The organism is Clostridium sp. LIBA-8841, assembly GCF_034439435.1.
Lineage (GTDB): Bacteria > Bacillota > Clostridia > Clostridiales > Clostridiaceae > Sarcina.
Map to the genome: position 1 here is coordinate 807401 of NZ_JAPCKJ010000001.1, position 230686 is coordinate 1038086.

The 230686-nt window shown below is 29.3% G+C and carries 215 protein-coding genes, 6 tRNA genes, 1 other RNA gene, 1 pseudogene, 1 riboswitch and 4 other annotated features (2 of these 228 cut by a window edge); of the genes and pseudogenes, 40 read left to right on the top strand and 183 right to left on the bottom strand.

What is annotated here, in order from left to right; translation table 11 throughout:
• The 33 genes from spoIVB to dapF form a co-directional block, all read right to left on the bottom strand.
• Window positions 1-968, bottom strand: partial view of a SpoIVB peptidase gene (gene spoIVB / locus OIF33_RS03445; RefSeq protein WP_322502827.1) — the 5' portion only. Its footprint begins 199 nt before the window's first position; 968 of the gene's 1167 nt are visible here — the first part of the coding sequence; its start codon is at window positions 966-968; its stop codon lies beyond the left edge, outside the window.
• A gap of 197 nt (window positions 969-1165) precedes the next feature.
• Entirely contained in the window at window positions 1166-2863 is a 1698-nt protein-coding gene (recN, locus tag OIF33_RS03450; protein WP_322502828.1) for a DNA repair protein RecN, read from the bottom strand.
• Window positions 2864-2878: 15 nt separating this feature from the next.
• Window positions 2879-3331 carry an arginine repressor gene (locus OIF33_RS03455; RefSeq protein ID WP_322502829.1) on the bottom strand — a complete coding sequence of 151 codons (453 nt, stop codon included), beginning with the start codon at window positions 3329-3331 and terminating at the stop codon, window positions 2879-2881.
• Window positions 3332-3352: 21 nt separating this feature from the next.
• Window positions 3353-4183, bottom strand: a complete 831-nt coding sequence (locus OIF33_RS03460; protein ID WP_322502830.1) for an NAD(+)/NADH kinase — start codon at window positions 4181-4183, stop codon at window positions 3353-3355.
• Between the two features lie 84 nt (window positions 4184-4267).
• On the bottom strand, window positions 4268-5083 hold the full coding sequence (locus OIF33_RS03465; protein WP_322502831.1) for a TlyA family RNA methyltransferase: 816 nt from the start codon (window positions 5081-5083) through the stop codon (window positions 4268-4270).
• An 11-nt stretch (window positions 5084-5094) separates the two neighbouring features.
• Window positions 5095-6954, bottom strand: coding sequence for a 1-deoxy-D-xylulose-5-phosphate synthase (dxs, locus tag OIF33_RS03470; protein ID WP_322502832.1), 1860 nt, complete (start codon window positions 6952-6954; stop codon window positions 5095-5097).
• Window positions 6955-6974: 20 nt separating this feature from the next.
• Window positions 6975-7847 (bottom strand): farnesyl diphosphate synthase, encoded by an 873-nt coding sequence (locus OIF33_RS03475; RefSeq protein ID WP_322502833.1) that lies wholly within the window; start codon window positions 7845-7847, stop codon window positions 6975-6977.
• Entirely contained in the window at window positions 7837-8064 is a 228-nt protein-coding gene (locus OIF33_RS03480) for an exodeoxyribonuclease VII small subunit (RefSeq protein WP_322502834.1), read from the bottom strand. The genes OIF33_RS03475 and OIF33_RS03480 overlap by 11 nt, the downstream gene beginning before the upstream one ends.
• Before the next feature lie 11 nt (window positions 8065-8075).
• The gene (gene xseA / locus OIF33_RS03485; protein WP_322502835.1) at window positions 8076-9278 is read right to left on the bottom strand and encodes an exodeoxyribonuclease VII large subunit; all 1203 of its coding nucleotides are present in this window, start codon (window positions 9276-9278) and stop codon (window positions 8076-8078) included.
• 1 nt (window position 9279) lies between these two features.
• Window positions 9280-10113, bottom strand: a complete 834-nt coding sequence (locus OIF33_RS03490) for a bifunctional methylenetetrahydrofolate dehydrogenase/methenyltetrahydrofolate cyclohydrolase (protein ID WP_322502836.1) — start codon at window positions 10111-10113, stop codon at window positions 9280-9282.
• A gap of 49 nt (window positions 10114-10162) precedes the next feature.
• Window positions 10163-10570, bottom strand: coding sequence for a transcription antitermination factor NusB (gene nusB / locus OIF33_RS03495; protein WP_322502837.1), 408 nt, complete (start codon window positions 10568-10570; stop codon window positions 10163-10165).
• Window positions 10571-10688: 118 nt separating this feature from the next.
• The gene (locus tag OIF33_RS03500; RefSeq protein WP_322502838.1) at window positions 10689-11078 is read right to left on the bottom strand and encodes an Asp23/Gls24 family envelope stress response protein; all 390 of its coding nucleotides are present in this window, start codon (window positions 11076-11078) and stop codon (window positions 10689-10691) included.
• An 84-nt stretch (window positions 11079-11162) separates the two neighbouring features.
• On the bottom strand, window positions 11163-11660 hold the full coding sequence (locus OIF33_RS03505) for a SpoIIIAH-like family protein (protein WP_322502839.1): 498 nt from the start codon (window positions 11658-11660) through the stop codon (window positions 11163-11165).
• Window positions 11661-11686: 26 nt separating this feature from the next.
• Window positions 11687-12298 carry a stage III sporulation protein AG gene (gene spoIIIAG, locus OIF33_RS03510; protein ID WP_322502840.1) on the bottom strand — a complete coding sequence of 204 codons (612 nt, stop codon included), beginning with the start codon at window positions 12296-12298 and terminating at the stop codon, window positions 11687-11689.
• 8 nt (window positions 12299-12306) lie between these two features.
• Window positions 12307-12867, bottom strand: coding sequence for a stage III sporulation protein AF (gene spoIIIAF, locus OIF33_RS03515; protein WP_322502841.1), 561 nt, complete (start codon window positions 12865-12867; stop codon window positions 12307-12309).
• 4 nt (window positions 12868-12871) lie between these two features.
• Window positions 12872-14044, bottom strand: coding sequence for a stage III sporulation protein AE (gene spoIIIAE / locus OIF33_RS03520; protein WP_322502842.1), 1173 nt, complete (start codon window positions 14042-14044; stop codon window positions 12872-12874).
• Window positions 14045-14054: 10 nt separating this feature from the next.
• Window positions 14055-14429, bottom strand: a complete 375-nt coding sequence (spoIIIAD, locus tag OIF33_RS03525) for a stage III sporulation protein AD (RefSeq protein ID WP_322502843.1) — start codon at window positions 14427-14429, stop codon at window positions 14055-14057.
• A 168-nt stretch (window positions 14430-14597) separates the two neighbouring features.
• Entirely contained in the window at window positions 14598-14795 is a 198-nt protein-coding gene (gene spoIIIAC / locus OIF33_RS03530) for a stage III sporulation protein AC (RefSeq protein WP_322502844.1), read from the bottom strand.
• Window positions 14796-14887: 92 nt separating this feature from the next.
• Window positions 14888-15403 carry a stage III sporulation protein SpoIIIAB gene (spoIIIAB, locus tag OIF33_RS03535; RefSeq protein WP_322502845.1) on the bottom strand — a complete coding sequence of 172 codons (516 nt, stop codon included), beginning with the start codon at window positions 15401-15403 and terminating at the stop codon, window positions 14888-14890.
• Between the two features lie 58 nt (window positions 15404-15461).
• Window positions 15462-16346 carry a stage III sporulation protein AA gene (gene spoIIIAA, locus OIF33_RS03540; protein ID WP_322502846.1) on the bottom strand — a complete coding sequence of 295 codons (885 nt, stop codon included), beginning with the start codon at window positions 16344-16346 and terminating at the stop codon, window positions 15462-15464.
• Window positions 16347-16471: 125 nt separating this feature from the next.
• A complete protein-coding gene (locus OIF33_RS03545) occupies window positions 16472-16834 on the bottom strand; it encodes a CD1247 N-terminal domain-containing protein (RefSeq protein ID WP_322502847.1) in 363 nt (120 codons plus the stop codon).
• 137 nt (window positions 16835-16971) lie between these two features.
• Window positions 16972-17529 carry an elongation factor P gene (efp, locus tag OIF33_RS03550; RefSeq protein WP_322502848.1) on the bottom strand — a complete coding sequence of 186 codons (558 nt, stop codon included), beginning with the start codon at window positions 17527-17529 and terminating at the stop codon, window positions 16972-16974.
• A 169-nt stretch (window positions 17530-17698) separates the two neighbouring features.
• The gene (locus OIF33_RS03555; RefSeq protein WP_322502849.1) at window positions 17699-18049 is read right to left on the bottom strand and encodes a hypothetical protein; all 351 of its coding nucleotides are present in this window, start codon (window positions 18047-18049) and stop codon (window positions 17699-17701) included.
• Complete coding sequence (locus OIF33_RS03560) at window positions 18046-18474, bottom strand: hypothetical protein (protein ID WP_322502850.1); 429 nt, start codon at window positions 18472-18474, stop codon at window positions 18046-18048. The genes OIF33_RS03555 and OIF33_RS03560 overlap by 4 nt, the downstream gene beginning before the upstream one ends.
• A complete protein-coding gene (locus OIF33_RS03565; RefSeq protein ID WP_322502851.1) occupies window positions 18446-19063 on the bottom strand; it encodes a hypothetical protein in 618 nt (205 codons plus the stop codon). Before OIF33_RS03565 ends, OIF33_RS03560 begins: the two co-directional genes overlap by 29 nt.
• A complete protein-coding gene (locus OIF33_RS03570; protein WP_322502852.1) occupies window positions 19047-19445 on the bottom strand; it encodes a type IV pilin in 399 nt (132 codons plus the stop codon). Before OIF33_RS03570 ends, OIF33_RS03565 begins: the two co-directional genes overlap by 17 nt.
• Window positions 19432-19896: a hypothetical protein gene (locus tag OIF33_RS03575; RefSeq protein WP_322502853.1), complete on the bottom strand. Its 465-nt coding sequence runs from the start codon at window positions 19894-19896 to the stop codon at window positions 19432-19434. The genes OIF33_RS03570 and OIF33_RS03575 overlap by 14 nt, the downstream gene beginning before the upstream one ends.
• On the bottom strand, window positions 19893-20348 hold the full coding sequence (locus tag OIF33_RS03580) for a type II secretion system protein (protein ID WP_322502854.1): 456 nt from the start codon (window positions 20346-20348) through the stop codon (window positions 19893-19895). Before OIF33_RS03580 ends, OIF33_RS03575 begins: the two co-directional genes overlap by 4 nt.
• A 486-nt stretch (window positions 20349-20834) precedes the next feature.
• Window positions 20835-21263 carry a type IV pilin gene (locus OIF33_RS03585; protein WP_322502855.1) on the bottom strand — a complete coding sequence of 143 codons (429 nt, stop codon included), beginning with the start codon at window positions 21261-21263 and terminating at the stop codon, window positions 20835-20837.
• Entirely contained in the window at window positions 21256-22275 is a 1020-nt protein-coding gene (locus OIF33_RS03590) for a type II secretion system F family protein (RefSeq protein ID WP_322502856.1), read from the bottom strand. The genes OIF33_RS03585 and OIF33_RS03590 overlap by 8 nt, the downstream gene beginning before the upstream one ends.
• Window positions 22262-23650 (bottom strand): GspE/PulE family protein, encoded by a 1389-nt coding sequence (locus OIF33_RS03595; RefSeq protein ID WP_322502857.1) that lies wholly within the window; start codon window positions 23648-23650, stop codon window positions 22262-22264. Before OIF33_RS03595 ends, OIF33_RS03590 begins: the two co-directional genes overlap by 14 nt.
• Before the next feature lie 99 nt (window positions 23651-23749).
• The gene (locus OIF33_RS03600; protein WP_322502858.1) at window positions 23750-24778 is read right to left on the bottom strand and encodes a hypothetical protein; all 1029 of its coding nucleotides are present in this window, start codon (window positions 24776-24778) and stop codon (window positions 23750-23752) included.
• Window positions 24779-24794: 16 nt separating this feature from the next.
• Window positions 24795-25613 carry a diaminopimelate epimerase gene (dapF, locus tag OIF33_RS03605; RefSeq protein ID WP_322502859.1) on the bottom strand — a complete coding sequence of 273 codons (819 nt, stop codon included), beginning with the start codon at window positions 25611-25613 and terminating at the stop codon, window positions 24795-24797.
• Between the two features lie 91 nt (window positions 25614-25704).
• Between dapF and OIF33_RS03610 the strand changes: the two genes are divergently transcribed.
• Entirely contained in the window at window positions 25705-27432 is a 1728-nt protein-coding gene (locus OIF33_RS03610; RefSeq protein WP_322502860.1) for an Rqc2 family fibronectin-binding protein, read from the top strand.
• Between the two features lie 461 nt (window positions 27433-27893).
• Here OIF33_RS03610 and OIF33_RS03615 read toward each other — a convergent pair whose 3' ends face one another.
• The 18 genes from OIF33_RS03615 to rsmH all read right to left on the bottom strand — a co-directional run bounded on the left by OIF33_RS03615 (window position 27894) and on the right by rsmH (window position 44921).
• Window positions 27894-29021 (bottom strand): class I SAM-dependent RNA methyltransferase, encoded by a 1128-nt coding sequence (locus tag OIF33_RS03615; RefSeq protein ID WP_322502861.1) that lies wholly within the window; start codon window positions 29019-29021, stop codon window positions 27894-27896.
• Window positions 29022-29032: 11 nt separating this feature from the next.
• Entirely contained in the window at window positions 29033-29575 is a 543-nt protein-coding gene (gene pyrR / locus OIF33_RS03620) for a bifunctional pyr operon transcriptional regulator/uracil phosphoribosyltransferase PyrR (RefSeq protein ID WP_322502862.1), read from the bottom strand.
• Between the two features lies 1 nt (window position 29576).
• Complete coding sequence (locus tag OIF33_RS03625; protein WP_322502863.1) at window positions 29577-30497, bottom strand: RluA family pseudouridine synthase; 921 nt, start codon at window positions 30495-30497, stop codon at window positions 29577-29579.
• Between the two features lie 135 nt (window positions 30498-30632).
• Window positions 30633-31241 carry a DivIVA domain-containing protein gene (locus OIF33_RS03630; RefSeq protein WP_322502864.1) on the bottom strand — a complete coding sequence of 203 codons (609 nt, stop codon included), beginning with the start codon at window positions 31239-31241 and terminating at the stop codon, window positions 30633-30635.
• A gap of 12 nt (window positions 31242-31253) precedes the next feature.
• Window positions 31254-32015, bottom strand: coding sequence for an RNA-binding protein (locus OIF33_RS03635; RefSeq protein ID WP_322502865.1), 762 nt, complete (start codon window positions 32013-32015; stop codon window positions 31254-31256).
• Window position 32016: 1 nt separating this feature from the next.
• On the bottom strand, window positions 32017-32466 hold the full coding sequence (locus OIF33_RS03640; protein ID WP_322502866.1) for a cell division protein SepF: 450 nt from the start codon (window positions 32464-32466) through the stop codon (window positions 32017-32019).
• An 18-nt stretch (window positions 32467-32484) separates the two neighbouring features.
• On the bottom strand, window positions 32485-33144 hold the full coding sequence (locus OIF33_RS03645; RefSeq protein WP_322502867.1) for a YggS family pyridoxal phosphate-dependent enzyme: 660 nt from the start codon (window positions 33142-33144) through the stop codon (window positions 32485-32487).
• 97 nt (window positions 33145-33241) lie between these two features.
• Window positions 33242-33973, bottom strand: a complete 732-nt coding sequence (locus OIF33_RS03650; protein ID WP_322502868.1) for a DUF881 domain-containing protein — start codon at window positions 33971-33973, stop codon at window positions 33242-33244.
• Between the two features lie 12 nt (window positions 33974-33985).
• Window positions 33986-34324, bottom strand: coding sequence for a small basic family protein (locus tag OIF33_RS03655; protein ID WP_322502869.1), 339 nt, complete (start codon window positions 34322-34324; stop codon window positions 33986-33988).
• Window positions 34325-34336: 12 nt separating this feature from the next.
• On the bottom strand, window positions 34337-35053 hold the full coding sequence (locus tag OIF33_RS03660; RefSeq protein ID WP_322502870.1) for a DUF881 domain-containing protein: 717 nt from the start codon (window positions 35051-35053) through the stop codon (window positions 34337-34339).
• 13 nt (window positions 35054-35066) lie between these two features.
• Window positions 35067-35813, bottom strand: a complete 747-nt coding sequence (locus OIF33_RS03665; protein ID WP_322502871.1) for a cell division protein FtsQ/DivIB — start codon at window positions 35811-35813, stop codon at window positions 35067-35069.
• A 170-nt stretch (window positions 35814-35983) separates the two neighbouring features.
• Complete coding sequence (spoVE, locus tag OIF33_RS03670) at window positions 35984-37105, bottom strand: stage V sporulation protein E (protein WP_322502872.1); 1122 nt, start codon at window positions 37103-37105, stop codon at window positions 35984-35986.
• A gap of 26 nt (window positions 37106-37131) precedes the next feature.
• Complete coding sequence (gene mraY, locus OIF33_RS03675; protein ID WP_322502873.1) at window positions 37132-38103, bottom strand: phospho-N-acetylmuramoyl-pentapeptide-transferase; 972 nt, start codon at window positions 38101-38103, stop codon at window positions 37132-37134.
• A 49-nt stretch (window positions 38104-38152) separates the two neighbouring features.
• Window positions 38153-39514 (bottom strand): UDP-N-acetylmuramoyl-tripeptide--D-alanyl-D-alanine ligase, encoded by a 1362-nt coding sequence (locus OIF33_RS03680; RefSeq protein ID WP_322502874.1) that lies wholly within the window; start codon window positions 39512-39514, stop codon window positions 38153-38155.
• Between the two features lie 12 nt (window positions 39515-39526).
• A complete protein-coding gene (locus OIF33_RS03685; protein ID WP_322502875.1) occupies window positions 39527-40981 on the bottom strand; it encodes a UDP-N-acetylmuramoyl-L-alanyl-D-glutamate--2,6-diaminopimelate ligase in 1455 nt (484 codons plus the stop codon).
• 95 nt (window positions 40982-41076) lie between these two features.
• On the bottom strand, window positions 41077-43299 hold the full coding sequence (locus OIF33_RS03690; protein ID WP_322502876.1) for a stage V sporulation protein D: 2223 nt from the start codon (window positions 43297-43299) through the stop codon (window positions 41077-41079).
• 182 nt (window positions 43300-43481) lie between these two features.
• Window positions 43482-43910: a cell division protein FtsL gene (locus tag OIF33_RS03695; RefSeq protein ID WP_322502877.1), complete on the bottom strand. Its 429-nt coding sequence runs from the start codon at window positions 43908-43910 to the stop codon at window positions 43482-43484.
• Window positions 43911-43988: 78 nt separating this feature from the next.
• Complete coding sequence (gene rsmH / locus OIF33_RS03700; protein ID WP_322502878.1) at window positions 43989-44921, bottom strand: 16S rRNA (cytosine(1402)-N(4))-methyltransferase RsmH; 933 nt, start codon at window positions 44919-44921, stop codon at window positions 43989-43991.
• Between the two features lie 351 nt (window positions 44922-45272).
• Between rsmH and OIF33_RS03705 the strand changes: the two genes are divergently transcribed.
• Window positions 45273-45369, top strand: a tRNA-Sec gene (locus OIF33_RS03705).
• A 102-nt stretch (window positions 45370-45471) separates the two neighbouring features.
• Here OIF33_RS03705 and ychF read toward each other — a convergent pair.
• Entirely contained in the window at window positions 45472-46569 is a 1098-nt protein-coding gene (ychF, locus tag OIF33_RS03710; protein WP_322502879.1) for a redox-regulated ATPase YchF, read from the bottom strand.
• Between the two features lie 158 nt (window positions 46570-46727).
• Between ychF and pdaA the strand changes: the two genes are divergently transcribed.
• On the top strand, window positions 46728-47525 hold the full coding sequence (gene pdaA / locus OIF33_RS03715) for a delta-lactam-biosynthetic de-N-acetylase (RefSeq protein ID WP_322502880.1): 798 nt from the start codon (window positions 46728-46730) through the stop codon (window positions 47523-47525).
• A gap of 141 nt (window positions 47526-47666) precedes the next feature.
• On the opposite strand, the gene OIF33_RS03720 is transcribed toward pdaA, so the two are convergent.
• The 9 genes from OIF33_RS03720 to OIF33_RS03760 form a co-directional block, all read right to left on the bottom strand.
• The gene (locus OIF33_RS03720) at window positions 47667-48302 is read right to left on the bottom strand and encodes a cyclodeaminase/cyclohydrolase family protein (protein ID WP_322502881.1); all 636 of its coding nucleotides are present in this window, start codon (window positions 48300-48302) and stop codon (window positions 47667-47669) included.
• A 28-nt stretch (window positions 48303-48330) separates the two neighbouring features.
• Window positions 48331-49617: a glycosyltransferase gene (locus OIF33_RS03725; RefSeq protein ID WP_322502882.1), complete on the bottom strand. Its 1287-nt coding sequence runs from the start codon at window positions 49615-49617 to the stop codon at window positions 48331-48333.
• Window positions 49617-50333 carry a WecB/TagA/CpsF family glycosyltransferase gene (locus OIF33_RS03730; protein ID WP_322502883.1) on the bottom strand — a complete coding sequence of 239 codons (717 nt, stop codon included), beginning with the start codon at window positions 50331-50333 and terminating at the stop codon, window positions 49617-49619. Before OIF33_RS03730 ends, OIF33_RS03725 begins: the two co-directional genes overlap by 1 nt.
• Window positions 50334-50349: 16 nt before the next feature.
• The gene (locus tag OIF33_RS03735; RefSeq protein WP_322502884.1) at window positions 50350-51447 is read right to left on the bottom strand and encodes a tetratricopeptide repeat protein; all 1098 of its coding nucleotides are present in this window, start codon (window positions 51445-51447) and stop codon (window positions 50350-50352) included.
• 241 nt (window positions 51448-51688) lie between these two features.
• Window positions 51689-53416, bottom strand: coding sequence for a phospho-sugar mutase (locus OIF33_RS03740; protein WP_322502885.1), 1728 nt, complete (start codon window positions 53414-53416; stop codon window positions 51689-51691).
• A gap of 124 nt (window positions 53417-53540) precedes the next feature.
• Complete coding sequence (locus OIF33_RS03745) at window positions 53541-54149, bottom strand: 50S ribosomal protein L25 (protein ID WP_322502886.1); 609 nt, start codon at window positions 54147-54149, stop codon at window positions 53541-53543.
• 198 nt (window positions 54150-54347) lie between these two features.
• Window positions 54348-59603 (bottom strand): glycoside hydrolase family 2 TIM barrel-domain containing protein, encoded by a 5256-nt coding sequence (locus OIF33_RS03750; protein WP_322502887.1) that lies wholly within the window; start codon window positions 59601-59603, stop codon window positions 54348-54350.
• Window positions 59604-59796: 193 nt separating this feature from the next.
• Entirely contained in the window at window positions 59797-64236 is a 4440-nt protein-coding gene (locus OIF33_RS03755; RefSeq protein WP_322502888.1) for a glycosyl hydrolase family 95 catalytic domain-containing protein, read from the bottom strand.
• A 174-nt stretch (window positions 64237-64410) separates the two neighbouring features.
• Window positions 64411-67209 carry an alpha-L-fucosidase gene (locus OIF33_RS03760; RefSeq protein WP_322502889.1) on the bottom strand — a complete coding sequence of 933 codons (2799 nt, stop codon included), beginning with the start codon at window positions 67207-67209 and terminating at the stop codon, window positions 64411-64413.
• Window positions 67210-67384: 175 nt separating this feature from the next.
• On the opposite strand from OIF33_RS03760, the gene OIF33_RS03765 reads away from it, so the two are divergent.
• Complete coding sequence (locus OIF33_RS03765) at window positions 67385-67762, top strand: hypothetical protein (protein WP_322502890.1); 378 nt, start codon at window positions 67385-67387, stop codon at window positions 67760-67762.
• Window positions 67763-67799: 37 nt separating this feature from the next.
• Here the strand turns inward: OIF33_RS03765 and OIF33_RS03770 are convergent, their stop codons facing one another.
• The 6 genes from OIF33_RS03770 to OIF33_RS03795 form a co-directional block, all read right to left on the bottom strand.
• Entirely contained in the window at window positions 67800-68516 is a 717-nt protein-coding gene (locus OIF33_RS03770; protein WP_322502891.1) for a glycerophosphodiester phosphodiesterase, read from the bottom strand.
• A 126-nt stretch (window positions 68517-68642) separates the two neighbouring features.
• Window positions 68643-69659 carry an alpha-hydroxy-acid oxidizing protein gene (locus tag OIF33_RS03775; protein WP_322502892.1) on the bottom strand — a complete coding sequence of 339 codons (1017 nt, stop codon included), beginning with the start codon at window positions 69657-69659 and terminating at the stop codon, window positions 68643-68645.
• A 13-nt stretch (window positions 69660-69672) separates the two neighbouring features.
• Window positions 69673-70116: a DUF523 domain-containing protein gene (locus tag OIF33_RS03780; protein ID WP_322502893.1), complete on the bottom strand. Its 444-nt coding sequence runs from the start codon at window positions 70114-70116 to the stop codon at window positions 69673-69675.
• Window positions 70117-70414: 298 nt separating this feature from the next.
• The gene (locus OIF33_RS03785) at window positions 70415-72598 is read right to left on the bottom strand and encodes a stage V sporulation protein D (RefSeq protein ID WP_322502894.1); all 2184 of its coding nucleotides are present in this window, start codon (window positions 72596-72598) and stop codon (window positions 70415-70417) included.
• A gap of 186 nt (window positions 72599-72784) precedes the next feature.
• Window positions 72785-75145 carry an endonuclease MutS2 gene (locus tag OIF33_RS03790; RefSeq protein ID WP_322502895.1) on the bottom strand — a complete coding sequence of 787 codons (2361 nt, stop codon included), beginning with the start codon at window positions 75143-75145 and terminating at the stop codon, window positions 72785-72787.
• 13 nt (window positions 75146-75158) lie between these two features.
• Window positions 75159-77510: a U32 family peptidase gene (locus OIF33_RS03795; RefSeq protein WP_322502896.1), complete on the bottom strand. Its 2352-nt coding sequence runs from the start codon at window positions 77508-77510 to the stop codon at window positions 75159-75161.
• Between the two features lie 501 nt (window positions 77511-78011).
• Between OIF33_RS03795 and OIF33_RS03800 the strand changes: the two genes are divergently transcribed.
• The gene (locus OIF33_RS03800) at window positions 78012-78800 is read left to right on the top strand and encodes a histidinol phosphate phosphatase (RefSeq protein WP_322502897.1); all 789 of its coding nucleotides are present in this window, start codon (window positions 78012-78014) and stop codon (window positions 78798-78800) included.
• Window positions 78801-78935: 135 nt separating this feature from the next.
• On the opposite strand, the gene OIF33_RS03805 is transcribed toward OIF33_RS03800, so the two are convergent.
• From OIF33_RS03805 to ytxC, 10 genes are all read right to left on the bottom strand, one after another.
• Complete coding sequence (locus tag OIF33_RS03805; protein WP_322502898.1) at window positions 78936-80291, bottom strand: cell division protein ZapA; 1356 nt, start codon at window positions 80289-80291, stop codon at window positions 78936-78938.
• 80 nt (window positions 80292-80371) lie between these two features.
• Window positions 80372-82753 carry a phenylalanine--tRNA ligase subunit beta gene (gene pheT / locus OIF33_RS03810; RefSeq protein WP_322502899.1) on the bottom strand — a complete coding sequence of 794 codons (2382 nt, stop codon included), beginning with the start codon at window positions 82751-82753 and terminating at the stop codon, window positions 80372-80374.
• A 23-nt stretch (window positions 82754-82776) separates the two neighbouring features.
• Complete coding sequence (gene pheS / locus OIF33_RS03815; protein WP_322502900.1) at window positions 82777-83796, bottom strand: phenylalanine--tRNA ligase subunit alpha; 1020 nt, start codon at window positions 83794-83796, stop codon at window positions 82777-82779.
• Window positions 83797-84086: 290 nt separating this feature from the next.
• Window positions 84087-84313, bottom strand: a binding site (T-box leader).
• 240 nt (window positions 84314-84553) lie between these two features.
• Window positions 84554-85327 carry an RNA methyltransferase gene (locus OIF33_RS03820; RefSeq protein ID WP_322502901.1) on the bottom strand — a complete coding sequence of 258 codons (774 nt, stop codon included), beginning with the start codon at window positions 85325-85327 and terminating at the stop codon, window positions 84554-84556.
• A gap of 26 nt (window positions 85328-85353) precedes the next feature.
• Window positions 85354-86019 carry a TrkA family potassium uptake protein gene (locus OIF33_RS03825; RefSeq protein WP_322502902.1) on the bottom strand — a complete coding sequence of 222 codons (666 nt, stop codon included), beginning with the start codon at window positions 86017-86019 and terminating at the stop codon, window positions 85354-85356.
• 18 nt (window positions 86020-86037) lie between these two features.
• On the bottom strand, window positions 86038-87378 hold the full coding sequence (locus OIF33_RS03830; RefSeq protein ID WP_322502903.1) for a TrkH family potassium uptake protein: 1341 nt from the start codon (window positions 87376-87378) through the stop codon (window positions 86038-86040).
• A gap of 227 nt (window positions 87379-87605) precedes the next feature.
• Window positions 87606-87965, bottom strand: a complete 360-nt coding sequence (rplT, locus tag OIF33_RS03835) for a 50S ribosomal protein L20 (protein ID WP_300348683.1) — start codon at window positions 87963-87965, stop codon at window positions 87606-87608.
• A gap of 29 nt (window positions 87966-87994) precedes the next feature.
• A complete protein-coding gene (gene rpmI / locus OIF33_RS03840; protein WP_322502904.1) occupies window positions 87995-88192 on the bottom strand; it encodes a 50S ribosomal protein L35 in 198 nt (65 codons plus the stop codon).
• 21 nt (window positions 88193-88213) lie between these two features.
• Entirely contained in the window at window positions 88214-88738 is a 525-nt protein-coding gene (infC, locus tag OIF33_RS03845) for a translation initiation factor IF-3 (protein ID WP_322502905.1), read from the bottom strand.
• A gap of 29 nt (window positions 88739-88767) precedes the next feature.
• Window positions 88768-88887 (bottom strand) — a sequence feature (ribosomal protein L20 leader region).
• A 137-nt stretch (window positions 88888-89024) separates the two neighbouring features.
• Window positions 89025-89909: a putative sporulation protein YtxC gene (gene ytxC, locus OIF33_RS03850; RefSeq protein WP_322502906.1), complete on the bottom strand. Its 885-nt coding sequence runs from the start codon at window positions 89907-89909 to the stop codon at window positions 89025-89027.
• A gap of 134 nt (window positions 89910-90043) precedes the next feature.
• Between ytxC and OIF33_RS03855 the strand changes: the two genes are divergently transcribed.
• Together OIF33_RS03855 and OIF33_RS03860 are read left to right on the top strand one after the other, a co-directional pair.
• Window positions 90044-90739 carry a DUF6873 family GME fold protein gene (locus OIF33_RS03855; protein ID WP_322502907.1) on the top strand — a complete coding sequence of 232 codons (696 nt, stop codon included), beginning with the start codon at window positions 90044-90046 and terminating at the stop codon, window positions 90737-90739.
• A 348-nt stretch (window positions 90740-91087) separates the two neighbouring features.
• Window positions 91088-92068, top strand: coding sequence for a BadF/BadG/BcrA/BcrD ATPase family protein (locus OIF33_RS03860; RefSeq protein WP_322502908.1), 981 nt, complete (start codon window positions 91088-91090; stop codon window positions 92066-92068).
• Between the two features lie 51 nt (window positions 92069-92119).
• On the opposite strand, the gene OIF33_RS03865 is transcribed toward OIF33_RS03860, so the two are convergent.
• Window positions 92120-92674: an NUDIX hydrolase gene (locus OIF33_RS03865; RefSeq protein ID WP_322502909.1), complete on the bottom strand. Its 555-nt coding sequence runs from the start codon at window positions 92672-92674 to the stop codon at window positions 92120-92122.
• A gap of 123 nt (window positions 92675-92797) precedes the next feature.
• Window positions 92798-93361 (bottom strand): hypothetical protein, encoded by a 564-nt coding sequence (locus OIF33_RS03870; RefSeq protein WP_322502910.1) that lies wholly within the window; start codon window positions 93359-93361, stop codon window positions 92798-92800.
• A 310-nt stretch (window positions 93362-93671) separates the two neighbouring features.
• On the opposite strand from OIF33_RS03870, the gene OIF33_RS03875 reads away from it, so the two are divergent.
• Entirely contained in the window at window positions 93672-94058 is a 387-nt protein-coding gene (locus OIF33_RS03875; protein ID WP_322502911.1) for a hypothetical protein, read from the top strand.
• A 40-nt stretch (window positions 94059-94098) separates the two neighbouring features.
• Here the strand turns inward: OIF33_RS03875 and OIF33_RS03880 are convergent.
• From OIF33_RS03880 to OIF33_RS03910, 7 genes are all read right to left on the bottom strand, one after another.
• A tRNA-Cys gene (locus tag OIF33_RS03880) sits at window positions 94099-94173 on the bottom strand.
• A 3-nt stretch (window positions 94174-94176) separates the two neighbouring features.
• A tRNA-Gly gene (locus OIF33_RS03885) sits at window positions 94177-94250 on the bottom strand.
• Window positions 94251-94252: 2 nt separating this feature from the next.
• Window positions 94253-94327: transfer RNA gene (locus OIF33_RS03890), tRNA-Gly, on the bottom strand.
• Between the two features lie 5 nt (window positions 94328-94332).
• A tRNA-Phe gene (locus OIF33_RS03895) sits at window positions 94333-94408 on the bottom strand.
• A gap of 74 nt (window positions 94409-94482) precedes the next feature.
• Window positions 94483-95436 (bottom strand): Hsp33 family molecular chaperone HslO, encoded by a 954-nt coding sequence (gene hslO, locus OIF33_RS03900; RefSeq protein WP_322502912.1) that lies wholly within the window; start codon window positions 95434-95436, stop codon window positions 94483-94485.
• Between the two features lie 14 nt (window positions 95437-95450).
• Window positions 95451-96188: a class I SAM-dependent methyltransferase gene (locus tag OIF33_RS03905; RefSeq protein ID WP_322502913.1), complete on the bottom strand. Its 738-nt coding sequence runs from the start codon at window positions 96186-96188 to the stop codon at window positions 95451-95453.
• A 51-nt stretch (window positions 96189-96239) separates the two neighbouring features.
• A complete protein-coding gene (locus OIF33_RS03910; protein ID WP_322502914.1) occupies window positions 96240-96512 on the bottom strand; it encodes an alpha/beta-type small acid-soluble spore protein in 273 nt (90 codons plus the stop codon).
• Between the two features lie 202 nt (window positions 96513-96714).
• Here OIF33_RS03910 and OIF33_RS03915 point away from each other — a divergent pair, with 202 nt between their 5' ends.
• From OIF33_RS03915 to dapB, 3 genes are all read left to right on the top strand, one after another.
• Window positions 96715-97689, top strand: a complete 975-nt coding sequence (locus tag OIF33_RS03915) for an aspartate-semialdehyde dehydrogenase (RefSeq protein ID WP_322502915.1) — start codon at window positions 96715-96717, stop codon at window positions 97687-97689.
• Window positions 97690-97710: 21 nt separating this feature from the next.
• Window positions 97711-98586: a 4-hydroxy-tetrahydrodipicolinate synthase gene (gene dapA, locus OIF33_RS03920; RefSeq protein WP_322502916.1), complete on the top strand. Its 876-nt coding sequence runs from the start codon at window positions 97711-97713 to the stop codon at window positions 98584-98586.
• Window positions 98587-98667: 81 nt separating this feature from the next.
• Window positions 98668-99432 (top strand): 4-hydroxy-tetrahydrodipicolinate reductase, encoded by a 765-nt coding sequence (gene dapB, locus OIF33_RS03925; protein WP_322502917.1) that lies wholly within the window; start codon window positions 98668-98670, stop codon window positions 99430-99432.
• A 129-nt stretch (window positions 99433-99561) separates the two neighbouring features.
• Here dapB and OIF33_RS03930 read toward each other — a convergent pair whose 3' ends face one another.
• Together OIF33_RS03930 and OIF33_RS03935 are read right to left on the bottom strand one after the other, a co-directional pair.
• A complete protein-coding gene (locus OIF33_RS03930) occupies window positions 99562-100704 on the bottom strand; it encodes a pyridoxal phosphate-dependent aminotransferase (protein WP_322502918.1) in 1143 nt (380 codons plus the stop codon).
• Window positions 100704-101240 (bottom strand): cob(I)yrinic acid a,c-diamide adenosyltransferase, encoded by a 537-nt coding sequence (locus OIF33_RS03935; RefSeq protein ID WP_322502919.1) that lies wholly within the window; start codon window positions 101238-101240, stop codon window positions 100704-100706. The genes OIF33_RS03930 and OIF33_RS03935 overlap by 1 nt, the downstream gene beginning before the upstream one ends.
• 195 nt (window positions 101241-101435) lie before the next feature.
• Here OIF33_RS03935 and dapD point away from each other — a divergent pair, with 195 nt between their 5' ends.
• Window positions 101436-102146 (top strand): 2,3,4,5-tetrahydropyridine-2,6-dicarboxylate N-acetyltransferase, encoded by a 711-nt coding sequence (gene dapD / locus OIF33_RS03940; protein ID WP_322502920.1) that lies wholly within the window; start codon window positions 101436-101438, stop codon window positions 102144-102146.
• A gap of 41 nt (window positions 102147-102187) precedes the next feature.
• Here dapD and OIF33_RS03945 read toward each other — a convergent pair whose 3' ends face one another.
• Together OIF33_RS03945 and pdaB are read right to left on the bottom strand one after the other, a co-directional pair.
• Window positions 102188-102844: a single-stranded DNA-binding protein gene (locus tag OIF33_RS03945; RefSeq protein WP_322502921.1), complete on the bottom strand. Its 657-nt coding sequence runs from the start codon at window positions 102842-102844 to the stop codon at window positions 102188-102190.
• Window positions 102845-102960: 116 nt separating this feature from the next.
• Window positions 102961-103737: a polysaccharide deacetylase family sporulation protein PdaB gene (gene pdaB / locus OIF33_RS03950; RefSeq protein ID WP_322502922.1), complete on the bottom strand. Its 777-nt coding sequence runs from the start codon at window positions 103735-103737 to the stop codon at window positions 102961-102963.
• Between the two features lie 107 nt (window positions 103738-103844).
• On the opposite strand from pdaB, the gene OIF33_RS03955 reads away from it, so the two are divergent.
• From OIF33_RS03955 to OIF33_RS03965, 3 genes are all read left to right on the top strand, one after another.
• The gene (locus OIF33_RS03955) at window positions 103845-104375 is read left to right on the top strand and encodes a DUF4364 family protein (protein ID WP_322502923.1); all 531 of its coding nucleotides are present in this window, start codon (window positions 103845-103847) and stop codon (window positions 104373-104375) included.
• A gap of 65 nt (window positions 104376-104440) precedes the next feature.
• Entirely contained in the window at window positions 104441-105547 is a 1107-nt protein-coding gene (locus tag OIF33_RS03960; RefSeq protein WP_322502924.1) for an AI-2E family transporter, read from the top strand.
• A 170-nt stretch (window positions 105548-105717) separates the two neighbouring features.
• The gene (locus tag OIF33_RS03965; RefSeq protein ID WP_322502925.1) at window positions 105718-107118 is read left to right on the top strand and encodes an LCP family protein; all 1401 of its coding nucleotides are present in this window, start codon (window positions 105718-105720) and stop codon (window positions 107116-107118) included.
• Between the two features lie 72 nt (window positions 107119-107190).
• Here the strand turns inward: OIF33_RS03965 and trhA are convergent, their stop codons facing one another.
• Window positions 107191-107832: a PAQR family membrane homeostasis protein TrhA gene (trhA, locus tag OIF33_RS03970; RefSeq protein WP_322502926.1), complete on the bottom strand. Its 642-nt coding sequence runs from the start codon at window positions 107830-107832 to the stop codon at window positions 107191-107193.
• A gap of 125 nt (window positions 107833-107957) precedes the next feature.
• Between trhA and OIF33_RS03975 the strand changes: the two genes are divergently transcribed.
• Window positions 107958-108452: a cupin domain-containing protein gene (locus tag OIF33_RS03975; RefSeq protein ID WP_322502927.1), complete on the top strand. Its 495-nt coding sequence runs from the start codon at window positions 107958-107960 to the stop codon at window positions 108450-108452.
• Window positions 108453-108589: 137 nt separating this feature from the next.
• On the opposite strand, the gene OIF33_RS03980 is transcribed toward OIF33_RS03975, so the two are convergent.
• The 3 genes from OIF33_RS03980 to OIF33_RS03990 all read right to left on the bottom strand — a co-directional run bounded on the left by OIF33_RS03980 (window position 108590) and on the right by OIF33_RS03990 (window position 114730).
• Window positions 108590-110164 carry a ClC family H(+)/Cl(-) exchange transporter gene (locus OIF33_RS03980; RefSeq protein WP_322502928.1) on the bottom strand — a complete coding sequence of 525 codons (1575 nt, stop codon included), beginning with the start codon at window positions 110162-110164 and terminating at the stop codon, window positions 108590-108592.
• A 112-nt stretch (window positions 110165-110276) separates the two neighbouring features.
• On the bottom strand, window positions 110277-111599 hold the full coding sequence (locus OIF33_RS03985) for a folylpolyglutamate synthase/dihydrofolate synthase family protein (RefSeq protein WP_322503253.1): 1323 nt from the start codon (window positions 111597-111599) through the stop codon (window positions 110277-110279).
• A gap of 488 nt (window positions 111600-112087) precedes the next feature.
• Complete coding sequence (locus OIF33_RS03990; RefSeq protein WP_322502929.1) at window positions 112088-114730, bottom strand: valine--tRNA ligase; 2643 nt, start codon at window positions 114728-114730, stop codon at window positions 112088-112090.
• Between the two features lie 133 nt (window positions 114731-114863).
• Window positions 114864-115078, bottom strand: a binding site (T-box leader).
• 157 nt (window positions 115079-115235) lie between these two features.
• On the opposite strand from OIF33_RS03990, the gene OIF33_RS03995 reads away from it, so the two are divergent.
• Window positions 115236-115586: a tetratricopeptide repeat protein gene (locus OIF33_RS03995; RefSeq protein ID WP_322502930.1), complete on the top strand. Its 351-nt coding sequence runs from the start codon at window positions 115236-115238 to the stop codon at window positions 115584-115586.
• An 81-nt stretch (window positions 115587-115667) separates the two neighbouring features.
• On the opposite strand, the gene OIF33_RS04000 is transcribed toward OIF33_RS03995, so the two are convergent.
• The 3 genes from OIF33_RS04000 to OIF33_RS04010 are packed head-to-tail and all read right to left on the bottom strand — an operon-like array spanning window position 115668 to window position 118734.
• The gene (locus tag OIF33_RS04000; protein ID WP_322502931.1) at window positions 115668-116840 is read right to left on the bottom strand and encodes a transglutaminase-like domain-containing protein; all 1173 of its coding nucleotides are present in this window, start codon (window positions 116838-116840) and stop codon (window positions 115668-115670) included.
• 5 nt (window positions 116841-116845) lie between these two features.
• Window positions 116846-117484, bottom strand: a complete 639-nt coding sequence (gene recX / locus OIF33_RS04005) for a recombination regulator RecX (RefSeq protein WP_322502932.1) — start codon at window positions 117482-117484, stop codon at window positions 116846-116848.
• A 5-nt stretch (window positions 117485-117489) separates the two neighbouring features.
• Window positions 117490-118734, bottom strand: a complete 1245-nt coding sequence (locus OIF33_RS04010; protein ID WP_322502933.1) for a pitrilysin family protein — start codon at window positions 118732-118734, stop codon at window positions 117490-117492.
• Window positions 118735-118887: 153 nt separating this feature from the next.
• On the opposite strand from OIF33_RS04010, the gene OIF33_RS04015 reads away from it, so the two are divergent.
• Window positions 118888-119559, top strand: a complete 672-nt coding sequence (locus OIF33_RS04015) for a response regulator transcription factor (protein WP_322502934.1) — start codon at window positions 118888-118890, stop codon at window positions 119557-119559.
• Window positions 119559-121082 (top strand): HAMP domain-containing sensor histidine kinase, encoded by a 1524-nt coding sequence (locus tag OIF33_RS04020; protein WP_322502935.1) that lies wholly within the window; start codon window positions 119559-119561, stop codon window positions 121080-121082. The genes OIF33_RS04015 and OIF33_RS04020 overlap by 1 nt, the downstream gene beginning before the upstream one ends.
• A 49-nt stretch (window positions 121083-121131) precedes the next feature.
• Here OIF33_RS04020 and ymfI read toward each other — a convergent pair whose 3' ends face one another.
• The 3 genes from ymfI to glyA form a co-directional block, all read right to left on the bottom strand.
• Window positions 121132-121878: an elongation factor P 5-aminopentanone reductase gene (gene ymfI, locus OIF33_RS04025; protein WP_322502936.1), complete on the bottom strand. Its 747-nt coding sequence runs from the start codon at window positions 121876-121878 to the stop codon at window positions 121132-121134.
• A 106-nt stretch (window positions 121879-121984) separates the two neighbouring features.
• On the bottom strand, window positions 121985-122947 hold the full coding sequence (locus OIF33_RS04030) for a dipeptidase (RefSeq protein ID WP_322502937.1): 963 nt from the start codon (window positions 122945-122947) through the stop codon (window positions 121985-121987).
• 187 nt (window positions 122948-123134) lie between these two features.
• Entirely contained in the window at window positions 123135-124367 is a 1233-nt protein-coding gene (glyA, locus tag OIF33_RS04035) for a serine hydroxymethyltransferase (RefSeq protein ID WP_322502938.1), read from the bottom strand.
• Between the two features lie 179 nt (window positions 124368-124546).
• Between glyA and OIF33_RS04040 the strand changes: the two genes are divergently transcribed.
• Together OIF33_RS04040 and OIF33_RS04045 are read left to right on the top strand one after the other, a co-directional pair.
• Complete coding sequence (locus OIF33_RS04040) at window positions 124547-125317, top strand: threonine/serine exporter family protein (RefSeq protein WP_322502939.1); 771 nt, start codon at window positions 124547-124549, stop codon at window positions 125315-125317.
• Complete coding sequence (locus OIF33_RS04045; protein ID WP_322502940.1) at window positions 125318-125836, top strand: threonine/serine exporter family protein; 519 nt, start codon at window positions 125318-125320, stop codon at window positions 125834-125836. It abuts the gene before it with no gap.
• Window positions 125837-125853: 17 nt separating this feature from the next.
• On the opposite strand, the gene OIF33_RS04050 is transcribed toward OIF33_RS04045, so the two are convergent.
• From OIF33_RS04050 to OIF33_RS04150, 21 genes are all read right to left on the bottom strand, one after another.
• A complete protein-coding gene (locus OIF33_RS04050; protein ID WP_322502941.1) occupies window positions 125854-126126 on the bottom strand; it encodes a metal-sensitive transcriptional regulator in 273 nt (90 codons plus the stop codon).
• A gap of 288 nt (window positions 126127-126414) precedes the next feature.
• Window positions 126415-128208: an aspartate--tRNA ligase gene (gene aspS / locus OIF33_RS04055; RefSeq protein ID WP_322502942.1), complete on the bottom strand. Its 1794-nt coding sequence runs from the start codon at window positions 128206-128208 to the stop codon at window positions 126415-126417.
• Between the two features lie 20 nt (window positions 128209-128228).
• The gene (hisS, locus tag OIF33_RS04060; RefSeq protein WP_322502943.1) at window positions 128229-129476 is read right to left on the bottom strand and encodes a histidine--tRNA ligase; all 1248 of its coding nucleotides are present in this window, start codon (window positions 129474-129476) and stop codon (window positions 128229-128231) included.
• Window positions 129477-129506: 30 nt separating this feature from the next.
• Window positions 129507-130949, bottom strand: coding sequence for a coproporphyrinogen III oxidase (locus tag OIF33_RS04065; protein WP_322502944.1), 1443 nt, complete (start codon window positions 130947-130949; stop codon window positions 129507-129509).
• Complete coding sequence (locus OIF33_RS04070; protein ID WP_322502945.1) at window positions 130939-131559, bottom strand: MBL fold metallo-hydrolase; 621 nt, start codon at window positions 131557-131559, stop codon at window positions 130939-130941. The genes OIF33_RS04065 and OIF33_RS04070 overlap by 11 nt, the downstream gene beginning before the upstream one ends.
• A gap of 173 nt (window positions 131560-131732) precedes the next feature.
• On the bottom strand, window positions 131733-132182 hold the full coding sequence (dtd, locus tag OIF33_RS04075) for a D-aminoacyl-tRNA deacylase (protein ID WP_322502946.1): 450 nt from the start codon (window positions 132180-132182) through the stop codon (window positions 131733-131735).
• Window positions 132183-132199: 17 nt separating this feature from the next.
• Window positions 132200-134380, bottom strand: a complete 2181-nt coding sequence (locus OIF33_RS04080) for a bifunctional (p)ppGpp synthetase/guanosine-3',5'-bis(diphosphate) 3'-pyrophosphohydrolase (RefSeq protein ID WP_322502947.1) — start codon at window positions 134378-134380, stop codon at window positions 132200-132202.
• A 151-nt stretch (window positions 134381-134531) separates the two neighbouring features.
• Window positions 134532-135050 carry an adenine phosphoribosyltransferase gene (locus OIF33_RS04085; protein WP_322502948.1) on the bottom strand — a complete coding sequence of 173 codons (519 nt, stop codon included), beginning with the start codon at window positions 135048-135050 and terminating at the stop codon, window positions 134532-134534.
• Between the two features lie 41 nt (window positions 135051-135091).
• On the bottom strand, window positions 135092-135946 hold the full coding sequence (locus OIF33_RS04090) for a DHH family phosphoesterase (RefSeq protein WP_322502949.1): 855 nt from the start codon (window positions 135944-135946) through the stop codon (window positions 135092-135094).
• Window positions 135947-136145: 199 nt separating this feature from the next.
• Window positions 136146-137015, bottom strand: coding sequence for a protein translocase subunit SecF (gene secF / locus OIF33_RS04095; RefSeq protein WP_322502950.1), 870 nt, complete (start codon window positions 137013-137015; stop codon window positions 136146-136148).
• On the bottom strand, window positions 137008-138267 hold the full coding sequence (gene secD / locus OIF33_RS04100; RefSeq protein WP_322502951.1) for a protein translocase subunit SecD: 1260 nt from the start codon (window positions 138265-138267) through the stop codon (window positions 137008-137010). Before secD ends, secF begins: the two co-directional genes overlap by 8 nt.
• Before the next feature lie 97 nt (window positions 138268-138364).
• Entirely contained in the window at window positions 138365-139738 is a 1374-nt protein-coding gene (scfB, locus tag OIF33_RS04105; RefSeq protein WP_322502952.1) for a thioether cross-link-forming SCIFF peptide maturase, read from the bottom strand.
• A gap of 69 nt (window positions 139739-139807) precedes the next feature.
• Window positions 139808-139948, bottom strand: coding sequence for a six-cysteine ranthipeptide SCIFF (gene scfA / locus OIF33_RS04110; protein WP_003451489.1), 141 nt, complete (start codon window positions 139946-139948; stop codon window positions 139808-139810).
• Window positions 139949-140144: 196 nt separating this feature from the next.
• Window positions 140145-140414 (bottom strand): preprotein translocase subunit YajC, encoded by a 270-nt coding sequence (gene yajC, locus OIF33_RS04115; protein ID WP_322502953.1) that lies wholly within the window; start codon window positions 140412-140414, stop codon window positions 140145-140147.
• Window positions 140415-140451: 37 nt separating this feature from the next.
• Complete coding sequence (gene tgt, locus OIF33_RS04120; RefSeq protein WP_322502954.1) at window positions 140452-141594, bottom strand: tRNA guanosine(34) transglycosylase Tgt; 1143 nt, start codon at window positions 141592-141594, stop codon at window positions 140452-140454.
• Window positions 141595-141617: 23 nt separating this feature from the next.
• Window positions 141618-142643: a tRNA preQ1(34) S-adenosylmethionine ribosyltransferase-isomerase QueA gene (queA, locus tag OIF33_RS04125; protein WP_322502955.1), complete on the bottom strand. Its 1026-nt coding sequence runs from the start codon at window positions 142641-142643 to the stop codon at window positions 141618-141620.
• A 19-nt stretch (window positions 142644-142662) separates the two neighbouring features.
• Window positions 142663-143703 (bottom strand): Holliday junction branch migration DNA helicase RuvB, encoded by a 1041-nt coding sequence (gene ruvB / locus OIF33_RS04130; protein WP_322502956.1) that lies wholly within the window; start codon window positions 143701-143703, stop codon window positions 142663-142665.
• Between the two features lie 13 nt (window positions 143704-143716).
• Complete coding sequence (gene ruvA, locus OIF33_RS04135; protein ID WP_322502957.1) at window positions 143717-144322, bottom strand: Holliday junction branch migration protein RuvA; 606 nt, start codon at window positions 144320-144322, stop codon at window positions 143717-143719.
• Between the two features lie 313 nt (window positions 144323-144635).
• The gene (locus OIF33_RS04140; RefSeq protein WP_322502958.1) at window positions 144636-145229 is read right to left on the bottom strand and encodes a hypothetical protein; all 594 of its coding nucleotides are present in this window, start codon (window positions 145227-145229) and stop codon (window positions 144636-144638) included.
• Between the two features lie 145 nt (window positions 145230-145374).
• Window positions 145375-148893 (bottom strand): multifunctional 2',3'-cyclic-nucleotide 2'-phosphodiesterase/3'-nucleotidase/5'-nucleotidase, encoded by a 3519-nt coding sequence (locus tag OIF33_RS04145; protein ID WP_322502959.1) that lies wholly within the window; start codon window positions 148891-148893, stop codon window positions 145375-145377.
• 298 nt (window positions 148894-149191) lie between these two features.
• The gene (locus tag OIF33_RS04150) at window positions 149192-150190 is read right to left on the bottom strand and encodes a tyrosine-protein phosphatase (RefSeq protein WP_322502960.1); all 999 of its coding nucleotides are present in this window, start codon (window positions 150188-150190) and stop codon (window positions 149192-149194) included.
• 969 nt (window positions 150191-151159) lie between these two features.
• Between OIF33_RS04150 and OIF33_RS04155 the strand changes: the two genes are divergently transcribed.
• Window positions 151160-151372: a hypothetical protein gene (locus tag OIF33_RS04155; protein WP_322502961.1), complete on the top strand. Its 213-nt coding sequence runs from the start codon at window positions 151160-151162 to the stop codon at window positions 151370-151372.
• A 53-nt stretch (window positions 151373-151425) separates the two neighbouring features.
• Here the strand turns inward: OIF33_RS04155 and OIF33_RS04160 are convergent, their stop codons facing one another.
• From OIF33_RS04160 to hflX, 10 genes are all read right to left on the bottom strand, one after another.
• Complete coding sequence (locus tag OIF33_RS04160) at window positions 151426-151917, bottom strand: hypothetical protein (RefSeq protein ID WP_322502962.1); 492 nt, start codon at window positions 151915-151917, stop codon at window positions 151426-151428.
• Window positions 151917-152363: a hypothetical protein gene (locus tag OIF33_RS04165; protein ID WP_322502963.1), complete on the bottom strand. Its 447-nt coding sequence runs from the start codon at window positions 152361-152363 to the stop codon at window positions 151917-151919. Before OIF33_RS04165 ends, OIF33_RS04160 begins: the two co-directional genes overlap by 1 nt.
• Before the next feature lie 71 nt (window positions 152364-152434).
• A complete protein-coding gene (locus OIF33_RS04170) occupies window positions 152435-152938 on the bottom strand; it encodes an ATP:cob(I)alamin adenosyltransferase (RefSeq protein WP_322502964.1) in 504 nt (167 codons plus the stop codon).
• Between the two features lie 58 nt (window positions 152939-152996).
• A complete protein-coding gene (locus tag OIF33_RS04175) occupies window positions 152997-153305 on the bottom strand; it encodes a hypothetical protein (RefSeq protein WP_322502965.1) in 309 nt (102 codons plus the stop codon).
• A gap of 123 nt (window positions 153306-153428) precedes the next feature.
• Window positions 153429-154166, bottom strand: a complete 738-nt coding sequence (locus tag OIF33_RS04180) for a YebC/PmpR family DNA-binding transcriptional regulator (protein WP_322502966.1) — start codon at window positions 154164-154166, stop codon at window positions 153429-153431.
• A gap of 125 nt (window positions 154167-154291) precedes the next feature.
• Complete coding sequence (locus OIF33_RS04185) at window positions 154292-154945, bottom strand: YigZ family protein (RefSeq protein ID WP_322502967.1); 654 nt, start codon at window positions 154943-154945, stop codon at window positions 154292-154294.
• 5 nt (window positions 154946-154950) lie between these two features.
• Window positions 154951-156357 (bottom strand): PLP-dependent aminotransferase family protein, encoded by a 1407-nt coding sequence (locus OIF33_RS04190; RefSeq protein ID WP_322502968.1) that lies wholly within the window; start codon window positions 156355-156357, stop codon window positions 154951-154953.
• Window positions 156358-156380: 23 nt separating this feature from the next.
• On the bottom strand, window positions 156381-157283 hold the full coding sequence (locus OIF33_RS04195; RefSeq protein ID WP_322502969.1) for a nucleotidyltransferase domain-containing protein: 903 nt from the start codon (window positions 157281-157283) through the stop codon (window positions 156381-156383).
• 54 nt (window positions 157284-157337) lie between these two features.
• Window positions 157338-157820 carry a hypothetical protein gene (locus OIF33_RS04200; protein ID WP_322502970.1) on the bottom strand — a complete coding sequence of 161 codons (483 nt, stop codon included), beginning with the start codon at window positions 157818-157820 and terminating at the stop codon, window positions 157338-157340.
• Between the two features lie 134 nt (window positions 157821-157954).
• Window positions 157955-159748: a GTPase HflX gene (gene hflX / locus OIF33_RS04205; protein WP_322502971.1), complete on the bottom strand. Its 1794-nt coding sequence runs from the start codon at window positions 159746-159748 to the stop codon at window positions 157955-157957.
• A gap of 106 nt (window positions 159749-159854) precedes the next feature.
• Between hflX and hpt the strand changes: the two genes are divergently transcribed.
• Window positions 159855-160379 carry a hypoxanthine phosphoribosyltransferase gene (gene hpt / locus OIF33_RS04210; RefSeq protein WP_322502972.1) on the top strand — a complete coding sequence of 175 codons (525 nt, stop codon included), beginning with the start codon at window positions 159855-159857 and terminating at the stop codon, window positions 160377-160379.
• 32 nt (window positions 160380-160411) lie between these two features.
• Here the strand turns inward: hpt and yunB are convergent, their stop codons facing one another.
• Window positions 160412-161098, bottom strand: a complete 687-nt coding sequence (yunB, locus tag OIF33_RS04215; protein WP_322502973.1) for a sporulation protein YunB — start codon at window positions 161096-161098, stop codon at window positions 160412-160414.
• A gap of 136 nt (window positions 161099-161234) precedes the next feature.
• Here yunB and OIF33_RS04220 point away from each other — a divergent pair.
• Together OIF33_RS04220 and OIF33_RS04225 are read left to right on the top strand one after the other, a co-directional pair.
• Window positions 161235-163829 (top strand): annotated as a pseudogene (locus OIF33_RS04220) (transglycosylase domain-containing protein).
• Window positions 163830-164120: 291 nt separating this feature from the next.
• Window positions 164121-165521: an alanine/glycine:cation symporter family protein gene (locus OIF33_RS04225; protein ID WP_322502974.1), complete on the top strand. Its 1401-nt coding sequence runs from the start codon at window positions 164121-164123 to the stop codon at window positions 165519-165521.
• A 34-nt stretch (window positions 165522-165555) separates the two neighbouring features.
• Here OIF33_RS04225 and OIF33_RS04230 read toward each other — a convergent pair whose 3' ends face one another.
• Entirely contained in the window at window positions 165556-165948 is a 393-nt protein-coding gene (locus tag OIF33_RS04230; RefSeq protein ID WP_322502975.1) for a hypothetical protein, read from the bottom strand.
• Between the two features lie 53 nt (window positions 165949-166001).
• On the bottom strand, window positions 166002-167078 hold the full coding sequence (locus tag OIF33_RS04235; protein ID WP_322502976.1) for a GNAT family N-acetyltransferase: 1077 nt from the start codon (window positions 167076-167078) through the stop codon (window positions 166002-166004).
• 326 nt (window positions 167079-167404) lie between these two features.
• Here OIF33_RS04235 and OIF33_RS04240 point away from each other — a divergent pair, with 326 nt between their 5' ends.
• Genes OIF33_RS04240 through OIF33_RS04260 form a run of 5 tightly spaced genes read left to right on the top strand, consistent with a single transcriptional unit; the run spans window position 167405 to window position 171751 of the window.
• The gene (locus tag OIF33_RS04240) at window positions 167405-167944 is read left to right on the top strand and encodes an XRE family transcriptional regulator (protein WP_322502977.1); all 540 of its coding nucleotides are present in this window, start codon (window positions 167405-167407) and stop codon (window positions 167942-167944) included.
• Window positions 167945-167975: 31 nt separating this feature from the next.
• Window positions 167976-169025 (top strand): spermidine/putrescine ABC transporter ATP-binding protein, encoded by a 1050-nt coding sequence (gene potA / locus OIF33_RS04245; RefSeq protein WP_322502978.1) that lies wholly within the window; start codon window positions 167976-167978, stop codon window positions 169023-169025.
• A gap of 2 nt (window positions 169026-169027) precedes the next feature.
• Window positions 169028-169873, top strand: a complete 846-nt coding sequence (locus OIF33_RS04250) for an ABC transporter permease (RefSeq protein ID WP_322502979.1) — start codon at window positions 169028-169030, stop codon at window positions 169871-169873.
• On the top strand, window positions 169867-170667 hold the full coding sequence (locus OIF33_RS04255; RefSeq protein ID WP_322502980.1) for an ABC transporter permease: 801 nt from the start codon (window positions 169867-169869) through the stop codon (window positions 170665-170667). The genes OIF33_RS04250 and OIF33_RS04255 overlap by 7 nt, the downstream gene beginning before the upstream one ends.
• Window position 170668: 1 nt before the next feature.
• A complete protein-coding gene (locus tag OIF33_RS04260; RefSeq protein ID WP_322502981.1) occupies window positions 170669-171751 on the top strand; it encodes an ABC transporter substrate-binding protein in 1083 nt (360 codons plus the stop codon).
• 33 nt (window positions 171752-171784) lie between these two features.
• Here the strand turns inward: OIF33_RS04260 and ndk are convergent, their stop codons facing one another.
• On the bottom strand, window positions 171785-172216 hold the full coding sequence (gene ndk, locus OIF33_RS04265; protein WP_322502982.1) for a nucleoside-diphosphate kinase: 432 nt from the start codon (window positions 172214-172216) through the stop codon (window positions 171785-171787).
• 186 nt (window positions 172217-172402) lie between these two features.
• Here ndk and OIF33_RS04270 point away from each other — a divergent pair, with 186 nt between their 5' ends.
• On the top strand, window positions 172403-172672 hold the full coding sequence (locus OIF33_RS04270; protein WP_322502983.1) for an acylphosphatase: 270 nt from the start codon (window positions 172403-172405) through the stop codon (window positions 172670-172672).
• 140 nt (window positions 172673-172812) lie between these two features.
• On the opposite strand, the gene OIF33_RS04275 is transcribed toward OIF33_RS04270, so the two are convergent.
• Complete coding sequence (locus tag OIF33_RS04275) at window positions 172813-173379, bottom strand: hypothetical protein (protein ID WP_322502984.1); 567 nt, start codon at window positions 173377-173379, stop codon at window positions 172813-172815.
• A gap of 175 nt (window positions 173380-173554) precedes the next feature.
• Here OIF33_RS04275 and OIF33_RS04280 point away from each other — a divergent pair, with 175 nt between their 5' ends.
• Entirely contained in the window at window positions 173555-174826 is a 1272-nt protein-coding gene (locus OIF33_RS04280; protein ID WP_322502985.1) for a D-alanyl-D-alanine carboxypeptidase family protein, read from the top strand.
• Between the two features lie 43 nt (window positions 174827-174869).
• Here the strand turns inward: OIF33_RS04280 and ppaX are convergent, their stop codons facing one another.
• Window positions 174870-175514 (bottom strand): pyrophosphatase PpaX, encoded by a 645-nt coding sequence (gene ppaX, locus OIF33_RS04285; RefSeq protein ID WP_322502986.1) that lies wholly within the window; start codon window positions 175512-175514, stop codon window positions 174870-174872.
• A gap of 131 nt (window positions 175515-175645) precedes the next feature.
• Window positions 175646-175905: a binding site (T-box leader), on the top strand.
• Window positions 175906-176108: 203 nt separating this feature from the next.
• Here ppaX and asnA point away from each other — a divergent pair.
• From asnA to OIF33_RS04310, 5 genes are all read left to right on the top strand, one after another.
• Window positions 176109-177119 carry an aspartate--ammonia ligase gene (gene asnA, locus OIF33_RS04290; RefSeq protein ID WP_322502987.1) on the top strand — a complete coding sequence of 337 codons (1011 nt, stop codon included), beginning with the start codon at window positions 176109-176111 and terminating at the stop codon, window positions 177117-177119.
• Window positions 177120-177360: 241 nt separating this feature from the next.
• Complete coding sequence (locus OIF33_RS04295) at window positions 177361-178179, top strand: tetratricopeptide repeat protein (protein WP_322502988.1); 819 nt, start codon at window positions 177361-177363, stop codon at window positions 178177-178179.
• Window positions 178180-178288: 109 nt separating this feature from the next.
• Complete coding sequence (locus tag OIF33_RS04300; protein ID WP_322502989.1) at window positions 178289-178675, top strand: CidA/LrgA family protein; 387 nt, start codon at window positions 178289-178291, stop codon at window positions 178673-178675.
• Complete coding sequence (locus OIF33_RS04305; RefSeq protein WP_322502990.1) at window positions 178659-179369, top strand: LrgB family protein; 711 nt, start codon at window positions 178659-178661, stop codon at window positions 179367-179369. The genes OIF33_RS04300 and OIF33_RS04305 overlap by 17 nt, the downstream gene beginning before the upstream one ends.
• A gap of 107 nt (window positions 179370-179476) precedes the next feature.
• Entirely contained in the window at window positions 179477-179932 is a 456-nt protein-coding gene (locus tag OIF33_RS04310) for a hypothetical protein (RefSeq protein WP_322502991.1), read from the top strand.
• A 334-nt stretch (window positions 179933-180266) separates the two neighbouring features.
• On the opposite strand, the gene OIF33_RS04315 is transcribed toward OIF33_RS04310, so the two are convergent.
• From OIF33_RS04315 to glsA, 14 genes are all read right to left on the bottom strand, one after another.
• On the bottom strand, window positions 180267-182429 hold the full coding sequence (locus OIF33_RS04315; RefSeq protein WP_322502992.1) for a type IA DNA topoisomerase: 2163 nt from the start codon (window positions 182427-182429) through the stop codon (window positions 180267-180269).
• Window positions 182430-182643: 214 nt separating this feature from the next.
• Complete coding sequence (locus tag OIF33_RS04320) at window positions 182644-183807, bottom strand: amidohydrolase (protein ID WP_322502993.1); 1164 nt, start codon at window positions 183805-183807, stop codon at window positions 182644-182646.
• A gap of 81 nt (window positions 183808-183888) precedes the next feature.
• Entirely contained in the window at window positions 183889-184386 is a 498-nt protein-coding gene (locus OIF33_RS04325; protein ID WP_322502994.1) for a TspO/MBR family protein, read from the bottom strand.
• A 45-nt stretch (window positions 184387-184431) separates the two neighbouring features.
• Window positions 184432-186468: a HAMP domain-containing sensor histidine kinase gene (locus OIF33_RS04330; RefSeq protein WP_322502995.1), complete on the bottom strand. Its 2037-nt coding sequence runs from the start codon at window positions 186466-186468 to the stop codon at window positions 184432-184434.
• Window positions 186458-188353, bottom strand: a complete 1896-nt coding sequence (locus OIF33_RS04335; RefSeq protein ID WP_322502996.1) for a HAMP domain-containing sensor histidine kinase — start codon at window positions 188351-188353, stop codon at window positions 186458-186460. Before OIF33_RS04335 ends, OIF33_RS04330 begins: the two co-directional genes overlap by 11 nt.
• 123 nt (window positions 188354-188476) lie before the next feature.
• Entirely contained in the window at window positions 188477-189412 is a 936-nt protein-coding gene (locus OIF33_RS04340; protein ID WP_322502997.1) for a tetratricopeptide repeat protein, read from the bottom strand.
• 133 nt (window positions 189413-189545) lie between these two features.
• Window positions 189546-190466: an alpha/beta fold hydrolase gene (locus tag OIF33_RS04345; RefSeq protein WP_322503254.1), complete on the bottom strand. Its 921-nt coding sequence runs from the start codon at window positions 190464-190466 to the stop codon at window positions 189546-189548.
• Between the two features lie 117 nt (window positions 190467-190583).
• Window positions 190584-191186, bottom strand: a complete 603-nt coding sequence (locus OIF33_RS04350; protein ID WP_322502998.1) for a hypothetical protein — start codon at window positions 191184-191186, stop codon at window positions 190584-190586.
• A gap of 91 nt (window positions 191187-191277) precedes the next feature.
• Window positions 191278-191362: transfer RNA gene (locus tag OIF33_RS04355), tRNA-Leu, on the bottom strand.
• A 44-nt stretch (window positions 191363-191406) separates the two neighbouring features.
• Window positions 191407-192522 carry a glycosyl hydrolase family 8 gene (locus OIF33_RS04360; RefSeq protein ID WP_322502999.1) on the bottom strand — a complete coding sequence of 372 codons (1116 nt, stop codon included), beginning with the start codon at window positions 192520-192522 and terminating at the stop codon, window positions 191407-191409.
• A gap of 107 nt (window positions 192523-192629) precedes the next feature.
• Entirely contained in the window at window positions 192630-193175 is a 546-nt protein-coding gene (locus tag OIF33_RS04365; protein ID WP_322503000.1) for a lytic transglycosylase domain-containing protein, read from the bottom strand.
• Window positions 193176-193184: 9 nt separating this feature from the next.
• Window positions 193185-193784, bottom strand: coding sequence for a dephospho-CoA kinase (gene coaE / locus OIF33_RS04370; RefSeq protein WP_322503001.1), 600 nt, complete (start codon window positions 193782-193784; stop codon window positions 193185-193187).
• Between the two features lie 15 nt (window positions 193785-193799).
• Entirely contained in the window at window positions 193800-196400 is a 2601-nt protein-coding gene (polA, locus tag OIF33_RS04375) for a DNA polymerase I (RefSeq protein WP_322503002.1), read from the bottom strand.
• A 244-nt stretch (window positions 196401-196644) separates the two neighbouring features.
• A complete protein-coding gene (gene glsA, locus OIF33_RS04380; RefSeq protein ID WP_322503003.1) occupies window positions 196645-197562 on the bottom strand; it encodes a glutaminase A in 918 nt (305 codons plus the stop codon).
• Window positions 197563-197799: 237 nt separating this feature from the next.
• Here glsA and OIF33_RS04385 point away from each other — a divergent pair, with 237 nt between their 5' ends.
• Window positions 197800-198315, top strand: a complete 516-nt coding sequence (locus OIF33_RS04385) for a hypothetical protein (RefSeq protein WP_322503004.1) — start codon at window positions 197800-197802, stop codon at window positions 198313-198315.
• An 82-nt stretch (window positions 198316-198397) separates the two neighbouring features.
• Window positions 198398-199633: an aminopeptidase gene (locus OIF33_RS04390; RefSeq protein WP_322503005.1), complete on the top strand. Its 1236-nt coding sequence runs from the start codon at window positions 198398-198400 to the stop codon at window positions 199631-199633.
• A 147-nt stretch (window positions 199634-199780) separates the two neighbouring features.
• Here OIF33_RS04390 and OIF33_RS04395 read toward each other — a convergent pair whose 3' ends face one another.
• The 13 genes from OIF33_RS04395 to OIF33_RS04455 all read right to left on the bottom strand — a co-directional run bounded on the left by OIF33_RS04395 (window position 199781) and on the right by OIF33_RS04455 (window position 212544).
• Window positions 199781-200830: a hypothetical protein gene (locus tag OIF33_RS04395; RefSeq protein WP_322503006.1), complete on the bottom strand. Its 1050-nt coding sequence runs from the start codon at window positions 200828-200830 to the stop codon at window positions 199781-199783.
• 14 nt (window positions 200831-200844) lie between these two features.
• Window positions 200845-201849: a phosphodiester glycosidase family protein gene (locus OIF33_RS04400; protein ID WP_322503007.1), complete on the bottom strand. Its 1005-nt coding sequence runs from the start codon at window positions 201847-201849 to the stop codon at window positions 200845-200847.
• A 545-nt stretch (window positions 201850-202394) separates the two neighbouring features.
• Window positions 202395-202741, bottom strand: an RNA gene (rnpB, locus tag OIF33_RS04405) — RNase P RNA component class A.
• 47 nt (window positions 202742-202788) lie between these two features.
• Window positions 202789-203049 carry a hypothetical protein gene (locus OIF33_RS04410; RefSeq protein WP_322503008.1) on the bottom strand — a complete coding sequence of 87 codons (261 nt, stop codon included), beginning with the start codon at window positions 203047-203049 and terminating at the stop codon, window positions 202789-202791.
• Between the two features lie 104 nt (window positions 203050-203153).
• Window positions 203154-203846, bottom strand: coding sequence for a radical SAM protein (locus tag OIF33_RS04415; RefSeq protein ID WP_322503009.1), 693 nt, complete (start codon window positions 203844-203846; stop codon window positions 203154-203156).
• Window positions 203847-203861: 15 nt separating this feature from the next.
• A complete protein-coding gene (locus OIF33_RS04420) occupies window positions 203862-204419 on the bottom strand; it encodes an ECF transporter S component (RefSeq protein WP_322503010.1) in 558 nt (185 codons plus the stop codon).
• Window positions 204420-204434: 15 nt separating this feature from the next.
• Window positions 204435-205415, bottom strand: coding sequence for a nucleoside hydrolase (locus tag OIF33_RS04425; protein ID WP_322503011.1), 981 nt, complete (start codon window positions 205413-205415; stop codon window positions 204435-204437).
• A gap of 148 nt (window positions 205416-205563) precedes the next feature.
• Window positions 205564-205608, bottom strand: a riboswitch (PreQ1 riboswitch).
• Between the two features lie 157 nt (window positions 205609-205765).
• Window positions 205766-206554, bottom strand: a complete 789-nt coding sequence (locus tag OIF33_RS04430; protein WP_322503012.1) for a Nif3-like dinuclear metal center hexameric protein — start codon at window positions 206552-206554, stop codon at window positions 205766-205768.
• Entirely contained in the window at window positions 206554-207243 is a 690-nt protein-coding gene (locus OIF33_RS04435) for a class I SAM-dependent methyltransferase (RefSeq protein WP_322503013.1), read from the bottom strand. The genes OIF33_RS04430 and OIF33_RS04435 overlap by 1 nt, the downstream gene beginning before the upstream one ends.
• A gap of 13 nt (window positions 207244-207256) precedes the next feature.
• Window positions 207257-208144, bottom strand: a complete 888-nt coding sequence (locus OIF33_RS04440; protein ID WP_322503014.1) for a PH domain-containing protein — start codon at window positions 208142-208144, stop codon at window positions 207257-207259.
• 279 nt (window positions 208145-208423) lie between these two features.
• Window positions 208424-209533 (bottom strand): RNA polymerase sigma factor RpoD, encoded by a 1110-nt coding sequence (gene rpoD, locus OIF33_RS04445; RefSeq protein WP_322503015.1) that lies wholly within the window; start codon window positions 209531-209533, stop codon window positions 208424-208426.
• A gap of 26 nt (window positions 209534-209559) precedes the next feature.
• The gene (gene dnaG, locus OIF33_RS04450) at window positions 209560-211347 is read right to left on the bottom strand and encodes a DNA primase (protein WP_322503016.1); all 1788 of its coding nucleotides are present in this window, start codon (window positions 211345-211347) and stop codon (window positions 209560-209562) included.
• 168 nt (window positions 211348-211515) lie between these two features.
• A complete protein-coding gene (locus tag OIF33_RS04455) occupies window positions 211516-212544 on the bottom strand; it encodes a deoxyguanosinetriphosphate triphosphohydrolase (protein WP_322503017.1) in 1029 nt (342 codons plus the stop codon).
• Window positions 212545-212792: 248 nt separating this feature from the next.
• Here OIF33_RS04455 and OIF33_RS04460 point away from each other — a divergent pair, with 248 nt between their 5' ends.
• A complete protein-coding gene (locus OIF33_RS04460) occupies window positions 212793-213872 on the top strand; it encodes a CotS family spore coat protein (protein WP_322503018.1) in 1080 nt (359 codons plus the stop codon).
• 47 nt (window positions 213873-213919) lie between these two features.
• Here the strand turns inward: OIF33_RS04460 and ppdK are convergent, their stop codons facing one another.
• The 19 genes from ppdK to OIF33_RS04555 form a co-directional block, all read right to left on the bottom strand.
• A complete protein-coding gene (gene ppdK, locus OIF33_RS04465) occupies window positions 213920-216550 on the bottom strand; it encodes a pyruvate, phosphate dikinase (RefSeq protein WP_322503019.1) in 2631 nt (876 codons plus the stop codon).
• A 101-nt stretch (window positions 216551-216651) separates the two neighbouring features.
• Window positions 216652-217284: a helix-turn-helix transcriptional regulator gene (locus tag OIF33_RS04470; RefSeq protein WP_322503020.1), complete on the bottom strand. Its 633-nt coding sequence runs from the start codon at window positions 217282-217284 to the stop codon at window positions 216652-216654.
• Between the two features lie 200 nt (window positions 217285-217484).
• The gene (locus tag OIF33_RS04475) at window positions 217485-218114 is read right to left on the bottom strand and encodes a DUF4342 domain-containing protein (protein ID WP_322503021.1); all 630 of its coding nucleotides are present in this window, start codon (window positions 218112-218114) and stop codon (window positions 217485-217487) included.
• Between the two features lie 5 nt (window positions 218115-218119).
• The gene (recO, locus tag OIF33_RS04480) at window positions 218120-218851 is read right to left on the bottom strand and encodes a DNA repair protein RecO (protein WP_322503255.1); all 732 of its coding nucleotides are present in this window, start codon (window positions 218849-218851) and stop codon (window positions 218120-218122) included.
• 21 nt (window positions 218852-218872) lie between these two features.
• On the bottom strand, window positions 218873-219763 hold the full coding sequence (gene era / locus OIF33_RS04485; RefSeq protein WP_322503022.1) for a GTPase Era: 891 nt from the start codon (window positions 219761-219763) through the stop codon (window positions 218873-218875).
• A gap of 8 nt (window positions 219764-219771) precedes the next feature.
• Window positions 219772-220170, bottom strand: coding sequence for a cytidine deaminase (locus OIF33_RS04490; RefSeq protein WP_322503023.1), 399 nt, complete (start codon window positions 220168-220170; stop codon window positions 219772-219774).
• A gap of 39 nt (window positions 220171-220209) precedes the next feature.
• Window positions 220210-220908, bottom strand: coding sequence for a diacylglycerol kinase (locus tag OIF33_RS04495; RefSeq protein WP_322503024.1), 699 nt, complete (start codon window positions 220906-220908; stop codon window positions 220210-220212).
• A 26-nt stretch (window positions 220909-220934) separates the two neighbouring features.
• The gene (gene ybeY, locus OIF33_RS04500) at window positions 220935-221441 is read right to left on the bottom strand and encodes an rRNA maturation RNase YbeY (RefSeq protein WP_322503025.1); all 507 of its coding nucleotides are present in this window, start codon (window positions 221439-221441) and stop codon (window positions 220935-220937) included.
• A 2-nt stretch (window positions 221442-221443) separates the two neighbouring features.
• Window positions 221444-223501, bottom strand: coding sequence for an HDIG domain-containing metalloprotein (locus OIF33_RS04505; protein ID WP_322503026.1), 2058 nt, complete (start codon window positions 223499-223501; stop codon window positions 221444-221446).
• Between the two features lie 37 nt (window positions 223502-223538).
• Window positions 223539-224675 (bottom strand): sporulation protein YqfD, encoded by a 1137-nt coding sequence (gene yqfD, locus OIF33_RS04510; RefSeq protein WP_322503027.1) that lies wholly within the window; start codon window positions 224673-224675, stop codon window positions 223539-223541.
• 1 nt (window position 224676) lies between these two features.
• Window positions 224677-224958, bottom strand: coding sequence for a sporulation protein YqfC (gene yqfC / locus OIF33_RS04515; protein WP_322503028.1), 282 nt, complete (start codon window positions 224956-224958; stop codon window positions 224677-224679).
• Window positions 224959-225157: 199 nt separating this feature from the next.
• Window positions 225158-225607 carry a GatB/YqeY domain-containing protein gene (locus OIF33_RS04520; protein WP_322503029.1) on the bottom strand — a complete coding sequence of 150 codons (450 nt, stop codon included), beginning with the start codon at window positions 225605-225607 and terminating at the stop codon, window positions 225158-225160.
• Window positions 225608-225656: 49 nt separating this feature from the next.
• Window positions 225657-225833 carry a 30S ribosomal protein S21 gene (rpsU, locus tag OIF33_RS04525; RefSeq protein WP_003451446.1) on the bottom strand — a complete coding sequence of 59 codons (177 nt, stop codon included), beginning with the start codon at window positions 225831-225833 and terminating at the stop codon, window positions 225657-225659.
• Between the two features lie 119 nt (window positions 225834-225952).
• On the bottom strand, window positions 225953-226297 hold the full coding sequence (locus OIF33_RS04530) for a histidine triad nucleotide-binding protein (RefSeq protein WP_322503030.1): 345 nt from the start codon (window positions 226295-226297) through the stop codon (window positions 225953-225955).
• Window positions 226298-226368: 71 nt separating this feature from the next.
• Window positions 226369-227673 carry a tRNA (N(6)-L-threonylcarbamoyladenosine(37)-C(2))-methylthiotransferase MtaB gene (gene mtaB / locus OIF33_RS04535; protein ID WP_322503031.1) on the bottom strand — a complete coding sequence of 435 codons (1305 nt, stop codon included), beginning with the start codon at window positions 227671-227673 and terminating at the stop codon, window positions 226369-226371.
• Window positions 227673-228425: a 16S rRNA (uracil(1498)-N(3))-methyltransferase gene (locus OIF33_RS04540; protein WP_322503032.1), complete on the bottom strand. Its 753-nt coding sequence runs from the start codon at window positions 228423-228425 to the stop codon at window positions 227673-227675. Before OIF33_RS04540 ends, mtaB begins: the two co-directional genes overlap by 1 nt.
• Window positions 228426-228447: 22 nt before the next feature.
• A complete protein-coding gene (gene prmA, locus OIF33_RS04545) occupies window positions 228448-229389 on the bottom strand; it encodes a 50S ribosomal protein L11 methyltransferase (protein ID WP_322503033.1) in 942 nt (313 codons plus the stop codon).
• A gap of 282 nt (window positions 229390-229671) precedes the next feature.
• Complete coding sequence (locus tag OIF33_RS04550; RefSeq protein ID WP_322503034.1) at window positions 229672-230289, bottom strand: VanZ family protein; 618 nt, start codon at window positions 230287-230289, stop codon at window positions 229672-229674.
• A gap of 37 nt (window positions 230290-230326) precedes the next feature.
• Window positions 230327-230686 carry the 3' portion of a VanZ family protein gene (locus OIF33_RS04555; protein ID WP_322503035.1) on the bottom strand. Its footprint extends 156 nt past the window's final position, so the window shows 360 of its 516 coding nt (coding positions 157-516); its start codon lies beyond the right edge, outside the window; it ends in the stop codon at window positions 230327-230329.

Genomic DNA, 230686 nt, shown 5'->3' on the forward strand with positions numbered 1-230686 from the left:
GTACTAATAGTATCTTGTTTATTAAGTTTAACTATTTCAATGTCATATAATTTAGGTCCCTCTTCATCTATAGTTGTAATTATTTGAGCTGCTCCTGGTTGAATTTCATCTCTCCATCCAACCTTATAAGTCTTATTGTTAATATTTTTAGAACTTTCTTTATTCATACTACCAAATATTCCACACTGAGTATTTCCTGTAACATCTCCTATAGGTGTTTTTTCATTAGAAAAAATTCCTCTTAATTCGCCTGGATTACCTTTTACTCCTTTTTTTATGCTTATTATTGATGAATTTAAAAGATCTCCATTTTTAATTGATAGAATTTTATCTGTTTCACTATCTGTTATTGGATGACCTATTGCACCATATTTCCCACTTTCCTTGTCATAAAAAGTAAGTGTACCTACACCGGCAGTAGAATCTCTAACCCAAAGACCTATTTTATAATCTCCATCTTGATTTTTTGCTAAACTTATATTTTTGGTTATTTCTTCACCATTTCTCTCTAACAATATTTCAACATTTTCAGATTTATTTTCATTAATTTTTTTTGATAGATCTTTTGAACTCTTTATTTTCTTTCCATTTACAGATAAAAGTCTATCACCAATTTGTATGCCACCATTTTGAGCTGGACTTGATACTTCTCCATTAGCTGTTGTTAAATCTGAATACCCTACTGCTAATACACCATCTGTAGACACCCTTACACCAACTGAGTTCCCTCCAGCGCATAACTCTATATCTTTTTTTTCTTGTTCCTTATTTACTAGAGCTACGCCATATCTGTTCTTAAACTTTTCATCCTTATTATTTGTTCTAGAACTTAAAGAATAGAAATTAGTACTTGCAAAAACATTATTACTTCCAGAATAATCCCTTGCAAATAATACAGAGGATAAAAGTAATATTAAAGAAATCATTATTATTGATATACTTTTTATTCTTTTATTAATATTTTTCATTAACTATCTCCTCCTTTTCTATTCTTAATTTGCCCCTTTCAAAATCATAATATCCTGTATTAACTTTGTTATTGTAGCCAAATCAAATTAAAATATACTAAAATTCTCATATTATATACTAAAATTCTCATAATAGTTTTAAAATAAAAAAAAATAGAACTGTTTAACAGTTCTATTTTGTATTAAAAACCACATTATTATGTATGAAAAGTCTTAATTGTTTCTTTTTTTGTATTTGCTAACTCTATCATTTCTTTAGCACTCAGTAATGTATTACTTGTCATCTCAACGCCGCCTAGCATTTTACCAACTTCTTCTATTTTTTGCTCGTAACTTATAGGTTCAACCTTTGAAAAAGTTTTATTATCTATAACATTCTTTCTAACCATGTAATGATTATCAGACATACTTGCTATTTGAGGAAGATGTGTTATGCAAAAAACCTGATGCTTTGTAGATATTTCATACATCTTTTCTCCAACAGATTGCGCTATTCTTCCACTTATACCTGTATCAATTTCATCGAAGATAACAGTAGGAATCTTATCTTTATCAATAAATACAGCCTTTAAAGCTAACATTATTCTTGAAAGCTCACCACCAGAAACTATTCTTTCCATAGGCTTTAAAGGTTCACCTGGGTTTGTTGATATAAGAAACTGAACCTTGTCCTTTCCTTTGGAATTAAAAGTTTCATCCTCTTCAATAAGAACTTCAAACCTACATTTTCCTAATCCAACATAAGCTAATTCCTTGTGAATATTCTCTTCTAATACTTTAGCAAGTTCTTCTCTTTTTACATGAATTCTACTTGCTATTTCACCTAAGACAATTTCAACTTTGCTTTTATTATGTAAAAGCTCTTCAATTATTTTTTCTGAATTTTTAATATTATTTATTTGAGATGAAATATTCTTTTTATACTCTAAGATTTCATCTATGCTATTTCCATATTTCTTCTTTAAAGTAGCTATTTTAAACATACGGCTATTTATATCTTCTAACTCATTACCATCATAAACACTTTCATCACATATATCTCTAAGTTCTCTTGCCATCTCTTGTATTTCATAATACATTTCCATCATCTTAGAATTTATGTTTTTTATTTTTTCTAAATGTTCTTCAACATTTGAAAGTTCTCTATTTACTACTGATAAGGAATCTAAGACACTATTTTCAACTCCATTTAAAAGGTTATAGGAGATCCCTAATGAATTTTTTATTTTTTCTGCATTAGATAAAACATTAAATCTTTCAGTTAATTCTTCCTCTTCTCCTTTTTTAAGTTTAGCCTCTTCAATTTCATTTAACTGATATTCTAAATAATTTAAAAGTTTTTCATCCTTACCTTCATTACTTAACTCACTGATTTGTCTCTCAATTTCTTTAAGCTCTGAAAATTTTCCGCTATATTCCTTTAAATCTCCACTTAGTTTATCATCTCCAAAATCATCTAAATATATTATATGATTTTCTTTATTTAATAAATTTTGATTATTATGTTGACCATGAATATCTAGGAGTGTACTACTAATTTTTTTTAATGTAGTTACTATTATACTCCTACCATTTACTTTTATATTGCCTCTACCATTAGTAAAGGTTTCTCTAGAAATTATTAAAGTATCATCATATTCTATTTCTAGTTCATCTAAAGTCTCTTTTAATCTCTCATTGTCATCTATAGAAAATACAGCCTCTACAAAAGTCTTTTCTTCTCCAGTTCTAATTAAGTCCTTGTTAAACTTACTTCCTTGAACATAATTTATAGCATCTATAAGTATAGACTTACCTGCTCCAGTTTCTCCTGATAAAATAGTAAATCCTTCTTTAAAGTCTAAAGATGCTTTTTCTATTAAAGCAAAGTTATTTATAGTTAATTGTAAAAGCACACTTCTCCTCCTTATTTACCCTTCTATCATTTCTAGTATTCTAGAAACTAGATTTTCTGCTTTCTCTAAGCTTCTAGCTAATATAAATATTGTATTGTCACCAGCTATAGTTCCTGCAATCTCTCCTAAATGAAGCGTATCTATAGCCTCTGCAGCAGCTGGCGCTGATCCTGAAAGTGTTTTAACAATAACCATCTTATCAACATTTTCTGCTGAAGTTACAGTGTTAGCTAATATATTGCTTAATCTATCGCCCATTTCATTTTTTTCTTCTTCTATTATAGTGTATCTATAACGTCCTTTATTATCTTGTTTTTTAACAAGCTTTAAGTTTTTTATATCTCTAGATACTGTAGCTTGAGTAACATCAAAACCAGCTTTTTTTAATTCTTCTGCTAATTCTTCTTGAGTTTCTATAACTGTTGACTTTATAATCTCAATTATCTTAGAATGTCTCTTAGATTTCATTTCAACTCACCTTCATCTTATTTATTCTATCTTAAACAATTTTTTTCTTAGAACCTTAAAATAGCTCTTGTTATCAAAAGAAATTATTCTAAAAAATTCTTTTGCTTTTTTTATTAAAACTTCATTATGTTTTTCTAACTTTAAAGCTTTTTGTCCATCTATTGTAACAAAGACATCTGATTCATTAATGAGAGGTTTAACTCTTATTGTATTGTTTCCGTCTATTATCATAGGTCTTGAATTTGGTGTATGTGCACATATAGGAACTATTGATATTATTTGCAAATCTGGCATTATAAGAGGTCCTCCAGCTGAAAAAGAATATGCTGTTGATCCTACAGGTGTAGAAATTATGACCCCATCTCCTTTAAAGGTAGCATAAAGTTCATCATTTATAAAGACCTCATATTGTGCCATTCTAGATAAAGTACCTCTAGCAACAACAATATCATTTAAAGCTCTCTCTTCTGAACAGGTTGCACCTTCTATTGTACAAGAAAGTAACATTCTCTCTTCCACCTTATAATCTCCGATTCTTATTCTATATAAAGCTTCTTCTAACTCACTGATTTCAGCTGTCACTAAAAATCCTAAATTTCCAATATTAATACCTAAAATTGGAGTATCTATAACTGTGGAAAATTTTCTAGCAACTCCTAAAAGTGTTCCATCTCCGCCAAGAACTATTAAAAGATCTAAAATTCTTAACTTTTCATAGTCACCCTTATAAAACTGATCTATGACCCAAACCTTATCTGGTTTTAAATACTCTTCAACCTTAAACATGACTAAGTCTAAAATTCTATTTTCTTTATCTTTTTTCTTATTAATTATAATTCCTATATTTTTCATGCCCCAAAACCACACCTTTACATTCACTATGTAATTTATTTAAAGAAATTATAAAACTAAAATTTAATGTATAATAACTTATTTCTATAAATCACTGTGAGACTTATCAACTACTTCATCTATAATACTATTGTCAAATTCTTCTACATTATTAGTTTTCTTTAAGTATATTAAATACTCTATGTTTCCCTCTGGTCCTTTTATAGGAGAGAAATCAAGGCCTAATATGTTCATCTTATGAGATAAGGCAAAATCAACAATTTTCTTGATTACTTCCTTATGTGTAGAAGCTTCTCTTACAACACCTTTTTTACCTACTTTTTCTCTTCCTGCTTCAAACTGAGGTTTAATAAGTGCCATAACTTCTCCATCTTCTTTTAAAAGATTAATTACAGCCGGTAAAACAGTTGTTAAGGATATGAATGATACATCTATTGATGCAAAATCACATGGTTCTCCTATTTGCTCTGGAGTTACATATCTTACATTAGTTCTTTCCATACACACAACTCTTGGATCTACTCTAAGTTTCCAAGCAAACTGTCCATATCCAACATCAATTGAAAATACTTTAACAGCATCATTTTGAAGCATACAGTCAGTAAATCCGCCAGTTGATGCTCCAATATCTAAGCATCTTTTTCCTTTAAGATCTATTCCAAAGGATTTAACTGCCTTATCAAGCTTAAATCCCCCTCTACTAACGAAAGGTAACTTTTCTCCTCTAAATATGATATTTGAGCTTACAGGAACTTTTTCTCCTGCTTTATCAACTCTCTGTTCACCTATAAATACCATTCCTGCCATTATATATCTTTTAGCTTTTTCTCTTGACTCTGCAATACCTTGTTCAACAAGAAGTACGTCAAGTCTTTCTTTTTTCTCTTTTTTATCCGCCATAATGTTCTCCTTTAAAGTAATTCAATCAACGTGTTTTTTATTCCTTCTGCATCTAATCCATTGATCTTATATAAAATATCAGGCTTACCATGTTCTATAAATTTATCATTAAAAGCTAAAGTTATAACTTTTTCTTCATGTCCAATTTCATTTAAATATTCTAGAACACCTTCTCCGAAACCGCCTTTTTTAATATTATCTTCAATGGTTACAATCCTAAATCCATTCTCTGATAAAGATTTTAAAAGCTCTTTATCCATAGGTTTTATAAATGTTGCATTTATTATTAAAATATCTACGTTCTTTTCTTCTTTTAGTTTTTGTGCAGCTAACATAGCGTGTTGAACCATTTTCCCTGTGGCTACCACAGCTATTTTTTCTCCATCTTGTATCTTCTCCCATTTACCATACTCTATTTTGCTTAAAGGTGTTAAAGGAACATCCATATCTCCACCTCTAGGATAGCGTATAGCTAGAGGTGCATTAAATTCACTTGCCCATTTTAATATAACTTCCATCTCATCTATGCACTTAGGTGCCACAATAGTCATATTAGGTATTGGAGATAAGTATGAAATATCAAAGACACCTTGATGTGTTTCTCCATCTTCTCCAACAATTCCAGCTCTATCTAAACAAAGAGTAACAGGTAACTTTTGTATGCATACATCATGTAAAACTTGGTCATAAGCTCTTTGTAAAAATGTTGAATAAACTGCAAAGAAAGGTTTTAATCCCTCTGCTGCCATTCCTGCTGCTAAAGTAACAGCATGTTGCTCTGCTATTCCAACATCAAAGAATCTTTCAGGAAATTCTTCTCTAAATTTCTTAAGCCCTGTTCCATCTGGCATCGCTGCAGTAATTGCTACAACTTTTTCATCATTTTTAGCTAGCTTAATCATTTCCTCTCCAAAAGTAGATGAATAATTTCTACTTGCAAATTTAGAAATCACACCTTCTTCTAAATTAAAAGGTGATACTCCATGATACTTATTTGGATTTTTTTCTGCTAACTCATAGCCTTTTCCTTTTTTAGTTACAGTATGTATTATAACTGGTCCCTTTCTCTTCTTAGCTATCCTTAAAACTTCGTTTAGTTCCTTAATATTATGTCCATCTATAGGGCCAAAATATTTTAAGCCAATATCCTCAAAATACATACTTGGTACAACAAACTTTTTAACTCCATCCTTTAATCTAGAAAGAGATTGTTTTACACGCTTTCCAAAGGAAGTAGTCTCTAAAGTAGAACCTATATCTGACTTTAATTTGTTATAACTATCGCCCATTCTAAGCTTATTTAAGTATGTGGCAAGACCACCAACATTTTTACATATTGACATTTGATTATCATTTAATATGATTATAAGATTATCTTTTCTATATCCAATATCATTTAATGCTTCTAAGGCTATTCCTCCAGTTAATGCACCATCACCGATTACAGCAATAACTTGATTATCTTTCCCAAGTAGCCTCTGCGCTCTGGCCATACCTGCTGCTGAAGATAATGATGTACTACTATGTCCTGTAGCAAAGAAATCATATGAGCTTTCCACTCTTTTTGGAAAACCACATAATCCCCCATATTGTCTTAAAGTATCAAATTTATCTTTTCTTCCAGTTAAAATCTTATATGCATAAGATTGATGACCTACGTCCCATATTATTCTATCTTCACTAAAATCAAAATTTTTAAAAAGTGCTACTGTTAAATCAACAACTCCTAAATTTGAAGCTAAATGCCCTCCAGTATTCGAAACACTTTCTATTAAAAACTCTCTTAAATCCTCAGATAATGCCTTTAATTCATTTTCATTTAAATCCTTTATTTCCTTAGGATCAGTTATTTTCTGTAGAATTTCACTCATTTAAACCAAATCCTTCATTATTAAAATTTTCTCTCTAAAAGCCCCATAGTTAATTCCTTTAAAGGCTCTGTATTTCCTTCTATTGAACTTAATATCTCTATACATTCCTCTGTTAAGTTCACACATTTATCTTTGCACTCTTCTAATCCAAAAATGGTTATATAGTTGTTTTTATTACACTCTTGGTCTTTGTGAACATTCTTCCCTAAATCTTCTGCATTCCCTACTACATCTAATATATCATCTTTTATCTGAAATGCTAACCCTAATTTATATCCAAATTCCTCTAATTTTTTAATATCCTTATCTGAAGCTCCTGCTAAAACTCCTCCAGCCAGTATTGAAGCCTTTATAAGCTCCCCTGTTTTCTTTAAGTGCATGTAATTTAATTCATCTAAAGAAATTTCTTCCTTTTCTTCATTTATTATATCAACAATTTGGCCACCAATCATCCCGTCTGATCCAGCAGCATCAGCAATTATCTTAGTTGCTCTTAAAGCATCTCTTCCTTCCTCTAAGGAATAATCCACTAAAACTTTCATAGCTTCATTTAAAAGAGCATCTCCTGCTAAAACAGCAATTGCTTCTCCAAATACTTTATGATTTGTTGGCTTTCCTCTTCTTAAATCATCATTATCCATACATGGTAGATCATCATGTATTAAAGAATAAGTATGTATCATCTCAATTGCCATCGCTGGTGATAATACCTTCTTATAATCACTCTTATATATATAATAAGACAAAAGCATTAATATAGGTCTAACTCTTTTTCCACCTACATTTATGCTATATGCCATTGAATCATATAAAACCTTATTGTATTCTCTTTCTCTGTCAAAATAAGCTTTTAAAGACTGGTCAACTTCCTCTTTTAAGCTCTTAATATTCATTGCTGTATCCTCCAAAGTCTTCCTCTTTTTCATCCTCAACAACCTTTATTTTTCCTTCTAAAGTGTTAAGTTTTTTATATAATTTATTTATTATTTTAACACCATTTTCATAATTCTTTATAGACTCTTCTAAAGTCAACTCTCCATTTTCAAGCTGCTTCACGATTTCATTCAATTCACTAACCATACTCTCATAATTAGTTTCTTTTCTAGCCATCTCTCTGCTCCTTACTCATTAATAATTTTTATATCTATATTAACGGAACCATCCTTCATTATCACTTTTACCATATTATTCTTTTTTAATTCACTTACTTCATTGATTACCTTACTGTTTTTATCCATTATAACTGAATATCCTCTTCCTAAGGTATTTAAAGGATTTAAGGTCTGTAATATGCTATTTAAAGCAACAAGCTCATCTTTAGCTTTATCAATTTTTCTTTTACCTAAAAAATTAAGTTTTTCTTCTAATCTATTGACTTCCTTAATTCTCTTTTCAATTATGCTTTTAGGATTATTACTTTTAAGTCCTTTATAAAGTAAATCCACATTATTTTTTGCATTTAAAAATTTTCTATCTACGGCTCTTTGTAAAAACTCTTTTTTATTTAATAAATCATTTATCATTTCCTGTAATGATGGAGAAACTAATTCTCCTGCCGCTGATGGTGTAGGTGCTCTCATGTCACTTACAAAATCACTAATAGTAAAATCTACTTCATGACCAACAGCTGATACAGTAGGTATTCTACTATTAAAGATTTCATATGCTAACTCTTTATTATTAAAAGCCCAAAGCTCTTCAATAGATCCTCCACCTCTACCTAATATTATAACGTCAACTGATTTTTCATTATTAAAATATCTAATACCCTCAATTATTGACTCAGCTGCATTTAATCCTTGAACCTTAGCTGGATATAATACAATATCTAAGGCCTTATTTCTTCTTTGTATAACATTTATTATGTCTCTTACTGCAGCTCCAGTCCTTGCTGTGATTATTCCAATTCTTTTAGGATACTTAGGCAAGGCTCTTTTATATTTTTCATCAAAAATTCCCTCTTCACTAAGCTCTTTTTTTAATTTATGAAACTCTTCAAAAAGCTCTCCAATTCCTGCTTTTTTTATATTTTCACAATAAAGCTGATAAGTTCCTTCTTTATGATAAACACCTAATCTAGCCTTTATTTCAACCTTCATTCCCTCTTCTAGTCTAAAATCTAAATTAACTGCATTATTTTTAAACATAATGCAGTTAATCTTGCTATTTTCATCTTTCAATGAAAAATAAATATGACCACTTGAATGGAATTTTAAATTAGATATTTCACCTTTGACATTAAGATTCTTTAATATAAAGTCATTTTCAACTAATTTTTTAACATAGTTATTAACTTCACCAACAGATAATGTCTTTAGTTTCATTCTAATCTAACTCCTTACAAACATTTTTCAAAAGAAGAGTTGTAGTTAAAGAACCTACCCCTCCTGGAACTGGTGTAATAAATGATGCCTTCTCATAAACATCATCAAAGTTAACGTCGCCTGTTATCTTGCCGTCAACTTCACTAGTTCCTACATCAATAACAACCGCTCCTTCTCCAACATAAGAAGAATCTATAAAGTTAGCTTTTCCAATAGCTACCACCAATATATCAGCTCTTCTGCAAACTTCTTTTAAGTTCTTAGTTCTTGAATGACATACAGTAACTGTGGCATTTTCATTTAAGAACATTTGAAAAAGAGGTTTTCCAACGATGTTGCTTCTTCCAACAATAACAACTTCTTTTCCCTCAATCTCAATATTATAAGCCTTTAAAAGGGTTATTACACTGTTTGGTGTACATGGCAAGAAACATTTTTCACCTTTATAGAATCTACCAACACTAATTTCTGAAAGACAATCTAGATCCTTATTTGCATCTATTAAATTCGTAACAGTTCTTTCATCAATATGTTTTGGCAAAGGTAATAAAAGCATTATCCCATTTACACTTTCATCCCTATTTAGCTCTTCTATTTTCAGTTTAAGTTCATCCTGTGAAACATCTTCTCTTAACTTTATTTTATCAAATTCTATGCCTAAATTATTAGCTAATTTTTCTTGGAAGTTTTGGTAATATACTGAGCCTCCATCATCCCCAACTAGTATAGACGATATTTTTAAAGTCTTTCCAGAAGCCTTTAATTCCTCTGTATAATTCTTTATTTGCCCCTTTATGTCTATAGCTACTGTTTTTCCGCTTAAAATTTTATCCATTACCTGCCCCTCCAAATCTTCTTACTCTAGTAAATATAAACTTTAACTACTAGTTCATGCTCTTATATATTTTATCTAAAACACCATTTATAAATGAAACTGATTTGTTATCAGAATATTTTTTACATAATTCAATAGCTTCGTTTATTGATACTTTTCCCGGAACATCTTCTGCAAATAACATTTCATAAACAGAAATTCTTAATATTGATAAATTAACCTTTGATATTCTGTTTAATTTCCACTTTACAAGTTGAGCTTCTATTAAAGAATTTAACTTTTCTTTATTTTTTTCTATTCCTAATAATCCTGCTTTTATGTATGCTAAATCTAAATCGCTTTTAAGAATCTCTTCATTCTCCACAAAATCATTAAATGTCTGTAATGCAGATTCTGAAGTTATTTCCATTTGATAAGCTAATTGTAATAAATGTTCTCTTGATTTTACTCTATTCATTATATCCTCCTATGTTTTGAAAATACTCTATTTAGTATTATTGTCTTAATTTATATTATTAATCATATAATTAATGATTTAACACAATGAAACACCCTCTGAAATCAGAGGGTGACTACTATTTTTTTCCTATTTCATTTTTATCTTCTTCTTTTAAGATAACTATGTTTTGCACATATATGTTCACTAGTGCCACCTTAAGTCCAGTTATAGCTTCAACAGTCCTTCTTACGTTTTCCTGCACTTGAGAAACTACATCAGGAATTTTAATTCCATATTGAACTGTAACGCCTATTTCAATGATAGCTTCACCGTTCTCTACATTTACTTTAATTCCCTTGCCTAAACTTTTCTTTGAAAATTTATGTCCTATTCCAGTGCTATTATTATGATTTATCTCAAGTATTCCATCTATCTCAGATGCAGCTATACCAGCTACGACACCGATAACTTCATCAGATATATTAACTATACCTAAGTTAGCTTCATCTCTATTCAATTCATTCATAAAGCTGAACCCTCCTACTAATTTTCACGAAACTTAATTAGTTATAGGTTCATTATAGCAAATAACTAATTACAATACAATTAATTATTTTTTTTCTATATCAACGTCATAAACTTTTGATACATTCATAACTATATCTTGAATTTCAACCATTTTCTCTTGAGTTAAATCTTCGTCAGTTTTAACTACAACCTTAGCGTTATCACCATCTATAAAACATATTACATCTTCATAACCTTTACTCTTTATGCTAAGTTCTATTCTTGTTTCATAATCTCTTGCCATAGTCTTTTCAGTTAATTCTTTCTCAGCTTCTTCTTTTTGCTCTGCTGATGTGTTCTTATCTTCTACTATAGCTTTTAAGTTATCGATAGTCTTAGAGTCTTTTTGTTCTCTTAAGTTTCTTGACTCATAGAAGTAATCTGAAGATGTTTCTGTAGCTTTTTCATCATTTTCTCCAAAAGCAGTTGGAACTTCTCCCATGCTCTCTTTTATTTGGTTGTTAACTCTAGTTGCCAAGACGCCAGTACAAACTATTAATGCTAAAAGTGTTAAAATTATCCCTGCTTGCTTTTTGTTCATAATGAACCCCCCATAAATTTAATTATTTATTTTTCCATAGCCAATACATTTACCTTATCTACACTTATGTTATATAAGCTTGATACTGCTTTTGTTATTTCATATTTTATTTTGCTATCTTCTGCACCTTCAGCCACAACCATGACTCCTATAACATTTGGTTTTTCTGTCTTTAATATAACTGGTTCACTTCCATCAGAACTGTTTGACATAACAATCTTATCTCCATCAGTTTCTTGTGAATTAACCCTTGTTCCTCCTTCACTATCAGTCTCTTCTGTAGTACTTTTTTGAGAAGAATTATCTACTGCTGGTACCTTGACCTCACTACTTTCAAAATTTATTACTACATCTACTGCTCCCACTCCACTGATCTTTCCTAATATCCTCTCTAAATTTCCCTCTTGTTTTTCTTGATAACTTAAAACTTCTGAGTCCTTTGGACTCTTATTATTCATATCTTCTTCAGATATTTTCTCTGAATTAGTCTTCTCACTTTTAGATATATTGTTTACTCCTGTAAAATATGACACAACTAAATAAAACATTATGACTAGCAAAAGTATTATTATTAAGTTGGCAATATTCTTTTGTTTTAGAACTTTAGACATCTTGTCCTTTAAATCCTGTGACCCCATACTACCTCCTAAGCATATGAAACAATTATATTTTCATGAGAAATTTCAAGTTCTTTTTCAACAAACTTTTCAACCTTTTCTAAAAAAGAATCTTTTTTTTCCTCTTTATTAAGCTTTTCTTCTCCAACAACAACCTTCTCTACCTTTTTTACCTTTTTTTTATCTAAAACCTTAATTTCTGCCTCTTCAATATCTACCATAACATCATCAAAGTCCACTTTTCCTATTAAATTAACCTCAAATTCATTTTCATAAAATTCGTCCTTTAAAGCCTTTTCTAAATTTCTCTCTACATTTTCTAAAATGGCTTTTTCCTCATATAGTGATACCTTTTCCTCTTGATTTTCCACAGCTCCATCTATTTTGTTTTCAAAAGCATTTTCATCTATTTCCTTATTAAAATTTAGTAATCCTATTATTGGAGATAACATTACCGAAAGTATTATTAATGAAAATACAAACTTAACATGCTTTTTCACCGATGAATTAGGTAAAATTATGTTAGCAATAGATATGATGACTATTACAACACAAAGAGTTGAAATCCAATTTTTTAAAAGATCCATCATATTTCTATCCTCCTACAATAAAATTACCTGCCGTGGCCATCATAGCAGCCATAATAAAGAACATAATGCTTACACTTATTATGCATGATAAAATCATGAACAATGCTTCTCCCACAGTTTCAACACTACTTGATATTTTAGAATCAACAACAGGTTCAATAACCGCTGCTGTAAGTTTAAAACAAATAGCCATAAGTCCTATTTTTATTATTGGATAAATAACAATCATCACAAGAACTATTACCCCTAAGGAAGTTATTACACTTTTCATAGCTAAGGAATATCCAGCCACAGTAGTTATTGCATCTGAAAATGCTTTACCTACAATAGGTACAAAGTTATCAACTGCGAACTTAACAGTCTTAACTGTCACTGCATCTAAGGTATCTGCCGTCATTCCTCTTAAAGTCAATATTCCAACAAATACAGTTAATATAAACCCTTGAGATATAATAACTATCTGTTTTATGAACTTACACATCCTATCTATTTTAAATTCATTAGAAAGATTATTAACAAACTGTAAAGTAAAATAAGCTAATATTAAAGGAAATAAAAAATATGTGTAAATTCTAGGTGTTAATGAAACAGCTCCTAAGACAATAGGATCTATGGTTACAGCTGAGGTCACTCCCCCTGAAGTTGCTATAAGCATTATAATTACTGGTACAATAACATTCATAAAATCTATAATTGAAGCTAAGACTTCTTTTCCTAAATCAAGTGATATAAAGAAACTCTTAGTCAAAAGCATTATTAAAAGAGCATAACAAGCAAAAAAGGCTACTTGAGTCACTCCCTCTTCTATGTTAAAAGCATCTTGCAAATTCTTAAGCAAAGCACTTAAAAGAGCAATTACTAATATTGAGGCAATAAACTTTAAAACTATGTTAAGTTCTCTAAACATATAGCTAAGTATTGAAGCCCCTATTTTCTTTAAGGTTATTGGATCTTCTCCACTTTCTAAATAATTCTTTATATATTCCTTAGCTGACATATTGCCTAGTATGTCCTCTTCTGTTTCTAAATTATTTATATAATCATAAAATCTTTCTACTCTTGAGTCATTTTCTATTTTTTCCTTTGAACTCTCTAAATTCTCATTTGCCAAAACATTTAAGTTAAAGCAAAATACAAAAGTAACTGATAATAATATTATGTTTATTAACTTTTTCATATTTTAGCCCCTACATTATACTTAAAATGGAATTCAAAATATTAACCATTATTGGTATAGCTAATAAAAGTATCATAATCTTCCCTGTAAACTCTACTTTTTTACCCAATACGGTAACCCCAGCATCATTACATATATAACTACAGAAAGTTGAAAGGTATGCTATGGCAATAATTTTCATAACTATGGCAATATAGGATGAATCCATTCCTGATTCTCTCGCTATATTCTGCATGAAAGTTATTATTTCATTGACATAAGGCATTACAAAAAGAAAAATTATAATCCCAGCTACTAAAAGAAGCATAACTGCGAAAGTACCTTTTGTTTCCTTTAAAAATAAATATAAAAATAATGTTATTAAAGAAAAACTTATTACTTGCATCAATACATCCATTCTTGCTTTTGTCAGAAATCTTCAAAAATCAATAATTTATTTCTTATTGATTTCTATAGATTACTGCCCTAGTTCACCTCCTCCTGTTCTAATTCATTTTTACTATCTTAAAATAATCTTTTTAAATTAATATGTTACCCTAGATATGAAATCCATCTAAAATAAAAACATTGATCTAACAGAAGAAAATAATCTACTTATAAGCTGAATCATCATAGTAAGTATTATTACTATACCAACGATATTGGCTAAGGCTGCATACTCTTTCTTGCCACTTTGGTCAAGAACTTTATCAAGTATAACCAGCACTATTCCTACTCCTGCAATTTGAAAGATTAAAGATAAATCCGACATATATGGCCTCCCCCTAAAATTCTAATCTTATTAAATCCCCTTTTTATAACCTAAAATCCTTTTTATGATTAACTATTATGAAAGTCTATAAATTAAACAAGAAAAATGGCTATCATTGCTCCTACTGAAACACCTAAGTATCTATAAACCTTAGTATTTTTATTACATTCATCTTCTGCTATTAATAACTCAGAATCTAATTTTTCTTTAGCTAAATTAAAAATTTTGATTTGTCCTTCTACGTTTGTCTCTCCTAAAGATTTTGAAAGATCTAATAAAATTTCAAAGTCTTTATCTTTTAAATTCATTTCTTTCTTATGTTCATTTATACTTTCACTAAAAGCCATATATACATTTTTAACCTCATTATTTTTCAGTTTTAAAGAAATTGCATTTAAAAACTCACTAATTGGACTTTTAGCTTTCAATGCTATACTCTCTATACTCTCTGGCAAAGGAGTATAGGTATAAACAATATCATTTTCAAAATCTATTAAAGCTCTTTTAAGTTCTCTAAGCTGATTAAGTCTATTTCTAAAGCCTTCTCCATATAAATATCCAATTAAAGAACTAAGTAGAACTATAATAACCAGAAAAAAAAACCTCATTTTCCTCCTCCTTTTTACACATTATTCTTTTCTTAACTCTTTATATTTAGGCCCTGTTTTAAACATCATAAATTCCTTCTATTGTTCCAACTCCTTTTTTAGCACTAAGAATTACAACTTTATCTATGACATTATTCTCTACTATGTCTCTAAAAACTGGTCTTCTATATAATTCTTCTATATTTCTTCCATGTAATGTAGCTATAATGCTTACTCCAGAGTTATATGCCATAATAAGACCTTCCATGTCTTTATATGTTCCAATTTCATCACATATAATAACCTCAGGAGAAAGTCCCCTAACTGCCATCATCATTCCATCACTTTTAATACAGTTATCATATACATCTGTTCTTATTCCTACATTCATTTGGGGAATTCCATTATAACAAGCTGCAATTTCACTTCTTTCATCAATTACAACGGTCCTTTTTCCTTTTAACCCAATTTGAGATACTCCATTGGATATATTTCTTGTTATATCTCTTAAAAGTGTTGTCTTTCCACATTTAGGAGGAGATATTATTAAAGTATTATTTACTCTATTATTTTCAGCCAAATGATTCATAAGACTATTAGAACAGCCTATAACTTCTCTACATACCCTTATATTTAAAGAAGTTATATTCCTAATAGTTTTAATTGAATTATCTTCTATAACGCATTGACCAGCTAATCCAACTCTATGTCCTCCTTGAATAGTTATATACCCTTGCCTTATATCTTCCTCGAAGGCATACAAGGAGTAGTTACTTATCTTTTGAATTATTGCTTTAACATCATCTCTTGTTATTACATAATTAAAAATTGTTTCATTGTTATCCATAACAATACTAAGAGGTTTTCCAACCTTAACTCTTACTTCTTGGAGTTTATTTAAATTACTTCTATCCTTTAAATAAGAATTTATCTTTTCTGGTAATACAGCAAATATTTCTTTCAAAGTACCTCCTCTCCTTTCTATTTAAATCTATTAGTTTACATAAGAAATTATTCTAATTATTTTTAAATTTATTAATTTTAATTTTGGGCAAAAAAAATAAACCGTACCCTTATAGGCACAGTTTATTAAACTTCAAATTCATTTCCACAATAAGGACAAGGTATATTTTCAGATCTGTCTAATATATCTTTTTCTATGTATATAGGTTTATGACACTTATCACAAACTACCTCACAGTATTCATCATCGTATTCTTCAAGCTCTTCTAAAGTTAGCTCTTCAAAAAGTTCATCCTGTACTCCACTTAAATCATCATTTAGTAAAGTAACATTTTCATCTAAAGTTTCAATATTCACTTGTAATTCTTCAACCTTCTCAACTAAAGATGAAATTACATTAAGTAAGGAATCCTTAAATTCTTTATCTAACTCAGTGTTTTTATCCATAGCCTTAAGTAAGGTACTAATGTTGTTTTTAATATCCTTCACTGAAATCACTTCCTTATATTAAATATGCTAAGCTTTAAAAGCTTAGCATAAATTTATTTTATCTAATATTTAATAGATAAATTTAGCTTAAATCCAAGTAAGAATAAAATTCTTTTTGAATTAAGTCTAAGTTTTTATTAAACTCTTTCCATGTACTCGCCAGTTCTAGTATCTATTCTTATAGTATTTCCTTCTTCAACGAACATAGGAACCATAACTGTTGCACCAGTTTCAACAACAGCTGTTTTCATAGCTGTAGTAGCAGTATTTCCTTTAACACTTGGCTCACACTCAGTGATTAATAACTCAACAAAGTTTGGAGCTTCAACTGAGAAAGCTTCTCCTTTGTAGAATTTGATTACAGCGTTCATGTTCTCTTTTAAGAATCTTATAGCATCTTCAACTTTTTCATGGTTTAAAGGAATTTGCTCGAAAGTTTCTTGATCCATGAAGTAGTATAATTCTCCATCTGAGTAAAGGTATTGCATTTCTTTTCTTTCGATTATTGCTTCTTGTAATTTATCAGTTGGGTTGAAAGTTCTGTCTGTAACTCCACCCATTATAACGTTTCTTAATTTAGTTCTAACGAAAGCAGCACCTTTTCCTGGTTTAACGTGTAAGAAGTCTATAACTGTATATACTTGTCCATCCAGTTCAAAAGTAGTTCCTTTTCTTAAATCACTTCCTGATATCATTAAGTATCCCTCCAAAATCTATTAATTCATTTTATATTATAACCCTTTAAGATAAATTAATACCCTCTAGAGCTACCTTGTTACTTATTTACTATTAAAGCTTAAAACAACAATCATATTTTATCAAATGCTAATAATAAATGCAATTATTTTCATTAAATTTACAAGACTATACAGCCTTAATCTCCAAAAAGCACTTTAATTCTCCTGCTTTTTCAATTTTATAATTTTTTACATAAATATTATTCTTTTTTAATAAATCAACATAATTAACTAAACTTTCTAAATTCCCTGTAAATAAAAGATTTCCTTTCCATACATCCTCATATTTCATCTGAAGAATAGTGCAGTTTTCCTTTTCCACAATTTTAAGAATCTCATCTAAATCCTTACTATAATTTTCTATAGAAGTTACAACAGGGATCTCATAATTTTTTAAATAAATAAGCCCTGACCCTTGGAATATCAATAAAAATAAAGAAACACTAATTAAAACCATGTCTATCCTAATCTTTTTCATTTAAGTACTCCCTTTATGGTATTAATATTATCAACCTCATTTAAATTTATTTCTTCTACAATTCCATTTATCTCTTTAATTTCTCTAAGTACAATTTCCTTATAATCATTATGAATTTCTATTGTAAATTCATTTCTTTCAAGATTAAACTTTAAAACTTCTTCATTCTCCAATAATTTTTTCAAACTATTTATTCTATTTATAAATTCTTCTCCTAAGGATTTCTCAACCTTAATCGATTTATTTTCATTTAAATATTTTTCAATTCTATTATTCTCTTTTATGATTTCTGCATAAAACACTAAATTAAATAACAGTAAAAATAATATGTAGATATTAATTCTTTTTTTAACACTTTTATTGTATGGTTCAACATACTCTACTGGTAAAAACCTTTTATATTTTTTGATATAAATTATCCTCACCTCTAATCTCACTTAATTTAGCATCTTTGAAACTTTCTTTTAATTCATCAGTTATATATTCTTTGGAAATAATGAGATTAAAACTTTTTATTGATATATTAAAAGTTTCTTCTAAATTTTTAATTTCATCCTTTATATCTTCTATAACACTCTGCTCTTCAATATTTCTTAATAAAATCAACCTTTTTTTAAAATAAACCTTTATCCTAGAATTTCTAAGAACAATTTCTACTTTGTTAAAAATATAAAAATTCTTCTTTTGAAGATCATAAGGTATTAAAGAAAATTTTTTTCTTTCACATAGTAATTTTTTAAACCTTTCATCGCACCCAATAAAATATATTATTAAAAAAAGTTTTCTTCTGACTCTTAATTTCTCATAGTGTACTAAAGGAATATAATCAGAAAACATATCTTTTATAAGCTCTTCTATTTTTTCTTCAATATTATAATAATTATTAACCTTAAGTACTTTTATTAATATACTTTCATTTAGAAGAATTATTTTTATTCTTTGATCCTTTGATTCTTTCAATTTTAAAATATCATTTGTATTATTAAGTACTAAATTTTTAGTTAGTAAACTCATAACATCTCCTTTTTGATAAAGTAATACTTTCATCCTCACTGAAAGCTATATCATAATAGGTATTTTTTAAAACTCCAGTCCTATTATTCTTATTTTTAATATGTAAAACATCTTTAGTAGAATCATAAGTTACACTCATATTATCTAAGTTAAAATTCAACTCTTCTATTTTCTCCTTATTTAAAATATTTTCTTTTATAATATATTTTAAAAATTCCTCTTCATCTTTAAACATCTCTATATTATCTTTTATAAGACCATAACTTCTGTTAACTTCTTTCCTTCTTTGAAATGAACTATCCATAAGAATTGTAACAATAATGCTACATGCTAAAGAAATCAGCATAACTTCTATTGAGGCAAAACCTTTACCCTTTCTCATAACAATAAACCCTTTCATCTTGATTCTTAACTTTTAATCTTATATAAAACAAATCTCCTTTTTCAATAACATCAAATTTTTCAATATTATCTAACAAAGCATGCGAATAGTATTCACCATACCTTATAAAACTAAGACTTAATGTATTTTTTCTTTTTTCTATTTTATCCTCTAAAAGTTTTTCTTCTTCCCAAAACTTTATACTTATGTAGTCCTTATGAGGATTTACAGTTACTTCCTCAACTCTTCTATTTAAAAATCTATAATCTAAATACATCTCTGCATTTAACAAATAATTAAATTCTTTTTCATTATCCAAAAAACTCTTATACTCTTTAACATAAAAAATTAAATTCTTTGTTAGACTAAGAGTTATAATGCCTAAAGCGCCTAAATAAATACATAATTCAATTAATAAATATCCTTTTTTCTCTATTTTTGCATTATTCATTCTAAAAATTCGTATATTTTAATCTCCTCACTTTCACTTATAAAAGGAAAATCATTTTTATAAAAAATATTAACTTCACTTTCATAATCATCAATGTGGTTTATGGTTATACTCCATCCCAATTCATTTAAACCTGGATTATTTAATTTAAGCTCTTCTCTTAAAAAATTATTAATTTCCATACCTATTAATTTATTTATGTCTAAATCACCTAATCCATATTCTCCACTTGGAAATGACCTTATATCACCAAAAGCTATATTATGCTTTATTTCCATTACTAAGCTATTCATACTTTCTCTTACTTCTACTTTTTCCCTTGTATAATGTTTATTCTTAAGATAAATGCTATAACTCTTTCCAATACCCAGAAAAAGAATAGATATTAAAGCCAAAGCTAAAACCATATCAACTAATAAATATCCCTTCTTAGCCGAGCCTTTATTTCTCATTTTTTCTCCTTTTCCCTTAATATTTATTTAATATAAATTTCCTTAGCTTTTTAATTAAGCTCTGTTTTAAACTAGTTTTAATTTTTAGATAGAACTGTAAGACCATCTTAATGAGCAACTAGTATTGCATTTCCTATAGCTAGTAACTCTAAGATTCCAGCTTATCCAAGCTGTCATCAAGAGTTTCTATGCTTTAGATAAATTCGGCTAAAATTCAGAGTCCGTATTAAGCTCTCTCTGAATTAAGTCTCATTTTATCTACGTAAGAATAATAGCGGTAAGAAGCTTTTTCTTATTTTTATAAGGAATACAATCTCACCATGTTCAATTGTATAAGTTCAAGATACCAAATTAAAATTTGGACTTTCACTTAACCTTTAGCTATTATTCTGAAGTAGATGATAGCAATACTTTGTGAAATTAAGTTAGGTCTGAAGGGCTAGCTAAAAATCAACACTCACCTAAAACAGAGTCTTATTTAAAATGTCACTTAACATTGATTTTTCCTAAACCAACAGTTATTGTTATTTTTCTCTGATTATTATTTTTATCAGTTATTAATATGGTTCCTGCATTATTTATCATTCCCATATTACTTATGGCAATAACATTATTCATATTGTTACTTACCTTCACAGCTTCAAGCTTTAAAAATGAATTGCTAATTTTATTTCTATATATTAATGTATTTTCTAAATTATCAAAGGTTATTTCTCCATAAGAATTATCCTTTCTAGATAATTGTTTTGCTTCCATAAGAAAATCATGAATTGCATTTATTTCACGTTCAACTTTTAACTCATAAGTTCTTTCTTTTATCAACATAAAGGAGGTTGGTAAAGCTAAAATTAAAGTTGTTATACCTAAATATATTATTATTTCACCAAGAGTAAATCCTTTTTTCTTTTTATACATACTTCATTCCCTCAAAAGTAGGTATTAATACTAAAAGCATCATAGCTGAAATTACAAACCCTAAGACTATAAACATTGCAGGCTCTATTTTCCCAACTGTTTTGTTTAGAGTTCTATCAAAATCTTTTTCCCTTATTTTTAATAGTTCCTCTATATTTTTATTAAATAAGCCACTTTCTTCTCCTGTAATTAAAAAACCTTTTGATATATGAGAAATTACATTTATACTTCCAATGCTATTACTTAAAGTTTCTCCTTTAAGAAGCTCTTCATTTATCTTTCTAACATATTCTCTCAGCTTTTTATTACTTAAATTTTCTCCAAATATGCTTAAAGCATTTGTAAGGGATATACCACTTGTTATTATCATGTTTATTAAAAATAATATTCTAATTTCATAATACATCCTATAAATTTCTACCTTCTCTAGCATTTTCTCAAAATTTATTATTTTAAAGATTAAATAACCTGCTATTAAAATACAAAGAAAGTAACAAAAAGCTATTACCTCCACATTATGATTATCTTCAATAAACCTAATATAAGAGTTTAAAACAGAAATTAATTTAGATGTTTCCTTATCCCCTAAATCATACATATCAACAAATTGTGGAAGTATGTAGGTTGCATAGCAAAATATCATTAATAATAGCCCTATAAGAAGAGAAACTGGATATCTTAAAGATTTAATAACCTTATTTTCAACTTCTTTTTCGGCTAATATATTTTTTGCACATTTTTCTAAAACTTCTTCTAAATTCCCACTTTCTTCCCCGATCTTAATCATATCCACCATAATATCTGGATATAAATTTCTTTCTTCTTTGAAAGCCTTAGACAAACTTTCTCCCTTAAGAACTTTTTTCTCAACTCTTTCTATTGATTCCTTATATTTTTTATCTCTTACAGTGCCTTTTATTAATTCTAATGAACGTCCTATGGGCATTCCCGACTTTACATAAGTACTTAAATTTAAACATATATAGGAAGCATCATCCTTAAAACCAAACATCTAATCCCTCACATTCCTTTAAAAGATAGTATTCTTCTAAAGCAACTTCTCCATTTGATACTAAGGTAAAACAAGATTTTAAAAGTTCTTCACCCCAAGAAATCTCCTCTAAATTTTTATATTCCTTGGGAAATATTATTTCACAAATTGCTTTCCTTCCTTTTGTGCCTGTCCAATTACACATATGGCATCCATTTCCCTTATAATAAGTGTTTAATTTGAATTCTTCTTTCTTTACCTTTTCAACTAATTCATCTTCTAAATATATTTTTTCTCTACAGGCTTCACAATTTTTTCTTACTAATCTTTGAGTTATTATTACACTAACTCCCTCTTTTACTAAATAGCCTTCTGCTCCCATATCCAAGAGCCTATCATATATTTCCTTTCCACTATTAGCATGGATTGTTGAATAGACTTTATGACCTGTTATAGATGCTCTTATAGCTATTTTAGCCGTCTCTTCATCTCTTATTTCTCCAATCAATATTACATCAGGGTCTTGTCTTAAAATATGCTTTAATCCATTAGCAAAAGTTAACCCAACCTTCTCATTAACATTTGTTTGAGTTATACCTTTGATTGTAAATTCAATAGGATCTTCTATGGTGCTTATGTTTACTCCATCTTTATCTATAGAATTTAAAAGTGCATAAAGAGTTGTTGATTTTCCACTGCCTGTAGGTCCATTTACAACAACCATACCATGCTTCTTCTTAAGAATCTTATTAACCTTTTTCTTTTGAAATTCCATTAAGCTTAAACTATTAATATTTATAAGTTCATTCTTTTTGTATAATATTCTAATTACTAACTTTTCTCCAAAAACAGTAGGAATGCTAGAAACTCTTAAATCAAAATCATTTTCTTCATCTTTAAATGACAACTTTCCATCTTGTGCTCTTAATTTATCACTTATATTCATATCAGCCTTTAATTTAACCTTATTAACTAAGTTTTCATAAAGATTCCTTTTAATCTTCTTCATAAGTATTAGTGTTCCATCTATTCTAAATCGAATATTAGCCCAATCTCCTAAGGGTTCAATATGCATATCACTAGCATTCTTCTCTATTCCTAATGCTATTAAACTTTTCAACTCTTCTTCTGTGAATTCATCCTTAGAAAAATTTTTACCACCATAACAGTCTTCTATTAATTTTTTTATTTCATCCTTATTTCCTAAGATGAAACTTATTTCTTTATCTCTAAATAATAAAGATAAATAGTCTTTTTTATCTTTATCTTCACTACTCGTATGAAACAATATCTTTCCTTCATTATCTTTTAAAGCAATTAAGTTCATTTCTAATGCAATTTTCTTAGGTATCTTTTTCATAAGTCTCATATCAATATCTTTAATACTGTATTTCACACTTTCACCTCCTTATAAATAATAATTGACAAGCCACTTATTTTTTAAACAAAAAAAGTTCTAGATTATTAAAAAATTTTAACAATCTAGAACTTTTAACTATTCTATAATAATATACTGCCCTTTGTTACTATCTATAAGTTTAATGCTTCTATCATTTGGATCATACATATATAATGCATTTTTTTCTTTATTGTCATTAAATCCAGTAAAATATATCTTACCATCAATCACTATTAAACTTGATTTTTCAGATATATTTTTAGGAAAATCAAATACTAATCTATGAAGCTCATTATTAGTAGTGTTTATTGAATATAAGCTTCTTGTTTCATTACCTTTTGTACCAATAAAATACACCATATCACCTATTTTATGCGATGATTCTATCTCTCCTACTTCATTAGATATAAGAGACTCTTTTTTACTATCCAAATTATATATATAGCATTCTTTCTTTCCGTCAATACTGCTTTGAGTGTATAAAACAACTTGATTTTCTATTAAATCAATATAGTCTATAAAAGCTTTGACAATTTGCTTCTCTAAAGTGTAACTTCCATCCTTTATATTGTATAAGAATATTCCACTTTTTTTCTCATTTAAGTCTACTCCATATAGAACTAATTGGTCTTCATTTGCGAATTTAACATTCTCCCCAGAAATAGCTAAATTCTCGTTAAAATCAAATTCCTTAAAATTTTGTAAGTCTAAAACCTTGTATCCTATTTTATCACCAGAACTATATTTATATAAAAGCTTAGTCCCACCAGGACTCATAATCAAGTCTTCTATATTTCCATCTACTGATATTTTATGTTCTTTAACCCCATTTGTAATTATTAAGTCAGTTCCCTTACTAGTAAATTCCCTATAAATAACTAAACCTAACTCCTTGCTATAAATTTCCATATGACCTTTTATATCTAAGTCAAGTTTCTTTAGCGATTCCCCTTCTATTTTGTAATATTCAACATTATCCTCTGAAATTGTAGACACAATATTCTCAGAAAGTTCTAACTTTTTTCCCTTATGATCTTCTCCATCAGTTCCTTTATTGAAATTACATCCTACAAGGGCTATTGATAAAATAACTAATACTAAACTTAAAGCAGCAGCTTTCCTCATTTACTTACTTCCCTCTCTAAAATAAATATGTGCCATCACAAATAAATGATGCATCTCCTATCATTTTTACTCCATCATCTTCAATATTAACTTTTAATTCTCCACCTGGAACTATTACCTTTACTTCATTATCTACTAATCCTAACTTATTAGCAGCTATAACTGAAGCACAGTTTCCTGTTCCACATGCTAATGTTGGACCAGCTCCTCTTTCCCAAGTTCTAACTTCCATAGTGTTTCTATCAATCACCTTGCAGAAGTTAACATTTGTTCCTTGAGGAAATAGTTCATACTTTTCTATACCTTTACCACATTCTATAGGATATTTTTCCTCTTCAAAGATAATAGTATGCGGAACACCCATAAGTAAAGATGTTATTTCATACTTTTCATTTCCTACACTTATTTCTTTTTCTATTATTTCCTCATTACATAATGAAGGTATGCTTTTAGGATTAAAATCTCCAAATCCCATATTTACATTAATGGTCTTTACCTTATCATTCTCAATCTCTAAGAAAATTCTTTTAACTCCATCACCAGTTAAAACATCTAAAACATCCTTCTTAACTATGCCTTTTTCATAAACATACTTAGCAAAACATCTTATTCCATTTCCGCACATAGCAGCATAAGAGCCATCTGAATTTATTATTACCATCTCTATATCACAATTTTCGTTCTTCCTAACTATTAAGATTCCATCTGCACCAATTCCAAATCTTCTATGGCACATTTTTTGAGCAATTTCTCCCTCTTTACCTAAATACTCATTGTTTAAATCTTCTATAACTATAAAATCATTTCCATTCCCATGCATTTTTGAAAACTTCATATTATCACCTCAAATTACCTATTATTGATACTTTTTATTATAAGATGTATACTAACTGTAAGTTCAATCAATTTAGAAAGGAAAGAAAATCATGGCTTTAGACGGTATTTATTTATATAACTTAATAAATGAACTAAAAGGTTCATTAATAAATTCTAGAATCGACAAAATAAATCAACCTGAAAAGGATGAAATAATAATAAATGTACGTGGAAAGGAAAATAAAAAACTTTTAATTTCCTCTAGTTCCAAATACCCTAGATTACATTTTACTACAATAAATAAGAATAATCCATTACAACCGCCTGTTTTTTGCATGGTATTAAGAAAATATTTAACTGGTGGAAGAATAATAGATATACATCAACAATCTACTGATAGAATTGTTTCAATAGACATAGCAAATAAAGATGAACTGGGCTTTGATAGTGTATACACTTTAGTCATCGAAATAATGGCTAGACATAGTAATATATCTCTTGTAAGAAAAAGAGATAATAAGATTATGGAATCAATAAAGCATATAACAGCAAATAAAAACAGCTTTAGAGTTCTTTATCCTGGTGTAAGCTATGTGTTTCCTCCTGCTTCTGAAAAATTAAATCCTTTTGACTTTTCTAAAGAGGATTTAAAAAATGCATTAAGCAAAAATAACAATGAACTAGATGAGAAGATTTTTTCCAAACTATTAACTGGTGTGGGCAAAAGTTTATCTCTTGAAATGTATTCATTATTTACAAAGCACTTTGGTGATTCTTATGTTTTTGATGATATATTTAACTTTATCTCTGAATATTTCAAAAATATATTTAATGACATACAAAATATTATATTCTATAAAAACGAAAAAATTATAGATTTCTATTTTAAAGATTTATCTACTTTAGATAACTGTACTAAAGAACTTTATGAAAATAGTAGTGAGCTTTTGGATGCTTTCTTTGCTAACAAAGATAAACAAGACAGACTTCATGCTAAAAGTGCAGATATACAAAGATTAGTAAACACAAACATAGATAGATGCTTAAAAAAGATTAAAGTTCTTGAAAAGACTTTAGAAGAATGTGATAAAAAAGATGATCTTAAAATTAAAGGAGAACTTCTAACATCTTATATTTATAGTGTAAAAAAAGGTGATAAATCCGTTGATGTTTTAAATTATTATATTGACAATGAAGAATATCTAACTATTCCTCTTGATGAAAATAAAACACCATCTGAAAATATCCAATTTTACTTCAAAAAATATAATAAGCTAAAAAAAGCTGAAGAATCTGCTTTAGAGCAACTAGCTATAAATGAGGATGAACTTAAATACTTAAACTCAGTATCCTCAAGCATACAAGTTGCAGATAACTATGAAGATATAGATGCAGTAAAAAATGAGCTTATAGAAACTGGATATGTAAGATTCAGAAGAAATAACAATGGTAAAAAGAAAGAAAAACAATCTAAGCCTTATCACTATGTTTCTTCCGATGGAATAGATATTTATGTAGGTAAAAACAATATTCAAAATGACTATTTAACTTTAAAGTTTGCTGATAAAAACGATACTTGGCTTCACACTAAAGATATACCTGGTTCTCACGTAATTGTTAAAAGCTCAGATGTTCCAGATAAAACTTTAGAAGAAGCTGCCAACTTAGCTGTTTTCTATAGTAAAGGAAAAGGTGGAACTAAGATTCCTGTAGACTATACATTAGTTAAAAATGTAAAGAAACCTTCTGGTTCAAAACCTGGAATGGTAATCTATTCAACTAACAAAACAGTCTATATGGATTCACCAAGAGAAATAACTCTAGAAAAACTAAAGTAATAACTTATTAAGGCCTATAGCAGAATTTAATAAAAAACTTATAAATATATTCCGAGAATTACTGGATTTCACTAAGAATTTATAGCTATTATTCCGAATATTTTACTAAAGCTCAGAACTCCCGTTGGTCAAACAACTTCGCTTCTTAACGTAAAATCTTCTCCATAATAGCTTAAATTCTAAAGTTCATCCATATATTCTCTTCATACTATTTATAAGTTTTTTTAAACTATTTTGCTTATAGACCTTTTTTGCTGTTAAGCTATAATTAGATTATTATCTCTTACTAAAGATAAATTCAACTTTTATCTAGTATAAAAATCCTACAAATAAAAGCTTATTGACTTCTTCTATTTATAGGATGTTATTTAAATTAGACTATGTTTTCAACTAATGTTGATTCTTAGATAGAACTGTAAGACCATCTTAAAATCAATATTCACCTAAGCCAGAGCCTTATATTATTTTTTTAAGTTATTATCTAAGTATTGGTAGTAGTAACATAGAATTCTACCATTATAAAGTTTTCTGTTCTTAGTAGCTTTTCTACTAAATTCTTTTTGGAAGTCTGGAGAAGCTGTTAGGATATTAAAATCCCAAGTATCTAACTTTTCTTTAATTTCTCCGAAATGCTTATTAAGTTTTGAAACAACTTCTTTTTCACCTATTCTCTCACCATATGGTGGATTTGTAATCATATATCCATACTTTTTCTTAGTTGAAAAATCAAAGAAGTTTCTTTTTTCTAATGTTATGCAGTCAGTTAATCCTGCTTTTCTTACATTATTTTTAGCTGTACTTAATACCCAACTATCTATATCATAACCAGTTATATCTAAAGGAATTTTCTTAATAGATCTTTCTGCTCCCTCTCTAACTTGATCCCATATTTCTTTATCCATTGAAGGCCAAGTTTCAGAAACAAATTTTCTATGTAAACCTGGTGCTATATTTCTAGCTATCATAGCAGCCTCTATTAATATTGTTCCTGAACCGCAACATGGATCTATAAGAGTTTGCTCACCTCTCCATTTTGATAATAAAACCATAGCAGCTGCTAGTGTTTCTTTAAGTGGAGCTTGCCCTGAGTGCTCTCTATATCCTCTTTTATGTAATCCCTCTCCAGATGTATCTATTGTTAAAGTTACTACATCCTTTAAAAGACCAACTTCTATCTTATAAACTGGACCATCTTCTGTGAACCAATCTTGACCATAGCTTCTACTCATACTCTTAACTACAGCCTTTTTAACTATTGATTGACAGTCTGGAACACTGAAAAGTTTTGACTTAACAGATTTACCAATAACATGCATCTTACCATCTACAGGTATATATTGGCTCCAATCAATTTCTACAGTTTTATTAAATAACTCTTCAAAGCTTTCAGCCTTAAATTCAGCCACTTTTATTAAAACTCTATCGGCAGTTCTAAGCCAAAGGTTTGAAATTGCAATATCCATTTCATCCCCTTCAAAGTGAACTCTTCCGTTTTCTGTTTTTAGGTCTTCATAACCTAATTCTTTTAATTCTTTTGCAACTACAGCTTCTAATCCAAAAGTCGCAGTAGCTATTAAATTATAATCCATAGCTTTACTCCTTAGTTTTCATTTTCATATATTTCAACTGAATCAACACCATCAATTTCATTTATTTGAACTCTTATTATTTCATCCTTTGATGTAGGTATATTTTTACCAACATAATCTGCTCTTATTGGTAATTCTTTATGCCCTCTATCTACTAAAACAGCTAATTGAATGAATTCTGGTCTCCCTTGATCCATTATAGCATCAATAGCAGCTCTAACTGTTCTACAAGTATATAAAACGTCATCAACTATAATAACTTTTTTTCCTCTTATGTCAACATCTATTTTAGGATCATTTAAGCTTGGTTTATCACTAATATTAGTTAAATCATCTCTATATAATGTTATGTCAACACTTGCAACTGGAACTTTTACCCCTTCAAATTTTTCTACAAGTTTTGCTATTCTTTCAGCTAACGGGTATCCTCTTCTTTTAATTCCAACAAGAACAATATTATCTACGCCCTTATTTTTTTCTATTATTTCATGTGAAACTCTTGTAAGTGCTCTTCTTATAGCATTTTCATCTAATAAACTTGCCTTAAGATGCATTTTAGCAACCCCCTAATTTTTCTATAATTTTTTCAAAGTACTCTGGTAATTCAGAATTAAATTCAACATATTCTCCAGTAGTAGGATGAATAAATCCTAATGTTTTAGCATGAAGAACTTGCCCTTCTTGACTTAACTTCTTTTGCTTTTTTAAACCATAAACAGTATCTCCAAGTAATGGATGACCTATAAATGCCATGTGAACTCTTATTTGATGAGTTCTTCCTGTTTCTAAGTTACATTTAACAAGTGAACATGAATTAAAAACTTCAAGAACCTCATAATGAGTTACTGCTCTTTTTCCTTCTTTAACCACAGCATACTTTAATCTATCTCTATGATGTCTTCCTAAAGGCGCATCTATTGTGCCACCTTCTTTTTTAAATCTTCCCTCAACAATAGCATAATATTCCCTTTTTATACTGTGATCTTTAAACTGCTCAGCTAACTTTTGGTGAGCATTATCATTTTTAGCAACAACTAATATTCCAGAAGTGTCTTTATCTATTCTGTGCACTATTCCTGGTCTTATAACTCCATTTATACCAGATAAATCATCACAATGATGTAATAATGCATTAACTAAAGTACCTGTATAATTACCTGGCGCTGGATGAACAACCATTCCCTTTGGTTTATTTACTACTATTATATCTTTATCCTCATAAACTATATTTAAAGGTATATCCTCTGCTTCAACTTTTAATTCCTCTGGTTCTGGTATTTCTACCTCAACTTCATCTCCAACTGAAAGTTTATATTTTCCTTTTTCAGCTTTTCCATTAATTAAAATTTTTCCATCATCAAAAAGGCCTTGTATAAAGTTTCTTGAAACTCCATCTATCTTTGAAGCTAAAAACTTATCTGCTCTTATGCCTTTTTCTTCCTCTGTTATTTTTATCACTTCTTTATTTAAACTCATAGTTTTATTTGCTCCATTCTAAAGTAAATATTTAAAGCTATACCTTAAATATTATATAATAACATATTAAATTTCAACAATTAATTAAACAAAAAGAAAAATCTCACCTTAAATTAAAGTGAGATTTTCTAATAACTAATCTTCAGCAAAGAAACTCTTAATTTCATTTACATCATCAAAATGTGTTTCTTCTTCATAGATGTCCTTAAGCTCAGTTTGTTCTTCTTCATTAGAATCAACTTTTATTCCTTGCTCTTCTTCATCTTCTGGTTTAGTTATATTAAAATTCTTTACGAAATCTTTCTCTAAATCATCAAAAGTATCTATTTGGAAGTTCATAAAACTTCTAAACTTAGCTCTGAATTTTGTAAACTCTTGCTTAACTCTATCATACTCATCATTGATTTGTATAACATCGTTATGAGCTTTATCTAGTATTCTTTGAGCTGTATCATTAGCACTCTTGATTATTACATCAGCTTCTTTTTGAGCATTAGCTTTTGCTTGCTCCGCTGTGTTTTGAGCTAATAATAAAGTATTTTGAATTGTATTCTCAATTTTACTATAATGCTCTATTTTATCATTAGAATTTTCAAGCTTCTCTTTTAATGAAGTGTTTTCTTTAAAAAGAGTCTCGTATTCTTCGACTATTTCGTCTAAGAATTCATCTACTTCCTCTGGACAATAACCTCTTAAAACCCTTTTGAACTCCTTGTTGTTAATATCCATTGGGGTCAATTTCATATAATCACACTCCTATGTATACTTAAATACTGTCAATTTTAATCTACCACTCTTCGTTGTCCCAAAAATATTACTTATCTTAAATTTTCCAAGGCCTCTTATTGTAAGCCTAGAATTTTCGGAAACTTCTTTGCTCTTATCTTTTGTTACTCTATAGTCTAGAAGAACACTTCCTGAACTTATTGCATCTAAAGCCTTACTTCTTGATATGTTCCCCAAGGCTGCAACTATACAATCTAACCTTTTAGAGGTTACTATTACACTTTTTTCTTCATAGCTAGGTTTAGGTATCTCTTCTAAATCATAAATGATTTCACATTTACAACTTAGATTTCTTATTTTGTTTAAATTATTAACTAAAAAATCAATTATACTGTGATGAACAGCAACATAGCAGCCATCTTCTTTTAGAATTAAGTCACCTATTTTGTTTCTATTTATACCTAAAGCCATAATAGATCCTAAATAGTCCTTGTGCTCTAATTTTGAAAACTTAGTATTGCATTGAATCTTTAAAAGACTTATTGGAAACTGGTCATACTCCTCTTTATTGAAGGCGATAACCCGTCTTTCTCCATCCTCAAAAAATCCAAAACTCTCAATATTTACATCAAAGAAATTAATTTCTTGAAGAGTGCTCCATACATCTGGAGTATAAAACTCATCAGTAAACACTGAAATATTTTTTGTCCTAGCTAAATTAAATCTTTCGAAAAGTTTTAATGCTTCAAACTCTTCTAAATTTAATAAATTTATAAATTCTTTTTTATTCATATTACTTTGAAGCCCAGTTGAACATTCCTTTGTTGCTTAACTCGCTCTTTAATTCATTGCTTACTTCAACGTTTGAAGGTGATACTATAAATACTCCCTTTTCAACTTCTTGAAGTTCTCCACATAATGCATAGCAAGCTCCACCAACGAAGTCTATTAATCTTTGAGCTGTTCTAAGTTCTAATGAAGTTGTGTTTATAACAACTATTTTTCTATTTTTTAATGCAGTACATATTTCAGTTGCATCATCATAAACTAATGGTTTAGTTATCATTAATTTAGCTGTATTAGCTGTATGAATATTTACAACTTTACCATTTTTCTTAGAAGATAATACTGGAGCAAAAGCTTCTTCCTCTTCCATTATCTCTTCTTCTTCCATTACTTCATCTTCATCTTCAAATTCATCAAACCCTAAAAAACTCTTCATTTTACTAACTACTTTAGACATAATCATATCCTCCCAATCTTATTTATATATTCTTTCGCCAAAAATTCCTTGGCCAACTCTAACCATATTGCTTCCTTCTTCAATAGCAATCTCAAAGTCACCTGACATTCCCATTGAAAGTATATCCATTTTTATGTTTTTAAAATTTCTTTCTTTTAAGCTACAAAAAATCTTATGTGTCTTATGGAAATAATTTCTACATTTTTCTTTTGTTCCCTTTGGAATTATAGTCATAATACCTAAAACATTAACATTGTTACAAGCTTCAATAGCTTCTATAAGTTCATCTAACTCTTCTTCCAAGATACCATATTTTTGTTCTTCTCTTCCTATGTTAACTTGAATTAAAGTATTGGCAATTTTATTATGTTTACCATATACTTTTTCTATTTCTTTTAATAATTTGACACTATCTAATGATTGTATAAGATGTACTTTATCAACTATGTATTTCACCTTATTAGTCTGAAGATGTCCTATTAAATGCCATTCTACATCTTGATGAAACTCGTCAAATTTTCTTAATATCTCTTGAACTTTATTTTCACCAAATTTTCGAATACCAAACTCATAGGCTTCTTCCATCTCTTCAATAGTTCTTGTTTTAGATACAGCAATAAGTTGAACGTTAGCTGGAATTTTTTCTGTAATTTTTGTTAAATTTTCTTTAATATCCACTTTTACTGTCTCCTTTAATTATATATTACATTATATTCTTCTCTATAGGAATAGAAAATCCTTCTTTTTTGTACAATTTTTTCACAAAATTTGTTTATTATTTCCCACTAGATTTCATATATTTAGGATTCATATCACTTATATATGCCGGCATGGTAATATCGTCACTTTTTGTTATTTGAACCTTTATTCCTCTATTCATAAGAGTCTTAATATAACTTCCATCTCTCATAATTTGATTTTCTATTTTTTCTGGATCACCTATAACATTAACATAAAATGGAGCTGGTATTTTAACACCATTCATTCTTAAAAATTGTCCTCCACAATATATTTCAGTGTTATATATGATTCTTTGGTTATTTATAGATATGGCTTCAGCCCCTGCAGCTTTTAGTTCATTTATGACCTTAATCATATCATCATCATGAATAGTTCTTAAAAGTCTCATAAAGTCATCAACTACTTCTCCATTAAAAGCTTCTCCACCATCCTCTAAGACGATTTTCAAACCTGATCCTTTAACATCTGACAAACCCGCAATCATTAAGTTATTGTTTAATTCTTCTACCATATCATTAGAAACCTTAATACTAGACTCATCACTTTTAGAATAATTATTTATTTTCTTTTGTAATTCTCTATTATTCTCTTTTAACTTTGATATTTCATTATAAAGACTGTTCCGTTTATTATAAGCATCCTGATATTCTTTAGCATTTAATACCTTAGTGGTTTCTGTACCATCAAAATTTATATTCATAGATATTAAAAGTCCTACTATAACAGAAGCTATAAATATAAAAATAGTAAATTCTCTATTTTTCAAAGCCCCACCTCTTTATCGCTCTTTGCTCTTCTCTAATAATATCCTTCTTATAGCTGCAAAGTTATTAAATATTCTACTACCAAAAACAATAACAGCTGCAAAATATAGTGGTATTCCTAATTTATCTCCTAGGTATGCTAATAGAGCCGCTAAAGCTGCATTTCCAAAAAAACCTGATATAAAAACATCTGCTTGAAACTCTTTTTTCAAACTAGCTTTTATAGCCCCAAACACAGAATCTAAACAAGCAACTATTGCTATAGATAGATATGGTGAAAATTTATCAGGTATGCTTCCTGGAAATATAACGCCTATTATTATACCTGCTAAAAGCCCAATAAATACTATCATTCAATTGCCCTCCTAATCAACCTTTTTTAAATACTCAGAAGATAGGTTTTGAGTGGTTTTAGGTATTGTAATTGAATCCTTCTTCTCATATTTATAATCATAATTACCGCCTAATACTCCATAGTCCATTTCTCCTGGAAAATCTATTCCCTTTATTATGTTATCTTGGTTTCCTATAACCTTTATTGTTAAACTCTCCTTTGGAGAAATTCTTTCATTATTTCCTATCCATATAAAGTTACTTGCATTTTTTATTCCTGTCTGAGGAGTTATTCTAATATCATTAACTGCAATAGCTTCTGCTCCTGAGAAAGCTAATAAATTTAATATATGAATTATCTCCTTTTCACTTATATATTCAGGATTCTTTGAAGTAAGTAATGGTGACTTTGGTGTTATTGATAAAATTATTCCCGGTCCATTAACCTCTTCAGTTCCTAGTATCATTCTAGTTTCATCTAACTGTTCTTTTATTTTATTATTTACATCACCTTTAGATGTAGCTGCATCCTCTATCTCTTTTAATCTTTTATTTAAAGAGTCATTATTTTTTTGAAGCTCTTCTTTTTCTTTTTTAAGTCCATCTATTTCAGCCATTATGTCATTTTGATTATAATTTTCTATTATATTTTTTTCTTTATTATTTATCATTTTAAATTGATAAGTTAATAAAAAACCTAACAAGGCACAAACTATTCCAATGATAATTTGTGAAGACAATTTTTTCAAAAAACATTCCTCCTTACTTTTCTTTGTATATTACAGGGTTCCCATTAAAGCTTATGTTTATATATCCTTTTTCAAAATTTCCTGCTGGGTCATTTAATATATTAACCATCTTATTTAATTTTTCTCCTAATTCATCTGTTCCCCCTAGAAGTATTTGAACCTCACCTTTATTCATAACAATATTGTTAAGGTTAGATACATCTATAGAGTTAACTTTTACTTTGCTTTTATTTAAAACTTCTCCTATTTGTTTCAAGACTTCAACTTTTTCTTTGTCAGTACTCATAGGTTCTCCTAAGAATCTATTTTCAACATTTAATCCAGTTACTACTGGTAGTTGTAACCCCTCTGCAGAATTTTTCTTTTCCATTATAACCAGATTTTCATTTAACACATAGAAATCTGCACCATCATTTACGATGAAAGTTGCATTTCTTTCTTCCACCTTTATTGTCAATTCGTCTGGAAGTTTTCTTGATATCTTAACATCTTTTATATATGGATTACTTAATATTTTCTTTTTTAAAGCTGATGTGTTAAGTAAAAATATATTTTGATTTAAAACATCATTTTCTTGTATTACCTTTTCTTTAGTTATAATATTATTGTTGTTTATATTAACCTTTTTTATATTGAAATAAGGTGTTTTTAGTAGAATTAAACCTAATACAACAATAAGTATTATACTAATCAATATGACCTTTTTTCTAATCTTTTTTCTTTTCTTTTTTAATATATAATCATTTATATTTGTATTCATAATTCTCCTTAATACTTTATTTTGCATTTCAATATCAATAATATCATTTTACTGGATTTTTTTCATTAATTTTTTAAGAAAATATTAATAATAATAAAAACATTACTGTAAGAAATTCCACATATTTTCCCCCTATTTTTCTAAAAAAAATAAAGGCGTATAAAACGCCTTTAATCAATCTTTTTATTTCCCTGTCTTGATATATTAAGTAGAATTCCCATAGCCATAAGGTTAAATACTAAAGCAGTTCCTCCATAACTTATAAATGGAAGCGGAACTCCTGTAACTGGCATTGAACCTGTTACAACGGCTATATTAATTATAGCCTGTACTCCTATGATTGAAGTGATTCCTACCGCTAATAAAGTACCATATTCATCTTCAGCACTCATAGCTATTTTTATTCCTCTGTAAACGAATATAACAAATAATAAGATTACTACTGTACACCCTATTAATCCTAATTCTTCTCCTATTATTGAGAATATAAAGTCATTGTGTGGCTCTGGCATGTATAAAGTCTTCTGTCTAGATTGACCTATTCCAAGCCCAGTAACTCCACCTGCTCCTAAAGCATAGAAAGATTGAATAAGCTGATATCCATCACCAGCAGGATCTTTCCAAGGATTTATAAAGTTCATCATTCTAGCTACTCTATAAGGCTCTATTAAAGCAAAGAATAATCCTGCTACAATCATTCCTGGTGCTATTACACCAAACATAAATCTTTTTCTTGCTCCAGCCACAAAAACCATTATGAAAGTAACAAAACCTGTTACAGCTGCTATACTAAGGTTCTTTTGTGCAAGTATAAGAACTGCAAAGAATCCTCCAACTAAGAAGCATGGAACTATTCCCTTCCAAAACTCCTTAATCTGCTCCCCCTTATTGGTAATCATATAAGCAAGTATTATAACTACTGCATACTTAGCAAGCTCAGATGGTTGGAAAGATAGTGGTCCTAATCTTATCCATCTTTGAGCTCCCTTTACTGCTGGGAAAGCATAAACGGCCACTAATAATACAGGTGTTACTATGATTAATGGTACTGTAAGTTTTTTAAGCTTATGGTAATCAAAGTTTGCTATTACAAACATAGCTATTAATCCAATAATAGCGAAAAGCCCTTGTTTCTTTAAGTAAGCCATACTATCGCCTTCATTTACCATAGCGAAATATGAACTTGCACTATAAACCATAATTACACCAATAGCAAGTAATATAACTATTGTGTATAAAAGACCTAGGTCCATTTGACCATATCTAGATTTAGTAGTCTTTTTTTTCTTCATTTAAAAACCTCCTATTTAGGGATTTTCTAAAGTGAAGCAAAAGCAATGAAGCAAAATACCACTGTTATTATAGAGAATACAGAAACTATCTTTGTTTCACTCCAACCTAATTGTTCAAAATGGTGATGTATTGGAGCCATTTTGAATATTCTTTTACCTGTAAGTTTGAATGAAGCAACTTGTAATATAACAGAAAGTGTTTCTATTACATATATAATTCCTATGAACACTAATATTAAAGGCATTTTTAATATTAAAGCTATCATTGCTACAGCTCCTCCTAAAGCAAGAGAACCTGTATCTCCCATAAATACTCTCGCTGGAAACGCATTAAATCTTAAGAATGCAAGTAATGAACCAGCTAAAGCAACACAGAATATTGCTAAACTTATGTGTCCTAAATTATAACTAACTATTCCTAAAAATGTTGTTACTAAAACAGTAACTGATGTAGCTAACCCATCTAATCCATCTGTTAAGTTTACTGCATTTGTTACCCCAGCAAAATAGAATACTACAAATGGTATATAGAATAATCCTAAGTTAAGTTGACCATCTAAGAATGGTATGTTAATGCTAGTTCCTATATATTTATAAGCATACCAAGTTAAAAAGCCTGATACGATTAATAGTAAAATCATTTTTTGTCCTGATGTTAATCCTTCATTTTTCTTCTTAATTATCTTTAATAAGTCATCTAAGAATCCTACAAAACCAAATCCTATAAATGCATATAAAGCTACCATCGCTTCATCTGTTGGATTACCAACCATAATAAACATTGTTATAATAGTTGCAAATATAAATATTAGTCCACCTATAGTTGGTGTTCCAGCTTTTTTAAAATGACTCTTTGGTCCCTCTGTTCTAATGTTTTGTCCAAATTTTAGTTTATGTAGTAGTGGAATTATAATAGGTCCTAGTATTGATGCTACTATAAAACTTATCACTATTGCCATTACTATCTTGGGATCTATCATCGACTTCAAAATTTCCATAAAATTCTGCTACTTAAACCAGTAAGCAGCTTCACCTCCTTAGTTACATTTACTTCTCTAATAATGCTTTAGTTATTTCTTCAAATTTTAAACTTCTTGATGCCTTAACTAATATAATATCCCCTTCGCATATTATATTAAGTAAAGTGCTTATTAATGCTTCTTTATTTGGATATACAGTACATCCCTCTCCATATCCCTCTTTAATGTTTTCTGAGAACTCTCCACAGCAAAGTATTTTATCTATTCCATTTTCCTTTGCATACTTACCTACTTCTTCATGAGCTTCCTCTGATTTATGTCCAAGTTCCTTCATCGTTCCTAAAACTGCTATTCTTCTTTTGCCTTCTATATTCTTCATAACATCTATAGAAGATTTAACAGCTACTGGACTAGAGTTATAGCAATCATTTAGTATTGAAAATCCATCTTTTTTAATAAGTTCTAATCTCATTGATGTTGCCTCAATATTGTTTAACCCTCTCTTCATTTCTTCAAATGAAAGGCCTAACTCTTTTGCTATAGCAACTCCTAGCATAAGGTTGCTTATATTATGTTTCCCTGGCATATCTAAAGAAAACTCTATTTCTTTATCACCGTCATATACTGTGAAAGTAGATGAAAGCTCTTCTAAAGCTATATTCTTAGCTCCTATTTCAAAATCTTCTCCAACTCCAGTTTTAACTATTTTATACTCTGCCTTAGGTAAAGCCCCTAGAAAATCATCATTTCCACAAACAACAAGAGTATTATTCTTATCAAAGAAAGTTGTTATTTCCATTTTAGCTTTTAATATGTTTTCTCTAGTCTTTAATATTTCTATGTGAGAAATTCCTATATTAGTTATAATACCTAAATCAGGAGATGCAATTTCTGCAAGTTCTCTAATTTGACCAAGACCTCTCATTCCCATTTCTAGAATAGCTACATCATATGTACTATCTAGCTCTAAAATCATAAGAGGTAATCCTATTTCATTATTGAAATTTCCCTTTGTCTTAAATACTTTGTATTTATCACTTAAAACAGCAGCAACTAAATCTTTAGTAGAAGTTTTTCCTGCTGATCCAGTTATTCCAACAACTTTTAATCCTAATTTTTCTCTATAAAATTTAGCTAAATCCATTAAGGCTCTTCTTGTATTTTCAACCTTAATTAAAGAAACTCCATCTTTTAGCTCATTTATATCACATTTAACTTCATCAACTATAGCAATCTTAGCCCCTTTATTGAAAGCATCTAGAACATAGTTGTTTCCATTGAAATTTTCACCCTTTAATGCAATAAATAAAGTTCCTTCTTCTATCTTTCTTGTATCTGTTGATACTGCCTTTATTTCTTTTACATCAGCTTCTTTTAATAAAGTTCCTTTAGTGGCTTTTACAATCTCTTGTAAATTTAATTCTAGCATTCTTTAACACCTCTACTTGCCTTCTAAAATATCATATACAACTTCTCTTTCATCAAAGTGTATTGTTTCATCTTTTAGTATTTGATAAGTCTCATGACCTTTACCAGCTATAACTATAACATCACCCTCTAAAGCCATATTCATAGCTTTTCTTATAGCTTCTTTTCTGTTAACTTCAATTTCAAAGTTATCATACTTAAGTGGCTTTACTATGTCATTTATTATATCCATAGGTTCTTCACTTCTTGGATTGTCAGAAGTAATTATTACAACATCTGATAATTTACAACCTATTTCACCCATTTGAGGACGCTTAACTTTATCTCTATCCCCACCACAACCAAATACAGAAATCATTCTATTCTTAGTAAAGGCTTTTACTGTACTTAAAATATTTTCTAATCCGTCTGGTGTGTGTGCATAATCTATTATTATGCTATAAGGTAAATTTTTTTCTTTTGCAACTAGTTCACATCTTCCTGGTATTACAACATCACTTAATCCTTCCTTAATTTTTTCTACAGGAATATTTAAGTTATATGCACATATTATACAGCCTAATGAGTTGTATATATTATATTCTCCAGGAATATTTATAGAAAATTCTTCTATTTTATCTAAATTCACCTTAAATTCTGAACCATTTGAGTGGCTTTTAATCTCAAAAGCTTTAAAATCTGAATCTTTTTCAACTGAGAAAGTAGAAACTTTTGTCTTTACTCCTCTTTTTTCTATATCTTCTATTATGTTAGTACCATATGGATCATCTAAGTTTATGATACTATGATTACTTCTTTCGAAAAGTTTAAATTTAGCATTATAATAGTTTTCAAAGGTTTTGTGAAAATCTAAATGATCTCTAGTTAGATTTGTAAAGATTCCCTCTACGAATTGAACCCCATATACTCTATCTAAATCTAGAGAATGAGATGAAACCTCCATAACGCAATATTCAACTCCAGCTTCAACCATATTTTTAAATAATTCATGAAGCTCATAAGATTCTGGTGTTGTTCTAACAGCATCAACTTTCTTGTTTCCTATATAGTTTGCTATAGTTCCAATTAATCCTGTTTTACATCCTGCTTTTTCTAAAATTGATTTAATCATAAAAGCAGAAGTTGTTTTTCCGTTAGTTCCTGTTATTCCGATTATTTTTAATTTGTCTTTTGGATTTCCAAAATAATTTGAGGACATTAATGCAAGAGCTTTTCTAGTATCTTTAACTTTTATTATTGTTATGTCTTCTGAAACACTTACATATTCCTGAACTATTATTACCTTAGCTCCCCTTTTAACAGCATCACCTATAAAGGAATGTCCATCTACTTTAAAACCTTTTATACAAACAAAGATATCTCCTTGTTCTATCTTTCTGTTATCATATCTTATGTCTTGTATTTTTGACTCTTCATTACCTTTTATAACTTCATAATCTAAGCCATTTAATAAACTTTTAAGAATCATTTTTTTCACTCCTTAAATACTATGCACTAAACAAGCGTTAAATTCACAAAATACTAGCATGTGAATTTACTCACATGCTAGTTTTTTAACTATAATTATTTCTTAGCTAATTTAAACTGTATTGTTGTACCACTTTTCACTACATCGCCTTGAGCTATACTTTGCTCTTTTACATTTCCTTCTCCTTCAAATGTACCTTTCAAACCAATTTTATCAAGAATTTCTTTAGTTTGTTCCATTGAAAGACCATTAAAATCTGGTACTACAACATCTTTATTATAGTTTGAAGTAGTTTTAGTGTAAAGTTTAATTTCACTTCCTTCTTTTATTGTGTATCCTGGTTTAGGATTCATATCCACTATAGAACTTCCTCCATCTTCTATGGAGTATTTTATATTATTTTGGTCTAAAATAGCCTTAGCTTTATCTAAACTCATACCTCTTACTTCTGGTATAACTACTTCTTTAGTTTTATTTTTATCTAAATTTGAAGTATCTAATTGCATATAATTAAATATTTCACTAAATAAATCATGTGCTAATGGAGCGGCTACTAATCCTCCAAAATATTCACCTTTTGGATTATCAACTGATATTAAAACTGAAATTTGAGGATTATCATATGGAGCAAATCCCGCAAATGATGCTACATATCCTGCACCATATCCACCGCCTTCTTTAACTTTTTCAGCTGTACCAGTTTTACCAGCTATCTCATAGCCTTCTATATATGCTCTTTTAGGTGAACCATAATGAACTGTTCTTTCTAAAGCCTCAGCTACTCTTCTAGCTGTTTTTTGATCTATTACATTTTGAACTTTTTTAGGTTCAAAAGTTTCATCTACAACCCTTGTTCCATCTTTATCTTCATGACTTATTTCCTTCATAACATGAGGTTGAATCCATGTTCCTCCATTAGCGATAGTGTTCATAGCAGCCATTAATTGCACTCCACTTGCACTATCTGTTTGACCAAAAGATATTGTAGCAAGTTCTACTGGTCCTATTTTATCGTTAGGAAGTACTATTCCTGAAGTTTCACCTGGTAAATCTATTCCAGTAGCTTTTCCAAATCCAAATTTTTGTATATATTCATTTAATTTTTCTTTTCCAAGCTTCTCACCTATATCCATGAATCCTACGTTACAAGAATTCTCTAATATTTGGTCAAATGTTTCAGTTCCATGTCCTTCTGGTTTCCAACATTTTATATAAGTCCCTGAAACATTTTTTCCTCCTGGACAATAATAAGTTTCATCTCCACCAGCTATTCCTTCTTGTACTGCTGCTGCTGAAGTTACCATCTTAAATATAGATCCTGGTTCAAATGTATTTGACACAGCCGAGTTTTTCCACATATTCTCAGTCTTTTGTGTTTCATTATCACCCGGGAAATTTTTATATCCTTCATAAGGATTATTAGGATTATAATCTGGTTTATTAGCCATAGCTAGAACTTCCCCATTTTGAGGATTCATAACTATTATACTAACTCCTTCTGCTTGATATTCTTTCATACCCTTTTCTGCAACTTTTTCAGCGAAATATTGTATTGTTTCATCAATAGTTAGTGTAACATCTTTTCCATCTACAGGAGCTGCAAATTCAGCATTTGAATAAGGGATCCCATTACTATTTCTTGCAACTTCTGATATCCTCATTCCTGGAATACCTGATAATTCTGCATTGTATTCACGTTCAATCCCACCTTGACCAACTCCATCTTGATCAACTCTTCCTAAAACTTGAGCTAAGAAATTATTGTCTGGATAATATCTTTTTGTATCTTGAGAAACTATTACCCCTTTTATTTTTAAAGCCTTAACTTTATCAGCTTTATCCTTTTCTATTTTTCTAACTAAGGTTGCTGATGTTGCTGGCACTCCTGATGGTAAAGTTGTGTTTAATTTATCATACACATCTTCTTTTGGCATATCTAAAGCAGTTCCTAACTCTTCTGCTATTTTATTAAGTTTTGCTTTTTTTTCATCATCTGTATCATCATTCTTAAAAGCAATTTCTTTTAAAGTTTTAAGGTCTAAATCTACTCTATAAACATTGGCACTAACAGCTAATTGGCCACCATTTCTATCTAAGATATCTCCTCTTTTAGCAGCTATTTTCACTTCATTTTTCCATTGCTCTTCAGCCATGGTACCATATTCTTTATGCTTAAAAATCATTATATACGATAATCTTAATACTAAGACCGCTAATAATCCCCATATGACTAACATAATCCAATAAGATCTTCTATTCGTAAGCGACTTTGTTATTTTATAATCTTTAAATCCTTTGTTCTTCTTTTTATTTTTCACACTTAGCCCTCCATATTAAGTCAAATAAAATGAGCCTTACATTCAAAAAGTTATCTTTAGAAAACTACTAAACTTATTAAGTTTATTTTTAAAAAATCAAATTAATAAATCTATAGCCATTATATAAAAAATTATGGATGCACTCTTAAAACAATAATAAAAGTGCACCCTAATTTATTCCCCTATTGCTTCCCTTCAGTAGTTTGGTCACCACTTAACTTAACCATATCATCCTTAGTTGGCAATATCATTTTTAGTTTGTTTTTAGCGACATCCTCTATTTTATCTAAAGAACTTGCTTTTAATATTTGAACCTTTAAAGCTTCATTTTCTGTTATGACAGAATTTATTTGCTTATTCATTGAATCCAACTGTTGCTGAGTCTTATAAACTTTTATATCTCTACTTATTGTTACCCCACCAACAACTAATATTAGAAGTACTATTTGTAATACACTTTTTCTTACTCTTTTGTCTTTTTGCTTTTTTCTTCTCTGTTGTTCGATTTTTTTCTTTTTCTTATCGTAGGTTTTTCTACTTGGTACAGTTTGCTCTTTTCTTTGTGGTTTAAGTGCAGAACTTCCATTATAATCAAACTCTTTTACAATCATCTCTTATCCCTCTCCAATTAATTTTTATTCCCCTTACTTAAAAAAATCTACTTAAACATTTGTTTCTAAAATATCATATTATAATTTCTCTATTACTCTTAGCTTAGCACTTCTACTCCTTGGGTTAAATTCTAATTCTTCTTTACTAGCATCTATAGGTTTTCTTGTTATAAGTTTAACTTCTGGCTTTCTATTACAAACGCATACTGGAAACTCGCTAGGACACGTACAAGGATTAGCTAATTCCTTAAATGCATTTTTAACAATTCTATCCTCTAAAGAATGGAATGTTATTATAGCCATTCTTCCGCCTTTGTTAAGTTTCTTAACTCCATCAAAAATAGTTTTGCTTATTATTTCAAGTTCTTTATTAACTTCTATTCTTATAGCTTGAAATGTTCTTTTAGCTGGATGTGGTCCCTCTCTTCTAGCCTTAGCTGGAATAGCAGACTTTATTATTTCAACCAATTCTAAAGTAGTCTCTATATTTTTTTCTTCTCTATTTTTAACTATAAAATTTGCTATCCTTTTAGCAAATTTTTCTTCCCCATATTCCTTTATTATTCTGTAAAGCTCTTCTTCTGAATATGTATTAACTATTTCATATGCTGAGAATTCATTATCTCTATTCATTCTCATATCTAAAGGAGCATCTTGCATGTAACTAAATCCTCTTTCTCCATTATCTAACTGATAAGAAGAAACTCCTAAATCCATAAGAATACCATCTACTCCCTCAATTCCTAAGTCAGTTAGGACATCATATATAGCATAGAAATTACTATGTACATAGGTAACATTTTCATACTCTTTTAATCTTTCTCCTGCTGCTTTTAAAGCATCTTTATCCTGATCAAATCCTATTAATCTTCCTTCACTTGAAAGCCTTTTAACTATTTCGCTTGAATGCCCTGCACCACCTAATGTACAGTCTACATATATACCATTTTCTTTTATATCTAAAGCATCGATGCATTCATCCAGCAAAACCGAAACGTGTTTAAATTCCATATAAATACTCCTTAATTTTTTAATTAATTATCATCTTTTGATTATTAAAATCATATTATATATCATCAATATAACTAAATTTATCTTCTTTGTTTTTATCAATAAATATTCTTAAACATATTTATTAATTATTAAATAATATGTAAATTATTATGCCTCTTACTAATTTACACTAGAATATCATATTATTGCAACTATTTTCCCATTATATATATATTTTATTATACATTATTCTATAAAAAATTAAAAATTCCTTTCAAAATTTATTATTTATAAATTAATACTATTAAAATACCCTTAGAAAAAAATTTGACATTATATTTATTTTGATGTAAAATTTTAAAATACTATGGGAGTAGATAGGGGCTGGTGTCTCTACAGGTCTTCAACACCTAGTTATGGTGCTAATACCATCATGGGTGGGTTCGATTCCCACATACTCCCGCCACAAAGCAAAAAGCTATTTGAAATTAACTTTCAAATAGCTTTTTTTCGTCTAAAAATGCTGTTTAAATTTGATGTAAAAAAGTTTCTATTTTTTACTTTTAAACTATACGTTGAATCTGAAGTTAACTATGTCTCCATCTTTCATTACGTATTCTTTACCTTCTAATCTATAAACACCTTTTTCTTTAGCAGCTGCTTCTGAACCACATTCTATTAAGTCATCATAAGAAACTACCTCTGCTCTTATGAATCCTCTTTCTATATCAGAGTGAATTTTACCTGCAGCTTGTGGAGCTTTAGTTCCTTGTTTTATTGTCCAAGCTCTAACTTCTTGTACACCTGCTGTTAAGTAACTCATTAATCCTAATAATTTATAGCTTGCTTCAATAAGTTTATCAAGGCCTGCCTCTTCTAATCCGTACTCAGATAACATTTCAGCCTTTTCTTCGTCATCTAATCCTGATAATTCTTCTTCAAGTTTAGCACAAACAACCATGATTCCTGAATTCTCTGATTCAGCATATGCTCTTACTTTTTGAACATATTCATTGTCTAAATTTCCTTCCATCATATCATCTTCTGATATGTTGCAAGCATATAAAACTGGTTTTGAAGTTATTAAGAATAAGCTCTTAACGAAAGCTTCTTCATCTTCAGTTACTTCTAAAGTTCTAGCTGGTTTATTTGCTTCTAAGTGAGCCTTTAATCTTTCCATTACATCATACTCAAACTTAGCAGTTTTATCACCTGATCTCACTAATTTCACAGTCTTTTCCATTCTTCTTTCAAGAACATCTAAGTCCGCAAAAATAAGTTCTAAGTTTATAGTTTCTATATCTCTTATTGGATCTACAGAACCTTCTACGTGAACAACGTTCTCATCATCAAAACATCTTACAACATGAACTATAGCTGCAACTTCTCTTATATGTGATAAGAATTTGTTTCCTAATCCTTCACCTTTACTAGCACCTTTAACTAATCCTGCTATATCATAAAACTCTATTGCAGTATATACTTTTTTCTTTGTGTTATATATTTTTTCTAAAACATCTAATCTCTTATCTGGTACACTTACAACACCTACGTTTGGCTCTATTGTACAGAAAGGATAGTTTGCTGATTCAGCTCCTGCTTTCGTAATAGCATTGAATAATGTACTTTTACCAACGTTTGGTAATCCAACCATTCCTAATTTCATCTATGTACACGTCCCTTTCTCATATTTAATTTCATACTTAATGATTATACTCTAGCTTAATATATATTTCAACAACTGTATTATGTTTCCTAATTATCCACCTAAAAATACAAATTAATCCTAATATATAACACATAATAAATTCGAGGTGATGTTTTATGATTAAGAAATTTTTATCATTATTTTTTTCAACAATGATAATTTTATCTCTTTCTTTAAATACAAAAATAGCAGCAAAAGAAATCAATAGTCCTTGCACAAAAGAATTTAACTGGTATTACTCTTATAACAAAGAAGAAGGAATCCCTCATGGCCCTAAAGAAACACCATATATATCTAAATATAAGGTACTTTATTGTGGAGATACTTCAAAAAAAGAAATTTTTCTTACTTTTGATGAAGGATATGAAAATGGAAATACAGGAAAAATACTTGATATATTAAAAGAAAACCAAGTACCTGCTGCCTTCTTTGTAACAAGACCATATATAAAAGATTATCCAGATCTTATAAAAAGAATGGATGAAGAAGGTCATCTTGTATGTAATCACACTTCTCACCATCCATCAATGGCTAAAATTCTTGATAAAGAAAAGTTTAAAAAGGAATTTACTGAGGTTGAAGAAGAGTATTTTAAAGTAACAGGAAAAGAAATGCCTAAATTCTTTAGACCTCCAATGGGAAAATACAGTGAGCAATCTCTAGCATCAACTGAAGAACTTGGTTATACTTCTGTCTTTTGGAGTTTTGCATATAGAGATTGGCTAGTTAATGAGCAACCTTCTAGAGAGGCTGCTAAGAAGAAAATATTCGATAAGCTTCATAACGGTGAAATAGCCTTACTTCATGCTGTATCTGATACAAATACTGCTATTTTAGATGAGCTTATAAAAGAACTTAAAGCTGATGGATTTGAATTTAAATCTTTAAATGACATAACACCTAAACAAGAATAATCTTTCTTCATAAAATCCTAAATATATTTAGAGGTCTAGCATAAACTAAAACACCTAGTCTACGCTAAACCTCTATAATATTTCTAAATTATTTAAGATTTAATACATATAAAATATAGATAAATTTAACTAAAGTTATCATTAATCTTGTAAGAAATTATTCTCTTTTAAAATTTCTTCTTTTAATCTAGTACTTTCATGTCTTATATGTAAAATTTCTTCTTTTATCTTTTTCACAAATTCCTCATCCTTTAAAAAGGCTAAGTTTATTTCCACATTAACTACAGAGCTATCTATGCAAGCACTAAGCATTATTGCACTAACAATTGCATCAGAAACTAAATTTCTATTTCCATACTTTGCAGCAAACTTTACATTATCAAAAAACTTTAAAGCCTTTCTGCTAAGTTTTAAAGGAACTATCATTGCACCCAAAGTACATTCATCTATTTTTTCACTTCTTAATTTCTTTTCTTCCTCTGTATCCTTAGGCAATTTATAACAGTCCATTAATGCACTAAAAGCCTCTTCGTCCCTATTCATGAAATCTAACATTTCATCATAGCTTTTTTTAGCCTCTTCAAGATTCTTGTCTAGAATCCTTTTATTTTCATCACTTAAAGATTCATAAACTTTTTTACCAACAGTTAAGCTATAAACCATTGAAGTTAAAGCTACTCCTACTGCTCCAACAATACCTGCCGCTGCCCCACCGCCAGGTGCTGATGAACTTGATCCTAAGTCTTCTATAAAATCTTTTATTGTTTGGTTTTTCATTAATTACCCCTCCATCAAATATTATTGCTTATTTTAATTTAAGTATATTATTTAATTTTTTTCCTATGCTACTCCATTCATATTCTTCATTAGCTTCAAAACTCTTACCAGAATCAATTAATTCTCTGCATTTATTTAAATCATCTAATATAGCTTCATATTTATTTTCACTAACTATACACTTATCCTTATTACTTATAACATTCTTTATAGGATCATTTTCATCACCTAGTATAACCATAATAAGATTTTTTGTTCCTAAGTAATCATATATTTTAGCAGGTATTTGTTTTGAATTTTTATTTCCTAAAACAAGAAGAACATCCCCATGAATCATATATCTTAAAGCTTCTTTATAATCAATTCTTCCATTAACACTTACATTGGAAAATTGTTTTAATGCTTCTTTTATGTTTTCATCATCTATATTTCCAAAGAATATTATGTTTAATCTATTAAATAATTCCTTATTGCTTATTTCTAATTCTTTTAAGGCTTTTATGAAAGGTCTTAAATCTCTAATCTTACTAAAAATCTCTCCAGCATAAATTAAATTTATCTTATCCTCTTTTAAAAGCTCTGGTTTCTCTTCTCTTTCAATCTCTTCATATATAGCTTTATTATATCCTCTAGTTACAATAAACATTTTATCATCTTTAACATTATACTTTTCTATAAAGTCTTTTTTGTTCTCTTCAGTTACAAATATATGTCTATCACCATTTAATACTACAGCTTTTTCCTGTTTACCTTCTATAAACTTTCTTATAAATCCAATATCTTCTCTTGATGGATCCTTAAGCCATGGATCACTCCAATATAAAACCCATGGTATATCCTTAAAAGCTTTTTTTATTCTTAAAGCGCAAAGATGACTTGAAGGTGGTTCATGCATAGAAAAAATGACATCAAACTTCTCTTTTTCCATAAGCTCTTTTCCATACTTTGAGGCCTTGAAGCTCCAGTTGTAATACATATCAGGAAAAATTATTTTATTTTTAATATTCCTCATAAGCTTCATCTTGCCATTAGCTTTTGTATTAGAAGGAACTTTACTTACTTCTTCATTATTAGGTTTTTTAGGCATTATCTTATTAAATAATTTTCCACCCTCAATTGCATGGACTTTTACCTTACTATCTAAAAGCTTAAGAATTTCTGCATCATAATAAATAGAGTTTTTAGGAAAATCTACTGTTAAAAGATGAACATTATTATTATCTATGTTACATAAATTATTTAAGTACATAAGAGTCTCAATAGATGCAGAATTATTAATCATTGGTGAATAGCAGGCTATAAATAAAATCTTCATTATTTTTTACCTCTTTCTTTAACTGATAAAAGTAAAAACTTTGGTATAGAGCCTAATCTCTTTATTCTCCAAGGTTCCTTAGCTACTCTATAAAGCCACTCCATGCCAATATTAATCATAAATTCCGGTGCTCTATTTACATTACCAGCCATAACATCAAAACTACCACCAACACCCATAAAAACTTTACAGCAAAGTTTATCTTTATATTTTTCTATAAATATCTCTTGTCTTGGAGCTCCCATTGCAACAAAAATTATATCAGCTTTGCTTTCATTAATTTTTTCTATTAAATCATTGCAATTTTCTAAATCAAAAAAACCATTATTACTTCCAACTACATTTATTCCTTTATAGTTATTCTCTATTTTTTCTTTACATGCAATAAGAGTTTCTTCTTTAGCTCCTAATAAAAATACTTTTAATCCACTTTCTTTAGCTTCCTCTAAAAGCATATTCATAACTTCAATACCAGCTATTTTTTCTTTTATTTCTATGCCGTTTATCTTAGCTGCAAGAAGTGTTCCAACTCCATCTGGAATTATTAAGGCATCTTCTTCAGTAAAGCTATTTCTTAAAAATTCATTGTTTATACCATTAAATAAAACCTCTGGATTTCCAGATATTATGTTGACTCTTTCTTTATTTTTTATTTCTTCTAAAAGTTTCTTTTTATCCTCTGAAAATATCCTATATCCTAATAACTCCCTATACATATCTCGCTCCTAAAGGCTATTTAATATTATTATTTTTCATAAATGTTTCTATTTCTTTTACTATCTCATCATCCTTATTAATAGCTTTAGCTATATCTAAATGCTGTTTAGCATCTTCAATCATCCCTGCATTTAAATAACAAACTATTAAATTAGTACAAATCTCTATATCTCTTGTACTTTCAAAGGCTTTTCTTAAGTATTTAACAGCCTCATCATATATACCTAATGAAGCATAGTTTATTCCCATTTCATTAACAGCTTCAACTATACTATCATCAATAGCTAAGCATTCATTTAAATAATAAATTGCCTTTTCAAAATTCCCTAATCTTCTATAAGCTGTAGCAATATAGTATCTTAGTATAGCATTATCTTGAAACTTATCTGCTAAAGGAATAAGTCTTTTTAAAGCATCTTCTGGCTCTTCTAATAATTCTTCTTTTCCTTCTTCATAATCAGCTGAATCCTTTATTTCATTATATAAAACCTCAACTATTTCGTTTCTTTCTCCACCCTTAGCTAAATATTCATTTATATCAACATAAGCCTTATCATATTGTCCCATATCATTGTAAGCTATTGCTGAATAAAGGTATGGAAGTGCTAAGTCACTTCTATGAGCCTTACATTTATCACATATTTCTAATTGAGTTTCATTATAAGACTTATTTTTCTCTCTTAAGGATTCACATATTAATAAAAGATTTTCATAAACATCAGTATCATCAGAAATCTCGTTTAATCCTTTTAAAAGCATGAAAGCCTCAACCATATTTCCATCTTTAACCTTATCAGCTACTATTTTTTTCACACATGGAATAGCATCATCTATTAATGGAATTAACTTTTTATAATCTTCATTAAATCTAAAATCTTTATCTCCGCCTAAAGCAAAAAACATGCCTTCAACTAAATAGTTTATTTGTAGTGATTCTAACTTATATCCACTCTTTATATCACTTGATAAATGTCTTGGATCTATAGGAACATACAATTCTTTTATATTTACTTCCTTTTGATCTTTACCTAAACTTTTAATAAGCCCATTCCCATCTACTTCTAAAAATAAAAGTTGTGATAACTTCTCTTTTGCAAATGTATTAAAACTCATATCTCTATCTCCTTAACTAACTTTTACTAACTATTTTAATTCTATCTAAAAATAAAATTTATAAACCTAAATTTATTATACATCATAAATTTCGAACTATATTTTATCACAAAATAAAATTTAGTTCACCTTAATATGTATTAGTTATATATTATAACACTTTAATCATCTCTTTGGTGTAGTCCTATTTAAAAATATAAAAAGAGCTGTATAAAATATACAGCTCCTTATCTCACCTAGACTATTTTAGCTTAGTATTGATTACTTCCATTATAGCATTTTTGAAAGTTTCAGTTTTTTCTTTTGAATCCTCTAAGCTTGAACCTTTTACTGATAAGTAAACTTTCATCTTAGGCTCTGTGCCTGAAGGTCTTACAACAAACCATGAATCATCTTCTAAAACATATTTTAAAACATTTGACTTTGGAAGATTAATCTCTTTTTCTTCTCCTGTTAAATTATTTACTTCTTTGCTTAACTTATAATCAAAAGATATAACAACCTTAACACCATTTATTTCTTTTAAAGTTTCATTTCTTAAGCCATCTATGCACTTAGCAATTTGTTCTTGTCCTTCTTTTCCTGCAAGCTCTATTGATACTAAGCTTTCTTTGAAATAACCATATTTGTTATAAAGCTCTATTAAACCATCATAAAGAGTTTTTCCTTGCCCTTTATAGTATAAAGTCATTTCAGCTATTAGCATTGAAGCTACAACAGCATCTTTATCTCTAGCAAATGTACCTGCTAAGTATCCATAACTTTCTTCAAATCCAAATAAGTATTGATTTGAACCTGACTCTTCAAACTCTTTTATTTTTTCTCCTATATATTTAAATCCTGTTAATGTGTCTATTAATGTTACACCATATTCCTCAGCCATCTTTCTAACTGATTCTGTAGTAACTATAGTTTTTATAACAGCTCCATTTTCAGGTAACTCATTCATTTCTTTTAATGAACTTAAAATGTAATTAGTTAATAACATACCTGTTTGGTTACCACTTAAAACTTGATATTCTCCCTCATTGTCCTTAACAACAACACCTATTCTATCACAGTCAGGATCTGTTCCAAATATTATATCTGGTTGAATTTCTTTAGCCATATCTAAAGCTAATTCAAACACTTTTGGATCCTCTGGATTTGGATATGGTGCAGTTGGGAAGTTTCCGTTTGGTAATTCTTGCTCTTTAACAACGAAAACATTCTCATATCCAAGCTCACTTAATATTCTTCTTACAGGAATGTTTCCTGAACCATGGATTGGAGTATATATTATTTTTAAATCTTTAGCATGCTCTTTAACTAGTTCTTTTCTTATAGTTAAAGTTTTTAAAGCATCCATATATTTTTTATCTATTTCTTCGCCAATGTAAACTAAAAGACCTTTTTCTAAGGCTTCTTCTTCACTCATTGTTTTTATGTTGGCATAATCTGTAATTTCATTAACATATCCAATAACAGCTTTAGCAGGAGCATCTGTTAACTGACATCCATCATCTCCATAAACTTTATATCCATTATATTGCTTTGGATTATGTGATGCTGTTATAACAATACCACCATTACAATTTAATTCTCTAACTGCAAAGGATAACATTGGAGTTGGTCTTAAAGATTCAAAAAGGTTAACTTTGATTCCATTTGCACAAAGAGTTAATGCTGCTGCCTTTGCAAATTCCTTAGACATATTTCTTGAATCATAAGCTATTGCAACTGATTTATTTCCATCATAATTATCATTTAAATAATCAGCAAACCCTTGAGTAGCTTTTCCAACTGTATAGATATTCATTCTATTAGTTCCAGCACCAATTATTCCTCTTAATCCACCAGTACCAAAATCTAATTCTTTGTAAAATCTATCTTCAATTTCTTTTTCATCTGATATCGTTCTTAATTCATCTTTTATTTCTTCTGAAATACTACTAGAGTTTAACCATTCTTCATATCTTTCTTTATACACTGCGCTCTCTCCCCTTTTGTATTTTATTTCCACAGATATTATACTACATTATTTTATAATATGAAAATAAAAAAATTGAGAATGGAATTATTTTACTATCAATTCCATTCTCAATTTATTAATATTAATTCTCTTTTTTAGCTCTATTCTCTTCTACTTGTTGATCCACAACTTCTTGAGTTATTATTTTTTGATCATAGCTTATAGAAGCCACTACAGAATCGAAATCATCAACTACTGTTATCTCACTTCCACATTCGATATCAGAAACCTTGAACTGATCTCCTTTTTCGGCCTTTTCTACATTCAGTTCTACACACTTTGGAATATTATTAGGTGAACATTTTATCTTTATGCCCTCTTTATTTTTTTGTAGTACAGCATCTATGTTATTTACATGAGCCTCACCAATATAATTTATAGGCACAGTTGTTACTATTTCTTCGTTTCCATCAACCTTTTCTAAATCTATATGTACAACCCTTCTACTTACAGGATCTCTTTGAACTTCTTTTATAAGTGTATTCATTTGTCCCTCTTGTGAATTTACATTTAAAACTCCATGCTCTCCAGCTACAGCAAGTGCATGATTAAGTTCTAGCTCTCCTATTTCAAATAAAAGATTATTCATTCCTTTTCCATATACAACTCCAGGAATTAATCCGTGTCTTCTGCTTCTTCTACTTGAATGTCCAGTCTTCTTTTCTCTTTGATTTACATTTAAATTTTCCATAATCATCCCTCCTTTTAAGTATTATTTCCGAAAAGGCTCTTATTATTCACCTTAAAAGTAAAAAAAGAAGAGACTATATCAAAAGTTAAACAATAAAACTTATAAATAATATGAAGAGAATATCTAGCAATTCTCTGAATATATTTATAAGTTTTATTTTAAGTTATTTTTGATACAGCATCTTCTATTAATTATTATTTAGTTTAATGCTTTACGACTTGTAAAATCTAATTCATAATGATCTATTTTTTCATCTTTATTTAAATCATATTTTTCAATAGTTTCCCATTCGTCAGCATTATCTGTTGAATTCTTTCCGTAATGTTTAGAAACCATAGCTAAATCACCGATTTCAAATTTACCATTTTCATTTAGATCACCTGTAGTTCCAGTTATTTTTAGACTTTCAAATTTTTCTAAAGTAGCATTTAATGAAAGTTTAACATTTTCTTTCTCTTCATTTGAAGATTCGCTATTATTATAAACTTCCTCTGCTAAAACTATAGCCTTTTCTAACTCACTCTTAGAGCCACTATGATATTCTCCAACATTAACTCCTTCAACTGCATTATTGTGTATTTCCTTAGCATTATTTATTAATGTTCCTAATTCTTCATCAGCAACCTTAACCTCATAAGTGAACATTGCATTGGCCCAATCAGTATGATCTTCCCAGTCATGTCCATTCTTTAAAGTTTTTAGAGTTATCTTAGAAGCTCCTTTTATATCTAGCTTAATATTCTTAGATCTTTCTCCTGGTTTAACAACACCACTATCATATACTTCTTCACCATCTACTAAAACTTTGAATATAGCTCCATCACTCTTAGAACCTGTTTCAGTATCTAAGCCAATGTAAGATTCAAAATAATCATAATCTTTACCTGAAACATCGTAGACAATAGTTGAATCTGTATGTGTTCCTAATCCTTTTTCAAAACTCATAGACTTTAATCCATCAGTTAATCTTATTTGATTTCCATCAACTGAAGTATCTTTCTTTGGAGTACTCCATCCTTGATTTGCACTTTCCCAATCTAAATCACTTGCATATTCTCCTCTAGCTACGTTAACCGTTGCAATAGTTTCAAGGTTTTTACCATTAACCTCAGCTACTCCATTAACTTTTATTACCCCTTCTTTTGAGTAATCCTCTTCTAAAATTTCATCCCAAATTACATTAGTAACTACCTTCTCACCGTCAGTATAAACTATTTCTACTGAATTAGGTAAAACTGGTTCTTTACCTATTATTGTTTGAACATCTATTTTATCAGCCTCAACAATATCTCTAACAGTTATATTAGCAGTTATTTTATTTGAAGTTCCCTTAATTGTTCCTTCTACTTGGAAAGTTCCAATCTTACTGTATGACTCAGGATCTATTTCATTCCAAGTTATGCCTACTTCTTTCAATGCTCCATCAGTAAGTTCTACCTGTGTTTTCTTTGGTAAAACTGGTGCTTCTCCAACTAAAGTTTTTACTTCTATACTTTCCTGTTCTCCCTTAACCTCGTAAGGAGCATCTAATTTATTTAATTCCATCGGTGATTGAGCCTCTGTATTAATAGGTCTTAACACCATTCTATATACGTAATCTTGATTTGGATAAAGAGTATATTCTGGTTTTGGTCTAGCACCCCAGGCATCATCTCCACCTACTCCCATTTGTCTATAGTTAACATTAACCACAACATCCTCTGATTTTACAAGTTCATGAGGATGCTTCTTACTTCCAAGTTCCTCTTCTGTGTAATGAAGAGCTGATGCTTCTACATAAGGATCTCCTGAAACCATTAATCCAACTCCATCATTATTAGTAAGAGTCATCCATCTTATATCAGTTTTATTTCCCATTTCTGATGGCTCTATATATTTAAAGAATTGATCTTCTACAGTTGAACTATATACTCCTACATGAGCTCCTTTATTTCTATCCCAATAGTTTTCTTGAGGTCCTCTTCCATACCAGTCTAAGTTTTCAAATTCAGCTGGCATATTAAATTCCATTCCAATGGCAGGAATCTCTGGTAGATTTGAAGCTCCTGGATTAAGTTCAGAAGTTATAACAACCTCTCCATCTCCATAAACTTTTATTATATTTTTATAGTTTGAAGCCGTTGTAGTCGGTAAAGTAGCACTTGCTTCTATTGTTACAAACTTTCCACTTTCATCCTCTGTAACAGTAACATTACCTATTGTTCTATTTTTACCTGCATTCTTCCATGTTCCTGTTCTATTTGGCATTCCATTTTCTTTATCATTATCAACTGGCGCTCTCCAAAAATCAGGTTCTATTGGAGCACTTAATAATTCTTTTCCATTGTTTTTGAAAGAATCAATGTTACCTTTAACCTTATTGAAGTTTAATTCGAAATCAGTTCCTCTTAAAGTTAAATTAGTATCATCGTTATTAGTTATTTCAACATCATTCATTGAAGCAACATCTACTACATCCTTACTTTCCTCTGAAAAATCAATTCCAAATTGTTCTGTAGCTATTATATGCCCTGCATTAGCCCACTTTTCATCCTCTAAAGTTTCAAATCTTATATTTAACCAATACTCTGCTCCATTATCTATAGATTCTGGTCTATTTAAATCAATCTGAACATTGGTTCTTTCAAGTGGACTTATATCTAAGTTCATTTCTCCACTTTGAACAACTTCATCATCCTTATTTAATTCCCAAACCATCTTATATTCATTAAGATTAGTAAATAAGAATTCATTTTCTATCTCTATTAATCCTTCAGCAGCATTTACATTATTTATTTCTATATTTTGATAACCATACTTAACCTCTTTAAGTTGTGGCTTTTCTTCTCTCTCAGCTGTAATCATTCCATTTGCACAGAAGTTATCATCATTAGGATTATCTCCCCAATCTCCGCCATAAGCTAAATACTTAGTTGATCCATCTTGAGAAGTACTTTCTTCCTTCCACTCTTCAAAGTCCATCCATAAAACAGTGTTTTCATCTGGCTTTCTATTTTCATCATTTAATTCATCTTTGCTTAAGGCTCTATTGTATACACGTACAGAGTCTATAGCAGCATTACTTCTACTATTCTTTTGAGCATCTCCTCCTATTGTTAATGGATAATTACTCGCTGTAATTGAACCTGTGTAGTTTGTCGATGCAACTTCCTCTCCATCTATATAAAGTTTAAGTTGGTTTCCATCAAAAGTACCTGCAATCTTATGCCAATTATTTACCCAATCACTTGGTATCTCCATAGTCTTAGCAGCAACCCACTCACTTCCATTAGCATCATAAATAAAGAATTCTATTGCTCTCTTACCAGTATGTTGGAAGTTAGCTGTTTCCTTTATAGCAAATTGAGTATCTCCTTTTGCTACAAAAACATTGTCTTGATTACCACCTTCCGGTTTAACCCATGCTTCTAAGGTTACTCCTTTTCCAGTAACATTTAATTCATCAGCTTGATCAAAAGTCATATAACCTTTAAATCCTTGTCCATCTTTTCCCTCAACAGCTTCTCCTTCCTTAGGAATTCCTTTAAAGCCATTAGAACTAGAATCAGGTGAGTATTTAATTGTCTCTACATCTTTATATAAAGCTTGGTCAACCCAGTCCCATATAAATCCACCTTGGAGATTATCATACTTTTCAAAGGCCTCCATGTATTGATCAAAGTTACCATTACTATTTCCCATAGCATGAGCATATTCACAAAGTATGAAAGGTTTGCCCCCTTGCTTTCCTATGTTTTCAACCGCATTTGGACTTAAATACATGTGACTATATATATCAGAAACTGTAGGATCACTATAATCTCCCTCGTAATGGACAGGTCTTGTTGTATCATTATCGTGTATCCAATCAGATAAAATATTAAATGTTTCTCCTCCACCAGCTTCATTTCCTAAGGACCATATGACAATAGATGCATGGTTTTGATCTCTTTGAACCATATTTTTAACTCTATCTAGACAAGCTCCAAACCATTCTGGCATATCTCCTGGTAGATAGTTTCTAACTCCATGAGATTCTATATTAGCCTCTCCAACTAGATATAATCCATACTCATCACATAATTCTAAGAATGCTGTATTATTTGGATAATGAGATGTTCTAACTGAATTTATATTATTTGCCTTCATTAACTCAATATCTTGTATCATACTTTCAATAGAAACAGCTCTTCCGTCATTTGGATCTGTTTCATGCCTATTAACCCCTTTAAACATTATAGGCTGTCCATTTATAAGCATTTGCTCTCCATGTATCTTGAACTCTCTGAATCCTATCTTTGTACTTGTAGCCTCAACTTCATTTCCATCCTTATCTTTTAAGGATAAAACCATAGTATATAAATTCGGATCTTCTGCTGACCATTTTTTAGGATTTTTAACGTCTACATTAGCTGTTAACTTAACTTTAGTGGCTTCACTATTATAATCTGTTGCTCCATTGAAATCGGTACTCATTGTTATTGGAGCATCTAAAACCTCTTCATAATTTTCATCATAAAGCTTAGCCTCTACAGTGTACTCTTCATTGTTTTTCAAATAATTTGTAAGCTCCACATCCAATTTTAAGTTGGCATCTGTATATGTGTCATCTAACTCCGTTTCTATTTTAAAATCTCTAATTTTAACTTCTGGTGTAGAATATATTGAAACATCTCTAAAGATACCACTTAATCTTATAAAATCCTGATCTTCTAGCCAGCTACCATCACTCCATCTAAATACCTGAACAGAAACAGTATTTTCACCTTCTTTTAAGTAGTCAGTTATATCAAAATCATCTGCAGTGTAACTATCTTCTCCATATCCTACTTTATGTCCGTTAATCCAGAGGTAAAAAGCAGATTCAACTCCTTGGAAAGACATATAAACCCTTCTGCCTTCTTTCCAATTATCAGGAACTGTAAATGTTCTCTGATAAGTTCCTACTGGATTATATTCAGTTGGTGCATTAGGTGGCTTAGGATTCTCTCTTCCTGTCCAAGGATATGTTGTATTGGTATATATAGGATAGTCAAACCCTTCAGTTTGCCAGTTGCTTGGAACTTTTATCTTAGTCCATCCTGATGTTTCAAAACCGTTTTCATCAACTGCCGTAGGTCTATCTGCAGGCTTATCTACAATATTGAAATCCCACTCGCCATTTAAAAGTTTATGGTACTCTGTATCAGTTCTTACCCCTCTCTCATTTACAGGTTTCTTAGAATCCTCTAAAGCTAATTCACTATTACTAAAAGAAGTGAATGATGCATGAGATTCTTCTCTATTAACTTGATAAATCTCAGGATTATTATTCCACTCTTCTCCGGTAAATTCCTCTCCTATAGTTGGCATTTCACTATCTGGATATTCCCTTGCATCTACACTCTTTCCCCCCAAAAATAATTGGTGTGATGTTGTAGCTAAAAAGCTGCCTAAAACAACTAGGGCTACAGTTCTCTTGCTCCCTTTTAACAAATTCTTCTCCCCCTTTTAAATTTTTTTATATACTAGACAAAGTATTAAACTTTTAGTCAATATAAGCTTAATTTAGATTAAGATGAATAAAATCTCATTCTAAATCCCCTCTCATTTTGCAAAATAAAAAAGCTCTCTATTATATTAATATTCATAGAGAGCTAATTTTATTTCTAATTTTTATTCCTAATTTTTACTTTAAAATTTCACTAGATATAAAGTTTATTTCATATTCACCTACTAATCCATCACCATCTAAGTCAAACTCACTGTTATTAGAACCAAAATTCTTAGAAGCTAGGGATAAGTCTCCTAAATCTATTTCTCCATTTTTATTAAAGTCTGCTCTTAATGGATTGCTTTCCTCAACAGTAAAATTAATAGTATAAACTTTCTTTGTACCATCTTCTGCTATAACTTTTATTTTAGTAACTCCAGGTGCAAATTCAGTATTTTCTATTTCAATAGTAGCATTTGAATCTTCTGATGTTGCCGTTACTTCTGGAGCATTAATTGTTCCCTCTGGTAACTTGACTTCATATTCTAATACATCTTCTTGGAATTCATCCATAGATTCTCCACTAATAGAAATACCACTTAAATTAGCATTACTACTAGCAACTCTACTTTCTATTGAAGAAATAGTTAAATTGTTTAATTTTCCTTTTAACTTATCATTTCCATTACCATCTGCACCTATAACTAATGGTAGATCACTAACTTCTAAGGTTGCACTTGGTTTTACAGTCTTATCTAACTCTCCATTTATATAGATGGAAGCCTCTCCTTTTGAATGTTCAAATACAACCTTTATATTAGTCCATTCATTTAAAGGTATTGCTTTATTAGATACAAATTGAGTTATTGATCCTTCAGCATGGAATCTTAATTTTCCTTGAGGAGATACATCTATTAAAAACCCACCTTTACCAGTTCCATTATTTATTTTTTGAGCTATCTTTTGCCAATATCCTGTATATTCATCTAAATAAACCTCTGTTTCCACAACAATATTATCAGTTAACTTTAGTGAATCATTACTTTCAACCTTTATATATCCATCTCCAAAGTCTGCAGCTTTTCCATCCTCTGAATCTACTTGAGTTATATTTCCAGTTATTACTCCATGGAAATTATTTTCTGAACTATCTTCTCCTAAATTTAAAGGATTTTCAAAGTCATAATCAACAATGATGCTCTCATCCACAATTACATATGGCTTTATTGCTATTTTATATTCTCTATTCATAGTTCCATCTTTAGATGTAACTTTTATTAATGCCTCTCCTGGAAGTTCTTCTGGCTTTATAATTTCAACATTGGCACCTGGAGACATAGCTTCTGCCTCAATGTTTAAATTTTGTAGGTTTTCTCCCTTTTTAAATTCATAAGAGTACTCATAATTACTTCCATTAAATCCTTCTAAACCATTTCCATTTATTGCTACGGATTTAAGTTCTGCATTACTTGTTGCATGAACCTTTGTTAACTTAGCATCTCCAAAACTTCCATGGTCAGAACCTATACCATTTCCACCATCTTTAACTACTAATTTAAGAGTTTCTTTTCCAGCTATAGGAACCTTAACATGCTTTTGTGGAGTATCGCCTGTCATTAAACCACTATCAAAAACTTTTTCATCATCTAAATACACTTCAAATGATATAGATGCTACTGAACCAGCCATCTCTTGATCTACTCCAACAAAAGTTTCAAAATAATCATAATAGTCTAAACCATCTAAGTTATAAACTATTTCTGAATGAGCATGAGTTCCTATTCCTTTATCATAAGAAACTCCCTCTCCATTTTCACCTTTTAATGTTATTGTATTTCCATCACAGCTAGCATCCTTCTTTATTGTTCCATAGCCTATTGAAGCGCTTTTCCATTCTAAATCACTTAAATAAACACTTGTTTCAACTGCAACATTCTCTGAAGCTTCTCCTACTCCTTCTGAATTCTTTGCAACTACATAATATACATAAGTGTAATCATCATCTGAAGGAGCATTTTCATCAATATATTCTTCTGTTTCTATACTTTCTGCTATTAATTCAAATTCTCCTTCTCCTTTTCTATAAACATCATAGCTTTCTGCAAATTTTGCTTTATTCCACTTTAATGAAACTGAGTTATCACCACTTCTTAAGGCCTTTAATCCTTCAACCTTTACTGGTTTTTCCATAGGCATTCCTTCAACTTTGTATTCTCCACCAACTTCTGTAGGGAATTTAACTACATTTTCTGAAACAACCTCTGGCTTAATCTCATTTCCATCTGCATCTGTTATAACTGCTTCTGTTATTCCTTGATATTCTAAATAACAGTCATTACCTGATCCTGATTTAATCTTTAAAAGATTTAATGAATTATTATTCCAATTAGCTGAAACCTCAAAGTTTCCTCTAGCTTTTAATCCATCAAAGCTACCATCTTCCCAAGCTGCTGGTAAAGCTGGTAATGGATTAATTGTACCTAAATGACTTTGTATAAGCATCTCAGACATTCCAGATACAGCTCCCATATTTCCATCTATTTGGAAAGGTGGATGAGTATCAAATAAGTTATCTAATGTACTTGTAGTTAATTGATTTTTTAACAAACTGTGAGCTCTATCTCCATCTAATAGTCTAGCCCAAAGATTTATTTTATTGGCCTTAGACCAACCTGTTCCTCCATCACCTCTGTGGTTCATTGTAACCCTAGCAGCATCATATAATTCTGGAGTATCCTTTTGGTTTATTTGAGTTCCTGGATAAAGTCCTACAAGGTGTGAGATATGTCTATGCTTATTATTTGGATCATCTATGTCATCCTTCCACTCTTGTACTTGTCCATATTTACCTATTTGTGGCTTTAAGAGTCTCTCTCTTTTATCTTCTAACTCTGCTCTAAATTCCTCATCCACTCCTAAAGTTTCACTAGCTTTTATAGTATCCGTGAATAACTGCCAAATAAGCTCTTGGTCAAAAGTTGTTCCAACAGTCCTTGGTCCTTGTTCTGGAGAATAACTTGGTGATGAAACTAAATATGTTTTTCCATCACTATGAGTATATTCAACTAAAAACTGAGTCCAAAACTGAGCAGCTTCCTTCATAATAGGATATATATTATCTCTTAAATAATCCACATCATCAGTGAACTGATAGTGTTCCCAAAGATTTTGACTTATCCATGCATTTGACGTTGGAGCCCATCCCCAATCGAACTCCCAACCCATAGCTGTGAATCCAAAAGGATTATTCATGGTATTTACTGTCCATCCATTTTTCTTTTCTGGTGCATCTTCTATTCCACAATGCATTTCTGCAGTAACTCTTCCAGGCTCTCTTAAACTCTCTACATATTCAACTAAAGGAATAGCAGTTTCAGATAGATTCGCTACCTCTGCTGGCCAATAATTCATCTGTAAATTTACGTTAAAATGATAGTCTGAGCTCCAAGGCGGATTATTAGAATTATTCCAAACCCCTTGTAAGTTAGCTGGTAAACTTCCCTCTCTAGAAGAGGAAATTAAAAGATATCTTCCATATTGGAAAAATAAAGTTTCTAAACTGTTAGATGGATTTGTTTTATATTCTTCAAGCATATCATCAGTTGGCTTGTCTAATTTAAGTTCTCCTAAATTTAGATTTACTCTATCAAAAAGCTCCTTATAATCCTCTAAATGTCTGTTTTTTAGCTCATCATATCCTAAAGATATAGCATTATTTACTCTTTCTGTTACTGCATTATGAGGATCCTCACCCTTATAAGTTGGATATTCATTTACATAATCAGTTCCTACACTCATTATTATTGTCACTTCGTCAGCATTTTCAACACTTATTTTGTCTTCTTTATCTTGAATTGAACCTCCACTATTAATCACCTTAATTTGAGATTCATATTTCATTCCATTGTCTGGTATAGCTCCACTTAAAGTTAATGTATTATTTTCAACTGAAAGTTGCTTTCCATCATGAGCACCCTCATTTCTTACATCAACAGTTATTGAAGATCCCTTATCAGCCTTTAGTTTGATAACCATTACATTATCAGGATAACTAGTGAAATATTCTCTTTCATAGTTTACTCCATTATAAGTGTATTTAACTGTAGATAAAGATTCCTCAATATTAAGCTCTCTTCTATAGTTAGTAACCTTACTACTTTCATGAGATTTGAAATCTAAGAAAATATCTCCAAAATTTTGGTAAGCTCCATAAGCTCTTTGATCTCCACATACCCTTTGATATAATTCATTTGATGGAGTACCACCTTCGTCTAATATTCTTCTTATCTCCTGTACAGCTTCCCAAGCTCCCTCTTTGTTTCCTCCATTATAATCTTCCCAAGCTCCTGGTCCACCTGACCATAAAGTTTTTTCATTATATTGTATTCTTTCGCTTTCCACACTTCCAAAAATCATTCCACCAATATATCCATTTCCAATTGGAAGCGCCTCATTTTCCCAATCCGTAGCTGGCTCATCATACCATAATGCTAACTTATCTAAATCAATGTTTTCATTTGAAATATTATTTCCTATTTCATTGAAGCTACTAGTTTTAGCAAAGGAATATACAGATTGACCTACTACCATTAAGGAAACTGCTAAAGCTACTTTCTTTAAAAATTTTCTTTTCATGATTCCTCCCCCTTCTATAATTTTCTTCTTAATCATAATAACATATTCTTACATTAATTGTAATATTTGTAATTAAAAAAAAGCTGTATCTTTACTTAAAATTTAATAAAGTATTTAAAGAGTTTTTCATTATATACTTTATTATTTAAGTATTATAGATACAGCTTAAAATTTTTACTTTAATATATCTTTCATTATTGCATTTAACTCAAATTCATCAACAATTCCATCACCATTTATATCATATTCTTTAATATTTTCGCCGTAGTGTTTAGAAGCTAATGATAAGTCCCCAATATCAACTTTACCATCTTTGTTTAAATCTGTTGTAGGTCTTTCTGGCTCAATCAACTGATCTTCACTAGTATCTACTAAAGCATAATTAATTTGACCATCTGGTCTACCCCCATGAGGATTTTCACCCTTTAATCTAAAGCTTAAAGTATGCTCTTCACTAGGTAATACTCCACTTTCATATACAACTTGATTTGGAGTTCTATTTTCTGCATAAGGATCAACCTCTACAAATTCTCCTCCATCTATTGAAATCTCATATATACCATGGTTAGGGTCCTTAGCTCCTACTAAAGAAATTTGCTTTCCTTTAAATTTAATAGAGAAAGTAGCATTCATGTCCTTAGTCCATACAGCTCCTTGCTCTACATTCCAGCCTTCTGAAAAGTTAAATTGATGTAATCCATCTCCAACTTCAGTTGTCTCTATTTTAATCTGCTCATCATCAATAATAGTAACTGTAGCTCTTGGATTAAATCCTAATATTCCCCCTATTGGATCACTTAATTTTACATAGAATTCCTTAGACTCCTCTTTTTCTTTATCATCTATAATAGTTATATCAAAAGTTTTTTCTGTCTCCCCTTCATTAAAAGCTAAGGTACCAGACCAAGTTTGATAATCAACTCCATTTAAAGCAGTTCCTGATAAGGTATCATAATTCACTTCAAGTTTTCCATTACTTCCACCTTTTCTTACAACTTTAAAAGTTGCAGTTCCTATACCTTCACTAACTTCATAATTAACTTGTTCAAATTCAACCATACCTTTTCCATCATTGTCTAATACATAAGCTCCATCTAAATGAGCAGCTGTTCCTCTAGCATTTGAATTCTTTCTACCTGTACATTTAACAGTAACTTCATGTTCTCCATTAGTTAAATCTTCACTTTCAAAAACTATCTGTTTAGATTTTCTATCAGGAGAATATAGATCAACTTCTACAGGATTTCCTCCATCTATGGAAACTTCCATTATTCCATGACCTGGTTCCTTTGTTCCTGATAAGAAAAATTTAGTACCATTAAATTTAATATTAACTGTAGCATTTGATTTAGTTGTATAATGAGCATCTCCACCTAAATCATTATCACCATGAGCAGTTTCATATACCCATCCATCACTAAAATTAAATTGCTCTAATTCATTTCCCTTATTATCATCATTTAATACTTTTAATCCTGCTGGTGGACCTGCTGGTAATTCTATGTTTGCAGGTTGTTTATAAACTCCAATATTATTTATTAATGGAACCTCTAATGAACCTGTTATATTTATTCTTATTTTTTGACCCTTAGTTGGCGGTATTCTAATAAGTCTCTTATATCCTACAGTCTCTCCTTCATAAACCTTATTCCAAGTTTCTCCTTGTAATACTTCAACATTAAAACTAGATATTCTTTGTCCTAATGGAATATATTCCTGTATTGAAATAACGTCGAATTCTTTACTTTCACCTAAATCTATTTCAATAGCACCAGTTCTACTTCCATTATCAGGAGCCCAATAAGTATCATAATCTCCATCTACAATTTTGCTAGCGCCATAGGCTTCATCATTATTGACAAAACTATCAACAGTTATTTCTTTATTTAATACTAAATCCTCATCAAAAGTATCTCTAATTGTATTTCCAAACTCATTTAATCTATTAACATCATTTTCATGTAATCTTCCTTCTTTGTTAGGAGGTACATTTAATAACAATACTGAATTTCTTCCAATTGATTTAAAATAAATATCCATCATCTTCTCTAAGGATTTGACCTCATTATCTTGAGAATCGTGATAGAACCAACCTGGTCGTATTGATACATCAGACTCTCCAACTACCCAATCTGGTCCACCTTCTTCTCCATGATTTAAATAAGTTGGATTTTCTCTTTCCTTCATTTTTTCAATGTCTATAGTTGACCAACAAGGTTCGCCTGCATATCCTTTTTCATTTCCAATCCATCTAATGTCAGGTCCTTGTGGACTAAATATTAAACACTCTGGTTGTAACTCTTTTATAAGATCAAACCATTCTTCAAATTTATATTCTTGTTCTACATTTGATCCCTTAGCTCCATCCATCCAAACTTCAGCTATAGGACCATAATTCGTTAATAACTCTCTTAACTGGTTCATATAAAACTCATTATAATCTCCACCATTACCTTCTCCATAATTCTCTGAATTTTGGTCCCATGGTGAAAGATAAACTCCAAATTTTACACCATATTTAGCACAGGCCTCAGAAACCTCTTTTACAACATCACCCTCTCCATTTTTCCAAGGACTGCTTGCCACATCATGATCTGTATAAGCACTATCCCATAAACAGAATCCATCATGATGTTTTGCTGTTAATATTACTCTTTCAAAACCAGCTTCAGCCAAAGTACTTACCCACTGATCTGCATCTAAATTAGTTGGATTAAATATTTCTGGGTTTTCTGTGCCATCTCCCCACTCTCTACCTGTAAATGTATTCACTCCAAAATGTATAAATGCTGTAAGCTCTTCTTTTTGATAATCAACTTGTTCTTTCGTTGGAATTGCTCCAAATGCTTCTGTTACATATTTCATATTATTCTTAGTATTTGCCTTAGTTAGTACAGCTCCTTGTCCAACACTAACCAGAAAAGTCATTGCCATTGTAGTTGCTAAAAAACTTTTTATAGCTTTAACTTTCATACTTCCTCCTCAAATCATATTTTTCCTATATATGTTTATTCAAATAAAGCCATGTTTATTACAACAAATAAAATATGTAAAGCTAAATTTTTCTAAAAAATAAACATAATAAAATGAATAAAAAATTTTAAGTAAGTAATAATATTTTTATCATTTATTTTAAGGAGGTGCATTTATGAAATTTAAAAAATTCACTCTTACTTTATTAGCTATGCTATTGTTTACTAGTGTGCTTGTTTCTTCTAAAGAACTTAAACCTCCACTGTTTATGGGAAGAGTTCTTGAAGTTAATACTGCATCCGATGGAAAAACTCTAATGGTAAGAGTTAAAGGCTATCTAAAAAGCTGCTCTGTTTACGAAGAAGAACTTATAGCTATAGTAGGAGATCAAACTGAGTACTTGAAAGGTTGTGAAACAAATACTTCAAATGAAAAACCTACTATTGAAAAGGGTGATTATGTTTTTATAGTTCTTAGTAATGCCTTTACTAATTCTATACCGCCTCAATCATCAGCACAAAAAATTCTTGTTTCTAAACCCCCAAAACAATAAAAAAAATATCTAGGATTAAAATATCCTAGATATTTTTTTATTTTAAATACTCTAATGCTTTATCTGCATAATCAGTAAATATAGCATCTACTCCATAATTTTTTAACTTTTCAATATCTGCCTCTTCATTTACAGTATAAACATTAACCTTTATTCCTACTTCATGAGCATTTTTCACTAATTCTTCTGTTACAAGAGATTTGGCTGGATGTATTGCATAAGCTCCTAATTCCTTAGCATATTCAATTATGTTAGGTATCTCTTCTTCATAAAGAACTCCTAGTTTTGCATCATGCTTCAAACTCTTGAATCTTTCTAATGCCTTATGATTAAAACTTGAAATAAGTATTTTACTCCAACATTTATATTTATTTATTAACTCTAGTATATCTTTTTCAACATACTCATAATCTATTATGTCATTTTTAATTTCTATATTTAAAATTACATCTTTATTCCTTATAAGCTCAAAGACTTCTTCTAATAATGGAATTCTGCACTCATTATTATTTTGAAAGCCTTCTTTTTTACAATTAAACTCTCTAAGCTCTTTAAATGTATAATCCTTAATTTCTCCTTTGCCATTAAAGGTTCTTTTAATATCCTCATCATGTATAACTACTAATTTTCCATCCTTACTCTTATGAACATCAAGCTCTATCCCGTATATATGAAAATTTAAAGCTTCTTTAAATGCTAATAAAGTATTTTCTGGATATTTGCCACTAAGCCCTCTATGTGCAAAAACTTTCATATAGTTTTCCTCCATAAATTTTATAACTTACTTTACTTAACAATAAGATATTTTTTAACTAGCTTTAAAATACTTTTGATTTTCACACAAATAAATCTCTGTGTGAAAATCAAAACCATACAAAACCTACTTTTTATAGATAACTCTATTGTCTATATTTTCTATTGAATTGCATCCTGTTAATACCATTGCTGATTTCAATTCACCTTTTAAGTCATTAACGTACCCTTCTACACCTTTAGCTCCATCAGCAAAAGTAGCTGTTATAAATGGTCTTCCTATTAAAACACCATCTGCTCCTAAAGCTATCATCTTTAATATATCAACACCAGTTCTAACTCCACCATCAACTAAAATCTTAACTTTTCCTTTAACTCTAGCTGCTATCTCAGGTAATACTTCACAGGTCGCTGGTGTTTGATCTAAAACTCTTCCTCCATGATTTGATACTACTATGGCATCTACTCCTGCTTCTACTGCCAATTCAGCCTCATCTGGTGTCATTATTCCTTTTAATATAAAAGGTAAATTAGTTGAATCAACTAATTCTTTTATTTCTTCTAAGTTTTTAGGTTCAACAGGCTTTCCATGCATAGCTAAAGTTATAAGACCAGCTGCATCAATATCTACGCCTATAGCTAAAGCTCCTGCTTTTTCTGCCATCTTTATTTTCTCTATTACAACCTCATTTTTCCATGGTTTTATAAATACAATTCCTTGTCCATTGTACTCTTCTATTACTTCTAAGTTAGTAGTTAAGCATAAATCAACTGCAGTATCTCCCACCATAGGATATATACCTGCATCTAAGCATCCTTTAACAACGCCCTCAATATACTCTCTTTCACTAACTTTTCCACCCATATTTAACATTGTTCCTGTTATAGGAGCTGCAAAAAGTGGTAATTCCATTGTCTTTCCGAAAAACTCAGTAGATGTACTTGGATTTTTTGCATTGTGAATTGTTCTCATATTAAGCTTTATTTCTTCTAATGCCTTAACATTTCTTATAAAAGAATCACCAGTTCCCTTTCCCCCCATGCCAGGAACTTCCCCTGCACAAGCTACTCCATTACATACCTTACATACTCTACAACTTCCATTGTAAAGTTCTCTTGCTTTATCTCTCATATCCTTATTCATTTATATATACCTCCTAAAAATCATTTTCTGTTTTAACTTTAAATCCATTTTGAAGTAAAAGTTCACAGGTTACACCATTCCCTTGTTTTTTTTCCCCATTAAACTTTCCTGAATATATTTCTCCTAAGCCACAAGATGGGCTTCTTCCTTTCAATATAACATACTCTGCATTTATGTTCTTAGCAATATTTAAAGTTTCATAAGCGCCTTTAAGAAATTCCTCTGTAACATCGGAACCATCCTTACCAAGTACCTTAGCTTTACCGTCTAGAACTTCTTTACCTGTTCCACCAACAATTTCACTTGGTATTCTTGGTGTTTTTAGTCCTCCTAATTGTTCAGGACATACAATAACTGCTTTTCCTTCCTTAAGAAGTTCTAATATGTTCTTATTCAAATTATTTCCACCATCATATTTACAGTTGACTCCACATAAACATCCACTAACTAAAATCATACAATTCGCCTCCCAAACAATTATTAAAACTAAATAAAATTCATATACATCTTTTACTCAAAATACAGCTTAATATTCAAATATCTAATATCTAAAAACCATCTTAATTTTAGATTAACAAATCTTATTTTATTATAATCCTTATAATTGTATAAAAAAAGTATTTCTCCTAGAAAGACTTTTTAAATAGCAAAAGGACTTTACTTAGAACCTTTAATTTCACAAGTCAAAGTTCTAGTAAGCCCTTTAGATAATAACCTTCTAAATTTAAAGAGAAATTTTAATTTATAAACATATCTTATTTTCCTAAAGTGAATTTAATCTTATCTCCAATCTTTATTATCTCACCAGCTTTTATGCTCTGTTCTTTGATCTTTCCATCTCCTTCAAATTCACCTTTTAGTCCTAATGATTTTAGTATCTCTTCTACTTCAGCCTTTTCGAGACCTCTAAAATCAGTCATTACAACTTCTTTTTCATTTCTATCAAATCTACTTCCAGCATACAAAGTTATAGTATCTCCTTTTTTAACTTTGTACCCAGGTATAGGCTTCATAGAGGTAATAAAAGTTCCATCTCCCTCTATCACACAATTTATCCCTAATTCTTTAGATATTTTATCAGCATCAGTTACCTTATTTCCTCGTAAATCTGGTATTATTACACTTTTATCTTCTGCTTCTAGTTCTCCCTCATTTAAAGAAATATAATTAAAAATATTATTAAATAATTCTCCAGCAAAAGGAGCAGCAACAATTCCACCAAAATGTTCTCCATTCTTAGGATTATCTATTATTACTAATAAAGATACCTGAGGATTATCATAGGGTGCAAAACCAGCAAAAGATGATATATAACCAGCTCCATAAGTCCCAGTCTCAGGATCAACCTTTTCTGCTGTACCAGTTTTACCAGCTACCTTAACACCTTCAATTCCTGCATCCTTTGATGAACCATTTGATACAGTAGATTCTAAAGCCTCTTTAACTCTTATAGTACTTTCTTCACTTATTATATTTTCTTCTATTTTTGGCATGAATACTTCATCTATAATCTTTGTTCCATTATCATCCGTATGACTTAGTTCTTTCATAGCATGAGGTTGTATTAAATCTCCTCCATTTGCAACAGCATTTAAGGCGGCCATAAACTGAATAGCATTTACTGTGTTAGTTTGTCCAAATGATATAGTAGCTAAATCAACGGCACTTATATCTTCTGTATCCTTCACTATTCCAGTAGCTTCTCCTGGTAAATCAACTCCTGATTGAGTTCCAAAGCCAAAAATTTTAATATATGCATTTAATTTTTCTGCTCCTAACTTTTGTCCTATTTCCATAAAGGCAACGTTACATGAATTTTCTAATGTCTGATTAAAGTTTTGTATTCCATGACCTCCTGGTTTCCAACATTTTATGTTTCTTCCTGAAACATTTAAACTTCCATCACAATAATAAACTTCATCTTCTCCAGCTATATCCTCTTCCACAGCCGCTATAGAAGTTATTATTTTAAATATAGAACCTGGTTCAAAGGCATCTGAAACTATTGTGTTTCTCCACATGTTTTGAAGCTTAGCAGATTCATTTTCTCCCTTAAAATTCTCACTTCCATCATAAGGATTATTAAGATCAAATCCTGGTTTATTGACTATTCCAAGTATCTCTCCATTATTAGGATTCATAACTGCAATACTAACAGAATCAGCATCATGTTCTTTTAATGCCTTTTCAGCTACTGTCTCAACAAAATATTGAATATTTTCATCTATAGTTAAACTTACATCTTTTCCATCTACAGGTGGAGTAAAGCTTGATTCTGAATAAGGATTAGAAGAACTATCTCCTGAAACCTCATTTACTCTTACCCCCGGTATTCCCATAAGTTCTTCATTATAATAAAGCTCTATTCCACTTAAACCTTCTCCATCTGCATTAGTTGTCCCAAGTGTATGTGAAAGAAAATCTCCATTAGGGTAATATCTCTTAGTATCTTCTGATACTATAACCCCTCTTATTTTTAAGGCTTTAACCTTATCAGCCTTTTCCTTCTCTACCCTTCTTATTAAGGTTGCAGAGTTTGCCGGATTTCCAGAAGGGTAAGTATGCTCTATTTTTGATAAGACTTCTTCCTCATCCATTTCTAATGCTTGAGCTAATGATTTAGCTACCTCAATATTATCTGTTTCTTTATTCTCAATATATTTTCTTAAAGTCACTAAATCTAAATCTACTCTAAATACATTTGCAGTAACGGCTAACTCTCTGTTATTTCTGTCTAATATTCGCCCTCTTCTAGCATCTATTTGTATTTCATTAGTCCATTGTTCCTCTGCCATAGCCTTATAATCCTTAGATCTAAATAGTGCTATATAAATCAACTTTCCTACTAAGCTTAAGAATATTATTGCTATTGCCAATAAAAAAATTAGTACTCTACCCTCATTAAGTCTATTCTTTTTACCACGCTTTTTTTCTTTCACCTAATTTCCTCCTATATAATTAATTTTACATAATTTTCAAAGTTTAAATTGATTATATCATAAATACTTATGCCCTTTTTTTAATAAATTGTATATAAAAAGGAGTTTATCAAAAATTCCTTATAGAAAGTTTAAAAGTTCCTTACTTTCTACTAAAATTTTAGATAAACTCCTAATATAAAAATTCTATTTTAAAATTACAACAGTAACCCCTGTTCCACCTTCTCCATACTCACCTAATCTATGAGATTTAACATGAGGATGTTTTTTAAGCATTTCATTTATGGCTTTTCTTAAAACTCCTGTACCTTTTCCATGAACTAAAGTTACTTCGCCTCTACCAGCAACATAAGCATCATCTAAATACTTATCTGCATTATAACAAGCCTCTTCTGAATCCATTCCTCTTAAATCTATTGATGGATCAACCTGTCTTAAGTTTAATCTTGCTTCTCTCTTCTTAATTTTCTTTTCTTCTTTAGTTTCCTTAGCAACTCTCAAGTCCTTAGCCTTAACATTTATTTTCATAATTCCAGCTTGAACTTGAACTTCACCTTTATTATCTGGTTTAGAAAGAACTATAACCTTTTGGTTTATAGAAGGTAATAATGCTTCCATTCCAACCTCAATCTTCTTAAGCTCTTCCCCTTGCTTCTCTTCTTTTTTCTTTTGAAGTCTAGCCTCTGCATCACTTATCTTATCTCTAAGCTTTCCTCTTTCAGCTTCAAGTTTTCTTCTAGCATCACTAGAAATACCCATTCTTTCTAGCTCTCTCATATTTTTAAGAATAGCATCAGCCTCTTCCTTAGCTGAGTCTAATATCTGTTTTGCTTCTCTTCTAGCGTCTGCATATACATTATCTCTTACGCTTTCAATTCTCTCGAATTTTTCTTTATATCTATTCTTATATTTTTCTGCATCATTTCTTAATATAGCAGCTTCTCTAGCATCATTTTCTGCTTTTATACTCTTCTCTTGAAGTGATTGTATTAAATCCTCAAATTGAAGTGATTCAGTAGAAATAACTTCCTTAGCTTCCTCTATTACTTCATCTTTAAGACCTAATCTTCTTGAAATTTCAAAAGCATTAGACTTACCTGGTACTCCTATTAAAAGTCTATAAGTTGGTCTTAATGTTTCAACATTAAACTCAACAGAAGCATTCTCAACATTTTCAGTCTTTAATGCATATCCTTTTAATTCACTATAGTGAGTTGTAGACATTATTCTACATCCTCTTGCTCTTAAATTTTCTAATATTGAAATAGCAAGTGCAGCTCCTTCTGTAGGGTCTGTTCCTGCTCCAAGTTCATCAAAAAGCACGAAACTCTTACTATTTGCCTTCTCCATTATTCCGACTATATTAGTCATATGAGAAGAGAATGTTGATAAACTTTGCTCTATACTTTGTTCATCTCCTATATCTGCAAATATCTCTTCAAAGAAGCTTATACTTGAATTTTCACTGGCTGGTATTAAAAGACCACTTAATCCCATAAGTTCAATAAGTCCTGTAGTTTTTAATGTTACAGTTTTACCACCAGTATTTGGACCTGTTATAAGTAGTGTTGTAAATTCTCTACCTAAATAAATGTCAGAAGAAACAACCTTATCCTTAGGAATTAGTGGATGTCTTGCATCCATTAAATCTATTATTCCCTCTTCATTTACTATAGGCATTGTTCCACCTAAATCACTTCCATATTTAGCTTTCGCAAATATGAAGTCTAATTCAACTATTATATTAAAGTTAACCTTTATAACATCAATATTTTTATATACTAAAGCTGATAATTCTGCTAGTATTCTTTCAATCTCAGCTCTTTCTTTTAGCATAAGTTCTTTTATTTCGTTATTTAAATTTACTAAAGCTGTTGGTTCTATAAAAAGTGTAGCCCCTGTAGAACTTTGATCATGAACAAGTCCTGGAACTTGAGATTTATATTCAGCCTTTACAGGTATAACATATCTATCTCCTCTAACTGTATATAAAGCATCTTGAAGATATTGAGCATTACTTCTTACTATAGAATTGACCTTATCTCTTACAGATGAGTTCTTTTCTTTTAAGCTTCTTCTTATACTATAAAGTTTATCACTTGCTGAGTCTGCAATCTCCTCTTCACTTACTATAGCTTTTGATATAGCACTTTCAACACCTCTAAGTACTATAAGACCTTCTCTCATCCCTTCTAGGATTCTATGCTCTTCTTCCTCTTCTTTTCTAGCTAGAAATTCAGAAAGCTTTCTTGTTACAGATAGCATATTTCCTATTCTAAGTAATCCCTCTATACTTAATACTCCACCTTTTCCTGCTCTTGTTATGGCTTCTTTAACATCATAAAGCCCCTCAAAAGGAGGATTTCCTTTTCTCATTAAAATATCTAAAGCTTCTTTTGTTTCTTCTAAGTGTTCCTTAACATCGTAAACAGAATCATATGGTTTAAGATCTAAAACCATCTCTTTAGCTGATTTTGTAATGGCATATCCCTTAACCAATTCTTTAATTTTATTAAATTCTAAAACTCTTAAAACTCTATCGTTCATACTTTAATCCCCTTTACTCAACGCCTCTTTTAAAGTGACCTTTAGTATAATCCTTTAATCTTAAAGCTTCTTCCTTATTTAGAGCTTCCATTACCTGTCTAACCTCTTCATAGCTTTCATCCACAAAATCTAATCTAAAGGAATTTACTCCTAAAGATTTTATCTCATCAATTTCCTGAATTAAGTTAACAGGTACTGTATTGTATATGTGTGATCTACAGAATATATCAGTTCTTATAACAAAATCCTGATTCATTCTATCTCTCAAAGTAAATGTACTGCTTACGCATTGGTTATCACAATTTTTTGAAGTACATTTTCCACCAAAGGTACTTCCTATTGGACAGTATTCACTAACCATAACCTCTGGTCTTCCATAAACAAACATTTGAGCTCCATTAGAATACTTTCTAAGCATTTTATTTAATTCTTTCTTATTTAACTCTAAGCTTAAACAACTTCCCATCATATGTTCATTATAAAACTTCATACCATAAGAATTGAATATATTAAGCTTATAATCACCTATAATATTTGTTTTATCCTTAAATCTATTTATTATTCCAGTATTAGCTGTAACTAAACCTTTTATTAAATTAAGATTTTCCTCTATTATATTGCTTATTATTTCAAACTCTTCTTTTATTATTGTAGGTGCTTTTATGTAAAGATTAATTCCCTCACCTTTGAATTCTTTTATAGCATTTTTATTAAGTTGCCCTTCATTTTTTCCAAAGATATCTAAGGCAATGTCCTTAATTCCACAATTAATAGCAGCTTTTAGTTGTTCTTTAGTATTTACAACAACTAAAACTGCTGGCATTTCACCAGTCTTTTCATCAAGGTCTATATTCTTTTGTTTTTCTATAACCCTCTTATACTTTTTAATTTCAGAGTTTCTTATCTCCTCTAAAACTTCTCTTCTTAGGTTATTTATTGAAGATACAGCTGAGAATCCATCCTCAAAGTCTACATATTCTATTTCATTTATTTGATATGGAATATCTCCTGATTTTCTTAAGTTCTTTTCAACCTTTTCCTTATCCATAGGTCTGTTTACTGCAACTTGAACAACATCTCCTTCTTTTGTGAAGTAGTTTCCATTGTATTCTACAGTAAGTTCCATAGGTTCATTAACCTTAAATTTCATATAAGCTTTTAAATTTATCTTTCTCTCATATGGATTTTCATAAGCTACCTTTAACTCATTTAAAAGCTTAGTATCTGAAGTCTTATAAAGTTTATCATTAGCTTTATATTTTTTAGGAAATATTTTTACTTTATCTCCTTTTTTAGCTTCAGTAACTTCTTGATTTCCAATAAGTATTTTGCTTACAGTGAACCCATCGTCATTAGTTCTTATTCCATCCTTTAATGAAAGGTCATCTAATAAAAGTACTTCTCCAGATTTTAAAACCTCACCAAGTAAAACCCCTGTATTTCTTGGAGTTTTAAAAGCCATCATATCTTTTCCTACATTTTTATACATGTATGCAGTAGAAAAACCTTCTCTATTAAATAACTTTTTAAGTTTAAGTTTATTTCCTTCTTGTGATTTTTTAATATTTCTATAAGAATTATCTATAGCTTCTCTATAAGACTCTATAACTCCAGCAACATACTCAGGTCTCTTCATTCTTCCTTCAACCTTTAATGAGCTAGTTCCTGTCTTTATTAAATCTCCTACATTTTCAATAGTACAAATATCCTTAGGACTTAAAAGGAATCCTTTAGTTTCTTTTTTATCCTTTTCTCTAATTAATGTATATGGAAGTCTACAACTTTGAGCACATCTTCCTCTATTACCACTTCTACCACCTATTAAACTACTCATTAAACATTGTCCTGAGTAGCAAACACATAAGGCTCCATGAACAAATATCTCTGTTTCTATTCCTAGATCTTTTGATATATACTTTATCTCTTCTAAAGTAAGCTCTCTTGATAAAACAATTCTAAAAAATCCGTTTTCTCTAAAGAAAAGTGCTCCTTCTCCATTATGTATGCTCATCTGAGTTGAAGCGTGTAATTCAAAATCTGGATATACTTCTCTTATTCTTTTAGCAAGACCTACATCCTGAATTATTAAAGCATCAACTCCTATTTTATATAAAACTCCTATGTAGTCTATAGCTTCTTGAAACTCATTTTCCTTAATTAAAGTATTTACTGTAACATAAACCTTCACTCCATAAGTATGAGCATAATCTACAGCCTTTTCCATTGTTTCATTATCAAAGTTAGAAGCATATGCTCTTGCTGAGAATTTACTTCCTCCTAAATATATAGCATCAGCACCTCTATTTATGGCAGCAATTAAACTCTCCATACTTCCTGCCGGTGCCAGTAATTCTATTCTTTCCATAAAATTCATCTCTCCTAAAAGTCAACTAGGGTTTTCCTTAGTTAATTTACTCAATACTTTGTATTATACACAATTACACATTACAATGCTACATTTCACTATTTCTCTTTCTATTAATTAATATTAATTTTTAACAATACTTTTAGTTATTATTGCATTAAATACATAGCTCTATTTTTGGTGAATCTTAGTTTTTTAGCTAGCCCTTCAGATCTTCTTAATTTCGTAAAGTATTACACCATTAAGAGTGTCCTACAGTTCTATCTAAAAATCAACACTGGTTTAAAACAGAGTCAAATAATTAAATTGATATTTAAATTAACCAAAACTTTAAAATATGTTTTAATATAATGCTTGCTTAATATTAACTTTAATATATTACCCTAAAACGTAATTATCAAAAACCATTTTAAAAGTAAGTTAAAAAAGCTTATTTCTCTTAATATATTTTTCTATTGTGATAAAATTAAAATGTAGAAATATTTATTGGGAGGTAACTCAATGCTTTACGATTGTCACATGCATACAGAGTTTTCAGCTGATTCTAGGTTAAAAATTAAAGATATACTAGAAAAGGCTAAAGAAAAAAATATTGGAATACTGACTACAGAACATTTAGATTATAATTTAACAACTCACCCTCAATTTGCAGAACTTGATATTGATGGTTATCTAGAAACCTATGAAAAATATAGAGGAAAAAATATGCAACAAGGTGTTGAACTGGGACTTGCTATGAATAATATTGATGAAAACTTTTCTTTTTATGAAAAATACAAAGATAGATTTGATATGATAATAGGTTCTATTCATTCCATAAATGGAGTTACTCTTTCTAGATTTTTAAAAAGTGATACTAGACCAAAAGAAATTGTTTATGGAGAGTACCTTGATAATGTACTTAAATGCATAGAATTTTATGATATCTTTGATACATTAGGACATATAGATTATCCTTGTAGATACAGTGTTTATGATGATAAAGAAATGACTCTTAAAGACTTTAAACCTAAATTCGAAGCCATATTCGAAGCTTTAATAAAGAAAAATAAGATTCTTGAGCTTAATACAAGTCGTTTAGATAATGAAACCTCATTTAAAAATATGATAGAGATTTATTCATATTATAGAGAACTTGGTGGAAATTATATAACACTTGGATCAGATTCTCATATGCTATCTCATATTGGAAGAAATTTTGATAAAGTTAATAAATTTTTAGAAGAAACTAAATTAACCCCTTGTTACTTTAAAAATAGAAAACTTATTCCTTGTCCCATTTCCATCTAAAAATTAAGTCTATTTTAAATTATATATAAAAAAAAGGCTGCATCAAAACTTTAAATAAAAAAACTTATAAATAGTAATTCTCAGAATATATTTATAAGTTTTTTTTAAAGTTAATTTCGATACAGTCCCTTTTCATTATCTTTTCTTTAATAACACATTATCTTTTTTCTTTGTAGCAGCCAATTTCACTTGAGAATCTAAATATTTGTGTTCTAAATCTAAAAGCTTATATTTTGCCGTTTGCCAATTACGTCTTAACTCTTTATTGTTTTCGAATAAAAGAGTCTTTTCTTTCTTTATTTTCTTAGCTTCTTCTTCTAAAATATCCATTTCAGCTTTAACTCTTTGAATTTCTTCTTTTAAAGAATTTATTTCTTTAGTCATATCTTCTGAAATTCTCTTTCCTAAGGCATCTTTTTCTTCTAAAGCTAACTGAAGATTTTCTTCTAATTCCATTAATTGCTTCTTTAGACTACTATTTTGATCTTTAATCCAATTCTTTTCTTTGCTTAAATGCTCTGAAATTTCTTTAAGTTCTACATTTTCTTTACTTAAATCTTCAAGTTGCTCTTCAATCTCTTTACAATTAACCTTTAAATTTTCCTCTTGTAAAGTCAACTTATCATTTTCTTCTTTTTGAGCCTTATTTCTTTCCTTTAAGCTATGAATTTCTTTATTTAAATCTTCTAAATTTTTCTTTGATTCATTAACTATATTACTTAAACTAGTATTTTTCTCTCTAAGATTTCTAAGCTCTTTTTCTGAATTACTGTTTTTATTTCTTAAATTGTTAAGTTCGGTATTTAAATTTCCTTCCTTAACCTTTGAATCATTTATAGCTTTAGTTAATTCAGTATTCTTTTCTTTAACTTCTTTAAATTCCTTATTTAATCTTTCAACTTCATTTCTATTTTTATCTCTAGAAGCTTTTAGATTGTTATTATCATTCTTTAATCTCTCTATTTCTTTTTTTAGATTAGAGATTTCAGTTTTTGAATTATTGAAATTATTTTTTGAAACTCTTAATTCTTCTTTGATATTAGAATTTTCACTATTTAACTTATTACATTGACTCTTTAGTTCTTGTCCACTCTTTTCAAGTTCTTCTTTTTCCTTTTGCAACTCACTAATAGTCTTTTCTAGTTCATCTTTCTCTAAAAGAGATTTTTCTAACTCTTCCTTTATAGAAAGACTTTCACCTTCTAATTTTTTTAGTTCTTCTATTTCTTTTTTTGACTTCTCTAATTCAACTTTAACTTTCTCATAATAGTCTATTAGCTGATCATACTCCTCATTTCCTTTAAATAATTCATCTGCTATATTTAAAGCGGATAAAGATAATACCCCAAGAGCACTTAACTTATTGTTTTTTATTGCCATCTCTTGTGTTTTTTCTTCTACGTATTCAGCTACTTTTTTTAAATATGTTCCATCTTCATGGCCTTTTAAATTATATTCAACGCCGTTTATTGTTACCGTAACAGTCGCCATATTTCCTTAAACACCTCTTACTTCCATAATAAAAAATATGTTATGTACATTTTAACATATACATAACATATTTAAAACTATTATTGCTCTCTTAATTGAGCTCCTAACTTATATTCTAAAGATCTTAATATTTTATCATGAACTTTATTTATATCTTTATCTTTTAAAGTTTTGCTAGGGTCTCTATAAGCTATAGCGTAAGCAATACTCTTCTTACCTTCTGGTATTTGAGCTCCCTTGTAAACGTCAAATAACTCAACCTTTTCAACTACTTGACCACCAGCTTTTCTTATAGTCTCTTCAATTTCTTGAACTAAAACAGCATCATCAACAAGTAAAGCTATATCTCTAGTTATTGCCGGATACTTAGGTAATGGCTTATAAGCTTTTTCAGTTTTTGAGAAATTGTACATAGCATCTAAATCTAATTCCGCTACATAACAAGGAACATCTATTCCATAGTTTTCATTAACATCTGGATGAATTTCTCCTAAAACTCCTAGTGAAGTTCTTCCTAAAACTAATTCAGCAGTTTTTCCTGGATGGTAGCTTGGATTTTCACTCATTCTCTTGAATGATGCACTCTTAAGTCCTAATGTATCTAGTAAGTTTTCAACTATTCCTTTTAAGTCGAAATAATCGCATTGTCCATATATACCGATTGTTAATATGTTTCTTTCAGTTGGTAATTCATTTTCATCTGCATTTGGAGTATAAGTTTTACCTATCTCAAATAATCTAACTACATCATTACTTCTTGAGGCGTTTCTAGCTAAAGACTCCATCATTGAAGGAAGTGTTGAAGTTCTCATTACACTATAATCTTCTCCTAGTGGATTCTTTATCTTAACAACATTTCTAAGTTCACTATCTTCTGGTAAGCATATTTTATCAAATACCTTTGGACTTACAAATGAATAACTTATAGATTGGTTTAACCCTGATGCTAACATTGCATCTATAACTTTTTCATCTAATAATTGTTTTTTGTCCTTAGCTTCTTTTTCTGTACTAGTTGATATTAATGTAGTTGGAATATTATTATATCCATAAATTCTTGCAACTTCTTCAGCAACATCTTCTCTTATATCAACATCTATTCTAAATGTAGGCACTAAGATTTTTAATGTATCTCCATTTATAGTAGTTTTTAAATCTACGCTGTCTAAACATTTTTTCATTTCTTCTGTTTCTAATGAAGTTCCTAAGAATTTATTTATCCAGCTAGCACTTACTTCAAGAGTCTTTTCCTCTTTAACTTTGTTATAGACATCTATAGTTCCTTCCATAACTTCTCCACAGCCTAATTCTTCAACTAAAGCACATGCTCTGTCTAAAGCTAAAACTGCTAAGTTTGGATCTATGTCTTTTTCAAATCTTGATGAACTTTCAGTTCTTAATCCTAAATTTTTAGAATTAACTCTTATATTAGTTCCATCAAAGTTAGCTGATTCAAATACTATTTCAGTAGTATCATCTTTAACACCTGAGTTTAATCCACCCATGATACCAGCTAAAGCAACGATTTCTTCTCCATCTTTTATGCAAAGAACATCTGAAGTTAATTCTCTTTCAACCTCATCTAAAGTTGTGAATTTTTCTCCATCTTTAGCTCTTTCAACTACTATGTGAGAAGCTTTTAATTCTCTTCTATCAAAAGCGTGCATTGGTTGGCCAAGCTCTAACATAACAAAGTTAGTAATATCAACTATGTTATTTATTGGTCTTACACCAGCATCTAATAATCTTTCTTGCATCCAAGTTGGTGATGGGGCTACTTTTACGTTCTTAACTCCTCTAGCCATATATCTGTTACAAAGTTCATCATTAACTGTAACTTTTATTTCATCATTTATGTTTTTATCACATTTAACTTCAAACTTAGTATTTGGCATTCTATAAGTTTTTCTTGTTGTTGCAGCTGTTTCTCTAGCCATTCCAAGAACACTTAAACAATCAGGTCTATTTGAAGTTATTTCGAAATCTAGAACTTGTTTATTAAGTCCTAAATATTCTTTTATGCAAACTCCTATTGGAGCATCCTCTGGTAAAATCATAAGTCCTATAACTTCTTTTCCGTCAGCGATTCCTAGTTCTTCTTCTGAACAGAACATTCCGTTAGAAACTTCTCCTCTTAATTTACCTTTTTTGATTTTGCTTCCATCAGCTAATATTGCACCATGTAAAGCTACTGGAACTTTATCATGTTCTTTCATATTATCTGCAGCTGTTACTATTTGAATCATTTCTGACCCTATGTTTACTTGACAAATTTTAAGTTTTTCAGCATCTGGATGCTGTTCTATCTTATCTATTTGACAAGTAACTATATTTTCTATTTCTGCTCCAGCAGTTACGACCTCTTCTACTTTTGATCCTGATAAAGTTAAAGCATCGCCTAACTCTTCTGCTGTCATATCTATATCAACGTAATCTTTAAGCCAATTAAATGGTACTTTCATCTTTTTTACCTCCTATTTTAAAACTAGAATTGATTTAAGAATCTCATATCACTTTCGTATAATAATCTTATGTCATCTATTCCATACTTAAGCATAACCATTCTGTCTACACCAAAACCGAAAGCAAATCCACTATAAACTTCTGGATCTATTCCACAGTTTCTTAAAACTTGAGGGTGAACCATACCACAACCTAGTATTTCTATCCAACCTTCTCCTTTACATACTTTACATCCTTTTCCGTTACACACAAAGCATGTAGCATCCATTTCAGCTGATGGCTCAGTGAATGGGAAATGGTGTGGTCTAAACTTAGTTTTAACCTTATCACCAAACATCTTTTTAGCAAATAATTCTAAAGTTCCTTTAAGATCTGCGAAAGTTACATCTTTATCTATAACAAGACCTTCCATTTGATAGAATATTGGTGAGTGTGTAGCATCAACTGCATCTGATCTGAACACTTTACCAGGTGATATCATTTTTATTGGTGGTTCTTGTTTTTCCATAACTCTAGCTTGAACTGGAGAAGTTTGAGTTCTTAAAACTACATTATCATTTATGTAGAATGTATCTTGCTCACTTCTAGCTGGGTGATTTTTAGGAATATTTAAAGCCTCGAAGTTGTAGTAATCTTTCTCAACTTCTGGACCATCCTCTATAGCAAATCCCATTGAAACAAATATTTTCTTCATTTCATCTAAAGTTTGCTCTAATGGATGTTTCTTTCCTATTGTTTGTTTCTTTCCAGGCATTGAAATATCTATTACTTCATTTTTTAACTTTTCTTGTTTCTCAGCTTCTTTAACAGCTTTTATTACAGCTTCTAACTCAACTTCTAAAGCCTCTCTTACTTCATTAGCTAATTTACCAACTACTGGTCTCTCCTCTTTAGATAGAGCTCCCATTCCTCTTAATATAGTTGTAAGCTCTCCCTTTTTACCAAGATATTTAACTCTTATTGCTTCAATAGTAGAACTATCTTTAGCTTCTTTAATTTCCACTAAAGCTAATTCTTTAATTTGATTTAACTTATCTTGCATTTTCATTCTCCTTTCCTGATATATACTTAATATATTAGATTTTATCTTAAAGCTCTTAGAAACTTTAATATTCCTATTAAACTTTCTATTTGCCTAGATAAAGTAAACCCGAATTCAATATAATTAAAAACCTCTACTGAATTAAAGTATGTTTTATCTAAATATAAAAATCTTCTTTTATTAAATTAGCCCTTATTTTAAGTGTTGTAAGGTTATATGGCTCTTTTATTATCACTTTCCTAGTATTGACACAATTCCAAGAAAATAAAATAAACCCCATCCCTATAAACACAAGGGACGGGGTATTCATATCCGTGGTACCACCCTAATTAGCACTAAAATAAATTAGTACTCACTTAATTTAAAATAACGACTATGCCGCTAACTACTACTTTAAATTTCACAGTTAGAACTCCAGAGTGAACTTCAATATAGCTTTCTTAAAATGCTTTCAGTCTTTGGCATTTTTTCCCTGAAAAGAAATTACTACATCTACTCTCTCTATCAATGTTTTTATCTATTCAATTCAAAGTATATTATACATATAATAGTATGCATAATCAAGGTATTTATTATATTTTAACCTTTTATGATTCATATTTCCTAAAATAACAACTAAAGCCTAAAAAAAATTAAGAGGAATTATATTCCTCTTAATTTAACTTTAATTACTTAGCTATCTCTTAAACTAGTGTTTATCTTTAGCTAAATCTAAATGGCTAACTAAAAATAAAATCCTCCTCTAAAATAGAGCTAATTATTTAAATGATTGTCTTATTTTTTCATATATCATTACAGAAGTAGCTACAGCTACATTTAGTGATTCTGCCTCACCTGGCATAGGAATTTTAACCTTTATATCAGCAATTTCATATACCTCATCACTAACACCATTTCCCTCATTGCCAACAGCAATCATAATCTTTCCTTGTAGATTTTCCTCAAAGAAATTATTTTTCCCTTGAAGAGAACTTACCACGAGTCTATATCCATTCTTTTTTAATGATTTTACATATTCTAAAGAATCATCCTCAACAACTGGAATATAAAAGATTGAACCCATTGTTGATCTTAATGTTTTATCATTATATATATCAACAGTACCTTTAGTCATAACTATTCCAGCTGCCCCTGCTGCATGAGCTGTTCTTATAATTGTTCCCATGTTTCCTGGGTCTTGAACTTTATCTACTAAAACAACAAGCTCCCCACTTTTTAATTCCTTGTTTTGCATGTTTACAACACCAACAACTCCTTGTGGATTTTCTGTTGAACAAAGTTGTTTTAAAAGAGCCTCATTCATTTGTATAAGTCTTATATCCTGATTAATCTTTAGGAAAAACTCTGGATTTTTTTCTTTAAAACCTTCTGTAAATATTATTGAATCTATGGATACCTTACTTTTAATAGCTTCTTCTACAAATCTTAGACCTTCAATAAGATATTTATTACTTTTTATTCTATGCTTCTTTTCTTTTAATTTTTTTATCTCTTTAAATAAGTTATTATTTTTACTTTCTATTTCTAACAAAGCAAATAATCCTTTCCTAAAAGACATTAATGTTTAAATATCTTTCCTTCTAATTTTGTTAAGTCCTCTGCTGAACCTATAGCCACAACTATATCGTCCTTATTAATAACATCATCTGCATCTGGAGATATATTAACTTCATTTTGTCTCTTAATAGCCATTACGTTTATTCCGTATTTACTTCTTAAACTTAATTCTTTCATAGACTTTCCATACCACTCTTTTGGACTTTCTATTTCAATTATAGAATAGTCTGGTGATAGTTCTATATAATCTAAAATACTTGAAGAAACTAAGTTATGAGCTACCCTAACACCCATATCTTTTTCAGGTAAAATTACTCTGTCTGCTCCTATTTTATATAAAACCTTAGCATGTAAGTCACTATTACCTTTAGCTATAATATATTTTATTCCCATTTCTTTAACAAGTAATGTTGCCATAACACTAGCTTGTATGTTAGCTCCTATAGTAACAACTGCAACGTCAAAGTTTCTTAATCCTAAAGTTCTTAAAGCATTTTCATCTGTTGCATCCATTTGAACTGCATGAGTTACACTATCTGATATTTCTTGAACTAAATCTTCATTAGAATCAATTGCTAAAACATCATGACCTAAAGCATACAAAGTCTTAGCTACTGATGATCCAAATCTTCCTAATCCTATAATAACGAATTGTTTACTTGACATAAGCCTTACACTCCTAACTTATCCTATTAATATTTTGTCTTCTGGGTATTTGTATGCACTAGGTTTCCTTCTATTAGTTAAAGCTAGAACTACAGTCATAGGACCCACTCTTCCCAAATACATAGTTATCATTATTATTATTTTTCCTATTGCTGAAAGGTATGGAGTCATCCCCAATGTTAAACCAACTGTTGCAAATGCGGATGTAACTTCATACAGTATATATTCTAGTGAGAATCCTGGTTCTGTAACTGCTAAAACTAATGTTCCAAGTACGACTATACCAAAACCTATAAATAAAACGGCAAAAGCCTTATATACTAATTCTTTTGAAATTCTCTTCTTAAATACTTCAGTATCTTCTCTACCTCTTATTATAGAGATTAAAGTAAGAACTACTATACCAAATGTTGCTGTCTTTATACCACCTGCTGTTGACCCTGGTGAACCACCTACAAACATTAATAATATAGTTAAGAATTTTCCTGCTAAAGTCATATCAGTAGTAGATACTGAGTTAAAGCCAGCAGTTCTTGTTGTTGCCGAAGCAAAGAAGGCATTAGTAACTTTATCGCCCCAACTCATATTTTGAAGAGTGTTAGGATTATTATATTCAAAAATGAACATAAGAATAGTTCCACCAATTAAAAGAATTGCTGTTATCATTATTACAACCTTAGAATGTAAAGATAATCTCTTATATCCTTTAAAATTATATAATTCTGACCAAACAGTAAATCCTAATCCACCAATAATAATTAAGGCTGCAATTGTTAGTACTACAGTTTTATTATCAGCATAGCCAACTAAGCTATTTCCAAACAAATCAAATCCAGCATTACAAAAAGCTGAAACTGAATGCCAAATACTATAATAAACTCCTTTTAGGAATCCAAACTTAGGTATAAACTGAGTTGATAATACTAATGCACCTAACATCTCTACTGAAAATGTAAATGCTAGTATATATCTAATCATTCTAACTAATCCCTGTATTCCAAATGTGTTCATAGCCTCCTGTATAAGGAGTCTTTCTCTTAATGTTATTTTTTTCTTAACCATTAAAGCAAACAAGGTTGTAAATGACATGAATCCTAATCCGCCTATTTGTATTAAGATTATTATTATAGTTTTTCCAAAGTAATTCCAATGTTCTGCCGTATTCAAAGTTATAAGTCCAGTAACACACACTGCTGATGTTGAAGTAAATAAACTATCTAAAAATGCAGTAGCTTCTCCACTCTTAGAAGATATTGGAAGACTTAATATTATAGCACCTAAGAAAATAACAATAAAAAATCCTAAGGCTAAAATCTGAACAGCACTAAATTTTATTTTTTTTGTCAGTTTAATGTACATAATTAAACCCCCAACTTAAACTAAATATTCTATCTTTTATTTTTATTATATCTTAATTTTAATTTATATATGTAAAGTTGTCTTATTTTTAGAAGTCAAAAGTAATTTTTATTTAATTGTAATTGCAAATAAGTTTAATTTTATTCAGATAAAAATTCTGAATAAAATTAAACTTATAAAATATAAATAGTATATAAAAAAAATGCGAGATAAACTCGCATCTGATATTAAGCGTTTATTTGCTTCTTAGCTAATTCAACTAAATCAGCAAATGCTTTTGGATCATTTATAGCTATCTCTGAAAGCATTTTTCTGTTTATATCAACACCAGCTAATTTCATTCCGTTCATGAATCTTGAATATGAAAGACCATTCATTCTTGTAGCTGCGTTTATTCTAGCTATCCATAATCTTCTGTAATCTCTCTTCTTTAATCTTCTTCCAACGTAAGCATTTCTTAATGCTCTTATTACTGACTCATTAGCAGTTTTGAATAACTTGCTTTTTCCACCATAGTATCCTTTTGCAAGTTTTAAAACTTTTTTATGATTTTTACGAGCATTTACCGCTCTCTTAACTCTTGCCATTTTCTAGACCTCCTACTCCGTGTTTTATCTTATAGATATGGTAATAATTTCTTCATTGCTTTTTCTTGTGCAGTTGAAACGTAAGCACCTTTTCTTAAATTTCTTTTTCTTTTAGCACTTTTCTTTGTTAAGATATGGCTAGTGAAAGCGTGAGCTCTCTTTAACTTTCCAGTTCCTGTCTTTCTGAATCTTTTTGCTGCACCTCTATGAGTTTTCATTTTTGGCATTGTAAGTATCCTCCTCTCAAGTTACGCTTTTTTAGGAGCTAAAATCATTATCATGTTTCTACCTTCTAATTTAGCTGGTCTTTCTACTGTGCATATTTCTTCAAGTTGTGATAAGAAATTATCTAATATCTTTTTACCAACAACACTTGCATGCTCAGCTTCTCTACCTCTAAATCTTACAGTTATCTTGACTTTGTCTCCAGCTTCTAAGAATTTCTTAGCATTTTTAGATTTTATTTCTAAGTCATGCTTTTCTATAGTTGGGCTAACTCTTATCTCTTTAACACTGATAACCTTTTGCTTCTTTTTTGCTTCTTTATCTTTTTTGGATTGCTCATAAATAAATTTACCGAAATCCATTATTTTGCAAACTGGTGGTTTAGCATTTGGCGAAATCATAACTAAGTCTAACTCAGCTTCATCTGCCATTCTTTGTGCATCTCTTCCAGATACAACACCCAGCTGCTCTCCTGTGCTAGAAATTAATCTAACCTCTTTTTCTCTTATTTCTTGATTGATTGCAAAATTTTTACTAATCTTGTTCACCTCCGATAGAATTTAGCCAACACAAATATATAAATAAAAAAGGACGGCTTTAAGCCGTCCTCTATTACCAAAATCAAAAGTAATAAAATTCATGACCTAACTAGCATTTTTAGCTGTAAGGTGAGAAACGGCTGTTTCTTCTTGACATCAGTTATCTTATCACTATTTTTTTTTATTGTCAACATAATTCATCAATTTCTTTTAAAAAATATTATTACTATTTTTTATTTTCTCTATTAATTTATATTTTAATCATTTAAACTCTAAAATTGCTCTTATATATTATTTATTTTTTTATAATATCGTTTAAATTATAGCTTTTGTGTGTTTCTACTCTATCACCAAAAACACTTTTTATTGTTTGTAAAAATTCCTTATTTAAGCATTCCTGCTCATTATATATTTTTATTCTTTTAGGAGAGTTAGTTATTAATCCACTAATAATAACATCTTCTACATTTACTATTCCCTCTTCAGACATATCTGTAATTTCATTTAAAAATTCTTTAAACACATCTGCTCCAAAATCATCCTTAACTTCATAAACTCCATTTTCTTGAATTACAATATTTACTTCTTCTAGTTTACATTCTTGTATATCAACAAAATACTTTAGCAATTTTATAAATTCATTATATTCTTTTTCAATCATATATTCTTCTACAACTTTATCAATTATACACTCGATATCTTTTAATAAAGATTTCATCCTAAATGTTATAAAACCTTCTATATTTATATAGTCATTCTCTAATATAAAGGCTTTTATGTTTTCTATAATGTCATTTACTTTATTTAAACAATAGAAATCTTTATCACTACAAACCTTTTGTTCACCTTTTAATATTTTACTTATTGTTAAATCAATTTCTAAGATTTCATCATGCTTTAAAAAGAAATAATTTTCATTCATATAATGAAGCATTTCCTTTTCTCTATAGTGTTCAATTATAACATTATATATAACATTACTTATATATAACATTATGGTCTCTCTTTCTTTTTCATCAAAGTGACTATTTTCATAGTATATTTTAACGAAGTGAGTTCCATCCGAGATACTTTCTGATACTCCAATTATAATATCTTTGCTTTTTAAAACATTTTTAATACTTTGTATATCTTGTATTAAATTTTTTTCATCCTCACAACATAATGTCATTAGAAGCATTCTTCTCACTCCTTTCTTTACTTTTAGTATGTATTAATTCACATCTAATATTCAAAAAGCTAACTTTATTAATCGACAATTTATTCAATTTTTTAGTAAAATTAGAGTATAAAAAGTTTAACAAGGAGATTATTATGAGAAATTGTTTTGTCGATTATAGAATTTCAGAAATAGAAGAAAAAAATTTAAAAAAATTAGGCATTAACCTAATTAAGGTACCAAAGCATCCTAATCTATATGATGCTATAAACGGACACCCAGATATTCAAATAAATATTATAAATAAAAACACTTTAATATTGGCTAAAAACTCATCAAAGGAATTATTTGATTCTATTCCTCAAAACCTTAATGTTATAAAAAGTTCTTGCCAATTAGAAGATGAATATCCTAAAAATGTATCTTTAAATGCTGTAAATTTAAAAGATTATTTTATACACAACTTAAAATTTACTGATAAGAATTTACTTGAAAAAATTAAAGAAAAAAAATTAATAAACATAAAGCAAGGATATTCTAAATGCTCCATAGCAATAGTTTCAGAAAAAGCATTAATAACTTCTGATAAAGGAATTTATAAAGCTTTAACACCTTATGGCTTTGATATTCTTTTAATTCCTAGTGGTGATATATCTCTTCCTGGATTAGACTATGGTTTCATAGGTGGAACTTGTGGCTTGATTTCAAAAGATCAAATGGCTTTTTTCGGCAATTTAGAAAAACATTCTTATGGAGATGATATAAAAAACTTTTTAGTTAAATACGGTGTTAAACCAATTTATCTTTCTAATTCAAAGCTAATAGATCGAGGAAGTATTTTAACCCTTTAAATTTGGAATATATTTTAAACTAATGTTGATTTTTAGTTATATCTGAAGAGCTAGCTAAAAATCGACATTCACTTTAGGCAGCTCCTAATCTTTTAATAATCAATATATTTTACTCAAGATAGTAATAAATGTTAATAAATTAGCATATAAATATTATTTTTATATTTATCACATTTATTGTTACAATTTTAATGTATTTTTTTCTAATTTGAAGTGAACAAATTTAATGTTTTTTGAATTATTTTTTACTTTAATTCATACTTTCCTTTTTCCATTGATTACCTAATTAATAATATAGTAAAATAAATTAAAGTGGTAATTACAACTATAATTAAAAGGGGGAGAACTATGTTTTATTTAGGTATTGATGCTGGTGGAACAAAAACATCATTTATGCTTATAAACCATTTAGGAGATGTTTTATCAACTTACAATAGTGGTACATGTCATATTCATCAAGTAGGATTTGATGGATTTAGAAAAGGTATTGAAGAAGGAATAAATACAGTTTGTAGTCAAATTAATATTTCTAAAGAAGATCTTAATTATTCATTTTTAGGGTTACCTGCATATGGTGAAAATGAAAATGAAAAATTAGAAATGAACTCTATAATAGCTGAAATTTTAGGAGAAAATAAATTCTCTTGTGGAAACGATGTAGAAGTTGCCCTAGCTGGATCTTTAGCTGGCAAACCAGGAATATGTATAATCTTAGGAACAGGAGCTATTGCTGCTGGTATAACTGAAGATTTAAAAACAACTAGAACTAGTGGTTGGGGACATATTTGTGGCGATGAAGGTTCTGGATACTGGATTGCTAAAAAAGGCGTTGAAATCTTTGGTAAACAATCTGATTATAGATTAGAAAGAACCGCCCTATATGATATATTTAAAAAGGAATTAAATTTAAAAAATGATTTTGACTTAATATTCCTTATAAAAGATGAATATAACCAAGACAGAACTAAAGTTGGTAAGCTTGCAATGTTAGTTTATGAAGCTGCCCTTAAAGGAGATAAATACGCTTTAGATATTTATAAACAGGCTGCTAAAGAATGTCTTCTAATGGTAAACGGAATAACAAATCAACTTGATTTTAAAGGAATATTAAACATTTCTTACTCAGGAAGTGTTTTTAGCTCAAAAGATTTTATTTTAAAACCATTAAAGAAATATCTTCAAGATAATTATACCGCCTTTAATTTAAAAGCACCTATTTTACCACCTATTAAAGGAGCTGCATTAAATGCTTTAAAACTTCATACTGGTGAAATTCCAGAAGGTGTAGTAGAAAACTTAGCTAGAGAACCAAAAGAAATTCTAGTTTAATAAATAAATGCTGTATGAAATTCCTTAGAAACTTCATACAGCATTTTTCTTTTACATAAAAGTTAAAACTAAAGCAGTTTTTATAGATACATTATTATCTTCAACAAATTTTTTTGCCTCTTTAATAGGAATCTTACAAACTTCTATTTCTTCGTTCTCCTCTAAATTTTCAGTTGATACCTCTCCATGAACCTTCATTTTAACGACGGCTACAGCTTCATCTGACATTCCAACAGAGGTATAACTAGGTTTTATTAGGTATTCACATTCATTAGCTAAAAGCCCTGTTTCTTCAAAAAGCTCTCTTGTTGCAGCCTTTATAGCATCTTCACCTTCATCTATAAGCCCTGCTGGGAATTCATATATATAATCATTTATAGCCGGTCTAAATTGTTTTATTAAAACAAACTCATCTTCTTCGGTTATTGGAATAATCATAACTCCATCTGCTTTATTATGATTGTTAACAACACAGCTTAAATCTTCTTTCTCTCTTCTACTTGCAATAAAATACTCTTTAGAATTTCCAACCTTATTCTCAATATCTAATTTATATAAGTTTAAAAATTTGCAATCAGTTAATTTCTTTATATCTTTTATTTTCATTTCAATACTCCTTTCATACTACTGTTAAATAATATATATTAATTTTACACATAAAAAGGATAAATATAAAGTTCCCCTTACATTTATCCTAAAAAATACTATATATTCTTTTATTAAGATAATTCATCTTTTAAGAAAATCATTTTTCTTATCTTCAATAAAAATCATTTCATCTTCTTTGCTAACCCTCATAACAATATATCCACTAGAAAATTTCAAATAAAACTTACTCACTAATGAGTCTATAATTTCTTCTTCCCAAGACCATATATGCTTTCCAAGTATTCTTTTTATAATGTTATAAGTGTTTAAATTTATTATTTCATTATTTTTTAAAGAAGCATATGCTTTAATTTCTTTTGGCTTTTCTTCTATAGATAGAAATTCTAAACATAGAAATTGTAAATATATTAATTCATTTTTACTCTTTATATAAAATCCATCGTTATTGTTATCTATAATCTTTGCATTTTTATCCATTAAAATTATAGTGTTTTTTATCAATTCTTTTAAACGCATTTTTTCTAAATCAATTCGATTTTCAAAGCAACTTATTCTTAAGTTTATATAGGGTGTGGCTTTCCATCCTTTATTTATGTTTTTCTTAATCTTCCTGTTTTCATTTGCATCTTTTACAATTAAATAAGTTAAAAATAAACCTAAGATAATTATAATAACCAAAGACATTTTTATTCCCCCTAACAAGTTCATTTTTATATTATAGCTACTAAAATTTTAATTAATAACTTATGTGACTTACTTTTTAATCAGTATCAATAAATAGATTCTTCTAAAATTTAAATACAATAAATATTATCTTATTATTAAGTGTATTTTTATATAAACATTGATGTAATTTTCTAACATTATAAAACATATTATATTGTGAGTTACAATCTAATATATTATATGCTTGTAACTTCACTTTATTGATAATTTACTACGTTTTTGTAAACCTTTACCCAAATTCATCATTTTATTGTAGGGGGATATTTTTATGAAGAAAGTTATGAAACTTCAAAAAAAAGTTACAAACGATTTAGGAGAAAAAAAGAATTTAGATTTGCTAATAGCTATTGATAATGTAAAATTAATTCAATACACTTGTCCTTCAAATGAATTTTACTCAGTATCTCATAAAGATTTAATAGTATTTCAAGAAGGAGATTCTTTTAAAACCTCTGAAAAACCGGTAGATAAAGATGTTGTTGCCGTTTTAACTTGGTTTAAATATCGAGATACTCAAGTAATAAAGCTTTTCTTAAAAGACTCTTTTATAGATTTTGTAGATAATGAAATTATTTGTGATCTTACATTAAGAAAGGTATTTAAAGAAACTAACTTCTCTAATTTTGGTGAAAAGTTAATAAAATCTTTGATCTAAAAAAGAAAAACATCTATAAGTAATCTTATAGATGTTTTTTTGGAGGCGCCACCCGGATTTGAACCGGGGAATAAAGGTTTTGCAGACCTCTGCCTTACCACTTGGCTATAGCGCCATATGGAGCGGGTACCGGGAATCGAACCCGGGTATCCAGCTTGGAAGGCTGGTGTTCTACCATTGAACTACACCCGCATTGGAGCGGAAGACGAGACTCGAACTCGCAACTTTCACCTTGGCAAGGTGACACTCTACCATTGAGTCACTCCCGCAATAATGGTGGCTCGAGCAGGAATCGAACCAGCGACACGAGGATTTTCAGTCCTCTGCTCTACCGACTGAGCTATCGAGCCAAATGTCTTGAGCTCTTCAAGACATTTATTATTATATTAACTTAAATAAAATTTGTCAACTATTTTTTTAAATTTTATTTATTCTCTTCTTTTTCCTTTTCCTCTGCCTTTTTCATTTCTTCTGAAACTTCATCAGCAATAGCATTTTCTTTTTCTTCTAATAACTTACCTATATCTTCTTTTGTAAACTTATATGATTTATTACAGAAGTGACATTTTAATTCTTCTTCTTTACCCTCATCATAAAGTTCTTTTAAATCCTTATATCCTATGCTTAATAATGCTCTTTCTACCTTTTCTCTTGAGCAATCACATTTATATTTTGGAGTTTCTTCTTCTAAGATTTTTAAATCCATTCCATCAAAAATGAACTCTATAACCTCTTCTATAGTTTTTCCTTCTGATAACATTGTAGTTAATGAAGGTATTTCATCTAATCTATATGTTAATAAATCTCCTAAAAGTTCATCTGCACCTGGTAATAATTGAATTATGAATCCACCAGCTTTTTTTATTGAATGATCTCTATCTACTAACACTCCTAAAGCAACGGCTGAAGGTATTTGTTCTGAAGCTGTGAAATAATATGCTAAATCTTCAGCTATTTCACCACTATATATTGGAACTTGTCCTACGTATGGATCTTTCAATCCTAAATCTTTTATTACTGTTAATCCACCATTTTTACCAATAGCTTCTCCAACATTTAATTTTCCATTCTCTGTGTTTAAAGGTAAATCAACATGTGGATTTCCTATATATCCTTTAACACTACAATCTGAGTAAGCAGTAACAGTTATTCCCTTAGCCATTCCACCACCGTTTATTTGTAGTGTTACAACTTCTTTATTAGATTTTAACATTGCACCCATCATAGTACCAGCTGTTAGCATTCTTCCTAAAGCAGCAGCTGCTGTTGGTGTACAATCATGTATTTTTGATGCTTCATCAACTAACTCTGTAGTTTCTACTGCAAATATTCTTATCATACCATCTTTAGCTATGGCTCTTATTAATTTATCACTCATATTTAATCCCTCCGTTATTTTTTTACTATATAAACTATTCTTTCAGTATCTGGTGTTACTTTTTCTTCTGTATAACCATTATGCTTTTCTTCTATTTTAAAGCCTATTACCTTAAGAATGTTTTCTATTTCACTTTCCTTATAAGCTCTTTCTTCATGAACCTCTGTAAATCTTTCATATGTATCTCCATCTTTTATGAAGAAATTTAAGTTCATTTCTACTATTTCATCTTCAAAGATATTTTCCCAAGCATAAAATAATTCTTCACTATCATATGTGTAGACATTATTGCCTAAAACTTCTGATATCTTATAGTATGAATTTATATCAAATACAAATAAACCATCCTCTTGTAAATGATTATATACTCCTCTTAAATAATTTTCCACACTTTCATCATCTAAAATATAATTTGTTGAATCTAAAACACATGTTATTAAATCAAACTTTCTATTTAGTTCTAATTCACACATGTCTTGACATACTATTTTACCTCTAACCCTATTTTCTCTAAGCTTCTTATCAGCTTCTATAAGCATATCTTGAGATAGATCAACAAAATAATTTTCTTTGAAGGATTTTCCTACATGAACACCAACATTTCCAGTTCCACAAGCTAAATCTAAATACATTTCCTTGTTAACACCATATTTATCACACTTTGATAAAGCATATTCTGCTATGTTCTCATAGTTTACATCTTCATATATAAGTTCATCATAAACTTTTGCCATCATTTTATAACTCTTCATAATAATTTAAATCCCCCATGTATTATTCTACCTAAAGATTATATACTTTTTTTACTTTTCGTCAACGGAAGGTTTCTTTCTACCTAATATTTCATCATTACTAGGCAATTTTAACTCTTTTTTCCTCTTAGTCATTAATCCACCGATTCTTCCTGTTTCCTCTGCGGTTAATCCTCCCCATCCAAGTTTATCTACCTTATCGCTTAAGCCTAATTCTCCAGCTATTTCATATTTCATTTTTTCTCTTAGCTGTTCTGCAGGACTTAACTCTTTATTGGATTTTAATTTTCCTTTTATTATTTTTTTTAATGGTGTATTACTCATTTTCTTCCCCTACCTTAAATTTATTTTTAAAACTATTATTTACCCCTATAAGCTTAAATATTCATATTTTGTTAAATATGAAAGTTAACTTACTTAAATCCTTCAAATTAATCTTAAAATAAACTTGATAAAGTGTTTGTTCTTGAACTATATTTAATATATAGAAATACAATATATTAAGATTAATTTTAGGAGGGATAACGTGTATAACGTAGCAGTAGTTGGGGCAACAGGAAATGTAGGAAGAAAATTCCTTGAAATCCTGGCAGAAAGAGATTTCCCAGTTAAAGAATTATATTTATTTGCATCAAAGAGATCAGCAGGAAAGACTTTAAAATTTAAAGGTGAAGACTTAGTAGTTGAAGAATTATGTGAGGCTAATATTGAAAATAAAAAAATAGATTTTGCATTATTCTCAGCTGGTGGAAGTGTAAGTTTAGAATTCGCTCCTATTTTCTCTAAACACGGAGCAGTAGTTATAGATAATAGTAGTGCTTGGAGAATGAATAAGGATGTTCCTTTAGTAGTTCCAGAAGTTAACCCAGAGGATGTTAAATGGCATAAAGGAATTATTGCAAACCCAAACTGTTCTACAATTCAAGCTGTAGTAGCTTTAAAACCACTACATGATAAATATGGAATTAAAAGAATAGTTTACTCAACTTATCAAGCAGTTTCAGGAGCTGGCCTTCAAGGTATATTAGATTTACAAGAAGGAACAACTGAAAAATTCTCATATCCTATATTAGGTAATATAATTCCTCATATAGATGTATTCTTAGATAACGGATATACCAAAGAAGAAATTAAAATGATTGAAGAAACAAAAAAAATACTTCATGATGATAGCCTAAGAATAACAGCTACAACAGCTAGAGTACCTGTTTTAAACTCTCATAGTGAAAGTATAAACGTAGAACTTAATTCTGAATTTGAAGTTGAAAATATAATTGATTTATTTAACTCTTCAAAAGGATTAATAGTTCATGATGATGTAGCAAACTTAAAATACCCTACTCCACTTGAACTTAGTGGAAGAGATGAAGTATTTGTTGGAAGAATAAGACGTGACTTTAGCTTAGATAACGGTCTTAACCTTTGGGTTGTGGCTGATAATATAAGAAAAGGTGCTGCTCTTAATGCAATTCAAATTGCTGAAATACTAATAGAAAAATAAATTTATTTTGGAGGTAATATTATGTTTAAAGGTTCTTGTGTAGCTTTAATAACTCCATTCACTGAAGACGGGGTTAATTATGAAGAGCTAAGAAATTTATTAGAATGGCACATAAAAAATCATACTGATGCAATATTAGTTTGTGGAACAACAGGTGAAGGTTCTACTATGACTTTAGAAGAGAAAAAAGAAGTTATAAAATTCTCTGTTGAAGTTGTAAACAAAAGAGTTCCTGTAATAGCTGGAACTGGTACAAATAATACTAAAGCTTCAATAGAACTAAGTCAATACGCTGAAAAAGTTGGCGCTGATATGGTATTAATAATAACACCATACTATAATAAAACTTCTCAAAAAGGATTATTTGCTCATTTCCAAGCAGTAAATGATGCAATAAATATACCTATTATGCTTTATAATGTTCCAGGAAGAACAGGAATGAATATAACTCCATTAATGCTTGATAAGCTTGCTGACTTAGATAATGTTGTTGCTATAAAAGAAGCTAGTGGTGATCTTTCACAAGTAGCTAAAATGGCTGAATTATGTGGTGATAGAATTTCTATCTATTCAGGTAATGATGACCAAATAGTTCCAATCCTTTCACTAGGTGGAGCTGGTGTAGTTTCAGTTTTAGCTAATGTTCTTCCGGAAGAAACTCACAATATATGTGAAAAATATTTCTTAGGAGAAGTAATTGAGTCTCGTAATCTTCAACTTAAATATCTTTCATTAGTAAACTCTTTATTCATAGAAACTAACCCAATCCCAGTTAAAACAGCTATGAATTTAATGGGCTTTAACTGTGGACCTTTAAGATTACCTTTATGCGAAATGGAAGATTCTAACCTAAAAATATTAGAAGAAAATTTAGAAGTTAATGGTTTAATAAAATAATCTATTATATAATAAGCATAATCACCTACAAAGTTACAGGTGATTATGCTTATTTAAAAATGAATATCGGAGGTACCAATTATGGTTAAAGTTATATTAAATGGTTGTTCTGGAAAAATGGGTAGCGTAATTTCAAACTTAGCTGAAACAAAATTCCCTAATGTTGAAATAGTTGCTGGTATAGATAATAATACTCAAGCTCAAAGACCATATCCAATTTTTGCAAAACCAGAGGATTGTAATGTTGAATATGATGTATTACTAGATTTTTCAAGAGCAGATGCTTTAAAAAGCTTAATAGCGTTTTCGAAGAAAACTAAGAAGCCACTTATACTATGTTCAACAGGATATACTCCTGAAGATTTAAATTTCATAGAAGAGTCTTCAAAAGAAATTCCTCTATTTAGATCTGCTAATATGAGCATAGGTGTTAATTTAATAAATAATTTATTAAAGAAAGTTGCCCCTGTTCTTTATGAAAACTTTGACATTGAACTTGTAGAAAGACACCACAATCAAAAAGTTGATGCTCCAAGTGGAACTGCTCTTTTATTAGCTCATACTATTCAAGATTCTCTTAATGAAGAAACAAACCTGATCTACGGAAGAGAAGGAATGGCTAAAAGAGAAAAAAATGAAATATGTGTCAATACAGTAAGAGGTGGCGGAATAATAGGTGATCATGAAGTTATCTTTGCTGGAGATGGTGAAGTTATAGAAATAAATCACAAAGCTATTTCAAGAGATGTTTTCGCTATAGGTGCTTTAAAAGCATGTGAATACATGGCCGATAAAACTAAAGCTGGAAAATATTCAATGGACGATGTCCTTCAATTAAACTTCTAATAAAAAGGTTGTATCAAAGCTTTAAATAATAAAACTTATAAATATATTCCGAGAATTACTAGATTTCTCTTCATACTATTTATAAGTTTTATTTTAAATTAACTTTGATACAACTTATTTTGTTTTTAACTATTTTTTAAGAGTGTTTATAAAAGCCTCTAATTTATCTAAAGCTCTTTCAAGCTCATTTTTACTATAACAATATGATATTCTAATGTACCCTTCGCCACCTTTTCCAAAGGCGTCTCCTGGCACGCAAGCAACTCCACCTTCTTTAAGAAGTCTTTGACAAAACTCCTCTGATGTTAATCCAAACTTGCTTACATTAGGATAAATATAAAAAGCTCCCTTAGGCTTTTCTACATCTAATCCCATATCTACTAATCTTTTATAAGTGAAATTCATTCTTTCTTTAAAAGATTCCTTCATTTTTTCAACATTATTCATACAGCTTTTTATCCCTTCTAAGGCTCCCCATTGAGCTATAGAAGTTGCACATGAAACATTATATTGATGAACCTTTATAATTTGATTATATATTTCCTTAACACTAGCTACATACCCAATTCTAAGTCCTGTCATTGAAAACATCTTTGAAAATCCATTTACATATATTAATTTATCTTTTATGTCTTTACATTGAGCCACTGAATAATACTCTTCTTCAAAACATAGAGATGAGTAAATCTCATCAGTTAATACTAAAATATCATTTTCTTTTATAATCTTTATAAGTTCGTCTCTACTCTCTTTAGTAAGTAATGCCCCAGTTGGATTACATGGATAAGAAAGAATTAATAGTCTTCCTCCTTTTTTTATACCTTCCTTTAAGCTCTCTATATTAACTGAAAAATCTTCATTTAATTCATAATTCACAACCTCACAACCTATTATTTTACTTATACTTTCATAGGCTGGATATGCAATTGATGGAACTAGAACTTTCTCTCCTGGATTTAAGACTGCAGTCATAGCAGCATATAATCCTTCACTTCCACCAACAGTTATTATAATTTCATCCTTATTAAAATCAATATCAAAAGTATTTTTTAATAAATTCGATATTTCATCTCTTAATTCAACTATACCTGCATTAGCAGTATAAGTGGTTTTTCCTTCCTCAATAGCCCTTATCATTGCTTCTTTAACCTTTTCTGGAACTTGAAAATCTGGTTGACCTAAAGTTAATGATATAGCCTCTGGGAATTTTACTACCTCATTATAAAATTTTCTTATCCCTGATATTTCTACCCCAATAACATTTTTATTCATTAAAATTCTATCCCCTCTCTTGCTGGAACTCCCTTTTTATAATAATGTTTAATTTCTCTCATCTCTGTAATTAAATCAGCCTTATCCATAATTTTTTCTGGCACATTTCTACCTGTAAGTATTAATTCCATATCTTTAGGCTTTTTCTCTATTAAATCTACAATTTCATCTTCTCCTATGAAACCTGCGGAAATTGCAGCCATTATCTCATCTAAAATTAATATATCACATTCTCTATTTTCAATTAGTTTCTTAACAAAATCAAAGCCTACTCTAACCTCTGACTTCAATTGAGCTAATTGCTCTTCATCAAGTTCCCAAGTAAAACCCTTAACTTTTTCAAATCTTAATATCTCTAAATTTTCAAATTTCTTAGCAGCCTCTAACTCTCCAGTTTTCCATGATTTAAGAAATTGAACAACTTTTACCTTCATATCATCACCAGCAGCTCTAAAAGCTAATCCCATTGCCGCTGTTGTTTTTCCTTTTCCATTTCCAGTGTATACCTGAACATATCCTTCTTTAAGTCTCGCCATATTTTATCACTCCTTTAAATTATATTTTATAATATATTTCATTTATTTACACAATCTATTTATTAAATAATAGAATTTTTCTTTTTTTCTCTTTTATTGATAATCATTTTTGTTTATAATAATTTATATTATGTGTTATATTTTAATAAATATATAAGACTAAAATGCATTATAAAAGAAAGGATGTAATTTGATATGAGTTATAACTTTACAGATCCATATGAAATTGCTAGATTCATAAAGGAAGTAAAAAAATCAACTCCTGTTAAAGTTTATCTTAAAGGTAACTTAGAAGGTATAGACTTAGGCTCAATAGAATGTTATGGAAATAATGGTTTCTATGTATTATTTGGTGAAAGCGATGAGGTTGCTACTTTATTAACTGAAAACAAAGAAAGAATTGAAAGCTTTAGACTTGAAAATGATAGAAGAAACTCTGCTATTCCAATGTTAGATCTTTTAAACATAAACGCTAGAATAGAACCTGGCGCAATAATAAGAGATAAAGTGTCAATCGGAGATAACGCTGTTATAATGATGGGTGCTGTTATAAACATAGGTGCCGAAATCGGTGAAAGCACAATGGTAGATATGAATGCTGTTATTGGTGCTAGAGGAAAACTTGGAAAAAGAGTTCACTTAGGTGCTGGTGCTGTTGTGGCTGGTGTTTTAGAACCACCTAGCAAAACTCCATGTATAATAGAAGATGACGTTTTAGTAGGAGCTAATGCTGTTATCCTTGAAGGCGTTAAAATAGGAAAAGGGGCAGTTGTTGCAGCTGGTTCAGTTGTTGTTGAAGACGTACCTGCTGGTGTTGTTGTAGCTGGAACTCCTGCCAAAGTAATTAAGTCTGTTGATGAAAAGACTAAAGATAAGACCGAAATCTTAGATGATTTAAGAAAATAATAAAAAAATAGCCATGAGAATTTTTTCTCATGGCATTTTTATTAAGATATTTCTTCACCAGAATCAGTTTGTTCTATTTCATCACTTACTTTTTCCATTTTAGAAATTGAAACTTCATATGCTATTTTCTTAATAACTTCTGTTTCAGATATTTTCTTTTGATATTCTCTACTTTGAAGTCTTCCCCAGATTCTTATGTTATCCCCTACGTCTAATGTTTTACAGAATCTTGAGTTTCTTCCCCATGCTATAGTTGGTATATAGTCTGACTTGTTATAAGATCTATTTACAGCTAATAATAAATCAGCAATTTCTCTTCCAAATGGAGTTGTTCTATAAATTGGTTCTTTACAGATGAATCCATCTAAGAAAATTTCATTAGGATTCTTGCTTCTTTCATCGCAGTATTCTATATTTCTTGCGAAAACTGTTAAGATAAGCTTATTATTTCCATCTATAAATTTGTTGTAACTTCTTAATTGTCCTTCAACAATTACATCTGTCCCTACTTTTAGATCCATTGTTGTTATTAATCTCTCTGATACAGTAATATTTAATAAGTCCTTTGAATCGCTTAACCTCATAACCTCTAAATTAAATGTATAGAACCCCTCTCCATACATTTCATGACTGAACTCTAGTTCTGATACTACAGTCCCTTCTAAATAAATTTTGTTGTTTAACATTAAATTATCCATTTTAACCTAAACCCCTCTCCCCATTAGTGTTTAATCATATAAGTTTAATATGTTTTTTTATATTTATCTGTATATCTAATAACTATTTCCATTATAATACATTTTGTTCAACGATTTCAACTATTATTTTGTTTCTGTTTAATTAACAATTGTTTTCCATTGTCATCTATTTCGTAACTATTTTCATATATTATTTCGCTTACCTTTACAAACTCATATCCATCCGCCTTTAATTTAGGTATAATTTCCTTTAAGTTGTCTACAGTATATTTACCATCATTATGATATAAAAGTATGGAACCACTTTTCACATTATTCATTACCCTTTTAAATTCTTTTTCCTTACTTTCTCCTTTCCAATCTACACTGTCAACATCCCATTGTATGCTTTTATACCCCAAATCCTCAATAAACTGTAAATTTTCCCCTCTATACGAACCACTAGGAAATCTAAACAAATTAGTTTTTATTCCTATTTCATTTTTTATAATATCTTCAGTCTTTTTGACCTCTTCAATAATTCTCTCTTTTCCTATATTCTTGAAATCTGGATGGGAATAACTATGATTACCTATTTCATGACCTCTTTTATTTATCTCTATTAACTTTTCTTTATTCCCCTCAGGATATATTATCCACTTTCCCATTACAAAAAATGTAGCTTTTATATTATTTTCATCTAGTAAATCTAAAATTTCATATATATGTTCTTTTTCTGCCCAATTTACATCAAAAGTAAGTGCTATTTTTTTATCATCTCTTTCTACAGAATAAATAGGTATCTTTCCTTTAGCAAAAACACTAATAGTTAAGGTAAATATGGTAATAATAACAATTAAAGTAATCTTAATACCAAAACTTTTATCAATAAAAAACTTATTAGTACATCTCAAGGTACTCACTCCTTAATCTTTAATATTAATCAAATAACTTTATTATCTTAAAACATATATGGTATAATAGGATTATTATTTCAAAACAGTTATGGAGGAAAACATAAATGTATGATAACACATTAGAACTAGCCGAGAATAAATTACTTCTTTTATATATAATAAAATCAATAAAATACCCTATATCTAATACTCAGTTAACAGATATAGTCTTAGAAAATAGCTTTATAAATTACTTCATGTTACAGCAATATGTATCTGAATTAATTTCTTCTGAGTTTTTAAAATATGAAACTCAAGATAATAATAAAGAAATTTTAGTACTTACTTCCAAAGGAGATAAGGTCTTGTTCTTCTTTAAGGATAGAATATCTCCAAATAAGCTAAAACTTATAGATGGCTATGTGCGTAAGCATGTTGAAAAAATAAAAAAAGAATTAAGTATATCTGCTGATTATACAGTTGGTGAAGATAGTTCCTTCATAGTAAATCTTAAAGCAATAGAAAATAATACTATAATAATTGATTTAAATGTAAGTGTTCCTTCCAAAACTGAAGCTAAAGCTATTTGTAGCAAATGGCAAAGCAATTCTTCTGATATATACAATAAGATAATTCATGCTCTTATAGAAGATTAATAATCCTGCTATTATTATTAGCAAAAATCAATATAAAATTTATATACTTTAGGGGGAAATTACAATTGTTTAAAAAACATAATTTTCACTTTAATTGGCTCCCACTAATATTAATATCAACAGTTTTAATAATGTTAATTTTTAATATTAGAGGCATATTTAGTGAAGGGATTCAACCTTTTTTATCAGTTATAACACCATTTTTTTGGGCTTTTGGAGTAGCCTACTTAATAAATCCTCTTATGATGTTAATAGAGAGAAAATTTAAACTTAAGAGGGCTTTTTCATTAATAATAAGTTATATTTTAGTTATAATTTGTGTTTACATATTGATCGTTATTATTGTTCCTACAATAATCAATAGCGTATCAGAATTATTTAGTAATATTTCGGAATATGCTTCTTCTGCTGAAGAGTGGATTAATAACAGCTTAGCAAGTATGAATATTCCATTAGATTTAACTCATCTGAATACTTCTGCTGCAGAATTTATTTCTAAAACATCAGCATTATTATCTACTATATTTGGAGGAGTATTAACTCAAACTTTAAAGATAACTTCATCCGTTGTAAAATTTGTTTTCGGATTCATAATATCCATTTACATGTTGATGGATAAAGAAACTTTAATTTCAGGTTGTAAAAAAATTATAATTGCTGTTATGCCTTCTGAAAAATCATCAAGACTTTTTATTAGTTTTATGGGTCAGGCTCATACTGTATTCAGTAGATTTATAATAGGTAAAATTATAGATTCTCTTATAATTGGAGTTCTTTGTTATATAGGATTATTCTTAATGGGAAGCCAATATGCAGTACTTATTGCATTCATAGTTGGATTAACAAATATGATTCCATATTTTGGACCGTTCATAGGAATGATTCCAGCATTTTTATTAACACTTATTGTTCAACCATCTCTAGCAATATGGGTTCTTCTATTCATATTCATCCTTCAACAATTTGATGGTTGGTATTTAGGACCAAAAATACTTGGAGATCAAGTTGGAGTTTCTCCACTGTTTATAATATTTGCAGTTACAGTTGGTGGCGGACTATTTGGTGTTTTAGGAATGTTCTTAAGCGTTCCTATAATAGCATTAATCAAAATATACACTGAGAAATTTATTGAATATAGATTAGAAATCAAAAAACAGGACCTTAGTTCTTAAAGGAACCTTGTATTAAAAGGGATATACATTTTGTATATCCCTTTATTATTTAACTAATTGTTAATAATTTTTTAAATATGATGTTAAATTACCAATATTATGTTATTATTAAATACATTAAGTTTTGACAATTATTAAAACGTTTAAATAATCATTGAAAGGAAGTACTTATGGATAAAAAAAAGCGCTTTAATTTTAGTAATAAACAGAAAATAACTCTTTTTTCTTTATTAGCTATTCTAGCTTTAATAATTTCTGTAGGAGGCTTTTTTGTTTTTAGATTTTATAATCACTCTTATGAGGCCAAAAACGATCCTGCAAAAGTTAATGTTGTAGATGAAGATATTAAATTTACAGAGGTTCCTGGTATCACCAATATTCTTTTACTTAGTAGCGATGCTAGACCTGGTGAAGATGTCTCTAGGTCTGATTCAATAATGATATTAACAATAGACAATATTCATAAAAAATTAAAAGTAACTTCTCTAATGAGAGATATGCTAGTAGAAATAGATGGTCATGGTGAAGAAAAATTAAATCATGCCTTTGCTTATGGTGGTCCAACTAAAACTATTGAAACTATTCAGAATAACTTTGGTATAAAGTTAGATAACTATGTTATAGTAGATTTTAGTGGCTTTGTTAAAGTAATAGATGCTATAGGTGGAATTGAAGTTACTATAAAAGATTATGAGTTAGATGAACTTAATAAATATATTATAGATGGCGGTGGGTCAGAAAAAGATTTACTTCCCACCCCTGGCACATATAACCTTAATGGATATCAAGCATTATCTTACGCTAGAATACGTAAGGTTGGTGATGGAGAATATGAAAGAACTGAAAGACAAAGAGCTGTTATCCAGCTTGCTTTAGAAAAAGTTAAGGATATGTCTCCTGTTAAACTTGTTGCTTTACTTAATGAGTTATTCCCATATGTAAAAACTAATATTTCCTTGGGAGATGCTATGAATTATGGTTTCACAGCTTTAAATGTAGGAAAGCAATGTAACTTTGAAATAGAACAATTTAGAATTCCTCTAGATAGTATTTCTAAAGGCGGAATAATTGATAATAAGGGTTGGGTATTTGTTATAGATACGGTTGAAACATCTAAGGCTCTTCAAGAATTTATCTTTAATGATAATAAAGATTATGAGCCTGATACTAGTAATTTTAATTCAATTATAGACAAATGTTTTAATAGCTATGATATAAAAGATGATACTTCTCACCCTGATTATGAGTATATACCTAATAGCAATACAAATGGTAACTTTGAAAATAACAAAAAATCTAGTTCAAATAACAACAATAATTCAAATTCCAGTAATAATTCCAGTAATAAAGTAGAAAAACCTACTAATAAACCAAATACAGATAATGGTTCTAATAAACCTACTACTCCTGAGAAGCCTAATATACCAGTAGAGCCGGAAACTCCTCAGGAAAAACCTGCTACTCCACCTACTACTGGAAGTGGAAATGAAAATAATAATAATTCTTCAGATAATTTATCAAATGGGGAAAACCAATCTTCTGATAATGTAAATACAGAAAATAATACTTAATCTAATTAATAAAGAGCTGTATAAAAACTAAGTTTATTAACATAAGTTTTTATATAGCTCTCTTTTTATAATTTAAAGATATAATATTACAGAAAAGAAATGACTTACACTTCCTCCTATTACAAACAAATGCCATATAGCATGATTGTATGGCATTCTATCTAAAACAAAGAATATACATCCTAGCGTATAAAATAATCCACCTATAGCAAGCCATAATATAGCCATATGTGGCACTGCATTCCATAAATCCTTAACAACGAACAAAACAGCCCATCCCATAAATATATATAGTAATGTAGACAGCTTTTCAAACTTATTTATAAAGAAAGTTTTAAAGGCTATACCTAGTATTGTAATAACCCAAATCATAATAAATATTGCCATTGCCTTTTTATTATCTCTTAAGCATACTAAAACATATGGTGTATATGTTCCCGCTATTAAAAGATATATAGATGAATGATCTATTATCCTAAGAACTCTCTTTGCCCTTTTATTAGGAATACTATGATATAAAGTAGATCCTAAATACAATAGCACTAAAGTTATCCCAAATATAGTGAAACTTATTATCTTATAAATATCTCCACTTAGGGATGAAAAAACTATAAGTAAAACTGCTCCTGCAACTGCTAATACTGCTCCAATACCATGTGTTATAGCATTAGCAATCTCTTCTCCGGTAGTATAAAAGTCTAATTCTTCATTCAATGCTTTTAATCCCCCTTTATCATATTATTTCATATATTTCTTATTAAAAGTTATATTTGTAATTATACCATTTATGATTTATTATTAAACCATAATTTATAAATTTATTTGAAAGGTGAATTAAAATGAGTTACTTAGCTGATTATTTTATAAAATCATTAGACATGACTTCTCATCCTGAAGGTGGATATTTTAAGGAATCATTTGTTTCTGATAGTAAACTTGCTCCAAATACATTACATATAAACGAAGAAAGATATCTTTGGACTAGTATATACTTTCTTTTAAGAACTGGTGAGGTTTCTAACTTTCATAGATTAAAATCTGATGAAATGTGGTATTTCCATGCAGGAGAGCCTTTAACTATTTACATGATAAGCCCAGAAGGAGAACTTATAGAAAAGCAACTAGGATTAAACATAGAAAAGGGAGAATCTCCTCAAGTTTTAGTTCCTAAAGACTATATCTTTGGTTCTTCTATGAATAGAAAAGGCTTCTCTCTTGTAGGCTGTATGGTCGCTCCTGGCTTTAACTTTAAAGACTTTGAATTATTTGAAAGAGAAGATTTACTTAAGAAATATCCAAAACATAAAGAAATAATAGAAAAACTAACTAGATAAAAGAATAAGGAGCTGTATCAAAAGTAATTTAAAATAAAACTTATAAATATCTTCAGATAATTACTATATATTATCTGCATACTATTTATAAGTTTTATTATTTAAAGTTTTGATACAGCTCCTTTATGTATTTAGTATTAGTCACTCTTTAAACACATATCACAAGAAGCTTTTTTAGAAAGTTCATCATAATATTGAGATTCATCTGACTTACTAAAAATTATTTCTAATACATCTCCTGCTTGAATTTGTACTTCTCCATTTGGAATTATCTCTTTTGATTCTCTATAAATTGTTATTACTAGACTCTCTTTAGGCCATTTTACATCTTTTATATATTTTCCCTCTAATTCTGATCCTATTTTTACTTCAAAATCAAAAACTACTTTTTTCTTTACTCCTTCGTTAAGTTTTATATTCATTTTTCTTAATAATCTCTCTAATAAACTTTCATATATAGGTTTATTATTAAGCATATCAGAAACTAAGTATGCAACTGTAACTGTTATTGCTATAGGTAAAAGATGTTTAAGAGTACCTGTCATTTCTGTTATAAGCATTAATCCGGTTATAGGTGCTTTAACTATAGATGCAAATTGTGCAGCCATTGCTAAGACTATAAAGTTAGTTATTAAAGAGCTATCTATTCCAAAATACTTATTTAAAGCTAACCCATATATTGCTCCAACTAAAGCTCCTAAAGCTAATAACGGGAAGAATATTCCTCCTGGTACTCCAGATGAATAACTGAAGAAGGTAAATATAAATTTTATTACTAAAATTAATATTAATAATTTTATTGCTATTCCACCACTTATCACATTTTCAATTAATGAGTTTCCTCCATCAATTACCTGTGGTATAGTTAATGCTAAAATTCCAGTCATAATAAAAGGAATTATTGGTTTAAATTGTACTGGTATAAATTTTAAAGTTTTCTCATAAAAATCTTGTGTTTTTAAAAGTCCTTTATTAAATACACATCCAGTTAAGCCTAATATAACACCTAATATTAATAAAGTCCAATAATATTTTATTGGCAATGTATCTACCGTTGGAATTTGTATGGTAAACTGGTTTCCCAAAATAAAATTATCTATGAAAACACCAGTAAGCGAAGCTGATAATGCTGCTAACATTACAGGTAATGAAAAACTTCTATGAACCTCTTCAAGAGCAAATATAGCTCCTGATAAAGGTGCATTAAATATTACTGCAAGGCCAGAGCTTGCTCCCCCTGTTATAAGTAATCTTTTTTCAAAATCACTTCTTTTAAATATGTTAGCAAAGCCTTCTCCAATAGCGGCTCCAATTTGAACAGAAGGTCCTTCTTTACCTAATGAAAGGCCAGATGCCATACATATTATTCCTCCAATAAATTTATCTCTAAATACCTTTATCCAATTAATAGTTATTTTACCGCTGAGTTCTCCTTCAACCTGTGGAATACCACTTCCCCCTATCATTGGGTTATTCTTAACTATTAGACCAACTATATATGCCAATAATATAAGAACTAAAAATAAAGGTATCATAAATTTTGGATTATCTCTTGTATATGAATATACTTTATTAAACCAATCCATACCAAAACCTATAATAATCTTGTATATCATTATTATGATACCAACAATTAAACCTACAATTATTCCTTGTATTATTATTTTAAACTCTAAATTATTTAAACCTTTTATCTCTTTATCTATATCCATATTTAACCACATCCATAAACATTTTATGAATAAATTATATACCTTTTGTTAATAAAGATTCAAATTTATTAAATGCTATTTATCCAGTTAAATCTACTTTATCTACTTAAGTCTAGTACTTTATACTTCTTAAGAAAGTATTCTCCTTATTCCTTATGGCTTTTCTCATATCACCAACCATATACAGTGAACCACAAATTAACAATAAATCTTCCTTTTCTGTAAGACTATAAGCTTTTTCATAAGCTTCTCTATAATCTTTAAATTTAAAGGCTTCCTTACCACGACTTTTTATTTTCATATATAAGTCATCAATATCCTCTGCTCTATCACTATGTGGCTCTACAACAACAACTTTGTTAACTTCTGTTGTTATTTCATCTACCATATCTTCAACTTGCTTATCTCCTAGAACCCCTAAGATTAGCGTTATGTTCTTGAAATTAAAATACTTATCTATACTATTTCTTAAATTTTTTATTCCATCTATATTATGAGCTCCGTCTATTACAACTAAAGGCCCCTCATTTAATACTTCCATTCGTCCAATCCATCTTACTCTTCTCATTCCATTCTTAATAGCATCATCACTTATATTAACTCCATTTTTTCTTAAATTTAATAAAGTTCTTAATGCTACTAGGAAATTCTTTACTTGATGATCTCCAAGTAAAGCTAATTCTATTTCAAAAGTTTCATCATCCATTGAAACTTTAATTTTCTGAATATATTTTTGTTTATCTATAGTTACATTTTTTATATCATCAATATCTATTACTTCTAAATTACAATTTAATTCTTTACATTTTTTTTTGATTACCTTTAATGCTTTCTCTTCCTGTGTATAGGATACAACTGGAACACCAGCCTTTATTATGCCACATTTTTCTCCTGCTATTTCTTCTATGGTATTACCTAGAATATTCATGTGATCTAAACTTATTGAAGTTAATACAACTATTTCTGGTATAACTACATTAGTTGCATCTAATCTACCACCTAAACCAACTTCTAAAACAGCATAATCAACTTTTTTCTTTGAAAAATAGTAAAACATTAAGGCTGTTATTATTTCAAATTGAGTTGGACTTTCATATCCAAGATCTACTACCTTATCAATAGCTTCCTTAACATCTTCCATAAACAAAGCTAAATCATCTTTTTTTATATTTTCTCCATTAATTTGTATTCTCTCTTCAAACTCTTCTAAATAAGGAGATGTGTACATTCCAACCTTAAACCCAGCTTCTTTTAAGACTGAGCTTATCATAGCAGTAGTTGATCCCTTACCATTTGTTCCCCCAATATGTATAAACTTAGTATCCTTATGTGGATTTCCTAAAAACTCTAGAACTTTTTCTATTCTATCTAATCCTAAATTCATTCCAAATCTTGATGCAGTAACAATATACTCCATAGCTTCATCATAATTCATCATACCTATAGCCCTCCTAAATATAATAATAGAGTGTGTATCAAACTAACCCATTAAAGTTAATTATCAACACACTCTCTATTTTTAGCTAATATTTATTTTTTAACTAGAACGGAAAGAACATCTTAATGAGTAATTAGTATTTCATTTCCTATTAGCAGAAATACTAAGATTCAAAATACTTTTCATCAAGTATTTCTAAGCTACTAGATAAATTCGACTAAAATTAATAGTAAGCTAACGCTTCCTATTAATTAAGTCTCATTTTATCTATGTAAGAATAATAGCGTTAAGAGGCTTCTTCTGTTTTTCTTAGGAATACAATCTCACAAAAGTTCGATTGCATAAGTTCAAGATACCAAATTAAAAATTTGGACTTTCACTTAAGTTTAGAAGTCTTAGCTATTATTCTGGAATAGATAATAGCAATACTTTACGAAATTAAGTAGTTCTTGAAGTCTAGTAAAAAATAAACAACTTGCTAAAAACTATTTTAAAGCGTCTATTCTTTCTAGAACAGCTTCTAACATTTCTTTATATTTAACACCTTTTGCTTTTTCTTCATTAACAACAGCCTCAGGTGCTTTGCTTACGAATCTTTCATTAGAAAGTTTCTTTTCAACTCTTAAGATTTCTCCCTCAAGTTTAGTTTTCTCTTTGTTTAATCTTTCTAATTCTTTTTCTCTATCAACTAGATCAAGTAATGGTAAGAATAATTCTCCACCTTTAACAACTACTGATACTAAGTTATTATCTAAGTTATCTTTGTTATCTAAGAAAGTAACTTCTGATGCAGATGCAAGCTTTTCTAAGTAAGCTCCACCATTTATGAATGCATCTTTAGCCTCTTCTGAAGCATAAGCCATAACCTTAGCTTTTCTTGAAGGTGGTACGTTCATTTCAGCTCTTAAGTTTCTTAATGATCTTATAGCTTCCATTATGAATGTCATATCCTTCTCAGCTTTTTCATTATTTAAAGCTTCATCATATGTTGGCCACTCTGCTATAGTGATTGACTCAGTTTCAGTACTTAAGTGAGTATATATTTCCTCAGTTATGAAAGGCATTACTGGGTGTAATAATTTTAATCCTGTATTTAATACAGTGTAAAGTACATTAAATACTACTCCCTTAGCTTTTTCATCATTACCATATAATACTGGCTTAACTAATTCTATATAGTAATCACAGAACTCTGTCCATAAGAAATCATGTACTTTTTGAAGAGCTATTCCTAACTCGTATTTTTCCATATTTTCTGTAACTTCTTTGATTAATGAGTTCATTCTTGATAATATCCATTGATCTGCTAAGCTGTATTCTTTGCAGTCTTTGTATTTATCCATAAGCTCTCTGTCTAAGTTCATCATAACGAATCTTGAAGCATTCCATATCTTGTTAGCAAAGTTTCTTGCAGATTCAACTCTTTCAGGAATGTATCTTATATCATTTCCTGGAGCATTTCCTGTTACTAACATGAATCTTAAAGCATCAGCTCCATATTCATCTATAACTTCTAATGGGTCAACACCATTTCCTAATGATTTACTCATTTTTCTTCCTTGAGCATCTCTTATGATACCGTGAATTAATACTGTATCAAATGGAGTTTCTCCCATGTTATGAATACCTGAGAATATCATTCTAGCAACCCAGAAGAATATTATATCGTATCCTGTAACTAATGTTGAAGTTGGATAGAAGAACTCTAAATCATCAGTTCTATCTGGCCATCCTAAAGTTGAGAAAGGCCATAAAGCAGAACTGAACCAAGTATCTAGAACGTCTTTATCTTGTTCTATGTTTTCTGATCCACAGTTACAGCACTTAGTTGGATCTTCTAACTCAACCATAATTTCTCCACAATCTTGACAGTAGAATACTGGTATTCTGTGTCCCCACCATAATTGTCTTGAAATACACCAATCTTGAATGTTTTCCATCCAGTTGAAGTAAGTTTTTTCGAATCTTTCTGGAACGAATTTAGTTCCTTTATTTCTAACAACTTCTATAGCAGGATCCGCTAATGATTGCATTTTTACATACCATTGTTTTGATATGATTGGCTCAACAACTGTACCACATCTATCATGAGTACCAACATTATGAGTATGAGGTTTTATCTTAACTAATAATCCTAACTCTTCTAAGTCAGCAACCATTTGTTTTCTAGCCTCATATCTGTCTAAGCCTTTATATTTTCCACCTAAGTGATTAATTACACCACTATCATCCATAACTCTTATTTGTGGTAAGTTATGTCTCTTACCAACTTCGAAGTCGTTAGGATCATGGGCTGGAGTTATTTTAACTGCTCCTGTTCCGAATTCTACATCAACATAGTCATCAGCAACTACAGGGATTTCTCTATCAGTTAAAGGTAATTTTAACATCTTACCTACTAAATGAGCATATCTCTCATCATTTGGATTAACTGCAACAGCAGTATCTCCAAGTAAAGTTTCTGGTCTTGTAGTAGCTATTTCTAAGAATTCATCTGAACCAACTACTGGATATTTTATATGCCAGAAGTTTCCTTCTTTTTCTTCATACTCTATTTCAGCATCTGATAAAGCAGTTTGACACTTAGGACACCAGTTAGTTATTCTATTTCCTTGATATATTAAATCTTCTTTATATAATTTAACGAATACGTGTCTTACAGCCTTACTTAAGTTTTCATCCATTGTGAAAGCTTCTCTTGTAAAGTCTGCTGAGCACCCCATTTTCTTAAGCTGCTCTCTTATTCTTTCTCTGTATTCATCTGTCCATTCCCAAACTTTTTCTAAGAAAGCGTCTCTTCCCATTTCTTTCTTATAAAGACCTTCTTTTAAAAGTTCATTTTCAACTTTAACCTCAGTTGCTATACTAGCATGGTCTTGTCCTGGTAACCATAAAGTGCAATATCCTTGCATTCTCTTAAATCTTATAAGCATATCTTGAAGTGTATTATCAAGTGCATGACCTAAGTGTAATTTACCAGTTATATTTGGTGGTGGCATGATTATAGTGTAAGGTTTTTTACTCTTATCTATTACAGGAGTAAAGTACTTCTTTTCTTGCCAATTGCTATAAAGTCTTTCTTCAAACTCTTTAGGATTATACGTTGTAGAAATATTTTTATTATCCATTAGACTAACCTCCTTAAAATTCAAACACAGTTATGTATTTATTTAAAACACTCCAAAAACTATCTTGAAATGTCTTTTAGCGATTATTTTTAATTTAAAAGTAATTTTGGGCAATAAAAAAAGCCCTCATCCATAAAAGGACGAAAACTCGCGGTACCACCTTTTTTCCCTCAAAATAAGGGCTCTCAAAAACTAACGACTGAAATTGCCGTCTTTGATTACTTTAATAATTTCACCAAAGAAACTCAAAAGCTACCTTCAAGATATCAAACTTAGAAATCTTACACCCAAGGATTTCCTCTCTTAAAAGTTTTTCCTACCTTTACTCCTCTTTATCACTGTTTATATCACTATTCAAATTATAAATATATCTTATACCATTATTTTAACCTATGTCAAGGGAGTCTAATCAAATATATATATAAAATTTATAATATTTTCATCCTATGAATATTATTCCAAAATAAGTTAATAATTAAAATAGATATTTTCTAGGAGGTCAAAAATGAGTAATTTTTCTAAAGGTAACGAATTATACAACACTAGAAATTATTCTGATGCCATAAATTATTATAAAAAAGCCTTAGATAATGATGAATGCAAATGTCATAGCTATTATAATGCAGGTGTTTGCTACATAAAATTAAAGCAATATGAAAAAGCTATTGAAATGATTAATAAAGCTTTAGAGCTTCATCAAGACTCAAAGTACTTTTTTAATTTAGCCTATTGCTATTCAATGATAAATAATAATCCTAAAGCTTTAAGATACTTTAATTTAGCTTGGGCATTAGATAATGCAGATAACGACTGCGGAAAAGCTATAGATTTAATCCTATCAAAGCTTGAAAAATAACATTATACTCCTAACCCGATTCACTTTAAAATTATAAATTATCCCAACAAAAATAACCAAGCATTTTGCTTGGTTATTTTTTTACCACTCACCTATTATTTTGGCATTTCTATGTGAATCATTATTTTTTCTACTATCAAAATAGTTGCCGGCTTTTCCAAAGGTTGTATCAACAGTTATCCATTCATTTTTATCTGGTAAATAAACCTCATTCCATGAATGTGGTCCCCATTCTTTGCCGTTAAAGCCTTCTCCTGTTACCATCCTAACCTTTAGTCCAGCTTCTCTTGCCATGGCAACATAAAGACATGAATAATCAAAGCATATACCACTTCTAGTTTCAAAAGCTTCAATAGCACCAGACTTATACTTTGATGGTTCCTTACTTATATTTTCAGCTTTATTATCATCATAATTAATATTTTCGCTTATCCAAATATATATTCTTTTAGCTTTTTCTCTATCATTCTTTGCATTTTTAGTAAGTTCTCTAGCTTTTTCATTAATAGCTTCATTTGATTTTATACCTTGTTCTAGAGTTACTCCATTATAAAGATTTATAACATTACTATTATTTTCAACCACTTTTTCATTAATAGGTTCTTTATTGCTTTCCTCTGTAAATACATTTTTACTTATAGCATCTTTATATTCATCATGAAAAGCCTCATATTCTTTATTTAAAGCAGCATAATACTTATTATTGTTTATTATCTCATAAGCCTTTGAATTTAAAGTTAGCTTTTCCATTTTATTTCCTAAAAATCCGTTACTTCCTAAGATTACAATAACTAAAGCACTTATTGCCATATAGAAAATAGACTTTGGTATATTCATTATTAAAGCTGCACTTTTTCCAAAATTCTTTCCTCTTCTAGACTCTGCTTTTTTAAGCCATCTCAATATTGGATTTATAATAATCAAATTAAATATAATAAGTATAAATCTTACCACAAAATAAAGTACAAGTGTAAGAACCAATACTATTAATATTATTATCACCTGTGGTGATATATTAAATTTTGATATAAGAGAATTAAAATCCACTACAATAATAGAGAACATTCTTTCTATTATATCTACTTTCTTTATTACTATAAAACTTAAATATAAGGCTGAGAAGAATGCTATATATCCCCCTAGTTCCTCAATGCTATGCTTTATCTTAATAATATTAAACTTTCTTTTGTAAGCAACTATTAATGGCAGTATAAAAGAACAAACTATAATTATATCTACTAAGTTGAAATTCATTTTACCTACTCCATATATTCATTATTTGTTAATCTTCTGACTACACTATTACAACAGTCATAGTCATATCCCTTAGATAAAAGAAATCTAAATAATTTTTGAGATAATTTATATTTATCACTTTCTTTTTTCTTTAGTATATTATATTTTTTTTCTGCTAATTTAAAAGCAGTATCATTTTCATCTTCTTCATCAACATTAGATAACTTATCTAATAGTATTTCTTCACTAATGCCCTTTCTTATAAGAGCATATTTTATTTTATTTCTTCCTTGGGTTCTAAGTCTATCTTTTATATACATTTCTGCATATTTTTCATCATTTAAAAGATTATATTCCTTTAAGAAGTCTATAGCTTTTCTAATTGTATCCTCTTCAAAGCCTCTTCCTAAAAGTTTATCCTTCAATTCTTTTTCTGTTTTATATGTTTTTTCAACTGTTCTAAGTGCTGAATTCTTGCATTTTATGAACTCATCTTCTTTTACTATTTCCTTAATGGATTCAACATCTATTACAACATCTTTTTGTATTCCTTGCTTATAGATAAGTTCAGCATCACAAGCAAAAGTAAACACTTCATCTACATAAACATTTACCCTGTTTGTATTTCTCTTTTGAACTTCTATACTTGTTATTTTTCCCATTTTATCTACTCCATTGGTTTTAATATGTGTATAGTAGGATCGTTTAAGTATTTATCACAAACCCTATATATATCATCAACGGTCATCTTCTCTAGTTCTTCCATACTATCTATAAATTCTGTTATATCTTTTCCCGCCAAACTTTGTACTAGAACATACCCACAAAGACTACTACAATCTTCTAAAGTAGAAACAACTCCAGTCTTATGAGTTTTCTTCATCATACAAAGCATATCTTCATCAAAATTTATAACTTTATTTTTTATATCATCAATAGCTGTATCTATTACATCTATTACTTCATCTATTGATTCTTCTCTAACGGAAGTAAAAATATTCATTGTATTAACATTTTCATCTAAATCCATCTGACTATAAACATCATAAGCTAAACCACGTTCTTCTCTAAGTTCTCTAAATAATATTGAGTTTGAGCTTTCGCCTAATTTATAGCTTAATATTTTTAATGGAAGCTTATCCTTTTCTTCAACTTCTTCAAAAGTATAAAGATAAGTAACAGTCCCTTGTTCAACTTGAGATTTATATGTTGTTTTTGTTATTGGTTTATTTTTTTCTTTTATTATCTTTGCTTTCTTATGACAAGTTCCTTCCCATTTTCCAAAGAAATCTAAAATTATCTTTTGCATTTGTTCATGACTAAAAGCACTAACTGTTACAATGACACAGTTATCTGGAGTATAATATTTCTTATAAAAATCATAAACCTGCTTTCTTTTAAAGCCTTTAACATGTTTTTCTGTTCCTGCTATGGAATTTCTAAGAGCAGATTTATCAAAAGCGTATTCATGAGCTCTACTTAAACTTAAATCCTCAATATCATCCTTATCGCTTCTTATTTCTGATAAAACAACTCCCTTTTCTTTTTTCATTTCTTTTTCATCAAAGGAAGAGTTTAAAATCATATCACTTAATAACTCTATGCCCTTTTCAAATTCTTCATCTAAACAATTAACGCTATATACTGTTGATATATAATCTGTATATGCATTATAATCTCCACCTAAAAATTCTAATTCTCTATTTAATTCTTCATTACTTCTATTTTTTGTTCCTTTAAAAAGCATATGTTCAACAAAGTGACTCATACCTAATTCTTTTTCATCTTCATATAAAGATCCTATATTAACTCCAATATTTATAGAAGCTAATCTCGTATCCTTTTTTATTGTTATAACTTTTAACCCATTGGGTAAAATAATGGTATTTTCATCAAATGTCCATCTTTTCATTAAAAACTCCCCTAAAATTATTTATATAAACCTTAACTTTAATTATATAATATTAAATCCCTTGTAAAAACAAAATAAAATTAAACGTAAAGCTGTTTTCATTGTATAATATTAAGTAAGTTAAAACAATATTTTTTAAAGGTTGGTGGTTATATGAATAAAACGGTACTTATTGTAGAGGATGAAATACGTATAAGATTTCTTGTAAGAGATTACTTTAAAAAAGAGGGATTTAACGTATTAGAGGCTTCTGATGGTGAAGAAGCTCTTAGGGTATTTTCTGAAAATATAGTTGATTTAGCAATATTAGATATAATGATGCCAAAATTAGATGGTCTTGCTGTTTGTAGAAATATAAGGGAAGTTTCCAATACTCCTATAATATTATTAACAGCTAAAAGCCAAGAAGAAGATAAACTTTTAGGCTATGAACTTGGAGCTGACGATTATATGACTAAACCTTTTAGCCCTAAAGTCTTATTGGCAAAGGCTAAAGCACTGTTAAAAAGAACTGGTAATTTAAATGATAAAAATATTTTAGACTTTAATGGACTAACCATAAATAAACTTTCTCACGAAGTAAAATTAAATGGAGAAGAAATTCTACTTTCTCCTAAGGAATATGATTTACTTATTTACCTTTCTTCTAATGAAGGTATAGCACTATCTAGGGATAAGATATTGGATAATGTTTGGGGATATGATTACTTTGGTGATATAAGAACAGTTGATACAAATATAAAAAGACTTAGAGAAAAATTAATGGATAAATCTAATTACATAGCTACTGTTAGAGGAAGTGGCTATAAATTCGAGGTGAAATAGTGAAGAAAAGTATTTCAAAACGACTATTTATTATAACCTTTGGTATAATAATATTTTTAACACTATTTACTATGTTATTTCAAATGACATTTTTCCAAGAATTTTACTTTAAAAGAAAAAGTGCTGACTTAAGTAATGCAGTTTTAAAATTTAGAGCTCTTTACTCTTATGATATAAAAAATACTGGCTCCTTATATAATGCTTTAAGTTTTTTTGAGTTAGAAAATAATGCTAAAATAGGTATTTATTCAGTTGACAGTACCCCTAAATACCTTCCTAATACTGATAATCAGAATTCAGAAGCATCTGATTTATTAAATGATATATTCAATGAATTATATAGCGATCCTAAATTTGCTAAAACACTTTTGAACTCAGATTCTGGAGTAACAACAGTTTTTAATAGTAGAAAGTATGCCACAAAATACATTGTTTATATGGCTCCTTTCTCCTTCAATTCTAAGAATGATTCTATTATTATAGCAATAACCTCATTCCAACCAATTGAAGAAGCAAGTGTACTAATAAAAGATTTCTATAAATACATAATTATAATTGTTCTTATAATTGGATTAATTTTATCTTATGTATTTTCAAACTTAATTTCAAAACCTCTAGTTAAGTTAAATAAATCTGCTAAGAAGATGAGTGCTATGGATTTCTCTGAAAAATGTAATATTAATCGAGAAGATGAAATAGGCAGTTTGGCAAAAACCCTAAACTTTTTGTCAAAAAATCTTTCTAATGCCCTAGAGGATTTGAAAATTAAAAATAAGAAACTAGAAGAAGATATAGAAAAAGAGAGAGAATTAGAAAAACTTAGAAAAGATTTCATTGCAGGAGCCTCTCATGAACTTAAAACTCCAATAGGAATAATTTCTGGTTATGCTGAAGGTATAAAAGATGGAATAGTTGATGATAATGACAGAAGCGTCTATTTAGACATAATAATAGATGAAGCTGAAAAAATGAATAAATTAGTTATGGATATGCTTGAACTTTCAAAGCTTGAGGCAGGTAAAATTGATCTACATCTTATAGACTTCTCTCTTATTGACCTTACTGAAGAAGTTCTAGTAAAAAATGCTGTTGATATAAATAACAATAATTTAACTGTCATAAAGAACTATTCTCCTGATGAAGATTTCTATGTTGAAGGAGATGACTTTAAAATTGAACAGGTTCTAACTAATTTTGTGACTAATGCTATAAAATATTCAGAACCAAATAATCAAATAATAATAGACATAAAACCGATTGAAGAAAATAAAATTTATTTCTCTATTGAAAATACAGGTGCACACATTCCTGAAACAGAATTAAGTAAAATTTGGACTCAATTCTATAGGGGAGATAGCTCAAGAAATAGATGTGCTAGAAGTACAGGTCTTGGATTATCTATAGTTAAAAATCTTCTTCAAGCTCATGGAAGTGAATTCGGTGCTATGAATACAGAAAATGGAGTTAAGTTCTACTTTACATTAAAAAGCTCTAAAGAAGTAGATATAATAGAAGATGTTTAAAATAAAAGACTATTATGGAAACATAATAGCCTTTTTATATCTAAATTTTTTATAGCATACCACCATCAACAGTTAATATTTGTCCTGTTAAATATGATGAATCATCTGATCCTAAAAACACCGCTGTTCTTCCTACTTCTTCAACCTCACCAAATCTATTCATAGGTATTTCTTCTTCCAAACTTTCTTTTTCTTCCTGACTAAGCCATGAATTCATCTCTGTATTTATAACTCCAGGTGCTATACAATTAACTCTTATCCCCCACGGTGCAATCTCTTTAGCTAAAGCCTTAGTAAATAAATTTACTCCTCCTTTAGTTGTTGAATATAAAACCTCACAGGAAGCTCCTACATTTCCCCATATTGATGATATATTTATAATTGATGCATTTTTTCCTTCCCTTAATAAGTCAATAGCATCTCTTGTAAGCTTCATAGCTCCTATTAAATTAACATTCATAATAGAATCTATTTCCTCATCACTTGCATCCATAAATAATCCTATTTTTGATATCCCAGCATTATTAACTAATACATCAAGCTTACCAAATTTATTTTTAATAGTACTTATTATATTATTTCTCTCATCCTTATTTGTTACATTTCCTCCGAGAACCTCTCCTGTTCCCTCTAATTTCTTAATCATATTTAATGTTTCTTTGGCACCATCTAAATCACTATTATATCCAATTAAAACAAAAGCCCCTTCTTTTCCAAATTCCTTTGCTATTCCTCTTCCAATTCCCTTTGAAGCCCCTGTTATATAAACTATCTTACCTAATACTTTTTTCTCCATTAATCCTTCATCCTTTTCTTCACAAATATTAAAATCTCTCAAGAAGTTGTATAAAAATAACTTAATAAAGTTTTGATACAACCTATTTTATAATTGAATTATAAAATTATCTTAAAACATCTCTTATTATTCTCTTTGCATTTTTATAGAATATCTTTTCTATTTCATCCTCTTTAAAACCTGCTTTTTCTAAAGCATATAAAAGTAATCCCATTTTACTTGAATTAGTAATTTCAACCTCATTTTCTATTCCATCAAAATCAGAGCCTAACCCAATAACATCTATTCCCCCAATATTTCTTATATGCTTTATATGTCTAACCATATCATTTATCAAAGCTAAATCTGAATCATTTCCTTCTGTTTCTTTTAAGAAGGCATTACAAAAATTTATTCCTGTTAATCCTCCCTTATTAGCTAAAAGTCTAATCATATAGTCTGTTAAGTTTCTACTATGACCTGTTTGAATTCTACTATTAGAGTGAGATGCTATTATAGGATCTTTTGAATATTTTATAACATCATAAAATCCGCCATCTGAAAGATGAGATACATCAATTAACATACCCAATCTATTCATCTCTTCTACAATTTCAATTCCTCTTTTAGTAAGTCCATTATCTTTATATTTAAATTTATAATTTGGATACCCTAAATCATTTATATAATTCCATGTTAATGTTATCAAAGAAACTCCCTCGTTTTTAAATTCCCTTAACTTTTCAACTTCTCCTCTAAGAGCATCCCCTTCCTCAATTGTAATAAAGCCTCCTATCTTATTTTCTTTTTCTGCATTTTCTAAATCCAATATATTTCTACATAAAACTATATCCTTTGAATTTTCTTCAAACTCTTTTTTTAAATTTTCTAACATTCTTTTGCAATAATTATAAGTGTCTTTAGTGTACTCTTTGTCTATAAATAAGGCAAAAAACTGTGCTAAAGCTTCTCCCTCTCTTAATTTCTTTATATCAACTTTTAAATCATTTTGAAAAAGCTTTTTATTTCCTTGAAGCATAAGTGATGCTGTATCACAATGAAAATCTATAAATTTCATAAAAATCTTCATAGGTAATTTTCCTATGAAAGTTCACCTCTTTCATCTAACTAGTATAATTTTATTCACAATATAAAATATATCAAAAATCTCTCTTTTTTTAAATTATTGCCTTGTACTAATATTATTATTTAAAAATTAAAGCCATGTTACAAATTTTAATTGTAACATGGCATATAAATTATCTATTATTTACTTATTAATATAAAGGATATTTATCACATAAAGCTTTAACTCTAGATTTTAATGGCTCTAAATCCCCATCTTTTTGTTCAATAGCATCGTTTATTATAGACGCTATTTCTCTCATTTCTTCTTCTTTAAATCCTCTAGTTGTTATAGCAGGTGTTCCTATTCTAACTCCACTAGTAACAAATGGGCTTCTTGTTTCATTTGGTACAGTATTCTTATTTAAAGTTATTCCTATACTATCTAAAAGAATTTCTGCATCCTTACCTGTTATATCTTTATTAGTTAAATCAACAAGTATTAGGTGGTTATCAGTTCCATTTGAAACTAACTTAAATCCATAAGATTCTAATGCCTCTGCTAGAGCCTTTGAATTTTTAACAACCTGCTCCATATATGTTTTAAAACTTGGTTCTAATGCTTCTTTAAAACAAACGGCCTTACCAGCTATTATGTGCATTAAAGGACCACCTTGAATTCCTGGGAATATATTTTTATCTACTGCCTTTGCAAACTTTTCTTTACAAAGTATTAATCCTCCTCTTGGACCTCTTAAAGTCTTGTGAGTTGTTGATGTTACAAAGTCAGCATAAGGAACTGGTGATGGGTGTAATCCTGTTGCTACAAGACCTGCAATATGAGCTATATCTACCATTAAATAAGCTCCTACCTCATCAGCTATTTCTCTTAAAGTTTTAAAATCTATAGTTCTTGAATATGCACTAGCTCCTGCTACTATTAATTTAGGTTTATGTTTAAGAGCTAATTCTTTTACAGTTTCATAATTTATCATTTCAGTTTCTGGATCAACACCATATGATACGAAATTAAATAATCTACCTGAGAAGTTAACTGGTGAACCATGAGTTAAGTGACCTCCATGGCTTAAATCCATTCCTAAAACAGTATCACCTGGCTCTAATATTGAGAAATAAACAGCCATATTAGCTTGTGATCCTGAGTGTGGTTGTACATTAGCGTGTTCAGCCCCAAATAATTTTTTTACTCTTTCTCTTGCTAAGTCTTCAACCTCATCAACTACGTGACAGCCACCATAGTATCTTTTTGAAGGATAACCTTCTGCATATTTATTAGTTAAATATGATCCCATAGCCTCCATAACAGCTTTGCTAACAAAGTTTTCTGAAGCTATAAGTTCTATACTATTTTCTTGTCTTTCCTTTTCTTTTTCAACAAGATGTGCTATCTGTTCATCTTCTTTTTGTAAATTTTCAAAATTCATTTTCTTCACCCCAAACGTAAAATATATATTAACTATTATAAATTTATTAATTATTTTTATCAATAGAAAATAATTTGTTTGTAATATGATTAAACTAATATGAGTTTATATATCTTATTTTAACTTTTCATATGTTATAATTACTGTATTGATTATAAATTTACATAGGGGCGGATAATATGGATTTTGACAAGGTATTACATATTGCAACTTTTGCAGGAAGAATAATACTAGAAAGTGGTGGCGAAACCTATAGAGTTGAGGAAACTATATGCAGAATTTGTGCTGCTTATGGAGTTCGATATGCAGAGAGTTTTGTTACTCCAACGGGAATTATGGTTTCTGTATATGACGAGAATAATTATACAACTACATTAGTAAAAAGAGTTACTAATAGAACTGTCGATTTACAAAAGGTTCACTTAGTAAATTCACTTTCAAGAAGTATTTATACTGAAAAGTATTCTCTTGATGAGGTTCTAGAAAAATTAATAGATATAGACGAAAACTGCCCTAAGTATGATTTTAAAACTATCCTAATATTTTCAGCCTTAGGTGCAGCCGGGTTTACTACTATCCTAGGTGGTAATCTTGAAGATTGTTTAGTTTCTTTTTTTGTTGGAATGTTTGTAAAAATAGCTACTTTTAAAGCTGGTGAACTAGGAATAAATGCCTTCTTTATAAATACTTTAGGTGGAGCTATTGCAGCACTTCTATCCTTGATAGCATACAGCCTAGGCGTTGGTAGTAATTTAGATACAATGATAATAGGTAGTATCATGTTATTAGTTCCTGGTTTATCTATTACTAATGCTATTAGAGACACAATTGCTGGAGATTTAATATCAGGACTTATAAGAGCTGCAGAGGCATTTTTAGTTGCTGTTTCCATAGCTGTTGGAACTGGTATGGTAATGAGTATTTGGATTTACTTTGGAGGTGGTATATAATTGGTTTTAATCAAAGAAGTTTTAGCTACTTTTATAGCCACTATTGCTTTTGGAGTATTATTTAATATACATGGCAAAAATTTATTTTTTGCTGGAATAGGCGGTGCTATAGGATGGCTAGTATATAAGATATGCTTATATTGTGGATTAAGTGTTATATTGTCAATGTTCTTTTCAGCCATTGTATTTAGTGCTTACTCTGAAATATGTGCAAGAATTTTAAAAACCCCTGTGACAACAATCGTTGTTTGTGCTTTGATTCCTCTTGTACCTGGAAGCGGTATGTATAATACTATGTTTGAAGCAATACAAGGTGATGCAATGTCTACTTGGAATCAAGCAATAATGACAATTTCATCATCAGGAGCCTTAGCCTTAGGAGTTTTATTTGTCTCTACAATTACTCGTTTAATAAATACTAGAAAAAAACATTACACCCATGGTTCATTGAACCCTAAAAATATTTTACTATTTAAAAAATTAAGAAATAAAAAAAATATAAACTTTAAAAAGAAATAGACCACATTGGTGGTCTATTATTTTATGAAACTATTTAATGTCTTTATTAATTGTTCTAAGGAAGCTAATTCTTCTTCATTTTCTTCTCCTATGCCCATACAATTTCTAGCATAATTTTCTATAAGAAGAACTCCAACTTTGTTTATAGCGGCTCTTATGGCAGATATTTGAGTTAATACATCTCTACAACAAGTATCCTTATCCACCATCCCTTGAATTCCTTTAACTTGACCCTCGATTTTTCTTAATCTTACTAATATATCTTTTCTTAAAGCTTCATTATCATTCAAATTTTACACCTCATACAATTATAATAATTTACTATATAATATTTTTAATGTATATTATTATTTCATATTAATTACTTAATATACATTAATTTTTCCCTGAAAGTCAATAAAAATAGCAATCTAAAATCAAGATTTACATTTTTAACTGATAAGTTCATAAAAACTTTTACTTTTAAAAGTTTAAGTTTTGATTTTTACCACCTATATAAATTTTACTAAAATTAGCGTGAGTAAAAACCCACGCTAATTAAGCTTAATTTATTATCTCAAATTTAGATTGCTCAAAAATTATTCTGCCGTATCTTCTTTCTTTATTGTTTCAATTCCTAATTCTTTTAATTGTTCTTCATCTACTATATTAGGTGCTTCAGTTAAATAACAGAATGCATTTTGGTTTTTAGGGAATGTTATAACGTCCTTAATATTTTCAGTTCCCGCTAAGAACATTATCATTCTATCTAAACCGAAAGCTAATCCGCCGTGTGGTGGTGGTCCAAATTTAAATGCTTCTAATAAGAATCCAAATCTTTCCCAAGCTGATTCTTGAGTAAATCCTAATACTTCAAACATTTTTTCTTGAAGTTTAGTATCATGTATTCTTATAGATCCTCCACCTAACTCTTCTCCATTTAATACTAAGTCATAAGCTTTAGCTCTAACTCTTCCTGGATCAGTATCTAAATATTGAATATCCTCATCCATTGGCATTGTGAATGGGTGATGAGCAGCAAAGTATCTTCCTTCTTCTTCATCATATTCAAGAAGATCAAATTCTGTTATCCATGTGAAGTTAAATTCACTCTTATCTTTAACTAAGTCAAATTTTCTTGAAAGCTCTAATCTTAATTCTCCTAAAGCTTTAAGAACTACTGAGTTCTTATCTGCAACTATTAGAATTAAATCTCCTGTTTTAGCTCCCATAGTTTCGATTATTTTATTTAATTCCTCTTCTGAGAAGAATTTAGCTATTGGTGATTTAACACCTTCTTCTTTTAATTGAATCCATGCTAATCCTTTAGCTTTGAAAGTCTTAACGAATTCTCCTAATCTATCGATATCTTTTCTTCCCATAGAAGCTCCGCCTTCTAAGCATAAACCTCTAACAGAACCACCATTAGCTACAGCATCTGTGAATACTTTAAATCCACATTCTTTAACAACATTACTTAAGTCTGTTATTTCCATTCCAAATCTTAAGTCTGGTTTATCTGAACCGTATTTTTCCATAGCATCTTTAAATGTCATTCTCTTTATTGGAGTTTTTACATCAACACCTAAGACTTCTTTAAATACGTGTTTTATTAATCCTTCATTTAAAGCCATAACGTCATCTTGTTCAACGAATGACATTTCTAAGTCAACTTGAGTAAACTCAGGTTGTCTGTTAGCTCTTAAGTCCTCATCTCTAAAACATTTAACAATTTGGAAGTATCTGTCAAATCCTGATACCATTAATAATTGTTTAAATAATTGTGGTGATTGAGGTAATGCATAGAACATTCCTGGATAGTTTCTTGATGGAACAAGGTAGTCTCTAGCTCCTTCTGGAGTTGACTTTGTAAGTATTGGTGTTTCCATTTCTAAGAAACCATTTTTATCAAGATAATCTCTTATTGCTTTAGTTGTTTTATGTCTTATCTTGAAGATGTTTTGCATATCTGGTCTTCTTAAATCTAAGTATCTATACTTTAATCTAATGCTTTCTGCAGCATCTAAATCTTCTTTTATATATATTGGAGGAGTATCTGATTCAGATAAAATCTTTAATTCCTCAGCTTTTAATTCAACCATTCCTGTTGGCATGTTTGGATTTACTGACTCTCTCTTAACTATTTCACCTGTTACAGCGATACAATATTCAGGTCTTATTGATTTTGCTTTTTCTAGGATTTCTTCTCCTAAATCATCATTAAATACAACCTGTAAAATTCCTTCTCTATCTCTTAAGTCTATGAATTGAAGACCTCCAAGATTTCTGTTTCTTTGAACCCAACCCATTACGGTTACTTTTTGTCCAATGTGACTTTCTCTAGCTTCGCCACACATTATGTTACGCTTTAAGCCATTTAAAGCTTCACCCATTTTAATTCTCCTCCTGTCTATTACTTAACTATATTTACTATTTCATTTATATCTAAGCTGACTTCGAATTGTTCTCCATCGCTCATTCTCTTAATTTTAACTTTGTTTTCTTCTATTTCAGAATCACCTATAACAAAAGTAAATTTAGCTCCGATTTTATTAGCATATTTCATTTGAGCTTTAACACTCTTTCCTAAGTGATCTATTTCAGCCTTAACACCAGCTTTTCTAAGATTAAATGCTAACTTCATAGCTTCTAACTTAGCATTATCTCCCATTGATCCAATATAAACCTCACATCTAACAGGTTCAGGAATCTCTATTCCTTCCTCATCTAGAATTAAAAGAAGTCTTTCAAGTCCTAATCCAAATCCCATTGCTGGAGTTTTAGGGCCATCTATTTCTTCTACTAGGTAGTCATATCTTCCTCCACCACAAACTGTTAATCCATCTTTTATAACTTCAAAAACAGTTTTACTGTAATAATCTAATCCTCTTACTATTTGTGGATCTATATTATATTCTATTCCCATAACATCTAAGTAAGCTTTTAACTTAGTGAAGTGATCACTACATTCTTCACAGATGTAATCTAATATTGAAGGTGCTTCCTTAACTATTTCCTTACATCTTTTTTCTTTACAATCTATGATTCTCATAGGATTCTTTTCAAATCTTGTTTTACAAGTTTCACAAAGATTTTCATAGTTCTCTTTTAAGTATTGTTTTAAAGCCTCATTGAATTTAGCTCTACATGTTGGACATCCTAAACTATTTATATTTAAGCTTAATCCTTTTATTCCAAAATCCTCTGTTAATGCTCTCATAACTAAAGATAATATTTCTGCATCAATAGAAGCTTCTTGTGAACCAAAAACTTCTATTCCATATTGATGGAATTCTCTTAATCTTCCTTTTTGCATTTTTTCATATCTAAAGCATGGAGTAAAATAGAACATTTTTGTTGGTTGAGCATCAGCATATAAGCTATTTTCAACGAATGCTCTAACTGATGGAGCTGTTCCTTCTGGTTTAAGAGTTATACTTCTTCCACCTTTATCTTCAAAAGTATACATTTCCTTTTGAACAACATCAGTAGTTTCACCTACTCCTCTTTTAAAAAGTTCAGTTGCTTCAAACATAGGAGTTCTAATCTCTCTAATGCCATATTCTGCTGATATCTTTCTTAATTTGTCTTCTATATAATGCCATTTATAAGCGTCATTAGGTAACATATCTTTCGTACCCTTTTGAGCTTGTATCGCCATAAACTACTCCTCCTACACAATATTTAATTTTTATTTATATAAAGTATCAAGTAATTCTATCTTACCTTCAACCATTTCATCTATTCTTTTAACATATTCTTTTACATCTTTAACATTTGCAAATCTTTCTATACGATTTTTATTTTCATCTAAAAATACCACCTTAGAAACTGCATCTGCTCCTAATGCTATTATAGTTTGCTTATCTTCAATCATTTGAATGTTATAAATACATTCTTTATTAGCTTTTGAATATCCTACATTCTCCATATTACCAACCATATTCTTTTGTCTATACATATAATATGGGTGCATATTTAATTCTCTTCCTAAGACTTTACTCATTTCATACATCTTATTAAGATTTTTTTGATCTGCAATTGTTATAGTATTATGTAAAACTAAACTTTCATGAAGTCTTGAAGCTCTTTTAATAGACATTCCATGAATAGTTAAACTATCTGGATTAAGCTCCTTTATCATTGAACATGTGTTAGAAACTTCTGAAATATCCTCATTTGGAAGCCCTATTATAATGTCCATATTTATGTTATCAAAGTCTAGGCTTCTTGCCAAATTGAATTTATCCACTACATCCTCTGTTAAATGGCCTCTACCTATAGATTTCAAGGTTTTATCATTCATACTTTGAGGATTTATAGATATTCTAGATACTTCATATCTCTTCATTGTTTTTAACTTTTCTTCTGTTATTGAATCAGGTCTTCCACATTCAACAGTAAATTCTTTTATTTCTTTATCTTTAACAAAACTATCATATATATGTTTCATTAAGATTTCAAATTGTTCATTATTTACTGAGGTTGGAGTACCTCCTCCAAAATAAACAGTTTCTATGCTTAATCCTCTTTCTGTTACATACTTACTTATGGCTGAAATTTCTTTGCTTAAAGCTTCTAAATAAGGTTCTACATCTTTTTTACACCCAGCAATAGGATTAGCTGCAAAAGAACAATAAAGGCATCTAGTAGGACAGAAAGGCATACCTACATATATACTTATATTTTTTTCATCTTTGTTTACAAAGCTTTCTTCTCTCTCTGCAACCTCTATACAAAGCTTAGCTTTCTCTTCACTTGCCATGTAATTATCTTCAAAATATTTTATTATCTCTTCATCTGACTTTCCTTCTCTTATAAGAGATAGAGCAATCTTACTTGGTCTTATTCCAACTAAAGTTCCCCAAGGATATTCATCCTTAAGAGTGTCAGCTAAGAATTTAAATATTCCTTTTTTAAGTTCAGTTTTAAATCCGTATCCCTCTTTAAACTCATAAGGAAAACTATTCTCTTTATCTGATAACTTCACCATATTTTCAGATATAAAGACATCATAGTCTCTCTCTTCATCTTCATTTACAAACTTTAACTCCCTAAAAGTATAGAATATATTAAACATTTGATAAACATCATATCTATACTTTAAGTCGTTAAGATATATTTTAATATACATAAAAATCTCCTGCTAAAAATGGGTTTCTTTGTCTTTCGTGCTTTATTGTTGAGCTTGGTCCATGACCTGGATATACAGCAATTTCATCTCCTAATGGTACAATTTTATCCTTTATACTCTTAAGAAGAGTTGCATGGTTACCCCCTTCAAAATCACTTCTTCCAACAGACTCTCTAAATAAAGTATCTCCTGTGAATAAGCAATTATCTATTAAGAAACACATTCCACCTGGAGTATGCCCTGGAGTTTCTATACATTTTATTTCATAGTTATCTGATAACTTAAGAATATCTCCATCTTTTAAATATCCATTTGCCTTTGGAAGATTTCCAAAAACGTCAACATTTCTTGCTACCATTTCTTCATCTTTTTTATCTATATAAAAAGGTATTTTAAACTTTTCTGAAAGTTTTTTAACAGCTCCAACATGATCAAAATGTCCATGAGTTAATAAAATCATTTTTGGCTTTGCACCTAAAGATTCTATTACACGCTCTATTCTTGATGCCTCTTCACCTGGATCCACAATTACACAATCCTTCGTTTCTTCATCTATAACAACATAACAATTAGCTTGATACATTCCTACTGGAATTGTTTTTATTAACATATCAATCCCTCCTAAAAAATTAAGCTTAATTTAATATATATTTTACTGAAATTTAGCCGTATTTATAGGAGTTTAACCTAATAAGCTAAACTCCCACAAAACAAATAAATGTTTAACTATTCTAAAATCCTATATCTATTATAATGCTTTATTGCTAAAATAGTAATATTTGTTTAGAAATTCTTTTTACTATCTATCATTAAAGTTACAGGCCCATCATTTTCTATACTAACTATCATATGAGCTCCAAAAACTCCTGTTTCAACCTTTATTCCCTCTTCTCTGCACATGCTTACAAACTCATCAAATAGTTTCTTAGCATCATCACCTCCAAGAGCATTCATAAAGTTTGGTCTTCTTCCTTTTTTACAATCTCCGTAAAGAGTAAATTGTGATATAAGAAGTAGTTCTCCTTCCACATCTTTTAAAGATAAATTCATCTTATCATCTTCATCTTCAAAGACTCTTAGATTTAAAACCTTATCTTTTATATACTTTAAGTCTTCTAAGGTATCATCTTTCCCTATTCCAACTAATACATTAAAGCCTTTGTTTATGCTTCCAACTATTTCATCATCCACTTTAACAGAGGACTTATTTACTCTTTGAACTACAACTCTCATTATTACAGCCCCTTTTTTTATTTATTTACTCTATAAACATCTAATATTCCTTGTAATCTTCTTATTTTTTTCATTAAGTCTTTTAATTGTTCTATATTATCAATTTTGACTTGAATGTTTATATTAGCTACTCCATTTTTACCTGATTTAGCATTTAAAGAAAGTAGGCTAAGGTTAGAATCAGTTATAACTAACATAACATCAGATAATAAACACATTCTATCTTCTGCTTTAACTTCAAGTTCAGCCACATATGCAGCTCCCTTTTCAGTTCCCCAACTAACATCTACAACCTTTTCTCCTTGTTTTTCAACTATAGCCTTAAAGTTTGAACAGTCTTTTCTATGTACAGAAACGCCTCTTCCTTTAGTTATATATCCTGCTATATCATCACCTGGCACTGGATTACAACATCTAGCAAATCTAACCATTATATTGTTTAATCCCTTAACAGTAACTCCATAACTTTGTTTTTTCTTAGTTTGTCTTTCTGTCTTAGCTATTTGATCTTCAATATTCTTATTTAATTCTTCTTCACTAACTTGTTTTACAATATTTTCTTTAAGTTTTGATATTACTGTAGATGAAAGAAGTTCTCCCTCTCCAACAGCAACATATATTTCCTCAATGTTATTTAAATGATATCTTTTTAATAATTTTTCATATAACGACCCCTTGCAAAGGTCAGAAAATACTAAGGATTGCTTCTTACATTCTTTTTCAAGCATTTCCTTTCCTCTTTCTAAATTCTCATCTCTTCTTGCTTTTCTAAGCCATTGTTTTATTTTACTTCTAGCTTGATTACTATTAGCGATATTTAACCAATCTATGTTTGGACCTCTAGATGATGAAGAAGTTAGTATTTCAACTATTTCACCTGTTTTAAGTTTATAGTCTAATGTTACTATTTTTCCATTAACCTTAGCACCAACACACTTATTACCTACATCTGTATGTATCTTATATGCAAAATCAATAGGAGTTGCTCCAGCTGGTAAATTTATAACTACTCCTTTAGGAGTAAATACAAATATCTCATCTGAAAATAAGTCAAGCTTAAATCCTTCCATAAACTCCGTTGCATCAACAGCCTCTTTTTGCCACTCAAGTATATCTCTCAGCCATGTTAACTTATTTTCAAAAGTCATATCCTTTGAATCAGTTCCACTAACTCCACTTTTATACTTCCAGTGAGCAGCAATTCCGTACTCAGCTGTTCTATGCATATCGAAGGTTCTTATTTGTATTTCAAAAGTTTTTCCTTCACTTCCTATTACCGTTGTATGTAGGGATTGATACATATTCGGCTTAGGCATAGCTATGTAATCTTTAAATCTACCTGGTATTGGCTTATATATGGTGTGTACTATACCTAATACTGCATAACAGTCTTTTACAGTATTAACTAGTATTCTTATAGCCGTTAAATCAAAGATTTGCTCTATACTTTTATGTTTATTTACCATCTTTCTATATATGCTGTAGAAATGTTTTGGTCTTCCTTCTATATCACTATCTATATTAGCCTTATCTAAATTTTCGTTTAATTCTTCAATTATACGTGAAATAAACTTTTCTCTCTCTACCCTTTTTTCTGCTATTTTATTTACTAAATCATAATACTCTGTTGGATTTATATATCTTAAGCATAAATCCTCTAGCTCCCATTTTATTTTAGACATACCAAGTCTATGAGCTAAAGGAGCATAAATATCTAAAGTTTCTTGAGCTGTCTTCTTTTGTTTTTCTGGCTTCTTATGTTTAAGCGTTCTCATGTTATGAAGTCTATCAGCTAATTTTATTATTATAACTCTTATGTCTTTAGCCATTGCTAAAAGCATTTTTCTTATATTATCAGCTTGTTGTTCTTCTTTACTCTTGTATTTTATTTTACCTAATTTTGTTACTCCATCTACTAAGTTTGCAACTTCACTTCCAAAAATTTTACTTATATCTTCATAAGTATATTTCGTATCCTCTATAACATCGTGAAGAAGTCCTGCAACTATAGTATTTGTATCCATCCCCATGTCAGCTAATATCATAGCTACACTAACGGGATGAATTATGTATGGTTCTCCTGATGCTCTTTTTTGGTCTTTATGTGCTTCAAAAGCTAAATCATATGCTTTTTTAACTAAATCTATATCAACATTGTTCCCATTAGCTTTTATTTTAGAAATTAGTTCTTCTAACATACTGGATTATTCTCCCCTACTTAAAATTTCTTTTAATATATTATATTATTATATAACAAAAAAATAAAATAAACCAACAATAAAATTAATGGCTGGTCAATAAACCAGCCATTTAAAATCCTATTATAATATTTTACAAAATTCAAGAATCTTAAACATCATACTTAACTAATGATGTTACATCGTATCCTTCTAACTTATCTTTTCCTTTTAAGTCTGTTAACTCAATAGTAAATGCTAATCCAGCAACTTCTCCACCAGCTTGCTCTACTAATTTAGCAACAGCCGCTATTGTACCACCAGTAGCTAAAAGATCATCAACTATAGCAACTCTCATACCTGGTTTTATAGCATCTTCATGTATTTCTAAAGCATCTTTTCCATACTCTAAATCATATTCTACTCTAACTGTATTACCTGGAAGTTTACCTGGTTTTCTTACAGGTATAAATCCAACCCCTAAAGCATATGCTACAGGAACTCCAAATATAAATCCTCTTGCTTCTGGCCCAACTACAACATCTATATTTTTATCTTTAAAAAATGCTGCCATTTGATCAACAGATTCTTTTAAACCTTCTCCATCAGCTATTAAAGTAGTTATGTCTTTGAAACTTATTCCTTTTTTAGGAAAATCTTCTATAACTCTTATTTTATCCTTTAAACTCATTACTTTGCCTCCAAAATTAATAAATATATAAATTTTAATTACTACCTAATTTTTTCATTATAAATATACTTAGTTATCTGTTCCGCTCTATCTTTATCGTTTGTAGTTAATAATTCCACTATTATCCTAGCATTATCCTTTTTGCTAATAGCACCCTCTCTTGGAGTTATTTCATTAACTATTTTCTTTATACTATCTATATTTATATCACTTATATTAAAGAAACTCTTAATAGCATTCAATCCGATACTATTGGTATATCTTAAATATTGAATGCCTTCTTTTAATATTATTCCATTTTCCCCTTTATTCTCAACGTTTTTAGAAACGCTACCTATAAGTATTAAATCTAAATACTTATTTATTCTTTTCATATTATAGTATATCGCAATAGCTTGCATTAACTTAAAAGTTAACCCCGAGTTAGTCAAATCTTTGTATCTATATGAACAATTTTCTTCGCTTGGGTTTATATATGTTGAATCATATATGCATTTTGTGCGTTTATTTTCCATTATGATTAAATCTATATTAAATACTTTACAAAGATTTTCAACACCTTTATCTTCAAGGCCACAGCCTACGGTTATTAAAAGTTCTGCACCTAAAAAAGCGATATCCTCTTTTAATGTATATTCATCTATATCATAGTTTTTCTCTTCACAATCTGAACTTACACAATATTCAACATCAGCATTTAAATACTTAAGTATAAGCATTAAAGATGATATTGCACATATGGAATCCAAATCACATCCACCATATATAACTATCTTTTCTCTGTTGTTAATTGCAGATGCTAGTCTTTCTATTGCTTTATTCATATTTTTAATGTTAAAAGGGCTATACCCAGATATGTAATTAGTGCAATATATGTTTTTCCAAGCCTTCTGCATAATTTAACTCCTCCATAAAATTAAGAAAACAAGTATATTATAATTTAAAATTGTCTTTTTGACAAATACTTTTCAAATAAATACGTATTCATTAGATATTTTTATTATTTTTTAGCGTTTTTCTTTAAAATCTAGAAGATTTTAAAGTTAAAATAAAAAAATTGCTAAAAGTTTTATAACTTCTAGCAATTTTAAATTCTTACTTATTTCTTGCTTTTTTCTTTTTTTGTCTGTTAGTTATCATACACCATATTGGACTTGCTATAAATATTGAAGAACAAGCTCCTGATGCTATACCAACTATTAAAGGAAAAGCAAAATCTCTAACTGTTGGAACAAATATATAAACACAAACTATAGTAATTAAAGTTGTAAGTGTTGTATTTATAGATCTTGACATTGTTTGAGTTATACTCATGTCTGCAATTTCTTCTGTTGATTTTCCTCTAAGTTTATTTCTATTTTCTCTTATTCTATCAAATATAACTATTGTATCATTTATGGAGTAACCTACTATTGTAAGTATAGCTGCTATAAATGGAGTATTTATTGTTATTCCAAATATAGCGTAAACACTTATAGTTATTAATACGTCATGTAAAAGAGCTATTATTGCTGCAATACCAAAAGAGAATTCAAATCTTATAATTACATATATAAGCATACCTATAATTGCTATTATAAGAGCTATTATAGCGTTTGTTGTTAAATCTTTTCCTACTGAAGCACCTATCTCATTTTGAGATACTAAAGCTTCTTCTTTTAAGTCATACTTTTCTTGAAGAGCTTTGAATATTTCATCAACTTGAGTACTATCTAACTCTTTTGCTTTTATTTGAAGTTCAGTACCATTAACCTGATTTGTAACAGCATCCTTTGAATATTCTTCTACTATCTTGTCAACATCAGTTTTATTAAAATCTGTTCCCATGTTTATTACAACTTGAGTACCACCTCTAAAGTCGATTCCAAAGTTCATTCCTTTAGTAAACATAAATCCAAAACCTATAGCAATTACAAGAATCGATATAGTAAACCATATTTTTTTCTTCTCTACAATTTTAAGCATTATGTTTACCTCCTTTTATACGACCAAACATTGAAGGCTTATTTAATATTCCCATGTTGTATCCTAAGTTCATAAAGAATCTTGTGATTACTACGGCAGTAAGCATACTGATCATTATACCTATTAATAATGTTAATGCGAATCCTTTAACTGGACCTGATCCAAAGAAATATAATACTAAACCAGCAATAAGAGTTGTTATGTTAGAGTCAATAATTGATCTTAATGCATTGCTAAAACCAATTTTCATTGCTGATGTAATACTTCTACCATTTCTAAGTTCTTCTTTAATCCTTTCAAATATAAGCACATTGGCGTCTACGGCCATACCTACTGTTAAAAGGAATGCTGCTATACCTGGTAGTGTAAGAGTTACCCCTACTGATACAAATGTGTAAAGAACTGCTAATATATATACACTTAATGACATACATGCAATAAGTCCTGGAACTCTGTAGTATAATAGCATGAATATGAATATTATAGCTACACCTATAGCTCCTGCTTTCATAGCATTAGGAAGAGCATTCGCACCTAATTGTGCTCCTACAGTTTCAACTGAAACAGCCTTAACTGGCACTGGTAATGCACCTGCATTTATTATTCCAGATATTTTTTCTGCTTCCTCCATTGATCTATTTCCTGATATAATAGCTTCACCGTTAGTTATTATGTCATTTACCACTGGATCTGTTAGTGTTTCATTATCCATTTTGATTGCTATCTTTTGACCTTTATATTTTTCTGTTGCCTCAGCAAACTTTTTCTTTCCCTCTTCGTTAAGCTCTAATTTAATATCAGGCTTAGCTGTTTGAGGATCTATATATACACTTGATTTTTTAACATCTTTTCCTGTTAAAATTACATCATCTTCAGGACCTACAAATGTTAATTCTCCTGTTTTTTGAAGAGACTCAACTATAGCTTTAGAATCGTATTGTCCTGGAATATCAATTCTTATTCTGTTATTTCCCTCTGTTGTTACTACAGTTTCTGAAACTCCAACCTTATTAACCCTTAAAGATAGAAGTTCCTTTGTTGTGTTTAATTGATCTACTGATACGTCCTCACTTTGAATTTCCATAAGAACAGAAACTCCACCCTGTAGATCCAACCCTTTAGTTATAACCTCATTAAACGTTTTAAATTGATAATTCCCCAAAGTAAATCCTTTGAACCCTGCTAGAGCTAAAAAACTTATTACTGCTATGGAGATAAAGAATAATATGAAGCTACCTACTTTTGATTTCATGGTTATCCCCCTCTGTAAAAATTTCTCTGATAAACTAAATTATATTAAGTTGTTGCCATATAGTCAATATATGGCAACAATTGTTAATACTATATTATTATTCAGTTTCCATAGTCTTTGATTTTAGTGCAATAGCGCATTCTATTCTCTTTTTCTGCATCTCGCATCCAACTTCATATGGAACGTGAATATCGCCATTAAAGTTAAAGTTGTTAGCTTGGCATCCACCACTACAGTAGAATCTAGCCCAACATTCTTTACATTTTGGCTTGTTGTATATATGAGCTTGTTTAAATTCTGTTGAAAGGTCTTTTCTTATTTCTCCATCATAGATGTTTCCTAATAAGAAATCAGTATTTCCAACAAATTGGTGACATGGATATATTTCTCCATCTGGAGTTACAGCAATATACTCATGACCTGCTCCACAACCTGCTATTCTCTTATAAACACAAGGACCACCATTTAAATCAATGTTAAAGTGATAGAATTTGAATATGTTATCTCCCTCTTCTAATCTTCTCACCATTTCATCATATAGCTTATCGTATTCTCCAAAGATAGTTGGTAAATCTTCTCTTCTTAAAGATAGTTCATGTTCATCTGGTAATACAACTGGTTCTATTGAAATCTCAGTAAATCCTTCATTAGCAAGAGCCATTACATCTTGGAAGAAGTCTGTATTATTTCTTGTAAATGTACCTCTCGCATAATATTGTTTACTTGGATCTCTCTTTTCAACCATTTTCTTGATGTTTGGAAGTATTCTATCATAGCTTCCTGAACCATCAACTCTTATCCTAACAGCATCGTTAACTTCTTTTCTTCCATCTATTGAAAGAATTATGTTTCCAATGTTTTTATCTATATAATCAATTCTTTCATCATTTAAAAGAGTTGCGTTAGTAGTCATTGTAAATCTTACATTCTTACCTTCTTCTTGTCCTCTTTTCTTTCCATAATCAATTATTTCTTTTATAGTATCAAATACCATTAGTGGTTCCCCACCAAATAAATCAACTTCTATATTTTTTATTCCACCTGAATTTGCTAATACAAAATCAATAGCTTTTTTACCAACTTCAGCGCTCATTGGTTTTCTGCATCCTTTGTATTCTCCCTCGTCAGCAAAACAGTACTTACATCTTAAGTTACAATCATGTACAACATTTAAGCATAATGCTTTTATGTATGAAGGTGCCTTATCGCTTTCTTTAGCAACCTCCTCATATAAATCACCTGAGTATAAAGCGTCTTCTTCTACTAATTGAAGTAAATCCTCATAAGCCTCTTCTATCTCTTCAACTGGATATTTATCTTTTAACTTTTCAACTAAACATTCCTTACTGCTTAATTTATTATCATTATCTATCATATTGTAAATAAGATCATCAACAATATGAACACTTCCTGAGTTTACGTCTACTACGTAATACTCTCCACCTTGCATAAATTTATGAATTAATGCCACAATATTTCCTCCTAACTAAGAACTATGGCAGCAACTTTAAAAGTTACTGCCACTTAAAAAATTTTATAATTAATTTTCACAAGCTAAGTTTGCTACTGTAGCTGATGTTTTACAAGCTGATTGGCATGAGTTAGCACACTCTCTGCAATCTGCTGGTTTACATAAGCTCTTTTTTAAGCTTGACTTGTTTACTGTTTTTATACGCTTCATTTACTCTTCCTCCAATCAAAACTATCTTTAATATTATACCATGTGAAGGTTTAATTTTAAAGTTCTTTTTAGAAAGCTTTATTTGATTTACCATCCTTATTCTTTCACATTATAAAATAAAATTCAATACCTAAAACCAAAAAAATAGCTATTTCAATGCATTTTATGCATTAAAACAACTATTTTTTAATAATTATTAGTCAACCTTTGAACTTATACCTTGTTTTGAAAGCTCGATTTTAGTTCTATCTTGAGTTGTTTCTATTACAACGCTATCGTCTTTTATTTTTAATATTTTTCCTATGATTCCACCTCTAGTTATAATTTTATCATTAACTTTTAGCTCATCTAGCATAGCATCATATTTTTTCTTTCTTTTCTTTTCAGGTAAGATAAGTAAGAAATAAAATACACCAAACATTAAAATAAAAGGTAATACCATTGCTGCTATTTGTTGAAAGCCCATCTTTGCCACTCCCTTCTTTTATGTAATATTTATATTATTAAGCTCTTCCGTTCCACTCTTCTAACTTTTTAGCTTTGAATTCTGCAAAGTATCCGCCATCAATAGCATCTCTTATATCTTCCATAAGCTTATTGTAGAAATATAGGTTGTGAAGAACACATAATCTCATAGCTAACATTTCTTTTGCTTTGAATAAATGTCTTATATATGCTCTTGTGTAATTTTTACATGCTGGACATTGACATCCTTCATCTATTGGTCTAGCATCTAACTCAAACTTAGCATTCATTAAGTTTATTTTACCTTCTTTAGTAAACACGTGACCATGTCTTCCATTTCTAGCAGGTAATACACAGTCAAAGAAGTCAACTCCTCTTTCTACTGCTTCTAATATATTTGATGGAAGACCAACTCCCATTAAATATATTGGCTTATCTTCTGGTAAGTGAGGAACTACAGCATCTATTATTCTGTACATTTCTTCATGAGTTTCCCCAACAGCTAAACCACCTATAGCATATCCATCTAAGTCCATTTTTCTTATAGTCTTAGCGTGTTCTATTCTTATATCTTCATAAACTCCACCTTGGTTAATTCCAAAAAGCATTTGCTCTTTATTAACAGTGTCATCTAATGAGTTTAATCTATCCATTTCATTTTTACATCTTTCAAGCCATCTTGTTGTTCTTGCAACTGACTTTTCAACATATTCTCTAGTTGATGGATTTGGAATACATTCATCAAAAGCCATAGCTATTGTTGACCCTAAGTTACTTTGTATTTGCATACTTTCTTCTGGTCCCATGAATATTTTTCTTCCATCTATGTGTGAGTTAAAATAAACTCCTTCTTCTTTTATCTTTCTCATACTAGCAAGTGAGAAAACTTGGAATCCACCTGAATCTGTTAATATTGGTCTATCCCAATTCATAAATTTATGTAATCCACCCATTTGCTTTACAACCTTATCTCCTGGTCTTAAATGTAAATGGTATGTATTAGAAAGTTCTACTTGACATCCTATTTCTTTTAAATCCATTGAAGAAACTGCACCTTTTATAGCTGCTAAAGTTCCTACATTCATAAAAACAGGAGTTTGAACTGTACCATGAGGGGTTACAAACTCACCTCTTCTAGCTTTTCCGTCTTTTTTTAAAAGAGTGTATCTTTTTTTAGTCATGAAAAAAGTCCTTCCTTTTCCTTTTATTTTATAAACATTGAATCTCCAAATGAGAAGAATCTGTATTTTTCTTTTACTGCTGTGTTATAAGCATTCATTATGTTCTCTTGACCAGCTAAAGTAGAAACAAGCATTATTAAAGTTGATTCTGGTAAGTGGAAGTTTGTAATTAAATTATCAACTATTTTGAATTTATATCCTGGATATATGAATATATCTGTCCATCCACTTTGTTCTCTAACTCTTCCATTTTCATCTCCAATAGTCTCTAAAGTTCTTGTTGATGTTGTTCCTACTGCTATTACTCTATTTCCTAATTCCTTAGTTTTATTGATAATGTCAGCATTTTCTTTATCTAAATGATAATATTCTGAGTGCATAACATGATTATTAATATCATCAACCTTTACTGGTCTAAAAGTTCCAAGACCAACATGTAAAGTTAGATATGCAATGTTAACACCTTTAGCTTTTATTTCTTCTAATAATTCTTCAGTAAAGTGTAATCCTGCTGTCGGTGCAGCTGCTGATCCCTTTTCCTTAGAATAAACTGTTTGATATCTTTCTTTATCTTCTAGCTTTTCATGTATGTATGGTGGAAGTGGCATTTGACCTAATTCATCTAACACTTGTTCAAATATACCATCATACATGAACTCTATTATTCTATTTCCTTCTTCTCCAATCTCTCTTACTATTGCTTTTAGCTTTCCTTCACCAAAAGTGAAAACTGTTCCTACTTTAGCTTTTCTACCTGGTTTAGCTAAACATTCCCATTTATCACCTTCAATTCTTTTTAAAAGAAGAAATTCTATTTTACCACCAGTCTCTTCTTTTTCTCCTATAAGCCTAGCAGGTAACACTCTCGTGTTATTTAAAACTAAAGTATCTCCTTCTTTTAAATACTCTAATATATCATGGAATTTTTTATGTTCAATTTCTCCAGTTTCCTTATCTAAAACCATTAACCTTGAAGCATCTCTCTTCTCAAGAGGACACTGTGCTATAAGTTCTTCTGGTAAATCAAAATAAAAATCACTTACTTTCATTAATTACACCTTCTCTATTTTATTTTTCAAATAACGTACATTGTTTAGAATCTATTTTAGATTCATTAAATTTAACTCTTCCTAAATGTTTATATGCTTTATCTGTGGCCATTCTTCCTCTCGGTGTTCTAACTATAAACCCTTTTTGAAGTAAATATGGCTCATAAACATCTTCTATGGTATCTAACTCTTCTCCAACAAAGTATGCTAAGGTTTCTATTCCTACAGGACCTCCATTGAAGTTATCTATTATGGCTTCTAGAATTCTATTATCAATTCTATCAAAGCCTTCCCCATCAACCTCTAAAAGCTCTAAGGATTTTTTTGCAGCATCTTCTGTAATTTCATTATCATATAAAACTTCTGCAAAATCTCTTACTCTTTTTAAAAGTCTATTAGCAATTCTCGGAGTTCCCCTTGATCTTTTAGCAATTTCAAAGGCTCCCTCTTTAGTTATATCACAACCTAAAATCTCTGCGCTTCTAACTATTATCTCCTTTAATTGCTCATTAGTGTAATATTCCATGGAACACAAAACCCCAAATCTATCTCTTAAAGGTGAACTTAACATTCCAATTCTAGTAGTCGCACCTATTAAAGTAAATTTAGGCAAATCTAATCTTATGGATTTACTAGCAGCACCCTTACCAATAATTATATCAAGTACATAGTCTTCCATTGCAGGATATAGTATTTCCTCTACACTCCTATTTAATCTATGTATCTCATCAATAAATAAAACATCATTGGTATTTAAGGTTGTTAATATAGCAGCCAAATCCCCAGCTCTTTCAATTGCAGGGCCTGATGTTATCTTAAGATTCCCACCCATTTCATTAGCTATAATATTAGCCAATGTAGTCTTTCCAAGTCCTGGTGGTCCATATAAAATTACATGATCTAAAGCCTCTTCTCTTCTTTGAGCAGCTTTTATGAATATATTTAATCTCTCCTTGACCTTGTCTTGCCCTATATATTCATTAATTCTTTCCGGTCTCAAACTATATTCATTAGCCGAATCTATTCCTATCTCATTAGAGGTAACTAACCTTTCACTCATTTAATTACACCTCCTAACGCATTAAAAGCTTTAAAGACTCCTTTATCATATTTTCTAAAGATAATGTCTTATCGATTTTTTCTAAAGCTTTTTGAGCTTCTTTTTCTGTATATCCTAATGCAACTAAAGCACTTAATGTCTCATTTATATTGAAACTATAGTCAGTATTATCATCAATACCTTCTATTAATTGTCCCTCTTCTGAAACAAGTTCATCTGGTTTTAATTTATCCTTAAGCTCTAAAATAATTCTTTGAGCTGTTTTCTTTCCTATACCAGGTGCTCTTGTTATATGCTTTTCATCACCCATCATTATTGCATACTTCAAATTATTTACAGTACTTATTGATAAAAGTGATAAAGCTGCCTTAGCCCCTACTCCATTTATGGACAATAAAAGCTTAAACATTTCTAACTCTTCTTTTGTTGTAAAGCCATATAATCCTATAAAATCTTCTCTAACTATTTGCTCCAGATAAAGTAATACCTCTTCTGAAACCTTAGGCATATTAGAAATTGTATTTCCAGAAGTGAAAATTTTATATCCTATATTATTTAACTCTATTACAACATAATCCTTATTTATTCCTTGAAATTGACCTCTTATATATTCGTACATAATAATGCTCCTATGTATAATAAGTTCTTTAAATCTATATAATACTTTAACATGAAGAGGGAATATTATCAATGAATTCAACAAAATTTACTATTCATTAAAGACCCCTTAACCACTCTATTTTTCAAGGTTACAGTTTTATTTAATAAATAAAAAAAGCCATATCTAAATAAGATACAGCCATTAATCTACAGAATTATTATCTTCCTATATTATAGGATATATTAATTTTTAAAATACTTAAACTAACTTTACTATTAAGTGATAATATGTTTATAAATAAAGAAACTAAATTATCACTTTTATTAATTTCTTAGCTTATATAATTTGTTACTTCTTCTTCACATTCTTCTCTTGTATCATATTTCTTTTCAAAGTTACTTATCTTCTCTCTATCTACTTCTGGTAAATCATCTATTTTCTTCGTACTAACATCTTCTGGATTTTCGATAAAAGGTCTTCCATCTTCTCCAGCCTTAAATATTGCTATGTATCCTTCTTTTTCGCCAATATAATATTTTCCAGCGTCTAAAATTCCCATGTCATTTAAAAATATTGCTTCTTCTGAGTTAGATGAAACTAATTTATAACCATCTTTTTCTACAGCTGAAATAAGCTCATCTAGATTTTGCTCTTTAATTTCTTCATTCTTAATCATCTCTCCAATAGTAGTTTTATAATCAACTACGACATGATCATCTAAGGTTCTTCTTGTAAAGATTACGTCCATATCCGCCGCTAAAACTTCACCATCTTTTTTTTCTGTAATCTTCATATTAGTTTGTTGAACTTTTTTATTATTATAGAAATAAGCTATCATATAACTGCTTGAAAATATAAATATACCCAAAAGAATAAATATTAAAGTTTTCATTTTGTTGTTATTTTTTATATTACTGAAATTCATACCATCACCTCATTGGTGATTATTGACATTATTCCTATTTTTATACATATTATTTTTCTTTTATATAAATCTTCTATAATACATATATTATCTTCAAATATAAAAAGGGAGTGATTATATTTCACTCCCCTAAAATCACTTGCTATTAAGCAGCATTATTCTTTTTCTTTTTTAATACAACTAATCCACCAACTGTTAAGACTGTTCCCATAGTAGCCACAACACCTGTTCCAAATGGCATACCTGTGTTAGGTAAGTTGTCACCATTACCAGGATTCTCTGGGTTTTCTGGTTGTTCTGGATTTTCCGGATCAACAGTTGTGTCTTCACCTTTAGCTAATAAAGTAGATAAATCAGTTATAGGATTTATTCCATTTTCTTTCCAATGGTTTGTCATTTCATCTCTTATAACTAAGTTTGTATCTACAACATTCTTAGCAGCTGAGAAGTCATATGAATCTCCACCAACAGCCATGAAATCATTAGTAACAACTGTATAATACTTATCTTCTTCTATTTTAGTTCCATCTGCTAATCTAACAGAAGTTATCTTTTCTCCTCTTTCAGCATCAGGAGTGTACCAAACTTTAACTCCAGCATGTTGTCCCCATCCGAAGTTTTCTGGCTCTATTCCATGTTCTAAAACTTTTATTATATCTGAACCCTTCATTTCCATTGTAACTAAAGTATTATCAAATGGAAGTATTGTGTACATATCTCCAACTGTAACTGTTCCAGCCATTAAAGGTGCTCTAACTCCACCACCATTAGTTATTGCTATATCAGCATCAACTATTTGTCTCATAGCCTCTGCCACAGTTGCTCCCATAGGACTAACTCCAGTGTCTCTATCATGAGGTAAATCAACTGGTAAATCAGCAACCTTTTCTTTCATTATAGGACCTAACTCAGCATTGTATTTAGCTAATATATCTTCCATAGTCTTATCAACTGGAAGAGTATCTTTTCTCTTAGAAATATCATCAAGTTTAGTTGTAACAACTAATTCATCATTATAATCAAATTTTAAATTAACATAACCTAAGTTTCTACCATTTTTATAAGCTTGTATAATAGGTACACCATTAACTGTACCCTCAACCTTTTGATGGCTATGAGCTGATATTATAGCATCAACCCCTGGAACCTTAGCTATATCAACAACCTCACCAGTTATTTCTCCAGTTTCTCTATTTTGTTCACTTCCTAAATGGCTTAAAACAACAACAGCATCTACATTTTCTACATTTTCTAGGTAATCAACCCAAATTTCTGTAGCTTCTACTGGATCCTTAAACTCTAAATGAGCAACATTGTCTGGTTTAGTCTTATATGCAGTTTCAGGAGTAGCAAGTCCTATAAATCCAACTTTCTTTCCTTCTCTTTCAATAACACCATAAGGTTTAGACCACTCAACTGGCTCTCCAGTTTCTTTTTCATATATATTTGATGCTAAGAAATCAAATTCTCCAACCTTAGCCCAATCAGGTATATATTCATATCCCCAGTCAAACTCATGATTACCTACTGCTGAGAAATCTAATCCTATTTCTCTAAGCATTGCAGTAACTGGCTCTCCTTTAAGAAGGTTTGACATAGCACTTCCCTGATAAATATCTCCACCTGTAACAACTATAGTATTCGGATTTTCACCTTTTACTCTCTTTATTTCTCCAACTAATTTAGCAGCTCCAACCTCACTCTTAGATTCCTCTAAAGTACCATGGAAATCATTAAAAGTAACTATTGGTATTTCAACTTCCTTAGTTCCTAAAGCTTCTAATACATCATTCCAAGTTACAGATTTAACGTTTGGAGTTCTTCCATCTTCTGATACAGGTATTTTTATTTTACCTTCATTTATAAGCTTAACAGCTAAATCTCTTTGCTCTGAATCCCAATCGTTCCCTGTAATCTTCCAGTTATTATCAACGTTTTTAGTAACTTTTCCACCTTTTACATTTTGGATGTAATCAACTATTAAGTCTCTCATATCTGATATAGGATCATTGTTTGTATCATATATCTTTTCATGTTGACCTTCATCCATAATTCCAGCAGCTAAACCTGAGTTATATCTATAATCATTTACTGTTAAGTAAAGTACATCTGAATCTTCAACCACCTTACCATCTTTCTCGAATCTTAAATTTTCAATTCTTTGACCTGGCTCTTTAGATATGTTTATTTCATAAGTTATTCCATCAAACATATCATATTTATACATTCTAATATCTTCATTGAAAGATACTGTTAAATCGCCTTCTTTATAAGTATTATAATATTCAGCATTTTCTTCCATATATTTTTTAAGTTGTTTTCCAGTTGTCTTTATAGTATATAATTTATTATCATATCTATAAATCTTTGAAATATCTGCTTTGCTTATATTTCCTTCATAAAGATTTGATGAAGCACTAAATAAAGCTGCTCCTGAAACATGATAAACATTATCTGGATTTATATCTTTTGATTCTAAGTGCTTTCTACTATTATATAATTGTACTTCATTTATGAAATCAGTTATACCTTGATCTTCAACTAAAGATTGTGGTATATCTTTTATTTCATTTTTATCAGCAAGGTTTCCATCAACCATTTGACCAACCGGTGCTGTTGCATCAGCTATAGCTGTATTATGGAAATTAGCAAGTAAATCATTTAATTTTTGATCTTCTGCTACCCCTTTTGTACTTAATAATTTAGATTTTTTATCTACAACTTCTACATCTTCTCCATTTTTTCTAACAGTTAATTCTACTTGAGAAACATATTGTCCATTACTTGAAGGTTGAGTTACAATAGCATTTCCGATTTCTTTTCCTTGTTCAGTTGAATGGCTATGCCCTGCTAGTATTGCAGAAACCTCTGGATTTTGCTCAGCTATTGCTCTAGCACTATCTCCATCACCATACTCACTCTCTATTCCAACGTGTGAAACTACAGCGTACACATCTGCTCCACCTTCTGGTCTAGACTCTATTTCATCTATTACGAAACCAACTTCATCTGCTGGATTTTTAGCTTCATATCCTTTTAAGTTTTCAGAATCCCATTTCATTATGTGAGGACTTACAACACCGATTAGAGCAACTTCAACTCCATCTAGTTCTTTAGTTGTGTACCCTTTGTAAACTCTCTCTCCATCTTTATAAAGATTTGCACATAATACATCTAAATTATCATTAGCTTGACTTACCACATTATTTAGATTGTCCATTCCATAGTTAAATTCATGATTTCCTAAAGAGAAAACATCATATCCTATAGCATTCATTCCAGTAATCATAGGATTAGGACCATCTTTAAATAAGTGATTAAAGTTTCCTTGTATAGTGTCTCCATTATCAACAACTATTGTGTTAGGATTTTCTTTTCTAGCATTATTAACCAAAGTAGATATTTGATTTAATCCACCATCAGCTTTTTGATTACTAGCATACTCATAATTCATAAATTTACCATGAAGATCTGATGTACCTAAAATTTGAATAGTTACATCACCTTCATTTACATTAGTGTTCACCACTTCATTCTTCTCTAAGTTTTCTGGTGCTAAATTTTCAGTAGCTTTTACAGTAGTTAACGGTGATGCAATACCAAAAATCATGGACGTGGCCACTGCTAATGCTGTAAATTTCTTTTCCCTTACTTTTTTAAGCATATTTTTCCCCCTAATTTAGTTTACTATTGTTATAAAAGTAAATTTTATACAATATGTATTGTACATTATTTTACGAATATTTTTCAATCTTTTATTGTTAAATATCCGTTAACTTTATTTAACTTTTTTACCATAATATTAATCGTTAAATAAATCATATGCTTAAATACTTTTAATATTTTTGTTTAAATCCTTTAAATATAAAAAAAGCAGTAAAGTTTTTTTGCTTTACTGCCTTTTATATAACCCTTTATTCTTTTTTAAATCTAGTATTTTAACTTCTATTTTCTTATAAGAATTAATATAAATACTGATTTCTTAAAAACTCTATTTTTTCCTTATTTAGTCCATACTCTTTTAAAAAATATGTTTCATAACTACCATAGGTTTCCTTTATTCTATTTAAACTTAATTCTATAAATTTCTTTTTCACACCTAAAATATTTTCTATTAATTCCTTTATATTTTCATTGGATATATGTTTTTCATACGCTTGAAGTATTCTATGATTTTCTCCTTTTCTATATTCATTGCTTAGCATATAATCTTCTATTACCTTTTTCTCTGACACACCTAAAAGTAATAATATTAAGGCTGACCCTAATCCAGTTCTATCCTTTCCTGATGTACAATGCTGTAAGATAGCTAAATTTTTAGGATTTTCTATTGTTTTAATAAGTTCTTTAAAAGCTAAATTATTTAAAGGCATCTCAATATATCCATCCATCAATATTTTTTCAGGTGGTTCTTGATTACTATTTTTTGATAATATACCTTTTAAATAAGATTCCATATTTAAGTTTTGATTATCTAAATTTCTCATAGCAGATATATTTATATTTTTTGTACCTTCAACATTTCTGTCTGGACTTAGTTTAACTTCTTCCAATGATCTATAATCAAAAATATACTTTATGCCTAAAGTATTGAAATATTCTAAATCCTCTCCTTTTAATTTATTTAACGCTTCTGAACGATAGAACAATCCCCATTTAACCTTTCTTCCATCATTAGTTTCATATCCACCTAAATCTCTAAAATTACAAAACTTTTTAAATGGCAAAAGTCTTTCTGCTAAAATCAACTCTTCATCTTCACATTTTATGAAATAAAAAGTTCTATTTTTAGGATCTGGATCCTTAAATTCAAGCTCATTTTCTTTTTCTATATGTTTAATAAATTTTAATTCTCCATCTATCTTCTCTGAATAATATAAAGTACCAGTAACTTCTTTATTTAATGTTATCTTTAATAAATCCTTAGAGATTCTTATTAAATTTCCATTCAAACTTTTCATAAAATATCATCTCCTCATATAACCATATTTCTTTTTTTAATTATACTACTTATTTTTTTCAATTGTTAACTTTCTATAATACTCTATTTTTTCTTTGTTTTTATAAATACGAAAGTTTTTTTTACAAAGAGTTAATATTTTTCCATATTATGTATGTTAAAATATTGTTATATTATTTAACTATTAATGTATTTATATATACAAAATTCTATTAAGGTTTTACTTTATATAATTAAAAGATACTTTTTAATATAGTAATAAGTAAATTAGATTTAGAGCAAAAAATCCAATTAAGTTTAATTTTATTTATACTTAAGGAGGGCATATGGAATTATTATTTATATTAACTTTTTTAATAATGCTTATAACAGCTTTTTCAACCTCATTAAAAGAGACTAAGAAAAACTAAGAAAAATAAATACATTAAAGCTTAATATTTATTTTATCTATTGATAATAAGTAAAAGCAGTGATATTTATATAGAATTATTTAGTCATAAGTCTATTAAAATATTACTGCTTTTATTTTTTTATTTGTCTATATTTTAAATAAGTTTTGATTTTTAAATAGAACTGTAAGAGATCATTCTAATAAAAAATTATTATTGCATCACTTATACACTAATAAGCCTTAAAGCAATATAAGTTTTCAGTATTTATTTTCATATTGCTTAAAGCATTTATAATGTTAAACTTCTGATTATCAATAAGTAGAAATAATAAATATATTATACTTTTTTTCTTATGATTTTCTCCCTCCAAACTCCATTATTAGCTTATCCTATAAAAAGATTACCTCTAAAATCATTATGAGGTAAATATACTAATTTTGTATATTTATAAACTTAGTGTATAAACTAAATAAACTTTAGATATTATTAAAATATATTTAATATAATTCACATTGTAAATTTTAACAAATAATGGTAGTATTTAAACTATATTTCATATAAAAAGGGGAAAAGAATCTATGAAACTAAAAAAGTGGAAAAATCCAAACTTAACCTCATTAAATGTTAAAGAAACTTATGAAAATACCTTCGATTATCCTCATGCTTGGCAATGTCCTAAATGCGGCCCTACAACTGCAACCGAAGGTATAGATGGAGCATTTAGATGTGATAAATGTAAAACGATTTTAGGAAAAGGTGATTGGGTAGGAGATGGCCCCCATCCATCTTAAAGGTAAATAAAATAAAAAAGGTATTTTCTTAAGTAAGAAAATACCTTTTTATTTTAAATTGACTTTTTTAAAACCTTACTTAATGGTTTGTATAAAAATAATGTTGCAATTACTGTACAAACTGCATTTCCTAAAGAAACTTGAAAACCCAATAAAATAGTTACCCAAAGTTCTTTTACTCCTAATCCAGCTGTTAAAAAGTAAGGAAGCTGAATTAGTGAGCCCATTAAAAATGATAGTATAGCTCCAAAGAAAGCATATACATACTCCGACTCTGTTTTTTTAGCTATAAAATTATATATAAGTACATATTGTGGGAACACCACTATATACATGAGACTCCATGGCGCTAACCCTTTTGTTAATATAACTAAAATAGAAAATACTAAAGCAGAATACCACCCAAGATTTCTTGGAAGAGATGTTCCATAAAGTAAAATAACAAAGCTAACAAGTTCTAAATATGGAACAAAAGATCCCATAAAATAAACTGCATAAAGTATTGCTGCAAGTAATGCTCCTTGTGTAATTCTTTTAGTATCCATTACATTGATTTAGTAAATACGAATTGTACACTATCTCCATTTTGAATATTTATACTATCTACCCCTGGAGCCTCACCAATTTTATAATTTAAATTTTGTTCTGGTGATTTGTATGAATACATCCACCATGGACCTGTTTTCATATCCTTAGTTTCAATTCCTTCAAGTCCTACTACAAAACTTCCAAACTGACTAGTATCCATTTTAACCTTTAATCTATCTGTATTTTCCTTAAGAAATTCACCTAATGTTACTGCATTAGTTTTGAATTCCTCATTATCAACAATAACTTTATTATTTTCCTCATCCTTAATTGTTACAGTTATTGTTTTATCTCCCTTAGTTCCATTAGGTGCTGTTTTATTATTTATGTATTTGTATCCAAAAACAGCCCCTATTATTACTAAAATAGCTATAACAATCTTTATTAGTACTGACTTCTTCACTTTAGTCTCCACCTTTCCTTTGTATATATTTATTAATTTCTAATATTTATTAGATTAAGATTTTTAACGATTTAATATGATTTTGAAACAAAAACCTTTTCTTCAATTCCATTAATTCTATTTATTTCAAGAGAAAATACAAATAAAATATTTGTTATTAAGTTGCTAAAATCTAATAATATTTCAGGAACTTCTTTTCCTGAGTTTTTTATTTTGTATAGATTTCTACAAACCTTTTTAGCTTCTCCTCTAGCTACGTGATATTCACACGCTAAAGGATGACCTGTTGGGTAAACAAAGGAACTTATTCTATCCTTATTTAAATTTCTATATTTATTTAATATTTCTAATCCCTTTTCTATATCTTCAGGAAATATAGCAAGTCTTCCTCTTAAAGAACCGTTTAAATGAAGTACCCTATCCATCATCCAAAAAGTTTCCTCTTCTAAAGGAGTATTCATTGATAAAATTCTTCCTAAAAAAGAACTTAAGTGATCCGTCATAACCTCATGATCAACATATCCAAAATCTTCACTTAAAAATGGATATGAAATCAAATCTATGTTTTTACTCAAACTCTTTTCCTCCATGTTATAATATTTATTTACATGTTATAATATTTATTTAATAGTATTAATCTATAAAAAAAGCATCTTTGATTTTCTTTAAATTCCCATTCTTTATTAATCCATATATATTTATTGTTAAAGCTATTAGAAATATACTTCCACCTATTAAACTCAAATAAGTGTTTATATTACTACTTGAATCATCTCTACATAGCATTAAAAAAATTGATACTAATGTCATTTGGATACTAATAAGCATTATTTCACTAAAAGTTTTTTTCTTACAAAATACCTCTATAAATATAAATGATAATAATAGTATTATAATTAACCCCAAAATCATAAATGATATCACCATAGCTAGTGCTTGCATATTATCCCCCTATATTAAAAATACCTTTTGTTGTATCTTATGTACATCAAAAGGTATTTTTAAACTATCCAAACCTAAAAAATTAACTTTACTAATTAACATTTAAAGTAAGATAGTAAAATCTTACTCATCCCATCCTTCTGGGAATTCAGCATTGTGGTAAACCTCTTGAACATCATCATCATCTTCAAGTAAGTCTAACATCTTTTGGAATTTCTTAGCATCGTCTTCATTTATAGCAGTCTCAGTATCTGGTATCATTTTAACTGATGCTTCTAAGAATTCTAATCCTTCAGCTTCTAAAGCTTCTCTTACTGTACCAAAATCTTCTGGTGAAGTTGTAACTATAAATACTTCCTCTTCTGATGAGAAGTCCTCTGCACCAGCATCTAAAGCCATCATCATTATTTCGTCTTCATCTAAATCAGCTTTTTCTATTATGATTTCACCTTTCTTTTGGAACATGAAAGCAACACATCCTGATGTACCCATGTTTCCACCACCCTTAGTGAAAGCACTTCTTACATTACCAGCTGATCTATTTTTATTATCTGTTAATGCTTCTACCATAACAGCTACTCCTGATGGACCATATCCTTCATAAATTATTGATTCGTAATTTACTGAATCTCCTTCTCCAGCAGCTTTCTTTATTGCTCTTTCTATATTATCATTTGGCATGTTTGCAGCCTTAGCTTTTGCTACAGCATCTTTTAATCTTGAGTTTCCATCTAAGCTAGCTCCACCTTCTTTAACTGCAACAGCTATCTCTTTTCCTAACTTAGTGAATATTTTTCCTCTTTTGGCATCCATTTTACCTTTTTTAGCTTGTATATTATGCCATTTTGAGTGTCCTGACATCCTTATTCCTCCTAACATATATGTAAACTATAGTTTAAATTTCTTTGAATTTCTTTGAATAATACCTAAATATTATATCATAGAGATTTTTTCTCTTCAACTTAGCTATTCTCTTTACTTATGGTCTATTCATCGAAACTTTCATAAAGTCTATTTCCCTCTTTAAAATATATTGCTTCTAAATCCGTACTCATTATAGCCTTTCCATTTGTAGCTTCAGTAAAGCTTTTTTCTATTTCTGGAATAAGATCCTTTTCTGCTAATATATATATCTTAACATTATCAGTAAACTCTGTATTTTCTATATGCCAATTATTTTGACCACATATATATTGAATCTTTCCATAAAGATCATAATCTATTTCAGTACAAAGCATTTCTCCTTCTACTTTTTCTACAATACCAGCGGCATTTATAGCTATGGCAGCCCCTTTAGTATAAGCTCTAGTAAGCCCCCCTGTACCTAATAAAACTCCCCCAAAGTATCTAGTTACCACTACAGCACAATCTGTTATTCCTTGCTTTTTTATCACCTCTAATATTGGAATTCCTGCCGTCCCTTGAGGCTCTCCATTATCACTATATCTTTGTATTCCCATATTAGAGCCAATGACATAAGCATAACAATTATGTCTGGCGTCCTTATGCTTATTATTAATTTCAGCTATAAATTCCTTAGCCTCTTCCTCCGTTGTAACTCTTTTAACATATCCTATAAAAACTGATTTTTTCTCTTCGAATCTATCATCAGCTGCTTTTTTTACCGTTATATACTTCATAATATCTACCTACCTTTTAAAACATCGTATATATTATCTATCCCTTTTTCTATCTTATTATAATCTATCTGAGAAAATCCAATTCTAAAGCTTTTATCTCCATCCTTAGGATTTTTGAAGAATATACTACCTGGGGTTATTATGGTTTGTCTATCTTTTAATTCATAAAATAACTCTTTAGATGTTATGTTTATCTTCTTATTTATTTTCAAAAATAAATTAAGTCCTCCCTTTGGCTCTTGAAATGAAACCATGTTTCCTAATTTATTATTTATAAGCTCTTTTATAAAATTGTATCTTTTAGAATATTCCTTATTTAATATTTCTATATGCTCTTTCCAATATCCTTTTTCAATGTAATCCTGAAGTGCTCTTTGCATTAAACTTGAAGTAGCTATATCAGTATTTACCTTTAAAGCTTGAAACTCTTCCTTAAACTTATCCGGAGCTATTAAATACCCCATTCTTATTCCTGGAAGAAAAATTTTAGAAAAACTTTTTATATATATAACTCTCTCAGAATCTAAACTTCTATAAGGTATGTACTCTAAATCCTTTGAGTAAACTAATTCCGAAAGATAATCATCCTCTAATATATAGAAATCATATTTATATGATAACTCTATTATTTTTTTCTTCTTTTCTAAGGAACAACTTACTCCTGTTGGGTTTTGGAAATAACTCATTGTATAAAAACATTTTATTTTATTTCTCTTTAATAATGCTTCAAACTTTTCTATATTAGGGCCATCTTTCTCCATTGGAATCTCTAATATATTTGCTCTTCTAAGTTTAAAAACTAGAAGTGCTCCCCCATAGGTTGGTCTTTCTATTACAATATTATCATTTATGTTAACTAATGATTTACCTACAATATCTATTCCTTGTTGCGCTCCAGAAATTATAAGTATATTATCCAAATTATTTTTACCATTCCAAAACTCATCATTTATACTTCTTCTTAATTCTAAATATCCTAAAGGATCGCTATATATTAATGCTTCTACTCCATCTCTAACCAATACATTATCTAAAACCTTCTTAAGTTTTTCTACTTGGAAGAAGTTTGCACTAGTTGTCTCTCCAGTGAAATCTATCCAATTTTTTAAATCTCCAGAAGCTATTTTTCTAAAAATATCATTATAATCATGTTTGAAACTTCTTCCCACATCCTTATTTTTAGCATAAGTTCCACTTCCTTGAGATTGATATGCATATCCTTCTTGAGTAAGTTTTTTATAAGCATTAATTATAGTTATTTTATTTACCCCTAAAAAATCTGCTAATTCTCTTATGGTAGGTAACTTTTCTCCTTCTAATACTTTTCCTCCTTCAATTAGCTTTTTAATATTTTCATATATTATTAAGTATTTACATACACCCTCTGTAAAAACCACCCTAAATTTATTCATACTTCACACCTTATTTGATTTATTTAGATATTCTCTTTTATTAAGTACACCTTTTCTGTTATAAGCTTATGACCACATTCTGAAAATTTCTCTCTTCCACTTTTCTTTACTATATTTTTCTTACAAAGATATCCTAATATCTCTTCAAAATCTATTTTAAATCCTTGAAATTCTTCTGATTTCTTTATCTCTTCTGAACTTAAATAATCCTCTTGTTTTTTCATATAATCTATTAATGCTTTTATTATTCCTATAATATTTCTTTCTAAGAAACTTTCAATATAAAAATGTACATATTCTAAATCTTGTTTATCTGATGCTTTAAATATGCTATTAATCATATTTTCAAACTTCTCATCTAATTTCATAAGCATTCCAGTAGAACTCTTTGTGATTAAATATCCATTAAAATTTAAATAAAGTTTACTGAAGCTATCTACTGAGTACATAAGGGATTCAAAGGCAGCGTAAAAATTCTCATTATGAATACATTTTTTATATAAATTCATATCCTGTAGAAGTTCTGCAAAATAAACTAAGTTCCATTTTTCACTGTGAGCATCTATATAATATTTTATTGAAGTAAATTTATCTGCAATTTCTTGGTCCTTACAAAAAATCAACTTTGATGATATAAATTTTCTATGTATTGTACTTCCTGTAATCTCCTCTTGACTGAAATTAACTAAAAATTTCTTTGATATTATCTTCAAATGAAGAGATACCCCTAATTCTTCACCATAAACATCTTTTATCCCTTTAAACTCTCCATTTACAATAACAAATAAATCTATGTCGGACCCTTCCCATATATCTCCGTTTATTATACTTCCAAAAGCCGTAACTCCAATAACTTCATCATTCTCTTGAAGGTCAGATATAACTGATTTAAAAGAATTTTGATATTTTAATATTATTTCACTCAAGATTTTCCCTCCTTTAAAAACTTCACATTTCATATTTCATATATTTAATAAAATTTATAAACACTTACTTTTCTCTATCAAGCATGCTAAAGAATTTCTTAATAGGTCTAAGCTTAATTCTATTTGTTCTAGTATATCATAAGAAACATCTAAAGCCCTCTTAGTCTCTCCCTTTTTCCCATAAGTATTAGTTTGATATAAATTTGCGGCAGCAGCAGTATTTTGTACTGAAAAACTTAAGAGATAAATAATGTCTAATGATGGTCTAACAATTCTATCATAATAGACTTTATATTCATCACCTACAGCTAAAGTAGCTGCACTAGCTTGTATTGTTGATGCCTTTAAGAGAAGATCCTGAACTTGTGTGTATATTTTATTTATTTCATCTAAACATGGATTATTACATTCATCACTTGGAATACTTTGACTATTATTTAGAATTGGCCGTGTCGGTATTGTTTCATCAGTTAATCCACGATCACGCTCTCTAATTCCTCTTATATTATCATTATCTAAAGAATCATTTGTCTCCATATATAATCTCCCTAAAAATTAGTACTATTATTATTATACTTATATGTAGTATATTTTATGATGTAACTATTTTAAGAATAAAAGCTAAATTCAATTAGAATTTAGCTTTTATTATAGATTAAATAATAATATTATTATAACTCATACTCTCTACATCTATTTTCTACTTCCTCATCAACCTCTGCTTTCATATAAGTGCCTTCTTCTCTATATTCTTCTTCACTTACATTTGCATTTCTATGAAGATAAGCTACAACTTGTTGTGCTGTATATGGAATTATATATTCCTTACTTTTTAAAGTATATGGCAGTTCTTCGCTTATAGCATTTAATAATTCTTCTAAGTTTATTCTTTCCTTAGCAGAAACTTTTACTACCTTATTATATATTGAAGAATATTTTTCCTCTAATTCATTTAATTTTTCTTCATCAGCTTTATCAATTTTATTAAGAACTAATATTTTTGCTGATTCTAAGGCCTTTAATTCACCTAAGACTTTTTCTACAGCTACTATCTCTTCTTGTGCATTATCTGAAGATGCATCCACAACATGACATAGAAGATCTGAATATATAACCTCTTCCAAAGTTGATTTAAATGCTTCAACTAATTCGTGAGGTAATTTACTAACAAATCCAACTGTATCAGTTAAAGTTATATCTCTATTATCAGGAAGTTTTATGGCTCTTGTTGTAGTATCTAAGGTTGCAAAAAGCATATCCGCTTCAAAAACTTTATCCTTAGCTTGAGTAGCTAATGTTGAGGCAGATTCTTCACATAAAGTATTTCTTAAAGTAGATTTTCCTGCATTAGTGTATCCAACTAATGAAACTTGTGAAGTTTTATCCTTACTTCTTCTTTCCCTTTGAGTTTCTCTTATTTTCTTAATCTTTTTAAGTTCTGCTTGAAGATCATATATTCTTTCTTTTATATGTCTTCTATCTATTTCAAGTTTCTTTTCTCCTGGTCCTCTTGTTCCTATTCCACCACCAGTTCTAGACATTACAGTACCAAGCCCCATAAGTCTAGCTGCTCTATATTTTAACTGAGCAAGCTCTACTTGAATTTTAGCCTCTCGTGTTTTAGCTCTTCTTGAGAATATTTCTAAAATAAGAGTTGTTCTATCAATTACCTTAACTCCTAAGTTAGCTTCAAGATTTTTAACCTGTGCTCCTGATAACTCATCATCAAAAATTACTAAGTTAGCTCTTGTTAACTGCCTTATATTAGCAATCTCTAAAACCTTACCTCTTCCTATATAAAAGGCAGCATCAATTTTACTTCTATTTTGGAATACTTTCTCTAAAGTAGGGATATCACAAGCCTTAGCAAGTTCTTCTAACTCATCTAAACTTTCTCTTGTGTCACATCCAACTAAAATAGCTCTTTCACTATCATCTTCCTCAACGTTGCTTGTTTTAATAACTTCTTCAACATGGTTGATCTTATCTAAAATATTAATTTGTAGACATTGATCTATAGTTAAATGAGGATACTCTTCATTTATAAGAAGCTCATTTTCTACATAACAAAATCCTAAAGAAGCATCTTTAGCCTTTCCTTCTTCCACAGCTATAGCCATTATTACATCAAGTTTTAATTTCATAAGTGCAGATATGTCTAAAGCTGAAAGTCTACAAACTCCACTTGGATGAGTATGTATTATTCTAATTCCAGATAATCTTTTTTCATGTATATCTATTAATGGAATCTCTACACTTGAAGAGTCTCCTATAGCTACACTGATTACCTTTCCTTTTCTATTTATTCCTACACTAATTTCTCTTTCTATTTGAGAAGATAATCTAGAAATAATATTTATTATATCTTCTGTACAAACACTATATTTAGGTACGTTTAATTTATAAAGTTCTTCTAATTCTTTTAACACTGAATTCCTTATACCATCAGTATTTCCATGTATCATATATTACCACCTCGTAATATTTATTATGTTTCTTGACAATTTTCATTTAATTTTATACTATAAATACAATATTGTAAATAATACGGAATAGTTAGGGGAGAAAATCATGGAAGATAAGAACAGAAATATATTACTTTCTGAAGAACAAATTAAAGAGCAGATAGCTGTTGTAGGAAAAAAAATAACTGAGGATTATAAAGATAAGAATCTTTATGTTTTATCTTTATTAAGAGGAAGTTTCATATTTGCAGCTGACTTAGTTAGAGCAATTGATACTAAAACTCAAATAGGATTTATGACTACTTCAAGTTATGGTCACGGTGAAGAAAGTACTGGAATAGTTAAAGTTGTAAATGATATTCCAGATAACATTGAAGGTTTAGATGTTCTAATAGTTGATGATATCATAGATTCAGGTATAACAATGGATTTTGTTATAAACCATGTAAAATCATTAGGTGCTAAATCAATTCAAACTTGCACCCTTTTAGATAAACCATCTAGAAGAAAAGTTGATTTAAAACCAGATTATTGCTGTTTTGAAATCGAAGACTTATTTGTTGTTGGTTACGGATTAAACTATGGTGACCACTACAGAAATATTCCTTACATATTTAACTGGGAAAAATAATTAAAAGGAGGATTTTCCTCCTTTTTTAACGCCTAATTATTATCTTCCACATTTTCATTAATTCCTTGGAGTATATTGCTACCCCACATACTCTTCGGAACCTCTCCTACTATAACTGTATCAGAGATCGGAATTTGATTTACCACTTCAACCTCTTTAGATTGGAGTGGTAATATTATTTTAAGATTAGTTTTTACATCTACTAAAATTTTATGCCTAGTCTGATTTATGCCTGCACTCTCAAAAATAGAGTCATAAGACACCTCTACTCTTCCTATTGGTTCCATCTTAACAGTTATACTTGGTCCCCAATAAGACATTATATTATTTTTAGTTATATAACCAATAGGCATCTTAACTCCTATTGAACCAATCTCCTTTATATCAGCTTGTGACTTTATAGCCACCTCTGTTGCTAAATCATTTAACTTTATTGTATCTGCCTTAAGCATTTTTATATCTCCTAAAGAATCTTTTTCAACATTTATCACATTATCATAATCAAACTTTTCTGTATAAACCTCAACTATATTTTTATTTATAACATCTAATGTTTTAGCTCTCATTTCAGAATCTGCTACAAGTAAAACTGTAGGAGCAATTATTTTATCAAAAGCATATATAAAACTTATAAAACCGGCAATAATGATTATTATGATTATTATTAAATATTTTTTAAAATCTATATTTATATGTTTATTTTTTTTTACATAATACAAAGGCTACACCTCTTATAAATTGGTTTACTCTTAATATTATTATGCTATAATAATATATAATATTTCTTTAAATATATAATAATATAATCATTTAGTTTTTTAGAAATAGAAAGTTTTATTATGTTAGGAGGAAAAAATGACTGACAAAAAAAGAGAGCATAAAGATAGAAAGCAGAAGAAAAAATCAGATAAAAATCAATCGAAGGTGAAAAAATTCTTTAAATGGTTCTTTATAGGAATTCTGCTTCTAGGGATAACTGCCGCAACAGTAGTTGGAGTTTACGTTCTTTCAATTATACGTTCTGCTCCAGATTTAGATGTTCAGGCAATTCAATCTCTAAATCAGCCATCCATTCTTTACGATGATCAGGGAAATTTTATGGATAATGTTATTACTCGTGAACAACGTTATGTAGTTACATCTGAAGAAATCCCTGACAATTTGAAAAACGCTTTTGTAGCTATTGAAGACGAAAGATTTTATGAGCATAAGGGAATAGACATTAGAAGAATTTTTGGGGTTATAGTTTCTAATGTTAAAAATAAACTATCAGGAAGTAATACGGTTCAAGGGGCCTCAACTATTACTCAACAGCTTATAAAAAATGCAGTCCTTACAAACGAAGTTAGTTACGAAAGAAAAATAAAAGAAATGTACTTATCTTTAGAATTAGAGAAGCACCTTTCAAAAGATGAAGTTCTTACTACGTATTTAAATACAATACCAATGGGTGGATATCAATATGGTGTTGGTGCCGCTGCACAAAGATTTTTCAGCAAGAATGTTTCAGATTTAACATTAGTTGAATGTGCTTATTTAGGAGGACTTACTCAAGCACCTACTGCTTATGATGGTCTTTCAGAAGCTAATAAAGCTGATCCAAGTAGATATTTAAATAGAACTAAATCTGTACTATTTAAAATGCATTAACTAGGATATATTACAGACGAAGAATATAACAATGCAATAAATGAAATTGATACAAATGGTATTAAATTCACCCCTAATACTAAATTAAGCAAAACTAACTTTGAGTGGTTTACAAGACCTGCTATAACACAGGTTAAACAAGATTTAATTACTAAATATAAATACACTCAAGAGGAAGTTGATAAACTTATAGCTAATGGTGGATTAAAAATCTATACTTCTATGGATAGAAATCTTCAAAATAGTGTCCAGGAAGTCTTAGATGATCCAAGTAACTATAAAGCTATAACAGGTAACCCTAATGAACAAAACGAAGAAGGGGTTTATAAACTACAAGCATCAGCTACAATAATAGACTATAGAACTGGTCATGTTAAAGCTTTAGTAGGAGGAAGAGGTGAACAACCTCCAATGTCTCATAACAGAGCTTACTACGATTTAAAATCTATAGGATCAGCAACAAAACCATTAACTGTTTATGGGCCTGCTATTGATTTAGGTCTTGGTGGTGCTGGTTCTGTAGTAGATGATTCTCCATTAACAAATAAACAATTAGCTTCTACTGGTTACAAAGAACAACCTAAAAATGAATATAATAGCTACAAAGGTTATTTAACATTTAGAGAATCAATAAAAATTTCTAGTAACCTAGGTGCTATAAAAGTTGCTAATGACGTTGGCACTTCAAACTCTATAGCTTACGGAGAAAAACTAGGTATGGTTTATGGACCTAATTCTAGAGGAGTTTCAACAACAGCATTAGGTCAATTCCAAAATGATCCTAATAACCCTGATGGTGGAAACACATATACTCTTGCTTCTGCATTCGGAGTTTTTGGTAATAACGGAGTTAAGACAGATGCTAAATTATACAATAAAGTACTTGATTCTCAAGGAAACGTACTTCTTGATTCAAGTACTCCAGAAGAAATAAAAGTATTTAGTCCTCAAACTGCATATATAGTTTATGATATGCTTAAGGAACAAGTAGACTCTGGTTCTGCTAAGCCAGCTAAATTTGGTAACATACCTGTTGCTGGTAAGACTGGAACAACTACTGGAGATAAAGATTATCTATTTGCAGGATTAACACCATATTATTCTGCAGCCATTTGGATTGGATATGATCAACCTAGAGAAATGAAAACTAGTAGTGGTACTGTTACTTCTCCAATATTCGGAAAAATAATGGGTATAGCTCATAATGGATTGGAATATAAAGAAATTCAACAACCAAGTGGAATAAGCAAGGTTGCTGTATGTAAGGATTCAGGCCTTAAGCCAACTTCACTTTGTGCTCAAGATCCTAGAGGTAGTAGAGTTTATTATGATTGGTTTGTTGATGGAACTGCTCCTACTCAATACTGTGATAATCATGTAAAAGTAAGAGTAAACAAATTAAATAATAAGCTTGCTTCAGATAGCACTCCAGCTAGTCTTGTAACTGAAAAAGTGTTCTTAAGAAGAAGCTGGGCTTTAGGTCAAACATTAGATTCAAAATATATGGCTCCTGGTTCATATGATAATACTACTTCTTTACCAGCAGAAGAAAATAAACCTAATGAAAACAAACCAAATGATGGTAATAATAATGCTAATGAAAATAAGCCAAATGAAAATCCTAAACCAGAAGTTCCAGGTGATAATTTAAGTGACAATAATGGTAATATTAAACCTCCATTAACTCCACCAGGAGATAATTCAAATAATAACGGTGGTAATAATACTACTCCACCTGGAAATGTAAACAATGGAAATAATACAAACCAAAATGATCACAATAATAATATTACGCAATAAAGCTAAATCTTTCTTGCATTTTAACTATCATTAAAATAAAGCCACTATGAAATAAAAATTTCATAGTGGCTTTATTTATCTCATACTACTACCTTAACCTATGTAATTTTCTAACTTTTAATGAATAATCTATTAATATTTCATTCATATTCTAACTTATTCCTCTCCTTTCAAATATCACACATATGAATAACGAAATATTAGTTCTTGCATTTTTTTATTATTCATATTAAAATTAATTATAAATGCAACGTAAAATTTAAAATGTTATATCAACAGAAGGAGGAATTTATGGAAATAATAAACAATATGATAGTTAGCGTCAATGATTTTCTTTGGGGTAATATATTAATCATTTTATTAATTGGTACAGGTCTTTTCTTTTCTTTTAAAACTAAATTCGTTCAATTTAGATACATAAAAGAAATGTTCCGTCTTTTAGGTGACGGTATAGGAAAGTCAACTAAAGAAAAAGGTGGAGTTTCTTCATTTCAGGCTTTTTGTATAAGTACAGCATCAAGAGTTGGTACTGGTAACATAGCTGGTGTTGCTATAGCAGTAGCCGTAGGTGGTCCTGGTGCAGTTTTTTGGATGTGGCTTATAGCTTTAATAGGTTCTGCATCTAGCTTTGTAGAGAGTACATTAGCTCAAATATATAAAGTTAAAGATAAAGATTCTTTCAGAGGTGGTCCTGCTTACTACATGGAAAAAGGACTTGGAAAGAGATGGTTAGGAATTATTTTCTCAATTCTTATTACAATCTGCTTCGGATTCGTATTTAACGCAGTTCAGGCTAACACAGTAAGTATTGCATTCAGTAGTGCATTCGGTATTTCACAAGCTGCTATTGGTATTATCTTAGCAATAGTAACAGCCGTAGTTATCTTTGGTGGTATTCATAGAGTTGCTAAAGTTTCAGAAATAATCGTTCCTGTCCTAGCGGTTCTTTATATACTTATCGCTCTTGTAGTTGTAGTTTTAAACATAACTGAAATCCCATCAGTATTTAAACTTATATTTGAATCAGCCTTTGGAATAAAACAATTAACAGCCGGCGGACTTGGTGCTGCAGTTATGCAAGGTATTAAGAGAGGTTTATTCTCTAACGAAGCTGGTATGGGTAGTGCTCCTAATGCGGCTGCAACAGCAGATGTTTCACACCCAGTTAAACAAGGTTTAATACAAACTTTAGGTGTATTTACTGATACCTTATTAATCTGTTCATGTACAGCCTTCATAATATTAGTTTCTGGTCAATATGCTGATAGTACATTAACAGGTATAGAATTAACTCAACAATCACTTGTATCTGAAATAGGACCTTTCGGAGCTTATTTTATAGCAATCTGTATATTACTATTTGCCTTTAGTTCTATTGTAGGTAACTTCTATTATGGTCAAACAAATATAGAATTTATGAACACAAAAAAATGGCTATTAAATGCATACAGAATTCTTGTTATAGGTATGGTTTTATTTGGCTCAGTTGCAAAAGTTGATTTAGTTTGGAATTTAGCGGATCTTTTCATGGGTCTCATGGCTATATTAAACATAATAACTATACTATTCCTAGGAAAATACGCTTTCCTTGCTCTTAAAGATTATACGGCTCAAAAGAAAGCTGGTATTAAGGAACCTGTATTTAAAGCATCTTCTATACCTGGATTAGAAAACGTAGAAGAATGGCAATAATAAAAAGCTTTGAGATTTCATTCTCAAAGCTTTTTTATATTAATCTTTCAAATATAACTTTTTTTTCAATACTTAAATCTTCTTGATTTATTGTAATCTTAAAAATTTGAGGGCAACCCTCTTCTCTCCACTTTTTCATATAAGCTGGTGTAGCTTTATAACTATAATAATAAACTTCCTCATATTCGTCTGAAAACTCTAATACCTCTTTTTTACTGTCTTCACTTAAGCTTAATATTTTCTTGTCCATATTATTTAATATAGGCCAAAAGTATTTCATTGGTATGTTATACTTAAATTCATTATTAACTACTCTACTCTCAAATAATGCTCTTTTTAATATTCTATCTTCTTTATGGCACTCATCTATATTCGCTCTAAATATAACCTTGCCTCTCTTATCTTCATCTAACTTTATGTTTATCATATAATAAACAACTCCTATTCATAATACTATGAAATATAGCATTCATTTAAAATCTATAAATCAAACTTACTTAAAATTGATTCTCCAAACAATTTTTTTATAATATATTTTATTCCTTCCACTTCAAGAGACTTTTTCTTAACCATTATAAGCCTTCCATTATCAATAATATCTTCCTCTGAATAGGTGGTTAATGCTAATTCTTCCTTTATATCTTCAATCCATTCTTGAGAATAATAAGTTTTTAACCCTCTTAGAAACTTATTTTTTATAAATGGTATTATACTATTTCCTAATACAAATACTATTTCACAACCATTGATATTCATTAAAAGACTATTAAAATCATCATTTTCTTTAAAGTTATTACTCTTATTTCCTGGAACAATTATAACATCTAAATCCACATCTTCTATAGATTTTAAATTTTCAAAATTTATATTATATATTCCGCTATTTACTATATTCTTTTGCGTTCCTACTAATTCTACAGAAATTATTTCTCTATTTAAGGTTTTATTTATACTTTCAAAAATTTCTAAAAATGAAATAACTGTACTAACAACCATTTGATCATAAACAAAAATTCCAATTTTTCTTTCTTTTAAAGCCTTAACATTTGTAGTAAAATCCTCTCTAGATAATCTATATGAATATCCATCCTTGTTTTTATACATAATCTTAAAGCCTATTTTCTCTAACCTCTCTCTTTTACCATCTAAAGAAACTGTATCTAACATATATAATCCACCGAACTCATAAAAGAAACATTCTAATATAAGTTGTACAGCTTCAGTTCCATATCCTTTTCCTCTATGTGAATTTTCTATTCTAACATTTAATCTAGCAGTTTTAGTCATAGAATCATACCCATGAAAACTTGCTTCCCCAACTGGATTATCATCATAATCAAATACTAAACAATAAAGATTTCTTCCATCTGTAGGACTCACCATCTTTTTATAGAAACTATCCCACTTATACCTAGGAAAAGATATTATTTTACCTACGTCAGTCATACTGTCCATATCTCCCCATAATCTTTCAGTATAGCTTAGTTCTTCCAAGTACGGTGTTCTTATATAAACTTTTCTTCCCTCTCTTCTATAGCAGTTTCTTTTTTCTATCACATTACCACACCAATCATTTATTAATTCAAGAGTATTTTATCATAAATTACCACAAGCTGTGAAACTTTTTTACCAGTATTTAAGAATTATTCTTTTCTTGTTTAGTTATACTAAATTTAATAATAAACTTATCTAAACTGCATAACATATATTTCCTTTCAAAGTTGCTAGTTTACTCTTTTTGAGGGATATATCATTTCAAATATATTTTTTCATTTTTTTATTGATTTTTATTTCAAAAGTATTTATAATTATTTATGTTTGTTTAGTAATTTTAAACTTAAAGTTTAGTAAAACTTATAGTTAATGAAATTGAGGTGTAAAACTTGGAAATAGGAGATAAAATCAGAAGTCTCAGAGTGGCCAAACAGTTAACTCAAGAAGAATTAGCAAATAGATGTGAATTATCTAAAGGATTTATTTCTCAACTTGAGAATGACCTTACATCCCCATCTATAGCTACCTTAATAGATATATTAGATATATTAGGAACTAATTTAACTGAATTCTTTAGTGAGGATACAAATGAAAAAATAGCCTTCTCAAAGGATGATATGTTTGAAACTGAAAATGAAGAATTAAAGTACAATCTTATGTGGCTAGTTCCTAATGCTCAGAAAAACGATATGGAACCTATAATGATAACTCTTGAGCCAGGAGGTCAATATATTGAAGAAGAACCTCATGAAGGAGAAGAGTTCGGATATGTTCTATCAGGAGCAATATATCTTCATTTAGGAGATAAAAAAGTAAAAGTGAGAAAAGGTGAGAGTTTTTATTTTAAACCTAAGGCTAATCACTACATTTCTAATGCAGGGAAAGTCTCTGCAAAAGTTATTTGGATAAGTACTCCACCATCATTTTAATATAAACATTTAGAAAGCAGAGGTGTTAGATTTGAAAGATAATAATATTATTGAATTAAAAGGAATAACTAAATCATATGGAAAAGATACAATTTTAGATAATCTTTCCTTAAACATTAAAAAGAATGAATTCCTAACTCTTTTAGGACCTAGTGGATGTGGTAAAACAACCACTTTAAAAATTATAGCTGGCTTTGAAACGGCAGATAGTGGTCAGGTGGTCTTTGAAAATAATATTATTAATGATATACCACCTTATGAAAGACAGTTAAACACTGTATTCCAAAAATATGCTTTATTTCCTCATATGAATGTATATGAAAATATAGCTTTTGGATTAAAATTAAAAAAATTACCTAAAAATGTTATAGATGAAAAAGTTAAAGAAATGCTTAAATTAGTTTCTCTTGAAGGATATGAAAAGAGAGATATTGAAGCACTTAGTGGTGGACAACAACAAAGAGTTGCTATAGCTAGAGCTTTAGTAAATGAACCAAAAGTCCTTTTATTAGATGAGCCACTTGGCGCATTAGATATGAAACTTAGAAAAGGTATGCAAATAGAACTTAAAAGAATACAACAAAAATTAGGTATTACCTTCATTTTTGTAACACATGACCAAGAAGAAGCTCTAACAATGTCAGATACAATAGTTGTTATGAATAAAGGAGAAATCCAACAAATGGGTAGTCCAGAGGATATATACAACGAACCTGCTAACTCATTTGTAGCAAAATTTATAGGTGAAAGTAATATAGTTGATGGAACTATGTTAGATGACTTTAAGGTTGAATTTGCAGGAAAAGTTTTTGACTGTGTTGATAAAGGTTTTGAAAAGAATGAGTCTATTGAAGTTGTAATAAGACCAGAAGACTTTGAAATGGTTAAATATGAAGAAGGTATGCTAAAAGGAACTGTTACTTCAGTTATCTTTAAAGGTGTTCACTATGAAATGGAAGTAAAGGATGAAAACTACACTTGGATATTACACAATACAAAACATGCTGAAGTTGGAGCTAAAATAGGCTTATCTCTTGACCCTGAAAGCATACATATAATGAAAAAAGAGAGTGATGTTTAGAAATGAAAAGTAATAATAAAAATTTATCCTTTGCAGCTTATCCATATGTCGTATGGAGTGCTATATTTATAGTTATACCTTTACTTTTAATAGTTTTCTTTAGTTTTACAAGTAAAGTTGATGGAAGATTTGTATTCTCTCTTGAAAACTTTCAAAGATTATTTGAGCCAATATATTTTGGAGTTTTTGTGCGTTCTATATGGCTTGCAGTTTTATCTACAGTATTATGCTTAATTTTAGGATATCCAATAGCTTATATAATTTCTAAGCTTCCTATGAAGAAAAGGAATATTTTAATACTTTTATTTATATTACCAATGTGGATGAACTTCTTACTTAGAACATATGCATGGATGGCTATACTTGGTACAGATGGTCTTATAAATACACTTTTAGGCTATATAGGTATAGGTCCTATAAAAATGCTATATACTGATGGAGCAATTTTACTTGGAATGGTATATAACTTCTTACCATTTATGGTTATACCAATATATACTGTACTTATAAAAATTGACAAAAACTTAGTTAATGCTGCTTATGATTTAGGAGCAAACAAGGCTCAAGCTTTTAGAAAAGTTATATTACCACTTAGTATTCCTGGAATAATTTCTGGAATAACAATGGTATTTATGCCAGCAGTTTCAAACTTCGTAATTCCAAACCTTCTAGGTGGAGGAAAATACATGCTAGTTGGTAACCTTATAGAACAACAATTTACAACTATAGGTAACTGGAACTTCGGTTCAGCCTTATCAATTTTTATGATGATATTAATATTAATTTCCATGGGATTCATGTCTAGATATGAAAAAAGTGGTAAAGAAGGAGGTAAACAGCTATGGTAAAAAAGTTAGGTGATTTTATTTCTAAATTTTATTTAGCTATAGTCTTTATATTTTTATACGCACCAATAGTAACTCTTATGATATTCTCATTTAACAGTACTAAGTCTATGGCTGTTTGGGGTGGATTTACTTTTGAGTGGTACACTTCCCTACTTCAAAATGAAAGAATATTAGAGGCACTTTACTATACTGTATTAATAGCAGTACTTGCTTCTGTTATAGCTACAATAATCGGTACTATAAGTGCTATAGGAATTAATAATATGAAAAGAGGTCCTAGAGCCTTACTTTTAAACGTAAACTACTTACCAGTATTAAATCCTGATATAGTTACTGGTGTTTCATTAATGACTTTATTTGCTCTTGCTGGCGCATTATTTGGTCTTAAGCCTGGTTTTGGAACTATGCTTTTAGCTCATATAACATTTGATATTCCTTATGTTATATTATCTGTTTTACCTAAGTTAAGACAATTGCCTCCAAACCTAACTGATGCGGCTTTAGATTTAGGAGCTACACCTTCTTATGCTTTAAGAAAGGTAATAATACCTCAAATAATGCCTGGTATAGCAGCGGGATTCTTAATAGCATTTACAATGTCAATAGATGACTTTGTTATAAGTTTCTTCACAACTGGGCCAGGAGTTTCAAACCTTTCTATAGAAATTTATTCTATGGCTAGAAGAGGTATTTCTCCGGAAATAAATGCACTTTCAACATTAATGTTTATTGTTGTCTTAGCATTACTTCTTATTGCTAATAAGAAGCAATCTTTAGTGAAAGGAGAGCGTTAATATGAAAATGAAAAAATTCTTAGCATTAGCTTGTACAACACTACTTTCAGCTTCTCTTTTTATAGGTTGTGGGCCAAAAAAAGATGAAGAAGTCACTCAAGATAACAATAGTAACGTTCTTTATGTTTATAACTGGGGAGACTATATTGACCCTGATCTTATTACAAAATTTGAAGATGAAACTGGAATAGATGTTAAATATGATGTTTTTGATACTAATGAGATAATGTATCAAAAACTTAAGAGTGGTAATGTATCTTATGATTTAATAATTCCTTCTGATTACATGATAGAAAAAATGAAAAGTGAAGATATGTTAGCTAAAATAGATTATTCTAACATTCCTAACTATAAATATATTGGTGAACAATTTAAAAACTTAGCTTATGATCCAACTAATGAATACTCCGTACCTTATATGTGGGGAACAGTAGGTATTATATATAATACAAAAAAAGTTACTGACCCAGTAGACAGCTGGAATATACTTTGGAACACTAAGTATAAAGATCAAGTAATAATGCCAGATAGTGTTAGAGATGCTATGGCAATTGCTGAGAAGAAACTTGGATACTCTCTAAACACTGAAAATCTTGATCAAATAGAAGCAGCTAAGAATGAACTTATGACTCAGAAAAAAGATGGCTTAATCTTAGCTTATATGGTTGACCAAGTTAAAGATGCTATGGTTGGCGGAGAAGCTTCTCTAGCTGTTGCTTGGTCTGGAGATGCCGTTACAATGATAGAAAGAAATCCTGATTTATCTTATGCTATTCCTAAGGAAGGTTCAAACAAATGGTTTGATGCCATTGCAATACCTAAAAATGCTCAGCACAAAGAAAATGCTGAAAAATTTATAAACTTCCTTTGTGAGCCTGAAAATGCTGAACAAAATGTAGAGTACATAGGATATTCTACTCCTAATACAGCGGCATACGATTTATTGCCTGAAGATATAAGAGACGATAAGGTTGCTTATCCTGATGAAGCTTCACTAAAAAACTGTGAGGTATTTGTTGATTTACCATCAGAAATACTTAGAAAATATGATGAAGCTTGGTTAGAAATCAAGTGTACCTATTAAAAAAATGCATGTGCTTTGCACATGCATTTTCTATTACCCACAAATTTCTTTACAAAAAACCTCTGGAAACCATAACTTTATTTCTCTATCTGCACTTTCTATTGAATCAGATGAATGAACTGAATTTTCTGTACCACTTAATGCAAATCTTCTTCTTATTGTTCCAAATTCAGCTTTCTCTGGATTTGTTGCACCATTCAGGGTTCTTACTTTTTTTATAGCATCTTCTCCTTCAAGAACTAATGCTACAAGAGGACTTCTTGTTATATATTTAATTAAAGAATCAAAGAAATGCTTACCCTTATGTTCTTCATAATGTTTTTCAGCAAATTCTTTAGTTATACGCTTCATTTCTATAGCTTTTATCTTTAGTCCTGCTCCTTCATAAACCTCTAATATTTTCCCTATTAAATCCCTTTCAACAGCATCAGGTTTTATTAAAACAAGACTTTTTTCTAACCTCATCAAAATTCCTCCTCAAAATTATTTCCCTTAGATATATTATACATATAATTTCCTATTTATGTAAACATTCACAGAGAAATTTATATAATTATTCATTGTTAATTTATTATTTCCATATTAAATGTAAAAATACATACTTTTTACTTAATATTCTAATTATAATATTATTTATAGGAGGTGTTTTCCATGATTAGAAAAGATTTTTTAGTAAGAGGTAGAGTTCAAGGGGTTGGCTTTAGGTTCTTTTGTAAATATCAAGCAAGCTTATTGTCCTTGACAGGTTATGCGAAAAATCTAGAAGATGGTAGCGTATTTATAGAAATACAAGGAGATGAAACCTCAATAAAAAAATTTAAATCAAATATTTTAAAAGGAAATGGTTTTTCTAAAATAATATCAATTGATGAAAAAGATCTACCTGTTGATTCACGTGAAAAAAGATTTTCTACATACTAAAAAATAAAGGGTAAATCAAAACTAGATTTACCCTTTATTTTTGTATCAACTAAATATCACAAGTATCCTGCTCTCTTCCATACCTTACACTACCATTAGTATCAAACTCATCACTTTTTTTGTAATAAACATAAGATAGATTATAAATTCTCCCACATATCCTCTATGCTATCATAGTCATCTAAAACTTCATCCATTAATTCTAAAGCATCTTCATTATTCCAAGTTTCACATTTTCTTATTTTATTTACCTTTATTATATTATCTTCTTTTCCTTCTTTCATAAGTACACATTCTTCACAAAGCTCTTTGTACTTTTTTAAATCTTCTCTTATAGTATTTTCCACCTCAATAGTTTTAACTCTATTATTATCCTCGTCTCTAAAATCTATAAGTATATTTTCTGAGTTAATTAAATTATTTAAAAACTCAAAATGCCAGTTAAATCCATAATTTAGCCATAAATCATAAGTATTTTCTTCATTATCCTCAAATCTAATCATTATAAGAAGTAAATCTAATTTTTTATTGCTTATAATACTACTCTTTAAGGCTACTAAAACATTGTCTCCAATCTCTTTTAAAGCATATAAATAATCTTTAACGAAAATTATTGGAACTACTCTATCATTAACTTCTACTAAAAGTGGTATTAAAGTTCCTACTTCACTTTCTTTTAAAATATCATCTACAGTTAGAACTGCCATAATATCACATCCTAAATATTAATTACTTGAAATATCTTATATTATATAAGATATATACCATAAATGCCATAATTAAAGCTTTACACCTCCACTCTTATTATTATTGTTATTATCCCCCATAGATGTTATAATTAAAAAAGTTTAATGAGACTTTAAAAATTAGGAGAGATGAAAATTGATTAAATTTAAGAAAAAGCTTTTAAGTTCACTATTAGTTGCTTTATCAGTATCATTATTTTCACCAGTAAAGACAACTGTACAAGCTGCTGAAACTCCTCAGCCTGATATAGTTGGTAAATATGCTGTCACAATTGATTACGATACTGGAGAAATTATTTATGCGAAAGGAATTGATGACAGAGCCTATCCAGCTAGTACAACAAAGGTAATGACAAGCCTTATCTTTGCTGAACATGCTACAAAGACAGATTCTTTTCCATATACTGCAGAAGCCAAAAGCCAACAACCATACACATTAAATGATAGCTTTGGTCCAATACCTGTTGGTGAGGGAATGAATGCTGATGATTTAATGAAAGCTTTACTTATGTTCTCAGCTAACGATTCAGCCTACGTAATTGCACAAGGTGTAGCTGGAAGCGCGCAAAAATTCAGTGATATGATGAATGAAGAAGTAAAAAAACTTGGGTTGAAAAATACTCATTTTGTTACTCCAAACGGATTACATAATGATGATCACTACTCAACAGCTTATGATTTAGCTGTTATTTTACAAAATGCTTATAAGAACCCTTGGGTAAGCGAAACTATGGGACTTAAAGAAAGTTCAATAACTGTAAACGGGAAAAAAGTACTTTTAGAAAATAGAAATAAAGAACTTGGTATCGACGGAAATATTGGTGGTAAAACTGGTTTTACAACTCCAGCAGGTAGATGTTTAGTATCAGTTTACGAAAGAAATGGTAGAAAAATAATAGGTACTGTTTTAGATTCTCAATATGATGCTAAGGACGAAATTGTATTTAATGATATGAAGAAAATTATTGATTATAGTTATTCTGTAGATAAAGTTCCTTACATAAAATCAGGAACAACAATAGATACTATTCCTGTTGAATACAAACTTTTCAGATGGTTTGGACCAACTAAAACAATAGATGTACCTTTTGTTGCAACTGAAAATATAGACTATTATGATAACTATGTAAATGAAAAAGAAACTTCTAAGTCAATAAACTTAAAAGGTATGAATGCTTGGCAATTAGCTTCTCATCCTGATTCAGCAGCTGTTACTGTAAAAGAAAGAGCTTACACTAAGGATTATCCTGTTAAAGCTGATATAGGTACATTTACACTTATAAAAGCTAACTTCTTAAGCTACTTAGGAATATTTGTTATAGCTGTTGTTATAGTTATATTAATATTACTTATCATAAGAGGAATAAACTTAAGAAAACGTAGAAGACGTAGAAGAAATATATTTTAATTTTAAATAAAAAAGATTTAGTCTAAGACTAAATCTTTTTTTATTATGAATTTAAATCTTTAATAAGCTTTAATATATCTAAAGGCTTGTCTACATAAAAATCCGGCTTACTTTCCTTTAATTTTTCTAGAGGTAATGCTGTGTATGTAACACCACATGTTTTAACTCCAGCATTTTTACCTGATAAAATATCATAAGGTGAATCTCCTACCATAATTGCTTCATCAGGAGTTACTCCTAAATCACTACAAGCCTTTAATACTGGCTCACTTTCTGGCTTATGTTTTTTAGTAACCTCAGGTGTTATAAAGGCATCAAAATAATCAAATATACCCATTAACTTTGCACCACGCTCTGCCATGTCTCTCTTTTTTGATGTTACCACAGCAAGTTTAATTCCATTACTCTTTAGAGTTTTTAACATTAAATCTACTCCATTAAAATCCTTACATTCATCATCATGTAATTCTAAATTTATTTTTCTATAACAATCTATCATTTCTTCTATTCTATTTTCATCATAAGCCTTAAAAGTTTCTTGTAATGGCTTACCATAATTCATGGTAATTTCTTCAACTGTTGGCTCTAAATTTAACATTGTTTTAAATGTATGTTGAAATGACTTTAATATTAACTCATTAGTATTTATCAGTGTTCCATCTAAATCAAATAGTACTGCCTTTATCATAAGAGTCTCCTTTTCTAACTTAAAAATTTGTATTATTTTCAATAATTATATCATAAAATTAAAAAAAATTTTAAAAACCCCTTCACAAATTAAGATTTATAGTATATATTAATTATTAAATAAACAAATTGTACAAAGCATTGATAGGAAGAAGTAATCCTGGGAAAGAGTTGCAGCGATTGAGGGACGGTGGAAGCCTCATACTATACCTTTGATGAAAAACATCCTTGAGCTTCTAACCGAACTTCAAAATTTATTTTGATTAGTAGACTTAGACGGGTTTCTTTCCGTTAAAAGAAGGACAGTGTTAAGATGCACTGTTATTAAGTGAGTGCTTTTGTACTAACATAGGTGGTACCGCGGAGATGATTATACAGCCTTCGTCCTATTAATATAGGATGATGGCTTTTTTTATTGTCTTCTTTTAGAAATTCAGTAAAACCACATATTGAATTTCATTCTTTTTTATACGTATAAAAACATTTTATAAATTTTAAGAACATGTTTGGGGCCAAACAAAAAGATTTATTTAAAAATAAGGTGTAGTAAAAAATCTATACATATCTACACTATTTAATTAAGGAGTTGTTTTAAATGGAAAAATTATTTATACCACAGGGCTATAAACCTTTATTATCACTTAGAGAAACTGAAGTTGCTATTAAGGAACTTAAGGACTTTTTTGAAGATTCTTTAGCGAAAAACTTAAACTTAACAAGAGTTTCTGCTCCACTTTTTGTAAATGAGTGTTCAGGATTAAATGATGACTTAAACGGAATAGAAAGACCAGTTAGCTTTGATATGAAAGCTATGCCAGAGCTTAACATACAAATAGTCCACTCTCTTGCTAAATGGAAAAGACTAGCCCTTCATAGATATGAGTTTGAACATGGTGAAGGTCTTTATACTGATATGAATGCCATAAGAAGAGATGAAGATTTAGATAACATTCACTCTATTTATGTTGACCAATGGGACTGGGAAAAAATAATAACTAAAGAAGAAAGAAATCTAGAAACTTTAAAAGAAACTGTAAAATCAATATATAAAGCTTTTAAAGATTCAGAGGATTTTATTGCCTCTAAATATCCTCATATAGAAAAAATTCTTCCTAAAGAAATTAAATTCATAACATCACAAGAGTTAGAGGATCGTTATCCAACCCTTACTGATAAAGAAAAAGAGACTGCAATATGTAAAGAATTTGGAGCAGTATTCATAATCGGAATAGGTGGAAAGCTAGCTTCTGGTAAAAAGCATGATGATAGAAGTCCAGACTACGATGATTGGACATTAAATGGAGACTTATTATTCTACTACCCTCTTTTTGATGAAGCAATAGAACTTTCATCAATGGGAATACGAGTTGATGAAGAAAGTCTTTTAAAGCAATTAGAAATTGCAGGCTGTGTGGATAGAAAAGATTTACCATTCCACAAAATGCTTCTTGAAGGAAAATTACCATACACTATTGGCGGAGGAATTGGTCAATCAAGAATTTGTATGTTCTTCCTAAGAAAAGCTCATATTGGAGAAGTTCAATCTTCTATGTGGGATGAAGATATGATAAGAAAATGTGAAGAAAACAACATACATTTATTATAATATTCTAGCATTTTTTTAAGTTAATTTATAAAATAAGTTATGTTTTGAACCAGTGTTGATTTTAGGAATATAATTTCACTATATTGAATTGCATAAGTTTAAGTTGTCAAATTAAAATTTTGACTTTCACTTAACTTAATCTTTTAAATTAACTTTAATATTTAAAAATTCAATATTATCCCTCTTACAAATATAGTATAATCTTCTTAATAAGCTAATATTTAAAAGGGGGATAATCATTATGAAAAAATCTGGTTTAAAAACCTTACTAAATGTTTTAGCAGTAATTGCTATATTTTTCTTAATGGTTAAAGTAAGCTTGCCAATGGGGAGCATCTTACTTGTATCATTTATAATATTTAAGATAACAATAAACAAACATCTAATACATATGTTTAAAGGAGCCAAACAATTAAAAGCTAATAATTTAGAAGAAGCTTTATCTTGCTATAGAAAAGCTGCTCTTTGTTCTAGCTCTAATGTAAAAGCCATAAAAACCTATGTATTCTTAGAATTAAAGACAGGTTCTTACGAGGAAGCTTTAGAAACATTAAAATCAATAATATCTAAAAGAAAATTCCTAGCAGATGCTGCCAATCAACTTGACTTACTTCAAGCAATACTTTATTGGAAACTAGGAGATATTAAAACATCTCTTCAAATTCTTGATGATTTAAAGGCAAATAATTTTAATTCTCTTGATTTCTATGAAGTTTATGGATATGTATTAATCCAAGATGAAAATTTTGAAAAAGCAATTTCAATAAGTAATGAAGGATTAAAAATTGATGATTTAAGTCAAATAATAAGAGCTAACCTTGGAGAAGTTTTTTATAAAATTGGTGATATTGAAAAAGCCTGCTTTTATTTCAACGAATTAATAGATGAATGTGCAAATTTTTCAGAACCTTATTATTTTATGGGAATTATATCAAAAGAAAAAGATGATTCTTACAAGGCTAAAGAGCTTTTAAACAAAGCTATTAAGTATGATGAGTCTATTCTAAGTAACCTATCAAAAAATGATATAGAAAACGCTTTAATAAGTATAAATCATTAATTATTGTGATATTTCATTATAGCTTAAATTTTAATTTCATTCTATAATGTATAAGGAACTTAAAAGTGGTTCCTTATATTTTTTTATTTAAAAAGGAAGTGATTATCTCGTGAAGCTTTTAAGAGAAATGCTTATTGTAGTATTTATATACTTTTTAGGAGAATTTATTTCTAAAAGTTTTATACATAGTGTGCCTGGTAATATTATAGGTATGTTAATATTATTAGTTTTACTATGTACTAAGGTTGTTAAAGTAGAAGCTATTGATTCTGTTGCTCAATTCTTCTTAGACCATTTGGCCTTCTTCTTTGTTCCTGCAGGGGTTGGACTTATGACATCCGTTGGGCTATTAGAAGGAAATATTCTTAAATTATTATTTATATGTATAGCTTCAACTTTTGTTGTAATAGGAGTTACAGGTTTAGTTGTCCAAGCTTTAATAAGAAGAAAAGAAAAAAAATTACTAGGAGATGAAGTTAATGAACAGCATTGTTAGTAACCCTTTATTCGGAATTTTATTAACTCTTTTTGCTTTCGAAATTGGTATGACCATTTATAAAAAGACTAAAATTCCAGTATTAAATCCTCTATTAATAGCGATTGCTATTGTAATTGCAGTGTTAGTTACTTTCCATATAAGCTTTGAAACTTATAATATTGGTGGTAACTTTATAAACGCATTTTTAGGACCAGCCACTGTAATTTTAGCAGTTCCATTATATAAACAGTTACAACTTCTAAAAGATCATTTTGTACCAATAATGACTGGAATCATTGTAGGAAGCTTAGCTTCTATGTGTTGTGTAGTTATAATGGGATATTTTTTAGGAATAAACCACGAGCTTATAGCTTCTTTAGTTCCAAAATCAGTTACAACTCCAATAGGTGTTGAAGTAGCTAGTGGACTTGGTGGAATACCATCAATTACAGTTATAGCTATAATAATAACTGGTATAACAGGTGCAGTTATAGCTCCTATGGTATGTAAAGTTCTTAAAATTGAGCATGAAGTTGCTATGGGTATTTCTATTGGAACCGCTGCCCATGCTGTTGGAACAACTAAAGCATTAGAAATAGGTGAAACTCATGGTGCTATGAGTTCATTATCTATAGGTGTAGCTGGATTAATAACAGTTTTCCTTGCACCACCAATATATATGCTAGCAGCATTCATATTAAAATTTGCCTAAATCCTAAACAGTGATAAAAATTCACTGTTTTTTTTATTTTTAAAGACTATATTCCTTAATTATAGAAATACTAAAAATATAAATCTATAAATTAAGGAGAATTAAAAATGAAAATATTAAAAAAGTTTTTAGGATTTTTTGCCTTAGCAGTCCTTTTAAATCCCAATACTCTAACCTTAAATGCAAGTACATTTCAAAAGGAATCTTCTTCTCAAAACAAAGAGATTCTATATGAAATCACAGCTTTCACAACAGAAAAGAATACTTTGAATCTAATAATTAATGAGCTATTCAAGGAAGATAACGCACTCTTTATAGATGCTTATTTTTTAAACACAACTGAAAGTACCACTTTCGAAAACTTAGAAAACTTTAATATCTCAGTTTATGATGCTAATGATAAAGAAGTTTTAAATAAAACCTTTAAAAGTGTTGTTATCCCTAAAGGTCTTCCCCCTCAACAGGGAAGAAAAATCTTATTCCCTATAGAAAAGGATTTTTACAATTTACAAGATAAGGACTTATCAAAATTATCTTATAAATTCACTTTTGATTATATTTAAAAACTTATAATAAAAAAATCTATAAATAGTCTAAAGAGAATTTCCGTATAAATTTTAGAATTTAAGTAATTAAGAAAAGCCTTTGCCTTAAGCCAATGAAATTTTATTAGTATTAAACACTTTTTCTTTTAATAAAAATATATTAAGTTTAAGATACAAAATCAAAAATTTGTATTTACACTTAAGTTTTCAATGGTTAGCAAAGCCTTTAAATTAATTGCTATAAAATCTTAGAAAAATATTATAATTCTCTTAAATATATTTATAGATTTTCTTTATACTCTTTTAATATTTAAATCTCTATTTATTTAATTTCCTCTATAAAGTTATTCACTTAAATAAACTCCATTCTCCATGTGAAATAACCTTTTTCCTCATCTTTTTCATATATGAAATATGCTGCAAAAGTATTTCCCTTTCTACTTTTTAGATTTCTAAACCCAACCTTTCCATTAGCTAATAGAAGTCTTACCATTTGAGGAGTAACTTGTTTTCCAAAGGAAGTTATATACTTATCATTTTTCCATATAGTATATTTACATCCATTTTTCCAGTTTACACATCCAAAGCCTTTTTCTCCTTCTACAACAGGATTTCCACAGTTAGGACAAGTTCCCAAAACCTCTACTCCTTCCGGTGCCTCAACCTTAAAATGCTTTGCCATAGAATCATCTTTCTTTATAGCATTAACACCTTCTATAGTAAAGCTTCTTATAAGTTCTAGGAAATCTTCCTTTTTAACCTTCCCTCTTTCTATATCTGAAAGGGTTTTCTCTAACCTTCCTGTGTACTCTAAGTCTAGAAGTTCCTTAACAGGGAATATTTCAACTATTGTTCTACCAAGCTCTGTACAAGTTAAACTCTTACCTTTTGTAGTAATATATCCTACGTCCTTAAGCTTTTTAATTGTCTCAGCTCTAGTAGCTGGTGTTCCTATACTAAATCCACTTAATATTGAAGCCATCATTTCTTCACTATCTTCCTCTGCATCTTCTTTAAAACTCTTACCACAAGTCTCCATAACTCTAAGTAATGTCTTTTCTGTATGCTTTTTAGGTGGTTTTTTAGTAACCTTATTTATTTTACTATCTACTAAATCAACTATTTCTTTTTCATTTACCATTGGAAGTATTGTATCTTTACTATCTATCTTTTCAACAACTCTCCATCCCTCAATAAGCTGAACTTTTCCTTTTGAAATAAATACCCCTTTAACTTCTGAATCATTTACCTTTGAAGTTATCTTAGTCTCTTCAAATTCAGCTACAGGCATAAACTGCATTAAAAATCTATTTTTTACTGCCGTATAGACTATTTTCTCATCTTGAGTTAAATTATTAGGTTTCATATATGTTGGTACTATAGCACTATGGCTTTCAACCTTTGAATTATCAAAAACTCTTTTACTTTGAACAAACTTTATTTGATTCTCATAAGGTAATCCAACCTTAAGCTTCTCAAGGACATTTCTAGTCCTATCAACTAAACTTTCTTCTAAGGCCATACTTCCTGTTCTAGGATAAGTTATAAACTTCTTTTCATATAAAGACTGAGCTACTTTTAAAACCTTATCTGAAGTCCATCCTTTATATTTACTTGTTACATATCCTTGAAGATTAGAAAGATTAAATAAGAATGGTGGATATTCTTTTTTTCTTTCTGTTTGCTTCTCAATTATCTCGGCATTCTTATCTTTTATTTTTTCTTTTATTTCATCTAGAACTTTTTTATCTTCAAACTTCTCAGAGTTATTTTCATAATAAGTTCCTTCAAATTCCTCATTTTTTGAAGTTTTAAATGTGCCATTTAACTTATAATAAGCACTTGATTTAAAGTTTTCTATTTCTTTATCTCTATCATAAATTATTTTTAAAGTAGGTAAAAGTACCCTTCCTATGTTTAATATTTGTCCGTCATTTAATTTATACTTTATGGTTGTAACAGAAGTTAAGTTTATTCCTATTATCCAATCTGCCCACTGTCTTCCTATACCAGCATCTTGTAATGATTGCATATCTTCATTAGGCTTTAACTTCTCCATTCCTTTTTTAACTTCATCCGGTGTCCATTCATTTAATAAAAGTCTATAAACAGGTTTCTTTTCCTTGAAATACAGGAAAATTTCATCTGCAATTACTTGTCCTTCTCTATCAAAGTCAGTAGCAGAAATTACTCCATCTACATCATCTCTATCTATAAGTCCTTTTATTATCTTTATTTGCTTTTCGGCACCCTTATCAATCATATTTCTATTTAAAGAATCTTGTTTTATTTTATATTTAAATACCTCTGGAATGAAAGGAAACTTTTCCATCCTCCATCCCTTCATGTTCTCATCATAATCCTTTGCATCAAATAACTGCAATAAGTGTCCAAAAGCCCATGTTATAAGATATTGTTCGCCTTCAAAATATCCATCTTTTCTTTTTTTTATGTTAAAAGCATCTGCAATATTTCTAGCAACAGATGGTTTCTCTGCAATTATTACCTTCTTCAAAGTATCACTCCTAATTATCATCCTTTTGTTCTATGAATCGTTATGTACTCCCTATTATCTATCTTTGACATATTTAAAAATTTATTTCACTCTATTGAAATAATAAACTCACAGCCTACAAGACTGTGAGTATTCATTTATCTAAAATATATTAATTCTATGCTATGGTTTAAACTAAATTCAAAACATTATTTATTATAATATAAAATGACGTTTATTCATAGTCTTTATAAACTACCTCTCCATTTATAATTGTATAAATGGTTTTTGTAGCTATTTCAAAAGGACTTCCATCTAAAATTACTAAGTCCCCATCCTTATCTTCTTTTAAGCTTCCAACTCTTTCATCTATGCCTATTATTTCAGCGGGATTTATTGTTATTGCTTCTAATGCTTCATTAAAAGTAAGTCCCTCTTTCATGGCCATGGCTGCACAAAGTGGTAAATTATCTATTGTTACTACTGGATGATCTGTAGTTATGGCAATCTTAATGCCTTTTTCAACTAATGCCTTCGGTGTTTTAAATGTTTTATTTAAAGTTTCTGCTTTTCCATTAAAACTTAAAGTTGGACCAACTATAGCATCTAGATTTTCTTTCTTAATATAATCACTTATTAATTGTCCTTCTGTACAATGATCTAAAGTCAATTTAAGATTAAACTCCTTGGCTATTCTTATAGCAGTTAAAATGTCATCTGCTCTATGTGCATGAGCTTTCATAGGTATTTCTCTATTAAGTAATGGAAGAAGAGCTTCATATTTTAAATTCTTATTGAAATCTTTATCCTCTATTTCAGCATCAATCTTTCTATTTTTATAATTAATGGCCTCTGTTAATGTTTCTCTTAATAAAGCTGCAATAGCCATTCTTGTATTAGGCATCTTATTCTTTCCTGAATAAACTCTTTTTGGATTTTCTCCAAAAGCAACCTTTATTGCCACAGGCTCTTTTATAACCATATCATCAATACATATTCCATTTGTTTTTACTGCAGCAAATTGCCCACCTATTATGTTAGCACTTCCTGGTCCAATTACAGCTGTAGTAACTCCTGCCTTTCTTGCACATTGAAATCCTCCATCAAATGGATTTATTCCATCTATAGCTCTCATTTGTGGCGTTATAGGATCACTCATTTCATTTGTTCCATTTCCAGCTCCCTTATTCCCCTCTTCATGTAATCCAAGGTGACAATGAGCCTCTATAAAACCTGGAAAAACAAATAATCCATGGGCATCAATAACCTCTTCATCCTCTATGTATTGACTTAAATCTTCCGCAATTTTATCTATTTTTCCATCCCTAATTAAAATATCACCCTTCTCATACACTTTACTTTGTTCACAGGTAAATATCTTTCCATTTCTAATTAACATCTTTTCTCCCCCTTTTATTTATTAATTATAGCACTAAATAATTAATCCCTCTTATTCTATAAAAATAAAAGGGATTTTTAATTACATTTCATTTAGCATCCATATGAAAAAATTCAATACTCCAGCAAAAGAAACCCATATTATATAAGGAATCATTAAAATTCCTGCTATTTTATCAAATTTAAAAAACTTAATTGTGGTTATAACTATAAATATTAATAGTATTATAAGTTCTATAAATGCTAATCCGTATAGTTTAAAGTAAAAAAATACTATGCTCCATGCAAAATTTAATAGGAGTTGTACAATATAAAACCAAAGTGCAGCCTTTGTCTTTTCTCCTTGTTTATGCCTTAAATATATTCTGTAAGCTGCGATTCCCATAAGTATATATAAAATAGTCCATACTATTGGGAATACCTCTGATGAAGGAGCAAACCATGGTTTATTGAGGTTATCGTATATTTCTGTACTTCCTTTTATAAACCTTCCAATAACAAATCCGCCACCTAGTGTTATTAATAAACTTATTATGATATCTCCTAAATTGAATTTTCCATTGACCTTAAAGATATTCACATATATCACCTCTCAGGTAATTATATGTGTTTCTTCTGATATATATTATATGTATATATCAGAAAATTCAATTTCAGCTTTTTCCATTAAATTATAGTAATTATTATTAAATACATGTTCTATTCTTTCAGTTTCCTTAAATAAATCTACATCATAAAAATACAATTTAAATCTATTACCATAATCTCCATGTATTTCTACCCTTAAATCTCCTCCTTGCATTTTCATTAAAGACTTACTTATATAAAGTCCTAATCCACTGCCTTCTTGAGTTCTATTTAAAGCTTTATTATTTTTTGTAAATTTGTCAAATATATATTTTTGCTCATCATAGCTTATAGCAATTCCATCATTTTCTATCATTATTACAAGGTCTTTCTCTTCAAAATATATCTTTACATATATATTTCCATTTACTTCTCCATACTTAACTGAATTAGACAATATATTTAATATTATTCTTTCTAAAAACTCTCTATCAATAGCTACAAATATTTCTTCAAAATCTGGATCAAAAATAAAATTAATTTTTTTCTTTTTTATATACTCTGCGGATGCATCTAATATATTTTCAACAACATCAACTATATTAAGAACCATAACATTAGCTTCTATCTGCCCTTCTGATATCTTATTAGCATCAATAAAATTATTTATTGTTCTTATAAGTCTTAAACAATTCTGTTTAATTACTAAGTTATTTCTTTCTATAGATTCAATATTTTGCTTTTCTATATTTAAATTATTTAGTTGAAGAGCTGAATTTATTACATTTATAGGAGTCCTTAATTCATGACATATATTAGTAAAGAATTCTCCCTTTATATTTTCTTCCTCTAATTTTTCTGTTAAATATTTATTTATTCTTAAAATATTATTTTTCTTCGTAACATCATTTATAATTATAAATTCATAATTATCTCCAAAAGGTATTTTATAAACTTCTCCATTAGAATATCCACCATTAATATTCTTAAAAATTATTTCTTTGTGCGAATCTATACTACTCTTTTCTTTTGAATAAACTTGCTTTTTTAATATTCTTTTCTTTAAAACTTCCATACTTTCAGATAAAATAAATTCTCTATCACTAATTCCTAAAAAATTCAATGCTTCATTATTTAAATAGAACAGTTTCTCTTCTTTAAAAATAAAGATATAATCTCCAATTATAGAAACTATTTTATTAAATAATCGTTCTTCTCTACCTAGAAGCCTCTCTAACTCTTTTAGTTCATCTATTTTCTTCTGTAAATACCTTTTATTCTTTTTATATTCTTCTCTTTTTAAGATCATTATTTTATTAATATCATTAAAATTCTTATTTAATGAGAATCTTATTATTCCTTCTACTAAAATATAAAAGGCTGAAAAATCTAATATTTGACTAAAAAAAACATCTAATATACTTGTATTTTTGATATCATCAAGATTATTTAAAAGTATAATATTACCTACTGAAAATAACAAAATATATCCAATTAAGTAATAAAAAAATTTATCAGATGTATTACCTTCATCCATAAAAATCATTATAAGTAATACTACAAATAAAAGAACAACAAATATAAACATAAAATTATTTATATTTACCTCCTTAAGAATAGCTCTCATTAATTTTACGTTATTTGCTATAATTACATAAATAATATTAAAAACAATATTTGATATTAATAAAATAATATTTAATTTTTTAAAGTCTATATTCTTTTTCTTACCTAGAATTATTACAAGCGTAACAAAGTATTGAAGTAGTACACTTATTACTTTATAAATTACCATGCTATCCGTTACGTATGCTTCTGCTTTAGTAATCAAATAAAAGAATTTCGGTATAGTGAACCAATAAATTCCTATATTAACAAAGTAAATTAAATTATTTTTATTATTTATCCTACTACTTATTCCTATTAGTAATGTAGTGCCTAACATTACAACTGTAGCTAAATCTAGAAATTTATAAAATGAGATATATTTTTCTGTTCCTCTAAACAATAATGCTGATATTATTATTATTATATATATTAACCTTAAGATATAATATTGTAACTTAGGATTTTCATATTCTACTTTATATTCCACATTCTTTCTCCCTATTAAATTCCAATCTTATATTTGTTCCTGTATCCTTAATTGAATTTATCTTTATAATTCCATTTTGTAATTCAACTAAGTTCTTAACAATATATAGCCCAATACCTGTGCTTTTGTTTTTCAAACCCTTTTTATTCTTATTTCCCTTGCTATATCTTAAGAAAGCTCTTTCTAAGAACTCCTTATCCATGCCTTCCCCTGTATCTGTAAAGCTAATAACAACTTTATTTTTGCTTGCTTTAATCTCTACTCCAATTCCACCTTCAATTGTATGCTTTATTGAATTTGAAATTAAGTTTAAAACTATTCTCTGAATAAACTCTTGATCACACTTAACATACACTTCTTCTTCATTAGTATCGAAAATATATGTTAATTTTTTTTCCTTGATATATTCAGATAAATTCCCAATTGAATCTTCAATCAAAGTTACTATATTATAAATTTTTAAATTTGGTTTCAAATAATCATAATTAATTTTCGATGAATCGATTAAATTGTTCGCTAATCTCATCAAGGTTATGCAATTTTCTTTATTAACTTGATTATAATAATCAACTTTTTTAATATTCTTCTCAATATAAAACTTTTCCTGTACCTGAGCTGACGAATATATAACATTTATAGGAGTTTTTAAATCATGAGAAATACTTGATAAAAAATCATTTTTTATTTGTTCCTCTAAAGTCCTTTTCCTTAAATTATCTTTTATCTTTTCTGAACATTTTAATTCAGTTATATTTTTTAATGCTATTATTAAATAATCCTCTTTGTCCATTAAAACTTCTAATTCCCAAAATACTTCTACTCCACAAACCACAAGTGAAGCTTCTCCTTTTCTTGTTAACAGAAGCTCTTCTTTATTCCTAACATTTATTATTTTAAATAAATTTTTATTTATAATCTCTCTTTTATTTTTTAACTTTAATTCATGTAATAATTTTTTGTTTACTGTAAAAATTCTATAATTACTACTCTTCAAAATTACCATAGACATAGGTATACTATCTAAAAAATTCTTAAAATAACTTTCCATATCCCTTACTTTCTTCTTAAATTCTTTAAACTCATTATTACTTTCTTCCATACGCTTATTTAATATTTCAAGCTTTTGATTTTTATCAATTACATCCCTATGTAAAGTCTCATAGGGCTTTCTAATCATCATATCTGAAATCCAAACATATACAATAAAATATACTAATATTTTCAATATATCATTTAATAAAATCAAAAATTCTAAACTAAATCTATAAGTCAAAAAATCTAATATTATTAATAAGAAGTTTGTTAAAACTAATAGCTTTAAATGATTTAATAAATTATTTTCGTAGAGCTTAAAATCTCTCAAAACATATAAAATCATTGAAAGTAATACTATGGATATACTCCAAAAAATATACATATTATTAAAAAATATACTAATGAAAGCAATACTAGCTAAAAAATAAATTATTTTCTTAGTTTTTGATTCTATATTTTTTACATATGTTATAACTAGAAAACAATATATACTTTCTAAAATAACACATACAGAAACACTTTTTAACTTAGTATATTCCAGTATTTCATACTCTCTAAAAGATATTATTAAATATATTAATGTATTAAACTTTGATAAAGCAATAATCAATAAGTAAATACTTATTAACTTAAAAATCTTCTTATTAGAAAATTTAAACACTGTTGTAGCAATAAACGTTGTAGCAAACATCAATATAGTTTCAATAATTGTAGATATATCAATAGCAGCATATGGATTAAAAATATATAATGTACATAAAAGAAATATTATTCCAATAAAAATATTAATTAAACTACGTACTTTACTCAAATTTAAATACATATAATCATTTCCCATACATTCCAACATCTTCACTCCCTCTTAAAAATAATCATACAAATATACATTATCATAAAAAGCAAATGAAATTATTTATTTTTTTGTAAATTATTGTATTAAATTGTAATTAATAAAAAGACGTTAATACTGGTCTTAGCCAATATTTAACGTCTCTAAAAAACCTTTAAATTTATTACTATTTCTTACCTCAATTAGATCATTATCCTTATTTATATATTTAACAAAATCAGGATATAATTCAACTGCCTTAATCAAATCATTTGTAGCATCATCTAAATCTTTTCCTAAAATAGCCTTAAAACAACTCCTATTGTAATATAAGAAATGATTTTCTGGATTAAATCTTAAACCTAATGATAATATATCTATTCCTTTTTCAATATTATTCTCTTCTTTATATATTACAGCTAAATTTAAAAATGTATAAGCATATCCAAAATTCTTCTTTATTGATTTTTCATAAAACTTCTTAGCCTTATCATAAACATTTAGCCTCTTATATATTACTCCCATATTAAATAGTGCTAAATAATGTTCTCCATCTATCTGAAGTGCTTTAGAAAACATTCTATATGCTTCTTGAAGCATATCTTGCTCTTCATATATTGATCCTAAATTTGTATATGCCCAAAAATCTTCAGGACAAACTTCTATTGTTTTTTTATAATACTCTATAGCACCTTCCTTATCTCCAACATTATCTAATGAATTTGCTAAAAAGAATATAGCTCTATCATATACTGAATTTATATCAATAGCTTTTTTATATAATTCTATAGCTTTTCTATAATTTTCTTTTTCATCATATATTACAGCTAAACCATAATAAGCTCTAAATTCACAATTATTTATACTTAAAGCCTCTTCATATTTTTCTTTAGCTTTCTCAGTATCACCTAATTCATCTAACATTAAAGCTATACTTATTATTAAATCAATATCCTTTTCTTCCCCTAAAAGCTCCTCTGCTCTTAAATAATAATTTAATGCCTTTATTAAATTACCTTCATCATGTGCTTTATCGCCACTACGTATATAATTATCTATAACTCTATAATCATTATCCATATCTTCTCCTATTTTTTAATCTATTTATATTAATCTATTATATCAAATTTTTTTTAATTTATAGAAATTAAAAAAGGAGGTATCAATCTTTTGATACGCTCCCATTAAAACTCTAATTTATTATATATATCTTTTAAATATTTTTCAACATCCATGCAATGGTATCTTCCATAACATCTATTTTATTTTTTTCATTTAACATTTCATGTCTACCATTTTCATATAGTTTATACTGAACATTTTTTACTCCGAACTCTTTTAATTTATCTCTTAAGTTAATTATACCTTTCCCAAAATTACCAACTGGATCTTTATCACCAGCAAAAATATATATAGGCATTTCTTTATTTATTTTACTCATATTTTCAACTTTATGTATGCTTCTTAACCCTCTTAATAGATCATAATAGAATGAACTTGAACATATAAATCCATATCTTTCATTATCTATATATTTGTCCACTTCTTCCTCTACACTACAAAGCCAATCAAAGCTGGTTCTACATGGTTTAAAATTTTTATTAAAACCTCCGAAAATTAAGCTATCCATTAATTTGCTTTTATGCTTTTTCCCCTTTAACTTACTTTCTATTTTAGCTATTACTTCTCCAATAGGAGCTAATTTGTCTGGCTCTCCATTAGTTCCTGATAAAATTAACATATCTACTAAATCATTATACTTTTGAACTAATCTTTGACTTATAAATGAACCCATACTATGACCAAAGAGTATTATTTTATATCCTTTATGTTTTTCCTTAGAATTTTCTATTAGTATTTTGGCATCCTCAACCATCCATTCAAAGCCTTCATCATCAGCAATATATCCTAAAGAATCCAATTCCTTTGCAGTAAAGCCATGCCCTCTATGATCATGAGAATAAACTAAAAAACCTTCCTCAACAAGTCTTTCTGCAAACTCATCATACCTAATTGCATCTTCTGTCATTCCATGTAATATGTGCACCACCGCTTTGAACTCTTTACCATCACTCCATTTATATCCTTGTAATTCTAATCCTTCACTATCTTTAAATGCAAAACTTTCTCTCAATTTCATCAGCTCCCCTTTTAGACTATATAGTTTAAAAATCTTCTTATGTATAAGATACTACTTAATTCCGCTCCCTTAAACAACTAACTTTATTAATTTACTATTTTTTAAAAATTATTAATATCTCGTTGATAAGTTTTTTCTTTCTGCATATTCTTCAAACTTATTCTTCCAAACTAAAGCTCTCTTTTTATCCATCTTAAAAAGATAATTTAAAAATCTATCTAGTTCATTTCTTTTATAAAGCCCTTTAAAAAGATGTCTTGGATAAGATACTCTCTTCTTATAATTATTTTTAGGATCTATTATTTTAAGTGTATAGTCATTTTGTATATATATATCTTTACATCTTATATCAATTCTCTTAAATCCTAGTTTTTCAAAGTCCAAAATCATTAAATATAGTTCTTTACATAAACTTTCATCTAAACTATTTCTTCTTAAGTATTTATCTAAGCGAATTCCTTCAACATATTCTCTAACAATATATCCTTCCTTAGATTCATACATTTTAGGGAAAAATCTAGATTTTCCAACTCTTTTTAAAATACTACTTTCATCATTCCAAACAGTAACTCTTCTAAATATTTTTATAACCTTATTTTCTTCAAGCAAAAATACTACTCCGTTATGTCCTTCTCCTAAAAATGAACCCTCTCTTAAAGATTTTTCTAATGTATAGCTTAAATTTTTAAGACTATAATCAAAGTTTTTGCTCATTTTACCCCTCTTATTAATAAGTGCTTAATACTATATTATACATTTAATAAAATAAAAAATGACTAATTTCTATAATTAGAAATTAGTCATTTGGTGCAGATAGCGGGACTTGAACCCGCACACCCTTAGAGCAATACCCCCTCAAGATATCGTGTCTGCCATTCCACCATATCTGCATATAAATATTTGCCAATATATTTATATGCAGAATATGATTATTTTATTCCTTATATTTTTGGAAAGCCAATAGAGCATTTAAGTTATCAAAAGAATACACACTTTCAGTCTTTGAATCTCCAAAGGCACCATAAAGTACACTATCCTTATTTTTTATTTGGTAATACTTTAATTTATCTATTGCCTTATTAAATAATTCTTTATCTCCAATATAATTTGCTATTAAAGCTACATTAGAATATATTGATGGTGATTCAACCTGTGATGTTGCTTTTCCACTCTTTGAATCATAAGTAGCTACTAAAAATCCATCCTTTTTAAATTTTTCTTTTATCCAATTAATAGATGCATCTTCATTTTCTCCAACTTCAATTCTATTTAAAATTACTATTGTAGATAATAATAAATCAATATTTTTATCTTCATCATATTTTTGAGTTTCCTCATAAAATACTTTTCTGTATAAAGGCAAGTTCTCTGATATTCTTCCATTCTCTATTATTGAATTAGATTTTTCATAAATGCGTTCCCATTTCCTATCAACTTGACTTAATAATTTCATAGTTGGCAAATCTAAATAGCATAAAGTCGTTGTATTTCCTTTTCCGTAATTATCTATATAATCTACTAATGTTCCATTTTCTTCTGCATGTTTTAATAAAGAATTACCAATGTTTATGGCATAAAACTTATAGTAAAAGTTTCCCCATCTGTTATTTGCTAAAAGAAGTGCCTTTATTATTCTAAGCTCATCTATTGTTGCAGAAGAAGGAGAGTTTTCACTTCCATCTTTTCTCCAACTTATAAGTCCATTTTTTAATCGCATATCTTTAACTATATCAAAATGCTCATCAAATAGCTCTTGATTATTAGCATTTACTGCATAAAGCATCATAAGTCCTTCTGATTCTGATAAAACTGAATGACCTTTAGTTATATCACCTTCAGAACTCTTATCTAAATAATTTGTATAGATTCCATATCCAGATTCGCTTAAATCATTCTCTATAAAATCAAACAACATTTTTTCCTGTGGTGGATTAAAATTATCATTCCAATCTACTGTCATATGTACTGGTTTTAAATATTCTCTATTTAAAAATAATACTCCTATAGCTATTATTACTATTACACATATAGCTATTCCCCGTTTTTTCAAAATATCACCTCCAAAATTAGCGGTAACATATTAAAAATATAATACCTAAAATACTAAGAATCTTTATATTATTTCTATGTATATTAAAAAACATACATATAGGTCACTTAAGTATAAAGTGACCTATATATATTATAATAAACATTTACTTTTTTTACATATTTATCAGTTTCTTTAAATGGTATGTAAGTAAGATTTTTTCCATCATTAGAATGCTCATTACTACTTAACCATTCTTGAACCCGCCCTCTACCAGCATTATAAGCCGCAATTACGAGATCCCAATTATTAAACTCTTCATGAAGATTGTTTAAATACCAACATCCAAACCTTATATTAACCTCAGGTTCTGACAATAAGTCAGTATTAAAATCAATAATCCCTTGCTGTTCAGCTATCCATTTTCCAGTAGATGTGGTTATTTGCATAAGCCCTCTAGCGTCCTTATTTGATTTTGCCTCTTCATTAAAATTGCTTTCCGCCTTCATTACAGCTAGAACGAAATATGGATCCAAATCATATTCTTTACTATATCTCTCTACATAATTCATATACTTTAATGGAAATACAACATTTCGTAATATATATCCGCTCCCTAAAAACAACAAATATATGGCTAAAACAATTATTACTAGCCTTATAATTTTCTTCATATAACTCTCCTATTGATACAAAGTAAAAAACTCTAATAAATCATCAATTTGTTCCTTTGTCTTCATTAAATTACCACTATTATCAATTATTAAGTTAGAATACTCTTTCTTCTTCTCAAGACTTAACTGAGAATTTATTCTATTTATAGCTTCACCCTTACTCAACTTATCCCTAAAGCCTATTCTTTCTATTTGACTATTTTTATCTACCCAAACTAAAACAACCATATCCATATCTTTATGCATATTATTTTCTATTAGAGTTGCCCCATCTATTACTACTAACTTAGTACCTAATCTTTCATATTCATCAAGCTTCATAGCAATCTCATCTTTTATATATGGCATTATTATTTCTTCATATTTTAGTCTTTCCTTAGGAAATCTAAATATGTGGTTACCAAATTCTCTTCTTCTAAAGTCACCTCTCCAATCAAAGAAATGATCTCCAAAAGTAACTCTTACCCTTAAAAGTATATCAGGGTATTTTTCTAATACTTCTCTCGCAATAATATCTGCATCTATAACTGGTATTCCTGTATCCTTTATCATAGAGGAAATCGTACTTTTACCTGAACATATTCCTCCTGTAAGGCCTACTTTAATCATAGAATTAGTACCCCCTTATTTTAATTTGTACCAATCTTCTCCAATATTAACATCAACATCTAATGGTACACTTAATTTAATCGTATTTTCCATTTCTTCTTTAAGAAGTTTTTTGACAACCTCTAATTCTCCTGGAACAACATTTATTATAAGTTCATCATGTACTTGTAATATTAATCTACTATTTAAGTTTAATTCTCTTATTTTATTATAAACATTTACCATAGCAAGCTTTATTATATCTGCTGCTGTTCCTTGTATTGGAGCATTCATAGCAAGTCTTTCTCCTAAAGCTTTTACTATTTTATTTGAAGCATTTACTTCTGGTATGTATCTTCTTCTATTTAACATAGTTAATACATATCCCTTTGTTTTTGCTTCTTCAATAACATTTGAAATATACTCTTGTATTTTAGGATATCTTTCAAAATATATATCCATGTATTCTTTAGCTTCTTTTCTTGAAATATTTAAATCTTGTGAAAGACTAAAATCACTAATTCCATATACTATACCAAAGTTTACGGCCTTAGCTCTACTTCTCATTAATGATGTTACTTCCTCAACTGGAACCTTAAATACTTCTGAAGCTGTTTTAGTGTGTATATCTGAGTGGTGATTAAATGCATTTATCATATTTTCATCCCCTGAAATATGAGCTAGTACTCTAAGTTCTATTTGTGAGTAGTCAGCTGATATTAATAGGTCACCTTCTTCTTTTGGTATAAATACCTTTCTTATTTCTCTACCCATTTCATATTTTATAGGTATATTTTGAAGGTTAGGCTCTGTTGATGAAAGTCTACCTGTAGTAGTTACTGTTTGATTAAATGTTGAATGTATAGAGCCATCTGTATCTATAACAGCTTTTAATCCTTCAACATAAGTTGAATATATCTTTGAAAGCTGTCTAAAATATGTTATTTTTTCTATTATAGGATGTTTGTCCTTTAGCTTTTCTAAAACTTCTGCATTTGTTGAATACCCAGTTTTAGTTTTCTTTATAACTGGTAAATCTAACTTTTCAAATAATATTTTACCTAATTGCTTTGGAGAATTTATGTTAAATTCTTCTTCAGAAAGTTCAAATATCTCCTTTTGAGTCTCCTCTATTTCTCTTTTGAACTTAATAGATAACTCATCTAAAATATCCTTATTTACTTTAAATCCTATTGATTCCATAGAAGATAAAACTGTTTCTAAAGGAAGCTCCATGCCATACATTAATTCTTCCATTTTTTCTTCTTCTATTTTTTTCTTTAGAACTAAAGTTAGATCTTTCATAAATGAAATTCCAACTAAATCTTCTTCTCCTTCTTTTATATTAGGGAATTTTGAAAGATAATTATTTATTAGTGATAAAAGATTATATTCTCCTTTAGATGAATCTATTAAATATGCTGCTAGTTCACAATCAAAAGCTAATCCTTTAACTTCTATTCCTAATTTTCTTAAAGCAGTTAAAGCATTTTTTATGCTATAGCCATTCTTTAATATCTCTTCATTCTCAAAGAATTCCTTAAATAATTTAGTATTGTTTTCTTCCTTAACTAATTCTTTAAAGCTAATTGAATAATTTTTACCATCATAATTAATAAATATTTTATCGATTTCTAGAGTAGAATACTTTTCTTTATTTAAGTAAGTAAAGTTAATGTATACTTCACCCTTTATATTTTTAAGTAAAGCATCTAATTCTTTACGCTCCTCTATATTAGTGATTTTAACTTCTATTTCTGGCTCTTCCTCTTCTCCATTTGATAATTTATCTAAGATTGATTTCATTTGAAGCTTTGTGAATAAAGCCTTTAATTCATCTTTATTATAGTCATCCTTAGATTTAATCTCATCTAAGTCAAAATCTATAGGAACATTAGTCATAATAGTAGCTAACTTCTTAGAGAATATAGCCTGTTCACTATATTCAGTTAAATTTTCTTTTAACTTTTTACCACTTATGTTATCTATATTTTCTAAAACGGCCTCTACTGAGCCATACTCTTTAATAAGTTTAAATGCTGTTTTTTCTCCGACTCCTGGTACTCCTGGAATATTATCTGACTTATCTCCCATAAGACCTTTAACATCTATAAATTGAGTAGGAGTTACCCCATATTCTTCTACCATTCTGTCATAGTTATAAACTTCCACCTCAGAAACACCTTTTTTAGTTATGCACACATTTATATCTTTTGATGCTAATTGAAGTGCATCTTTATCCCCAGTCATAACATAAACTTCTATTCCTTCATCCTCAGCAAACTTAGCTAAACTTCCTATTATATCATCTGCCTCAAATCCATCTAACTCATATGTTGTTATTGAAAATAATTTTAGCATTTCCTTAACAATAGGAAACTGCTCTGCTAATTCAGGAGGCATTTTCTTTCTACCAGCCTTATAATCCTCATACTCTAAATGTCTAAACGTTGGTGCTTTCTTATCAAAAGTACAAACTATATAATCTGGTTTTATATCATCTCTCATTTTGAAAAGCATATTTGTAAAACCATAAATGGCATTTGTATGAGTTCCCTCACTATTACTTAATAAGGGCACCGCATAAAAGGCTCTATTTAAAAGACTGTTACCGTCTAATATTAATAATCTTTTCATTCTAATCCTCCAATATATTCTATTGATCTAATAAAAAACTTTATCCCCAATAAATTCTACTTCTAATCTATTATATAAAAAGTGGTTAAAATAAAATTATAAATGGTATGACAAGAATATCTAGATAAATTTTTAATGAAGCCTAGTAATTCTCAGAATATATTTATAATTTTATTTTTAAAGTTTTTAAACAATCGTCTCTTTTAATGATTTTTCCCATTAGTTCTAATAATATTAACATACTTTAGAAAATACTTAAATCTAATTCTTCAGATAAATCCTTAATTACATGTGTTCCTGCTATACTATTTCCTTTGTCATCTAAAGAAGGTCCAAAGATTCCTATTCCCATTCTTCTTGGAACGGCAGCCATTATTCCGCCACCAACTCCACTCTTAGCTGGAATTCCTATATGTACTGCAAATTTACCTGAATCATCATACATACCACAAGTAACCATTATAGTTTTTATTATTCTACATATTTCTCTAGATATTACTCTTTCTCCGTTCCAAGGTAATACCCCATCATTAGCAAGCATAGCTCCCATTCTTGCTAAATCCTTAGCATTAACCTCTAAAGAACATTGCTTAAAATATAAATCTAATATATCATCTATATTTCCCTCTATAACTCCGTTACTTTTCATAAAATATGCCAATGCTCTATTTCTATCACCAGTTTCTTTTTCTGATAAATAAACATCTTCATTTAATTCTATAGTATCGTTTCCTGTTACTTTTCTAGTAAACTCTAAAATTCTATTAAATTTTTCTTCTTCTGTATCCCCTTCTATTAAAGATGTTGTTAAGATTGCTCCTGAATTAACCATTGGGTTAAAAGGCTTTTTAGAAGGTTTTCTCTCTAAACTTACTATACTATTGAAACTATCTCCAGTTGGCTCAACACCTACCCTAGAAAACACTCTATCTTTTCCATTATCTAAAATTGCAAGCATTAAAGTTATGACTTTTGATATACTCTGAATAGTAAATTTCTTCTCATAATCTCCTGCTCCTACCTCTTTTCCATCAAGAGTAACTATATATATACCTAAATCTTCTTTATTTGCTTTTTCTAACTCTGGAATATATGATGCTAATTTTCCATGTTCTACATACTGTCTATTATTTTCTATTAAACTCTCAAGAAAATTTTTCACTTTAGTTCGCTCCTTAGTCTAAAATTTATAGTGTAATAACTTAATAATTAATATATAAACATTATAACATTTTAAACTAATTATTATAAATTTTTTCATATACTTTTGATACTTATCTCTAATATAATAAAAAACTTTAACAACTTATTTTTTTCCTAGTTAAATAACTCATATCTTAAGCAACTTTTATTAAACCTCACTCATAGAATATAATAAAAAGCTTTGAGGTTTGTTATTATGAATATAAATAATCTTAATATACTAATGGAATATTTAAACACTGTTCCAATGAAAGAATATAAAAAAAATCTTACTTTTTTAGGTGAAGGAATTGCAAGAAAAGTTTTTGCTTTAAATAAAAATTTAGTTATAAAGGTAGCTAAAAATGAAGATGGCTTACACCAAAACTTTGTTGAAGCATATGTTTTCAAAAATGCTCCTTATAAGCTTAAACGCTATTTATGTCCGGTATTACTTTATGATAAAAGAATTCTAATCATGCCTAGGGCAGAAATTTTTCCCTATGTAAAAAGAAACTCTTTTGTTGATTTAAAGGAATTAAGAGAAGAAGACTCTGTTGAAGATGATATAAGTACACTTGGAGATAAATATTTTCTTTTTAAAGAAGACTTATATGTCCATAGTTCTTGGGGAATTGTAGATGATAATTATTATTTAATTGATTATGGCTGTACTTCTGAAGATGGAGACCTATATTATTACTCTCTTATGAAAATAAAAGGACTTTTATAAAATAATATTTCTTACTCAATTGTTTTATAATTTTTAGTGCATTATAATAATAGTAAGAATTTGTAAAGAAAGGTCTGATATTATGAACACATTTGAAAGTATGTTAGAGAATTATGCAAAACTAGCTACTCACATAGGAGTAAATGTCCAAGAAGGGCAAACCCTTGTTATATCTTCTCCTGTAGAATGTGTAGATTTCACAAGAATGCTTGTTAAATCTGCTTATGAAAAAGGAGCAAAAGATGTTGTTGTTCAATGGAATGATGAAATATGTGGTAAGCTAAAATACGAGTACTCTCCCTTAGAAGTTTTTGAAAGCTTTCCTGATTGGATGAAAGAATCAAGGCTAAGCTATGCTAAAGAAGGAGCTTGTTTCTTAAATATATCTGCCTCTGATCCAGAACTTTTAAAAAATATAGATCCCTCTAAAATAGCAGCTTTTAGAAAATCTTCAAGCACAGCTTTAAGAGAATTCAGTGAACTTTTAATGAGCAATAAAAACGCTTGGTCAATAGTATCTATTCCAACTAAAGCTTGGGCTAAAAAAGTTTTCCCTGATCTATCAGAAAAAGAAGCTGTAGATAAATTATGGAATGAAATTTTCAAAATAGTTAGAGTTGATAAATCTAATCCTGTTGAAGCTTGGAATAAACATAAAGAAACTTTAAAGTACCATATGGATTATTTAAATAAAAAGAATTTAAAATCTCTTCATTTTGAAAATTCACTTGGAACTGATTTAACTATAGAATTACCTGAAAATCATCTTTGGGCTGGCGGAGCTGAATATACTCAAGGCGGAGTTGAATTCATAGCTAATATGCCTACTGAAGAAGTATTCTCTATGCCTTCTAAATTTGGAGTTAATGGAACAGTATTTAGTTCTAAACCTTTAAACTATGGTGGAAACTTAATTGATAACTTCTCAGTTACTTTTAAAGACGGAAAAGTTGTTGATTTCTCAGCTGAAGAAGGATATGAAACTTTAAAACACCTTTTAGATACTGATGAAGGAGCTAAATATTTAGGAGAAGTTGCTCTTGTTCCTTATGATTCTCCTATATCAAACTCAGGAATAATCTTCTTCAACACTCTATATGATGAAAATGCATCATGTCATCTAGCTTTTGGTAAAGCATATTCTCTTTGCTTAAAAAATGGAGAAAACATGACTAATGAAGAACTTGAAAAAGCAGGTGCTAATGACTCACTAACTCATGTAGACTTTATGATAGGCACTAAAGACTTAAAAATCACAGGTTTAACTCATGATAATGTTGAAGTTCCTGTATTCAAAAATGGTAACTGGGCATTTTAAGTAAATTTTTTAAATAAAAAGCAGAGAGTAGTTTATTTAACTTCATAAACTACCCTCTGCTTTTTTTGTATATTTAAGTATTCTATCTACATAAAAAATCTCTAAAGGAATATCCTTTAGAGATTTTAAATTGTTTATAATAAACTTTTATTTATTTCCTTTAGAATCAAAGTATATTCTATGAAGTTTTTTTCCATTTACAATTGTTGCAAATCCATTAGAATACATTTGTAAGAATTCACCTTCATATTTATACTCTTTTCCGTTCTTAATATCTTTAACTAAATTTTGACTTGATTCTAAAACATATATTTCTCCATCTTCACCTATATATATGTCTTTTAAATCTAAGGTCTGTTCTAAAGGTATCTTATTCCAACTATCAATTGGCTTTTCAACATCACCATAAACTATCTTAAATACCTTGTCCTCTTTCACTTCACCAAAGTACACATTTCCAGTTTCATCAACCCCTAAAAGTCTAACTTTATATGATGGATTAATACCTAACTTTTTATTTGGTTGTGTAAGATATATTCCAGATCCCTTTTCACTATCATATACCAATCTATCTGCTCTTGGCATTATTTCAATATTTCCTGGTGTTTCTGTTACTAAACTTACATCAGTTACATCATCATTGTTATCTATTCTCTTAACTATAGATTCTTTTGTATCCTCATTAGTAAACTTAATATATATAACTCCGGTCTTAGTCGATGCCGTTATTTCACTAACTTTATAAGCTGAGTTTACATTTCCAATTTCAATTTTCTTAGTTTTATTGGTATCCACATCAACAGAATATAAATTTACTGTATTATGTCTATTATTATCTTTAGTAGCTGTAGTTACAAGCAATCTATTTCTATCTCTAAGCCAAGTATAATATGATGCTTTTTCGTTTTCTAAATCCACATTAACTTCTTCTTCTTTAATTGTATCAAATACCTTAAGATCTTGATTTTTATTAAAATATGCTACATATTCTCCATCATAAGATATTTTCTTATCTAACATATCACTTGGTAACTTTACATCCTTATTTTCCTTTGTATGCTGACTAGCTATATCTATTGCTTTTACATTTACATTAGAATTCAACTTAAAGTAAAATTTATCAAAAACAAATAAAACCAAGCATTGTAAAATTATAGACAAAAGTCCCCACTTTATAAACAGCTTCAATTTATTCATAAAACTCTCCTTTGTTATTTTACTATCACAGCTGAAGGAATAGATCTTTCCCCTACATTAGATGCTGGATTATTTACAAGTTTTCCATTTAAATACATTGTGGTTGATTTACCACCATCAAGGTTTATAGCCGTAACAACATCACAAGTATTTAACAATACCTCTTGCAATTCTTTTAAAGTTGCTCCACCACTTGTTAAGCTTCTACCGTCAATAACTAACATTACTATTGCTCCATCGGCTCTTTGTCCAATAGCTGTTCTTGGTGCAACTCCCCATCCGCCATCACCTTTCATAGGTGTAGGTTCTCCATCTTTGACTAAAACTGGTCCAAAGCTTACAGCTTCTTGGACATCTAATTCCTTAAGATCATTTACTGAATACATGCCAGCAATCATTTTTCCTGATTTAGTTATTCCGACTAGCTCAATTTTTTTATCATCTGGAACATCTTTATATACAACTTTACCTTCAGACATAACTATACCTGCTGGAGTTCCTCCATTACCAGTCCACTGTGCTGTACTAGATTTATCCGTAAAGGCTCCTCCATTTATAGCTGCAACAGCATTATTTTCTTTTGCTATTTCTGAAGTAGTTTGTCCTTCTTGTCCAAGATATTTTGAAACCCCTATTTTTACTCTAGTAGGATCTTTTACTACAATATAGTATCCACTATATTTAAAGTTATCAAAAGAGTATAATTCTATACTATTATCATGTTTAGTTGGCAGATTAACACTTGTTTTAGCATTTTTATAACTTGCACTTGTCTCTTCAACATTAGAGTTTAATATCTCGTTAATTTTTTCATTTGATAAAAATGTAGTTGCCATCCATTGATGGCTAAAACTTGTCATGGCTGCCCCTACATATGTTCTCTTAGCATTTTGAAACGGTCCATATAAAAGTATAAAAGGTGCTGTAATAGCAGTAAAGATTAATTCAAAAGCAATAAACATTGCTAAGGTCTTCCACTTCTTTTTACTTCTCCTCTTTTTTCTATTATCTTTCCCCATTGCTCCTCCTTAATTTAAAATAATCCATTTTCATTTGTAACCAAAACCAATTTACCCGTACACTTTGTTCTTTTTTACAGTATCACTTATCCATTATACATTATTTTTTATACAATATTATTACAAAGTTTTATCTTTATACAAATTTCTCTACTAAATTTTCATATTTTTTTAAAATAAAAAGCTCATGAACCTTCCATAAGCTTTCAAAATTACAATATATTCCATTTTATAAATTAAATTTTCTTTCATCATATCCTAAGAACAAAACAAAAAATATAACTTGTATAACCTCAAATATCTTCTTCATTTGTTTCAACTCCTTTTAATATCTTACAAAATAATTATATATTTATTAGATATGTAATCATATTTTTCTAGATTACAAATTACTTTCAAATTTGTAATCTCCTCTATTAGATATATCCAATAAACTCAAATTAATACTGTAAGATAAAAGGCAATTAGGAAATAAATAACTAGTGTATTTTTTATATTTTTTTGTAAAATAAAAAACACTAGGTTATTTACCTAAGTGTTTTCAAAATACGAGATAAGTCTATAAGCCGAGTTCTGTATTCGACAATCATCTATCTAGGCCTACCGTTGCCGATAGGCTCAAGCGACACACCCGAGGACGGGACGGGCAGCCCCTATATGTCCTCCTATTTGGTCTTGCTCCGAATGGGGTTTACATAGCAGTATAGTCACCTATACACTGGTGAGCTCTTACCTCACCTTTCCACCCTTACCTAGATAAATCTAGGCGGTTTATTTCTGTTGCACTATCCTTAGAGTCACCTCCACTGGACGTTATCCAGCATCCTGCCCTATGGAGCTCGGACTTTCCTCTCCTAGTTCTAAGACTAGCAGCGATTGTCTGGCTTACTCGCAAGATTAATATTAACATATAAAATTATTTTTTTCAAATTATTTTTTTTACCATTTACTACAAATAACAGCAATAGCTATTATTGCAATGAGAATAAAAGCTAGAGGTATTCCTATTTGACTCATTATTAATAATGTTAAAATTGCTCCTACAGCAGCCCATTTTAAAGCATTCTTAATGCTATTATTCTTCTTTACTCTTCCACAGTTACAACGATTTCTTTTAAAATTTTTAATCAATTTACAAAAATCATCTTTTAAGTCTTTAAAACAATCATTATTAGAATTTTTTCTTGAATTTGACCCCATAATATTCAATCCTAAGTATTATTTATACATTATTATATGAAAAATCACCTACTTTATCCATAAAGCAGGCGATTTTTTTCTTTATTTGAAGCTATTAATTAATTCTAATCTCCAACTCCAAAATCAGTATTTTCAAATAATACTTCTATGTTATTATTATTTTTCTTTAAGAATGAATACTCATTCTCAAACCATTTTATAAGTTCTTCATCTCTTTTAAAATTAGTTGTATTCTCAGTCCATATATTAACTGTTCCATACTCAAAATTATTTAAAAGAATTTCCATATCTCTTTTTATCATCTCTTTGGTTTGTCCTTTTATACCAACCATTAAGCATATTGATTTGAAATATTTTTTTATTTCTTCTACATCTTTAAATCTAGCATTTTTATTTAAAACATCATTTCTAAATTCATCATCAAAGGTTTCTATTCCTGTCTTAAATATTATAGGAACTCCGAAATATTCTTCTATTTCCTTTAATCTATTTCTATAACACCAATGTGCCTCAAAAAAAATCTTCTTAATATTCTTTTTTATAACAATCTCTTTTATATCTTCTAATGTTTCCTTTGGAAGTTCAAAGACACTTCCTGAATTTATAACTTCTAAAACTCCATAAATTCCTTTGACCTTACTAAGTACTTCTTTATTTAACTTAATTATTTCCTCAGTATTTTTTGAGTTATCTTCTATGTAATCACAAAAGGCACATTTTCCCCATACACAAGGAAAAGATTTTAAAAGAACTATTTCTCTATTATTTTTATTATCTATAACATTATATCTATCCAATTCTTTCATCTCCAATTATTCATTCTGTGCTCTTAATAAAATATTCTTAGGTAATCTTCTTACAACTTGCACCATTATTAAAACAGCTACTAACTTATCACAATAGTCTGTTAAGAATTGAGTTATAAAAGCACTAACTACAGGGTTAACCCCTAAATTATTTAAAATCACTATTATGTAACTAGATCCTGAAGAAGTTATTCCTCCAAATATATAGGCTGTTAGAACAGCTCCAGTAAAACTTACAAATATAGTCATTATAAGTACACTTAAAAATATTTTTTTCCCCTTCATAAGACCTTTATCATAAAAATATCCTGCAAAAAATCCAGTAAATATTTGAACTGGTGCAAAATATAAAGAATATATATCAAATGTTATTCCACTAACTACACTTCCTAATATACCTGTAGCTACTCCATAAGCTGGTCCTAGTACAAATCCAACCATTATTGTACCTAAAGAATCTAAATAAATTGGTAACCTTAAATTTAAAGCTATAAAAGCACCTATTATATTTAAAGCTATTCCAATTCCCACTATTGTTAATTTTAAACTTTTTGAACTTCTCATCTTAATATCCCCCTATTAAACACCATATTTTTCGTTATTAATTACATTTTTAATATCCTCTTTATGATGAAGGAATATTTTACTTAGAAAACTAAGCATAAATTCTTTACTATTTACTTTTTCTAAAACAAAAACATTTTTTCTCTTTTTATAAAAATCTGCAACATCTACAAGGCTTTGTCCCATAGCTATATCCTCACAAGCTACATCTACATAAGCCTTGAAACCTTCACAAAGGTTTCTATTTACAAAATATTCTACAGCTAATGGATCATTTATAACACAACCAAGAGTTCTCTCTTGAGCCCAATGAAAATCAACATAAAATCTAGTAATATCACATATAAAATCACCAACTTCATCTTTAAATTGATGTATAATCTCTCTTAAATTTGGTGTTAAAACTATCTCTCTCGTAACATCTAAACCAACCATGGTGAACTCGCCATTAAACTGATTTAAGAATTCCTTTGCTCCATGAGGATCTACCCAGTAATTGAACTCCGCTACTGGAGAACAATTCCCATGACTTTTATAAGCTCCTCCCATTGAAACAATCTCTTTAACTCTATGAAAAACCTCTGAATTTTTTCTTATAGCCATGCACAGATTTGTTAAGGGTCCCAAAGCTATTATGCTAATATTCTCCTCATTTTTTAAGGTATTCAAAATAAAATCTACGGCCCCTTCTCTAATATACTCCTCAGAAATTTCTGGAATGAAAGTTTCTCCTAAACCATCTTCTCCATGAGTATCCTGAGCTGTTACAAGTTCTCTTTTAATAGGAGTACTCTCCCCTAAATAAACAGGTATATCTAATCTATTCAAAAGCTTAAGTACCTTTAAAGCATTTTTAGCTCCCTGTAGACTTTCAACATTACCTGATACAGTTGTTATACCTACGACCTCAATCTCTTCTGATTTTAATGCAAGAATAAGCGCTAAAGCGTCGTCTATTCCTGGATCACAATCAATAATCACCTTTCTCTTATACATTTTAAATTCCTCCCTTTGATTTAAATTAACCAAAAGGCACTGTTATTACTCTCAAAAACACTCCTTATTCCTTGTAAAATCTTTCTGAAAATAATAAAAAACTATATTACAGGCATACTAAAGAGTATAACTATCCTACAATACAGTTACAGTCCTAGTTTTTTATAGAGGGATGGTTACGAACCTCTACCAAGTGAACTTGGATTTTATTATAAAGCTATGTTTTATGTAAATATTGATTTTAAGATGATCTTACAGTTCTATCTAAAAATCAACACTTGTTTAAAACATGATCTATTATAAAATTTTAGGTATGGTGTATATTTCACCATACCTATTATATATCAAAATTATATAAATTCAAATGGATCTTTTGATTCTTTTGAAATAACAAATTCTACATCTGAATCTAATCTTTCTTTTACCTTTTCACTTACATTAATTAGAACAGGCCACTCTGAATTAAAATGTCCTATATCCAGTATATTAAGTCCCATCTCTTTATAATCTGAAACAAAGTGATATGTTGTATCTCCAGTTATTATTAAGTCTGCACCAAGCTTTTTTGCATCTCCAAAGAAATCTTGACCACTACCATTTACAATGGCAACCTTCTTAACAACTTCATTTAAATCTCCTGCATATCTTAAATTTTTAACTTCTAGAGAATTTTTAATATTCTCTACTATTTCAAGGACAGTCATTTCTTTATTTAATTCAACAACTCTTCCTATACCAGCCTCATTATCAAATTGATTTTTCTCCATTATAATACCTTTTTCAAAACCTAACATTTTTACTAAGGTATCATTTAATCCATCTTTAACAGAATCCCAATTGGTATGAGCTGAATAAAGATTTATATCATTTCTTATTAATTCTATAATTTTTCTTCCTAACAAAGTATCTGTTGTTATTGATTGAGGTTTTCTGAATAAAAGTGGGTGATGAGTTAAAATAAGCTCTGCTCCCATTTCCTTAGCCTCTCTAATAACCTCTTCAGTACAATCTAAAGCTAATAAAACCTTAGTTATATTTTTCTTTCTATCCCCAACCATAAGACCTACATTATCAAAGCCTTCTTTTAAATTAACTGGGGCTATATCCTCTATTATTTTTATAATGTCATCTAGTTTCATTATATCATCCCCTTAAGCTTATTTATCTTTTCTTCTAAATCAGCTTTTCTCTTTTTTGCAGCCTCTGTGTCATCCTTAATAAAGCTTAATATTGTTTCACATCTATTTATTTTTTCTTCAATAAATTCTTTGAATAATGGATGTTCTTTTTTTCTTAAAATAGGACTGATTTCATAATCTATTTCATCTTCAAAAATTAATTTTTCTGAATCCTCATTATATTTAACTTTAAATAGCTCATAAAATCTTCCCTCATCCTTAATTAAATCCTCATCTATTATTTCATAATTATTTTTATATAAGAACTCTCTTAAAACTTCTGGATTTTGAGCTGGTTGTAAAATTAGAAAATCATATTTCTTTACCTTTGGCATATCAGCTAATAATATATCTCTAGTTAAGTTTCCTCCCATACCAGCTAATATAACACCATCTACTTCTCCAAGCTTTAAAGGGTTAAGACCAGGCCCTAAAAGACACTTAACCTTATCACTAACTCCTTCAAAAGCAACATTAACCTTTGCTTTTTCTATAGGACCTTTATTTATATCTGAAGCTATAGCTTTTTCACATATTCCTTCTTTAACTAAATAAATTGGTATATATCCATGATCCGTACCAATGTCAGCTATACTTTCACATTTATCAACATGTTCTGCTATTCTTTTTAATCTTTTACTTAGTTCCATCCTATCCCACTTTCTACAAAAAATTTAATAGTGTTTGTATCTGAGAAACCAAAAACACCAATGATATTATTAAGGACACATAAATATATCTTTGAGCTAATTTTTTATCGTATTTAGCACAAAAATGACTTGCATAATAAATACATACTAACAAAATCATATTCATTATGCCATATATAATTTGCCTTACAGCAAAATCCTTTGCATTTCCAAAAGTACAAGGAATAAAATGTGCATTAAAGTCAATTGGCATTTTATCAGGCATAATCCCAGATAAATATAATATAGAAGGTATCAAAATAATTGCTAATATTATTAATGATGTTATTATAAATGGAATATAAAATCCCTTATCCTTTATTATTGCCCTTGCATTATTAATCTTTACCTTAAAACTTTCTTCTTTTATGCCTTTTGATATTATTAACTCTTTGAACTTTTCAAATTCATCTGGAGATAATCCATAACTTATCTCTTCAGTGTGTATGTATATAACCTTTTTCCCAGAAGTTACAAACATACGCGCAAGCCCTACATTATGAACAACACATCTACCAAAACAATATTTATGCTTTCCAAAACCAGATAATTTAAATCCATTTATAAACTTATCTTGTTCTAAAAAACCATTTACATCTTTAAAATTTATCCTAAGTTTTTTTAATCCTTTAAAACAGTTTATTTCAATGTAATCATCATTAACTTCATAAACTAAGGATAAATCCAGTAGAATATAATAAATGCATATAATACTGTAAACAAAGCTTGCTACTATTACTAGGTTTCTTTCTAAATAACCATTCATTATGTCATTTAGTATTGCTAACAATACATTTCCTAATAAGAAATATGCCAAAACTTCAAATACGCCTTGGCCTCTTCTAGCCTTAAATTTTGTCATTTACTACTTCACCTCATTGTAATTATATCATAAAATAAAGCTTTCTTCAGAACTCACTCTTCTCTATTCATATAGACTGTACATACTTTATATGAATAATAAAATTTATCTGCTCCTTCAATAAAATGAATTCTTTAAACTCTACCTCAAATTCTTTATAAATAAGATTGTATTTTAAACCAATGTTGATTTTAGATAGAACTGTAAGCCCATCTTAATAAGCAACTTAGAGTTTCATTATCTATGGAAATATAAAAAAAGATTAGTACCATAAAGGTACTAATCTAAATAATCTTTTAATTTTTTACTTCTACTTGGATGTCTTAACTTTCTTAAAGCTTTTGCTTCAATCTGTCTAATTCTCTCTCTAGTTACGTTGAATTCTTTACCAACTTCCTCAAGAGTTCTAGCTCTTCCATCATCTAATCCAAATCTTAGTCTTAATACTTTTTCTTCTCTAGGAGTTAAAGTATCTAAAACATTGATTAATTGCTCTTTTAACATTGTGAATGCAGCTGCTTCTGCTGGTGCTGGAGCATCATCATCAGGTATAAAGTCACCTAAATGTGAATCTTCCTCTTCACCTATTGGAGTTTCTAATGAAACTGGTTCTTGAGCTATTTTTAAGATTTCTCTTACCTTATCAACTGGCATATCCATTTGTTTTGATAATTCCTCTGGTAATGGATCTCTTCCTAACTCTTGAACTAATTGTCTTTGAATTCTTATAAGTTTGTTTATAGTTTCTACCATATGAACTGGTATTCTTATAGTTCTTGCTTGGTCAGCAATAGCTCTAGTTATCGCCTGTCTTATCCACCATGTAGCATATGTTGAGAACTTATATCCTTTTCTGTAGTCAAACTTTTCAACAGCCTTTATAAGACCTAAGTTACCTTCTTGTATAAGATCTAGGAATAACATTCCTCTACCAACATATCTTTTAGCTATACTTACAACAAGTCTTAAGTTAGCCTCTGCTAATTTTTTCTTAGCATAGTTGCTTCCTTCTTCTATTTTCTTAGCAAGTTCTATTTCATCCTCTGATGATAATAGTGGAACTTTACCTATTTCCTTTAAGTACATTCTTACTGGGTCATCAATAGCAATTCCCTCTGGAACAGAAAGATCTAATTCCTCTTCCTCTTCCTCTTCTTGCTCTATTTCACTTATTACCTCTATACCCATTGATTCTAGAACTTCATAGATTTTTTCTATTTGTTCTGGGTTTAATTCTATTTCATCAAGTTCATCCATTATCTCCTTGTAAGTCAATGAACCGCTTTTTTTCCCTTTATCTATAAGCCTTTTTACTAAGACCATTTTGTCAACTTTTTCTTTTACTTCTTTACCTTCACTTTTTTTCGCTTTTGTTGTTTTAGCTTTCATTTTATTACCTCCTTCCGCCATTAAAACTACTTACTCCTTTCTAGTTCTTTTAGTTTATCACTTATTTCTTTAGCTCTTTTAACTAAATCAAGTGATTCCTTAAACATATTGTTTTGTTCACAAATTTTTAGTTCTTTAAGTACAGTAGTCTGTTCTTGCTCTAACTTATATTTTTTAATAAGATTAACATAGTCCTTAACAAGAACTTCTATATTAGAAGAATGATCTAGAATAAGTAAGTCTTTTACTTCTAACCATTCCTTTAAAACTTTTGGATCTTCACACTTAGCTTCTACATGCTTTTCTAAATCGCCAAATCCCACTTCATTTATGGAATCATTGATTATTTTTTCTAATGATTTAATATTAGGAGATATTAAATCATCCTCTTCTAAGTATTTTTTTACTAATGAATGGTTTTCCTCCATACAAAGAAGTTTTAAAACACTTCTTTCACATTTAACATAAGGAGGCTCTACATATAATTTTGTTCCATATTCTTCCTTATTATTCACATTTTCATGGTTTTTATTGTTATTTGTCAAATTTTTATTTAATAAATCATAAAATGCTTGTTCTTTTATGGATGTTTCTTCTGAAATTTTCTTTATGTATACATCTTTTTCTATTGGATTTAAATCTGATAATATATCCACAACTCTTTCAGCATACTTTATTAATCCATTGTTATCTGAAAAATCTATACCGATTCTAGCTCTATGAAGCTTATAATCTATAAGTTTTTTGGCAGATTGAATTAATTTTATAAAAGCTTCTTTACCATTTGCTCTTATAAATTCATCTGGATCTTTACCTTTTGGTACTGTTAGTACTCTAACATCTAATCCAGCATTTTGCAATATCTCAAGTCCTCGTATAGTAGCCATTTGTCCAGCAATATCTGCATCATATGAGATTATTACTCTGTCTACATATCTTTTTAATAACCTAGCTTGATTATCTGTTAATGCAGTTCCTAGAGAAGCAACTACATTAGTTATTCCATATTGGTGAAGTGATATACAATCCATATATCCTTCAACTATTATTAATGTTCTTTCTTTTAATCCATGTTTTATAGCAAAATTTAAAGCATATAAATTAGTTCCTTTGTGAAAAACTAGTGTTTCTGGAGAGTTTAAATATTTTGGTTTTGAATCATCTAAAACTCTACCACCAAAACCTATTACACTCCCTTTATAATCAAATACAGGAAAAATAACTCTATTCCTGAATCTATCATAAAAAGTTCCCTTTTCACTCTTAATTCCTAATCCAGCAGCTTCAATAGCTTCATTATTGAATCCTTGTTTTCTAAGATAGTTTATGGTATTTTGCCATCCTTCCTTAGCGTATCCAAGTCCAAAGCTTTTTAATATATTTTCTTTTATTCCTCTTCTTAAAAAATATTCCTTAGCTTCCTTATTGTTTTGGAGATTAGAAAAGTAATATCTAGCAGCTTGCTTATTTATGTTATATAAAACTTGTTTTTTTCTTTGTGTTTCACTTTGTTTTCCATCCTCTATAGGAATTATTATGTTAGCTCTATCAGCTAATTCTTTAACAGCATCCACAAAGTTCAAATTTTTAGTTTTCATAACAAAGCTTATTACATTTCCAGCTTCTCCACATCCAAAGCACTTAAATATTTGTTTATCAGGAGAAACACTAAAAGACGGACTCTTTTCATGATGAAATGGACATAAACCAGAAAAATTCCTTCCTGCTCTTTTTAGTCTTACAACATCAGAAACAACATCAACAATATCGTTTTGCTCTTTAACTTTTTCTATAATTTCTTCTGAAATTCGCAAGAACTCTACTCACCTTCTTAATATTTTTTGACAATTAATTATTATTCGACATCAATTGATAAATTCCTTCTCAAATTTTAAATATAACTTTTTTTTTATTATTTTTCAAGTCTAAATTTATAACAATTATATTTTGGCAACATTTAGTTCTAATTATTCCAAAAATATTTAATAAATCACAAACTTTGGAACATATATCTTATTAAACTCATTTGTACAGTAATCATCGGTCATTCCAGCTACGTAATCGGCTACCCCTCTATGTATTCCTTCTGATTCACATATATCCTTATATAATTTCGGCATTTCATTCCAATTCTTATAATAATGTTCTATGACCTTACTCAATACAAACTCAGCTTTTTTCCTCTCATCTTCTAAATATTTTCCTAAATATATATTATCAAACAAAAATTTTCTAAGCTGAATAAAGGCATATCCTATTTCTTCACTTAAAGATACCTTGAGTTCTCCTTGTTCCATATTTTTAATTGTATTAAAAACACAATCTTTAACTAAAGTTTCTATTCTTTTACTCCCACTATTACCTAATTTATTAATTATTTCCTTAGGTAGATCTTCTTCTTTTAAAATTCCCGCTCTAATTGAATCGTCTATATCATGATTTACATAAGCTATCTTATCTGCAAACCTAACAACTTGTCCTTCAAACGTTCCTGCGACTTTACTAATATTTGAAAAGCCACTATGATTTAATATTCCATCTAAAACTTCTTTTGTTAGATTAAGTCCTAAGCCATCCTTCTCTATCTTCTTAACAACTCTTACACTTTGCTCATTATGCTTAAAACCACCTGGTAGAAAATCGTTTATAACATCTTCCCCAATATGAGCGAAAGCTGCATGACCTAAATCATGACCTAAAGCAATAGCCTCTATTAAATATTCATTTAATGAAAGAGCTACGCCTATGGTTCTTGCTACTTGAGAAACCTCTAAAGTATGCACAAGTCTAGTTCTATAATGATCACCATAAGTTCTTATAAAAACTTGAGTTTTTCTCTTTAATCTTCTAAATGATTTACTATGGATTATTCTATCTCTGTCAACCATAAAGCAAGTTCTTATATCATCTGGCTCTTCAAATCTTTCTCTTCCTATTGATTCTTCTGAAAACTTTGCGACTTTATTTAACTTTATTCTTTCGAAAACTTCAATATTCTCTCTTATTTTCATAGCATCACCTATTATATATATTCTATTCCCCTATTTAAAATCCTTTTATATTATATAAATTTTATATAATAGCCATTAATTTTATAATCTATATTTTAAAATCTAAAATATTATGCTTTTTTAACCATTTAATTTACCAACTTAACTATTATTTTATTTAAATAACTAAACTATTTCACATTTTAAAGTATAATCTAAACTTAATGATAATATGCTTATATTAAGGAATTTTTATTAGGAGGTCAATCATGGGAAAGCATTCTAACCGTTTTAATGAAGCCGATGAAGTTTTAAGTGCTGTAAAAACCATAGTTTTACCTATGTATAACTTAGAAAATTATTCAATAGAAAATATAAAATTTAAAAATACAGATAAAAATAGAGCTGTTTATAAACTTATTGATAATATCTATAATCCTACTAACATTTTCTGTTTAAAGAAGGTTTATTATGATGAGGGTACTTTATTATTCATATATTCAGTTATGGAATGGTTTGCTAGAAACGAAATTAAACTTCCAAAAATTCTTCCTTCAAAAGTTAATGGTAGATTCGTTAAAGCAAACAACATGCTTTTCATGCTTTCTCCATGGGTTGAAGGAGAAAAATGTAGTTTTGATAATTTAGAACATATTCTACTATCTATAGAAAATCTAGCTAAAATGCATAGCTGCTCAAGAAATTTTAAACCAATTAAAGGTAGTTCAATTAAAACTGGGTTTGATAGTATCTACATATCTACCTTAAAGCATTTTAACAAAATTCTTTCATCATTTAATATGGCTACAAAAATTGAAAATAAGGATAAATTTTCATCAATATTCTTAGATATCTTTGATGATAACCTCTATTTAGCCAAAGAAGCACTATTAGTTTCTAGCTCTATAGATGATAAAAAACTTAGCAAATCTCTTTGTCATGGTGATTATGTAAATAAAAACTTAATAATTAATAATTCTGAAGTTTGGGTAATAGATTTTGATAAGTCTTCTCTTAATTACTCTATGTACGACTTATGTTATTTTATGAGACGCTTATTAAAAAGAACATCTACTAATTGGGACATAGAATTAACTAAAAAAATACTTAAGACATACAATTTAATTACACCATTTACTGAGGACGATCTTAAATATATCTTCTCATACCTATCATTTCCTCAAAAATATTGGCGCTTATCTAAAGATTATTATAATAACATGAAAAAATGTAGTAAATCAATGTTTATAGAATCTCTTAATGAAGTAGCTAATAATACATCAGCCCAAGTTAGGTTTGTTGAAGAATTGAGAATATTATTTTTAACCGAATTTAAAGTTAAATTATAAATAAAGGAGTATTCATAATGAATACTCCTCTTATATTATTTTATTTATTATCTCTTATTTTTAACTTGTGCTTGTGCAGCTGCAAGTCTTGCTAATGGAACTCTGTATGGTGAACAACTTACATAATTTAATCCTAAGTTGTGGCAGAATTCAACAGATGAAGGATCTCCACCATGTTCTCCACATATACCTAATTTAATATCAGGTCTTGTTATCTTACCTTTTTCACAAGCAATCTTCATAAGCTCTCCAACACCAGTTTGGTCCAGTTTAGCAAATGGATCTTGCTCATATATTCCTTTTTCATAGTAATCTTTTAAGAACTTAGCGGCATCATCTCTTGAGAATCCAAATGACATTTGAGTTAAGTCATTTGTACCAAATGAGAAGAACTCAGCTTCCTCTGCTATTCTATCAGCAGTTAAAGCAGCTCTTGGAATCTCAATCATTGTTCCAACCTTATAATCTAATTGAACACCTTTTTCTTCCATTACTGTCTTAGCAGTTTCAACAACTACATTCTTAACATATTTTAATTCTTTTATATCACCTATTAGAGGAATCATTATTTCAGGAACTATATTATATCCTTTATTCTTTTTAACCTCTATAGCAGCCTCTATAACGGCTCTTGTTTGCATCTCAGCTATCTCTGGATAAGATACTGCTAAACGACATCCTCTATGTCCCATCATTGGGTTAAATTCATGTAATTCAGCAACTACAGCCTTAATTTCCTCTACACTAACACCAATTTCCTTAGCTAATGTATTTATATCAGCTTCCTCAGTTGGTAAGAATTCATGTAGAGGTGGATCTAAGAATCTGATTGTAGCTGGTCTTTCTTCTAAAGCTTCATACATTCCTATAAAGTCTTCTCTTTGCATTGGTAGAAGTTTTTCTAATGCAACTCTTCTACTATCTTCATTCTTAGCTAATATCATTTCTCTAACAGCTAAGATTCTATCTTCAGCAAAGAACATATGCTCAGTTCTACATAATCCTATACCTTCTGCACCAAACTCAACAGCTTGTTTAGTATCTCTTGGTGTATCAGCATTAGTTCTAACCTTTAATTTTCTTATTTCATCAGCCCATCCCATGAATGTAGCAAAATGCCCTGTAATTTCAGGAGATACTGTCTTAACTTGCTCTGCATAGATATTTCCTGTTGAACCATCTATTGAAATGTAATCTTCTGAAGTTAATACCTTACCGTCAACTTCTAAAGTTCTAGATTCTTCATTAACTTTTAATTCTCCACATCCAGCTACACAGCAAGTACCCATTCCTCTTGCAACAACAGCTGCATGAGAAGTCATTCCTCCTCTAACAGTTAAGATACCTTCTGCAGCTATCATACCTTCGATATCTTCTGGTGAAGTTTCTAATCTTACTAATACTACTTTTTCACCATTTGCTTTTCTTTCCTTAGCCTCTTCAGCTGTGAAAGCTATTTTACCACATGCAGCTCCTGGTGATGCTGGTAAGCCCTTTGCAACCACTGTAGCCTCTTTTAAGCCATCAGCAGCAAAAGCAGGGTGAAGTAATGTATCTAATTGTTTAGGCTCAACTTTTAATATAGCCTCTTCCTTAGTTAACATTCCTTCCTCAACCAAATCAACAGCTATTTTTAAAGCTGATTGAGCAGTTCTCTTACCATTTCTAGTTTGAAGGAAATATAATTTTCCATCTTCTATTGTGAACTCCATATCTTGCATATCTCTATAATGCTGTTCTAATGTATTAACTATATCTGTAAATTGCTTATATATTTCAGGATTTTGTTCTTCTAAATGACTTATTGGTTGAGGGGTTCTTATACCTGCAACAACATCTTCACCTTGAGCATTCATTAAATACTCACCATATAACTCATTATCCCCATTAGCTGGGTTTCTTGAGAATGCAACTCCAGTTCCTGAAGTTTCTCCCTTATTACCAAATACCATCTCTTGAACGTTAACTGCTGTACCCCATTCCCCTGGAATATCGTTTAATCTTCTATAAACAATAGCTCTTGGGTTATTCCATGATCTAAATACAGCTGTAACAGCCTCTATAAGTTGCTCTTTTGGATTACTTGGGAAATCTTCTCCTTTTTCCTTCTTATAAAGCACCTTAAATTTTCCTACTAAATCTTTTAAGTCTTCTGCTGTTAAATCAGTGTCTATTTTATATCCTTTTTCTTCTTTAACTTCATCTAATAAATCTTCAAAAAGCCTTTTTTCAACACCCATTACAACATCAGCAAACATTTGAATAAATCTTCTATATGAATCATAAGCAAATCTTGGATTATTTGTTAAAGTAGCCATAGCTTCTACTGACTCATCATTTAATCCAAGGTTTAGAATTGTATCCATCATACCTGGCATTGAAACTCTTGCACCTGATCTAACTGATACTAATAAAGGATTTTCAAGAGAACCAAATTTTTTACCAGTTATCTCTTCTAACTCAGCCATTTTATTTTCAATTTCCTCAATAATGCCTTGAGATATTTTTTTACCATCTTCATAATACTTATTACATGCTTCAGTTGTTACTGTAAATCCTTGTGGAACTGGTATTCCTAAAATAGTCATCTCAGATAAGTTAGCACCTTTTCCACCTAATAAATTTTTCATACTTGCGTTACCTTCTTTAAAAAGATAAACATACTGCTTTTTCTCCATCTCAATACTCCTCCGTTCAATACTATAGTTGAATTTTTATATACTAACAGAGAATACTCTCTGGTAGTTACCCATTTGATCTTTCTTTTTAACCATATTTTTTAATTCTCTCCAAGCTTAACAAATAACTTAGTTATGTTAGTCTTAGACACTTTTCCTATGATCTCTAATCTCTCTTTTCCTTCATTTTCTTCAATTCTCTTTACAACTGGTACGGAGTCTATCTCATGTTCTATTATTTTTTTTGCTACATCAAAAGCGCAGTCTTCTTCTACAGCACATACTATGTTAGGCATTCTTGTCATGATAACACCAACAGGAACCTTATATATATCTGTTCCTCCTATAGCGACCTTTAAAAAGTCTTTTCTGGAAACAGCTCCTGTTAGAACTCCTCCATTTTCTACAAACATAGTTCCTACATCATTCAAAAATAGATGTACTATAGCATCATGAAGCATAGTTTCTTCACATACTGTAATCGGTTTAGACATAATGTCTTTAACCTTTATATTTTTTATCTTTTCATAGATGAAACTGTTTGAGGGTTTGTCTGAATATATATATCCAACCTTTGGTCTCGCATCTAATACGCCAATCATTGTAAGTATTGCAAGATCTGGTCTTAAGGCTGCTCTTGTAACCCCTAACTTGCCTGCTAAAGCTTCTGAAGTTATGGGTTGACCCTCTTTTACAAGTCTAACTATTTCTTCCTGCCTTGGTGTTAATTTCAATTTGAATGCTCCTTCCTTTAAACAAACTAGGAACAAAAAGGAATTTATTAAAGTGATTTTTTATATATTAATTGTAACACAACATAAATCTTTTTAGTATAGCAAATTTTCTGAAAAATCATTCAAATCTGATAATTATCACTTAAATTCCTTTGGTTTTTTCCTTTTTATTCCATTTTCCTTTAATTTACATCTACTTGCTAGTCAACATCATCAAATTTTACTGTATATGTAAAATTTGTTTCATTTTCTAGCTTATTATGATGCTTATGAAATTTGTTTATTTTACTTTCATTTGTTTTTCCATTTTCTCTTTTTTCTTTCATATCACTTGCTACACTAAAAGCCTTATCCTTTAGTCCAAATGCTTTTCCTTTAATATCACTAGCCGCATTTTTAACTATTTTATTCACAACCTCAACACTACCATCAGCTTTAGTTATTTCTATAGTTATTTTTGTAGCTATGGCTGCAACAACACTTACAGCTAATATGCTTGGGAATATCACAGCAATTGCTCCTGCTGCTATACCTGCATTAACTGGTATATCAGTTAAAACTTTATCATCCTTAAGTATTCTTACTCTTGATACATTTCCTTTATCAATTAAATCTTTTAAGAATTTCTTTATTTCTTCAAAGCTCTCAGCTTTTTCTTCCATTACCTTTTCTTCTTGTACTTTGCTCTCTTCTTCTCTTTTTTTCTCGATATATATTAAAGCATTTACCACATCACCATCACAAGCCTCTAACGCTTCTTTAGCTTCTGCATAAGTAGCATATGTTCTTTCTATTACTTGGTCTACTTTTTCTAATGTTATTTGACTCATCTAAATCACTCCTTTATAAACTTTAACATTTCTAAACTTTTAGGTTTTCTTGAATAAACAGAAGATATTATGAAGCTAGTTACTTTGAAAAGCTCATCTCTTACCTCTTCTGTCAATGTTAATCTATACACCTTATCCAAAGAAGTATTATTTAAGAACCTAAGAGCATTATATGTAGCTTTATTTATATAAAGTCCATGTTCCTTTGGACATTTATCACATACTCCTCCAAAGTATCTTAAACTAATATAGTTTGAAACATTTAATTTACTTTTACAAAATACGCAGTTATCAAATCTTAATCCATACCCTGTGTATTTTAATAATTTAAGTTCAAAAGCCCTTATTAAAAGTTCATAACTTATTGCCTCTGTATTTAATAAATAAAGACATGTTATGAACTCCCTATATAAGTTGAAATTTTCCTCTTCATCCTGTAGTGATATATCAATAAGCTCACATAAGTAAGATGCGTAAGTAAGCTTTTCTAGGTCAGTTAAAGATGTCTGAAAAGAAGTCCTTATCTTCCCTTCAGACAATCTGTATAAACCTTTTCCCTTGAATAATAAATAATCGCCATAGCATAAAGGGTGCGTTAATGAAAAAAGTCTACTTTTACTCTTTTTTGCACCCTTAGCTATAGCTGTTACCTTACCCATTTTCTCGGTAAAAATCCAAAGCAATTTATCGTTCTCTTTATAATCTTGAGCCTTAATGATAACTCCACCACTCTCTATAAGTGCCAGAAGCTATCCCTCCTATTTAAGTTTTTTATATCCTAATTCCTTTAGTAGTGAAGTATTATCTCTCCACTCTTTTCTAACTTTTACCCATATTTTTATATTAACTTTTTCTCTTAAAAATCTTTCTAATTCAAATCTAGCTGTTGAACCAATCTTCTTAAGTGTTTGACCATTCTTTCCAATTATAATTCCTTTATGTGATGCTTTCTCACATATTAAATCTACCTCTATGTTATACTTTCCACTAGTATCTTGTTTCATTTGTATAACATCTACAGCAATACCATGTGGAACTTCTTGACTTAAGTTTTTAAGAGCTTTTTCTCTAACTATCTCAGCCACAACAAATCTCTCTTGAACATCTGTTATCATATCATCTGGATAATATTTAGGACCCTCTGGTAAGTATTTAACCATAAGCTCTAGAAGCTTATCTGTATTCTTACCTTTCATGGCTGATATAGGAATCATTTCTGCAAAGTCATACTCCTTTGAGAATAACTCTAAAGTTTTAGCAACCTTTTCTGGAGAACTCTCATCCACCTTATTTAATACGAATATAACAGGGGCTTTTTGGTTTTTAAGTTGCTCTATTATGAACTTATCACCTCTACCAACCTCGTCACATGGATTACTTAAAAATAATACTAAATCTACATCTTTTATAGAATCTGTAGCACTATTTACCATATACTCACCTAATTTATGTTTAGGCTTATGTATTCCTGGAGTATCAACGAAAACCATTTGATAGTCATCTCCAGTTAGTATTGTTTGGATATTATTTCTTGTTGTTTGTGGTTTATTAGAAACAATTGAAAGTTTTTCTCCCATTAATAAGTTTGTTAATGTTGACTTACCTACGTTTGGTCTACCAACAATTGTTATAAATCCTGATTTAAACATACTTCCTCCTATTTTTCTAGATCTTCTTTAGTGAATGATCCAGGTAAAATTTTATCTAATGTTGTCTCTATATAATCATCTTCACTTTTAATTATGAATATCTTTATATCTTTATTTTCTGCAAATTCTACTATTACCTGTCTACATATACCACATGGATATGTATATGAATTTAAATCTCCTACTACAGCAACAGCCTTTATAACCTTTGCTCCTTCAGAAACTCCTTTGAATATTGCAGTCCTCTCAGCACAGTTTGTTGCTCCAAATGATGCATTTTCAATATTACATCCTGTATATATCTTACCATTCTCAAATAAAACAGCAGCACCCACCTTAAAATTTGAATATGGGCAATATGCTTGCTCTCTTGCCTCTAAAGCTTTTTTTATAAGTTCATTTTTCATATAATTCATCCTCCATTCTAATTTTAGACACTAAATTTATCAACTAAATATTTTAAATATTAAAATTGTTATAAGCGTTCCTAATAAGGCCCCTGCAATAACTTCCCATACACTATGAACCTCTGAATCGACCCTACTCTGGGCTGTTATTAGAGCCATTAAATAACTAAGTATTATTATAATATGAGAGTTACTTATGAGTGATATAGCCGTAGCTATTGAAAAGGCTATTGCACTATGTCCTGATGGCATACCACCTTTTAAAGGTGTTCCTTCTCCAAAATAAGCTTTTGCAGCAATTGTAACTATACATACTATTGTTAAGACTATGAATACGATATACGGCTCTGTTGCCTTGACCCTATCCATAATTCTAAAAGTTATATTGCTAAGCTCATCCCAAAATATAATATACCCTACTAAGACAGCATTTATAGCAGTTATAAGTACTGCTCCAGCCGCTGTATTCTTAGCAATTTTAGCTAAAGGATGATAATAGTTTGTGCTTAAATCTATAGCACTTTCTATAGCGGTATTAATAAGTTCTGCCGCTATTACCATGGTTATTGTTATAGCTAATATTATAAACTCTATTTTGCTTATATCATAAACAAAACAAGCTGATAATATAATTAAAGCAACTATAAAATGTATTCTCATATTTCTTTGAGTTCTTAAGGCATATATTATACCATCTATTGCATAATTAAAGCTATCAATAAGTTTTCTTACCTTCATAATATTCTCCTAAACAAATTCATACCTTAGCTTTCTCTTGTTATATTTAACTTACCAAGTAACTCCTCTTCTCTTCCTCTCATTCTAGCCTTTTCTTCTTCCTCCATATGGTCATAACCTAGAAGGTGTAAAACTGAATGTGTCACTAAGTAGCAAGCCTCTCTTTCAAATGAGTGATTAAACTCAATACTCTGTTCCTTAGTTCTCTCTAGAGATAAAACTATATCACCTAATATAAGCTCATCTCCATCAAAATAACATTTATCAAACTCATGTTCTAAGTAAACATCCTTATAAACCTTATCCTCTGGATAATCAATCATTGGAAATGATAAAACATCTGTGGCTCTATCTATTCCTCTTGTTTCATTGTTTATTCCTCTTATTTCATCATTATCTACAAAAACTAAAGAAACTTCACAATCTTCTTTCACTTTTTCTTCTTTTAATACAAATGATATAACCTCTTCTAGTTTTTTCGTTAGCTCTTCAGTAACTTCAAATTTATTCTGTCTATCATCTATGAATATCATAATTACTTATTCTCCTTTTTATTGTTATCATCTGGATACTCTATTCTTTCATGATGTATTCCATTTAAAGCTTTTAAGAAACATTTTTTTATTTTACTTATGTCTCTAAGAGTAAGATCACAATTATCTAATTGTCCAGTTGCTAACTTATCATCAATAATATTATTGATCATTTTTTCTATTTTCTCTTCAGTTGGTTCATTAATCGATCTAACAGCTGCCTCTGTGGAGTCCGCTAACATTAATATCCCTTGCTCCTTACTCATAGGTTTCGGACCAGGATATTTGAAATCCTCTTCCTTAACTTCATCTGGGTTTTCAGAATTATTCTTAACTGTTAAATAAAAATATTTAACTAGAGTTTCTCCATGATGAGTAACTATAAAATCCTGTATGGTTTTAGGTAAATTATATTCCTTTGCTAAATCTGAACCATCCTTAACATGGGATAGTATTATTTTGCTACTTACCTCTGGTTTTATCCTATCATGAGGATTTTTCTTTCCTATTTGATTTTCTCTAAAGAAATATGGTCTCTTCGTTTTACCAATATCATGATAGTAAGCACCAATTCTTGCCAATAGAGGATTCCCGCCTACTTGCTCTGCTGCTAACTCTGCTAAGTTAGCAACTAAAATACTATGATGATATGTTCCTGGTGCCTCCATAAGTAATTTCTTAAGTAATGGATTATTAGGATTAGATAATTCTAATAACTTAGCATTAGTTACTATATCAAAAGTTGATTCAAAAAATGGTAATACACCTATTGTAAGTATTCCAGAAAGTACAGCTCCAGCTGCTGCAAATGTACTATCTGCAAGTATTTCCATAAAGTTATTTGTTGTTAAAGTCCCAACACTAAAGGTTAAAATTGAACTTAATACAGCAACAGTTATTGAAGAATATAGGATATCATTTCTCTGTTGCATTTTTCTTAATAATGTTCCTCCTAAAACAACATTTAAAACAGCAAGAACTATTATGTTTGGGTTAAATCCTACTGCCCCACCTATTAGAATTACATTTAGCATACTAAATACCAGTGATATTTTATAATTTAATAGAAGTGTTATTAACATTGGCATACATGCTAATGGTATTATATAATTTGACATCATACCAAATAATCTAGCCAATATAACTGGAAATACATTTAATATGCTTATCATAACTATTTTTGAAAAATCTTTATTGATATCAGGATAGTATTTATTTATATATCCATATTGAAGATACATAACTATAATTACCAAAACTCCTAAAGCTAAATAAATATATAGGCTTGAGCCTGAATCATTTAGTAATCCTAAGGTACCTAAAAGCTCTAATTGATGAGCTGTAACAGGCTCTCCTTCATTAACCACTATTTGATTTTTCTTTATCATGACTGGTGGAACTTGTTTTAAAGTTTCTTTTATAAGATCATCAGTTTTTTCTTTATCATAAAAAAAGTTTGGTTCTATTAAACTAATAAAGTTTAGGGCAACTCCCTTTGCTGAATCACTTAGATCACTAGAAGCTATATAATCTGTATACACCTTTTTAGCATCACTTAAATCCTGTGTATTTCCATCTTCAATAGGAGTTTCATATGCTTTATTTAAACCTTCTACACATGTACTTTCTAACTTTTTAACCTCTTGTTCATTCATAGAAGCAAGTATATTAGCCTCTGCATCTGTTATTTTAAAGGGTACTCTTGGTATAAGTTTAGCCTTTTCTTCTTCTGTTTTATCTTGAATAACTATTTTATCAATAGTAGCAAAAAATCCCCTTATCTTCTCTTCACTTTGTTTTTGAACATCTGTTCTTAAAGAATACTGCTTATCAACTTTTTCTTCTGCTTCTTTTTTTCTTGCTTCAGTAGCCGATTCATCAATTATTTCTCTATGGGCTTTTATGTCTGCTTTTGGTATATCTCCAACTTTCAAGTCATATTTTCTAGTTATTATACCAGTCATTAAAGTACAGTATAAAACTATAAATGTTACGATATATAGGATTATCTTTTTATAATCCTTAAATATATCAATTATCTTTTTCTTAAATTTCCCCATAACTACTCATCTTCTCCTCATTAGGTCATACTTTTATCTAATAATTTAAAGCTATATTTTGTTCTACTACGAAAAGAACCTTTAACTTAATCTTGCCTTCACCTAAATCCTCAGTTGTAATTATTTTATCTACTATTTTAGCTTGCTTACTTATTTCTTTATTTATAGATTTGCTCATTAACTCAACAGCATTATTTATTATGGTTTCCTTATCTTCAGCTATATCATTATCAATCTTTTCATAGTATATGTTTCTATTCACAAACTTTCCTTTACTTTCTATTTTATCATACTTAGCAAACTCTTTAGTAGGCTTTTTTAGATAAATTTTCTTACCCATTATTTCCAAGTATATATCACTATCTTTCTCTCCTGTACGTTCTTCTTTTTTACCGGCAACTTGTAATTCAATAGACTTTTCATAAAAGGTATTTGCTGTAACCTCTCCCTTAGCATCAACCTCATATTCACCACCCTCTATTCCTTGTTGTGGAATTATAAGAACATCTCCTTTTTTTACTATATCTCCTTCTTTAACAACTGCTGTCCCTGAAGTTGTATATATCTTTTTAATTTCTCCATCCATAGAGGCCACAATATTTTTTAATTCTTTATTTTCATTTTCTTCTCTTATTTTAGGACTGACCTTCTCTTCAACTTTTATTTTCAAGGTTCCACCTTCTATACGGGCATTTACCCACATTATGTCTCCATGTCCATTCTCTAATTTCTTCTCTAATCCATATACATTAACACTACTTTTCTTGACCCCAGGTTTAATATTAAATTCATTAAGCATAGTTCTAATTTCAAAAGGAGCTATATTCTTCTTAGTTTCTATGTCTATTCTCCATATAAATCCTGAATAAATATATAACCCAATTAAAAATATTAAAGCTCCAACAAATACACTTATGGATTTTTTAGCTCTAGCTAAGAAGAATATCATTCCCTTAGCTGAAATTATTTTAACTTTTCCATCTAATCTTTTAACATAACCTTTTAAATTCCCATAGTCAGAATAATCAATATTTAAAGTTACAGTTACTACATCTATTTTTCTTACATTTTCAACATTTATACCATTCTTCCATAAAACATTTAAAAGTTTATTTATATCAAAGGTCTTAATTTCAACTTTTATTTGTCCTTTTTTCAAAAAATCTAATCTCATCTTAAGCCTCCTCAAAACTTAAATTCTTAAGCTTTCCTGTTAAGGCAATGGTTCCAGCCCCTATAAACCTTATTTCCATATTTACTCCTTCAATTTTGATAAGACCTAAAATGCTATTTACTTTAATTTCGTCGTCTTTAAAAACCTCTATACCCTTATGATTTTCTATAACAATTTCGCTTTTTCCATGCACAACTATTTTAGGCTCACCATTAATTATCTCTTTAGGTAAATCTAACTCTTCAGCAATTTTATTAGTTACTTGTCTTAATTTATCTCCCACATTCAGACCTCCTACAAAATATTTTCATACTAATCTATGAAAATTTATTTTTTTTTATTCTTAGATAAAAATAGTTAAAACAAATAAAAAGGCATACAAATAGCCTTTTAAGCCATTCATATGCCTTTTAAATAATAAAATGGATTTTCCAAATTTTTATTTCTTTAACCAAAATAAAAGAGAGTTCCTTAGAACTCTCTTACTTATTTAAATATTCTTTTACTAATTGACTTACAAGTTTACCATCAGCTCTACCAACTGTTTGTGGTCTAACCTTTGACATAACTTTTCCCATGTCTTTTATGCTATTTGCACCCACTTCTTCAGCTGCGATTTTTATGATATCTTTTATTTCTTCTTCACTTAACTGCTGAGGAAGGTAATCTAACAAGATTGCAATCTCACTATTGTTTTGATCAACTAAATCCTGTCTATTTCCCTTTTCGAATTCAAGCGCAGCTTCTCTTCTTTGCTTGATTTCTCTTGCTAATATTTCTATAACCTGTTCATCCTCAAGCTTAACACCATCAGTTTTTTCAACCAAAAGTATTGCTGACTTAGCAGTGCTTAGAACTCCAGCTTTGAACTTATCCTTAGCCTTTAAAGCCTGCTTCCAGTCTTCTTGAAGTCTTTCTTTAATAGTTGGCATTTGTATACCTTCTTTCAAAAGAAATTATTCTATAAATTTAAACCAAAAACTATTTGAATTTTCTCTTTCTTGCAGCTTCTGATTTTTTCTTTCTCTTTACGCTTGGCTTTTCGTAGTGTTCTCTTTTTCTTACTTCTGAAAGAACTCCAGCTCTAGCGCATTGTCTCTTAAATCTTCTTAATGCTTGCTCTAATGATTCGTTTTCTTTTACTCTGATTTCTGACATTCTTTATCCCTCCCTCCGCTAGCGTAAATTATTAATGTAATTCACAGCCATGGGCTAAATAACACACGCTATATTATACAACACAGGCTTCTTTAATGTCAAGAAGTTAAATCTAATTTTTAGCCCGGTGGCCACTTTAAATTTCTTCCTCCAAGAACATGAAAATGAATATGGCCTACTGTTTGCCCACCTTGTTCTCCACAATTAGTAACAACTCTATAGCCATTTTCTGCGATTCCTTGTTCCTTTACTAGTTTATTAATAGTTTTGAATATGTGTGCAAATACTTCTGCATTTTCTTCATTTACTTCATTTAAACTAGCTATGTGCGCCTTTGGAATAACTAAAAAATGTACTGGCGCTTCTGGACTTATATCATGAAAAGCTAAAACTTTATCATCTTCATAAATCTTTTTACTTGGAATTTCTCCAGCTACTATTTTACAAAAAATACAATCTGACAACATTCTCACCTCCCCAAAGTATGAATCTATTCTTATATATTATACCTCATTTTGAATGTAAAATTATGTTTTTATAATATTATTTCTCCATGAGCTACTTCATCTTCAAAGGAGTCTATTTTTACGTTTAATATTTTACCTGAAACATTACAATCAGCCTTAGCATTTACCTTTATATAATTTCTTGTATATCCAGTATAAACACCACTACCTAATTCAACTTCCTCTTCAAACAAAACATCAATAACTTTTCCTACGTATTTTTCTGCAAAAGCTTTCTCATTAATTCTATTTAATTCAATAAGTTTTTTACTTCTTTCGTCTTTTTTATTTCCATCAACTTGATTCTCCATATTTTCTGCTCTAGTACCTTTTCTAGGACTATACTTAAATATGTGAGTTTTTGAAAGAGCAATTCTCTTTAAGAATTCATAAGTTTGTTCAAACTCTTCATCAGTTTCTCCTGGGAACCCAACAATTACGTCTGTTGTTATAGAAACATCCTCTATTTTATCTCTTAAAAGATTTACTATATCTTCGTATTCTTTTGCAGTGTATCTTCTATTCATTCTCTTTAATGTAGCATCACATCCACTTTGAAGTGATAAATGGAAATGAGGGCATAATTTCTTAAGAGCTAGTATTCTTCTTACAACATCCTCTGTGAAGAATGTAGGATCTATTGAACCTATTCTAACTCTCTCTATTCCATCTATTTTCTCTATTTCTTCTAATAAATCAACTAATGTTATCTTTTCATCTAAATCTACACCATAAGATGCTGTATGAATTCCTGATAATATTATTTCCTTAAATCCATGATCTGCTAAGCTTCTAATTTCTTCTAATACCTTTTTAGGGTCTTTTGAACAAACAGAACCTCTTGTGTATGGAATTAAACAGTAAGCACAGAATCTATTACATCCATCTTGTATTTTTAAGAATGCTCTAGTCTTATTGTTGTATTCTTCAATTTTTAAGTCTTCAAAAACTTTATTCTTTAAAACAGCACCAACTTTAACTTGTTGCTTACCTTCATCTTTAGCTTTATTTACGTAATAAACTATTTCACCTTTGTTTCTTGAACCTAAAACTACATCAACACCTTCGATTCCTGAAACTTCTGTAGGTGCTATTTGAGCATAACATCCAACAACAGCTATAATAGCTTCTGGATTTTGTCTTCTAGCTCTTCCTATTATTTGTCTAGATTTTTTATCTCCCATGTTAGTTACACTACAAGTATTAACTACATACACGTCTGAGATTTCATTGAAATCTACAACTTCATATCCTTCTCTAACAAATTTTTCAGTCATAGCTTCTGATTCATATGTATTAACTCTACATCCTAATGTAGCAAATGCAACTTTCATTAAATCTTTCCTCCTAAATCACCAAGCTCATACTGAATAATTGAAACACAAGTAAATCCTGCTGTTTCTGTTCTTAAAATTCTTGGTCCTAAAGTTACAATATGAGCTCCTTTTTCTTTTAGGGCTTCTATTTCACTTTCTTCAAATCCGCCTTCTGGTCCAACCATTATTCCAACATTCTTTATACTATTTTTATCCCCTATAGAATTAACCATAGCTCTTATTCCGTATCCTGTAGCATTTTCATAAGGAATAACCATAAGGTCTAGTTCATCTATTTTATCTAAAACCTCTTGAAAGCTCATTGGCTCAGATACTGTTGGTATAACAGTTCTTTTACTTTGCTTACAAGCTTCTAAAGCTATTTTGTTTAATCTATCTAACTTTTTAAACTCACCTTTTAACTTAACATCTACTCTGTCAGTTATTGTTGGAATTATATCTGAAACACCAAGTTCTACGCACTTTTGAACTATTAAATCCATTTTTGCAGCCTTTGGCATTCCTTGAAACAAAGTAATATGTAGATTACTTTCATTGTTCACATCAAGCTTCTCTAAGATTTTGATAGAAACCTCTTGTTTATTGACCTCTTCTACCTCACCTAAAAACTCTTCACTTTCAAGGTTATTTACAACAACCTTCTCACCTGGTTTTACTCTTAAAACCTTATAAATATGTTTAACATCCTCACCAGTTATCACTGCATGAGTATCTGAAAACATATGAGCTGGTGTAAAAAACTTATGCATAATTTCATACTCCCCTACTAAATTATTTTAACTTAGCAACAATACAGTTCCATTCTCCATCTTTGTTAACTTCCATAACTTCAAAACCTTCTTGTTCTAACTTATCTATAACCATTTGTCTTCTCTCATGGATTATACCTGAAGTTATGAAAACACCATCTTTATTTAATGCTTTTTTAACATCATCTACTAATATACAGATTATTTCAGCTATTATGTTAGCAACAACTATATCAGCTTTTCCATCTACAACATCTAAAAGATTTCCGTATAATACTTCTATGTTATTAACATCATTAAATGATATGTTTTCCTTAGCTGAGTCTACAGCTACTGGGTCTAGGTCAACCCCTACAACATGTTTTGCACCAAGTTTAGAAGCAACTAAAGCAAGTATTCCTGAACCTGTTCCAATATCAAATACAGTTGTATCAGCCTTAACATACTTATCTAAAGCCTGAACACACATTCTTGTAGTTTCATGGTCACCAGTACCAAACGCCATACCTGGGTCTAATTCTACTACCATTTCCTCTCCAGTAGCTTCATACTCTTCCCATATTGGTTTTATAACTATTTTTTCTCCAATTTTTATTGGTTTGTAGTATTGCTTCCAGTTATTAGCCCAGTCTTCTTCAAACATTTTTTCAGCTTCAACTGTACCTTCACCGATATCTAACCCTGACTCTTTTAACTCAGCTACTCTATCTTTAACATAAGCTAAAACTTCATCTATGTTGTCTTCCTCTGAGAAATATCCCTTAACAACAGCAACCTTTCCCTTATGTTCTAATATGTTTATATCTGCAAAGTCCCAAGTTAAAGGTCCTTGTTCTCTTCCTAATATATCGTTTGGATCCTCTATAGCAACACCCTTACAGTCTAATCCGTAAAATATTCCTGATATAGGTTCTAATGCCTCACTCTTAGTTATTACTCTAACTTCAATCCAAGTTCCTTCCATTTATGTATCAATCCTTTCTTATGCTACTTTGACTAATAATTTATTTTACACTTTAGTCTAGTATCTGTCTAGCTTATAAGCACTATTATGTTTCATATTCATTGTTAAAATTTATAAGATAACAATACTTGATTATTAATTTATAAATTTCAATTTACTATTACATAATAATTCTAAAAATCTTATTTTTCTAAAAGCCACTCTTATTCATTATCACATATAAAAAAATTAAAGGCTATAGTCTATTATTGACATAACCTTTAAACTTAATTTCATTTAATTTTAAATTCCAAATATAGTTTTAATCAAAAAATTTTCAATAAATGGTGCTATAAAGAAATCTAAAGCTAAAATTAAAATAATAATTAATTCACCATTATATTTGATCCAAAATTTATTGGAAAGATTATTTAATTTAATCCTAGAACTTAACTTCTTAAATAATAATATATAGATTAAATACCCTATAGCTGCCCCTAAAGTATTCATTAATAAGTCATCTATATCAGTGGCTCTCATATTTAATAATTGAAGCACTTCTATTATTAAGCTAAAAGAAAATCCTACTAAAATAGTATTTAAAAATTTCTCGAACTTATTCCAAAGACTAGGTAAAAATACTCCTAGCGGAATAAATAAAATAATATTTGTTATCATTCCAAATAAATTCCCATCTTGAAATTTAAATGGAACCAAACTTATTGTTCTTTCTCTTTCAATTCCTATGTCTAATATATGTCCTGGTCCTGTAATACTAAGAACAGTTACTATATAAAAAGCAAAGATGCATAATCCAAGTGTAAATACCTTTGAAAACTCAACTTCTTCTTTTTTTAAATATAGTATTAAAAAAATACAGTATATAAAAACTCCAACAAACGCCGAAACTAATAGACCCATATTATCATCCCCCTTAGACTTAAGTAAAAATCCAAAATTAGTTATAGACAAAAAGCATTATTAAAATAAAAGCAACGGGTATCATGACCAATGTGCTACAGATAGACACAAAACTTTTAATTCTACCCTCCTCTTTTAAAATGCTTTTTATCATCCAATATATTCCTACACCAATAATTCCTCCAATTGTATTGGTTATTATATCAGTTATATCGCTCGCACCTATAGCAAATATATATTGACCAACTTCAAAAGCCAAAGATATTAGTACTATTACTCCTATCTGCTTATAAATTTTAGAATTATTTAAAAACATACTTATATAAATTCCTAAAGGTATAAATAAAATAATATTTCCTACAATATCTAACTGATTATAATATCCGTTTATAATATC

What these genes read in the sequence shown, in the direction of transcription:
- OIF33_RS03455 (WP_322502829.1), bottom strand. Translation starts at nt 3,331, where the DNA reads ATGAAATCTAAGAGACATTCTAAGATAATTGAGATTATAAAGTCAACA.
- OIF33_RS03460 (WP_322502830.1), bottom strand. Translation starts at nt 4,183, where the DNA reads ATGAAAAATATAGGAATTATAATTAATAAGAAAAAAGATAAAGAAAAT.
- OIF33_RS03465 (WP_322502831.1), bottom strand. Translation starts at nt 5,083, where the DNA reads ATGGCGGATAAAAAAGAGAAAAAAGAAAGACTTGACGTACTTCTTGTT.
- dxs (WP_322502832.1), bottom strand. Translation starts at nt 6,954, where the DNA reads ATGAGTGAAATTCTACAGAAAATAACTGATCCTAAGGAAATAAAGGAT.
- OIF33_RS03475 (WP_322502833.1), bottom strand. Translation starts at nt 7,847, where the DNA reads ATGAATATTAAGAGCTTAAAAGAGGAAGTTGACCAGTCTTTAAAAGCT.
- OIF33_RS03480 (WP_322502834.1), bottom strand. Translation starts at nt 8,064, where the DNA reads ATGGCTAGAAAAGAAACTAATTATGAGAGTATGGTTAGTGAATTGAAT.
- xseA (WP_322502835.1), bottom strand. Translation starts at nt 9,278, where the DNA reads ATGAAACTAAAGACATTATCTGTTGGTGAAGTTAATAACTATGTTAAA.
- OIF33_RS03490 (WP_322502836.1), bottom strand. Translation starts at nt 10,113, where the DNA reads ATGGATAAAATTTTAAGCGGAAAAACAGTAGCTATAGACATAAAGGGG.
- nusB (WP_322502837.1), bottom strand. Translation starts at nt 10,570, where the DNA reads ATGAATAGAGTAAAATCAAGAGAACATTTATTACAATTAGCTTATCAA.
- OIF33_RS03500 (WP_322502838.1), bottom strand. Translation starts at nt 11,078, where the DNA reads ATGAATGAATTGAATAGAGATGAAGCTAACTTAGGTATAGTTAATATA.
- OIF33_RS03505 (WP_322502839.1), bottom strand. Translation starts at nt 11,660, where the DNA reads ATGAACAAAAAGCAAGCAGGGATAATTTTAACACTTTTAGCATTAATA.
- spoIIIAG (WP_322502840.1), bottom strand. Translation starts at nt 12,298, where the DNA reads ATGGGGTCACAGGATTTAAAGGACAAGATGTCTAAAGTTCTAAAACAA.
- spoIIIAF (WP_322502841.1), bottom strand. Translation starts at nt 12,867, where the DNA reads ATGATGGATCTTTTAAAAAATTGGATTTCAACTCTTTGTGTTGTAATA.
- spoIIIAE (WP_322502842.1), bottom strand. Translation starts at nt 14,044, where the DNA reads ATGAAAAAGTTAATAAACATAATATTATTATCAGTTACTTTTGTATTT.
- spoIIIAD (WP_322502843.1), bottom strand. Translation starts at nt 14,429, where the DNA reads ATGCAAGTAATAAGTTTTTCTTTAATAACATTATTTTTATATTTATTT.
- spoIIIAC (WP_322502844.1), bottom strand. Translation starts at nt 14,795, where the DNA reads ATGTCGGATTTATCTTTAATCTTTCAAATTGCAGGAGTAGGAATAGTG.
- spoIIIAB (WP_322502845.1), bottom strand. Translation starts at nt 15,403, where the DNA reads ATGAGGTTTTTTTTTCTGGTTATTATAGTTCTACTTAGTTCTTTAATT.
- efp (WP_322502848.1), bottom strand. Translation starts at nt 17,529, where the DNA reads ATGATATCAGGAAGTGATTTAAGAAAAGGAACTACTTTTGAACTGGAT.
- OIF33_RS03555 (WP_322502849.1), bottom strand. Translation starts at nt 18,049, where the DNA reads ATGAAAAAGATTAGGATAGACATGGTTTTAATTAGTGTTTCTTTATTT.
- OIF33_RS03565 (WP_322502851.1), bottom strand. Translation starts at nt 19,063, where the DNA reads ATGAGTTTACTAACTAAAAATTTAGTACTTAATAATACAAATGATATT.
- OIF33_RS03570 (WP_322502852.1), bottom strand. Translation starts at nt 19,445, where the DNA reads ATGAGAAAGGGTAAAGGTTTTGCCTCAATAGAAGTTATGCTGATTTCT.
- OIF33_RS03575 (WP_322502853.1), bottom strand. Translation starts at nt 19,896, where the DNA reads ATGAATAATGCAAAAATAGAGAAAAAAGGATATTTATTAATTGAATTA.
- OIF33_RS03580 (WP_322502854.1), bottom strand. Translation starts at nt 20,348, where the DNA reads ATGAGAAATAAAGGCTCGGCTAAGAAGGGATATTTATTAGTTGATATG.
- OIF33_RS03585 (WP_322502855.1), bottom strand. Translation starts at nt 21,263, where the DNA reads ATGTATAAAAAGAAAAAAGGATTTACTCTTGGTGAAATAATAATATAT.
- OIF33_RS03590 (WP_322502856.1), bottom strand. Translation starts at nt 22,275, where the DNA reads ATGTTTGGTTTTAAGGATGATGCTTCCTATATATGTTTAAATTTAAGT.
- OIF33_RS03600 (WP_322502858.1), bottom strand. Translation starts at nt 24,778, where the DNA reads ATGAGGAAAGCTGCTGCTTTAAGTTTAGTATTAGTTATTTTATCAATA.
- dapF (WP_322502859.1), bottom strand. Translation starts at nt 25,613, where the DNA reads ATGAAGTTTTCAAAAATGCATGGGAATGGAAATGATTTTATAGTTATA.
- OIF33_RS03610 (WP_322502860.1), top strand. Translation starts at nt 25,705, where the DNA reads ATGGCTTTAGACGGTATTTATTTATATAACTTAATAAATGAACTAAAA.
- OIF33_RS03615 (WP_322502861.1), bottom strand. Translation starts at nt 29,021, where the DNA reads ATGGATTATAATTTAATAGCTACTGCGACTTTTGGATTAGAAGCTGTA.
- pyrR (WP_322502862.1), bottom strand. Translation starts at nt 29,575, where the DNA reads ATGCATCTTAAGGCAAGTTTATTAGATGAAAATGCTATAAGAAGAGCA.
- OIF33_RS03625 (WP_322502863.1), bottom strand. Translation starts at nt 30,497, where the DNA reads ATGAGTTTAAATAAAGAAGTGATAAAAATAACAGAGGAAGAAAAAGGC.
- OIF33_RS03630 (WP_322502864.1), bottom strand. Translation starts at nt 31,241, where the DNA reads ATGAAATTGACCCCAATGGATATTAACAACAAGGAGTTCAAAAGGGTT.
- OIF33_RS03635 (WP_322502865.1), bottom strand. Translation starts at nt 32,015, where the DNA reads ATGAATAAAAAAGAATTTATAAATTTATTAAATTTAGAAGAGTTTGAA.
- OIF33_RS03640 (WP_322502866.1), bottom strand. Translation starts at nt 32,466, where the DNA reads ATGTCTAAAGTAGTTAGTAAAATGAAGAGTTTTTTAGGGTTTGATGAA.
- OIF33_RS03655 (WP_322502869.1), bottom strand. Translation starts at nt 34,324, where the DNA reads ATGATAGTATTTATTGGGCTTTTAGCAGGTATAATAATAGGCGTTATA.
- OIF33_RS03665 (WP_322502871.1), bottom strand. Translation starts at nt 35,813, where the DNA reads ATGAATACAAATATAAATGATTATATATTAAAAAAGAAAAGAAAAAAG.
- spoVE (WP_322502872.1), bottom strand. Translation starts at nt 37,105, where the DNA reads ATGAAGAAAAAAAAGACTACTAAATCTAGATATGGTCAAATGGACCTA.
- mraY (WP_322502873.1), bottom strand. Translation starts at nt 38,103, where the DNA reads ATGGAAATTTTGAAGTCGATGATAGATCCCAAGATAGTAATGGCAATA.
- OIF33_RS03680 (WP_322502874.1), bottom strand. Translation starts at nt 39,514, where the DNA reads ATGCTAGAATTAAATTTACAAGAGATTGTAAAAGCCACTAAAGGAACT.
- OIF33_RS03685 (WP_322502875.1), bottom strand. Translation starts at nt 40,981, where the DNA reads ATGATTCTTAAAAGTTTATTAAATGGCTTAGATTATGAAGTTATAAAA.
- OIF33_RS03695 (WP_322502877.1), bottom strand. Translation starts at nt 43,910, where the DNA reads ATGATTGTAAAAGAGTTTGATTATAATGGAAGTTCTGCACTTAAACCA.
- rsmH (WP_322502878.1), bottom strand. Translation starts at nt 44,921, where the DNA reads ATGGAATTTAAACACGTTTCGGTTTTGCTGGATGAATGCATCGATGCT.
- ychF (WP_322502879.1), bottom strand. Translation starts at nt 46,569, where the DNA reads ATGAAATTAGGAATGGTTGGATTACCAAACGTTGGTAAAAGTACATTA.
- pdaA (WP_322502880.1), top strand. Translation starts at nt 46,728, where the DNA reads ATGATTAAGAAATTTTTATCATTATTTTTTTCAACAATGATAATTTTA.
- OIF33_RS03720 (WP_322502881.1), bottom strand. Translation starts at nt 48,302, where the DNA reads ATGAAAAACCAAACAATAAAAGATTTTATAGAAGACTTAGGATCAAGT.
- OIF33_RS03725 (WP_322502882.1), bottom strand. Translation starts at nt 49,617, where the DNA reads ATGAAGATTTTATTTATAGCCTGCTATTCACCAATGATTAATAATTCT.
- OIF33_RS03730 (WP_322502883.1), bottom strand. Translation starts at nt 50,333, where the DNA reads ATGTATAGGGAGTTATTAGGATATAGGATATTTTCAGAGGATAAAAAG.
- OIF33_RS03735 (WP_322502884.1), bottom strand. Translation starts at nt 51,447, where the DNA reads ATGAGTTTTAATACATTTGCAAAAGAGAAGTTATCACAACTTTTATTT.
- OIF33_RS03745 (WP_322502886.1), bottom strand. Translation starts at nt 54,149, where the DNA reads ATGGAAAATTTAAATGTAAATCAAAGAGAAAAGAAGACTGGACATTCA.
- OIF33_RS03755 (WP_322502888.1), bottom strand. Translation starts at nt 64,236, where the DNA reads ATGAAAAGAAAATTTTTAAAGAAAGTAGCTTTAGCAGTTTCCTTAATG.
- OIF33_RS03760 (WP_322502889.1), bottom strand. Translation starts at nt 67,209, where the DNA reads ATGAAAGTTAAAGCTATAAAAAGTTTTTTAGCAACTACAATGGCAATG.
- OIF33_RS03765 (WP_322502890.1), top strand. Translation starts at nt 67,385, where the DNA reads ATGAAATTTAAAAAATTCACTCTTACTTTATTAGCTATGCTATTGTTT.
- OIF33_RS03770 (WP_322502891.1), bottom strand. Translation starts at nt 68,516, where the DNA reads ATGAAAGTTTTTGCACATAGAGGGCTTAGTGGCAAATATCCAGAAAAT.
- OIF33_RS03775 (WP_322502892.1), bottom strand. Translation starts at nt 69,659, where the DNA reads ATGAATAAGGATATGAGAGATAAAGCAAGAGAACTTTACAATGGAAGT.
- OIF33_RS03780 (WP_322502893.1), bottom strand. Translation starts at nt 70,116, where the DNA reads ATGATTTTAGTTAGTGGATGTTTATGTGGAGTCAACTGTAAATATGAT.
- OIF33_RS03790 (WP_322502895.1), bottom strand. Translation starts at nt 75,145, where the DNA reads ATGAACGATAGAGTTTTAAGAGTTTTAGAATTTAATAAAATTAAAGAA.
- OIF33_RS03795 (WP_322502896.1), bottom strand. Translation starts at nt 77,510, where the DNA reads ATGGAAAGAATAGAATTACTGGCACCGGCAGGAAGTATGGAGAGTTTA.
- OIF33_RS03800 (WP_322502897.1), top strand. Translation starts at nt 78,012, where the DNA reads ATGCTTTACGATTGTCACATGCATACAGAGTTTTCAGCTGATTCTAGG.
- OIF33_RS03805 (WP_322502898.1), bottom strand. Translation starts at nt 80,291, where the DNA reads ATGGCGACTGTTACGGTAACAATAAACGGCGTTGAATATAATTTAAAA.
- pheT (WP_322502899.1), bottom strand. Translation starts at nt 82,753, where the DNA reads ATGAAAGTACCATTTAATTGGCTTAAAGATTACGTTGATATAGATATG.
- pheS (WP_322502900.1), bottom strand. Translation starts at nt 83,796, where the DNA reads ATGCAAGATAAGTTAAATCAAATTAAAGAATTAGCTTTAGTGGAAATT.
- OIF33_RS03825 (WP_322502902.1), bottom strand. Translation starts at nt 86,019, where the DNA reads ATGTCAAGTAAACAATTCGTTATTATAGGATTAGGAAGATTTGGATCA.
- OIF33_RS03830 (WP_322502903.1), bottom strand. Translation starts at nt 87,378, where the DNA reads ATGTACATTAAACTGACAAAAAAAATAAAATTTAGTGCTGTTCAGATT.
- rplT (WP_300348683.1), bottom strand. Translation starts at nt 87,965, where the DNA reads ATGGCAAGAGTTAAGAGAGCGGTAAATGCTCGTAAAAATCATAAAAAA.
- rpmI (WP_322502904.1), bottom strand. Translation starts at nt 88,192, where the DNA reads ATGCCAAAAATGAAAACTCATAGAGGTGCAGCAAAAAGATTCAGAAAG.
- ytxC (WP_322502906.1), bottom strand. Translation starts at nt 89,909, where the DNA reads ATGCTTCTAATGACATTATGTTGTGAGGATGAAAAAAATTTAATACAA.
- OIF33_RS03855 (WP_322502907.1), top strand. Translation starts at nt 90,044, where the DNA reads ATGAGAAATTGTTTTGTCGATTATAGAATTTCAGAAATAGAAGAAAAA.
- OIF33_RS03860 (WP_322502908.1), top strand. Translation starts at nt 91,088, where the DNA reads ATGTTTTATTTAGGTATTGATGCTGGTGGAACAAAAACATCATTTATG.
- OIF33_RS03865 (WP_322502909.1), bottom strand. Translation starts at nt 92,674, where the DNA reads ATGAAAATAAAAGATATAAAGAAATTAACTGATTGCAAATTTTTAAAC.
- OIF33_RS03870 (WP_322502910.1), bottom strand. Translation starts at nt 93,361, where the DNA reads ATGTCTTTGGTTATTATAATTATCTTAGGTTTATTTTTAACTTATTTA.
- OIF33_RS03875 (WP_322502911.1), top strand. Translation starts at nt 93,672, where the DNA reads ATGAAGAAAGTTATGAAACTTCAAAAAAAAGTTACAAACGATTTAGGA.
- hslO (WP_322502912.1), bottom strand. Translation starts at nt 95,436, where the DNA reads ATGAGTGATAAATTAATAAGAGCCATAGCTAAAGATGGTATGATAAGA.
- OIF33_RS03905 (WP_322502913.1), bottom strand. Translation starts at nt 96,188, where the DNA reads ATGAAGAGTTATAAAATGATGGCAAAAGTTTATGATGAACTTATATAT.
- OIF33_RS03910 (WP_322502914.1), bottom strand. Translation starts at nt 96,512, where the DNA reads ATGAGTAATACACCATTAAAAAAAATAATAAAAGGAAAATTAAAATCC.
- dapA (WP_322502916.1), top strand. Translation starts at nt 97,711, where the DNA reads ATGTTTAAAGGTTCTTGTGTAGCTTTAATAACTCCATTCACTGAAGAC.
- dapB (WP_322502917.1), top strand. Translation starts at nt 98,668, where the DNA reads ATGGTTAAAGTTATATTAAATGGTTGTTCTGGAAAAATGGGTAGCGTA.
- OIF33_RS03930 (WP_322502918.1), bottom strand. Translation starts at nt 100,704, where the DNA reads ATGAATAAAAATGTTATTGGGGTAGAAATATCAGGGATAAGAAAATTT.
- OIF33_RS03935 (WP_322502919.1), bottom strand. Translation starts at nt 101,240, where the DNA reads ATGGCGAGACTTAAAGAAGGATATGTTCAGGTATACACTGGAAATGGA.
- dapD (WP_322502920.1), top strand. Translation starts at nt 101,436, where the DNA reads ATGAGTTATAACTTTACAGATCCATATGAAATTGCTAGATTCATAAAG.
- OIF33_RS03945 (WP_322502921.1), bottom strand. Translation starts at nt 102,844, where the DNA reads ATGGATAATTTAATGTTAAACAACAAAATTTATTTAGAAGGGACTGTA.
- OIF33_RS03955 (WP_322502923.1), top strand. Translation starts at nt 103,845, where the DNA reads ATGTATGATAACACATTAGAACTAGCCGAGAATAAATTACTTCTTTTA.
- OIF33_RS03965 (WP_322502925.1), top strand. Translation starts at nt 105,718, where the DNA reads ATGGATAAAAAAAAGCGCTTTAATTTTAGTAATAAACAGAAAATAACT.
- OIF33_RS03975 (WP_322502927.1), top strand. Translation starts at nt 107,958, where the DNA reads ATGAGTTACTTAGCTGATTATTTTATAAAATCATTAGACATGACTTCT.
- OIF33_RS03980 (WP_322502928.1), bottom strand. Translation starts at nt 110,164, where the DNA reads ATGGATATAGATAAAGAGATAAAAGGTTTAAATAATTTAGAGTTTAAA.
- OIF33_RS03985 (WP_322503253.1), bottom strand. Translation starts at nt 111,599, where the DNA reads ATGAATTATGATGAAGCTATGGAGTATATTGTTACTGCATCAAGATTT.
- OIF33_RS03990 (WP_322502929.1), bottom strand. Translation starts at nt 114,730, where the DNA reads ATGGATAATAAAAATATTTCTACAACGTATAATCCTAAAGAGTTTGAA.
- OIF33_RS03995 (WP_322502930.1), top strand. Translation starts at nt 115,236, where the DNA reads ATGAGTAATTTTTCTAAAGGTAACGAATTATACAACACTAGAAATTAT.
- OIF33_RS04000 (WP_322502931.1), bottom strand. Translation starts at nt 116,840, where the DNA reads ATGAATTTCAACTTAGTAGATATAATTATAGTTTGTTCTTTTATACTG.
- recX (WP_322502932.1), bottom strand. Translation starts at nt 117,484, where the DNA reads ATGGGAAAAATAACAAGTATAGAAGTTCAAAAGAGAAATACAAACAGG.
- OIF33_RS04010 (WP_322502933.1), bottom strand. Translation starts at nt 118,734, where the DNA reads ATGAAAAGATGGACATTTGATGAAAATACCATTATTTTACCCAATGGG.
- OIF33_RS04015 (WP_322502934.1), top strand. Translation starts at nt 118,888, where the DNA reads ATGAATAAAACGGTACTTATTGTAGAGGATGAAATACGTATAAGATTT.
- ymfI (WP_322502936.1), bottom strand. Translation starts at nt 121,878, where the DNA reads ATGGAGAAAAAAGTATTAGGTAAGATAGTTTATATAACAGGGGCTTCA.
- OIF33_RS04030 (WP_322502937.1), bottom strand. Translation starts at nt 122,947, where the DNA reads ATGAAGATTTTTATGAAATTTATAGATTTTCATTGTGATACAGCATCA.
- glyA (WP_322502938.1), bottom strand. Translation starts at nt 124,367, where the DNA reads ATGAATTTTGAAAATTTACAAAAAGAAGATGAACAGATAGCACATCTT.
- OIF33_RS04040 (WP_322502939.1), top strand. Translation starts at nt 124,547, where the DNA reads ATGGATTTTGACAAGGTATTACATATTGCAACTTTTGCAGGAAGAATA.
- aspS (WP_322502942.1), bottom strand. Translation starts at nt 128,208, where the DNA reads ATGGGTGAAGCTTTAAATGGCTTAAAGCGTAACATAATGTGTGGCGAA.
- hisS (WP_322502943.1), bottom strand. Translation starts at nt 129,476, where the DNA reads ATGGCGATACAAGCTCAAAAGGGTACGAAAGATATGTTACCTAATGAC.
- OIF33_RS04065 (WP_322502944.1), bottom strand. Translation starts at nt 130,949, where the DNA reads ATGTATATTAAAATATATCTTAACGACTTAAAGTATAGATATGATGTT.
- OIF33_RS04070 (WP_322502945.1), bottom strand. Translation starts at nt 131,559, where the DNA reads ATGTTAATAAAAACAATTCCAGTAGGAATGTATCAAGCTAATTGTTAT.
- dtd (WP_322502946.1), bottom strand. Translation starts at nt 132,182, where the DNA reads ATGAGAGTTGTAGTTCAAAGAGTAAATAAGTCCTCTGTTAAAGTGGAT.
- OIF33_RS04080 (WP_322502947.1), bottom strand. Translation starts at nt 134,380, where the DNA reads ATGTTAGAAGAACTAATTTCTAAAATAAAAGCTAATGGGAACAATGTT.
- OIF33_RS04085 (WP_322502948.1), bottom strand. Translation starts at nt 135,050, where the DNA reads ATGAGTTTAAAGGATAAAATAAGAGTTATAGAAGATTTTCCTAAAAAA.
- OIF33_RS04090 (WP_322502949.1), bottom strand. Translation starts at nt 135,946, where the DNA reads ATGCAGAAGGCTTGGAAAAACATATATTGCACTAATTACATATCTGGG.
- secF (WP_322502950.1), bottom strand. Translation starts at nt 137,015, where the DNA reads ATGCTTAAAATTGTAGAGAAGAAAAAAATATGGTTTACTATATCGATT.
- secD (WP_322502951.1), bottom strand. Translation starts at nt 138,267, where the DNA reads ATGAAATCAAAAGTAGGTAGCTTCATATTATTCTTTATCTCCATAGCA.
- scfA (WP_003451489.1), bottom strand. Translation starts at nt 139,948, where the DNA reads ATGAAGCGTATAAAAACAGTAAACAAGTCAAGCTTAAAAAAGAGCTTA.
- yajC (WP_322502953.1), bottom strand. Translation starts at nt 140,414, where the DNA reads ATGGGCTTTCAACAAATAGCAGCAATGGTATTACCTTTTATTTTAATG.
- tgt (WP_322502954.1), bottom strand. Translation starts at nt 141,594, where the DNA reads ATGACTAAAAAAAGATACACTCTTTTAAAAAAAGACGGAAAAGCTAGA.
- queA (WP_322502955.1), bottom strand. Translation starts at nt 142,643, where the DNA reads ATGAAAGTAAGTGATTTTTATTTTGATTTACCAGAAGAACTTATAGCA.
- ruvB (WP_322502956.1), bottom strand. Translation starts at nt 143,703, where the DNA reads ATGAGTGAAAGGTTAGTTACCTCTAATGAGATAGGAATAGATTCGGCT.
- ruvA (WP_322502957.1), bottom strand. Translation starts at nt 144,322, where the DNA reads ATGTACGAATATATAAGAGGTCAATTTCAAGGAATAAATAAGGATTAT.
- OIF33_RS04140 (WP_322502958.1), bottom strand. Translation starts at nt 145,229, where the DNA reads ATGAATTTCAGTAATATAAAAAATAACAACAAAATGAAAACTTTAATA.
- OIF33_RS04145 (WP_322502959.1), bottom strand. Translation starts at nt 148,893, where the DNA reads ATGCTTAAAAAAGTAAGGGAAAAGAAATTTACAGCATTAGCAGTGGCC.
- OIF33_RS04150 (WP_322502960.1), bottom strand. Translation starts at nt 150,190, where the DNA reads ATGAAAAGTTTGAATGGAAATTTAATAAGAATCTCTAAGGATTTATTA.
- OIF33_RS04155 (WP_322502961.1), top strand. Translation starts at nt 151,160, where the DNA reads ATGAAACTAAAAAAGTGGAAAAATCCAAACTTAACCTCATTAAATGTT.
- OIF33_RS04160 (WP_322502962.1), bottom strand. Translation starts at nt 151,917, where the DNA reads ATGGATACTAAAAGAATTACACAAGGAGCATTACTTGCAGCAATACTT.
- OIF33_RS04175 (WP_322502965.1), bottom strand. Translation starts at nt 153,305, where the DNA reads ATGCAAGCACTAGCTATGGTGATATCATTTATGATTTTGGGGTTAATT.
- OIF33_RS04180 (WP_322502966.1), bottom strand. Translation starts at nt 154,166, where the DNA reads ATGTCAGGACACTCAAAATGGCATAATATACAAGCTAAAAAAGGTAAA.
- OIF33_RS04185 (WP_322502967.1), bottom strand. Translation starts at nt 154,945, where the DNA reads ATGAAGTATATAACGGTAAAAAAAGCAGCTGATGATAGATTCGAAGAG.
- OIF33_RS04190 (WP_322502968.1), bottom strand. Translation starts at nt 156,357, where the DNA reads ATGAATAAATTTAGGGTGGTTTTTACAGAGGGTGTATGTAAATACTTA.
- OIF33_RS04200 (WP_322502970.1), bottom strand. Translation starts at nt 157,820, where the DNA reads ATGGAGACAAATGATTCTTTAGATAATGATAATATAAGAGGAATTAGA.
- hflX (WP_322502971.1), bottom strand. Translation starts at nt 159,748, where the DNA reads ATGATACATGGAAATACTGATGGTATAAGGAATTCAGTGTTAAAAGAA.
- hpt (WP_322502972.1), top strand. Translation starts at nt 159,855, where the DNA reads ATGGAAGATAAGAACAGAAATATATTACTTTCTGAAGAACAAATTAAA.
- OIF33_RS04225 (WP_322502974.1), top strand. Translation starts at nt 164,121, where the DNA reads ATGGAAATAATAAACAATATGATAGTTAGCGTCAATGATTTTCTTTGG.
- OIF33_RS04230 (WP_322502975.1), bottom strand. Translation starts at nt 165,948, where the DNA reads ATGATAAACATAAAGTTAGATGAAGATAAGAGAGGCAAGGTTATATTT.
- OIF33_RS04250 (WP_322502979.1), top strand. Translation starts at nt 169,028, where the DNA reads ATGAAAAGTAATAATAAAAATTTATCCTTTGCAGCTTATCCATATGTC.
- OIF33_RS04255 (WP_322502980.1), top strand. Translation starts at nt 169,867, where the DNA reads ATGGTAAAAAAGTTAGGTGATTTTATTTCTAAATTTTATTTAGCTATA.
- OIF33_RS04260 (WP_322502981.1), top strand. Translation starts at nt 170,669, where the DNA reads ATGAAAATGAAAAAATTCTTAGCATTAGCTTGTACAACACTACTTTCA.
- ndk (WP_322502982.1), bottom strand. Translation starts at nt 172,216, where the DNA reads ATGAGGTTAGAAAAAAGTCTTGTTTTAATAAAACCTGATGCTGTTGAA.
- OIF33_RS04270 (WP_322502983.1), top strand. Translation starts at nt 172,403, where the DNA reads ATGATTAGAAAAGATTTTTTAGTAAGAGGTAGAGTTCAAGGGGTTGGC.
- OIF33_RS04275 (WP_322502984.1), bottom strand. Translation starts at nt 173,379, where the DNA reads ATGGCAGTTCTAACTGTAGATGATATTTTAAAAGAAAGTGAAGTAGGA.
- ppaX (WP_322502986.1), bottom strand. Translation starts at nt 175,514, where the DNA reads ATGATAAAGGCAGTACTATTTGATTTAGATGGAACACTGATAAATACT.
- asnA (WP_322502987.1), top strand. Translation starts at nt 176,109, where the DNA reads ATGGAAAAATTATTTATACCACAGGGCTATAAACCTTTATTATCACTT.
- OIF33_RS04295 (WP_322502988.1), top strand. Translation starts at nt 177,361, where the DNA reads ATGAAAAAATCTGGTTTAAAAACCTTACTAAATGTTTTAGCAGTAATT.
- OIF33_RS04305 (WP_322502990.1), top strand. Translation starts at nt 178,659, where the DNA reads ATGAACAGCATTGTTAGTAACCCTTTATTCGGAATTTTATTAACTCTT.
- OIF33_RS04310 (WP_322502991.1), top strand. Translation starts at nt 179,477, where the DNA reads ATGAAAATATTAAAAAAGTTTTTAGGATTTTTTGCCTTAGCAGTCCTT.
- OIF33_RS04320 (WP_322502993.1), bottom strand. Translation starts at nt 183,807, where the DNA reads ATGTTAATTAGAAATGGAAAGATATTTACCTGTGAACAAAGTAAAGTG.
- OIF33_RS04335 (WP_322502996.1), bottom strand. Translation starts at nt 188,353, where the DNA reads ATGTTGGAATGTATGGGAAATGATTATATGTATTTAAATTTGAGTAAA.
- OIF33_RS04340 (WP_322502997.1), bottom strand. Translation starts at nt 189,412, where the DNA reads ATGGATAATGATTATAGAGTTATAGATAATTATATACGTAGTGGCGAT.
- OIF33_RS04350 (WP_322502998.1), bottom strand. Translation starts at nt 191,186, where the DNA reads ATGAGCAAAAACTTTGATTATAGTCTTAAAAATTTAAGCTATACATTA.
- OIF33_RS04365 (WP_322503000.1), bottom strand. Translation starts at nt 193,175, where the DNA reads ATGAAGAAAATTATAAGGCTAGTAATAATTGTTTTAGCCATATATTTG.
- coaE (WP_322503001.1), bottom strand. Translation starts at nt 193,784, where the DNA reads ATGATTAAAGTAGGCCTTACAGGAGGAATATGTTCAGGTAAAAGTACG.
- polA (WP_322503002.1), bottom strand. Translation starts at nt 196,400, where the DNA reads ATGAAAAGATTATTAATATTAGACGGTAACAGTCTTTTAAATAGAGCC.
- OIF33_RS04385 (WP_322503004.1), top strand. Translation starts at nt 197,800, where the DNA reads ATGAATATAAATAATCTTAATATACTAATGGAATATTTAAACACTGTT.
- OIF33_RS04390 (WP_322503005.1), top strand. Translation starts at nt 198,398, where the DNA reads ATGAACACATTTGAAAGTATGTTAGAGAATTATGCAAAACTAGCTACT.
- OIF33_RS04395 (WP_322503006.1), bottom strand. Translation starts at nt 200,830, where the DNA reads ATGAATAAATTGAAGCTGTTTATAAAGTGGGGACTTTTGTCTATAATT.
- OIF33_RS04400 (WP_322503007.1), bottom strand. Translation starts at nt 201,849, where the DNA reads ATGGGGAAAGATAATAGAAAAAAGAGGAGAAGTAAAAAGAAGTGGAAG.
- OIF33_RS04410 (WP_322503008.1), bottom strand. Translation starts at nt 203,049, where the DNA reads ATGGGGTCAAATTCAAGAAAAAATTCTAATAATGATTGTTTTAAAGAC.
- OIF33_RS04420 (WP_322503010.1), bottom strand. Translation starts at nt 204,419, where the DNA reads ATGAGAAGTTCAAAAAGTTTAAAATTAACAATAGTGGGAATTGGAATA.
- OIF33_RS04425 (WP_322503011.1), bottom strand. Translation starts at nt 205,415, where the DNA reads ATGTATAAGAGAAAGGTGATTATTGATTGTGATCCAGGAATAGACGAC.
- OIF33_RS04430 (WP_322503012.1), bottom strand. Translation starts at nt 206,554, where the DNA reads ATGAAACTAGATGACATTATAAAAATAATAGAGGATATAGCCCCAGTT.
- OIF33_RS04435 (WP_322503013.1), bottom strand. Translation starts at nt 207,243, where the DNA reads ATGGAACTAAGTAAAAGATTAAAAAGAATAGCAGAACATGTTGATAAA.
- OIF33_RS04440 (WP_322503014.1), bottom strand. Translation starts at nt 208,144, where the DNA reads ATGACAAAATTTAAGGCTAGAAGAGGCCAAGGCGTATTTGAAGTTTTG.
- rpoD (WP_322503015.1), bottom strand. Translation starts at nt 209,533, where the DNA reads ATGAAAGCTAAAACAACAAAAGCGAAAAAAAGTGAAGGTAAAGAAGTA.
- OIF33_RS04455 (WP_322503017.1), bottom strand. Translation starts at nt 212,544, where the DNA reads ATGAAAATAAGAGAGAATATTGAAGTTTTCGAAAGAATAAAGTTAAAT.
- OIF33_RS04460 (WP_322503018.1), top strand. Translation starts at nt 212,793, where the DNA reads ATGGGAAAGCATTCTAACCGTTTTAATGAAGCCGATGAAGTTTTAAGT.
- ppdK (WP_322503019.1), bottom strand. Translation starts at nt 216,550, where the DNA reads ATGGAGAAAAAGCAGTATGTTTATCTTTTTAAAGAAGGTAACGCAAGT.
- OIF33_RS04475 (WP_322503021.1), bottom strand. Translation starts at nt 218,114, where the DNA reads ATGAGTCAAATAACATTAGAAAAAGTAGACCAAGTAATAGAAAGAACA.
- era (WP_322503022.1), bottom strand. Translation starts at nt 219,763, where the DNA reads ATGTTTAAATCAGGATTTATAACAATTGTTGGTAGACCAAACGTAGGT.
- OIF33_RS04490 (WP_322503023.1), bottom strand. Translation starts at nt 220,170, where the DNA reads ATGAAAAATGAACTTATAAAAAAAGCTTTAGAGGCAAGAGAGCAAGCA.
- OIF33_RS04495 (WP_322503024.1), bottom strand. Translation starts at nt 220,908, where the DNA reads ATGAAGGTAAGAAAACTTATTGATAGCTTTAATTATGCAATAGATGGT.
- ybeY (WP_322503025.1), bottom strand. Translation starts at nt 221,441, where the DNA reads ATGATATTCATAGATGATAGACAGAATAAATTTGAAGTTACTGAAGAG.
- OIF33_RS04505 (WP_322503026.1), bottom strand. Translation starts at nt 223,501, where the DNA reads ATGGGGAAATTTAAGAAAAAGATAATTGATATATTTAAGGATTATAAA.
- yqfD (WP_322503027.1), bottom strand. Translation starts at nt 224,675, where the DNA reads ATGAGATTAGATTTTTTGAAAAAAGGACAAATAAAAGTTGAAATTAAG.
- OIF33_RS04520 (WP_322503029.1), bottom strand. Translation starts at nt 225,607, where the DNA reads ATGCCAACTATTAAAGAAAGACTTCAAGAAGACTGGAAGCAGGCTTTA.
- rpsU (WP_003451446.1), bottom strand. Translation starts at nt 225,833, where the DNA reads ATGTCAGAAATCAGAGTAAAAGAAAACGAATCATTAGAGCAAGCATTA.
- mtaB (WP_322503031.1), bottom strand. Translation starts at nt 227,673, where the DNA reads ATGAAAGTTGCATTTGCTACATTAGGATGTAGAGTTAATACATATGAA.
- OIF33_RS04540 (WP_322503032.1), bottom strand. Translation starts at nt 228,425, where the DNA reads ATGCATAAGTTTTTTACACCAGCTCATATGTTTTCAGATACTCATGCA.
- prmA (WP_322503033.1), bottom strand. Translation starts at nt 229,389, where the DNA reads ATGGAAGGAACTTGGATTGAAGTTAGAGTAATAACTAAGAGTGAGGCA.
- OIF33_RS04550 (WP_322503034.1), bottom strand. Translation starts at nt 230,289, where the DNA reads ATGGGTCTATTAGTTTCGGCGTTTGTTGGAGTTTTTATATACTGTATT.